Annotated in this window: 214 protein-coding genes and 1 pseudogene (2 of these 215 running past the window's edge); 118 read left to right on the top strand and 97 right to left on the bottom strand. The window is 60.6% G+C overall.

Features of this window, described 5'->3' with window-relative positions:
- Both erdR and AD670_RS22295 read left to right on the top strand, forming a co-directional pair.
- Positions 1-4: the 3' end of a response regulator transcription factor ErdR gene (gene erdR / locus AD670_RS22300; RefSeq protein ID WP_053137423.1), read on the top strand. The gene continues 647 nt to the left of window position 1, outside the view; the window shows 4 of its 651 coding nt (coding positions 648-651); its start codon lies off the left edge, out of view; its stop codon occupies positions 2-4.
- A 75-nt stretch (positions 5-79) separates the two neighbouring features.
- Positions 80-442: a diacylglycerol kinase gene (locus AD670_RS22295; RefSeq protein WP_053137420.1), complete on the top strand. Its 363-nt coding sequence runs from the start codon at positions 80-82 to the stop codon at positions 440-442.
- 3 nt (positions 443-445) lie between these two features.
- On the opposite strand, the gene AD670_RS22290 is transcribed toward AD670_RS22295, so the two are convergent.
- Positions 446-1,372 carry a LysR family transcriptional regulator gene (locus AD670_RS22290; RefSeq protein WP_053137418.1) on the bottom strand — a complete coding sequence of 309 codons (927 nt, stop codon included), beginning with the start codon at positions 1,370-1,372 and terminating at the stop codon, positions 446-448.
- A 125-nt stretch (positions 1,373-1,497) separates the two neighbouring features.
- On the opposite strand from AD670_RS22290, the gene fpr reads away from it, so the two are divergent.
- A complete protein-coding gene (fpr, locus tag AD670_RS22285) occupies positions 1,498-2,277 on the top strand; it encodes a ferredoxin-NADP reductase (protein WP_003189055.1) in 780 nt (259 codons plus the stop codon).
- A gap of 116 nt (positions 2,278-2,393) precedes the next feature.
- On the opposite strand, the gene tsaA is transcribed toward fpr, so the two are convergent.
- From tsaA to rimO, 5 genes are all read right to left on the bottom strand, one after another.
- The gene (gene tsaA / locus AD670_RS22280; protein WP_053137415.1) at positions 2,394-3,089 is read right to left on the bottom strand and encodes a tRNA (N6-threonylcarbamoyladenosine(37)-N6)-methyltransferase TrmO; all 696 of its coding nucleotides are present in this window, start codon (positions 3,087-3,089) and stop codon (positions 2,394-2,396) included.
- A gap of 3 nt (positions 3,090-3,092) precedes the next feature.
- Complete coding sequence (locus AD670_RS22275) at positions 3,093-3,554, bottom strand: DUF1456 family protein (RefSeq protein WP_053137413.1); 462 nt, start codon at positions 3,552-3,554, stop codon at positions 3,093-3,095.
- 68 nt (positions 3,555-3,622) lie between these two features.
- Entirely contained in the window at positions 3,623-4,333 is a 711-nt protein-coding gene (locus AD670_RS22270) for an rRNA pseudouridine synthase (RefSeq protein WP_053137410.1), read from the bottom strand.
- A 71-nt stretch (positions 4,334-4,404) separates the two neighbouring features.
- Complete coding sequence (locus tag AD670_RS22265) at positions 4,405-4,878, bottom strand: GNAT family N-acetyltransferase (protein ID WP_053137407.1); 474 nt, start codon at positions 4,876-4,878, stop codon at positions 4,405-4,407.
- A gap of 100 nt (positions 4,879-4,978) precedes the next feature.
- Positions 4,979-6,319 carry a 30S ribosomal protein S12 methylthiotransferase RimO gene (gene rimO, locus AD670_RS22260; RefSeq protein WP_046384502.1) on the bottom strand — a complete coding sequence of 447 codons (1,341 nt, stop codon included), beginning with the start codon at positions 6,317-6,319 and terminating at the stop codon, positions 4,979-4,981.
- A 289-nt stretch (positions 6,320-6,608) separates the two neighbouring features.
- On the opposite strand from rimO, the gene AD670_RS22255 reads away from it, so the two are divergent.
- The 3 genes from AD670_RS22255 (at position 6,609) to AD670_RS22245 (ending at position 10,297) form a co-directional block, all read left to right on the top strand.
- A complete protein-coding gene (locus AD670_RS22255; protein ID WP_053137406.1) occupies positions 6,609-8,510 on the top strand; it encodes a potassium transporter Kup in 1,902 nt (633 codons plus the stop codon).
- A gap of 223 nt (positions 8,511-8,733) precedes the next feature.
- Positions 8,734-9,840, top strand: coding sequence for an NADH:flavin oxidoreductase/NADH oxidase (locus tag AD670_RS22250; RefSeq protein WP_053137398.1), 1,107 nt, complete (start codon positions 8,734-8,736; stop codon positions 9,838-9,840).
- A gap of 271 nt (positions 9,841-10,111) precedes the next feature.
- Positions 10,112-10,297, top strand: a complete 186-nt coding sequence (locus AD670_RS22245) for a hypothetical protein (RefSeq protein WP_053137395.1) — start codon at positions 10,112-10,114, stop codon at positions 10,295-10,297.
- 59 nt (positions 10,298-10,356) lie between these two features.
- On the opposite strand, the gene AD670_RS22240 is transcribed toward AD670_RS22245, so the two are convergent.
- Positions 10,357-11,982: a glucan biosynthesis protein D gene (locus AD670_RS22240; RefSeq protein WP_053137392.1), complete on the bottom strand. Its 1,626-nt coding sequence runs from the start codon at positions 11,980-11,982 to the stop codon at positions 10,357-10,359.
- 400 nt (positions 11,983-12,382) lie between these two features.
- Here AD670_RS22240 and AD670_RS22235 point away from each other — a divergent pair, with 400 nt between their 5' ends.
- The 15 genes from AD670_RS22235 (at position 12,383) to AD670_RS22160 (ending at position 28,515) form a co-directional block, all read left to right on the top strand.
- Positions 12,383-13,090: a tellurite resistance TerB family protein gene (locus AD670_RS22235; RefSeq protein ID WP_053137389.1), complete on the top strand. Its 708-nt coding sequence runs from the start codon at positions 12,383-12,385 to the stop codon at positions 13,088-13,090.
- Between the two features lie 218 nt (positions 13,091-13,308).
- Positions 13,309-14,931: a methyl-accepting chemotaxis protein gene (locus tag AD670_RS22230; protein ID WP_053137388.1), complete on the top strand. Its 1,623-nt coding sequence runs from the start codon at positions 13,309-13,311 to the stop codon at positions 14,929-14,931.
- Positions 14,931-15,443, top strand: a complete 513-nt coding sequence (locus tag AD670_RS22225; RefSeq protein WP_053137384.1) for a chemotaxis protein CheW — start codon at positions 14,931-14,933, stop codon at positions 15,441-15,443. The genes AD670_RS22230 and AD670_RS22225 overlap by 1 nt, the downstream gene beginning before the upstream one ends.
- Positions 15,440-16,705 carry a protein-glutamate O-methyltransferase CheR gene (locus AD670_RS22220; protein ID WP_053137381.1) on the top strand — a complete coding sequence of 422 codons (1,266 nt, stop codon included), beginning with the start codon at positions 15,440-15,442 and terminating at the stop codon, positions 16,703-16,705. The genes AD670_RS22225 and AD670_RS22220 overlap by 4 nt, the downstream gene beginning before the upstream one ends.
- Positions 16,702-17,403: a chemotaxis protein CheW gene (locus AD670_RS22215; protein ID WP_053137378.1), complete on the top strand. Its 702-nt coding sequence runs from the start codon at positions 16,702-16,704 to the stop codon at positions 17,401-17,403. The genes AD670_RS22220 and AD670_RS22215 overlap by 4 nt, the downstream gene beginning before the upstream one ends.
- Positions 17,400-19,682, top strand: coding sequence for a hybrid sensor histidine kinase/response regulator (locus tag AD670_RS22210; RefSeq protein ID WP_053137374.1), 2,283 nt, complete (start codon positions 17,400-17,402; stop codon positions 19,680-19,682). Before AD670_RS22215 ends, AD670_RS22210 begins: the two co-directional genes overlap by 4 nt.
- A complete protein-coding gene (locus tag AD670_RS22205; protein ID WP_053137371.1) occupies positions 19,679-20,689 on the top strand; it encodes a chemotaxis response regulator protein-glutamate methylesterase in 1,011 nt (336 codons plus the stop codon). Before AD670_RS22210 ends, AD670_RS22205 begins: the two co-directional genes overlap by 4 nt.
- Positions 20,690-20,740: 51 nt before the next feature.
- Complete coding sequence (locus AD670_RS22200; protein ID WP_053137368.1) at positions 20,741-21,742, top strand: diguanylate cyclase; 1,002 nt, start codon at positions 20,741-20,743, stop codon at positions 21,740-21,742.
- A 156-nt stretch (positions 21,743-21,898) separates the two neighbouring features.
- A protein-coding gene (gene prfB, locus AD670_RS31520; RefSeq protein WP_108240705.1) for a peptide chain release factor 2 occupies positions 21,899-22,994 on the top strand; the annotation gives its coding sequence in 2 pieces (ribosomal slippage) (positions 21,899-21,970 and positions 21,972-22,994; 1,095 coding nt in all).
- Positions 22,995-23,070: 76 nt separating this feature from the next.
- The gene (gene lysS / locus AD670_RS22185) at positions 23,071-24,573 is read left to right on the top strand and encodes a lysine--tRNA ligase (RefSeq protein WP_053137365.1); all 1,503 of its coding nucleotides are present in this window, start codon (positions 23,071-23,073) and stop codon (positions 24,571-24,573) included.
- Between the two features lie 106 nt (positions 24,574-24,679).
- A complete protein-coding gene (locus tag AD670_RS22180; protein ID WP_053137362.1) occupies positions 24,680-25,396 on the top strand; it encodes a TetR/AcrR family transcriptional regulator in 717 nt (238 codons plus the stop codon).
- Positions 25,397-25,411: 15 nt separating this feature from the next.
- A complete protein-coding gene (locus AD670_RS22175; RefSeq protein WP_053137359.1) occupies positions 25,412-25,960 on the top strand; it encodes a hypothetical protein in 549 nt (182 codons plus the stop codon).
- Positions 25,961-25,981: 21 nt separating this feature from the next.
- On the top strand, positions 25,982-27,259 hold the full coding sequence (locus AD670_RS22170) for a flavohemoglobin expression-modulating QEGLA motif protein (RefSeq protein ID WP_027604513.1): 1,278 nt from the start codon (positions 25,982-25,984) through the stop codon (positions 27,257-27,259).
- 27 nt (positions 27,260-27,286) lie between these two features.
- Positions 27,287-28,192, top strand: coding sequence for an alpha/beta hydrolase (locus tag AD670_RS22165; protein ID WP_053137357.1), 906 nt, complete (start codon positions 27,287-27,289; stop codon positions 28,190-28,192).
- Positions 28,189-28,515 carry a hypothetical protein gene (locus AD670_RS22160; protein ID WP_053137353.1) on the top strand — a complete coding sequence of 109 codons (327 nt, stop codon included), beginning with the start codon at positions 28,189-28,191 and terminating at the stop codon, positions 28,513-28,515. Before AD670_RS22165 ends, AD670_RS22160 begins: the two co-directional genes overlap by 4 nt.
- Before the next feature lie 368 nt (positions 28,516-28,883).
- On the opposite strand, the gene AD670_RS22155 is transcribed toward AD670_RS22160, so the two are convergent.
- The 3 genes from AD670_RS22155 to AD670_RS22145 form a co-directional block, all read right to left on the bottom strand.
- Positions 28,884-29,669, bottom strand: a complete 786-nt coding sequence (locus AD670_RS22155; RefSeq protein WP_053137351.1) for an OmpA family protein — start codon at positions 29,667-29,669, stop codon at positions 28,884-28,886.
- Between the two features lie 55 nt (positions 29,670-29,724).
- Positions 29,725-30,150, bottom strand: a complete 426-nt coding sequence (locus AD670_RS22150) for a DUF4398 domain-containing protein (RefSeq protein WP_053137348.1) — start codon at positions 30,148-30,150, stop codon at positions 29,725-29,727.
- Positions 30,151-30,430: 280 nt separating this feature from the next.
- The gene (locus AD670_RS22145) at positions 30,431-30,775 is read right to left on the bottom strand and encodes a hypothetical protein (protein WP_053137347.1); all 345 of its coding nucleotides are present in this window, start codon (positions 30,773-30,775) and stop codon (positions 30,431-30,433) included.
- Positions 30,776-30,958: 183 nt separating this feature from the next.
- On the opposite strand from AD670_RS22145, the gene ppc reads away from it, so the two are divergent.
- From ppc to AD670_RS22110, 7 genes are all read left to right on the top strand, one after another.
- Complete coding sequence (gene ppc, locus AD670_RS22140; protein WP_053137344.1) at positions 30,959-33,604, top strand: phosphoenolpyruvate carboxylase; 2,646 nt, start codon at positions 30,959-30,961, stop codon at positions 33,602-33,604.
- 296 nt (positions 33,605-33,900) lie between these two features.
- Positions 33,901-34,548 carry an adenylate kinase gene (adk, locus tag AD670_RS22135; protein ID WP_012722567.1) on the top strand — a complete coding sequence of 216 codons (648 nt, stop codon included), beginning with the start codon at positions 33,901-33,903 and terminating at the stop codon, positions 34,546-34,548.
- A gap of 89 nt (positions 34,549-34,637) precedes the next feature.
- Positions 34,638-35,324, top strand: coding sequence for a tRNA (adenosine(37)-N6)-threonylcarbamoyltransferase complex dimerization subunit type 1 TsaB (tsaB, locus tag AD670_RS22130; RefSeq protein WP_053137342.1), 687 nt, complete (start codon positions 34,638-34,640; stop codon positions 35,322-35,324).
- A gap of 160 nt (positions 35,325-35,484) precedes the next feature.
- A complete protein-coding gene (locus AD670_RS22125; RefSeq protein WP_053137340.1) occupies positions 35,485-35,775 on the top strand; it encodes a hypothetical protein in 291 nt (96 codons plus the stop codon).
- Complete coding sequence (locus tag AD670_RS22120; RefSeq protein WP_053137338.1) at positions 35,775-36,635, top strand: DUF72 domain-containing protein; 861 nt, start codon at positions 35,775-35,777, stop codon at positions 36,633-36,635. The genes AD670_RS22125 and AD670_RS22120 overlap by 1 nt, the downstream gene beginning before the upstream one ends.
- Positions 36,636-36,662: 27 nt before the next feature.
- A complete protein-coding gene (locus tag AD670_RS22115; RefSeq protein WP_053137335.1) occupies positions 36,663-37,490 on the top strand; it encodes an isocitrate lyase/phosphoenolpyruvate mutase family protein in 828 nt (275 codons plus the stop codon).
- Between the two features lie 21 nt (positions 37,491-37,511).
- On the top strand, positions 37,512-38,192 hold the full coding sequence (locus AD670_RS22110; RefSeq protein WP_371263195.1) for an extensin family protein: 681 nt from the start codon (positions 37,512-37,514) through the stop codon (positions 38,190-38,192).
- On the opposite strand, the gene AD670_RS22105 is transcribed toward AD670_RS22110, so the two are convergent.
- Entirely contained in the window at positions 38,189-38,809 is a 621-nt protein-coding gene (locus AD670_RS22105; protein ID WP_053137329.1) for a hypothetical protein, read from the bottom strand. The genes AD670_RS22110 and AD670_RS22105 overlap by 4 nt on opposite strands.
- Before the next feature lie 96 nt (positions 38,810-38,905).
- Here AD670_RS22105 and AD670_RS22100 point away from each other — a divergent pair, with 96 nt between their 5' ends.
- Complete coding sequence (locus tag AD670_RS22100; protein ID WP_053137326.1) at positions 38,906-39,688, top strand: class I SAM-dependent methyltransferase; 783 nt, start codon at positions 38,906-38,908, stop codon at positions 39,686-39,688.
- A gap of 30 nt (positions 39,689-39,718) precedes the next feature.
- Here the strand turns inward: AD670_RS22100 and AD670_RS22095 are convergent, their stop codons facing one another.
- A complete protein-coding gene (locus tag AD670_RS22095) occupies positions 39,719-40,354 on the bottom strand; it encodes a TetR/AcrR family transcriptional regulator (protein WP_053137322.1) in 636 nt (211 codons plus the stop codon).
- Between the two features lie 93 nt (positions 40,355-40,447).
- Between AD670_RS22095 and AD670_RS22090 the strand changes: the two genes are divergently transcribed.
- The 3 genes from AD670_RS22090 to AD670_RS22080 are packed head-to-tail and all read left to right on the top strand — an operon-like array spanning position 40,448 to position 45,216.
- Positions 40,448-41,548 (top strand): efflux RND transporter periplasmic adaptor subunit, encoded by a 1,101-nt coding sequence (locus tag AD670_RS22090; protein WP_053137319.1) that lies wholly within the window; start codon positions 40,448-40,450, stop codon positions 41,546-41,548.
- A gap of 6 nt (positions 41,549-41,554) precedes the next feature.
- Positions 41,555-44,620: an efflux RND transporter permease subunit gene (locus AD670_RS22085; protein ID WP_053137316.1), complete on the top strand. Its 3,066-nt coding sequence runs from the start codon at positions 41,555-41,557 to the stop codon at positions 44,618-44,620.
- A 2-nt stretch (positions 44,621-44,622) separates the two neighbouring features.
- Positions 44,623-45,216, top strand: coding sequence for a LysE family translocator (locus tag AD670_RS22080; protein WP_053137313.1), 594 nt, complete (start codon positions 44,623-44,625; stop codon positions 45,214-45,216).
- A gap of 36 nt (positions 45,217-45,252) precedes the next feature.
- On the opposite strand, the gene AD670_RS22075 is transcribed toward AD670_RS22080, so the two are convergent.
- The 3 genes from AD670_RS22075 to plsB are packed head-to-tail and all read right to left on the bottom strand — an operon-like array spanning position 45,253 to position 48,925.
- Entirely contained in the window at positions 45,253-45,942 is a 690-nt protein-coding gene (locus AD670_RS22075) for a DUF4197 domain-containing protein (protein ID WP_053137310.1), read from the bottom strand.
- Positions 45,943-45,967: 25 nt separating this feature from the next.
- Positions 45,968-46,369 carry a YbaY family lipoprotein gene (locus AD670_RS22070; protein WP_053137307.1) on the bottom strand — a complete coding sequence of 134 codons (402 nt, stop codon included), beginning with the start codon at positions 46,367-46,369 and terminating at the stop codon, positions 45,968-45,970.
- Between the two features lie 51 nt (positions 46,370-46,420).
- A complete protein-coding gene (plsB, locus tag AD670_RS22065; protein WP_053137304.1) occupies positions 46,421-48,925 on the bottom strand; it encodes a glycerol-3-phosphate 1-O-acyltransferase PlsB in 2,505 nt (834 codons plus the stop codon).
- Positions 48,926-49,105: 180 nt separating this feature from the next.
- Between plsB and AD670_RS22060 the strand changes: the two genes are divergently transcribed.
- Positions 49,106-49,315 carry a cold shock domain-containing protein gene (locus AD670_RS22060; RefSeq protein WP_017529713.1) on the top strand — a complete coding sequence of 70 codons (210 nt, stop codon included), beginning with the start codon at positions 49,106-49,108 and terminating at the stop codon, positions 49,313-49,315.
- 69 nt (positions 49,316-49,384) lie between these two features.
- On the opposite strand, the gene AD670_RS22055 is transcribed toward AD670_RS22060, so the two are convergent.
- The 4 genes from AD670_RS22055 to AD670_RS22040 all read right to left on the bottom strand — a co-directional run bounded on the left by AD670_RS22055 (position 49,385) and on the right by AD670_RS22040 (position 54,480).
- On the bottom strand, positions 49,385-49,762 hold the full coding sequence (locus AD670_RS22055; RefSeq protein ID WP_053137301.1) for a hypothetical protein: 378 nt from the start codon (positions 49,760-49,762) through the stop codon (positions 49,385-49,387).
- A gap of 54 nt (positions 49,763-49,816) precedes the next feature.
- Positions 49,817-50,626 (bottom strand): putative RNA methyltransferase, encoded by an 810-nt coding sequence (locus tag AD670_RS22050; protein ID WP_053137298.1) that lies wholly within the window; start codon positions 50,624-50,626, stop codon positions 49,817-49,819.
- Positions 50,626-51,777, bottom strand: coding sequence for a succinyl-diaminopimelate desuccinylase (dapE, locus tag AD670_RS22045; RefSeq protein ID WP_053137294.1), 1,152 nt, complete (start codon positions 51,775-51,777; stop codon positions 50,626-50,628). The genes AD670_RS22050 and dapE overlap by 1 nt, the downstream gene beginning before the upstream one ends.
- 111 nt (positions 51,778-51,888) lie before the next feature.
- Positions 51,889-54,480 (bottom strand): glycosyltransferase, encoded by a 2,592-nt coding sequence (locus tag AD670_RS22040; RefSeq protein WP_053137291.1) that lies wholly within the window; start codon positions 54,478-54,480, stop codon positions 51,889-51,891.
- A 217-nt stretch (positions 54,481-54,697) separates the two neighbouring features.
- Here AD670_RS22040 and tcdA point away from each other — a divergent pair, with 217 nt between their 5' ends.
- Positions 54,698-55,507 carry a tRNA cyclic N6-threonylcarbamoyladenosine(37) synthase TcdA gene (gene tcdA, locus AD670_RS22035; protein WP_027604488.1) on the top strand — a complete coding sequence of 270 codons (810 nt, stop codon included), beginning with the start codon at positions 54,698-54,700 and terminating at the stop codon, positions 55,505-55,507.
- 20 nt (positions 55,508-55,527) lie between these two features.
- Here the strand turns inward: tcdA and AD670_RS22030 are convergent, their stop codons facing one another.
- The 4 genes from AD670_RS22030 to AD670_RS22015 form a co-directional block, all read right to left on the bottom strand.
- On the bottom strand, positions 55,528-55,941 hold the full coding sequence (locus AD670_RS22030) for a SufE family protein (protein WP_053137285.1): 414 nt from the start codon (positions 55,939-55,941) through the stop codon (positions 55,528-55,530).
- Complete coding sequence (locus tag AD670_RS22025; RefSeq protein WP_053137282.1) at positions 55,938-57,143, bottom strand: aminotransferase class V-fold PLP-dependent enzyme; 1,206 nt, start codon at positions 57,141-57,143, stop codon at positions 55,938-55,940. The genes AD670_RS22030 and AD670_RS22025 overlap by 4 nt, the downstream gene beginning before the upstream one ends.
- 64 nt (positions 57,144-57,207) lie before the next feature.
- A complete protein-coding gene (gene dapD / locus AD670_RS22020; protein ID WP_053137279.1) occupies positions 57,208-58,242 on the bottom strand; it encodes a 2,3,4,5-tetrahydropyridine-2,6-dicarboxylate N-succinyltransferase in 1,035 nt (344 codons plus the stop codon).
- A 32-nt stretch (positions 58,243-58,274) separates the two neighbouring features.
- Positions 58,275-58,583, bottom strand: coding sequence for an arsenate reductase (locus AD670_RS22015; protein WP_231982825.1), 309 nt, complete (start codon positions 58,581-58,583; stop codon positions 58,275-58,277).
- A gap of 281 nt (positions 58,584-58,864) precedes the next feature.
- On the opposite strand from AD670_RS22015, the gene AD670_RS22010 reads away from it, so the two are divergent.
- Positions 58,865-60,508 (top strand): Na+/H+ antiporter, encoded by a 1,644-nt coding sequence (locus AD670_RS22010; protein ID WP_053137272.1) that lies wholly within the window; start codon positions 58,865-58,867, stop codon positions 60,506-60,508.
- A 12-nt stretch (positions 60,509-60,520) separates the two neighbouring features.
- On the opposite strand, the gene dapC is transcribed toward AD670_RS22010, so the two are convergent.
- The 3 genes from dapC to map all read right to left on the bottom strand — a co-directional run bounded on the left by dapC (position 60,521) and on the right by map (position 65,317).
- Positions 60,521-61,720, bottom strand: coding sequence for a succinyldiaminopimelate transaminase (gene dapC / locus AD670_RS22005; RefSeq protein ID WP_053137269.1), 1,200 nt, complete (start codon positions 61,718-61,720; stop codon positions 60,521-60,523).
- A gap of 45 nt (positions 61,721-61,765) precedes the next feature.
- A complete protein-coding gene (locus AD670_RS22000; protein WP_053137266.1) occupies positions 61,766-64,468 on the bottom strand; it encodes a [protein-PII] uridylyltransferase in 2,703 nt (900 codons plus the stop codon).
- Positions 64,469-64,534: 66 nt separating this feature from the next.
- Positions 64,535-65,317 (bottom strand): type I methionyl aminopeptidase, encoded by a 783-nt coding sequence (map, locus tag AD670_RS21995; RefSeq protein WP_053137263.1) that lies wholly within the window; start codon positions 65,315-65,317, stop codon positions 64,535-64,537.
- Positions 65,318-65,704: 387 nt separating this feature from the next.
- Between map and rpsB the strand changes: the two genes are divergently transcribed.
- The 23 genes from rpsB (at position 65,705) to ispD (ending at position 91,862) form a co-directional block, all read left to right on the top strand.
- A complete protein-coding gene (gene rpsB / locus AD670_RS21990; protein ID WP_003219330.1) occupies positions 65,705-66,442 on the top strand; it encodes a 30S ribosomal protein S2 in 738 nt (245 codons plus the stop codon).
- A gap of 192 nt (positions 66,443-66,634) precedes the next feature.
- Positions 66,635-67,498 (top strand): translation elongation factor Ts, encoded by an 864-nt coding sequence (gene tsf / locus AD670_RS21985; protein ID WP_027604480.1) that lies wholly within the window; start codon positions 66,635-66,637, stop codon positions 67,496-67,498.
- Positions 67,499-67,707: 209 nt separating this feature from the next.
- Positions 67,708-68,451: a UMP kinase gene (pyrH, locus tag AD670_RS21980; protein ID WP_003172271.1), complete on the top strand. Its 744-nt coding sequence runs from the start codon at positions 67,708-67,710 to the stop codon at positions 68,449-68,451.
- Positions 68,448-69,005: a ribosome recycling factor gene (frr, locus tag AD670_RS21975; protein WP_053137260.1), complete on the top strand. Its 558-nt coding sequence runs from the start codon at positions 68,448-68,450 to the stop codon at positions 69,003-69,005. The genes pyrH and frr overlap by 4 nt, the downstream gene beginning before the upstream one ends.
- Positions 69,006-69,022: 17 nt before the next feature.
- Positions 69,023-69,778: a polyprenyl diphosphate synthase gene (uppS, locus tag AD670_RS21970; RefSeq protein ID WP_053137257.1), complete on the top strand. Its 756-nt coding sequence runs from the start codon at positions 69,023-69,025 to the stop codon at positions 69,776-69,778.
- A complete protein-coding gene (locus AD670_RS21965; RefSeq protein WP_053137254.1) occupies positions 69,779-70,588 on the top strand; it encodes a phosphatidate cytidylyltransferase in 810 nt (269 codons plus the stop codon).
- Entirely contained in the window at positions 70,585-71,775 is a 1,191-nt protein-coding gene (ispC, locus tag AD670_RS21960; protein WP_053137251.1) for a 1-deoxy-D-xylulose-5-phosphate reductoisomerase, read from the top strand. The genes AD670_RS21965 and ispC overlap by 4 nt, the downstream gene beginning before the upstream one ends.
- Positions 71,776-71,828: 53 nt before the next feature.
- Complete coding sequence (rseP, locus tag AD670_RS21955; protein ID WP_053137248.1) at positions 71,829-73,181, top strand: sigma E protease regulator RseP; 1,353 nt, start codon at positions 71,829-71,831, stop codon at positions 73,179-73,181.
- A gap of 74 nt (positions 73,182-73,255) precedes the next feature.
- Positions 73,256-75,643, top strand: coding sequence for an outer membrane protein assembly factor BamA (bamA, locus tag AD670_RS21950; protein WP_053137245.1), 2,388 nt, complete (start codon positions 73,256-73,258; stop codon positions 75,641-75,643).
- 45 nt (positions 75,644-75,688) lie between these two features.
- A complete protein-coding gene (locus tag AD670_RS21945) occupies positions 75,689-76,192 on the top strand; it encodes an OmpH family outer membrane protein (RefSeq protein WP_003172279.1) in 504 nt (167 codons plus the stop codon).
- Positions 76,193-76,195: 3 nt separating this feature from the next.
- Positions 76,196-77,251 carry a UDP-3-O-(3-hydroxymyristoyl)glucosamine N-acyltransferase gene (gene lpxD / locus AD670_RS21940; RefSeq protein ID WP_053137242.1) on the top strand — a complete coding sequence of 352 codons (1,056 nt, stop codon included), beginning with the start codon at positions 76,196-76,198 and terminating at the stop codon, positions 77,249-77,251.
- A gap of 110 nt (positions 77,252-77,361) precedes the next feature.
- Complete coding sequence (gene fabZ, locus AD670_RS21935; protein WP_003172281.1) at positions 77,362-77,802, top strand: 3-hydroxyacyl-ACP dehydratase FabZ; 441 nt, start codon at positions 77,362-77,364, stop codon at positions 77,800-77,802.
- The gene (gene lpxA / locus AD670_RS21930) at positions 77,799-78,575 is read left to right on the top strand and encodes an acyl-ACP--UDP-N-acetylglucosamine O-acyltransferase (RefSeq protein WP_053137239.1); all 777 of its coding nucleotides are present in this window, start codon (positions 77,799-77,801) and stop codon (positions 78,573-78,575) included. The genes fabZ and lpxA overlap by 4 nt, the downstream gene beginning before the upstream one ends.
- Before the next feature lie 2 nt (positions 78,576-78,577).
- Complete coding sequence (gene lpxB, locus AD670_RS21925) at positions 78,578-79,717, top strand: lipid-A-disaccharide synthase (RefSeq protein WP_053137236.1); 1,140 nt, start codon at positions 78,578-78,580, stop codon at positions 79,715-79,717.
- Positions 79,714-80,346 carry a ribonuclease HII gene (rnhB, locus tag AD670_RS21920; RefSeq protein ID WP_053137233.1) on the top strand — a complete coding sequence of 211 codons (633 nt, stop codon included), beginning with the start codon at positions 79,714-79,716 and terminating at the stop codon, positions 80,344-80,346. The genes lpxB and rnhB overlap by 4 nt, the downstream gene beginning before the upstream one ends.
- Before the next feature lie 77 nt (positions 80,347-80,423).
- Positions 80,424-83,945 carry a DNA polymerase III subunit alpha gene (gene dnaE / locus AD670_RS21915; RefSeq protein ID WP_053137230.1) on the top strand — a complete coding sequence of 1,174 codons (3,522 nt, stop codon included), beginning with the start codon at positions 80,424-80,426 and terminating at the stop codon, positions 83,943-83,945.
- A gap of 128 nt (positions 83,946-84,073) precedes the next feature.
- Positions 84,074-85,021: an acetyl-CoA carboxylase carboxyltransferase subunit alpha gene (locus tag AD670_RS21910; RefSeq protein ID WP_003172288.1), complete on the top strand. Its 948-nt coding sequence runs from the start codon at positions 84,074-84,076 to the stop codon at positions 85,019-85,021.
- A gap of 161 nt (positions 85,022-85,182) precedes the next feature.
- Entirely contained in the window at positions 85,183-86,493 is a 1,311-nt protein-coding gene (gene tilS, locus AD670_RS21905) for a tRNA lysidine(34) synthetase TilS (RefSeq protein ID WP_053137227.1), read from the top strand.
- Positions 86,494-86,766: 273 nt separating this feature from the next.
- Positions 86,767-88,398 carry a CTP synthase gene (locus tag AD670_RS21900; protein WP_053137224.1) on the top strand — a complete coding sequence of 544 codons (1,632 nt, stop codon included), beginning with the start codon at positions 86,767-86,769 and terminating at the stop codon, positions 88,396-88,398.
- Between the two features lie 5 nt (positions 88,399-88,403).
- The gene (gene kdsA, locus AD670_RS21895) at positions 88,404-89,249 is read left to right on the top strand and encodes a 3-deoxy-8-phosphooctulonate synthase (RefSeq protein WP_053137221.1); all 846 of its coding nucleotides are present in this window, start codon (positions 88,404-88,406) and stop codon (positions 89,247-89,249) included.
- 157 nt (positions 89,250-89,406) lie between these two features.
- On the top strand, positions 89,407-90,696 hold the full coding sequence (eno, locus tag AD670_RS21890) for a phosphopyruvate hydratase (protein ID WP_053137218.1): 1,290 nt from the start codon (positions 89,407-89,409) through the stop codon (positions 90,694-90,696).
- Positions 90,697-90,879: 183 nt separating this feature from the next.
- Positions 90,880-91,158, top strand: coding sequence for a cell division protein FtsB (gene ftsB, locus AD670_RS21885; protein WP_003172294.1), 279 nt, complete (start codon positions 90,880-90,882; stop codon positions 91,156-91,158).
- Entirely contained in the window at positions 91,155-91,862 is a 708-nt protein-coding gene (gene ispD, locus AD670_RS21880) for a 2-C-methyl-D-erythritol 4-phosphate cytidylyltransferase (protein ID WP_053137215.1), read from the top strand. Before ftsB ends, ispD begins: the two co-directional genes overlap by 4 nt.
- On the opposite strand, the gene AD670_RS21875 is transcribed toward ispD, so the two are convergent.
- On the bottom strand, positions 91,863-92,759 hold the full coding sequence (locus AD670_RS21875) for a LysR substrate-binding domain-containing protein (RefSeq protein ID WP_053137212.1): 897 nt from the start codon (positions 92,757-92,759) through the stop codon (positions 91,863-91,865).
- Positions 92,760-92,868: 109 nt separating this feature from the next.
- Between AD670_RS21875 and AD670_RS21870 the strand changes: the two genes are divergently transcribed.
- The 8 genes from AD670_RS21870 (at position 92,869) to rpoS (ending at position 99,986) form a co-directional block, all read left to right on the top strand.
- Positions 92,869-93,981 (top strand): S-(hydroxymethyl)glutathione dehydrogenase/class III alcohol dehydrogenase, encoded by a 1,113-nt coding sequence (locus AD670_RS21870; RefSeq protein ID WP_017137160.1) that lies wholly within the window; start codon positions 92,869-92,871, stop codon positions 93,979-93,981.
- Positions 93,982-93,989: 8 nt separating this feature from the next.
- On the top strand, positions 93,990-94,835 hold the full coding sequence (gene fghA, locus AD670_RS21865; protein WP_053137209.1) for an S-formylglutathione hydrolase: 846 nt from the start codon (positions 93,990-93,992) through the stop codon (positions 94,833-94,835).
- A gap of 54 nt (positions 94,836-94,889) precedes the next feature.
- Positions 94,890-95,363: a 2-C-methyl-D-erythritol 2,4-cyclodiphosphate synthase gene (ispF, locus tag AD670_RS21860; RefSeq protein WP_012722614.1), complete on the top strand. Its 474-nt coding sequence runs from the start codon at positions 94,890-94,892 to the stop codon at positions 95,361-95,363.
- Positions 95,360-96,418, top strand: a complete 1,059-nt coding sequence (gene truD, locus AD670_RS21855; RefSeq protein WP_053137206.1) for a tRNA pseudouridine(13) synthase TruD — start codon at positions 95,360-95,362, stop codon at positions 96,416-96,418. The genes ispF and truD overlap by 4 nt, the downstream gene beginning before the upstream one ends.
- Positions 96,406-97,155 (top strand): 5'/3'-nucleotidase SurE, encoded by a 750-nt coding sequence (surE, locus tag AD670_RS21850; protein ID WP_053137202.1) that lies wholly within the window; start codon positions 96,406-96,408, stop codon positions 97,153-97,155. The genes truD and surE overlap by 13 nt, the downstream gene beginning before the upstream one ends.
- 41 nt (positions 97,156-97,196) lie before the next feature.
- Positions 97,197-97,832: a protein-L-isoaspartate(D-aspartate) O-methyltransferase gene (locus AD670_RS21845; protein WP_172681516.1), complete on the top strand. Its 636-nt coding sequence runs from the start codon at positions 97,197-97,199 to the stop codon at positions 97,830-97,832.
- A gap of 207 nt (positions 97,833-98,039) precedes the next feature.
- Positions 98,040-98,876 carry a peptidoglycan DD-metalloendopeptidase family protein gene (locus AD670_RS21840; protein ID WP_053137196.1) on the top strand — a complete coding sequence of 279 codons (837 nt, stop codon included), beginning with the start codon at positions 98,040-98,042 and terminating at the stop codon, positions 98,874-98,876.
- A gap of 105 nt (positions 98,877-98,981) precedes the next feature.
- Positions 98,982-99,986, top strand: coding sequence for an RNA polymerase sigma factor RpoS (gene rpoS, locus AD670_RS21835; RefSeq protein ID WP_032891629.1), 1,005 nt, complete (start codon positions 98,982-98,984; stop codon positions 99,984-99,986).
- A 210-nt stretch (positions 99,987-100,196) separates the two neighbouring features.
- Here the strand turns inward: rpoS and AD670_RS21830 are convergent, their stop codons facing one another.
- Complete coding sequence (locus tag AD670_RS21830; RefSeq protein WP_002554837.1) at positions 100,197-100,406, bottom strand: cold-shock protein; 210 nt, start codon at positions 100,404-100,406, stop codon at positions 100,197-100,199.
- A gap of 389 nt (positions 100,407-100,795) precedes the next feature.
- On the opposite strand from AD670_RS21830, the gene dcd reads away from it, so the two are divergent.
- Together dcd and AD670_RS21820 are read left to right on the top strand one after the other, a co-directional pair.
- Positions 100,796-101,362, top strand: a complete 567-nt coding sequence (gene dcd, locus AD670_RS21825) for a dCTP deaminase (protein ID WP_003172320.1) — start codon at positions 100,796-100,798, stop codon at positions 101,360-101,362.
- Positions 101,363-101,469: 107 nt separating this feature from the next.
- Positions 101,470-101,670, top strand: a complete 201-nt coding sequence (locus AD670_RS21820) for a hypothetical protein (protein WP_027604457.1) — start codon at positions 101,470-101,472, stop codon at positions 101,668-101,670.
- A gap of 15 nt (positions 101,671-101,685) precedes the next feature.
- On the opposite strand, the gene pdeM is transcribed toward AD670_RS21820, so the two are convergent.
- The 14 genes from pdeM to AD670_RS21755 all read right to left on the bottom strand — a co-directional run bounded on the left by pdeM (position 101,686) and on the right by AD670_RS21755 (position 116,794).
- On the bottom strand, positions 101,686-102,336 hold the full coding sequence (gene pdeM, locus AD670_RS21815; protein ID WP_053137192.1) for a ligase-associated DNA damage response endonuclease PdeM: 651 nt from the start codon (positions 102,334-102,336) through the stop codon (positions 101,686-101,688).
- Positions 102,336-104,816 carry a ligase-associated DNA damage response DEXH box helicase gene (locus AD670_RS21810; protein WP_053137189.1) on the bottom strand — a complete coding sequence of 827 codons (2,481 nt, stop codon included), beginning with the start codon at positions 104,814-104,816 and terminating at the stop codon, positions 102,336-102,338. Before AD670_RS21810 ends, pdeM begins: the two co-directional genes overlap by 1 nt.
- Positions 104,817-104,873: 57 nt before the next feature.
- Positions 104,874-105,638, bottom strand: a complete 765-nt coding sequence (locus AD670_RS21805; protein WP_012722621.1) for an ABC transporter ATP-binding protein — start codon at positions 105,636-105,638, stop codon at positions 104,874-104,876.
- A 13-nt stretch (positions 105,639-105,651) separates the two neighbouring features.
- Entirely contained in the window at positions 105,652-106,770 is a 1,119-nt protein-coding gene (locus AD670_RS21800) for a succinylglutamate desuccinylase/aspartoacylase family protein (protein WP_053137186.1), read from the bottom strand.
- 9 nt (positions 106,771-106,779) lie between these two features.
- Positions 106,780-107,490 carry an ABC transporter permease gene (locus tag AD670_RS21795; RefSeq protein WP_053137183.1) on the bottom strand — a complete coding sequence of 237 codons (711 nt, stop codon included), beginning with the start codon at positions 107,488-107,490 and terminating at the stop codon, positions 106,780-106,782.
- Positions 107,487-108,215 (bottom strand): ABC transporter permease, encoded by a 729-nt coding sequence (locus AD670_RS21790; protein WP_053137181.1) that lies wholly within the window; start codon positions 108,213-108,215, stop codon positions 107,487-107,489. The genes AD670_RS21795 and AD670_RS21790 overlap by 4 nt, the downstream gene beginning before the upstream one ends.
- A 57-nt stretch (positions 108,216-108,272) precedes the next feature.
- The gene (locus tag AD670_RS21785; protein ID WP_027604451.1) at positions 108,273-109,052 is read right to left on the bottom strand and encodes a transporter substrate-binding domain-containing protein; all 780 of its coding nucleotides are present in this window, start codon (positions 109,050-109,052) and stop codon (positions 108,273-108,275) included.
- Between the two features lie 235 nt (positions 109,053-109,287).
- Positions 109,288-110,922: an ATP-dependent DNA ligase gene (locus AD670_RS21780; protein ID WP_053137177.1), complete on the bottom strand. Its 1,635-nt coding sequence runs from the start codon at positions 110,920-110,922 to the stop codon at positions 109,288-109,290.
- Complete coding sequence (locus AD670_RS21775) at positions 110,919-111,923, bottom strand: ligase-associated DNA damage response exonuclease (protein WP_053137174.1); 1,005 nt, start codon at positions 111,921-111,923, stop codon at positions 110,919-110,921. The genes AD670_RS21780 and AD670_RS21775 overlap by 4 nt, the downstream gene beginning before the upstream one ends.
- 296 nt (positions 111,924-112,219) lie before the next feature.
- Positions 112,220-114,661, bottom strand: coding sequence for a penicillin acylase family protein (locus AD670_RS21770; RefSeq protein ID WP_053137171.1), 2,442 nt, complete (start codon positions 114,659-114,661; stop codon positions 112,220-112,222).
- A gap of 143 nt (positions 114,662-114,804) precedes the next feature.
- Entirely contained in the window at positions 114,805-115,449 is a 645-nt protein-coding gene (locus AD670_RS21765; protein WP_053137168.1) for a glutathione S-transferase N-terminal domain-containing protein, read from the bottom strand.
- Positions 115,450-115,624: 175 nt separating this feature from the next.
- Entirely contained in the window at positions 115,625-115,825 is a 201-nt protein-coding gene (locus AD670_RS31140; RefSeq protein ID WP_003189235.1) for an SEC-C metal-binding domain-containing protein, read from the bottom strand.
- Complete coding sequence (locus tag AD670_RS21760) at positions 115,822-116,304, bottom strand: LEA type 2 family protein (protein ID WP_053137165.1); 483 nt, start codon at positions 116,302-116,304, stop codon at positions 115,822-115,824. The genes AD670_RS31140 and AD670_RS21760 overlap by 4 nt, the downstream gene beginning before the upstream one ends.
- 19 nt (positions 116,305-116,323) lie before the next feature.
- Positions 116,324-116,794 (bottom strand): YchJ family protein, encoded by a 471-nt coding sequence (locus AD670_RS21755; protein ID WP_053137162.1) that lies wholly within the window; start codon positions 116,792-116,794, stop codon positions 116,324-116,326.
- 276 nt (positions 116,795-117,070) lie between these two features.
- On the opposite strand from AD670_RS21755, the gene AD670_RS21750 reads away from it, so the two are divergent.
- Together AD670_RS21750 and AD670_RS21745 are read left to right on the top strand one after the other, a co-directional pair.
- Positions 117,071-117,367, top strand: coding sequence for a type II toxin-antitoxin system MqsR family toxin (locus AD670_RS21750; RefSeq protein ID WP_053137159.1), 297 nt, complete (start codon positions 117,071-117,073; stop codon positions 117,365-117,367).
- 2 nt (positions 117,368-117,369) lie between these two features.
- Positions 117,370-117,771, top strand: coding sequence for a type II toxin-antitoxin system MqsA family antitoxin (locus AD670_RS21745; RefSeq protein ID WP_053137156.1), 402 nt, complete (start codon positions 117,370-117,372; stop codon positions 117,769-117,771).
- 28 nt (positions 117,772-117,799) lie between these two features.
- Here the strand turns inward: AD670_RS21745 and AD670_RS21740 are convergent, their stop codons facing one another.
- A complete protein-coding gene (locus tag AD670_RS21740) occupies positions 117,800-118,297 on the bottom strand; it encodes a DUF6231 family protein (RefSeq protein WP_027604444.1) in 498 nt (165 codons plus the stop codon).
- A 191-nt stretch (positions 118,298-118,488) separates the two neighbouring features.
- Here AD670_RS21740 and AD670_RS21735 point away from each other — a divergent pair, with 191 nt between their 5' ends.
- Positions 118,489-119,187 (top strand): OmpA family protein, encoded by a 699-nt coding sequence (locus tag AD670_RS21735; protein ID WP_053137153.1) that lies wholly within the window; start codon positions 118,489-118,491, stop codon positions 119,185-119,187.
- A gap of 156 nt (positions 119,188-119,343) precedes the next feature.
- Positions 119,344-120,102, top strand: coding sequence for a hypothetical protein (locus AD670_RS21730; protein ID WP_053137150.1), 759 nt, complete (start codon positions 119,344-119,346; stop codon positions 120,100-120,102).
- A 51-nt stretch (positions 120,103-120,153) separates the two neighbouring features.
- On the opposite strand, the gene AD670_RS21725 is transcribed toward AD670_RS21730, so the two are convergent.
- Positions 120,154-120,618, bottom strand: coding sequence for a CopD family protein (locus AD670_RS21725; protein ID WP_053137147.1), 465 nt, complete (start codon positions 120,616-120,618; stop codon positions 120,154-120,156).
- A 98-nt stretch (positions 120,619-120,716) separates the two neighbouring features.
- Here AD670_RS21725 and dinG point away from each other — a divergent pair, with 98 nt between their 5' ends.
- The 5 genes from dinG to pdxH all read left to right on the top strand — a co-directional run bounded on the left by dinG (position 120,717) and on the right by pdxH (position 128,450).
- Positions 120,717-122,861 (top strand): ATP-dependent DNA helicase DinG, encoded by a 2,145-nt coding sequence (dinG, locus tag AD670_RS21720; protein WP_027604440.1) that lies wholly within the window; start codon positions 120,717-120,719, stop codon positions 122,859-122,861.
- A 98-nt stretch (positions 122,862-122,959) separates the two neighbouring features.
- Complete coding sequence (locus tag AD670_RS21715; RefSeq protein ID WP_053137144.1) at positions 122,960-125,257, top strand: beta-galactosidase; 2,298 nt, start codon at positions 122,960-122,962, stop codon at positions 125,255-125,257.
- 82 nt (positions 125,258-125,339) lie between these two features.
- Entirely contained in the window at positions 125,340-126,485 is a 1,146-nt protein-coding gene (locus AD670_RS21710) for a serine hydrolase domain-containing protein (protein ID WP_053137489.1), read from the top strand.
- 141 nt (positions 126,486-126,626) lie between these two features.
- On the top strand, positions 126,627-127,775 hold the full coding sequence (locus AD670_RS21705; RefSeq protein WP_053137141.1) for an OmpA family protein: 1,149 nt from the start codon (positions 126,627-126,629) through the stop codon (positions 127,773-127,775).
- A gap of 27 nt (positions 127,776-127,802) precedes the next feature.
- A complete protein-coding gene (gene pdxH / locus AD670_RS21700) occupies positions 127,803-128,450 on the top strand; it encodes a pyridoxamine 5'-phosphate oxidase (RefSeq protein ID WP_053137138.1) in 648 nt (215 codons plus the stop codon).
- 36 nt (positions 128,451-128,486) lie between these two features.
- Here pdxH and AD670_RS21695 read toward each other — a convergent pair whose 3' ends face one another.
- On the bottom strand, positions 128,487-128,747 hold the full coding sequence (locus tag AD670_RS21695; protein ID WP_053137135.1) for a hypothetical protein: 261 nt from the start codon (positions 128,745-128,747) through the stop codon (positions 128,487-128,489).
- Between the two features lie 157 nt (positions 128,748-128,904).
- Between AD670_RS21695 and AD670_RS21690 the strand changes: the two genes are divergently transcribed.
- Positions 128,905-129,369, top strand: a complete 465-nt coding sequence (locus AD670_RS21690) for a glycine zipper 2TM domain-containing protein (protein WP_003189251.1) — start codon at positions 128,905-128,907, stop codon at positions 129,367-129,369.
- A 77-nt stretch (positions 129,370-129,446) separates the two neighbouring features.
- On the opposite strand, the gene nhaA is transcribed toward AD670_RS21690, so the two are convergent.
- Entirely contained in the window at positions 129,447-130,622 is a 1,176-nt protein-coding gene (gene nhaA / locus AD670_RS21685; RefSeq protein ID WP_053137132.1) for a Na+/H+ antiporter NhaA, read from the bottom strand.
- A 216-nt stretch (positions 130,623-130,838) separates the two neighbouring features.
- On the opposite strand from nhaA, the gene AD670_RS21680 reads away from it, so the two are divergent.
- Complete coding sequence (locus tag AD670_RS21680; RefSeq protein WP_053137128.1) at positions 130,839-131,933, top strand: PLP-dependent cysteine synthase family protein; 1,095 nt, start codon at positions 130,839-130,841, stop codon at positions 131,931-131,933.
- Positions 131,934-131,995: 62 nt separating this feature from the next.
- Here AD670_RS21680 and AD670_RS21675 read toward each other — a convergent pair whose 3' ends face one another.
- The 3 genes from AD670_RS21675 to AD670_RS21665 form a co-directional block, all read right to left on the bottom strand.
- Positions 131,996-133,609 carry an NAD(P)/FAD-dependent oxidoreductase gene (locus AD670_RS21675; protein WP_053137125.1) on the bottom strand — a complete coding sequence of 538 codons (1,614 nt, stop codon included), beginning with the start codon at positions 133,607-133,609 and terminating at the stop codon, positions 131,996-131,998.
- A 106-nt stretch (positions 133,610-133,715) separates the two neighbouring features.
- Complete coding sequence (locus AD670_RS21670) at positions 133,716-134,387, bottom strand: COG3650 family protein (protein ID WP_053137122.1); 672 nt, start codon at positions 134,385-134,387, stop codon at positions 133,716-133,718.
- Between the two features lie 96 nt (positions 134,388-134,483).
- Complete coding sequence (locus AD670_RS21665) at positions 134,484-135,083, bottom strand: short chain dehydrogenase (RefSeq protein ID WP_053137119.1); 600 nt, start codon at positions 135,081-135,083, stop codon at positions 134,484-134,486.
- A 217-nt stretch (positions 135,084-135,300) separates the two neighbouring features.
- Between AD670_RS21665 and AD670_RS21660 the strand changes: the two genes are divergently transcribed.
- Positions 135,301-136,209: a LysR family transcriptional regulator gene (locus AD670_RS21660; RefSeq protein WP_053137116.1), complete on the top strand. Its 909-nt coding sequence runs from the start codon at positions 135,301-135,303 to the stop codon at positions 136,207-136,209.
- Here the strand turns inward: AD670_RS21660 and AD670_RS21655 are convergent.
- The 9 genes from AD670_RS21655 to AD670_RS21615 form a co-directional block, all read right to left on the bottom strand.
- A complete protein-coding gene (locus tag AD670_RS21655) occupies positions 136,206-136,691 on the bottom strand; it encodes a DoxX family protein (protein ID WP_053137113.1) in 486 nt (161 codons plus the stop codon). The genes AD670_RS21660 and AD670_RS21655 overlap by 4 nt on opposite strands.
- Positions 136,688-137,464 carry a DNA-binding domain-containing protein gene (locus tag AD670_RS21650; RefSeq protein ID WP_053137110.1) on the bottom strand — a complete coding sequence of 259 codons (777 nt, stop codon included), beginning with the start codon at positions 137,462-137,464 and terminating at the stop codon, positions 136,688-136,690. Before AD670_RS21650 ends, AD670_RS21655 begins: the two co-directional genes overlap by 4 nt.
- Positions 137,461-138,339, bottom strand: a complete 879-nt coding sequence (locus tag AD670_RS21645; RefSeq protein ID WP_053137107.1) for a DUF692 domain-containing protein — start codon at positions 138,337-138,339, stop codon at positions 137,461-137,463. The genes AD670_RS21650 and AD670_RS21645 overlap by 4 nt, the downstream gene beginning before the upstream one ends.
- A 23-nt stretch (positions 138,340-138,362) precedes the next feature.
- Entirely contained in the window at positions 138,363-138,659 is a 297-nt protein-coding gene (locus tag AD670_RS21640; protein WP_024073886.1) for a DUF2282 domain-containing protein, read from the bottom strand.
- Positions 138,660-138,834: 175 nt separating this feature from the next.
- Entirely contained in the window at positions 138,835-139,536 is a 702-nt protein-coding gene (locus AD670_RS21635; protein WP_010212366.1) for an ABC transporter ATP-binding protein, read from the bottom strand.
- Between the two features lies 1 nt (position 139,537).
- A complete protein-coding gene (gene livG / locus AD670_RS21630) occupies positions 139,538-140,305 on the bottom strand; it encodes a high-affinity branched-chain amino acid ABC transporter ATP-binding protein LivG (protein WP_012722652.1) in 768 nt (255 codons plus the stop codon).
- Positions 140,302-141,555 (bottom strand): high-affinity branched-chain amino acid ABC transporter permease LivM, encoded by a 1,254-nt coding sequence (locus AD670_RS21625; RefSeq protein ID WP_012722653.1) that lies wholly within the window; start codon positions 141,553-141,555, stop codon positions 140,302-140,304. Before AD670_RS21625 ends, livG begins: the two co-directional genes overlap by 4 nt.
- Positions 141,552-142,475 carry a high-affinity branched-chain amino acid ABC transporter permease LivH gene (gene livH, locus AD670_RS21620; RefSeq protein WP_003172375.1) on the bottom strand — a complete coding sequence of 308 codons (924 nt, stop codon included), beginning with the start codon at positions 142,473-142,475 and terminating at the stop codon, positions 141,552-141,554. Before livH ends, AD670_RS21625 begins: the two co-directional genes overlap by 4 nt.
- Positions 142,476-142,704: 229 nt before the next feature.
- The gene (locus AD670_RS21615) at positions 142,705-143,832 is read right to left on the bottom strand and encodes a branched-chain amino acid ABC transporter substrate-binding protein (protein ID WP_053137104.1); all 1,128 of its coding nucleotides are present in this window, start codon (positions 143,830-143,832) and stop codon (positions 142,705-142,707) included.
- A gap of 355 nt (positions 143,833-144,187) precedes the next feature.
- Between AD670_RS21615 and AD670_RS21610 the strand changes: the two genes are divergently transcribed.
- Complete coding sequence (locus AD670_RS21610; RefSeq protein WP_053137101.1) at positions 144,188-144,493, top strand: DUF2288 domain-containing protein; 306 nt, start codon at positions 144,188-144,190, stop codon at positions 144,491-144,493.
- A gap of 257 nt (positions 144,494-144,750) precedes the next feature.
- A complete protein-coding gene (locus AD670_RS21605) occupies positions 144,751-145,842 on the top strand; it encodes a hypothetical protein (RefSeq protein ID WP_053137098.1) in 1,092 nt (363 codons plus the stop codon).
- 36 nt (positions 145,843-145,878) lie between these two features.
- On the opposite strand, the gene AD670_RS21600 is transcribed toward AD670_RS21605, so the two are convergent.
- From AD670_RS21600 to AD670_RS21590, 3 genes are all read right to left on the bottom strand, one after another.
- Positions 145,879-148,056: a hypothetical protein gene (locus tag AD670_RS21600; RefSeq protein ID WP_053137095.1), complete on the bottom strand. Its 2,178-nt coding sequence runs from the start codon at positions 148,054-148,056 to the stop codon at positions 145,879-145,881.
- 202 nt (positions 148,057-148,258) lie between these two features.
- A complete protein-coding gene (locus AD670_RS21595; protein ID WP_053137092.1) occupies positions 148,259-150,523 on the bottom strand; it encodes a bifunctional diguanylate cyclase/phosphodiesterase in 2,265 nt (754 codons plus the stop codon).
- A 139-nt stretch (positions 150,524-150,662) separates the two neighbouring features.
- On the bottom strand, positions 150,663-151,028 hold the full coding sequence (locus tag AD670_RS21590) for a YkgJ family cysteine cluster protein (RefSeq protein WP_053137089.1): 366 nt from the start codon (positions 151,026-151,028) through the stop codon (positions 150,663-150,665).
- Between the two features lie 252 nt (positions 151,029-151,280).
- Here AD670_RS21590 and AD670_RS21585 point away from each other — a divergent pair, with 252 nt between their 5' ends.
- Positions 151,281-152,627, top strand: coding sequence for an MFS transporter (locus AD670_RS21585; protein ID WP_053137086.1), 1,347 nt, complete (start codon positions 151,281-151,283; stop codon positions 152,625-152,627).
- 180 nt (positions 152,628-152,807) lie between these two features.
- Here the strand turns inward: AD670_RS21585 and rapA are convergent, their stop codons facing one another.
- The gene (rapA, locus tag AD670_RS21580; RefSeq protein ID WP_053137083.1) at positions 152,808-155,654 is read right to left on the bottom strand and encodes an RNA polymerase-associated protein RapA; all 2,847 of its coding nucleotides are present in this window, start codon (positions 155,652-155,654) and stop codon (positions 152,808-152,810) included.
- 219 nt (positions 155,655-155,873) lie between these two features.
- Here rapA and AD670_RS21575 point away from each other — a divergent pair, with 219 nt between their 5' ends.
- Entirely contained in the window at positions 155,874-156,215 is a 342-nt protein-coding gene (locus tag AD670_RS21575; protein WP_027604414.1) for a hypothetical protein, read from the top strand.
- Here AD670_RS21575 and AD670_RS21570 read toward each other — a convergent pair.
- From AD670_RS21570 to AD670_RS21560, 3 genes are all read right to left on the bottom strand, one after another.
- Positions 156,212-157,393: an aminotransferase class V-fold PLP-dependent enzyme gene (locus AD670_RS21570; protein ID WP_053137080.1), complete on the bottom strand. Its 1,182-nt coding sequence runs from the start codon at positions 157,391-157,393 to the stop codon at positions 156,212-156,214. The two genes, AD670_RS21575 and AD670_RS21570, sit on opposite strands and share 4 nt — an antisense overlap.
- A complete protein-coding gene (locus AD670_RS21565; protein ID WP_053137076.1) occupies positions 157,390-157,860 on the bottom strand; it encodes a RidA family protein in 471 nt (156 codons plus the stop codon). The genes AD670_RS21570 and AD670_RS21565 overlap by 4 nt, the downstream gene beginning before the upstream one ends.
- Before the next feature lie 90 nt (positions 157,861-157,950).
- A complete protein-coding gene (locus tag AD670_RS21560; protein ID WP_053137073.1) occupies positions 157,951-158,823 on the bottom strand; it encodes a LysR substrate-binding domain-containing protein in 873 nt (290 codons plus the stop codon).
- 4 nt (positions 158,824-158,827) lie between these two features.
- Between AD670_RS21560 and AD670_RS31515 the strand changes: the two genes are divergently transcribed.
- Entirely contained in the window at positions 158,828-159,118 is a 291-nt protein-coding gene (locus tag AD670_RS31515) for a hypothetical protein (protein ID WP_156338292.1), read from the top strand.
- A 143-nt stretch (positions 159,119-159,261) separates the two neighbouring features.
- A complete protein-coding gene (gene ccoM, locus AD670_RS32160; protein WP_017530457.1) occupies positions 159,262-159,378 on the top strand; it encodes a cytochrome c oxidase subunit CcoM in 117 nt (38 codons plus the stop codon).
- A 151-nt stretch (positions 159,379-159,529) separates the two neighbouring features.
- Here the strand turns inward: ccoM and AD670_RS21550 are convergent, their stop codons facing one another.
- Positions 159,530-161,005, bottom strand: a complete 1,476-nt coding sequence (locus tag AD670_RS21550) for an inorganic phosphate transporter (protein WP_053137070.1) — start codon at positions 161,003-161,005, stop codon at positions 159,530-159,532.
- 312 nt (positions 161,006-161,317) lie between these two features.
- On the bottom strand, positions 161,318-161,518 hold the full coding sequence (locus tag AD670_RS21545; protein ID WP_003172389.1) for a hypothetical protein: 201 nt from the start codon (positions 161,516-161,518) through the stop codon (positions 161,318-161,320).
- Positions 161,519-162,079: 561 nt separating this feature from the next.
- On the opposite strand from AD670_RS21545, the gene pcaR reads away from it, so the two are divergent.
- From pcaR to pcaC, 11 genes are all read left to right on the top strand, one after another.
- The gene (gene pcaR / locus AD670_RS21540; protein ID WP_053137067.1) at positions 162,080-162,922 is read left to right on the top strand and encodes a pca regulon transcriptional regulator PcaR; all 843 of its coding nucleotides are present in this window, start codon (positions 162,080-162,082) and stop codon (positions 162,920-162,922) included.
- A gap of 145 nt (positions 162,923-163,067) precedes the next feature.
- The gene (locus AD670_RS21535; RefSeq protein ID WP_053137064.1) at positions 163,068-164,408 is read left to right on the top strand and encodes an MFS transporter; all 1,341 of its coding nucleotides are present in this window, start codon (positions 163,068-163,070) and stop codon (positions 164,406-164,408) included.
- 147 nt (positions 164,409-164,555) lie between these two features.
- Positions 164,556-165,413 (top strand): CoA transferase subunit A, encoded by an 858-nt coding sequence (locus AD670_RS21530; RefSeq protein WP_053137059.1) that lies wholly within the window; start codon positions 164,556-164,558, stop codon positions 165,411-165,413.
- Positions 165,410-166,192 (top strand): CoA-transferase subunit beta, encoded by a 783-nt coding sequence (locus AD670_RS21525; protein ID WP_172681513.1) that lies wholly within the window; start codon positions 165,410-165,412, stop codon positions 166,190-166,192. The genes AD670_RS21530 and AD670_RS21525 overlap by 4 nt, the downstream gene beginning before the upstream one ends.
- The gene (gene pcaF / locus AD670_RS21520; protein WP_172681515.1) at positions 166,189-167,391 is read left to right on the top strand and encodes a 3-oxoadipyl-CoA thiolase; all 1,203 of its coding nucleotides are present in this window, start codon (positions 166,189-166,191) and stop codon (positions 167,389-167,391) included. Before AD670_RS21525 ends, pcaF begins: the two co-directional genes overlap by 4 nt.
- An 18-nt stretch (positions 167,392-167,409) precedes the next feature.
- Positions 167,410-168,114, top strand: coding sequence for a protocatechuate 3,4-dioxygenase subunit beta (gene pcaH, locus AD670_RS21515; protein WP_053137049.1), 705 nt, complete (start codon positions 167,410-167,412; stop codon positions 168,112-168,114).
- Position 168,115: 1 nt separating this feature from the next.
- Positions 168,116-168,682 carry a protocatechuate 3,4-dioxygenase subunit alpha gene (gene pcaG / locus AD670_RS21510; RefSeq protein ID WP_053137046.1) on the top strand — a complete coding sequence of 189 codons (567 nt, stop codon included), beginning with the start codon at positions 168,116-168,118 and terminating at the stop codon, positions 168,680-168,682.
- Positions 168,683-168,870: 188 nt separating this feature from the next.
- Positions 168,871-170,166 carry an MFS family transporter gene (locus AD670_RS21505; RefSeq protein WP_053137043.1) on the top strand — a complete coding sequence of 432 codons (1,296 nt, stop codon included), beginning with the start codon at positions 168,871-168,873 and terminating at the stop codon, positions 170,164-170,166.
- Between the two features lie 10 nt (positions 170,167-170,176).
- Positions 170,177-171,541 carry a 3-carboxy-cis,cis-muconate cycloisomerase gene (locus AD670_RS21500; RefSeq protein ID WP_053137040.1) on the top strand — a complete coding sequence of 455 codons (1,365 nt, stop codon included), beginning with the start codon at positions 170,177-170,179 and terminating at the stop codon, positions 171,539-171,541.
- Between the two features lie 10 nt (positions 171,542-171,551).
- Positions 171,552-172,343 carry a 3-oxoadipate enol-lactonase gene (gene pcaD / locus AD670_RS21495; RefSeq protein WP_053137037.1) on the top strand — a complete coding sequence of 264 codons (792 nt, stop codon included), beginning with the start codon at positions 171,552-171,554 and terminating at the stop codon, positions 172,341-172,343.
- Between the two features lie 234 nt (positions 172,344-172,577).
- Positions 172,578-172,976 (top strand): 4-carboxymuconolactone decarboxylase, encoded by a 399-nt coding sequence (gene pcaC / locus AD670_RS21490; RefSeq protein ID WP_053137034.1) that lies wholly within the window; start codon positions 172,578-172,580, stop codon positions 172,974-172,976.
- Between the two features lie 5 nt (positions 172,977-172,981).
- Here pcaC and AD670_RS21485 read toward each other — a convergent pair whose 3' ends face one another.
- The 5 genes from AD670_RS21485 to AD670_RS21465 all read right to left on the bottom strand — a co-directional run bounded on the left by AD670_RS21485 (position 172,982) and on the right by AD670_RS21465 (position 180,366).
- The gene (locus AD670_RS21485) at positions 172,982-174,547 is read right to left on the bottom strand and encodes a M91 family zinc metallopeptidase (RefSeq protein ID WP_053137030.1); all 1,566 of its coding nucleotides are present in this window, start codon (positions 174,545-174,547) and stop codon (positions 172,982-172,984) included.
- A 119-nt stretch (positions 174,548-174,666) separates the two neighbouring features.
- A complete protein-coding gene (locus tag AD670_RS21480) occupies positions 174,667-175,566 on the bottom strand; it encodes a polysaccharide deacetylase family protein (protein WP_053137027.1) in 900 nt (299 codons plus the stop codon).
- An 84-nt stretch (positions 175,567-175,650) separates the two neighbouring features.
- Positions 175,651-176,901 carry an OprD family porin gene (locus AD670_RS21475; RefSeq protein ID WP_053137022.1) on the bottom strand — a complete coding sequence of 417 codons (1,251 nt, stop codon included), beginning with the start codon at positions 176,899-176,901 and terminating at the stop codon, positions 175,651-175,653.
- Positions 176,902-177,043: 142 nt separating this feature from the next.
- The gene (locus AD670_RS21470; RefSeq protein WP_053137019.1) at positions 177,044-178,657 is read right to left on the bottom strand and encodes a J domain-containing protein; all 1,614 of its coding nucleotides are present in this window, start codon (positions 178,655-178,657) and stop codon (positions 177,044-177,046) included.
- A gap of 11 nt (positions 178,658-178,668) precedes the next feature.
- Positions 178,669-180,366 carry a molecular chaperone HscC gene (locus AD670_RS21465; protein WP_053137016.1) on the bottom strand — a complete coding sequence of 566 codons (1,698 nt, stop codon included), beginning with the start codon at positions 180,364-180,366 and terminating at the stop codon, positions 178,669-178,671.
- 182 nt (positions 180,367-180,548) lie between these two features.
- On the opposite strand from AD670_RS21465, the gene AD670_RS21460 reads away from it, so the two are divergent.
- Positions 180,549-181,532: a hypothetical protein gene (locus tag AD670_RS21460; RefSeq protein WP_053137013.1), complete on the top strand. Its 984-nt coding sequence runs from the start codon at positions 180,549-180,551 to the stop codon at positions 181,530-181,532.
- 86 nt (positions 181,533-181,618) lie between these two features.
- Here the strand turns inward: AD670_RS21460 and adeC are convergent, their stop codons facing one another.
- From adeC to AD670_RS21445, 3 genes are read right to left on the bottom strand one after another with little or no spacing between them, the layout of a single operon-like run.
- A complete protein-coding gene (adeC, locus tag AD670_RS21455; RefSeq protein WP_053137010.1) occupies positions 181,619-183,076 on the bottom strand; it encodes an AdeC/AdeK/OprM family multidrug efflux complex outer membrane factor in 1,458 nt (485 codons plus the stop codon).
- On the bottom strand, positions 183,073-186,234 hold the full coding sequence (locus AD670_RS21450; RefSeq protein ID WP_053137007.1) for an efflux RND transporter permease subunit: 3,162 nt from the start codon (positions 186,232-186,234) through the stop codon (positions 183,073-183,075). Before AD670_RS21450 ends, adeC begins: the two co-directional genes overlap by 4 nt.
- Positions 186,235-186,237: 3 nt before the next feature.
- Complete coding sequence (locus AD670_RS21445; RefSeq protein WP_053137004.1) at positions 186,238-187,386, bottom strand: efflux RND transporter periplasmic adaptor subunit; 1,149 nt, start codon at positions 187,384-187,386, stop codon at positions 186,238-186,240.
- A 286-nt stretch (positions 187,387-187,672) separates the two neighbouring features.
- Between AD670_RS21445 and AD670_RS21440 the strand changes: the two genes are divergently transcribed.
- On the top strand, positions 187,673-188,305 hold the full coding sequence (locus AD670_RS21440) for a TetR family transcriptional regulator (RefSeq protein ID WP_053136994.1): 633 nt from the start codon (positions 187,673-187,675) through the stop codon (positions 188,303-188,305).
- A 310-nt stretch (positions 188,306-188,615) separates the two neighbouring features.
- Here the strand turns inward: AD670_RS21440 and AD670_RS21435 are convergent, their stop codons facing one another.
- From AD670_RS21435 to AD670_RS21425, 3 genes are read right to left on the bottom strand one after another with little or no spacing between them, the layout of a single operon-like run.
- On the bottom strand, positions 188,616-189,671 hold the full coding sequence (locus AD670_RS21435; protein WP_053136991.1) for an alkene reductase: 1,056 nt from the start codon (positions 189,669-189,671) through the stop codon (positions 188,616-188,618).
- A gap of 28 nt (positions 189,672-189,699) precedes the next feature.
- Positions 189,700-190,866: an MFS transporter gene (locus AD670_RS21430; protein WP_053136988.1), complete on the bottom strand. Its 1,167-nt coding sequence runs from the start codon at positions 190,864-190,866 to the stop codon at positions 189,700-189,702.
- A gap of 13 nt (positions 190,867-190,879) precedes the next feature.
- Positions 190,880-191,206: a helix-turn-helix transcriptional regulator gene (locus AD670_RS21425; RefSeq protein WP_027604388.1), complete on the bottom strand. Its 327-nt coding sequence runs from the start codon at positions 191,204-191,206 to the stop codon at positions 190,880-190,882.
- Positions 191,207-191,360: 154 nt separating this feature from the next.
- On the opposite strand from AD670_RS21425, the gene AD670_RS21420 reads away from it, so the two are divergent.
- On the top strand, positions 191,361-191,945 hold the full coding sequence (locus tag AD670_RS21420; RefSeq protein ID WP_053136986.1) for an ACP phosphodiesterase: 585 nt from the start codon (positions 191,361-191,363) through the stop codon (positions 191,943-191,945).
- 48 nt (positions 191,946-191,993) lie between these two features.
- On the opposite strand, the gene AD670_RS21415 is transcribed toward AD670_RS21420, so the two are convergent.
- Both AD670_RS21415 and olsB read right to left on the bottom strand, forming a co-directional pair.
- Positions 191,994-192,785, bottom strand: coding sequence for a lysophospholipid acyltransferase family protein (locus tag AD670_RS21415; RefSeq protein WP_053136983.1), 792 nt, complete (start codon positions 192,783-192,785; stop codon positions 191,994-191,996).
- Positions 192,785-193,540: an L-ornithine N(alpha)-acyltransferase gene (gene olsB / locus AD670_RS21410; protein WP_027604385.1), complete on the bottom strand. Its 756-nt coding sequence runs from the start codon at positions 193,538-193,540 to the stop codon at positions 192,785-192,787. The genes AD670_RS21415 and olsB overlap by 1 nt, the downstream gene beginning before the upstream one ends.
- Positions 193,541-193,724: 184 nt before the next feature.
- Between olsB and AD670_RS21405 the strand changes: the two genes are divergently transcribed.
- The 4 genes from AD670_RS21405 (at position 193,725) to AD670_RS21390 (ending at position 196,966) form a co-directional block, all read left to right on the top strand.
- Positions 193,725-194,798 (top strand): serine hydrolase, encoded by a 1,074-nt coding sequence (locus tag AD670_RS21405; protein ID WP_053136980.1) that lies wholly within the window; start codon positions 193,725-193,727, stop codon positions 194,796-194,798.
- Positions 194,795-195,109: a hypothetical protein gene (locus AD670_RS21400; RefSeq protein ID WP_053136977.1), complete on the top strand. Its 315-nt coding sequence runs from the start codon at positions 194,795-194,797 to the stop codon at positions 195,107-195,109. The genes AD670_RS21405 and AD670_RS21400 overlap by 4 nt, the downstream gene beginning before the upstream one ends.
- Before the next feature lie 107 nt (positions 195,110-195,216).
- Entirely contained in the window at positions 195,217-195,807 is a 591-nt protein-coding gene (locus AD670_RS21395; RefSeq protein ID WP_053136974.1) for a YceI family protein, read from the top strand.
- Between the two features lies 1 nt (position 195,808).
- Positions 195,809-196,966 (top strand): phosphatidylserine/phosphatidylglycerophosphate/cardiolipin synthase family protein, encoded by a 1,158-nt coding sequence (locus AD670_RS21390; RefSeq protein ID WP_053136971.1) that lies wholly within the window; start codon positions 195,809-195,811, stop codon positions 196,964-196,966.
- 92 nt (positions 196,967-197,058) lie between these two features.
- On the opposite strand, the gene AD670_RS21385 is transcribed toward AD670_RS21390, so the two are convergent.
- Together AD670_RS21385 and bglX are read right to left on the bottom strand one after the other, a co-directional pair.
- The gene (locus AD670_RS21385) at positions 197,059-198,828 is read right to left on the bottom strand and encodes a hypothetical protein (RefSeq protein ID WP_156338290.1); all 1,770 of its coding nucleotides are present in this window, start codon (positions 198,826-198,828) and stop codon (positions 197,059-197,061) included.
- Between the two features lie 266 nt (positions 198,829-199,094).
- The gene (gene bglX, locus AD670_RS21380) at positions 199,095-201,386 is read right to left on the bottom strand and encodes a beta-glucosidase BglX (RefSeq protein ID WP_053136964.1); all 2,292 of its coding nucleotides are present in this window, start codon (positions 201,384-201,386) and stop codon (positions 199,095-199,097) included.
- A gap of 238 nt (positions 201,387-201,624) precedes the next feature.
- On the opposite strand from bglX, the gene AD670_RS21375 reads away from it, so the two are divergent.
- From AD670_RS21375 to AD670_RS21360, 4 genes are all read left to right on the top strand, one after another.
- Positions 201,625-202,236: a LemA family protein gene (locus AD670_RS21375; protein ID WP_053136961.1), complete on the top strand. Its 612-nt coding sequence runs from the start codon at positions 201,625-201,627 to the stop codon at positions 202,234-202,236.
- Between the two features lie 18 nt (positions 202,237-202,254).
- A complete protein-coding gene (locus tag AD670_RS32155) occupies positions 202,255-202,983 on the top strand; it encodes a YgcG family protein (RefSeq protein ID WP_053136958.1) in 729 nt (242 codons plus the stop codon).
- 28 nt (positions 202,984-203,011) lie between these two features.
- Positions 203,012-203,629: a TPM domain-containing protein gene (locus AD670_RS21365; RefSeq protein ID WP_053136955.1), complete on the top strand. Its 618-nt coding sequence runs from the start codon at positions 203,012-203,014 to the stop codon at positions 203,627-203,629.
- Between the two features lie 120 nt (positions 203,630-203,749).
- A complete protein-coding gene (locus AD670_RS21360; protein WP_053136952.1) occupies positions 203,750-204,967 on the top strand; it encodes an SAM-dependent methyltransferase in 1,218 nt (405 codons plus the stop codon).
- An 8-nt stretch (positions 204,968-204,975) separates the two neighbouring features.
- Here the strand turns inward: AD670_RS21360 and AD670_RS32030 are convergent.
- From AD670_RS32030 to AD670_RS21335, 6 genes and pseudogenes are all read right to left on the bottom strand, one after another.
- Positions 204,976-205,092 (bottom strand): annotated as a pseudogene (locus tag AD670_RS32030) (outer membrane lipoprotein carrier protein LolA); the annotation flags it as partial.
- Positions 205,046-205,960, bottom strand: a complete 915-nt coding sequence (locus tag AD670_RS21355) for a DMT family transporter (protein WP_053136949.1) — start codon at positions 205,958-205,960, stop codon at positions 205,046-205,048. The pseudogene AD670_RS32030 and the gene AD670_RS21355, both read right to left, overlap by 47 nt.
- 103 nt (positions 205,961-206,063) lie before the next feature.
- A complete protein-coding gene (locus AD670_RS21350) occupies positions 206,064-208,637 on the bottom strand; it encodes a TonB-dependent receptor (RefSeq protein WP_053136946.1) in 2,574 nt (857 codons plus the stop codon).
- A gap of 128 nt (positions 208,638-208,765) precedes the next feature.
- The gene (locus AD670_RS21345; RefSeq protein WP_053136943.1) at positions 208,766-209,734 is read right to left on the bottom strand and encodes a FecR domain-containing protein; all 969 of its coding nucleotides are present in this window, start codon (positions 209,732-209,734) and stop codon (positions 208,766-208,768) included.
- Entirely contained in the window at positions 209,731-210,270 is a 540-nt protein-coding gene (locus AD670_RS21340) for an RNA polymerase sigma factor (protein ID WP_053136939.1), read from the bottom strand. Before AD670_RS21340 ends, AD670_RS21345 begins: the two co-directional genes overlap by 4 nt.
- Positions 210,271-210,379: 109 nt before the next feature.
- Positions 210,380-211,396 carry a DUF4917 family protein gene (locus AD670_RS21335; RefSeq protein WP_053136936.1) on the bottom strand — a complete coding sequence of 339 codons (1,017 nt, stop codon included), beginning with the start codon at positions 211,394-211,396 and terminating at the stop codon, positions 210,380-210,382.
- 125 nt (positions 211,397-211,521) lie between these two features.
- On the opposite strand from AD670_RS21335, the gene yiaY reads away from it, so the two are divergent.
- A complete protein-coding gene (gene yiaY, locus AD670_RS21330) occupies positions 211,522-212,670 on the top strand; it encodes an L-threonine dehydrogenase (RefSeq protein WP_053136933.1) in 1,149 nt (382 codons plus the stop codon).
- On the opposite strand, the gene AD670_RS21325 is transcribed toward yiaY, so the two are convergent.
- Complete coding sequence (locus AD670_RS21325) at positions 212,637-213,824, bottom strand: MFS transporter (protein ID WP_053136930.1); 1,188 nt, start codon at positions 213,822-213,824, stop codon at positions 212,637-212,639. The two genes, yiaY and AD670_RS21325, sit on opposite strands and share 34 nt — an antisense overlap.
- Before the next feature lie 139 nt (positions 213,825-213,963).
- Positions 213,964-215,190 carry an aminotransferase class I/II-fold pyridoxal phosphate-dependent enzyme gene (locus AD670_RS21320; RefSeq protein ID WP_053136927.1) on the bottom strand — a complete coding sequence of 409 codons (1,227 nt, stop codon included), beginning with the start codon at positions 215,188-215,190 and terminating at the stop codon, positions 213,964-213,966.
- A 352-nt stretch (positions 215,191-215,542) separates the two neighbouring features.
- Here AD670_RS21320 and AD670_RS21315 point away from each other — a divergent pair, with 352 nt between their 5' ends.
- The 5 genes from AD670_RS21315 to AD670_RS21295 all read left to right on the top strand — a co-directional run bounded on the left by AD670_RS21315 (position 215,543) and on the right by AD670_RS21295 (position 220,737).
- Positions 215,543-216,217, top strand: coding sequence for an NAD(P)H-binding protein (locus AD670_RS21315; RefSeq protein WP_053136924.1), 675 nt, complete (start codon positions 215,543-215,545; stop codon positions 216,215-216,217).
- Positions 216,217-217,125: a LysR family transcriptional regulator gene (locus AD670_RS21310; RefSeq protein ID WP_053136920.1), complete on the top strand. Its 909-nt coding sequence runs from the start codon at positions 216,217-216,219 to the stop codon at positions 217,123-217,125. Before AD670_RS21315 ends, AD670_RS21310 begins: the two co-directional genes overlap by 1 nt.
- A gap of 89 nt (positions 217,126-217,214) precedes the next feature.
- Positions 217,215-218,408: a CaiB/BaiF CoA-transferase family protein gene (locus AD670_RS21305; RefSeq protein ID WP_053136917.1), complete on the top strand. Its 1,194-nt coding sequence runs from the start codon at positions 217,215-217,217 to the stop codon at positions 218,406-218,408.
- Entirely contained in the window at positions 218,405-219,346 is a 942-nt protein-coding gene (locus AD670_RS21300; protein WP_053136914.1) for a hydroxymethylglutaryl-CoA lyase, read from the top strand. The genes AD670_RS21305 and AD670_RS21300 overlap by 4 nt, the downstream gene beginning before the upstream one ends.
- Positions 219,347-219,405: 59 nt before the next feature.
- Positions 219,406-220,737: an MFS transporter gene (locus tag AD670_RS21295; RefSeq protein WP_053136910.1), complete on the top strand. Its 1,332-nt coding sequence runs from the start codon at positions 219,406-219,408 to the stop codon at positions 220,735-220,737.
- Here the strand turns inward: AD670_RS21295 and AD670_RS21290 are convergent, their stop codons facing one another.
- Complete coding sequence (locus AD670_RS21290) at positions 220,738-221,226, bottom strand: DMT family transporter (RefSeq protein ID WP_053136907.1); 489 nt, start codon at positions 221,224-221,226, stop codon at positions 220,738-220,740.
- 68 nt (positions 221,227-221,294) lie between these two features.
- On the opposite strand from AD670_RS21290, the gene AD670_RS21285 reads away from it, so the two are divergent.
- From AD670_RS21285 to AD670_RS21270, 4 genes are all read left to right on the top strand, one after another.
- A complete protein-coding gene (locus tag AD670_RS21285) occupies positions 221,295-222,221 on the top strand; it encodes a LysR family transcriptional regulator (protein ID WP_053136904.1) in 927 nt (308 codons plus the stop codon).
- An 11-nt stretch (positions 222,222-222,232) separates the two neighbouring features.
- Positions 222,233-222,643, top strand: coding sequence for a fosfomycin resistance glutathione transferase (fos, locus tag AD670_RS21280; protein WP_053136902.1), 411 nt, complete (start codon positions 222,233-222,235; stop codon positions 222,641-222,643).
- Between the two features lie 54 nt (positions 222,644-222,697).
- A complete protein-coding gene (locus tag AD670_RS21275) occupies positions 222,698-223,339 on the top strand; it encodes a LysE family translocator (protein WP_053136899.1) in 642 nt (213 codons plus the stop codon).
- A 118-nt stretch (positions 223,340-223,457) separates the two neighbouring features.
- Positions 223,458-223,985 (top strand): DUF4142 domain-containing protein, encoded by a 528-nt coding sequence (locus tag AD670_RS21270; RefSeq protein ID WP_053136896.1) that lies wholly within the window; start codon positions 223,458-223,460, stop codon positions 223,983-223,985.
- A gap of 54 nt (positions 223,986-224,039) precedes the next feature.
- Here the strand turns inward: AD670_RS21270 and AD670_RS21265 are convergent, their stop codons facing one another.
- From AD670_RS21265 to AD670_RS21240, 6 genes are all read right to left on the bottom strand, one after another.
- A complete protein-coding gene (locus tag AD670_RS21265; protein WP_053136892.1) occupies positions 224,040-224,465 on the bottom strand; it encodes a low affinity iron permease family protein in 426 nt (141 codons plus the stop codon).
- Positions 224,466-224,577: 112 nt separating this feature from the next.
- Positions 224,578-225,078, bottom strand: a complete 501-nt coding sequence (locus tag AD670_RS21260; RefSeq protein WP_053136889.1) for a methylated-DNA--[protein]-cysteine S-methyltransferase — start codon at positions 225,076-225,078, stop codon at positions 224,578-224,580.
- Between the two features lie 92 nt (positions 225,079-225,170).
- The gene (locus AD670_RS21255; protein WP_053136886.1) at positions 225,171-225,512 is read right to left on the bottom strand and encodes a hypothetical protein; all 342 of its coding nucleotides are present in this window, start codon (positions 225,510-225,512) and stop codon (positions 225,171-225,173) included.
- Between the two features lie 88 nt (positions 225,513-225,600).
- Positions 225,601-226,011 carry a type II toxin-antitoxin system HicB family antitoxin gene (locus AD670_RS21250; RefSeq protein WP_053136883.1) on the bottom strand — a complete coding sequence of 137 codons (411 nt, stop codon included), beginning with the start codon at positions 226,009-226,011 and terminating at the stop codon, positions 225,601-225,603.
- 22 nt (positions 226,012-226,033) lie between these two features.
- Complete coding sequence (locus AD670_RS21245; protein WP_003189411.1) at positions 226,034-226,216, bottom strand: type II toxin-antitoxin system HicA family toxin; 183 nt, start codon at positions 226,214-226,216, stop codon at positions 226,034-226,036.
- Between the two features lie 164 nt (positions 226,217-226,380).
- On the bottom strand, positions 226,381-227,134 hold the 3' portion of the coding sequence (locus tag AD670_RS21240) for a LysR family transcriptional regulator (protein WP_053136880.1). The gene runs 143 nt beyond the window's last position; only the last 754 of its 897 coding nucleotides appear in the window; its start codon lies beyond the right edge, outside the window — the gene reads right to left on this strand; its stop codon occupies positions 226,381-226,383.

Genomic DNA, 227,134 nt, shown 5'->3' with positions numbered 1-227,134 from the left:
TTAAGTTGTTACCGATTCACGCTTTTTTGACTTTGCGTGATCTAGTTTCCCCACTTCTTTGGTTCAGTTGCCTACGTCTATGTCGCCTTTCAAGGGTCAAACCGGTCTCAAACGTATCTTTAATGCAGGGGGTTATTCCCTGGATGGCCTGCGCGCGGCTTTCACCGGTGAGGCGGCGTTCCGCCAACTGGTGCTGCTGAACGTCATCCTGATCCCTCTGAGCTTTTTCCTGCACGTCAGCCGTGTCGAACGGGCGCTGTTGATTGCGGTGTGCCTGTTGGCCTTGATCGTTGAATTGCTCAATTCGGCGGTAGAAGCGGCCATCGACCGTATCTCCCTCGACCGCCACCCCCTGTCGAAAAACGCCAAGGACATGGGCAGCGCCGCGCAATTCGTGGCACTGACCATGATTACTCTGGTGTGGGTGGTGATCCTGATCTAACGATCAGGCAATGCTCGGCAGCACGATCTCGTCGCTGCGCTGAACCCCGGCGGTAAAAGCACGGCACAGCTCCAGGAACTCGCGCATCGCCGAGGTCTGGTATTTCTGCTTGTGCCAGATGAAATAGAACTGTCGCGCCAGGTCCAGGTCCGGGGTTTCCACCGGTACCAGGCTGCCGCGGCGGAACGCATCGCGCAGTGCCAGGCGAGAGATGCAGCCAATCCCCAAACCCGACTCCACCGCCCGTTTGATCGCCTCGGTGTGCTCCAGCTCCAGGCGGATATTCAGCGCGCTGCGGTGATGGCGCATGGCCTGGTCAAAGGTTAGGCGCGTGCCCGAGCCTTGTTCCCGCAGGATCCATGCCTCATGGGTCAACTCTTCCAGGGTGGCCACACCGCGCTTGGCCAGGGGGTGCTGAGGCGCACAGAACACTACCAATTCATCCTCTACCCAGGTTTGCACCTCGATATCCGGGTGGCTGCAGTCGCCTTCGATTAGACCCAGGTCAATTTCGTAGTGCGCAACCTGGTGCACGATATTGGCAGTGTTCTGCACGTGCAGCTTCACCTGGCTTTCCGGGTGCTGCTGCATGAAGCTGCCGATCAGCAGGGTGGCCAGGTAATTACCAATGGTCAGGGTAGCGCCGACCGCCAGGGAGCCGAAGCCGGACTTACCGTTGAGCAGGTCTTCGATCTCCTTGGCCTGGTCCAGCAGCGCCACCGCTTGAGGCAACAGCTGATGGCCCAAGGCGTTGAGACTCAGGCGTTTACCGGCGCGGTCGAATAATTGGCAGCTGGATTGGCGCTCCAGCTCGGTAATCGAGGTGCTGGCGGCGGATTGAGATAAGGCCAGAAGGCCAGCAGCGCGAGAGACGCTTTCCTGCTGGGCGACGGCGACGAAGACTTGCAGTTGACGGAGAGTAAATCGCATATCGATATAACCGATAACCCTTATCTTAATAATCCAGTTAACAGATATTGTCGCCGCCATTAGAATGCTGTGCAATTGCGCATCTACACCTTTGGCGCAGACCCATTTCCAGGAGTCCCCCGTACATGAGCAACATGAACCACGAGCGTGTCCTCAGTGTTCATCACTGGAACGACACTCTGTTCAGCTTCAAGTGCACCCGCGATCCGGGCCTGCGCTTCGAGAACGGTCAGTTCGTGATGATCGGCCTGCAACAGCCCAACGGCCGCCCGCTCATGCGCGCTTACTCCATTGCCAGCCCGAACTGGGAAGAGCATCTGGAGTTCTTCAGCATCAAGGTGCCGGATGGCCCGCTGACTTCCCAATTGCAGCACTTGAAGGAAGGCGACGAGATCATCATCAGCAAAAAACCGACAGGCACCCTGGTGCTTGACGATTTGAAGCCGGGCAAACACCTGTACCTGCTCAGCACCGGTACTGGCCTTGCTCCATTCATGAGCGTGATCCAGGACCCGGAAACCTACGAGCGTTTCGAAAAAGTGATCCTGTGCCACGGCGTGCGTTACGTCAACGAAGTCGCTTACCGCGAATTCATCACCGAGCACCTGCCGCAGAACGAGTTCTTCGGCGAGGCCCTGCGTGACAAGTTGATCTACTACCCGACCGTGACCCGCGAGCCATTCGAAAACGAAGGCCGCCTGACCGACCTGATGCGCAGCGGCAAGCTGTTCAGCGACATCGGCCTGCCACCGATCAACCCCGAGGACGACCGCGCCATGCTGTGCGGCAGCCCAAGCATGTTGGACGAGACCAGCGAAGTGCTGAACAGCTTCGGCCTGAAGGTTTCGCCACGCATGCGTGAGCCGGGTGATTACTTGATCGAGCGCGCGTTCGTCGAGAAATAACTGCGGTAAAAAATGTGGGAGGGGGCTTGCTCCCGATGGCGGTGGGTCAGTCGATATACAAGTTGACTGATCCACTGCCATCGGGAGCAAGCCCCCTCCCACATTGGGTTTCCGGTTTATCCCGCCGGAACCACTTCCAACACACAAATCATCCCAGCCTCAGGATAGTGCCAGCGCACATCCACATCCCAGAACTGCGCCCCGTATTCGCGCTCCGGCCCTGGCGTCTGGTACGCCGGCCGTGGATCCTGTGCCAGGCACTGATCGATCAACTCCACCAATGGCTCCCCAAGGCGCTGGGCGTGGCCTTGTGCCTGCTGCAGCGCCGTCTTCAGCCACTGCACGGCAATCAGCTGCGGCGCACCGCTGGCGATGTTGTTGGTGGCCGTGTCGATGATGTCGGCGTAGGGCACATACGGCTTGATATCCAATACCGGTGTGCCATCGAGCAAATCGATCCCGGAAATCCACAGCCGCCCCGGCTCGACCTTGTCCAGCTTGACCACTGACTGGCCAATCCCGTTGGGCCGATGAGTCGCGCGGGTCGCAAACACGCCCATGGACGTGTTGCCGCCCAGGCGGGGCGGGCGTACTTTCAGGCGGGGCTTGTCTTCCAAGGCCTGGTGGAACAGAAACAACAGCCACACGTGGCTGACCTGCTCCAGGCCCTGTACCGCTTCACCCTGGTCGAACGGCGCCACCAACTCCAGCACGCCCCGCGCGGCAGGCGCCAGTTGCGGTTGGCGCGGGATGGCGAACTTCTCCTTGAAGCAGGAGCGTACGAAGCCGACGGGCGAGACCTGGTAACTCATGGCTTACGCGCGAACCCGCAGCGTCAGGCCCTTGAGGAAGTTGCGCAGCAACTGGTCGCCACAGGTGCGGTAGTTGGTGTGGCCGAACTTGCGGAACAGCGCGCTCAGCTCAGGTTTGGACACCGGGAATTCGGCAGCCTTGAGGATGGCGTGCATGTCGTCTTCCTTAAGTTCGAAGGCCACGCGCAGCTTCTTGAGGATGATGTTGTTGGTCACCGGCGTTTCGATCGGCTGCGGCGGACGGCTTTCGTCCTTGCCGCGCTTGAAAATCACCAAGCCATCGAGGAAGTGGGCCATGACGTCATCCGGGCAGAACACAAAGCCCTCTTCCTCGTCTTTCTTGAGGTAAGTCAGCAGGTCTTCCTTGGTCACGTCCATGCCGCCGAGCTTGATGAGCTCGACCATCTTGTTGTCGCTGATGTCGAGCATGTAGCGCACGCTGCGCAGTACGTCATTGTGAATCATGGTGGGCAATCCTGGTTTTCAACGGTGGGCGCCGCCGGGTGGGGCGGTGCCTGGAAAGGGGAGGCGGCTTAGAACTTCTCTTTGCCGGACAGGTAACGCCATTGGCCAACTGGCACTTTGCCGATGGACACGCCGCCGATACGAATGCGGCGGATGGCGATGACCTTCAGGCCAACGGCTTCGCAGAACAGGGCGATCACGCCCGGTTGCGGGTTTTTCATCGCAAAGCGCAGGCGATTTTCGTTCTGCCAGCTGGCTTTTACGGCTGGCAGCTCTTTGCCTTTGTAGGTCAGGCCGTGGTTCAGGCGGTTGAGGCCGTGGGCAACCATGTCGCCTTCAACCTCTACCACGTATTCCTGCTCGATCTTGGCGGCATCGGCGGTCAACTTGCGCAGAATCTTCCAGTCCTGGGTAAACACCAACAGGCCGCTGGCCTTGGCTTGCAGGTCGGCGCTGGCGGTCAGGCGCAGGAAATGGCCCTTGAGCGGACGCTTGCTGAAGCGGTGTTCTTCGGACAGGGTTTCGGCGCTGATCGAGGCCATTGCCGTCTCGGCATCGACACCAACCGGGGCATGGAACAGGATGGTCACCGGCTCTGGCGCGGTGGCCTTGGCCTCTGGGTCCAGTTCGACCTTCTGGGTGGTGATCTTGAATTGCGGTTCGTCGATCACTTCACCGTCCACCGAGACCCAGCCGCCTTCGATAAACAGCTCAGCCTCCCGACGGGAGCAACCGACCAGTTCGATAAGGCGTTTGGAGAGGCGTATGGGGTCAGTCATGACAAGGGCCGTAACAAAAGGGGGCGGCTATTGTACCTGTGTGGGCGCGGTTAATCCCGACCCCATTTCATTTAGCCCTGGCGGGCCTGTTGTTGTGGCTGGCGCAAGCGCAGGTGCAGCAGTGGATAAGGCTGCCCCAGGCCGTCATGCTCGGTGCGTCCGACCACTTCGAAACCCTGCTTGAAATAGAATCCCAGCGCTTGGGGATTCTGCTCGTTAACGTCCAGCTCGTCGGCATTCATGCAGTCGATCGCATAACGCAGCAACTGCCGGCCGAGGCCCTGGCCCCGGTATGCCGGGTCTATAAACAGCATTTCCACCTTGCCGCACGCCACCCCGGCGAACCCGCTGATACGTTGGCGTGCGTCTTTGGTGCAGATCAGCATCACCGAATCCAGGTAGCGGGTCAGCAGCAGATTTTTCAGTCGCACGATATAACTGTCCGGCAAAAAATCATGGGTGGCCCGCACCGAGGCCTCCCAGATGCGCGCCAACTCTACGTAGTCGCTGGCTTTAGGTGTGTGGATAACCGAATGCTGGCGCATGCCTGCTGCCCCTTGCCATGATTGGCGTTGATGGGCAAAACGATAGACCTAAAAAAGCCCCGCATCTTGTCCAGAGGCAGGGCTTTTCAAGTTTTTTCGATCAGTCGCGCTTTTCAGCCCACAGATCGTATTCATCAGCGTCGGTCACGGTGCACCAGACCTTGTCACCTGGCTTCAGGCCGCTGGCATCGTCGATAAACACGTTACCGTCGATTTCCGGTGCATCGAAGAAGCAACGGCCGACTGCGCCTTGCTCGTCGACTTCGTCGATCAGTACTTCGATTTCCTTGCCGATACGCAGTTGCAGGCGCGCCGAGCTGATCGCCTGCTGGTGCGCCATGAAGCGCTCCCAACGGTCCTGCTTGACGTCATCCGGGACCACGGCCAGGTCGAGCAGGTTGGCCGGGGCACCTTCCACGGGCGAGTACTGGAAGCAACCCACACGATCCAGTTGCGCTTCGGTCAGCCAGTCCAGCAGGTACTGGAAGTCTTCTTCGGTTTCGCCGGGGAAGCCGACGATGAAGGTCGAGCGGATGATCAGCTCGGGGCAGATCTCGCGCCAGTTCTTGATACGCGCCAGGGTCTTGTCTTCGAAGGCTGGGCGTTTCATGGCCTTGAGCACTTTCGGGCTGGCGTGCTGGAACGGGATGTCCAGGTACGGCAGGATCTTGCCGGCAGCCATCAACGGGATCAGCTCGTCCACATGCGGGTACGGGTAGACGTAGTGCAGGCGCACCCACACGCCCAGGCTGCTGAGGGCTTCGCAGAGTTCGGTCATGCGGGTTTTCACCGGCGCGCCGTTCCAGAAGCCAGTGCGGTATTTCACGTCGACGCCGTAGGCGCTGGTGTCCTGGGAGATCACCAGCAGCTCTTTGACGCCGGATTTGACCAGGCGCTGGGCCTCGTCGAGCACGTCACCCACCGGACGGCTGACCAGCTTGCCGCGCATCGACGGGATGATGCAGAAGCTGCAGCTGTGGTTGCAGCCTTCGGAGATCTTCAGGTACGCATAGTGACGCGGGGTCAGCTTGATGCCTTGCGGCGGTACCAGGTCGATCAGCGGGTTGTGATCCTGGCGCGGTGGCACCACCTGGTGCACGGCATTGACCACCTGCTCGTACTGCTGCGGGCCGGTCACGGCCAGCACGCTTGGGTGCACGTTGCGGATATTGCCTTCTTCCACCCCCATGCAGCCGGTCACGATGACCTTGCCGTTTTCCTTGATGGCTTCGCCGATCACTTCCAGGGACTCTGCCTTGGCCGAGTCGATGAAGCCGCAGGTGTTGACCACCACCACATCAGCGTCCTGGTAAGTGGACACAACGTCATAGCCTTCCATACGCAGTTGCGTGAGGATGCGCTCGGAATCGACGAGCGCCTTCGGGCAACCCAGGGAAACAAAGCCAACCTTGGGGTTGGCTTTTGCGATGGTGGTGGACATGTCTAACCTCGGTATTGAATGACGCCGCCAGTCGGGCACGACAGGGCTGCGGACGGGCGCTTGCTGCGCCTCTGATCAAAAAGTGCGCAATTCTAGCGACGGGCAACGCACTTGACCAGCTTTATGCAGGGAAATGCGACGAGTGCTGCGCTATGCTTCGCGCCGTTGCCCACGGGTAAAACCCTTGGGTCAATAAAACGTCTGTTACGAGAAGTAAAACAGCGCATGCTAGGGTCAGCTTAGACGCGTTGTTTATAAGAGACCTCAGGTCAAAGGGCAGGAGTGGTTGATGGGTCAGGCAAGTAGTCAGGCAGCAGGTGCCGAGCAATCCAACACAAAGCCGATTGGCATGTTGGTGGCAGCAGTCGGGGTGGTTTACGGCGATATCGGCACCAGTCCGCTCTATACCCTTAAAGAAGTGTTCACCGGCGGTTATGGGGTCCAAGTCAACCATGACGGCGTGTTGGGGATTTTGGCGCTGATCTTCTGGTCGCTGATCTGGGTCGTATCGATCAAATACATGCTGTTCGTGCTGCGCGCCGACAACCAGGGCGAGGGCGGCATTATGGCGTTGACTGCCTTGGCGCGACGGGCGGCAGGCGAGCGCAAGAAGCTGCGCAGTTTCCTGGTGGTCTGCGGCCTGTGTGGCGCGGCGCTGTTTTATGGCGACAGCATGATCACCCCGGCAATTTCCGTATTGTCGGCGGTAGAAGGCCTGGAGCTGGCGTTCGACGGCCTGGAAAAGTGGGTCGTGCCGATTGCACTGGTGGTGCTGGTGGCGCTGTTCCTGATCCAAAAACACGGCACTGACCGCATCGGCAAGCTTTTCGGACCGGTGATGGTGACGTGGTTCCTGGTGCTGGGTGGCCTGGGCATCTATGGCATCGTCCAGCATCCTGAAGTGCTCAAGGCGTTGAACCCGATGTGGGCCGTGCGTTTCTTCGAGGCTCACCCAGGCATCGGCGTGGCCATCCTGGGTGCAGTGGTGCTGGCGTTGACCGGTGCCGAAGCGCTGTATGCCGACATGGGCCACTTCGGCCGCAAGCCCATCGCCCGCGCCTGGTTCATCCTGGTATTGCCGGCGCTGGTGCTCAACTATTTCGGCCAGGGCGCCATGCTGCTGGGCGATCCAGAAGCCGCACGCAACCCTTTCTACCTGCTGGCGCCGAGTTGGGCGCTGATCCCGTTGGTGGTGTTGTCGACCCTGGCTACGGTGATTGCGTCCCAGGCGGTGATTTCCGGCGCGTTCTCATTGACGCGCCAGGCGATCCAGCTGGGTTACATCCCGCGCATGCATATCCAGCACACCTCCAGCGCCGAACAGGGCCAGATCTACATCGGCGCGGTGAACTGGTCGCTGATGGTCGGCGTGATCCTGCTGGTGCTGGGCTTCGAGTCCTCCAACGCACTGGCCTCGGCCTACGGCGTGGCTGTGACCGGCACCATGCTGATGACCACCATCCTGGTCTCGGCGGTGATGTTGCTGCTGTGGAAATGGCCACCCATTCTGGCCGTGCCGGTACTGGTCTGCTGCCTGCTGGTGGACGGGCTGTACTTCGCCGCCAACGTGCCGAAGATCATCCAGGGCGGTGCCTTCCCGGTATTGGCGGGGATTGTGCTGTTCGTGCTGATGACCACCTGGAAGCGCGGCAAGCAATTGCTCGTTGATCGCCTTGACGAAGGTGGCCTGCCGCTGCCGATCTTTATCAGCAGTATTCGCATGCAGCCGCCGCATCGCGTGCAGGGCACGGCAGTGTTCCTCACCGCCCGCCCGGACGCCGTGCCCCATGCGCTGTTGCACAACCTGTTGCATAACCAGGTGCTGCATGCGCAAGTGGTGCTGCTGACGGTGGTCTACGAAGACATTCCGCGCGTACCCGCCGCACGACGTTTTGAGGTGGATGCCTATGGCGAAGGGTTCTTCCGGGTGATCCTGCACTTTGGCTTCACTGATGAGCCGGACGTGCCCGAAGCGCTGAAACTGTGCCATTTGGACGACCTGGACTTCAGTCCGATGCGGACCACGTATTTCCTCAGCCGTGAAACGGTGATCGCCTCGCGCATCAAGGGCATGGCCCGTTGGCGCGAAGCCTTGTTCGCCTTCATGCTCAAGAACGCCAACGGCAACCTGCGGTTTTTCAAGCTCCCGGTCAACCGGGTGATCGAGCTGGGCACCCAGGTCGAGATGTAGCGTGTGCGTCACGGGAGCCGGCAATCGGCTCCCGCTTTGCTTCTGAACCCTGTGCAATCCACTGTTGTCGACTAGGCTCTACGCACTGTTGTGTAGGCGCGGGCTTGCCCGCGAAAAACGTCAACGGTAACGCGTCAATCCTTGATAAACGCGGTGCCTATGAGGCTTTCGCGAGCAAGCTCGCTCCTACAGAAGTGCCCAAAAAGCCCAGAAGAGGTGCGCCATGAGTCAGCTGCTCGAACCCTATACCCTGCGCCAATTGACCCTGCTCAACCGCATTGCGGTGTCGCCGATGTGCCAATACTCAAGCGTCGATGGCCTGGCCAATGACTGGCACCTGGTCCACCTCGGCAGCCGCGCGGTTGGCGGCGCCGGGCTGATATTCACCGAAGCCACCGCTGTGACTGCCGATGGCCGCATCACTGCCCAAGACCTGGGCCTGTGGCAGGACGAACAGATCGAACCCCTGCAACGCATCACGCGTTTTATCGCCGCCCAGGGCGCGGTGGCTGGCATCCAGCTGGCTCACGCCGGGCGCAAGGCCAGCACCCACCGGCCGTGGATCGGTAAGCATGGCAGCGTCAAACCGGAAGATGGCGGCTGGGTGCCGGTGGGGCCATCGCCGATTGCCTTTGACCCGCAGCACACGCCACCCAAGCCATTGGATGAAGCGCAGATCCAGCAGGTGATTGCCGACTTTGTCGCGGCGGCCAAGCGCGCCCTGACCGCCGGGTTTGAAGTGGTGGAAATCCATGCTGCCCATGGTTACTTGTTGCATCAGTTCCTGTCGCCCATCAGCAACCAGCGCCAGGACCAGTACGGCGGCTCGTTTGAAAATCGTATCCGCCTGGTGTTGCAAGTGACCGAAGCGGTGCGCGACGTCTGGCCCCAGGATTTGCCGTTGTTCGTGCGGGTCTCGGCCACCGACTGGGTGGAAGATGGCTGGAACCCCGATGAAACCGTGGAACTGGCGCGCCGCCTCAAAGACCTTGGCGTAGACCTGATCGACGTGTCCTCCGGTGGCACTGCCGCCAACGCTGAAATCCCCACCGGCCCCGGCTACCAGACGCGCTTTGCCGAGCGTGTGCGCAAAGAGTCCGGTATTGCCACCGGCACCGTTGGCATGATCACCGAACCGGCCCAGGCTGAGCACATCCTGCGCACCTGCCAGGCCGATATCATCTTCCTGGCCCGTGAATTACTGCGTGATCCCTACTGGCCGTTGCACGCCGATGATGATCTGGGCGGGCGCAAGGCCATCTGGCCAGCTCAGTACCAGAGGGCGACCCATCGGGACCAGCCGATTCATGAGTCTGACCTGAGGGATTGATCCCCTATCTGCCCCATCGAAACCCACCCTCAAGCGGTGGGTTTTTTCTGCCTGCTGCTGTGGGAAGAGGTTGTAGGTATTTGTTACCGAAGTAATTTTTTAAGTGAATACTCTAAAAAAATCCCACACGTAACGAGATTCTTTCTACGCTTAGGGTAGGACTGATTTCTGGCCCAGGGAGTCAGTCTGTTTGTCCGCGCAGGCATTGCGCTTGACGGGAAAAGGTTTGTGGGCGCCGGGAGTATTTGATCGATATCAGGAGAAACAGTCCATGGCCAAGTCCTATGGTGTAGCGGGTGTGGTGGCGTCTTTTTTGACCCGCAGGATGTCCTTGCGTGGCAGCAGGTTGAGTTCAGACGAAGCCGAATTACTGGCGCAGTATCGCGCCCTGACCGAAAGCGATCAGGTGGCGATGCGGTATCTGATTGGGGCGATGAAGAGTGTGTCGCGCTTCTGACGTCGTGTTGAGCAAGGTGGGAGGGCGCCCGTCGAATGGTCGCCCTCCCTCCCACATTGTCAGGTGTACTTGCGCTGCTCCGGCGCAGGCGGGAAGTACTGGTACAGCCAGGTTTCACTCAAGGTGCGGTCCTGGGTGCGGATAAACAGGCGCAGTTCCACCGGCTCCACGCTGTCGCTGGTGGGGTACCAGTCGAACAGAATGCGGTAGCCCTTGATGTTGTCGAGCACCAGCACGCTGAAATCCTTCACTTCACCGTGTGAGCAGGTCACCACCGGTTCGATCCCGGTGCCTGGAGGCAAGCGATCCAGGCCGCCCCCCTTGAAGTCCACGGCAAACCGGCGCGCCCAGACCGTCGGGTAGTGCTCGCCCGGAGCCCAACCTTCGGTAAAGCCGCCCATGCCGGAACGGGTTGCGTCGACTTGCGCCAGCGGTGTGCTCACCGGAGGCAGTGCGCTCCAGTACAGCTTGTAGCCATAGTTGAGTGAATCGCCGGCCGCCACGGGTTTTTTCGGGGTCCAGAAGGCCACGATGTTATCCAGGGTCTCGCCGGTGGTGGGGATTTCCAACAGGTCGATCGAGCCTTCGCCCCAGGGGGTGGTGGGTTCGACCCACAGGCTTGGGCGCTTGCTGTACCAGTCCACGGTGTCCTGGTAGCTGGCGAATTCGTGGTCGGTCTGCACCAGGCCGAAACCTTTCGGGTCGGTGTCGGCGAACGCGTTGAATTGCAGCTTGGCCGGGTTATTCAACGGGCGGCAGATCCACTCGCCATTGCCACGCCACATCGCCAGGCGGTCCGAATCGTGGATTTGCGGGTGGATGGTGTCGCACATGCGGCGCTCATGGGTGCCGCAGCTGAACATGCTGGTCATGGCGGCGATGCCCAACTGTTCGATGGCGGTACGTGCGTTGATGTGGGCGTCGATGGCCATCACCACCTGGTTGGCCTGGCAGTCGATATCGAAGCGATAGGCACCGGTGGCGCTCGGCGAGTCGAGCAGGGCGTAGACCACAAAGCGAGTGGCGTTCTTGTCCGGGGTCTCGAACCAGAACTGCGTGAAATCGGGGAACTCTTCGCGTTTTTTCGCGTAGGTATCAATCGCCAGGCCGCGTGCGGAAAGGCCGTACTGGCCGGTGGAATCCACCGCGCGGAAATAGCTGGCGCCGAGAAACGACAGCACGTCATGGCGATCCAGTTCCGGCGCCTTGAACAGCTTGAAGCCGGAGAACCCCAGGTCGCCGGTCAGCTGTTTGGTGTCGACGGTGGTTTTTTCATAGTTGAACAGCGAAGGGCGGAAATGCACTTCGCGGGCTTCACGGGTCTTCGGGTCGACGCTGTGCATGCGCACCGGCGTCTTGAAACCCATGCCGACGTGGAAGAACTGCACGTCGAGTTGGCCGTTCAATTCCTTCCACAGCGAATGGTTGCCGTCGTAGCCGATGGCGTTGAAATTCTGCGGAGTCATGGTCGCCAGTGTGGGCGGCAGCACCTGCTTGGTGTCTTTATACGCGGTGCCGGCGAGCTGTTTAGCTTGGGCCTTGAGCGTTTCAAAATCGAACGCCACGGCCTTGCCATCGGCGGCTCGGTTCCCGGCCCAGGCATGTGCAGCGAGCAGACCGCTGGCCGATAAACCGGTGTAGGCCGCAATGGCCATGGAGGCTTTGAGCAAATTCCTGCGGTGCATAGAGACAACCTGTCGTGAGCAAATCCCGCGCCGTTCCTGGCACGTGCTGGATCAGAAATTACGGTTCGGACATGCCTTCGGCCAAACGCAACGGACATTAAACAGACGCCGGATAGCTTAAGCGGTTCGATGGTGTAGGAAAATTGATTGATGGCGGGGTGATGGCGTTGCATGTGAAACAAGACATTTCCGGTGCTGTGAGTGAACACATTACCCACGAATTATGAAGATCCAGATGTGGGAAGGGGGATGGCGACTATAGATTTGTTCGAGCGTATATCGATTTAAGCGAAGGGCCGCGGCGTTACATCTGGAAGCACTCTAGCTCGCGGCTTTTTGGCACTTAGTTTTACGCTGGGGGCCTATTGGTCCTATGAACCCTAGTGTCTGGAGGCTACGAATGAATACCCGTGGATTGCTCGATCAGTTGCTCAAGTCCGGCCAGGACATGTTGCAGAACAAAACCGGCGGCCAGCGCAAGCAGGACGATAAAGGCGCACTCGGTGGGCTGCTGGGCGGCGGCGGGCTTGGCAGCCTGCTCGGCGGCGCTGGCGGCGGAGCCCTGGCGGCGGGCGCCATGGGCCTGTTGCTGGGCAACAAGAAGGCGCGCAACTTTGGCGGCAAGGCCCTGACCTACGGCGGGCTGGCCGCGTTGGGCGTGATTGCCTACAAAGCTTATGGCAACTGGCAAGCCAACCAGGCCAACGCACCTCAAGGCGAGCCGCAAACCATCGACCGGCTGCCACCGGCCCAGGTCGAGCAGCACAGCCAGGCCATCCTCAAGGCCCTGGTCGCTGCAGCCAAGGCTGACGGCCACGTCGACGAGCGTGAGCGCACACTGATTGAAGGTGAATTCACCAAGCTGGACAACGACCGCGAACTGCAAAGCTGGCTGCACGCCGAGCTGAACAAACCGCTGGACCCGGCCGACGTCGCCCGCGCCGCAGGCACCCCGGAAATGGCCGCCGAGATGTACATCGCCAGTGTGATGCTGGTGGATGAGGAAAATTTTATGGAGAAGGCGTACCTGGACGAATTGGCCCGTCAACTGAAGCTCGAACCCGGCTTGAAGCTGGAGCTGGAAAAGCAGGTGCGGCTTAACCAATAACCATAGAGTCCGGGCAAATCCAACCTGTGGGAGGGGGCTTGCTCCCGATAGCGGTGGTCCAGTTCGAATCTCTGCAACGGACCCACGGCAATCGGCAGCAAACCCCTTCCCACAGGTGTTTTTGCAATGTGTGTGTGCCACATCGAAACCCATTGATTAATGAGGGCTTCTGCTCAGCTATACTCCCCTCCATTTGAATGGCCCTTCGAGGAAATACTGTGAAGAACTGGACCTTGCGCCAACGGATTTTGGCGAGTTTTGCGGTCATTATCGCGATCATGCTGCTGATGGTCGTGGTGTCCTACTCACGGTTGATGAAGATCGAAGCCAGTCAGGAATCGGTCCGTGACGATGCGGTGCCGGGGGTTTATCTCAGTTCGATGATTCGCAGCGCGTGGGTCGACAGTTATTTGCAGACAATCGATATCATTGGCCTGCGTGAAGATAAAACCCTGACCAATAGCGACAAGTCGGACTACAAGTCCTTCGAATCGCGCATTGAACAGCAGATGGCCAACTACGAAAAAACCGTTCATAGCCAGGCCGATCGCATGGAGTTCGATAACTTCAAGGCTGCTCATATCAATTACAACAAGGTCCTGGCCCAGGTGCTTGACCGCATCGAAGCCAATGACATGCCAGCGGCGCGCGAGCTGTTGGAGGAGCAACTGACGCCGATCTGGACCGAAGGGCGCATGAAGCTCAACGACATCATCACCGAAAACAAGGCCGTGTCGGATAACGCAACGGCGGCTATTGACGACGCCGTTGCCTCGGCCAAGGTCAGCATGTTCCTGTCGCTGGCCGTGGCGATTCTTGCCGCTGGTCTGTGCGGCCTGCTGCTGATGCGCGCGATCATGGCGCCGATGCAGCGCATCGTCGACATCCTCGGCACCATGCGTGACGGTGACCTGAGCAAACGCCTGAACCTGGCGCGCAAGGACGAATTCAACGCGGTGGAAACCGGCTTCAACGACATGATGACCGAGCTTACGGCCCTGGTGTCCCAGGCCCAGCGTTCTTCGGTGCAGGTCACCACCTCGGTCACCGAGATTGCCGCCACCTCCAAGCAACAACAGGCCACAGCCACTGAAACAGCGGCGACTACTACCGAGATCGGCGCCACTTCGCGGGAAATCGCTGCCACTTCCAAGGACCTGGTCCGCACCATGACCGAAGTATCCACCGCCGCCGATCAGGCCTCGGTGGCTGCTGGCTCCGGCCAGCAAGGCCTGGCGCGCATGGAAGAAACCATGCATTCGGTGATGGGGGCTGCCGACCTGGTAAACGCCAAGCTGGCGATCCTCAATGAGAAGGCCGGCAACATCAACCAGGTGGTGGTCACCATCGTCAAGGTCGCCGACCAGACCAACCTGCTGTCCCTGAATGCCGCCATCGAAGCCGAAAAGGCCGGTGAGTACGGTCGCGGTTTTGCCGTGGTCGCCACCGAAGTACGTCGCCTGGCGGACCAGACCGCCGTGGCTACCTACGATATCGAGCAGATGGTGCGCGAGATCCAGTCGGCGGTTTCGGCTGGCGTGATGGGCATGGACAAGTTCTCCGAAGAAGTGCGCCGAGGCATGTTCGAAGTGCAGCAAGTGGGCGAGCAACTCTCGCAGATCATCCATCAGGTACAGGCCTTGGCGCCGCGGGTGTTGATGGTCAACGAAGGCATGCAGGCCCAGGCCACCGGCGCCGAGCAGATCAACCACGCCCTGGTGCAACTGGGCGATGCCAGCAGCCAGACGGTGGAGTCCCTGCGCCAGGCCAGCTTTGCCATCGATGAACTGAGCCAAGTTGCGGTGGGTCTGCGCAGCGGCGTGTCGCGTTTCAAAGTCTGATGAGCGACCTCACGGCTAAACGCGGCGCCGTCCCGGCAGTGAAAAAAGCCTTGTTCCTGGTGTTTCATATCGGCAGTGAGCGCTTTGCCCTCAAGGCCACGGAAGTGGCCGAGGTGCTGCCACGCCTGCCGCTCAAGCCCATCGCCCACGCGCCATCGTGGGTGGCGGGTATCTTTGCCCATCGCGGGGCGCTGGTGCCGGTCATCGACTTGAGCGCGCTGACCTTCGGCGCAGCGGCCCAGGCGCGTACCAGCACGCGGCTGGTGCTGGTCAATTACCAGCCGCAACCCTGGCTCGAGGCGCGCCGGCTGGGGCTGATCCTGGAACAGGCCACTGACACCCTGCGTTGCGATCCGGCCGAATTTCAACCTTACGGCCTGAATAACCGCCAGGCGCCATACCTGGGGCCGGTGCGGGAGGATGCCCTCGGACTGATGCAGTGGATTGGCGTGAATGAGGTGCTCACCGATGATGTGCGCGCGCTGTTGTTTTCTGCCGAGTTGAGCCTATGAGCAACGATCCGCGCTTCTTTGCCTTCTTGAAAGAACGCATCGGCCTGGACGTCGCCTCGGTCGGCGAAGCCATCATCGAACGCGCCGTGCGCCAGCGCAGCCAGGCCGTGCAGGCGCAAACCCCAGGGGAGTACTGGCAGCACCTGCAAAGCTCCCATGACGAGCAACAAGCGCTGATCGAAGCGGTGATCGTCCCCGAGACCTGGTTTTTCCGTTACCCCGAATCCTTTGCGACCCTGGCCCGACTGGCGCTGGCACGCCTGGCCGAGATCAAGCAGATGCGCGCATTGCGCATCCTCAGCCTGCCGTGCTCCACCGGCGAGGAACCCTATTCGATTGCCATGGCCTTGCTCGATGCCGGGCTGGCGCCGCACCAGTTCAAGGTGCTGGGCCTGGATGTCAGCCCACTGTCGGTGGAGCGCGCCCAGCGTGGGGTGTATGGCAAGAACTCCTTTCGCGGCGGCGACATTGCCTTTCGCGACCGTCATTTCACTGAGTACGGCGACGGGTTCCATATCGCCGACCGCGTACGCGAACAGGTACGCCTGCAAGTCGGCAACCTGCTCGACCCGGCGCTGCTGGCGAACGAGGCGAGCTACGATTTCGTGTTTTGCCGCAACCTGCTGATCTACTTTGACCAGCCCACCCAGAAGCAAGTCTTCGATGTACTCAAGGGCCTGACCCATGTGGATGGCGTGCTGTTCATCGGCCCCGCCGAGGGCAGCTTGTTGGGGCGCCACGGCATGCGCTCGATTGGGGTGCCGCAGTCATTTGCCTTCAGCCGGCATGCCGAACCGGTGAAGCCTGAGCCGGTATTCGTGCCCATGCCGACGCCGACGCCGACGCCGCCGCGCAGCGCCGCGCCGATCCCGCTCAAGCCGCGACCCTTCAGCACGGCCAGCACCCAGGTCGTGCCAGTCGAGGCGCCGCCCTCCGATGCGGGCACCTTGCTCAGCCGCATTGCCACCCTGGCCAACGAAGGTAAAAGCGCCGAGGCCCGTGCCGCCTGCGAGCAGTATCTGAACAATCACCCGCCGGCGGCCCAAGTGTTCTACTGGCTGGGGCTGCTCAGCGACGTGGCCGGCAGCGCCCTGGAAGCCCAGGGGTATTATCGAAAAGCCTTATACCTGGAACCCCAGCACCCGCAGGCCTTGATGCACCTGGCCGCTTTGCTGGAGTCCCAGGGCGACAGTGCGGGGGCACGTCGATTGCAGGCGCGCGCCGCCCGTAGCGAGCGAGCAGACAGTGAGTCCAAACGATGAGTAACACCGATGCGCTCGATACCGCAGGCCTGGACCTGACCCTGGCCGACACCCAAGCCATCGATGACTGCTGGAACCGTATCGGTATCCATGGCGACAAGTCGTGCCCGCTGCTGGTGGAGCATATCCACTGCCGCAACTGCTCGGTGTACTCGGCTGCCGCCACACGTCTGCTGGATCGCTATGCCTTGCAGCAGGACGACCGTCGCCCGGTGGCAGCTGCCGAGGCCGACGAAGACATTGTCACCCGTTCGTTGTTGATGTTCCGCCTCGGCGAAGAATGGCTGGGCATCGCCACCCGCTGCCTGGTGGAAGTGGCCCCGTTGCAACCGATTCACTCATTGCCACACCAGCGTTCCCGCGCCTTGCTCGGCGTGGCCAATGTGCGTGGTGCGCTGGTGGCGTGCCTGTCGTTGGCGGAGTTGCTCGGACTGGAAACAGCCAGTCCTGGCGTCAGCGGTGGGCGGATCATGCCGCGCATGCTGATCATCGCCGCGCAGGACGGTCCGGTGGTGGTGCCGGTAGACGAAGTGGACGGCATCCATGCCATCGATGAGCGCACCTTGAAGGCCGCATCGGCCTCGGGCACCCAGGCGAGTGCGCGCTACACCCAGGGTGTATTGCAGTGGAAAGGCCGTAGCCTGCGCTGGCTGGACGAGGCGCAGTTGTTGTCCGCCGTGACCCGGAGCCTCACATGACCCCCGACCAGATGCGCGACGCCTCGCTGCTGGAGCTGTTCAGCCTGGAAGCCGATGCACAGACCCAGGTGCTGAGCGCGGGCCTGCTGGCCTTGGAACGCAATCCGACCCAGGCTGACCAGTTGGAAGCCTGCATGCGTGCCGCGCACTCACTCAAGGGGGCGGCGCGAATTGTTGGAGTGGACGCCGGGGTCAGCGTGGCGCATGTCATGGAGGATTGCCTGGTCAGCGCTCAGGAAAGTCGCCTGTACCTGCAACCCGAACATATCGATGCCTTGCTGCAAGGCACCGACTTGCTGATGCGTATCGCCACCCCTGGCAACGACGTCGGCCCGGCGGATATCGACGCTTATGTGGCGTTGATGGAGCGCCTGCTGGATCCTTCGCTGCCCACCGCCAACCTCGCGCCACTGCCGGTGGCGTCCGAGCCGGTTGCGGCGCTGATGATCGAAGAGCTGCCACCAGAACCCGAGCCCGCACCGCCCGTCGCCAGCGACCCACCGCGCCAGGGCAAGCGCATGACCGAAGGGGGCGAGCGCGTGCTGCGGGTGACGGCCGAGCGCTTGAACAGCCTGCTGGACCTGTCGAGCAAATCCCTGGTGGAAACCCAGCGGCTCAAGCCTTACCTGGCCAGCATGCAGCGCCTCAAACGGATTCAAAGCCAGAGCATGCGGGCCCTGGATAGCCTGGATGGTCAGCTCAAGCCCCTGGGTTTGAGCCTGGAAGCCGAGGAAGCGCTGGCCGATGCGCGGCGTATGCTGAGCGAGGCCCAGGCGCTGCTGGCGGAAAAAACCGCCGAGCTGGATGAGTTTGGCTGGCAGGCCGGGCAGCGCGCCCAGGTGCTCTACGACACCGCGCTGGCCTGTCGCATGCGTCCGTTTGCCGATGTGCTGGCCGGCCAGGTGCGCATGGTGCGCGACCTCGGCCGCAGCCTGGGCAAGCAGGTGCGCCTGGAGATCGAGGGCGAAAAGACCCAGGTCGACCGTGACGTGCTGGAAAAACTCGAGGCGCCCCTTACCCATCTATTACGCAATGCCGTCGACCACGGCATCGAAATGCCCGACCAACGCCTGCTGGCCGGCAAACCTGCCGAAGGCTTGATCCGTCTGCGCGCCTCCCATCAGGCCGGTTTGCTGGTGCTGGAGCTGAGTGACGACGGCAATGGCGTCGACCTGGAGCGCCTGCGCGGCACCATCGTTGATCGGCATCTTTCAACCTTGGACACGGCCCTGAACCTGAGCGAGGAGGAACTGCTGACGTTCCTGTTCCTGCCGGGTTTCAGCCTGCGCGACACCGTCACCGAGGTGTCCGGGCGCGGTGTCGGGTTGGATGCGGTGCAGCATATGGTCCGTCAACTGCGCGGCGCGGTGGTGCTGGAGCAGTCGGCGGGGCAGGGCAGTCGTTTCCACCTGGAGGTGCCGCTGACCCTGTCGGTGGTGCGCAGCCTGGTGGTGGAGGTCGGCGAAGAAGCCTATGCGTTTCCGCTGGCGCATATCGAGCGCATGTGCGACCTGGCGCCCGACGACATTGTGCAGTTGGAAGGCCGCCAGCATTTCTGGCACGAAGGTCGGCATGTCGGCCTGGTTGCCGCCAGCCAACTGTTGCAGCGCCCGCCGGGGCAGAACAATGACGAAACCTTGAAGGTGGTGGTGATCCGCGAGCGCGATGCGATTTACGGTATCGCCGTGGAACGCTTTATCGGCGAGCGCACCCTGGTGGTGTTGCCGCTGGATGCCCGCCTGGGCAAGGTCCAGGATATTTCCGCCGGCGCCTTGCTGGACGACGGCTCGGTGGTGTTGATCGTCGACGTCGAAGATATGCTGCGCTCGGTGGACAAGCTGCTCAACACCGGACGCCTGGAACGCATCGCCCGGCGCAGCCAGCAGGCCACCGAGGCACCGCGCAAACGGGTACTGGTGGTGGACGACTCGCTCACCGTGCGTGAGTTGCAGCGCAAATTGCTGCTTAATCGCGGGTACGAAGTGGCCGTCGCGGTCGACGGTATGGACGGCTGGAACGCCTTGCGGTCCGAAGACTTCGACCTGCTTATCACTGACATTGATATGCCTCGTATGGACGGTATTGAATTGGTCACACTCTTGCGCCGTGACAGTCGCCTGCAATCGTTGCCGGTGATGGTGGTGTCGTACAAAGACCGTGAAGAGGACCGCCGTCGCGGGCTGGACGCTGGTGCCGATTATTACCTGGCCAAAGCCAGCTTCCACGATGACGCGCTGCTGGATGCCGTGGTGGAACTGATTGGAGGCCCGCGGGCATGAGGGTTGCGATCGTCAATGACATGCCCCTGGCCGTGGAGGCCCTGCGCCGCGCCTTGAGCTTCGAGCCCGCGCACCAGGTGGTGTGGGTGGCCAGCAATGGCCTGGAAGCGGTGCAGCGCTGCGCTGAACTGACCCCGGACCTGATCCTGATGGATTTGATCATGCCGGTGATGGACGGTGTGGAGGCGACGCGGCTGATCATGGCCGAGACGCCGTGCGCGATCCTGCTGGTGACCGTCGACCGCCAGGCCAATATGAGCCGGGTGTTCGAAGCCATGGGGCACGGCGCTCTGGACGTGGTGGACACGCCGGCACTCGGCGTGGGCAACCCCAAGGATGCGGCGGCACCGTTACTGCGCAAGATCCTCAACATCGGCTGGCTGATCGGCCAGCGCGGCAGCCGTGTGCGCGCCGAAACTGCGCCCGGACGTAACACCGGAAAGCGCCAGAGCCTGGTGGCTATCGGCTCATCGGCGGGCGGGCCGGCTGCCCTGGAAATCCTGCTCAAGGGTTTGCCCCGGGACTTTGCCGCGGCCATTGTGCTGGTGCAGCATGTGGACCAGGTCTTCGCCGCCGGTATGGCCGAGTGGCTGAGCAGTGCCTCCGGCCTTCCGGTGCGCCTGGCCCGCGAAGGCGAACCGCCGCAAAGCGGAGTGGTCCTGCTGGCCGGTACCAATCACCACATTCGTCTGCTGAAGAATGGCACGCTAGCCTATACCGCAGAGCCGGTGAACGAGATTTACCGGCCTTCGATCGATGTGTTCTTCGAAAGTGTGGCCAGCCATTGGTATGGCGATGCCGTCGGCGTACTGCTGACTGGCATGGGCCGTGACGGGGCCCAGGGGCTCAAGGTAATGCGTGAACAAGGTTATTTGACCATCGCCCAGGATCAGCAGAGCTCGGCGGTGTATGGCATGCCCAAAGCGGCGGCGGCGATTGATGCTGCTGTTGAAATTCGCCCACTGGATAGCATTGCGCCCCGATTGCTGGAGGTCTTTGCAAGATGATCATGACCTTCCGCGGTGCTGGCTTGCAGGTAGTAATTCAGGTGACTGCACATGAATGATTTACAGATCGACGACATCAAGACCGACGAAAACGCCGCCATGGTGTTGCTGGTCGACGACCAGGCCATGATCGGCGAAGCCGTACGGCGTGGCCTGGCCCATGAAGAAAACATCGACTTCCACTTCTGCGCCGACCCGCACCAGGCGATTGCCCAGGCCATCCGTATCAAGCCGACGGTGATCCTGCAGGATCTGGTGATGCCGGGCCTCGACGGCCTGACCCTGGTGCGCGAGTACCGCAACCACCCGGCTACCCAGAACATCCCGATCATCGTGCTTTCCACCAAGGAAGACCCGCTGATCAAGAGCGCGGCGTTCTCGGCGGGGGCTAACGATTACCTGGTCAAGCTGCCGGATAACATCGAGCTGGTGGCGCGGATCCGCTATCACTCGCGCTCCTACATGACCCTGTTGCAGCGCGATGCCGCCTACCGTGCGCTGCGCGTCAGTCAGCAGCAGTTGCTGGACACCAACCTGGTGTTGCAACGGCTGATGAACTCCGATGGCCTGACCGGGCTGTCCAACCGCCGCCACTTCGACGAATACCTGGAGCTGGAATGGCGGCGCGCCATGCGCGACCAGACCCAGCTGTCGCTGCTGATGATCGACGTGGACTTCTTCAAGACCTACAACGACAGCTTTGGCCACGTCGAAGGCGATGAAGCCCTGCGCAAAGTCGCCACCACCATCCGTGAAGCCAGCAGTCGCCCCTCGGACCTGCCGGCGCGTTACGGTGGCGAAGAGTTCGCCCTGGTGCTGCCGAACACCTCGCCGGGCGGCGCACGGCTGGTGGCGGAAAAGCTGCGCATGGCGGTTGCTGCGCTGAAAATCCCGCATATCGCCCCGGTTGAAGGCTCCAGCCTGACCATCAGCATCGGCCTGTCGACCATGACGCCGGTGCAGGGGACCGATTGCCGCCAGTTGATCATGGCGGCGGACAAGGGCTTGTATACGGCCAAGCACAACGGGCGAAACCTCGTCGGCATCGAGTGACCTGAGGCCGCAACAGATCAAAATGTGGGAGGGAGCTTGCCCCCTCCCACATTTAACCCTGCGTAGTCTGCCTTTTCGCCAGGCGGGCTGCCGCTCCCCCCCGTTTGCCGTTATACTCGCCGGCTTTCAAAAGTTCGCCAACGAGTGCTGCCCGCCATGGAAATCAACCCGATCCTGAACACCATCAAGGACCTGTCCGAGCGCTCCGAAACTATTCGGGGGTATCTTTGACTACGATCAAAAGCATGAGCGTCTGACCGAAGTCAATCGCGAGCTTGAAGATCCGAGTGTCTGGAACAAACCTGAATACGCCCAGGAACTGGGCCGCGAGCGCTCTGCGCTGGCGCAGATCGTCGATACCCTCGACGAACTGAACACCGGCCTGGGCGATTGCCGCGACCTGCTCGACATGGCCGTCGAAGAAAATGACGAAGGCGCAGTGGGCGATGTTGTCGCCGAGCTGGCCCGTCTTGAGGAAAACCTCGCCAAGCTTGAATTCCGTCGCATGTTCAGCCACGAAATGGACCCGAACAACGCCTACCTGGACATCCAGGCCGGTTCCGGCGGCACCGAAGCCCAGGACTGGGCCAACATCCTGTTGCGCATGTACCTGCGCTGGGCCGACAAACGCGGTTTCGACGCCACCATCATGGAATTGTCGGCCGGTGAAGTCGCCGGCATCAAGGGCGCGACCGTGCACATCAAGGGCGAATACGCCTTTGGCTGGCTGCGTACCGAGATCGGCGTGCACCGCCTGGTGCGCAAGAGTCCGTTCGACTCCGGCAACCGTCGCCACACCTCGTTCTCTGCGGTGTTCGTCTCGCCTGAGATCGATGACAAGGTGGAAATCGAGATCAACCCGGCCGACCTGCGTATCGACACCTACCGCTCCTCCGGCGCCGGTGGCCAGCACGTAAACACCACCGACTCGGCCGTACGGATTACCCACGTACCGACCAACACCGTGGTCAGCTGCCAGAACGAGCGTTCCCAGCACGCCAACAAGGACACCGCCATGAAAATGCTGCGGGCCAAGTTGTACGAGCAGGAAATGCAGAAGCGCAACGCCGCGTCCCAAGCGCTGGAAGACACCAAGTCGGATATCGGCTGGGGTCACCAGATCCGCTCTTATGTGCTCGATGCATCGCGGATCAAGGATCTGCGCACTAACATCGAACGCAGCGACTGCGACAAGGTGCTCGACGGCGACATCGACGAATACCTGGAAGCCAGCCTGAAATCTGGCCTGTAACCCCTTGTAGGAGCCGGCATGCCGGCGATCCCCGGCCTACGCCTGGGACAACGAACCTGATGGAAAATTTAAAGACATGAGCGACCAACAACTCGACCCGCAAGCCCTGCAACAGGAAGAAAACTCCCTGATCGCCCTGCGCAAGGAAAAGCTGGCTGCCGAGCGCGCCAAGGGCAATGCCTTTCCCAACGACTTCCGCCGCGAAAACTACTGCGATGCGTTGCAGAAGCAGTACGCGGACAAGACCAAGGAAGAGCTGGCAGAGGCTGCGATCCCGGTCAAGGTGGCAGGTCGCATCATGCTCAACCGTGGCTCGTTCATGGTGATCCAGGACATGACCGGGCGTATCCAGGTCTACGTCAACCGCAAGACCCTGTCGGAAGAGACCCTGGCCTCGGTGAAAACCTGGGACATGGGCGACATCATCGCAGCCGAAGGCACCCTGGCCCGTTCCGGCAAGGGCGACCTGTACGTGGAAATGACCAGCGTGCGCCTGCTGACCAAATCCCTGCGCCCGCTCCCGGACAAGCACCATGGCCTGACCGACACCGAGCAGCGCTACCGCCAGCGTTATGTCGACCTGATCGTCAACGAAGACGTGCGCCAGACATTCCGCGTGCGTTCGCAGGTCATCGCGCACATCCGCAGCTTCCTGATGCAGCGTGACTTCCTGGAAGTGGAAACCCCGATGCTGCAAACCATCCCGGGTGGTGCCGCAGCCAAGCCGTTCGAAACCCACCACAACGCGCTGGACCTGGAAATGTTCCTGCGTATCGCGCCGGAGCTGTACCTCAAGCGTCTTGTGGTCGGCGGCTTCGAGAAGGTGTTCGAGATCAACCGCAACTTCCGTAACGAAGGCGTCTCGACCCGTCACAACCCAGAATTCACCATGTTGGAGTTCTACCAGGCCTACGCCGACTACGAAGACAACATGGACCTGACCGAAGAGCTGTTCCGCGAGCTGGCGCAGTTGGTCCTGGGCAGCACCGACGTGCCTTACGGCGACAAGGTGTTCCATTTCGGTGAGCCGTTCGTGCGCCTGTCGGTGTTCGACTCGATCCTCAAGTACAACCCCGAGCTGACCGCAGACGACCTTAACGACATCGACAAGGCCCGCGCCATCGCCAAGAAAGCCGGCGCCAAGGTGCTGGGCTTCGAAGGCCTGGGCAAACTGCAGGTGATGATTTTCGAAGAGCTGGTGGAGCACAAGCTGGAGCAGCCGCACTTCATTACCCAGTACCCGTTCGAAGTGTCGCCGCTGGCTCGTCGCAACGATGACAACCCGAACGTCACCGACCGTTTCGAGCTGTTCATCGGTGGCCGCGAAATCGCCAACGCCTACTCCGAGCTCAACGATGCCGAAGACCAGGCCGAGCGCTTCATGGCCCAGGTGGCCGACAAGGACGCCGGCGACGACGAAGCCATGCACTACGACGCTGACTTCGTACGTGCCCTGGAATACGGCATGCCGCCAACGGCCGGTGAAGGTATCGGCATCGACCGCTTGGTGATGTTGTTGACCAACTCGCCGTCGATCCGCGATGTGATCTTGTTCCCGCACATGCGGCCACAAGCGTAACCTCAGCGAAATCCAGAGCCGCCTTTTATAAGGCGGCTTTTTTATGTGGCGTTTTTAAGCGTCAAGCAAACAGCGCCAGGTTTTGATCTATTCAAGGATGTGTGTCGTGAACCGCGTAACCGCTCAAGAAGGTGCCGCCGGCATTGCCGCTGCCGTGGCTGAAAGCGTCCAGTACCAGGGCCGTAAGGCCAGCCGTCGGGGCAGCGAGCAACGCCGGCAAGACATTCTCGATGCGGCCATGCGCATCGTGGTGCGCGAGGGCGTGCGAGCCGTGCGTCATCGCGCGGTGGCGGCGGAGGCGGGGGTGCCGTTGTCGGCCACTACCTATTACTTCAAGGACATCGATGACCTGCTCACCGATACCTTTGCCCAGTACGTTGAACGCAGCGCTGCGTTCATGGGCAAGTTGTGGGTGCGCAACGAAGGCCTGCTGCGCGAGATGGTCGCCTATGGCGACGGCAGCCCGGAATCGCGCTCGCAACTGGCCGATGACATCGCGCGGCTGACCGCCGACTATGTGCTGCGCCAACTGACCAACCGCCGCGAACACCTGATGGCCGAACAGGCCTTTCGCCAGGAAGCCTTGCTCAACCCGCGCCTGGCGCAATTGGTGCGCTCCCACCAGCAGATTCTGTTGCAGGGCACGGGGCAGTTTTTCCAGGTATTGGGCTCCCGCGAGCCGCAACAGGACGCCAAGGTGTTGACGGCGATAATCAGTCGGATGGAATATCAGTGCCTGCTGGGCGGCGCAGAGCCTCTGACCGGTGAAGAGATGCTTGAGATCCTCAAGCGTTACATGCATTTGGTGTTGGCCTCGGTCTGACACCGGGGGAGTCCAATGAAAACCTGGCGTGTGGCGGTAATCGCCTTGTCGTTCCTGCTGCTCAGCGGTTGCCTGGTCACGTTCAAGGATCCATTGCCCGCCCATGAGGCGGCGCCGCAAGAGTTGTTGGGCCATTGGACCAGCAAGAATGCCTGGGGCGAACCGCTCAATCTGCAAATCAGCGCTGCCGGAGAGCACCGCTACAAGGCGGTGAGCTACCCTAAAGCCACACCGGCCCAGCGCGATGAGTACCTGTTTACCGTGTCGCGCCATGGCAGCCGCTGGTATCTGTCGGCCCCGTTGCCGGCCCGATTCGGTGGGCATTATTTCCTGGCCGGGTTCGAGTTCGACGATAAGCACGAATTGGTGGTCTATAACCTCGACCTCGACCAGATTCACCAAGCCATGGGCCAACAGGTGCTGCACGGCAGTACCGTGGATACCGTCGAAGGCGCCGGTGTATTGGTCGACAGCTCCATGGACCAGGTGTTCGCCTACCTGGACGATCCGGCCAATGCCGATGTGTTCGTTGAAGCCGTGCGCTATCAGCGCGCGGGCAAATAACGTTTAGAGAGGAAGCACCGGGTGGACGATTACCAGCAGACGATACGCAGCTTGTCCGATCGCATTGTGCTGGCGCAAACACCGATTCGCGTCCTCGACGCCGTGAAGTGGGACGACAACATTCGTCAGGGATTCCTCAAGGCCAAGGGCAAGGCAATGCCGGCCGTGGACCGCGACTATTACCTGAACCGGCCGCTGTCGTTCGACTCCAGTGCAGTGAAGCTGGAGTTCCAGAACATCGAACGTGACATCACTCGCCGCCTTGGCCAGTTCAGCCCGGTGGGGCAGATCATGCGCCGCATGTGCCGTGAATACCGCATGGTGGTGCGGATGCTCGAAGCGCGCGGCACCGAGGACTTCGGCCTGATTTCCCAGGAACTGTACGGCGCCGCCTCCGACGCCTTTCACGCCGGCGACCCGACCCTGGCTGACCTGGGCCTGATGCTTTCCGATTACCTGAACAATATTGACGGCCGTGGCGACCTCAAGGACGAAGCCAAGACCCTCACCGCCAAGGACGCCGTCGCCCTGCTGCAAACCCGCCTGAACAAGGTGTTTGGCGAAGCCGAAGAAACCATCCGCGTGTTCGAGTCCGACGGTATCGTCGCCGATGCCGCAGCGGGCGCCGACTACATCAAGATCCGCGCCGACGCGATGTTCAACGACCGCGACGTGCGTGCGCTGGAAGTCCACGAAGGCCTGGTGCATGTCGGTACCACGCTCAACGGCCAGAACCAGCCGATCTGCACCTTCCTGTCCAAGGGCCCGCCGTCGTCCACCGTGACCCAGGAAGGCCTGGCGATCCTGATGGAGATCATCACCTTCGCCTCCTACCCGAGCCGCTTGCGCAAACTGACCAACCGCACCCGTGCCATTCACATGGTGGAGGAGGGTGCCGATTTCCTGCAGGTGTTCGAGTTCTTCCGCGAGCAAGGCTTTGAAATGGCCGAAAGCTATGGCAATGCCAGTCGGGTGTTTCGTGGCTCGGTGCCGAACGGTCTGCCGTTTACCAAGGATTTGTCCTACCTCAAGGGCTTTATCATGGTTTACAACTACATCCAGCTGGCAGTGCGCAAAGGCAAGCTGGAGCAAGTGCCGCTGCTGTTCTGCGGCAAGACCACCCTGGAAGACATGCGCACCTTGCGCCAACTGGTGGACGAAGGCCTGGTGGTGCCACCCAAGTACCTGCCTGAACAGTTCCGCGACATGAACGCACTGGCGGCGTGGATGTGCTTCTCCAACTTCCTCAACCACTTGAGCCTGGACCGGATCGAGGCGGATTACTCCAATATCCTCTAAACGCTGTTACTCACGAGGCTTCAACGGATGAGAATCCTCGGCATTCTATGCCTGCTACTCACATTGAACGGTTGCAGCTCGTTGCTGTTCTACCCCGAACCCGGTCTGCCGTTTACGCCCGAAAAAGCGCACCTGCAGTACCGCGACGTCACCCTCACCACCGCCGATGGCGTGAAGTTGCACGCGTGGTGGCTGCCGGCCAAGGCCGGAGTGCCCGTCAAAGGTACCGTGCTGCACCTGCACGGCAATGGCGGCAACCTGGCCTGGCACCTGGGCGGCAGCTGGTGGTTGCCGGAGCAGGGCTACCAGGTACTGCTGCTGGACTATCGCGGTTATGGGCTGTCAGAAGGCAAGCCCTCATTGCCGGCGATTTATCAGGATGTGGATGCGGCCTTCAGTTGGCTCGACAAAGCCCCTGAAACCCAGGGCCAGCCGTTGATCGTCCTCGGTCAAAGCCTCGGCGGTGCGCTGGCGGTGCATTACCTGGCGGAGCACCCGCAGCGTCAGTCCCAACTCAAAGCGCTGGTGCTCGATGGTGTGCCCGCCAGTTATCGTGACGTAGGACAATTCGCCCTGAGCACCTCCTGGTTAACATGGCCATTGCAGGTGCCCTTGTCTTGGTTGGTGCCCGACGCCGACAGCGCGATCAAGGCCATGCCGCAACTGACCGGCGTGCCGAAATTGCTGTTCCACAGCCTGGATGACCCGATCGTGCCCCTGGCCAACGGCATCCGGCTGTATCAGGCCGCGCCAGCGCCCCGCGTGTTGCAGTTGACCCGGGGCGGCCATGTGCAGACCTTCGCCGACAAGACCTGGCAGACCGTGATGCTGCGCTACCTGGACGACCCGCAGCACTTTAACGGCCTGCGCCGCCTGGGCGAGATTCCGAACTACCCCATTCCTAAAGTTGATTCATCAGAGAGCCCGCAATGAGCGAAGAACGCAACATGATCCCGCTGATTCTCACCGGCATCGGTACCATCATCGGCACCGTCGGCTGCCTGTGGTACTACGGCTATTTGCACTTCGCCAAGCCGGAAGATGCGCTGCTGCTCAGCGACTTCACCATGCTCAAGACCGTGCCGGGCGAGGACTACAAGATCTCCCTGACTCCGGCCGCGCAAGTGGCGCAGTGCGTCGATGGCGTGCTGGTAATGTTCGATACCGAGCAAAAAGGCTTGAGTGGCGTGTTGGTCAACAACAAGAAGCAGGCGGTGCGTTGCCTGGGCCAGGAAACCCCGCAACTGCAGCAGTGAACCATCGTATCGGAGTCGATGTGCTGCATGGGTTGTGAGACGGTTCAATTCCAACAGTCGGGATTAGTTGGAACCATATCGCGTAAAACGCCACAGAAAACGGTGTAACTTACACAGATCAGGGCCGAGAAAGTGGCGATAACTATTTTTTCAACTCCTGCAAATCCTGCAGTTCCTGAAAGTCCGGCAGTGCAGAACATGCTGGATATGGTCAGGTGCCATGGGGCTCTGGAACGGTTAAACGCTCAGCAGCATAAGCAAGCCCCGAAGATTGAGCTGCCAGGCGATGACACAAACCGTCCTATTCACTTTGGCGAGCCAAAAAAAAACCCACCATAAGGTGGGTTTTTTTATCCAGCATCAATCAATCAGTTAGCCAGGGACGACCGTGGCTTGACCGGTTGGTTATCGTTGGAGATGGTCACTTCAACGCGGCGGTTCATGGCGCGGCCCGACACACTGCCGTTATCGGCAACCGGGTATTCCTTGCCGTAACCGGTGGTCACGATGCGGCGTGGGTCAACGCCCATCTTGATCAGCGCAACCTGCACCGAAGCGGCACGGCGCTCCGACAGGCTCTGGTTGTAGGCATCGCTGCCGGTGCTGTCTGTGTAGCCTTCAACGATCACCTGGCGATCCGGGTTTTCCTGAAGGAACTGAGCCAGCTTATTGATATTGACCAGGCCGCTGGATTTCAGGTCAGCCTTGTTGGTAGCAAACAGCACGTCACCAAAGGTCACCAGGGTGCCGCGATCGGTTTGCTTGGCGTTCAGGCTGTCCTGCAGTTGCTTGATCTGTGCATCGCGTGCTTCGAGCAGTGCACGGGCACGTTCGTCGCCGGCGTTTTTCAGCTTGGCTTCGGATTCGCGCAGCACGATGGTGTCTTTGGCGACTTCAACGCGTTGGTTGGTCAGGTAGGCCAGTTGGTCAACTTTCTTCTGGTCTTCCTTGTCACGGTAGGCCTTGTCAGCCTTGTCCAGCCAATCCTGGGCGTCCTTGGTTTCCAAGGCTGCTACTTTGGTGGCGTTCGGGTTGGCCTGCAGGGCCGAGAAGTTGGTCCGTGCGTTTTCCAGGTTCGCGTTTGGCGGGGTGGAGCACGCCGCCAGGGCAACGCTCATCGCCAGCAGGGCAGGGATCATCAATTGTTTACGCATAGTCGTGTCGTCCTTTCAATTCGATATCGGGTGCAATGCAATCAGGGGCGGCGGCTTATTGCTGTTTGATAACAGCCGGGCGCATGCCTTCCTGACGCAGCTCCTGGACAGCCTTCTGGGAGTCCTTCACAGCCTGTTCAGCCTTGGCAGCCTGGGCTTTGCGCTCTGCAACGCGAGCGTCCCATTCGGCTTGCTCAGACAGGCGACGGGCCTCGTCATAGTTCTTGTCGTGCATGGCGATTTCGGCTTGCTTGAGCTTGTCCTGGGCCGACTTCATTTCTACGGCCGCGTACTCGGTGCCGCCGGCGCTCACTGCGCTGTTGACCGCAGATTGGGTCACCGCGTATTGCTCGGTTGGCGGGTTGCCGGCGCAACCGGCCAGAACGAAGCTGGTGCCGATTGCCAGCGCGGCCAATTTAAGCCCGCGCAGGTGGTTAAACGAGGATTTGGCAGTGCTGGTCTTCATCGTCTTCAACTCCATTGGATAACTCCTGAAAAACATCAAAATCCATCTCAGTCGGTGAGCGGCGGGGGCGCGGCGGTAAAGCACGACATGCCCTTTCAAACGGCCGTTCCAAGTGATGGCTTACTGGCTGTGACCGGAGGCTTTTTTCAAAAGTTCAGAGAAGATGGCGATTTGCCAAAAAAAATATCTGACTAAACGGTCAGCGAAAAAAATTGGAACTTTCATGACGGACAGCGGTACGCCGGGCCTCTGGGAGGCCCGGAATACAAGGGTTTTATCGGGGGGCGTAGCTCTTTCAGTGCTTGGGTTCGTCAGCGCTGTCCGACAAATCTTGCAGGTAGCGCCGCGATAAAGAGAGAAAGCGCGGGGTAGGGCCGACGTCTTCGTACAAGGGATCGCCCTCTTCATCGGTGGCAATCACATGCTGCCCCTTGACGTAGGGAAAGCTGGCTTCCAGCTCTTCGAGCGCCGCCCCGATCAGCTCGCCGAGCAGTTCTTCGGTGTGGCGCTTGGGGTACATCTCGGCAATGGCCGCCAACCGCGCTGCGGCCTCGACATCGAGATGGATGGCGTACTCGGTCTTGGTCAGGCGACCCTTGGCGTTCTCTTCCCAATGCTGGGCCAGTTCTCGAATTTTCATGGCAACCTCAATAGAACCCGCGATGGCGGGCGGTGATGAGTGACCAGTCGCTCGCATGGATAACACGACGACTCACAGTTGAGACTAGCCGCAAGTCACAAGGTTTAAAGTCTTGTCATAAAACGATGCTGGCGGCACTCTGGCAGACCTGCGCGTCCCGGATTTCTGGCTGGAGATTGGCTGATGAGTGATATCGATGCACGCTTGCGTGAGGATGTTCACCTGCTGGGTGAGCTGTTGGGCAACACCATTCGAGAGCAGTACGGCGATGATTTCCTCGACAAGATCGAGCAGATCCGCAAAGGCGCCAAGGCCGACCGCCGTGGAGCCACCCCGGACAAAGCCGCGGGTGATGAACTGAGCGCCAGTCTCAATCAGTTGCAGGAAGACGAACTGCTGCCCGTTGCGCGGGCCTTCAACCAGTTCCTCAACCTGGCCAATATCGCCGAGCAGTACCAGTTGATTCATCGGCGCGATGAGTCGCAGCCGGCACCGTTCGAATCCCGCGTATTGCCGGAGTTGCTGGCCCGTCTGCAAGGCGAGGGTCACAGCAACGAATCCCTGGCCCGCCAGTTGGGGCGCCTGGAGATTGAACTGGTGCTCACCGCCCACCCCACCGAAGTGGCGCGTCGCACCCTGATCCAGAAATACGATGCCATCGCCGCACAACTGGCGCTGCAGGATCACCGTGACCTCACCACCGCTGAGCGCGAGCAGATCCGCCAGCGCCTGCAACGCTTGATCGCCGAAGCCTGGCACACCGAAGAAATCCGCCGCACCCGGCCGACGCCGGTGGATGAAGCCAAATGGGGCTTTGCGGTGATTGAGCATTCGTTGTGGCATGCGATCCCCAATTACCTGCGCAAGGCCGACCAGGCGTTACATGCCGCCACGGGCCTGCGCCTGCCGCTGGAAGCTGCGCCGATCCGCTTTGCGTCGTGGATGGGCGGCGACCGTGACGGCAACCCGAATGTCACCGCGCCGGTGACCCGCGAGGTGTTGCTGCTGGCGCGCTGGATGGCTGCCGATCTGTACCTGCGCGATATTGACCACCTGGCCTCCGAACTGTCGATGCAAAAGGCCAGCCCGGCGTTGCAGGCCAAGGTTGGCGACAGCGTCGAACCCTATCGCGCCCTGCTCAAGCAACTGCGCGAACGCCTGCGCGCCACGCGCCAATGGGCGCATACCGCGTTGAGCAGCAGCACGCCGGCGCCTGCCGAGGTCTTGCAGAACAACCGCGACCTGCTCGAGCCACTGGAGCTGTGCTACCAGTCGCTGCACGAGTGCGGCATGGGCGTGATCGCCGACGGCCCACTGCTCGATTGCCTGCGCCGGGCCGTCACCTTTGGTCTGTTCCTGGTGCGCCTCGACGTGCGCCAGGATTCCAGTCGCCACTCGGCGGCCATGACCGAAATCACTGATTACCTGGGCCTGGGCCGTTACGAGGACTGGAACGAAGAGATGCGCATCAGCTTCCTGATGAAGGAGCTGGCCAATCGTCGACCGCTGTTGCCGGGCTATTTCAAGCCCTCGGCCGATACCGCCGAAGTGCTCAACACCTGCAAGGAAGTCGCCGCCGCACCTGCCGCCTCTTTAGGCTCGTATGTCATCTCCATGGCTGGCGCCGCGTCAGACGTATTGGCGGTGCAACTGCTGCTTAAAGAGTCGGGCGTGCAACGACCAATGCGCGTTGTGCCTCTGTTCGAAACCCTGGCCGACCTGGATAACGCCGGTCCCGTGATCGAGCAACTGTTGCTGCTGCCGGGCTACCGCGCGCGCTTGCACGGCCCGCAGGAAGTGATGATCGGCTACTCCGACTCGGCCAAGGACGCCGGCACCACCGCCGCCGCCTGGGCGCAGTACCGGGCCCAGGAGCGGCTGGTGGATATTTGCCGTGAGCAACAGGTGGAATTGCTGCTGTTCCATGGTCGCGGCGGCACCGTCGGGCGTGGCGGCGGCCCGGCCCACGCGGCGATCCTGTCGCAACCGCCGGGTTCGGTGGCGGGGCGTTTCCGTACCACCGAGCAAGGCGAGATGATCCGCTTCAAGTTCGGCTTGCCGGACATTGCTGAACAGAACCTCAATCTGTACCTGGCCGCCGTGTTGGAAGCGACGTTGCTGCCACCGCCGCCACCGGAGCCGGCTTGGCGGCATTTGATGGATGAATTGGCGGCCGACGGTGTCAGCGCTTACCGCGCAGTGGTGCGGGAAAATCCGCAATTCGTCGAGTATTTTCGCCAGTCCACCCCCGAGCAGGAGCTGGGTCGCCTGCCCCTGGGCAGTCGCCCGGCCAAGCGGCGTGCCGGCGGTATAGAAAGCCTGCGCGCCATTCCGTGGATCTTCGGCTGGACCCAGACTCGCCTGATGCTGCCGGCCTGGCTGGGTTGGGAAGCCGCGCTTAGCAAGGCGCTGGAGCGCGGTGAAGGCGAACTGCTGGGGCAAATGCGCGAACAGTGGCCGTTCTTTCGCACCCGCATCGATATGCTGGAAATGGTGCTGGCCAAGGCCGATGCCGATATTGCGCGTCTCTATGACGAGCGCCTGGTGCAGCCGGACCTGTTGCCATTGGGTGCGCACTTACGCGACCTATTGTCGCAGGCCTGTAGCGTGGTACTTGGCCTGACCGGCCAGTCGCAACTGCTGGCCCATAGCCCTGACACCCTGGAGTTCATCCGCCTGCGCAACACCTATCTCGACCCCCTGCACCTGTTGCAGGCCGAGTTGCTGGCGCGCTCGCGGCGCCAGGAAGCCGCGCAAGACAGCCCTCTGGAACAGGCGCTGCTGGTGTCTGTGGCCGGTATTGCCGCCGGCTTGCGCAACACCGGCTGAGGTTTTTTGCGAGTTCTCAACGGCTTGCGCAGAAACCACGACGGCCGCCCTGAAAAGGGTGGTCGGCGTTTACGGGGCCGGTTGCACTCAGGCACACCCTACCTATGACGTACGCGTGGCGCGGGTTCCTGCGACTTTTGGCGGCTTGTGTGGTTAGGGCCCGCTGTGTATCTTGATCAGCCTTTGGCCGTTTGGGCGGCTTGGGCCCATATTTTTATGAGCCATATATTTTTACGAGATTGGCCCCACGCGGCGAATCCGAGCGTCATCTCTATAAAAAATTGAGGAGCACATCGATGCGCGTCATTCTGCTGGGAGCTCCCGGGGCCGGTAAAGGTACTCAGGCAAAGTTCATCACTGAAAAATTCGGCATTCCACAAATCTCCACTGGCGACATGCTGCGTGCTGCCGTCAAGGCCGGCACCGAGCTGGGCCTGATCGCCAAGAGCGTGATGGACAGCGGTGGCCTGGTCTCCGATGACCTGATCATCAACCTGGTCAAGGAACGCATCAGCCAGGAAGACTGCAAGAACGGCTTCCTGTTCGACGGCTTCCCACGCACCATTCCCCAGGCTGAAGCCCTGGTGAAGGCCGGCGTTGAACTCGACGCCGTGGTTGAAATTGCGGTTGAAGACGAAGAAATCGTCCAGCGTATTGCTGGTCGTCGCGTTCACGAAGCGTCGGGCCGGGTGTATCACACCGTGTATAACCCGCCAAAAGTTGAAGGCAAGGACGATGTCACCGGCGACGACCTGGTGCAGCGTAAAGACGACACTGAAGAAACCGTGCGTCATCGCCTGTCGGTCTACCATTCCCAGACCAAGCCGCTGGTGGATTTCTACCAGAAGCTGTCCGCAGCACAGGGCAAGCCGAAGTACAGCCATATCCCTGGCGTCGGTTCGGTAGAAGCGATCACTGCCAAGGTGCTGCAAGCACTGAGCTGATCCTTTATCGGCTTGATACACAACGGCCCGCTTGCGGGCCGTTGTTGTTTATACTGGCGCACTTTTTTTCGACTTGGACACCGACACCGATGAGCACCCTGCTGGCCCTGGACACCGCGACTGAAGCTTGCTCCGTTGCCTTGCTGCACGATGGCAAAGTCACAAGCCACTACGAGGTGATCCCGCGCCTGCACGCGCAGAAACTGTTGCCGATGATCAAGCAACTGCTCGAAGACGCGGGCACCACCCTGTCGGCCGTGGACGCCATCGCCTTCGGCCGCGGCCCGGGGGCGTTTACCGGGGTGCGCATTGCCATTGGTGTGGTTCAGGGCCTGGCCTTTGCATTGGAGCGCCCGGTACTGCCGGTCTCCAACCTGGCCGTACTGGCTCAGCGTGCCTTGCGCGAACACGGCGCCCAGCAGGTGGCGGCGGCTATCGATGCGCGCATGGACGAAGTGTACTGGGGCTGCTACCGCGAAACGGCTGGCGAAATGCGCCTTATCGGCGTGGAAGCGGTGCAGCCACCGGAATCGGCGGTATTGCCCGATGATGCCAGTGGTGACTGGTTCGGTGCTGGCACCGGCTGGGGTTATGGCGAGCGCATCGGTGTGTCGCTGGTGGGCCAGGACGCGAGCATGTTGCCCCATGCCGAAGACTTGCTGACTTTGGCACGCTTCGCGTTTGAACGTGGCGAGGCGATTCCTGCTGACCAGGCTGCGCCGGTTTACTTGCGCGATAAAGTCGCACAGACCAAGGCCGAAAGAGGGATTATTTGACGCCAAAAATGATGGCAATATGAGGCCAAAGTCGCCAATCGTCAGATTTTGCCCCGGTTTTTAAACCTTTTTCAAATTATGTGTTCTAGTTATCACCAGAGCATTTGCGCGCGACGGACAGTGCTGCCAAAATGCCATTACTGATAGCGAGTTCGCGCCTATGCGTATTGATGGATTTTCCTCACAGTCGTACCCAATCAAGCGCAAGCCGCGTAAGGCAAACGCTACGGTGGACGATTCTGTCGAGGACTCGCCGGACTTCATTGAGGTCCAATCCGATGCGAAGGCCAGTTCACAAGCCCGTATCAGCGGCGTTCCTGCCCGTCAGCAAGACATGCTCTTCCCGCGCTCCATGAGCAAAAGCGTTGCCACTGCCTTGGCCAGCTACCTGACCACCGCCGGTTTCGTCGAATGGGATATGGAAGTGCTGGGCCTCGACATTCACATCTGATGCGGCTGCCTTACTACCTCGGTTGCCCGTCCTGGAGTGAAAACGCCTGGCGCGAGTACTTGTACCCAGCCGACGCCCGCTCCGGCGATTACCTTGCCCTTTATTCCCAGGTCTTCAACGCCGTTGAAGGCAATACCACGTTCTACGCTCGCCCCTCGGCCGCTACCGTGCAGCGCTGGGCCGACATCATGCCCGAAGACTTTCGCTTCACGGCCAAATTTCCCGGTGACATCAGTCACGGTGGCGACTTGCGTGAGCAATTGCCGGCAGCGGAAAGTTTTGTCGGTCTGATGAGCCCGCTCGGTGCCCGTGTTTCGCCGCTGTGGCTGCAACTGTCGGCGAGTTTTTCGCCGCAACGCCTGGCTGAACTGGCCGGTTTTATTGATGGCCTGGAACGCCCGATGGCGGTTGAAGTACGCCACCCTGAGTTCTTCGCCAAGGGCGATGCCGAGCGCACCCTCAACCGTTTGTTGCGTGATCGGGGTGTCGAGCGCATCTGCCTCGACCCGCGCGCGTTGTTCAGTTGCACGTCGACCTCGGCTGCGGTACTGCATGCTCAATCGAAAAAGCCCAAGGTGCCACCCCGTCCGGCAGCGCTGACCCAGTTTCCCCAAGTGCGTTTTATTGGCCATCCGGAGCTGGAGGCCAACGACCCGTTCCTGATCCCGTGGGTTGAAAAAATCGCCGGCTGGATCGAAGAAGGCCGCACGCCCTACGTATTCCTGCACACCTCGGACAATCGCCTGGCTGCACAGCTGGCCTTGCGTTTTCACGCCAAGCTGATGGCGCGCCTGCCCGGCCTTCCTGCACTGCCGACATTGGATCGGCAACCCGAAGTGGAGCAGCTGGGGTTACTCTAGGGCTCCTTTTTCCGCCAGGAGTCAGTCATGGATGCCCAAACCCTTCGCGCCGAAACCTTTAAGGCCCTGCATGAGCGCGACCGCGCCTTCGTGATGCCCAACCCTTGGGACGCGGGCTCGGCGGTGATGCTCGCCAGCCTTGGCTTTGAAGCCCTGGCCACGACCAGTGCGGGTTATGCGTTCAGCCTGGGGCGCCCGGATGCGGAAGGGGCATTGTCCTTGGAAGACACGTTGCTCAATGCCGCCATGATCGCCAAGGCTACCGCGCTGCCGGTGGCGGCCGACCTGGAAAACGGCTTCAGCGACACCCCCGACGGCTGTGCCGAGACCATCTTGCGTGCGGCGGCCAGCGGTATCGTGGGGGGCTCTATCGAGGATGCCACCGGCATTGCTGTCGACCCAATCTATCCCTTCGACCTCTCCGTCGAGCGTGTGGAAGCCGCCGTTGCCGCCGCCCGCAGTCTGCCATTCCCCTTCACGCTGACCGCCCGCGCGGAAAACCTTCTGCATGGTCGCCTGGATCTGCCCGACACCATTCGCCGCCTGCAGGCCTACGCCGAAGCCGGCGCCGACGTGCTCTATGCGCCGGGCCTGCGCAGTGCCGAAGACGTGCTGGCGGTGGTCAAGGCCGTGGCGCCCAAACCGGTGAATGTGCTGATGTCCGGTGGGCTGAAACTCAGCGTGGCGCAATTGAGCGAAATGGGCGTCAAGCGCATCAGCGTCGGGTCGGCCATGGCGCTGGCGGCGTATGGCGAGTTCTATCGGGCGGCGCAGGAAGTCCAGGCATTGGGCACGTTCACCTTTACCGAGCGTTCGATGCCCTTCAGCCAGGCCAATCAGTTCTTCAAGGGTTAAGGCGTGCGCGTTCTCAACGGGATGGGCGTGCTGTTGTTGCTTGGCGGGGCGTTTACGGTCGGTGTCTGGCGCGGCTGGTTACCGCTGCCGGATGCGTGGAATCCCTGGGCGCCCCTGGATGTGCGCGCCAGTCCGAACCTGTTGACCCGCTACAAGCTGGGGCGCCTGCAGGATGACCCCGCGTTGTGCGATCAAGTGCTGAAAACCTCGGGCCTGCGGGTCAGCCACCAGGCCGATACGCCTGCGGACGCGGTCTGTCCTCTGCGCAATACCTTGCGCGTGCAGGGCGCAGACGTGGCATTAAGCAGCAGCTTCCTCGCCAGTTGCCCATTGGCGGTGGCGTTCGCGCTGTTTGAGCGTCACAGCCTGCAACCGGCGGCCCAGGCGGTGTTCGGCCAGGCGGTGACGCGGGTCGATCACCTGGGCAGTTTTGCCTGTCGCAACATGTATAGCCGTGCCGAAGGGCGGCTCAGCCAGCATGCGTCGGCCAATGCCCTGGATATTGCCGGGTTTCGCCTGGCGGACGGGCGCAGTATCAGCGTGCTCAAGGATTGGTCGGGGGAAGGCGACAGCGCGCGGTTCCTGCGCCAGGTGCGCGATGGTGCCTGTGATGATTTCAATGTGGTGTTGAGCCCGGACTACAACGCCGCGCACCGCAACCATTTCCATCTGGACATGGGGCGTTGGTGGGTCTGTCGTTAAGCGGCCAGTCGCAGGTTCTGGGTGATCAGTGGGCGTGCCCAGTGGTAGTCGAAATCCAGCGCCTTCTGTTGCGCCAGCAGTTCTTCGGTGGGGTAAGGCGTGGCCGGCGGCGGCAACAGGTCCAGCTCGAACTCGGCAATTGGCAAGTGCAATGGGCGTGGTTCCGGCGCAGGGCCTGGCGCGGGCAGCGGCTGACCCGCCGTCAGGACGATGGGACGAACCCAGCCGCTTTCGAAATTCTGCTGGCGCTGTTGGGCGACGATTTCTTCCTGTGGGAACGGCTCGGCGGCCGGTGGCAGCAACTCGGTTTCGAATTCGGCGATAGGCAGGAACAGTGGCTCAGGCGGGGCGATCTCGGTGTCTTTGACGTCGCACTCACGCTGGGTGAGGATCTGCGACAACAGGTCGGCACCGGCGCTGGGCTCTACCGCCGGGTCCGCCGGTGCTGGCGCCTTGGCGGCGAGCGCGTCCGGCGTTTCACCGAGCTGTTCGGCCAGCGCTCGGGCGAAGAAGTCCTGCCACACATGACTCACCCCGGCCAGCGCTTGAGTATTGCGCAGGCCGTAGTGGTTGTGGGTCGGCAGTACACCGATGGTTAGGGGGAGAATGTCTGACATTTTTCTCGGTCGACGCTCAGCTCTGGCAAAATACCTGACTGTTGTTTTTATCGGCCGTTGTTTGCCGATCCTTAATATTTTTGAGCGTAGCGATTGATGAGTGAACAACCAGCGGCCAGCCGCATCCAGGTCGAGGCCTTGGGCGAAGGTTTCCAGACCCGGGCCGAGCAGTGGGCTGAACAGCTCGGCTTGCCTTTACAGCTCGCGGATGCGGATTTTTCCCTACAAGTGGGGGAACACGGCCTGCAACTGCAGCAGCTTGGGCCTGACGCGCCGGGACCGGTGCGAGTGGACTTTGTCGAAGGCGGCGCGGCTCACCGGCGGCTATATGGTGGCGGCAGCGGACAGATGATCGCCAAGGCCGTGGGTATTGCCCAAGGCGTGCGTCCCCGGGTGCTGGACGCAACGGCCGGCCTGGGCAAGGACGCGTTCGTGCTGGCCAGCCTGGGCTGCGAGATGAGCCTGATCGAGCGGCAACCGCTGATTGGCGCCCTGCTCGAAGATGGCCTGGCACGCGGTACGCAGGATTTTGACGTGGCGCCCATCGTCGCGCGTATGAAGCTGCTCAAGGGCAACTCCATTGACGTGATGCTCAATTGGCAAGGGGAGCCGCCCCAGGTGATCTACCTCGACCCGATGTTCCCCCATCGTGAGAAAACCGCCCTGGTGAAGAAAGAAATGCGCCTGTTCCGGCCACTGGTGGGCGATGACCCGGATGCACCGGCCCTGCTGGCCGCCGCCCTGGCCTTGGCCAGCCACCGTGTGGTGGTCAAGCGCCCGCGCAAGGCGCCCTGCATCGAGGGGCCCAAGCCGAGCCACGCGTTGGATGGCAAGTCCAGCCGGTATGACATTTATCCCAAGAAAGCACTCAAGCCTTAAAAGGTACGCAAGAACGTGTGGCAAGCGGGCTCAAGGCCTATAGGCCCGCATAAACAACCCCACCACATCCTGCACATGGGCTTCGGCGGCTTCCTCACTCAACTGCCCGCCGCAGCCATACAGCAAGCAAAAGTTCGCCGTGCCCTTGAGCAGGCAAAAGAAGTGCTCGGCCGCGGTAAACGGTGTATCGATGCGCAGGGCGCCGCTCTGGTCGATTTTGCCGAGCAGGCGCTCCATGCCCTGGAGCATGCGCATGGGCCCGGCTTCGAAGAAGATCTGTGAGAGTTTCACGTCCTGATTGCCGGTGGTCATCATCAGGCGATGCAGGTTCACCGACTCTTCACTGTTGATCAGCCGATGGAATCCCCGCGCGATATTCAACAATACCGTTTGCACCGGCATGCCTTCAGGCAGTTCGAAGTACATCACCGGCAACTGCTCCTCGCACTTGGCTACCACGGCGGCGGTGAACAAGGTTTCTTTGTCGGTGAAGTGACTGTAGACGGTCAGTTTCGACACGCCGGCCTCAAGGGCCACGGCATCCATGCTGGTGTTGGCGTAGCCATTGCTCAAAAACAGGGTTTTCGCTGCCGAGAGGATAGCCTGGCGTTTTGCCATGTCCTTGGGACGCCCAGGGCTATTGGTGTTTACAGGATTGTCGGACATTTTCACCTTTAATACTGGACTGGCGAGTTTGGTATTAATAACATACTGGCCAGTATAATTATTCCTAGCTTCATTTGCGAAAGGTCCTTCAGCATGCGCAGCACTTTCCTGCCCTTTGCGTTGCCTGTCTGCCTGGTCTTCCTGCTGTCCGCTTGCGGCCATGAAGACCCGATCCAGACCACCGTCCGCCCGGCCATGGTGGTGCAGCCGCAACCCTCTGCGCAGTCGACGGACAGCTACCCCGGTGAAGTACGCGCTCGCTATGAGCCGGACCTGGCCTTTCGCATCGGTGGCAAAGTCAGCAAACGCCTGGTAGAGGAGGGTGAGCGGGTCAAGGCCAACCAGCCGCTGGCGGAGCTGGATCCCCAAGACGTGCGCCTGCAACTGGAAGCCACCCGTGCCCAGGTCGCCGCTGCCGAGGCCAACCTGAGCCTGGTACGCGCCGAGCGTGATCGCTACAAGACCCTGATGGACCGTCAGATGGTCAGCCGTTCCCAGTACGACAATTCCGAAAACCTCTACCGCTCCGGTGAGGCGCGTCTCAAGCAGATCAAGGCCGAGTTCGACGTCGCCAGTAACCAGGCCGGTTACGCCGTATTACGCGCGCCGCAGGATGGCGTCGTGGCCAAGCGCGCAGTAGAGGTCGGCCAAGTGGTCTCCGCTGGCCAGACCGTGTTCACCCTGGCCACCGATGGCGAGCGCGAAGTGCTCATCAGCCTGCCCGAACAAGGGTTTGGTCGCTTCAAGATCGGCCAGCCGGTGGCCGTGGAATTGTGGAGCCAGCCGGGCCAGCGTTTCACCGGGCGCATTCGTGAACTGTCGCCTGCGGCTGATCCAAAATCGCGGACCTTCGCCGCTCGCGTTGCCTTCACCGGCGGCAAAGTCCCGGCGGAACTGGGTCAGAGCGCTCGCGTATTCATACAGGCCGACGGCGTTGTTCCGCTGTCGGTACCGCTGTCTGCCCTCAGTGCGGAGAACGGTGCGTCCTACGTCTGGCGTGTACAGCCGGACAACACCCTCAAGCGCACGCCGGTACGCATCGGCGCCTTCGGCGAAAAAACCGTACCGGTGCTGGAAGGCCTGGCGCCCACCGATTGGGTGGTTGCCGCCGGTGTGCATGTGCTCCACGAGGGCCAGCAGGTACGCCCAGTGGATGGCTCCAACCGTGTAGTGAATCTGGCGGCCAAGGAGTAGTCCCCGATGAGTTTCAATCTTTCCGAATGGGCGTTGCGTAACCGCCAGATCGTACTGTTCCTGATGATCCTGCTGGCGGTGGTCGGCACCTTGTCCTACACCAAGCTGGGGCAAAGCGAAGACCCACCGTTCACCTTCAAAGCCATGGTGATCAAGACCAACTGGCCCGGCGCTACGGCCCAGGAAGTCTCGCGCCAGGTCACCGAGCGTATCGAGAAAAAACTGATGGAGACCGGCGAATACGAGCGCATTGTCTCTTTCTCTCGCCCTGGTGAGTCCACGGTCACCTTCATTGCACGCGACTCCATGCACTCCGTGCAGATTCCTGAGCTGTGGTACCAGGTGCGCAAGAAGATCAGCGACATCCGCCAGACCTTGCCCCCGGATATCCAGGGGCCGTTTTTCAACGACGAGTTCGGCACCACCTTCGGCAATATCTACGCGCTGACCGGCGACGGCTTCGACTATGCCGTGCTCAAGGACTACGCCGACCGCATCCAGATTCAGCTGCAACGGGTAGCGGATGTGGGCAAGGTCGAGTTGCTTGGCCTACAGGATGAGAAGATCTGGATCGAACTGTCCAACCTCAAGCTCGCTACCCTTGGCCTGCCGTTGGCCGCTGTGCAGCAGGCGTTGCAGGAGCAGAACGCGGTATCCACTGCCGGCTTCTTTGAAACCCCGAGCGAGCGCGTGCAATTGCGTGTGTCGGGCAACTTCAAGACGGTGGAAGAGATCCGCAACTTTCCGATTCGTGTCGGTGATCGAACCTTTCGCATTGGCGATGTAGCCGACATTCACCGCGGCTTCAACGATCCACCGGCACCGCGCATGCGATACATGGGGGCGGATGCTATCGGACTGGCCGTGGCCATGCGTGATGGCGGCGATATTCTGGTATTGGGCAAGGCCCTCGAAGGCGAATTCGCACGTTTGCAAAAGAACCTTCCGGCGGGCATGGAGCTGCGCAAGGTTTCAGACCAACCGGCAGCGGTGAAAACCAGTGTCGGAGAATTCGTGCAGGTGTTGGCCGAGGCATTGGCGATTGTCTTGCTGGTGAGCTTTTTCTCCCTGGGTGTACGCACCGGCATGGTGGTGGCCCTGGCGATTCCGCTGGTGCTGGCGATGACCTTTGCCACCATGTATTACCTCGGCATCGGCCTGCACAAGATCTCCTTGGGCGCGTTGGTATTGGCCCTCGGTCTGCTGGTGGATGACGCGATCATCGCCGTGGAGATGATGGCAATCAAAATGGAGCAGGGCTACGACCGGCTCAAGGCGGCCAGTTTTGCCTGGACCAGCACCGCTTTCCCGATGCTCACCGGCACGCTGATCACGGCGGCGGGCTTCCTGCCGATTGCCACCGCGCAGTCGAGCACAGGTGAATACACACGCTCGATCTTCCAGGTAGTGACCATCGCGTTACTCGCCTCATGGATCGCCGCCGTGGTGTTTGTGCCGTACCTGGGGGAAAAGCTCCTGCCGGACCTGGCGAAGATTCACGCGGCCAAACATGGCACCGATGGCCCGGATCCCTACGGCACACCGTTCTACCAACGTGTAAGGCGTTTGGTGGAGTGGTGCGTGCGTCGGCGCAAAACCGTGATTGTGCTCACGCTGCTGCTGTTTATCGGCTCGGTGGCATTGTTCCGCTTTGTGCCGCAACAGTTCTTCCCGGCCTCAGGCCGCCAGGAATTGATGGTTGACCTGAAACTGGCCGAAGGCGCTTCCCTGAGCAACACCGCTGACCAGGTCAAGCGCCTGGAAGCCTTGCTCAAGGAACACGCCGGTATCGAGAACTACGTGGCCTACGTCGGTACGGGGTCGCCGCGTTTCTACCTGCCGCTGGACCAGCAACTGCCAGCGGCCAGTTTTGCGCAGTTCGTGGTGTTGGCTAAAACCATTGAGGAACGCGAAAGCCTACGTACCTGGCTGATCGAAACCCTCAACGAACAATTTCCCGACCTGCGCTCGCGCGTCACCCGTCTGGAAAACGGCCCGCCCGTGGGCTATCCGGTGCAGTTTCGCGTTACCGGCGAACACATCGAGGAAGTTCGCGCCCTCGCACGCAAAGTCGCGGCCAAGGTTCGCGAAAATACCCATGTGGTCAATGTGCACCTGGACTGGGAAGAACCGAGCAAGATCGTCTACCTCAATATCGACCAGGACCGCGCGCGCGCCCTTGGCGTCAGCACCGCCAACCTGTCGAAATTCCTGCAAAGCTCACTCACCGGCTCCAGCGTCAGCCAATACCGGGAGGACAACGAGTTGATCGAAATCCTCCTGCGCGGCACCGTCCACGAACGCACCGAGTTGTCGCTGCTGCCCAGCCTGGCGGTACCGACCGACAACGGCAAGAGCGTGGCACTGTCGCAGATCGCCACCCTCGAATACGGCTTTGAAGAGGGCATTATCTGGCACCGTAACCGCCTGCCGACGGTGACCGTGCGCGCCGATATCTACGGCAAGGAGCAACCGGCGACCCTGGTGCAGCAGATCCTGCCGACCCTCGAAGGCGTGCGCGCCGAGCTGCCGGATGGCTACCTGCTGGACGTCGGCGGCACCGTCGAGGATTCTGCGCGCGGGCAGAACTCGGTGAAGGCCGGCGTGCCACTGTTTATCGTGGTGGTGCTGACCTTGCTGATGCTGCAACTGCGCAGCTTCTCACGCACGGCGATGGTGTTTCTTACCGCGCCGTTGGGCCTGATTGGTGTCACGTTGTTCCTGCTGGTGTTCCGCCAACCCTTCGGCTTCGTGGCCATGCTCGGCACCATCGCGCTGTCGGGGATGATCATGCGCAACTCGGTGATCCTGGTGGACCAGATCGAACAGGACATCAAGGCCGGCCTGGCTCCGTGGCAGGCGATTATCGAAGCCACCGTGCGCCGTTTCCGCCCGATTGTGCTCACTGCCCTGGCGGCGGTGCTGGCGATGATTCCGCTGTCGCGCAGTGTGTTCTTCGGGCCGATGGCGGTGGCAATCATGGGCGGGCTGATTGTGGCGACGGCGTTGACCCTATTGTTCCTTCCGGCCCTGTATGCTGCATGGTTCCGAGTGAGGAAGGACGTCGTGTAATCATGCTGGCTACTGTTTCAGCCCTGATGTTGTTATTACTCGCCCCCGGCCCGACCAACACCCTGCTGTTTCGCGCCGGGGTGCTGTTTGGCTATCGCGCGTCCTGGTGGTTGGCGCTGGTCGAGTGCCTGGCTTACTTGCTGCAAGTCTCGGTGTGGGGCGTTGCACTGCTCTACCTGGCGGCCTATTCGCCGTGGGCATCGAAGCTCACGCAATTGGCGGCGGCCTGTTACCTGCTGTATGTCTCATACCGGCTCTGGCAACGCAAAAACAGCACCGTCGATCCTGGCCGTGATCGCTTCAGTGGGTTGAATTTCTTCTGGCTGACGCTGATGAACCCCAAGGGGCTGTTGATCGTGTCGTTCATTGCACCGGCCGGCAGCTTTGCCACATGGCAAGGCTATGCCGGGTTCATGACCACACTGGCATTGGTGGTGATACCCGTAGGGTCTGCGTGGATCGTGTTCGGCAGTCGCTTCGAAGGGCTGCAAAAAGCCTGGCTGACACCCCTGAAGATCAACCGTGCGACGGCGCTGGCAATGGGATGCTTTGCTACGTTGACGGTGGGGCGATTGGCTGAGTCGGTACTGCATTGAATCGCTCCCCGTTGCAGGGAGCGATTCTTCCACGGCTTAAAGTGCGCCAAACACCTTCTTCGCCAGGCTGGTAGCCGCAGCCGCCGGGTTCTTGCGAATCGTCTCTTCCTGCTGCGCAATCATCTTGAACAAACCATCCAGCGCCTGTTCGGTCACGTAGTTTTCGACGTTGGCGCTCTTGGCATCCACGGCGCCAAACGCGGCGGCCTTGCCGGCCAGGGCGTTGTATTGCTGGGCGACGCCGACCTTGTCGGTAGCGGCCTTGACGATCGGCAGGAACTTGGCGCGGATGGCTTCGCGGCTGCTTTTGTTCAGGTATTGGGTGGCCGAGTCCTGGCCGCCGCTGAGGATGCCCTTGGCGTCGGTCACGCTCATGTTCTTCACCGCATTGACCAGAATCGGCTGGGCCTGGGTCACGGCGGTTTCCGCCGCTTTGTTCATGCTGTCTTCCAACTGCGTGACCTGGTCGCCCATGCCGAACATTTTCAGCTTGTCGGCGACTTTGCCCAGCTTGCCCGGCAGGCCGATTTTCACTTCAGGGTTGTTGCTGAAACCGCCGGGTACACCCAGTTGTTTCACCGCGATCTGCGCACCTTGGGTCAGGGCGTCCTTGAGGCCGCCGCTGGCGTCGCCCTGGGACAGGCTACCAAGGTCCAGAGCCATGGCATTGGCGCCGAGCAGCAGGCCGGCACACAGGGCAGTGAGGCGAAGGGAGTTGCGGAGCATGAGCGCTTCCTTATGTTCGTAAAATTCAGTGAGCGACCGCATCAACGCGCAGGCGCAGCGGCTGTGGATCCTGGCCGTTGAGCTGCACCGCGTGCCGTTCGGTGGTGATAAACAGTAGCCTGCCATCCAGTTCGATGCGAGCGCTCACCGAGTAACTGTGGCCCGGCTTGACCTGCGCGGGGTCGTAGGTCAGGTGAAACGGCAGCGGTACCTGGCCTTTGACCGGGCCTTTCTGTTCGGCGAGGGTCACGGCAGGCGCATCGGCCAGGGACACGTCCTGCAGGCTGACACTCAAGGTGGCGGTTGGCGGCAGGGCGATACGTTGCAGGTAGAACACTTCGCCGTCGAGGCTGGCCTTGGGTGCTGGATGCATGGATTGGCAGGCTCCGAGCAGGGCGGTGAGACCCAGGAGGATGATCTTTTTCATGGTGCAGCTCCTTTTCAACGGCGCCAGCATCCAGCTGGCGCCTTCTTCAATCTAGCGTGTTTCTTCTGCTTCCACCGGCGCTTCGGCTGCGCCATCCACACGGTGCAAGGCCACCTGGCGGATCGACAAGCGAATCTCCGCCGGCAACACGCGCTTGGCTGCGCCCTCAGCCAGTTCACCGAGCAGGTCGTGATAGCTCAACTTGCCCGCTTCATCGCGACGCAGCACATCTTGTTCCAGCAAGGTCTGTATGAAATGTCGGAAAAGGCTCTTGTCGAAGAATTCCGGGGCATTGAGCCCATGCAGGATCGACAGGCGTTGGGCCATGACCGTGCACAGGTCTTCGAGCTCTTCGGCGCTGATGCTGTTCTGGCCGCTGTTGAGCAGCAGCGAGATCGCCATGTAGAAGCGTTGCAGGGTCTGGGCGATGGTCTTGGACAGCAACGTCAGCAGCACGAAGTGTCGCGAACTCGGTGCCGGGCGCAGGAACACATTGTTTTCGAAGCGCAGCAGGCCTTGTTCGACAAAGGCCTCCAGCCACTGGTCGACGACGGTATCCAGCTCTTCCAGCGACCAGCGGATAAACAGCTCCGATTGCAGGTACGGGTACAGCGCGTGGGTGTAGCGCAGGATCTGCTCGCGGCTCATCCGCGAGCTGCTCTGGAAGAAGCTGGCCAACAGCGCCGGCAGGGCGAAGATGTGCAGTACGTTGTTGCGGTAGTAGGTCATCAGGACGGCGTTCTGCTCGTCCAGGTACAGAATCTTGCCCAGGGCATCGCTCTGTTCCGACAGCAGGTTCATGTCCTTGACGTGCTTGATCAGCGCCAGCCCATCGCCTTCGGGCAAGGTGGTGTGCGGCGAATAAGGCACGCGGCGCAGCAGCGCCAGGTACAGGTCCAGCTGGCGGGCCATGGCCTGTTCATCCAGGGCCAGGCGCGTGGTCGACAGCAGGGCCAGGGCGACCAGGTTCACCGGGTTCACGGCGGCGGCTTCGTTCAGGTGGCGGGCCACCCGCTCGCCGAGGCGGTTGGTGGTTTCGTTGAGCCAGGCCGGTTTGTAGTTCGGGCCCAGTTCCTGGGCGCGCCAGTCCGGTTGCTCGGCGTCGAGGAATTCCGCCAACTTGATCGGCTCGCCGAAGTTGACCGCGACCTGGCCAAAGCGCTGCTTGAGTGCGCCGATCACTTTGAAAATGTCGAAGATCGATTCTTTCTTCTTGCTCGCCCCGCGCAGTTCGCCGAGGTAGGTGCGGCCTTCGAGCACGCGCTCATAGCCGATATACACCGGCACGAACACGATCGGCATGCGCGAGGAGCGCAGGAAGCTGCGCAAGGTGATCGCCAGCATCCCGGTCTTCGGCTGCAGCATGCGCCCGGTGCGCGAGCGCCCGCCTTCGACGAAGTACTCCACCGGGAAGCCCTTGGTGAAGAGGGTATGCAGGTATTCGTTGAACACCGAGGTGTACAGCGGGTTGCCCTTGAAGGTGCGGCGCATGAAAAACGCACCGCCACGGCGCAACAGGCTGCCGATCACCGGCATGTTCAGGTTGATGCCGGCGGCGATATGCGGCGGGGTCAGGCCGTTCTTGAACAGCAGGTAGGACAGCAGCAGGTAGTCGATATGGCTGCGGTGGCAAGGCACATAAATCACCTCGTAGCCCTGGGCAACCTTTTGCACGCCCTCAATGTTATTGACCTTGATGCCGTCGTAGATTTTGTTCCAGAACCAGCTCAGCACCACTTCCAGGAAACGGATCGCGGTGTAGGTGTAGTCGGAGGCAATCTCGTTGCCGTAGCGCAGGGCCTGGGCCTTGGCTTTTTCCGGGCTGATTTTTTCCCGCTCGGCTTCCTCGGCAATGGCCTGGCGCACCAGCGGCATGTTGACCAGGCCCTTGACCAGATTGCGCCGGTGGGACAAATCGGGACCGATCACCGCAGTCTTCAGGTTACGAAAGTGCACGCGCAGGATGCGTTGGGCCATGCGCACGGTGCGTTCGTGGCCTTTATTGTGCTCGATCAATTCACGCAGGTTGATGGGCGCGGAGAATTGCACGCGGGTCTTGCGTCCCAGGATCAGGATGCTCAACAACCGGCGTAGACGCCCAGTGACCGCCCAGCTGTCGGCAAACAGCAGTTTCCACGGGCTGGACTCGCTCGCAGGGGTTTGCCCCCAGAACACGCTGACCGGAATGATTTGTGCATTCTCTTCGGCGTGTTCGCTGAGGGTGTTGACCAGGCGGGTCAGGGTTGGCGGCGCGCCGCGCTTGTCCTGACGGCCGAGCCAGTCCGGCTCGGGTGTGAGGTAGAAGAACGCCGCAGGCTCCATCAGCGGACCCACCGATACCGGCAGCACCGGGCGCGGCAGGCCGGCCTTGGTGCACTCGGCATCGACCACGGCCAATTCGGTGAGGGAGGGCGATTGCAGGACGTAAAACACCGGCCGGCTGCGGTCCAGGTTGAGGGTAAGGGACGACTGGTTGATCGTCTCTGAGCGAACCCAGAGGTACAACAGTCGGCGCAAGGTGCCAAATACCAGACGGCGGAACGGGGAGCGGGTCATAGGCGAGCTGCTTCAAGTGGGAAAAACCGAGCAGGCGCTCGGGCGGGTAGTGTGCCGTATTCGCCGAAAATCGGCAAAAAAGCAGCGATGTAAACTTGAGTTGATCGTTTTTGAGCCTGTCTTATACTCGGCAGTTCAACGCGACCGACTCAACAATAACAATCAAGTGGGAGTGAACAGATGGCAACGCGCGAAACCGGCAATGTGAAGTGGTTCAACGACGCCAAGGGCTACGGCTTTATACAACGTGAAGATGGCAAGGATGTGTTTGTGCACTACCGCGCCATTCGCGGTGACGGCCACCGTTCATTGGCCGAGGGCCAGCAGGTGGAATACGCCGTGGTGAGCGGCGAGAAAGGGTTGCAGGCGGAGGATGTAGTAGGTCTGTAAGTTCACCACTGAACCCATGTGGGAGGGGGCAAGCCCCCTCCCACATTTGACTGGGTTCGCAATTCAGACTCAGGCAGTTTTCCAGGTGATCTGCTCTTCACCGTCTTCGCTGATGCGTATCCAGGTGTCGGCGCTTTCTTCACCTTCTTCCTCGACCCATGTCCCCGGTGCGCAGCGCACTTCCACGTTCAGCGCAGCAAACGCCGCGCGGGCGCAGGCGATGTCGTCTTCCCACGGCGTCTGGTCACTTTCCAGATACAGGCTGTTCCACTTGCCCACGGCTTTCGGCAGCCAGGTCACGGGCACGTCACCAGCCTTGCACTTGTAGGTCTGGCCACGTTGGACCCAGTCGCTGCACGGGCCCAGGGCGGCGCCCAGCCAGGTGGCGATGGCCTTGTAGTCGACGTCGGCGTCCTTCAGGTAAATCTCGATATCGGGTTGGCGCATGGATATTCCTCGTTGCGGGATTCGAAAATCCATTCGCGGATGTTTAAAAGTCGGTTATTGAAGCACGAAATAATCGTAGCGCATCGATACCGTGACCAGCAGCGGCTCGGCCGCCTCGATCACCTCGGCACGGCGTTCGGCACTGGCGCGCCAGCCGTGAGGGGTCATGGCCAGCAGGTTGGCGCGGTCCTGGGGCTCGGCCAGGCTTAACTTGAATTCCAGGGTTTCGCTGTGCGCCAGGCTCATGCCGTCCGGCACCAGGGCCAGGTGCTTGTCGTCGGTGTACTCGCGCACTTCGTCGTACAGGCGCTCGCGCAGTTCCATCAGATGGCCGCTGGTAGGGCCGACTTTCATCAAGCCGCCGCCCGGGCTGAGCAGGCGCTTGGCCTCTTGCCAGTCCAACGGGCTGAACACACTGGCGAGGAACTGGCAGCTGGCGTCGGCCAAGGGCACGCGGGCCATGCTGGCGATCAACCAGGTCAGCGCCGGGTTGCGTTTGCACGCGCGCTTGACCGCTTCCTTGGAAATGTCCAACGCGTAGCCATCGGCATGGGGCAGGGCCTCGGCGATTTGCGCGGTGTAGTAACCCTCGCCACACCCGATGTCCACCCAGCGCTGCGGTGCGCGTTCAGCGGCCAGCTCGGCCAGGCGCTTGGCCACCGGGGCGTAGTGCCCGGCGTTGAGAAAGTCACGGCGCGCCTCGACCATCGCCAGGTTGTCGCCCGGGTCGCGGCTGTTCTTGTGCTGCACCGGCAACAGGTTCAGGTAACCCTGGCGCGCGCGGTCGAAACGGTGCCCGGCCGGGCACGCTACGCCATTGTCCACCGCGTTGAGCGGTGCGCTGCAAATGGGGCAGGCAAGCATCAGGCGAGCAACTTGATCAGGGTCTGGTAATAGATTTCGGTCAGCACATCGAGGTCGCTGGCCAGGATCCGCTCGTTGACCTGGTGGATCGTCGCATTCACCGGGCCCAACTCGACCACCTGGGTGCCAAGGGTTGCAATGAAGCGCCCATCGGAGGTGCCGCCACTGGTGGAGGCCTGGGTCTCACGCCCGGTAATCGCCTTGATGCTGGCCGACACCGCATCGAGCAATGCGCCCGGCTCGGTAAGAAAAGGCAGGCCCGACAGCGCCCACTCCACATGCCAGTCCAGGTCATGCTTGTCGAGAATCGCCGCAACGCGCTGTTGCAGGCCTTCGACCGTGGATTCGGTGGAAAAACGGAAGTTGAACACCGCCGTCAGGTCACCCGGAATCACGTTGGTGGCGCCGGTGCCGGAGTTGAGGTTGGAGATCTGGAAGCTGGTCGGCGGGAAGAAGGTGTTGCCGTCGTCCCAGTGTTCGGCGGCCAGTTCGGCCAGGGCCGGTGCGGCCAGGTGGATCGGGTTCTTCGCCAGGTGCGGGTAGGCCACGTGGCCTTGCACGCCGCGCACGGTCAGGGTGGCGCCGAGGGAGCCGCGACGGCCGTTCTTGACCACATCGCCCACCAGGGTGGTGCTCGACGGCTCGCCGACGATGCACCAGTCCAGGCGCTCCTTGCGCGCCGCCAGGCGTTCGATCACGGCCTTGGTGCCGTGGTGCGCCGGGCCTTCTTCATCGCTGGTGATCAGGAAAGCGACCGAACCCTTGTGGTCCGGGTAGTCGCGGACGAAGCGCTCTGCCGCCACCAGCATCGCCGCCAGGCTGCCCTTCATGTCGGCCGCGCCACGCCCGCAGAGCATGCCGTTTTCGTCGATCAAGGCGTCGAACGGGTCGTTCTGCCAGGCTTGCACCGGGCCGGTGGGGACCACGTCGGTGTGGCCGGCGAAGCACAGCACTGGACCGTCGTGCTTGCCATGGGTGGCCCAGAAGTTGTCCACGTCCTCGATACGCATCGGCTCCAGCGCAAAACCGGCGTCGCCCAGGCGCTGCATCATCAGCTTCTGGCAATCGGCGTCGATCGGCGTGACCGAGGGGCGACGGATCAGGTCGATGGCAAGTTGAAGGGTCGGCGAAAGGTCGGCATGGGCCGTCATGGGAAAACTCCGGAAAGCATGTTTGGAAGAGCAGGGCGGGCAGACAAAACGGCCGTTATCTTATAGCAAAACGGCGGCCAGAGGCCGCCGTTTAGTGCATTGCGCAAGTTTTTAAGCCGCAGGTGCAGGCTCAGGTGCCACTGCCGGTTTTGGCAGCGACGACAGGAACGCCATGATCAACGCCGCCACATACGGCAGCGATTGCACCAGCAGCATCACCACCCAGAAACGGATGTCATTGCTCGGCAGGCCTTGCACCAGGTAGATCCCCAGCGCGGCGCCCCACAACAGCAGCATGATGAACATTTCTTCGCGGGCTTCGGAAATCGCTACCCAGAAGCCGTGGTTATCCGCGTTTTTCGGGGTGCGAAAGAACGGAATGCTGGTGGTGAAGAAGCCATACAGCACCGCCTTGGCGATGGTGTGGGACAGCGCCAGGCCAGCCAGGGCGGCGCAGAACGCATCCTTGAGGTTCACGCCCACGGCACGGCGGTAGAGAAAGATGATCTTGCCCACCTTGAACACGAACAACGCCAACGGCGGGATCGCGAAAATCAGCAGCGGCGGGTCGACCCGCGTCGGCACGATGATCATCGCCGCCGACCACAACAGCGCGCCGACGGTGAAGAAGATGTTCATGCCGTCCGCCACCCACGGCAACCAGCCCGCGAGGAAGTGGTAGCGCTGGCCACGGGTCAGCTCGGTGTCTTTGCCACGCAGCAGGCTGGCGGTGTGACGCTTGATGATCTGGATCGCACCATAGGCCCAGCGGAAACGCTGTTTCTTGAAGTCGATAAAGGTATCCGGCATCAGGCCCTTGCCGTAGCTGTCGTGGTAATACGCCGCCGACAGACCTTTCTCGAACACGCGCAGGCCCAGTTCGGCGTCTTCGCAGATGCACCAGTCAGCCCAGCCAAGCTCTTCGAGCACCGAGCGACGGGTCATGGTCATGGTGCCGTGCTGAATGATCGCGTCGCGGTCGTTACGGGTGACCATGCCGATATGGAAGAAGCCTTTGTATTCGGCGTAGCAGAGCTTCTTGAACGTGCTTTCGTTCTGGTCGCGGTAGTCCTGTGGCGACTGCACCACGGCGATTTTCGGGGCGGCGAAGTGCGGCACCATATGCTTGAGCCAGTTCGGCGACACGCAGTAGTCCGAGTCGATCACCGCGATCACTTCGGCATCCTTGGCGGTGTGCGGGATCAGGTAGTTCAGAGCACCGCCCTTGAAACCGGCCAGGGGCGCGACGTGGAAGAACTTGAAGCGCGGGCCCAGGGTTTCGCAGTAGTCGCGTACCGGCTCCCACACCGCCGGGTCTTTGGTGTTGTTGTCGATGATCAGGACTTCGTAGTCCGGGTAATCGAGGGCGGCCAGGGCGTCGAGGGTCTGTTTGACCATCTCTGGCGGCTCGTTGTAGCACGGCACATGGATCGACACTTTCGGGCGGTAGTCCGAATCGCCTTCCACCGGCAGGAATTCACGTCGACGCTTGTGCGTCCAGACCGCTTCCGCCAGTTCGTGGGCTTCGGTCAGCAGCACGATAAACACGCCCAGGGCGCCCAGCGCGAGCAAGATACCGACGGTCACGCTGAACCACGTGCTGTATTGCTGACTGTAGTCGTAGCCGATCCACACCAGTACCGAACCGCAGAGGAACGCGATAAAGGTCAGGAAGGTGCGGCCACGCTGGCGCAGGGATGAGCCGTCGATCATCAGCAGGGTCAGGGACAGCAGTGCGAGCACCACCGATCCGATCGCCAGGACGCGCCATTGCGGAATCGCAACGACGGGCCCTTCGAAGTTGAACTTCTGCTGGCGCGCGGCGTTGTACACGCCCCAATACGCGCCGGCCGAGCCTTCGTCGCTGACTTTCCACGGCTGGTCGAAGGCCTCGATCACGAAGTAGTTGTAGCCCTGGCGGTTGAGCTTGTTCACCAGCGTGCGCAGGTAAATCGCCTGGTCTGCCGGGGACGTTTCATTCCCGCCGCGCATCCGGCCGTTACTTGGCCAGCCCACTTCCGACAGCAGCAGTGGCTTTTTCGGGAACAGTTTCTTCAGGTCCTTGGCGCGGTCGAGTACGTACTGGCCGGCCTTGTCCATCGGGATGTACTCCCAGAACGGCAGGATGTGCGCGGCGATCAGGTCGACGTGCTTGGCCAGTTGCGGATTCTTTTCCCAGATATGCCATTGCTCGGAGGTCGTCACCGGTACTTTCACGGCGCCGCGCACCCGGTCCAGCAGCACGATCAGTGCTTCAGGGGTGATCTCTTCACGGAACAGCGCCTCGTTACCGACGACAACCCGCACAACACTGCGCGAGCTGTTGGCGATCTCGATGGCGCGCTGGACTTCGCGCTCGTTACGCTCCAGGTCCGGGCTGATCCAGATCCCCAGCGTTACGCGCAGGCCGAACTCTTCGGCGAGCTTGGGAATGTCACCCAATGTGCCGTCGACCGAGTAAGTACGGATGTTGTCCGTCAGCTTGCTCATGATCTCCAGATCGCGACGCATCTGCTCGTCGGTGGGGTACTGGTCTTTCTGCGGGAACTGGCCTTGCTGGAACGGCGAGTAGGAAAAACCGGAGATCTGCTCAGGCCAGTTGGGAGCAGTGACCGGGCGGTTGATCAACGCCCAGAAGCCGGTGAACAGCGCGGCAATTGCCAGCACCACCACCAGGTTGAGTCCAAATTTACGCGATGACATGGCTATTTCGGGTTCCAAAGGGTGCGGAACGAAAAGAGGTGTCGGCCTGCGCCGAACGGCGCGCATCCTACACCGGCCGCTCCATGAGCGTATAGCAGACAGAGAAAAGCCGGACGTTAGTCAGCGAAACAGCCTCTAAGTTCTTTACTTGTAGCTTGTAGCTTCGAACTTGTCGCTATGTAGTCCATAATGCGCGCCGGTTTTTGGGGTAATGGTCATGAGCACAGAAGATCCGCGGTTTGCAGGCGTCGCCCGCTTGTATGGCATTGAAGGCCTGGAACGCTTGAAAGCGGCCCATGTGGCGATTGTCGGCGTCGGTGGCGTCGGCTCGTGGGCAGCGGAAGCCATGGCCCGTTGCGGGGTGGGCGAGATCTCGCTGTTCGACCTGGACGACGTGTGTGTCAGCAACAGCAACCGCCAACTGCACGCCTTGGACAGCACCGTGGGCAAGCCCAAGGTCGAAGTGATGGCCGAGCGCCTGCGCGCTATCAACCCGGATTGCACGGTGCATGCGGTGGCGGACTTCGTGACCCGCGACACCATGGCCGAATACATCACGCCCAACATCGATTGCGTGATCGACTGCATCGACGCCGTCAACGCCAAGGCCGCGCTGATCGCCTGGTGCAAGCGCCGCAAGATCCAGATCATCACCACCGGCGGCGCCGGCGGGCAGATCGACCCGACGCTGATCCAGGTATGCGACCTGAACCGTACCTTTAATGACCCCTTGGCGTCGAAAGTGCGCTCTACGCTGCGCCGTGACTACGGCTTTTCCCGCACGGTGACCCGTCATTACAGCGTGCCGTGCGTGTTTTCCACCGAGCAACTGCGCTACCCCAAGCCGGATGGCAGCATCTGTTTGCAGAAGAGTTTTGTCGGTGATGGGGTGAAGCTCGACTGCGCCGGCGGGTTTGGCGCGGTAATGATGGTGACGGCCACATTCGGCATGGTCGCGGCGACCAAGGCAGTGGACAAGATTGTGGCCGGGGTGCGCAGGCCCTCGGAGCGGGTCAAGCCCGCCTGAGTCTCAGAACGTTACACGGTTCAAATGTGGGTATGACTGAGTTCGCGCATGCGCTGCAGGACTGCATTCAGCCCATTGCTGCGCGACGGCGACAGTTGTCGAGAAAGCCCCAGTTGATTGAACCAGTCAGGCAAGTCGACCGCCTGCAAGTCGTCCGCCGACAACCCATTGACCCGCGCCAGCAGCAATGCGACCAAGCCACGAATCATGCGGGCCTCACTGCTGGCGGCGAACTGCCAGTGGCCATCGTGCAAGCGCCCGACCAACCACACCAGGCTTTCACAGCCCTGCACGAGATTGGCATCGACCTTATCCTCATCCGCCAATACGGGCAGGCGCTCGCCCCACTGCATCAGCATTCGAGCGCGTTGCTCCCAGCTGCCCACCGACTGAAAGGCCTCCAACGCGGCAACCGCTTCCACCGGCAGGCTCATCGCAGCATATCCAGCGCCTGATCCAGCGCTTCGAAGAAGCGTTCCAGGTCATCGGAGTCGTTATACAGCGCCAGGGAGACGCGGATCGCCCCCGACAAGTGCATGGCCTTGAGCAGCGGCATTGCGCAATGATGGCCGGCACGTACGGCAATGCCTTGCTCGGTCAGCAGGTGCGCGAGGTCGGCGTTGTGCACGCCCTCGACCACAAAGCTGACCAGCGCCGCCTGCGGCGAACCCAGCACACGGACGCCATTGCGCGCCTTCAGCCCGCGCAGCAGGTAGTCATGCAGGGCCGCTTCATGGGCGAGCGCCGCGTGCTGATCCAGCGAACTCAGGTAGTCCAGGGACGCGCCCAGGCCGATCACACCGGCAATCGGCGGGGTGCCGGCCTCGAAACCCAGCGGTGCCGGGCGAAAGCTCGCGCTTTGGTACTCAGCCTGTTGCACCATCTCGCCACCAAATTGCCAATGGCGCAGGTGATGCAGGGCCTCGTTGCGGCCATAGAGCACGCCGACGCCGTCCGGGCCGTACAGCTTGTGGCTGGAAAATACATAGAAGTCGCAGCCCAGTGCCTGCACGTCATGGCGGCCGTGGACGATGCCTTGGGCGCCATCGACCACGGTCACGGCGCCGTGGGTCTGGGCCAATGCCAGCAAGGCTTGCAGCGGTTGCCAGGTGCCGAGGACGTTGGACAGTTGGCTCACCGCCAGCAGGCGCGTACGCGGGCCGATCAACGCGGCGGCGGCTTGCAGGTCGATCACGCCGTCATCGTCGAGTGGCAATACCACCAGGTTGAGCGCGCGACGCTTGGCCAGTTGCTGCCACGGCAACAGGTTGGCGTGGTGTTCCAGGGCGCTGATGACAATTTCATCGCCCGCATTGAATAAGTGCTCAAGGCCGTAGGCCAAGAGGTTCAGCGCTGATGTCGCGCCGTGGGTGAAGATAATTTGCCCGCTGTCACCTGCATTCAACCACTGCGCAACCTTGCTGCGACTGTCCTCGAAAGCCTGGGTCGCATGGGCACCCGGCAAATGCTGGGCACGGTGCACATTGGCGGCGCCATTGGCGTAGTAATGGCTGATGGCGTCCAGCAGGGCTTGGGGTTTTTGCGTGGTGGCGGCGTTGTCCAGATAGGTCTGGTCTTGCCGTTGCAGGGCGGCGATGGCCGGGAAATCGGCGCGCCAGGGGGAGGGCACTAGCATGGTGTTCAAGACTCGTATAAGCGAGCCCCAGGGTCGGGGCCCGCTAGTGGCATCGAGTGGCTGCTTAGTTGTGAGCGTGCAGCGCTTCGTTCAGTTCGATGGCCGATTTGTGGGTTTTGCACTCCACGGCACCGGTCTCGGAGTTACGGCGGAACAGCAGGTCCGGTTGGCCGGCCAGTTCGCGCGCCTTGACCACCTTGACCAGTTGGTTCGACTCGTCCAGCAGTGCAACCTTGGTGCCGGCGGTGACATACAGGCCCGATTCCACTGTGTTGCGGTCGCCCAATGGGATACCGATACCGGCGTTGGCGCCGATCAGGCAGCCTTCGCCGACCTTGATCACGATGTTGCCGCCGCCCGACAGGGTGCCCATGGTCGAGCAACCGCCGCCCAGGTCCGAACCCTTGCCGACGAACACGCCAGCCGATACGCGGCCTTCGATCATGCCCGGGCCTTCGGTGCCGGCGTTGAAGTTGACGAAACCTTCGTGCATCACGGTGGTGCCTTCGCCCACGTAGGCGCCGAGGCGGATACGCGCGGCGTCAGCGATACGCACGCCGCTCGGCACCACGTAGTCGGTCATTTTCGGGAACTTGTCCACCGAGAACACTTCCAGCAGTTCGCCACGCAGGCGTGCTTCCAGTTGGCGTTCGGCCAGCTCATTGATGTCGATCGCACCCTGGCTGGTCCAGGCCACGTTCGGCAGTTGCGGGAACACACCGGCGAGGCTCAGGCCGTGTGGCTTGACCAGGCGATGGGACAACAGGTGCAGCTTGAGGTAGGCCTCGGGGGTAGACGTCAGTGCGGCGTCCTCGGCCAGCAACGTGGCGACCAGCGGCGTGTGGCTTTCTGCCAGGCGGCTCAGCAGCGCGGCTTGGACAGCGTCGACGCCTTTGAGCGCGTCAGCCAGTTGCAGGGCCTGGGCGACGGTGAAGGTGATCGCCTGGTTGCCTTCGTTGTAGCCGAGGATCGGCGCAATGGCAGCGACGATTTCAGCCGATGGGTTGAGCAAGGGTTGTGCGTAAAACACTTCCAGCCAAGCACCTTGGCGGTTCTGAGTGCCGACGCCGAAGCCCAGGCTGAACAGGGAATTGGACATGCTGTTACCTCTACAAAAATGGAAGGGCTGGCCTACTTGAGGGCTGCCGAATAGCTATCTGGCTTGAAGCCAATCAGGGTTCTGTCACCGAGATCAAGCACCGGGCGCTTGATCATCGAAGGTTGTGCGAGCATCAATTCAATGGCTTTCGACTGATCGAGATCGGCTTTGCGTTCGTCTTCGAGTTTGCGAAAGGTGGTGCCCGCACGGTTCAAAACCACCTGCCAACCGTGCTCGTTGCACCATTGGGTCAAGTGTTCGCGGTCGATACCGGCCGTTTTGTAGTCGTGGAACTCATAGCTCACAGCGTGCTCATCGAGCCAGGTGCGCGCCTTTTTCATGGTGTCGCAGGCTTTGATGCCGAAAAGGTGCAACGTTTTGCTTGAAGCGGTCAAGGAATTGCCCCCCCTCTGATCTGATGTCGTGTGCGGATGAAACCGAAAGATCACGGATTATGCCACGACCAGCACGTTTGAGTGCCGCTCGTCAGCGTCGTGCGACTTTTGTGCAAAAGCCAGCGCGCAGCATAGGCCGGTAACATAGCCGGGTAATATGGCACTTCAACTGCCAGTTGTTGCCTGATGTGTGTCGTTGCAAGTCGATTGTCCGGGAAAACCGCGTTATGCAAACCGCCTACACCGTTCTTATCCTGCTGATGCTGGTCAGCGTTTCGCGTCTGGTCGGGCGTGTCATCCCCCTGCCGTTGCCTCTGGTGCAGATTGCCGCTGGCGCGTTGCTCGCCTGGCCCACGCTGGGGCTGCATGTGGCGCTGGACCCGGAGTTGTTCCTGTTTCTGTTCCTGCCACCGTTGCTGTTCTCCGATGGCTGGCGCATGCCCAAGCGCGAATTGTGGCGCCTGCGCGGGCCGATCCTGACGCTGGCCGTCGGGCTGGTGCTGTTCACCGTGGTCGGTGCTGGTTACTTCATTCATTGGCTATTGCCGACGATCCCGCTGCCGGTGGCCTTCGCCCTCGCAGCTGTGTTGTCGCCGACGGATGCCGTGGCCGTGTCGGCGATCGCTCAGAACCGCTTGCCGACGCCTCTGATGCATATGCTCCAGGGCGAGGCCCTGATGAATGATGCTTCGGGCCTGGTGACGTTTAAGTTTGCCCTGGCGGCGGCATTGACCGGAATCTTTTCGCTCGCGGATGCCAGCCTGACGTTCGTGCTGGTGGCTGTCGGTGGCCTGGCGGTGGGCGTGGCGTTGAGCTGGCTGGTCGGCCGCCTGCGTGCCTGGATGATTGCTCGAGGTTGGGATGACCCGGCGACCCACGTGGTGTTCATGTTGCTGCTGCCGTTTGCGGCCTACGTGCTGGCCGAACGCCTTGGGGCCTCGGGCATCTTGTCGGCGGTGGCGGCGGGCATGATGCAAAGCTGGCTCGACCTGCTGCCCCGCCAGACCAGTACGCGCCTGCTCAATCGCAGTGTCTGGTCATTGCTGGAGTTTGCCTTCAACGGTCTGATCTTCCTGCTGCTGGGCCTGCAATTGCCGGACATCATCAAAGCCGTGGTCAGCCATGAACCGACATTGTGGCCGACCTTGCTGTATCGCTGCCTGGATGTGATTGCGATCTTCCTGGTGCTGGTGGTGTTGCGCTTTATCTGGGTGCAGAGCATCTGGCGCTTGTCGGGTTTGCTCCGTCGCCTACGTGGGAAAAGTGAACTGACCCTGGTGCCCACCGCACGGTCCTGTTGGTTGCTGACCGTGGGCGGTGTGCGCGGTGCGGTGACCTTGGCCGGTGTGATGTCGGTGCCTTTGTTGCTGGCGCCGGGCAAAGACTTTCCTGAGCGTGACCTGCTGATTTTCATCGCTGCTGGCGTGATCCTGCTGTCGCTGATCGCTGCCTGCATCGCCTTGCCGATGCTGTTGCGCGGGATCGAAAAAAGCCCCGATGAAAAGCGCCACAACGAAGTGCGTGAAGCTTGGAAAAAGACCGCTGTCGCCGCAATCCACGCCTTGGAGGCCGAAGAGCCGACAGAAACCGAAACCCAGGACGCCGCCCAGGCCGCATTGGCCACTGAGCTAAAGGCGCGGTTGATGTCGGAATATCGCCATCAGTTGGAGGTGTTCAATGACTCGGCGGAAGCCCAGGCGCTGGCGCAGCAAATGGATCTGCTTGAGCGCAAGCTGCGGCTCAAGGCCCTGCGCGCGCAACGCCTGGAGTTGTATAGCCTGAGCCGTCATCACCAGATTGGTGATGACGTCTTGAGGGAGGTGTTGGCGGAGCTGGACATGAGTGAAGCGAATCTGGGTCAGGTGAAATGACCCGCAAGGCGTTTACCGACGACGCTGGATAAAATCCCGCATCCGTTCAGCGGCTTCCACGCACTCCGCCAGGGGTGCCACCAGCGCCAGGCGCACACGCCCGGCGCCGGGGTTGACGCCCTCGACTTCCCGCGACAGGTACGAACCCGGCACCACCGTCACGTGCTCCTCCACGAACAGGTCGCGGCAGAACGCGGCATCATCGCCCTGCACATTCGGCCACAGATAGAACCCGCCATCCGGGGCCTGTACGTCCAGCACGGGCTTGAGGATCGCCAGCACGGCGTCAAACTTTTCGCGGTACAGGTCTCGGTTGGCCTGCACATGGGCCTCGTCCTGCCATGCGGCGATGCTGGCCAGTTGGGTTTGAACCGGCATCGCACAGCCGTGGTAGGTGCGGTACAGCAGGAAGCCCTTGAGGATCTCGGCGTCGCCGGCCACGAAGCCGGAGCGCAGGCCTGGCAGGTTGGAGCGCTTGGACAGGCTATGGAATACCACACAGCGCTTGAAGTCCTGGCGGCCCAGTTCGACACATGCGCTGAGCAGGCCCGGCGGTGGGGTTTGTTCGTCGAAGTAGAGTTCGCTGTAGCACTCGTCAGCAGCGATGACGAAGTCGTATTCGTCGGCCAGGGCGATGAGTTTTTTCAGGGTCTCGACCGGGATCAGCGCGCCGGTCGGGTTGCCGGGGGAGCACAGGAACAGGATCTGGCAGCGTTTCCAGATGTCCGGCGACACGGCGTCGAAATCCGGGTTGAAGCCGTTTTCATCCAGGCATGGCAGGTAGTGCGGCTTGGCCCCGGCCAGGAACGCGGCGCCTTCGTAGATCTGGTAGAACGGGTTCGGGCTGACCACCAGCGCGTCGTCGCCACGGTTGACCACGGTCTGGGTGAAGGCGAACAGCGCTTCACGGGTGCCGTTGACCGGCAGGATATTGCGCGCCGGGTCCAGCCAGCTCTTGGGCATGTTGAAGCGGCGTTCGCACCAGGCGCCGATGGCCTCGCGCAAAGCCGGGATGCCCAGGGTGGTCGGGTACACCGCCATCTGGTCGAGGTTATTGCTCAGTGCCTCGGCGACGAACGTCGGGGACTTATGCTTGGGTTCGCCGATGGACAGCGCGATTGGGCGTTTGTCCGGGTTTGGCGTAACGCTGCCGAGCAGGGCGCGCAGTTTCTCGAACGGGTAAGGCTGCAGCTGGTTCAGGGCGTTGTTCATCGGTGGATCTCGTTCAATTCATTGGAAGCAAAAAAAGGCTGTCGGTCAGATACTCAAGCGCGACAACTCAACGCTATTTTCCTGATTGACGCTCAACTGCTGGACGATGGCTTCCTGCAAGCGGCGGCACAGTTCCGGGTCGGACAGCGGCTGGTTATCGGCATCGGTAATAAAGAACACGTCTTCCACCCGTTCGCCCAGGGTTGCGATCTTGGCGTTCTGCAGTGACAAATCGAATTCCAGGAAAATGCCGCCGATCCTTGCCAGCAGGCCTGGCCGGTCCGGCGCGCTGAGCTCCAGCACCGTGACCGGACGCTGGGCATCGTTGGAAATGGTTACCTGGGGCGCAAAGGCAAAGTGCTTGAGTTGGCGCGGTACTCGACGCTGGATGATGGTCGGGTAGTCATCCGGGTTACGCAGCGCTTCGGTCAGGCCTTCGCGGATCTTTTTCACCCGCGCCGGGTTATCGCCGATGGACTCGCCTTCGGTATCCAGCACGATGTAGGTGTCGAGGGTGAACTGGCTGCTGGAGGTGATGACGCGGGCGTCATGGATGTTCAGGTTGAGCTGGTCCATGGCCGCCACGGTCACGGCGAAGAAGTCGTGCTGGTCGGGCGCATAGATGAAGATCTGCGTGCCGCCTTCGAATTCGCGCTGGGTGGTTTCCTTGATCAGCACCAGCGGGCCGCCATCAGCCGGTTGCTGCAGGATCGCGTCGGTGTGCCAGGCCACATCGCCGGCGGTGTGGCGCAGGAAGTAATCGTCACCCAATTGCGACCACAGTTGCTCGACGTCGTCCGGGTCGTTGCCGCCGCGCACCAGGATATCCAGCGCCGCGCTTTGGGTGCGGCGGATCTGCTCTTCGCGGTCCACCGGGTTTTCCAGGCCTCGGCGCAGGGCACGCTTGGTCTCGGTGTAGAGCTGGCGCAACAGGCTTGCGCGCCAGGAGTTCCATAGGGTCGGATTGGTGGCGTTGATATCGGAGACGGTCAGCACGTACAGGTAGTCGAGGCGGGTTTCATCGCCGACGATCTGCGCGAAATCGTGGATCACCTGCGGGTCGGACAAGTCCTTGCGCTGGGCGGTGGTCGACATCACCAGGTGGTTCTGCACCAGCCAGACGATCAGGCGGCTGTCCCACAGTGGCAACTGGTGACGCTGGCAGAACGCCTCGGCATCCACTGCGCCGATTTCCGAGTGATCACCGTGCCGGCCCTTGCCGATGTCGTGGTACAGGCCGGCGAGGTAGATCAACTCCGGCTTGGGCAGCTTGGCCATGAGCTTGCTGGCCAGCGGGAATTTCTCGGACACCTGGGTGTACTGCAACTTACGCAGGTGCTTGATCAGGTTCAGGGTGTGGGCGTCCACGGTATAGATGTGGAACAGGTCGTGCTGCATCTGCCCGACGATAAAGCCGAACTCCGGCAGGTAGCGCCCGAGGATGCCGTAGCGGTTCATGCGGCGCAGGTTGCGGTGGATGCCGATCTTGCACTTGAACAGCTCGATAAACAGGCTGGTGTTGCGAATGTCGTTGCGAAAGTCATCGTCGATCAGGTGACGGTTTTCCCGCAGCAGGCGGATGGTATCGGCGCGTACGCCCTTGATTTCCGGCTGCTGGGCCATCAGCACGAAGATTTCCAGCATGGCGAACGGGGTGCGGCGGAACACGTTGTCGTTGCGCGCCTCGATATAGCCGTCGTGCAACTGGAAGCGCGAATTGATCGGCTGCGGCGGAGCTTCGTCTTCGGGGGCGAGGATCACTTCTTCGAAGTGCTGGATGATCAGGTCGCTGAGCTGGGCGATGCTCATGACTACCCGATAGTACTGCTGCATGAAGCTTTCGATGCTGGTCTTCGCGTCTTCGCCTTCAAACCCCAGCAGGGTGGCGATGGAGCGTTGGTGGTCGAACAGCAGGCGGTCTTCGGAGCGCCCGGCGAGCATGTGCAGGGCGTAGCGCACTTTCCACAGGAATTCCTGGGACGACGCCAGCAGGGCGTTTTCGCTTTCCACCAGGAAGCCTTCGCCGGCCAGGGCGCGCAGGTTCAGAGTGCCGTATTGGCGACGCGCTACCCACAGAATCGTCTGGATATCGCGCAGCCCACCTGGGGAGCCTTTGACGTTGGGTTCCAGGTTGTATTCGGTGTCGTTGTACTTGTGGTGCCGGGCCTTCTGTTCGGCACGCTTGGCCAGGAAGAAATCCTTGCTCGGCCACATGTGCGCGGTGCTGGTGACTTCGAGCATGCGCTGGCGCAAGCGCTCGGGGCCGGCGATGGTGCGGCTTTCCATCAGGTTGGTGATGACGGTGAGGTCGGCGCGGGCCTCTTCGGCGCATTCGTCCACCGAGCGCACGCTCTGGCCGACTTCCAGGCCGATGTCCCACAGCAGCGTCAGAAAACGCTCGATGGAATCGCGAAAGATCTCATGGTCGGCGCTGTCCAGCAGGATCAGCAGGTCGATGTCGGAGTAGGGGTGCAGCTCGCCACGGCCGTAGCCGCCGACCGCCACCAGGGCAATATCGGCGTCTTCACTCCAACTGAACTGTTCCCAGGCCTTTTGCAGGATGTTATCGACGAACCAGGCGCGGTCCTCGATCAGTCGGCGGATGTCCCGGCCGCTGCGAAAGCGCTCGTCGAGCACCTCGCGGGCCTGGCGGATGGCCTTTTTGAACGCGGCAATGGGACTCGCTTTCAGTGCCAGCTCCGCCTGGAACTGGCCACGGTCGAAGAGTTCGGGATCCACCTGGGGCATCGATCGGCTTTCCTTTCTATCTAGTCAGTCAGTCACAACACAGTTGGGGAAAACCTTGGCAGCCTTTTATGCGGAGACGCGTGGGATCGTGTCGTCGGCGCGCAGGGTGAAGATCTCGTAGCCGGTTTCGGTGACCAGCAGGGTGTGTTCCCACTGGGCCGAGAGCTTGCGGTCCTTGGTGATGGCCGTCCAGCCGTCGCCCAATACCTTGGTGTCGGCCTTGCCTTGGTTGATCATCGGCTCGATGGTGAAAGTCATGCCTGCCTTGAGCTCCATGCCGGTGCCGGCGCGGCCGTAGTGCAGGATCTGCGGTTCTTCGTGGAACACGGTGCCGATACCGTGGCCGCAGAATTCACGCACCACCGAGAAACCGTTCTTTTCGGCGTGCTTCTGGATCACTTCACCGATGTCGCCCAGGCGGCAGCCAGGCTTGACGATTTCGATAGCCTTGTACATGCATTCCTGGGTGACCTGGGACAAGCGCTCGGCCCAGACCGGCACGGTGCCGACGTGGAACATGCGGCTGGTGTCGCCGAAGTAGCGGTCCTTGATCACGGTGACGTCGATGTTCAGGGTGTCGCCGTCCTTCAACGGCTTGTCGCCCGGGATCCCGTGGCAGACCACGTGGTTGACCGAAGTGCAGATCGACTTGGGGAAACCCTTGTAGTTCAGGGGGGCAGGGATGGCCTTTTGCACATTGACGATATAGTCATGGCAGATCTGGTTCAGGGTTTCGGTGGTAACGCCGGGCTTGACGTGCTCGGCAATCATTTCCAGCACGTCGGCAGCCAGCTTGCCGGCAATGCGCATGCCGGCGATGTCTTCGGCGGTTTTCAAACTAACGGTCATACAGGCTCTCTCTAGCGCGGCGCGCTGAAATCAATACGGTTTACGGGCGTGCGACAAAAGGTTGCTGAATTCGCACAAGCCACAAAAAACGCGATTCTAACAGACGCGGGCGGCAAATCATGAGCCCCTGACGATCGCTTCTCTCTATCAGCTGGGGTTATATCGGCTCTATTCAAAGGCTTGCGCACAAGTCGCGGATGCCAAATGTGATTGCGGGTTTCGTTTTCGCCCTTCGTGTGGTATAAAATGCGCCGCTTTCCGGGGATACCCCGAAAAGCTTAAATCCACACACGTGTCGACACGATGACCTGGGTGCCGGAGGCCTTGATGCCGCTGGTTGGTCATTGGGATACGTGGAGGCCAAACCCGACTTATTAAGGAACTATCATGTCCCAAGTCAACATGCGCGATATGCTGAAGGCCGGTGTGCACTTCGGTCACCAGACCCGTTACTGGAACCCGAAAATGGGTAAGTACATTTTCGGCGCGCGTAACAAGATCCACATCATCAACCTTGAAAAAACCCTGCCAATGTTCAACGAAGCTCTGACTTTCGTAGAGCGCCTGGCCCAGGGCAAAAACAAGATTCTGTTCGTCGGCACCAAGCGTTCCGCTGGCAAGATCGTTGCTGAAGAAGCAGCACGTTGCGGTTCGCCGTACGTCGATCACCGCTGGTTGGGCGGCATGCTGACCAACTTCAAAACCATCCGTGCTTCCATCAAGCGTCTGCGTGACCTTGAAGTGCAAGCCGAAGACGGTACTTTCGCCAAGCTGACCAAGAAAGAAGCGCTGATGCGCACTCGTGACCTGGAAAAGCTCGATCGTTCCCTGGGTGGTATCAAGGACATGGGCGGTCTGCCTGACGCACTGTTCGTTATCGACGTTGATCACGAGCGCATCGCGATCACCGAAGCCAACAAGCTGGGCATCCCTGTTATCGGCGTAGTCGATACCAACAGCAGCCCGGAAGGCGTTGACTACATCATCCCAGGCAACGATGACGCAATCCGCGCTATCCAGCTGTACATGGGTTCGATGGCTGACGCTGTAATCCGTGGTCGCAACCACGTTGCTGGTGGTACCGAGCAGTTCGTTGAAGAAGCTCCGGTAGCTGCAGCTGAGTAATTGACGCCCTGGCGTTGACTCAGTAAGCAAAAAGGGGGCTTGGCCCCCTTTTTGCCACCTCGAAAACCATTTGTGAGCAGCGCAGCTACATCACCTGTAACGTGCAGCGGCTAACAAGGGTGGTTCGGGAAGAATTGATCCCCCGTTCGATCGGGTGGAATGGTTGAAAACCTATCCAAGAGGAATTTGAAAATGGCAGCAATTACTGCAGCGTTGGTTAAAGAACTGCGTGAGCGTACCGGCGAAGGCATGATGGATTGCAAGAAAGCCCTGGAAAAGGCTGACGGCGACATCGAAAAAGCCATTGATGACATGCGTGCTTCCGGCGCCATCAAGGCTGCCAAGAAAGCAGGCAACGTGGCTGCTGAAGGCGCTATCGCTCTGAAAGAAGACGGCAAATCTGCTGTTCTGCTGGAAGTGAACTCTCAGACCGACTTCCTGGCCCTGCAGGACGACTTCAAGGCATTTGTTGCTGCCAGCGTTGAAAAAGCGTTCGCCGACAAACTGACTGACGTTGCTCCGCTGATCGCCGCTCAAGAAGCTGATCGCCTGGTACTGGTTGGCAAGGTTGGCGAAAACGTCAACATCCGTCGCCTGGTACGCGTTGAAGGTGATGTTGTTGGTGGTTACCTGCACGGCAACAAGATCGGCGTTGCAGTTGTCCTGAAGGGCGGCAACGTTGAACTGGCCAAGGACATCGCTATGCACGTAGCGGCCAGCAACCCTGAGTTCCTGCTGCCTTCGGAAGTTTCTGCCGAAGCGATCGAGCGTGAAAAGGCTGTGTTCCTGCAGCTGAACGAAGAGAAAATCAAAGGCAAGCCAGAAAACATTGTTGAAAATATGGTCAAAGGCCGTATCAGCAAGTTCCTGGCCGAAGCAAGCCTGGTTGAGCAGGCGTTCGTCAAGAACCCTGAAATCAAGGTTGGCGAACTGGCTAAGAAAGCCGGTGCTGAAATCGTTTCCTTCACTTACTTCAAAGTAGGCGAAGGCATCGAGAAGCCGGTCGACAACTTCGCTGAAGAAGTTGCTGCCCAGCTGGCTGCCGCCAAGCAATAAGACAGTTTTCAACTGTCGCCCGAAAGAGGCTGCCCGCTCACGCGCGCAGCCTCTTTTCAAATGGGCAGGCCGATTTTATTGGCTTACCCTCGGAACTGGCTTACAAAGCCGTGTTCCGATGGCGCTGTGAGAGCGTCCAGCTAGAGTGAACGCAAGCCGTAAACGGCTCGCCAAGAATTTTTAAAAATACGCCGCAGGAGAGATTCGCAATGGCTCAGCAGGGCAGTGGTTATCAGGCTCGCTATAAACGCATTCTACTCAAGCTTAGCGGCGAGGCCCTGATGGGCTCGGAAGAGTTCGGGATCGATCCCAAGGTCCTCGACCGTATGGCGCTGGAAGTCGGCCAATTGGTCGGCATCGGCGTACAAGTCGGCCTGGTGATCGGCGGGGGCAACCTGTTCCGCGGTGCGGCACTGAGTGCGGCCGGTATGGATCGGGTCACCGGCGACCACATGGGCATGCTGGCCACTGTGATGAACGCCCTGGCCATGCGCGACGCCCTGGAGCGTGCCAATATCTCGGCTATCGTGATGTCGGCTATTTCCATGGTGGGCGTGACCGATCACTATGATCGCCGCAAAGCCATGCGCCACCTGAATGCCAAGGAAGTGGTGATCTTCGCTGCTGGCACGGGCAACCCGTTCTTCACCACCGATTCGGCGGCGTGCCTGCGCGCTATCGAGATCGATGCTGATGTGGTGCTCAAAGCGACCAAGGTTGATGGCGTGTACACCGCAGACCCATTCAAAGACCCGCATGCCGAGAAGTTCGATCATCTGACCTACGATGAAGTGCTGGATCGCAAGCTGGGTGTGATGGACCTGACGGCTATTTGCCTGTGCCGCGACCACAAGATGCCGCTGCGCGTATTTAACATGAACAAGCCCGGTGCCCTGCTGAATATCGTACACGGCGGCGCGGAAGGGACTCTGATCGAGGAAGGCCAACAATGATCAACGAAATCAAGAAAGACGCTCAAGAGCGTATGCAGAAATCCCTGGACTCTCTGAACCACGCATTTGGTCAGATTCGTACCGGCAAGGCTCACCCAAGCATCCTGGGTAGCGTGATGGTGCCGTACTACGGCGCAGATACTTCCATCACCCAGGTGGCCAACATCACCGTAAAAGACTCGCGTACCCTGCAAGTCGTGGCTTTCGAGCGCAATATGCTCGCCGCAGTCGACAAGGCCATCCAAAGCGCCGGCCTGAACCTCAACCCGACCAACCTGGGTGAGTTGCTGCTGATCTCCATGCCTGCCCTGACTGAAGAGACCCGCAAGGGCTTCACCAAGCAGGCGCGCAGTGCAGCTGAAGACGCTCGCGTTGCCGTACGCAACATCCGTCGCGATGCCTTGGGCGACCTGAAGAAGCTGGTCAAGGACAAGGAAATCAGCGAAGACGAAGAGCGTCGTGCCATCGCTGATATCGATAAGCTGACCAAGGAATCCGAGGCCCAGATCACCAAGGCCACCGAAGAAAAAGAAAAGGACCTGATGGCCGTATAAGGGGTCAGGACGCCTTCATGGAAAAGACCAAGCAGACTGTGCCCTCTGTGGTGCCGCGCCATGTCGCGATCATCATGGATGGGAATAATCGCTGGGCGAAAAAACGCTTTATGCCGGGTGTCGCCGGGCATAAAGCGGGTGTCGATGCAGTGCGGGCTGTGGTTGAGGTGTGTGCAGAGGCCAAGGTCGAGGTATTGACCTTGTTCGCTTTCTCCAGTGAAAACTGGCAGCGGCCCGCCGAAGAAGTCAGCGCCTTGATGGATTTGTTCTTCAAGGCGCTGCGTCGTGAGGCCAAGCGCCTTAATGACAACAACATCAGTCTGCGCATCATCGGTGATCGTTCGCGGTTCCATCCGGAGCTGCAGGCGGCCATGCGCGAAGCCGAGGCCATCACTGCTGGCGCTGACCGTTTTGTGTTGCAGATCGCAGCCAACTACGGCGGTCAGTGGGATATCGCCCAGGCTGCGCAGCGGCTGGCCCGCGAGGTGCAGGCAGGTCATCTGCGGCCGGACGACATCACGCCTGAACTGTTGCAAACCTGTCTGGTGACCGGCGACCTGCCGCTGCCTGACTTGTGCATCCGCACGGGTGGTGAGCATCGCATCAGCAATTTCCTCCTGTGGCAGTTGGCCTACACCGAGCTGTACTTCTCCGACCTGTTCTGGCCGGACTTCAAACACGATGCCATGCGTACTGCGCTGGCCGATTTCGCTTCCCGTCAGCGTCGCTTCGGTAAAACGAGTGAGCAGATCGAAGCTGGAGCCCGGGTTTAAATGCTTAAACAACGAATCATCACAGCACTGATCCTGTTGCCGATTGCCTTGTGCGGGTTTTTCCTGCTCGATGGTTCCGGCTTTGCACTGTTTATCGGCCTGGTCGTCACCCTGGGCGCCTGGGAATGGGCGCGTTTGGCAGGTTTCAGCGAGCAGCTGCCGCGTGTGGTGTATGCCGTTGTCGTGGCGGTACTGCTGTTTCTGATGCATACCCTGTCGAGCATCATCGTGCCTTGGGTGTTGGGGGCGGCGGTACTGTGGTGGGCGCTTGCGACCTACCTGGTGCTGACTTTTCCGCGCAGCAGTGGTCAGTGGGCCAGTGTTGCCAGCAAGTTGGTGATCGGTTTGTTGATTCTGCTGCCGGCCTGGCAAGGGCTGGTGGAGATCAAGAATTCGCCGATGGGCAACTGGTTGATCATGGCGGTGATGGTGCTGGTCTGGGGCGCTGATATCGGCGCCTACTTCTCGGGTCGGGCATTCGGTAAGCGCAAGCTGGCGCCGGCAGTCAGTCCGGGCAAGAGCTGGGAAGGGGTGTATGGTGGCCTCGCGCTTACGCTGGTGATCACGCTTGTGGTGGGTGTGGTGCGCGACTGGTCGGTGAAGGAGATCCTCCTGGCGCTGATCGGTACGGCCATCGTCGTGTTTATCTCGGTAGTGGGTGATCTCACTGAAAGCATGTTCAAGCGCCAGGCCGGGATCAAGGACAGCAGCAATCTGCTGCCGGGGCATGGCGGCGTGCTGGACCGTATCGATAGCCTTACTGCCGCCATCCCGATCTTTGCCGTGCTGCTGTGGATGACTGCTTCGTGAGCCGCCTGCAACAAGTGACCGTGCTGGGTGCAACCGGCTCGGTAGGCTTGAGTACCCTGGATGTGATCGCCCGTCATCCTGACCGCTATCAAGTGTTTGCCTTGACCGGGTTCACCCGCCTGAGCGAGTTGTTGGCGTTGTGTGTGCGTCATGTGCCGCGCTTTGCTGTAGTGCCTGAAAGTTTGGCAGCGCGGAACCTGCAGGATGATCTGCGGGCTGCCGGGCTGGCCACTCAGGTGCTGGTGGGGGAGGAGGGATTGTGTCAGGTCTCGGCCGCTGCTGAGGTGGATACGATGGTCGCCGCTATCGTCGGTGCCGCCGGCTTGCGTCCGACCTTGGCTGCCGTGGACGCCGGCAAGAAGATCCTGCTGGCCAACAAAGAAGCGCTGGTGATGTCTGGGGCGCTCTTTATGCAGGCGGTGCGCAAGAGCGGTGCCGTACTGCTGCCCCTCGACAGTGAGCACAACGCAATCTTCCAGTGCATGCCCGGTGACTTTGCCCGCGGCCTGAGCCAGGTTGGCGTGCGTCGGATTCTGCTGACCGCTTCGGGTGGCCCTTTTCGGCAAACTCCCTTGGCGGAGTTGGAGCGCGTGTCACCAGATCAGGCGTGCGCGCACCCGAACTGGTCGATGGGGCGCAAGATCTCCGTGGACTCGGCAAGCATGATGAATAAAGGCCTGGAGTTGATCGAGGCGTGCTGGTTGTTCGATGCGCGACCAGATCAGGTCGAGGTGGTGATTCACCCGCAAAGTGTGATCCATTCACTGGTCGACTATGTGGATGGCTCGGTATTGGCTCAATTGGGCAATCCCGATATGCGTACGCCCATCGCCAATGCCCTGGCCTGGCCTGAGCGGATTGATTCCGGCGTGGCGCCATTGGATCTGTTTACTATTGCCCGCCTGGACTTTGAAGCGCCGGACGAGCAGCGTTTTCCTTGTCTGCGCCTGGCGCGTGAGGCAGCGGAGGCTGGTAACAGCGCGCCGGCGATGCTTAATGCGGCGAATGAAGTGGCTGTGGCGGCGTTTCTCGAGCGGCGCATCCGTTTTCCGCAGATCGCGAGTATCATCGAGGACGTCCTGGGGCTTGAGCCCGTAGTGGCAGTGAATGACCTCGGCGCGGTATTCGAGGCAGATACCAAGGCACGTGCCTTGGCCGAACAATGGTTGAACCGCAACGCGCGTTAATCTGTGGGCGCGATTGAGCCTTTGGGCACTGGATTGGGATGCGGAGAAATTAGATGAGTGCGCTTTACATGATTGTCGGCACCCTGGTTGCTCTGGGCGTGCTGGTTACCTTCCACGAATTCGGCCACTTCTGGGTGGCACGTCGTTGCGGCGTCAAGGTACTGCGCTTTTCCGTCGGCTTCGGCATGCCGCTGGTTCGCTGGCACGACCGGCGTGGCACCGAATTCGTGATTGCGGCTATCCCGTTGGGTGGCTACGTCAAGATGCTCGATGAGCGTGAAGGCGAAGTGCCGGCCGATCAGTTGGACCAATCCTTCAATCGCAAGACCGTTCGTCAGCGTATCGCTATTGTTGCCGCGGGTCCGATCGCCAACTTCCTGTTGGCGATGGTGTTTTTCTGGGTGTTGGCCATGCTCGGCAGCGAGCAGGTGCGCCCGGTCATCGGCGCAGTCGAGGCGGACAGCATCGCAGCCAAGGCAGGTCTGGTCGCGGGGCAGGAAATTGTATCCATTGATGGCGAGCCGACTACGGGTTGGGGCGCGGTCAATTTGCAGCTGGTGCGTCGCTTGGGTGAGAGCGGTACCGTCAATGTCGTGGTGCGTGAGCAGGATTCCAGTGCCGAAACTCCGCGCGCGTTGGCTCTGGATCATTGGCTCAAGGGTGCTGATGAGCCTGATCCAATCAAGTCCCTGGGTATCCGACCCTGGCGTCCTGCGCTGCCGCCAGTCCTTGCCGAGCTGGATCCTAAAGGTCCGGCCCAGGCTGCTGGCCTGAAAACCGGCGATCGCCTGCTGGCCCTCGATGGCCAGGTGCTGGGTGAGTGGCAGCAGGTGGTCGACCTCGTACGTGTACGTCCTGATACCAAAATTGTGCTGAAAGTTGAGCGCGACGGTGCTCAAATCGACATCCCCGTGACCCTGGCGGTACGTGGGGAAGCCAAGGCGGCCGGGGGTTACCTGGGCGCTGGTGTCAAGAGTCCGGAGTGGCCGCCGTCGATGGTGCGTGAGGTCAGTTTCGGGCCGCTGGCGGCAATTGGCGAGGGTGCAAAACGCACCTGGACCATGAGTGTGCTGACACTCGAATCCCTTAAGAAAATGTTGTTCGGCGAGCTCTCGGTAAAAAACTTGAGTGGACCGATAACCATTGCTAAAGTGGCGGGCGCTTCTGCCCAGTCGGGTGTCGCGGATTTCCTGAATTTCCTGGCTTATCTGAGTATTAGCCTGGGGGTTCTGAATTTGCTGCCCATTCCTGTATTGGATGGGGGGCATCTGTTGTTTTATCTGGTCGAGTGGGTGCGTGGTCGCCCCTTGTCGGATCGGGTGCAGGGTTGGGGGATACAGATCGGTATCAGTTTGGTGGTCGGGGTGATGTTATTAGCCTTGGTCAACGATCTGGGTCGACTGTAACGCTTCGCTGAATTGCGAATCTGCCGCATTTTGCGGCAGTTTGTTTATTGCCAGTTGGAATAAGAAAGGACTTCATGAAACGTCTGCTGCTAACTGCGGTTCTCACCGTATTGATGATCGCCGAAGTTCACGCCGAGTCCTTCACTATCTCCGATATTCGCGTCAACGGCCTCCAGCGGGTTTCCGCGGGTAGCGTGTTTGGTGCGTTGCCGTTGAACGTCGGGGAACAGGCTGATGACCGTCGCCTGGTGGAATCCACTCGTGCGCTGTTCAAAACCGGGTTCTTTCAAGACATCCAACTGGGTCGCGAAGGTAACGTCCTGGTCATCACCGTCGTCGAGCGACCGTCTGTCGCCAGTATCGAGATCGAAGGCAACAAGGCGATCTCTACTGAAGACCTGATGAAGGGCCTGAAGCAATCCGGCCTGGCCGAGGGCGAGATCTTCCAGCGCGCCACCCTTGAAGGTGTGCGTAATGAACTGCAACGCCAGTACGTTGCCCAGGGGCGCTACTCCGCGACCGTGGAAACGGAAGTGGTGCCGCAGCCACGTAACCGTGTCGGCCTCAAGGTCAACATCAACGAAGGCACCGTGGCGGCGATTCAGCACATCAACGTGGTGGGCAATACCAAGTTCGCTGATGAAGACCTGATCGACCTGTTCGAACTCAAGACCACCAACTGGCTGTCGTTCTTCAAGAACGATGACAAGTACGCCCGTGAAAAACTCTCCGGTGACCTGGAGCGTCTGCGCTCCTACTACCTGGACCGTGGCTACATCAACATGGATATCGCTTCGACCCAGGTGTCCATCACCCCGGACAAGAAGCACGTCTACATCACTGTCAACGTCAATGAAGGTGAGAAGTACAAGGTTCGTGACGTGAAGCTCAGCGGCGACCTGAAAGTACCTGAAGACCAGGTCAAGGCCCTGCTGCTGGTGCAGAAAGACCAGGTGTTCTCGCGCAAGCTGATGACCACCACGTCCGAACTGATCACCCGTCGCCTGGGTAACGAAGGCTATACCTTCGCCAACGTCAACGGCGTGCCGACCCCGCACGATGAAGACCACACGGTGGACATCACCTTTGTCGTCGATCCAGGCAAGCGTGCCTACGTGAACCGTATCAACTTCCGTGGCAACACCAAGTCTGCGGACGAAGTGCTGCGCCGTGAAATGCGCCAGATGGAAGGTGGCTGGGCGTCGACCTATCTGATCGACCAGTCCAAGACCCGTCTTGAGCGCCTGGGCTTCTTCAAGGAAGTGAACGTCGAAACCCCGGCCGTACCGGGTGTGGATGACCAGGTTGACGTGAACTACGCCGTGGAAGAGCAAGCGTCGGGTTCGATCACCGCCAGCGTCGGTTTCGCACAGAGTGCCGGTCTGATCCTTGGTGGTTCCATTACCCAGAACAACTTCCTGGGTACCGGTAACAAGGTATCCATCGGCCTGACCCGAAGCGAATACCAGAGCCGCTATAACTTCGGTTATGTCGACCCCTACTGGACTGCAGACGGTGTGAGCCTGGGCTACAACGCCTTCTACCGCACCACCGACTACAAAGACCTCGACGTTGACGTAGCAAGCTATGCAATCGACAGCCTGGGCGTGGGCGCCAACATCGGTTACCCGATCAGCGAGACTTCGCGCCTGACCTTCGGCCTGACTGCGCAACAGGATGAGATCAAGACCGGTGTATACACCGTGGATGAGATCTTTGACTTCACCCGCAAGGAAGGTGACAAGTTCCTGAACTTCAAGGCGTCCGCCGGCTGGTCCGAGTCGACCCTGAACAAAGGTGTACTGGCTACCCGTGGTCACTCCCAGAGCCTGACTCTGGAAGCAACGACGCCAGGCAGCGACCTGTCGTTCTTCAAGCTCGACTACCGTGGCCAGTTGTTCCAGCCACTGAGCGATAACTACACCATGCGCCTGCACACTGAGCTGGGTTATGGCGATGGTTATGGTTCGACCAACGGCTTGCCGTTCTATGAAAACTATTATGCAGGTGGTTTCAACTCGGTACGTGGCTTCAAGGACAGCACGTTGGGTCCGCGTGGTACACCGAGCCGTGGTGTTGGGGTGACCGGTAACCAGGGCACCGTAGCTGACTCCGACAACGACCCGCTGCCATTCGGTGGTAACGTGTTGATCCAGGGTGGTGCAGAAATCCTGTTCCCGCTGCCGTTTGTCAAAGATCAGCGGTCCCTGCGAACTTCGGTCTTCTGGGACGTGGGTAACGTGTTCGACTCCAAGTGCGAACAGATCACCAACCCAAGCGGCGTGAAGTCCAGGACTGAGTGCAACGACGTGAGCCTCAGCAACCTGGCGAGCTCGGTGGGTGTAGGTGTGACCTGGGTGACTGCGCTTGGCCCGTTGAGCTTTGCTCTGGCCATGCCGATCAAGAAACCGGATAACGCTGAAACCCAGATTTTCCAATTCTCCCTCGGCCAGACGTTCTAAGCGTCTGACCCAAGATAACGACAACGGATTCTGTAGGAGTACATCGTGCGTAAGTTGACTCAATTGGTTCTGCTGGCCACTGTGCTGGTAACCACCCCGGCCTTCGCCGAAATGAAAATCGCCGTCCTGAACTATCAGATGGCCCTGCTGGAATCCGACGCGGCCAAGAAATACGCCGTGGATGCCGAGAAAAAATTCGGTCCGCAACTGACCAAACTCAAGACTCTGGAAAGCAGTGCCAAGGGCATCCAGGACCGCCTGGTAGCGGGTGGCGACAAGATGCAGCAAGGCGAACGCGAGCGTCTGGAGCTTGAGTTCAAGCAAAAGGCCCGTGACTATCAGTTCCAGTCCAAGGAACTGAACGAAGCCAAGGCTGTTGCTGACCGCGAAATGCTCAAGCAGCTCAAGCCTAAACTCGACAGCGCAGTGGAAGAAGTCATCAAGAAAGGTGCTTTTGACCTGGTGTTCGAGCGTGGCGCAGTGATCGACGTCAAGCCTCAATACGACATCACCCGTCAGGTGATCGAGCGCATGAACCAGCTGAAGTAAGCCATGACCGCGACTATCAAGCTCGGCGAGTTGGCCGAGTTCCTGGGAGCCACCTTGCGTGGTTCCCCGGAGAAGGAAATCACTGGGCTAGCCACCTTGCAGGAGGCTGGCCCAGCTCAGTTGAGCTTCCTCGCAAATCCTCAATACCGTAAATACCTCGTCGACAGCCAAGCCGCAGCCGTGTTGTTGAAGGCGGCTGATGCCGAAGGGTTTGCCGGGGATGCGCTGGTGGTGCCCGACCCTTACCTGGCCTATGCGCAGGTGTCGCACCTGTTCGATCCGAAACCCAAGGCTGCCGGCGGTATTCATCCGTCTGCGGTGATCGCCGATGATGCCCAGGTTGACCCTGCGGCGAGCATTGGCGCCTTTGCGGTGATCGAGAGCGGCGCGCGTATCGCGGCCGGTGTAACGGTCGGCGCGCATTGCTTTATCGGCGCTCGCTGTGTAATCGGCGCCGACGGTTGGTTGGCGCCTCGCGTGACCCTGTACCACGATGTGCGTATCGGTGAGCGTGTGGTCATTCAATCGGGGGCGGTGATCGGTGGCGAAGGCTTCGGCTTTGCCAACTCGAAAGGCGTCTGGCACAAGATTGCCCAGGTCGGCGGCGTATTGATCGGCGACGACGTGGAGATTGGTGTCAACACGGCTGTCGATCGTGGGGCCTTGGCCGATACCGTGATCGGTAACGGCGTGAAGCTCGACAACCAGATCCAGATCGCCCACAACGTGCAGATTGGCGATCACACCGCCATGGCCGCGTGTGTAGGCATTTCCGGCAGCACCAAAATCGGCAAGCATTGCATGCTCGCCGGTGGCGTAGGTCTGGTAGGACATATCGATATTTGCGACAACGTCTTCATCACCGGCATGACCATGGTCACCCACTCGATTACCGAGCCGGGCGCCTACTCTTCCGGTACCGCCATGCAGCCCGCAGCTGAATGGCGCAAGAGTGCAGCACGTTTGAGGCAGCTCGACGACATGGCTCGACGTCTCAAACAGCTGGAAAAGCGTGTTGGGGACGTGACCCCTGGCGGTAATGCTTCATCTGAAGGCTGATACCATTTCCATATCAAGTGTGCACAGCCGCTAGACTGCCTCCTTGATTTGCTAGCGGGGCGTGCGTTTAGTCGCCCGCCCCCAATCTTTATTACAGGCTTCCCCCCGAAATGATGGACATCAACGAGATTCGCGAATACCTGCCTCACCGTTACCCGTTCCTGCTGGTGGACCGCGTAGTGGACCTCAATGTTGAGGAAAAGCGCATTCGTGCCTACAAGAATGTCAGCATCAACGAACCGTTCTTCAACGGTCACTTCCCCGCGCATCCCATCATGCCGGGCGTATTGATCATTGAAGCGATGGCCCAGGCTGCCGGTATCCTTGGTTTCAAAATGCTCGACCTCAAGCCTGCCGATGGCACGCTTTACTATTTCGTGGGCTCCGACAAGTTGCGTTTCCGTAACCCGGTCACCCCGGGTGACCAGTTGATCCTGGAAGCCAAGTTCATCAGCTGCAAGCGCCAGATCTGGAAGTTCGAATGCCAGGCCTCGGTAGACGGCAAGCCGGTGTGCTCCGCCGAGATCATCTGTGCGGAACGCAAACTATGAGTTTGATTGACCCTCGCGCAATCATCGATCCGTCGGCCGTTCTGGCCGCCGACGTTGAGGTCGGCCCCTGGTCGATCATCGGCGCAGGTGTGGAAATCGGCGAGGGGACTGTCATCGGGCCGCACGTGATCCTCAAAGGTCCGACCCGCATTGGCAAACACAATCGTATCTACCAGTTTTCCTCGGTAGGCGAAGACACCCCGGACATGAAGTACAAGGGTGAAGAGACACGCTTGGTAATCGGTGATCACAACATCATCCGTGAAGGCGTGACCATTCACCGTGGCACCGTGCAGGATCGTGCCGAGACCACGCTGGGTGATCACAACCTGGTCATGGCCTATGCCCATATCGGCCATGACAGCGTCATCGGCAACCACTGCATCCTGGTCAACAACACAGCGTTGGCCGGCCATGTGCACGTTGATGATTGGGCCATCCTGTCCGGCTTTACCCTGGTGCATCAGTATTGCCATATCGGTGCCCACAGCTTTTCCGGCATGGGTACCGCCATCGGCAAGGACGTTCCGGCGTTCGTCACGGTGTTCGGCAACCCGGCCGAAGCCCGCAGCATGAATTTCGAGGGCATGCGCCGTCGTGGCTTCAGCGAAGAGGCGATCCACGCCCTGCGCCGCGCCTACAAAGTGGTCTACCGCCAGGGGCTGACGGTCGACCAGGCATTGACCCAACTGGCCGAGCCGGCAGCGTTGTTCCCGGAAGTCGCGGTGTTCCGTGACTCGATCCAGGCGTCGACTCGCGGCATCACCCGCTGATCATGGCGAATCTGCGTATCGCGCTGGTGGCCGGAGAAGCCTCCGGCGACATTTTGGGCGCAGGTCTTATGCGGGCGCTCAAGGCCCAGCACCCTGCGGTGGAATTTATCGGCGTCGGCGGCCCACTGATGCAGGCTGAAGGCCTCACTTCCTACTTTCCCATGGAGCGCTTGTCGGTCATGGGGCTGGTCGAGGTGCTGGGTCGCCTGCGTGAGCTCCTGGCTCGTCGCAAGCTGCTGATTCAGACTCTCATCGAAGAAAAGCCCGACGTCTTTATCGGAATCGATGCACCGGACTTCACCCTCAATATCGAACTCAAGTTGCGTCAGGCCGGGATCAAGACGGTGCACTACGTCAGCCCCTCCGTGTGGGCATGGCGGCAGAAGCGCGTACTGAAGATCCGCGAAGGTTGTGACTTGATGTTGACGTTGCTGCCGTTCGAGGCGCGGTTCTACGAAGAGAAGGGCGTGCCGGTACGGTTTGTCGGGCATACCCTGGCTGACACCATTCCCTTGCAGGCCGACCGGGCGGCAGCTCGTGCCCAACTGGGTTTGCCCGACGGCCCGCTGGTCGCGTTGATGCCGGGCAGCCGCGGCGGCGAAGTCGGTCGTTTGGCTAGTGTGTTTTTCGATGCAGCCGAACGCCTGCAAGCCTTGAAACCGGGCGTGCGTTTCGTGCTGCCCTGCGCCAGCCCGCAGCGTCGCGCGCAGATCGAGTCGCTGCTGGTCGGGCGCAATCTGCCCTTGACCCTGCTTGACGGCCACTCGCACCTGGCCCTGGCGGCCTGTGACGCGGTGCTGATCGCTTCGGGTACCGCGACCCTGGAGGCACTGCTCTACAAGCGCCCGATGGTCGTGGCCTATCGCCTGGCACCGCTGACGTTCTGGATTCTCAAGCGCATGGTCAAAAGCCCTTACATCTCCTTGCCCAACTTGCTCGCCCAGCGTCTGTTGGTGCCGGAGTTGTTGCAGGACGATGCAACGCCCGAAGCCCTCGCGCAAACCCTACTGCCCTTGATCGACGGCGGCGAAGAACAGACCCGTGGTTTTGACGACATCCACCGCACCCTGCGTCGTGATGCGTCGAACCAGGCGGCAGACGCCGTGTTGACCTTGATCGGGCATAAACAGGAAACGTTATGAGCACGCAAATGGGCCTGGATTTCAGCCTGGTTGCCGAAGCCCACGAACTGGTGGCCGGTGTTGACGAAGTAGGGCGCGGTCCGCTGTGTGGTGCGGTGGTTACGGCGGCCGTGATCCTGGATCCGAACCGTCCGATCCTGGGTCTCAACGACTCGAAAAAACTCACCGAAGCGCGCCGTGAAAAGCTCTACGACGAAATCTGTGAAAAGGCGCTGAGCTGGCACATCGCCCGGGCTGAAGTCGAAGAAATCGACGAATTGAACATTCTGCACGCCACAATGCTGGCCATGCAGCGTGCCGTTGAAGGCCTGCATATCACGCCAAAACTGGCGATGATCGACGGCAACCGTTGCCCGAAGCTGGCGATGCCGGCTGAAGCGGTGGTCAAGGGCGATAGCAAGGTTCCAGCCATTGCCGCCGCTTCGATCCTGGCCAAGGTCAGCCGAGACCGTGAAATGGCGGCCTTCGAATTGATTTACCCCGGCTACGGTATCGGGGGGCACAAAGGCTATCCGACGCCCGTTCATCTGGAAGCCCTGGCCCGTCTCGGCCCCACGCCGATCCACCGTCGCTCGTTCGCCCCGGTGCGCCAGGCTTACGAGGCGCGTGAGAGTCTCAGCGAGGTGTAGTCGCGAGGCTGATGTTTTTGCCAAGGCCCGGTACAATCCCGGGCCTTGTTGTTTCTAAGTTTCTAGACAGGATCACTATGCCGGCTTCATTCGTTCACCTGCGCCTGCACACTGAATACTCCCTGGTCGACGGCCTGGTACGGATCAAACCCCTGGTCAAAACCTTGGTGGGCATGAACATGCCTGCGGTCGCGGTTACCGATCAGAACAACATGTGTTCCCTGGTCAAGTTCTACAAGAACGCCATGGGCGCCGGCATCAAGCCGATCTGCGGCGCCGACCTGTGGCTGTCCAACAAAGACCCGGATAACCCCCTGAGCCGCATCAGCCTGCTGGCGATGAATGGCGTGGGTTATCGCAACCTCACCGAATTGATTTCCCGTGGCTTTATCGACGGTCAGCGCAACGGCTCGATCATCATCGAGCGCGAATGGGTCGCCGAGGCCAGCGAAGGCCTGATCATGCTGTCGGCCGCCAAGGAGGGCGAGATCGGTATCGCGCTGCTGGGCGGCAATCCCCATGAAGCCGAAGTACTGGCGAGTGAGTGGATGCAGGTCTTCCCCGACCGTTTCTACCTTGAAGTCCAGCGCACCAACCGCCCCAACGATGAAGAGCACCTGCACGCCGCTGTGGCCCTGGCCGACAAGCTGGGTGCGCCGCTGGTGGCGACCAACGATGTGCGCTTTATCAAGAAAGAGGATTTCGAAGCCCACGAAACCCGCGTGTGCATCGGCGAAGGCCGGGCCCTGGATGACCCGCGCCGCTCCAAGAACTACAGCGAAGAGCAGTACCTCAAGAGCGCGGAGGAGATGGCCGAGCTGTTCAGCGACCTGCCCGAGGCCCTGGAAAACTCCGTCGAGATCGCCAAGCGCTGCAATATTGAAGTGAAGCTGGGCAAGCACTTTTTGCCCAACTTCCCGATTCCCGATGGCATGACCATCGACGAGTATTTCCGCAAGGTATCGTTTGATGGTCTGGAGGAGCGGCTCTCCGTCCTGCTGCCCAAGGACACCACCGAAGATTACGAGGCCAAGCGCCAGGTCTATGTCGATCGGCTGAATTTCGAGCTGGATATCATCATCCAGATGGGGTTCCCCGGTTACTTCCTGATCGTGATGGACTTTATCCAGTGGGCCAAAAGCAACGGCGTACCGGTAGGTCCGGGCCGGGGGTCGGGTGCCGGCTCGCTGGTCGCCTATGTACAGAAGATCACCGACCTTGACCCGCTGGAATATGACCTGCTGTTCGAACGGTTCCTGAACCCGGAACGGGTCTCCATGCCCGACTTCGACGTTGACTTCTGCATGGACGGTCGCGACCGCGTGATCGAATACGTGGCCGAGAAATACGGCCGCAACGCCGTGAGCCAGATCATCACCTTCGGTTCCATGGCGGCCAAGGCGGTAATCCGTGACGTGGCCCGGGTGCAGGGCAAGTCCTACGGCCTGGCGGACCGCCTGTCGAAGATGATCCCGTTCGAGGTCGGCATGACCCTCGAAAAGGCCTACGAACAGGAAGAAATCCTGCGCGACTTCATCAAGATCGATGAAGAGGCCGCCGAAATCTGGGACATGGCGCGCAAACTGGAAGGCGTGGTGCGTAACGTCGGTAAACACGCCGGCGGTGTGGTAATTGCGCCGACCAAGCTGACTGACTTTTCGCCTATCTATTGCGACGAAGAGGGCGGCGGCCTGGTTACCCAGTTCGACAAGGACGATGTGGAGGCGGCCGGCCTGGTGAAGTTCGACTTCCTTGGCCTGCGGACCTTGACGATCATCGACTGGGCACTCAAGACCATCAACCGCGACCGCGCCAAGGTCAACGAAGCGCCGCTGGATATCGCGTTCATCCCGCTGGACGACAAGCCGACTTACCAATTGCTGCAAAAAGCTGAAACCACGGCGGTGTTCCAGCTTGAGTCGCGGGGTATGAAAGAGCTGATCAAAAAGCTCAAGCCCGACTGCCTGGAAGACTTGATCGCACTGGTGGCCCTGTTCCGTCCGGGCCCTCTGCAATCAGGCATGGTGGATGACTTCATCAACCGTAAGCACGGTCGCGCCGAGCTGGCGTACCCGCACTCCGACTACCAGTATGAAGGCCTCAAGCCAGTACTGGCGCCGACCTACGGCATCATCCTGTACCAGGAACAGGTGATGCAGATCGCCCAGGTCATGGCCGGCTACACCCTCGGTGGTGCGGACATGCTGCGTCGTGCCATGGGTAAGAAAAAGCCCGAGGAAATGGCCAAGCAGCGCGGCGGTTTCATTGAAGGTTGCGCCACCAACAATATCGACGCGGACCTCGCCGGTAACATTTTCGACCTGGTGGAAAAATTCGCCGGTTACGGCTTCAACAAATCCCACTCCGCCGCCTACGGCCTGGTGTCGTACCAGACCGCCTGGCTAAAGGCCCACTACCCGGCGCCGTTCATGGCTGCGGTACTTTCGGCGGATATGCACAACACCGACAAGGTCGTGACCTTGATCGAAGAAGTGCGCACCATGAAGCTGCGCCTCGACGCGCCGGACGTGAACGCCTCGGAGTTCAAGTTCACGGTGAACGACGAAGGCCGCATCATCTATGGCCTGGGCGCTATCAAGGGCGTCGGTGAAGGCCCGGTGGAAGCCATCACCGAAGCGCGCCAGGACGGACCGTTCAAGGATTTGTTCGACTTCTGCGCACGGGTTGACCTCAAGCGCATCAACAAACGTACCCTCGATGGTCTTATCCGCAGCGGCGCACTCGACCGTCTCGGCCCGTATTTCCATGATGAGCCGAAGGCGTACCAGGCGAATATCGACCGCAACCGCGCGGTGCTGCTCACCGCCATGGAAGAAGCGATCAAGGCCGCCGAACAGACCGCCCGGACCCACGACAGCGGCCACGCCGACCTGTTTGGCGGGTTGTTCGTCGAAGAAGATGCGGATGTGTATGCCAACCACCGCAAGGCCAAGGACCTGACCCTCAAGGAGCGCCTCAAGGGTGAAAAAGACACCTTGGGCCTGTACCTCACCGGTCACCCGATTGACGAATATGAAGGCGAAATCCGCCGTTTTGCCCGTCAACGTATTATCGACCTGAAGCCGGCGCGGGATACCCAGACCGTCGCCGGCATGATCATCGCCCTGCGAGTGATGAAAAACAAAAAGGGCGACAAGATGGGCTTTATCACCCTCGACGACCGCTCGGGCCGGATCGAAGCGTCGCTGTTTGCCGACGCCTTCCACTCCGCGCAGTCGTTGCTGCAGACCGACGCGATGGTGGTGGTGGAAGGCGAGGTCAGCAACGATGACTTCTCCGGCGGCCTGCGCCTGCGGATCAAGCGGGTGATGAGCATGGAAGATGCGCGCACCAACCTGGCCGAGAGCCTGCGCCTGAAGGTGAAAACCGAAGCCCTCAAGGGCGATCAGCTACGCTGGTTGGGTGACCTGCTCAAGCGCCATCGTGGCGCGTGCCCGGTGACCATGGAGTACACCGGCAATGACGCCAAGGCCATGTTGCAGTTCGGTGAGACCTGGCGAATTGATCCCGCTGATGGCTTGATTCAAGCATTGCGTGACCAGTTCGGGCGAGACAACGTCTTCCTCCAATACCGTTGACGGTCAGAACGCCTGACCTCGGCTCAACATTTAATCTCGACCTAAACGCGCCTCTCCCTTAAGGTAGGGCGCGAATAGACAACCGGCTGGCCAGGCACTCCCTGGCCGTCGACCCAAGACGGACGCTTATGAACCCGAATTTTCTTGATTTCGAACAGCCGATCGCTGACCTGCAAGCCAAGATCGAAGAACTGCGCCTGGTCGGCAATGACAATTCGCTGAACATCGGCGATGAGATTGCCCGCCTGCAAGACAAGAGCAGCACGCTCACCGAAGACATCTTCGGCAAGCTGACCAGCTGGCAGATCGCGCGCCTGGCCCGCCACCCGCGCCGTCCGTACACCCTGGACTACATTCAGCACATCTTCACCGAGTTCGACGAGTTGCACGGCGACCGCCACTTCTCCGACGACGCGGCCATCGTGGGCGGTATCGCTCGCCTGGACGACCAGCCGGTCATGGTCATCGGTCACCAGAAAGGCCGTGAAGTGCGTGAGAAAGTGCGTCGCAACTTCGGCATGCCGCGTCCGGAAGGCTACCGCAAGGCCTGCCGCCTGATGGAGATGGCCGAGCGCTTCAAGATGCCGATCCTGACCTTCATCGACACGCCGGGTGCATACCCGGGTATCGACGCCGAAGAGCGCAACCAGAGCGAAGCGATCGCCTGGAACCTGCGCGTCATGTCCCGCCTGAAAACCCCAATCATTGCCACCGTGATCGGTGAAGGTGGTTCTGGCGGCGCACTGGCGATTGGCGTCTGCGACCAGTTGAACATGCTGCAATATTCGACCTATGCGGTGATCTCGCCGGAAGGTTGCGCCTCGATCCTGTGGAAGACCGCAGAAAAGGCGCCGGACGCTGCTGAAGCCATGGGCATCACCGCCGATCGCCTCAAAGGCTTGGGTATCGTCGACAAAGTGATCGCCGAGCCATTGGGCGGCGCCCACCGCGACCCGGCCGCCGCCGCCGCGACTATCCGTGCCGAGTTGGGGTCGCAACTGGCGATGCTCAAGAAGCTGGATAACGAAGCGCTGCTGGCCCGTCGTTACGAGCGCCTGATGAGCTACGGTCTCTAAGGCCGCAGCGGTACTAATGTGGGAGGGGGCTTGCCCCCGATTGCTGAGTGTCAGTCACTGTATTCACTGGCTGATGCTCCGCTATCGGGGGCAAGCCCCCTCCCACATTTGCTTTGTGTATGCTTGGCTTGGGTATTCCAGATTTGCGGCGGTAACCTGTGATGAAACCGACTTTATCCGCCAAACTCCTGCACGCCCTAGCCCCCTGGCGCAACGCCCCGGCTTGGCATATCGCCTTCTCTGGTGGTCTTGATTCCACTGTCCTGCTGCATCTCCTGGCCAACGCCGAAGCCCTTCCGCCTCTAAGCGCTGTCCATGTCCACCATGGCCTGCAAGCCGCCGCCGACACCTGGCCGAGCCATTGCCAGTCCATTTGCGACAGGCTGGGCGTGCCCCTGCGCGTAATGCGTGTGCAGGTGCAGCCCGGCGCCAGCCTTGAGCGTGCAGCGCGTGATGCGCGTTACCGGGCTTTTACCCAGGTGATCGGGGCAGGGGAGGTGTTACTCACGGGCCAGCATCGCGACGATCAGGCTGAAACCCTGCTGTTTCGCCTGTTGCGCGGGGCCGGCGTGCGGGGGGCGGCGGCAATGCCTGTGCACCGTCCATTAGCGGGCGGCCATTTGGTGCGGCCGTTGCTGGATGTCTCGCGCGCCGAGTTGGTGGCCTACGCCGATGAACATCAACTCAAGTGGATCGAAGACCCTTCCAACGCCGACATGCAGTTCTCCCGCAATTACCTGCGCCACCGCGTGATCCCGACGCTGACGGAACGTTGGCCCCAAGCTGTTTCCAGTCTGGCCCGCACTGCCGAACACCTCGGTGAAGCCCACGCGTTGCTGGGCGAGTTAGCCTGCATGGACCTGCAAGCCGCCGATCAACCTTCACGGTTTCCTTGGCTGGGTTTGCCGTCATTGGACCTTGGCCCATTGCGCGAACTTTCCGACGCCCGTCAGCGCAACCTCCTGCGCCATTGGCTGGCGCAGCTGACCCGGTTACCCGACAGCGACCATTGGGCTGGCTGGTATTCCCTACGCGATGCCAAGGGCGACGCACAGCCCCTATGGCGTCTGGCCGATGGGGCGTTGCACCGTTGCGGTGAACGCATCTGGTGGTTGCCTCGCGCCTGGTCGGAGTTTTCCCACGCATCGGTGAGCTGGCTCGATACGCAAAACCCACTAGAGTTACCCGGCAATGGCGTGCTGACGATTATCGGCAAGGCGCCAGAAGGCCCCTTGGCGGTCCGTTATCGCCAGGGCGGTGAAATGCTTGAAGTGCCAGGCCGAGGCCGGCGTGACTTGAAGCGCTTGCTTAATGAGCGTGGCGTGCCGGGCTTCGTCCGTGGCAGATTGCCGCTGCTGTATCAGGGTGAGCAATTGCTCGGCGTGCCCAACCTCACTGGACTCTGGGCGGCACCGAGTGAAGGCTGGCAATTACATTGGATGCCACAGAGCTGCGATCAAGGTTTGAGCTGATAGAGCCTTTCCGGTAGACTACGCTCCCTTCTTGATACAACTTCTGTGGATTCGCCTGAATCGCAGCAGTTGCCGATTACCAAGCAGTCTTTGCTGGGCGATTCCAAAAAATGTGTAGCGATCAACGTACCGGCGTTTCATTGCTGGTCTGTCACAACGCGGCGGTTTTTTTGAAAGGTGCACTGTGATTAATGCAGGTGATCGGGGGCTTCGGCCTCTCTTCGCTTTCCCCGGCGGCTCGGACCGCTTTAACGCAGACTTCTAGGGTTTTTCATGACGCGCTACATATTCGTCACGGGCGGTGTTGTTTCTTCATTGGGGAAAGGCATTGCCTCCGCTTCATTGGCGGCCATCCTGGAGGCGCGGGGGCTTAAAGTCACCATGCTCAAGCTGGACCCGTACATCAACGTCGACCCGGGCACCATGAGCCCGTTCCAGCACGGTGAAGTGTTCGTCACACACGACGGCGCCGAGACCGACCTGGACCTGGGCCACTACGAGCGGTTCATCCGCACGACCATGACCCAGAACAACAACTTCACCACCGGCCGTGTCTACGAGCACGTGCTGCGCAAAGAGCGCCGTGGCGATTACCTGGGTGCAACCATTCAGGTGATCCCGCACATTACCGACGAAATCAAGCGCCGCATCATCAAGGGTGCGGGCGATGCCGACGTGGCGATGGTCGAGATCGGTGGCACCGTGGGTGACATCGAATCCCAACCGTTCCTCGAAGCCATCCGCCAGTTGCGTTTCGAAGTCGGCGCCAAGCGCGCGATGCTGATGCACCTCACGCTGGTGCCGTACATCGCCACCGCCGGTGAAACCAAAACCAAGCCTACCCAGCACTCGGTCAAGGAACTGCGTTCCATCGGCCTGCAGCCGGACGTGCTGGTATGCCGCTCCGATCATCCGATCGACATTTCCTCGCGTCGCAAGATCGCGCAGTTCACCAACGTTGAAGAACGTGCGGTGATCGCCCTGGAAGACGCCGACACCATCTACAAGATCCCGGGCATCCTGCATTCGCAAGGCCTGGATGATTTTGTGGTCGAGCGTTTCGGCCTGCAGTGCAACGGCGCGGACCTGTCCGAGTGGGAAGCCGTGGTTGACGCCAAGCTCAACCCTGAGCACGAAGTCACCATCGCCATGGTCGGCAAGTACATGGAGCTGCTGGACGCGTACAAGTCGCTGATCGAAGCGATGAGCCACGCCGGCATCAGCAACCGTACCAAGGTCAACCTGCGCTACATCGATTCCGAAGACATCGAGAACCAGGGCACCGCGCTGCTCGAAGGTGTCGATGCGATCCTCGTTCCAGGCGGTTTCGGCCTGCGTGGCGTGGAAGGCAAGATCACCGCCGTGCAATACGCTCGTGAGAACAAGGTGCCGTACCTGGGTATCTGCCTGGGCATGCAAGTGGCTGTTATCGAATTCGCCCGTAACGTGATGGGCTGGAAAGACGCCAACTCCACCGAGTTCGACAGCAAGAGCGGCCACCCGGTCGTGGGCTTGATCACCGAGTGGGAAGATGCCACCGGCGCCGTCGAAACCCGTACCGAAAGCTCCGACCTGGGCGGCACCATGCGCCTTGGCGCGCAAGACTGCCTGCTGGAGCCAGGTTCCCTGGTTCACGATTGCTACGGCAAGGACGTGATCGTTGAGCGTCACCGTCACCGCTACGAAGTGAACAACAACCTGCTGCCGCAAATCAAAGAGGCTGGCCTGAAAATCTCCGGTCGCTCCGGTGATGGCGCGCTGGTTGAAGTGGTCGAGGCCCCGGATCATCCTTGGTTCGTCGCTTGCCAGTTCCACCCTGAGTTCACCTCGACTCCACGCGACGGTCACCCGCTGTTCAGCGGTTTCGTCAAAGCCGCACTGACGCAACATCAGAAGAAGGCGTAAACCTGATGGCCCAGAAGATCATTCGCGTTGGCGACATCGAGATTGCCAACGACAAGCCCATGGTGCTGTTCGGCGGCATGAACGTGCTGGAAAGCCGTGACATGGCGATGCAGGTCTGTGAAGAGTACGTAAAGGTTACCGAGAAACTGGGTATCCCTTACGTGTTCAAGGCCAGCTTCGACAAGGCCAACCGTTCGTCCGTGGCCTCCTATCGCGGCCCCGGCCTTGAAGAAGGCATGCGGATCTTCCAGGACATCAAGCAAGCCTTCGGCGTGCCGATCATCACCGACGTCCACGAGCCTGAACAGGCTGCCGTGGTCGCCGAAGTGTGCGACATCATCCAGTTGCCGGCCTTCCTGTCGCGCCAGACCGACCTGGTCGTTGCGATGGCCAAGACCGGCGCTGTGATCAATATCAAGAAAGCCCAGTTCCTTGCACCTCAGGAAATGAAACACATCCTGAACAAGTGCGTGGAAGCGGGTAACGACCAGTTGATCCTCTGCGAGCGTGGTTCGAGCTTCGGCTACAACAACCTCGTGGTGGACATGCTCGGTTTCGGCATCATGAAACAGTTCGAATACCCAGTGTTCTTCGACGTGACCCACGCGCTGCAAATGCCCGGTGGTCGCGCCGACTCTGCCGGTGGGCGCCGTGCCCAGGTACTGGACCTGGCCAAGGCCGGCATCAGCCAGTCCCTGGCTGGCCTGTTCCTGGAAGCCCACCCGGACCCGGACAACGCCAAATGCGACGGCCCATGCGCCCTGCGCCTGGACAAGCTGGAACCCTTCCTGGCCCAGCTCAAGCAGTTGGACGAACTGGTCAAGAGTTTTCCGACAGTAGAGACCGCGTAAGCGTTGATTCTCCGGTAGACTTTCCCACGCTTTACGCTCAGGCCTACGGGCCTGAGCCTTGTCGCCTGCAAGCCTGCCCCGTTGTTCCACCCTTGCGGTCGGTCAAAAGATTTCCTTCAGCTGCGTCGTTTTCGTCAACTTTGGAGTGTTTACAACAATGGCAAAAATCGTCGACATCAAAGGTCGTGAAGTTCTCGACTCCCGTGGCAACCCCACCGTCGAAGCCGACGTGCTTCTCGATAACGGCATCATCGGCAGCGCCTGCGCGCCGTCCGGTGCTTCCACAGGTTCGCGCGAAGCGCTGGAACTGCGTGATGGCGACAAGAGCCGTTACCTGGGCAAGGGTGTACTCAAGGCTGTAGCCAACATCAACGGCCCGATCCGTGACCTGCTGCTGGGCAAAGACCCGCTGGACCAGAAAGCCCTGGACCACGCGATGATCAAACTCGACGGCACCGAAAACAAAGGCAGCCTGGGCGCCAACGCCATCCTCGCCGTGTCCCTGGCTGCTGCCAAGGCCGCCGCCCAGGACCAGGACCTGCCGTTGTACGCCCACATCGCCAACCTGAACGGTACCCCGGGTGTGTACTCGATGCCGGTTCCGATGATGAACATCATCAACGGTGGCGAGCATGCCGACAACAACGTCGATATCCAGGAATTCATGGTGCAGCCGGTCGGCGCCAAGACCTTCTCCGAAGGCCTGCGCATGGGCACCGAGATTTTCCATCACCTCAAAGCCGTGCTGAAGGCCCGTGGCCTGAGCACTGCCGTGGGTGACGAAGGTGGTTTCGCACCGAACCTGGCGTCCAACGAAGATGCACTGAAAGTGATCTCCGAAGCCGTGGCCAACGCTGGCTACACACTGGGCACCGATGTGACCCTGGCCCTGGACTGCGCTGCCAGCGAGTTCTACGAAGATGGCAAATACAACCTGTCCGGCGAAGGCCAGGTGTTCAACTCCGAAGGTTTTGCCGAGTACCTGAAGGGCCTGACCCAGCGCTATCCGATCATCTCGATCGAAGACGGCCTGGACGAGTCCGACTGGGATGGCTGGAAGATTCTCACCGACAAGATTGGCGAGAAAGTCCAGCTGGTGGGTGACGACTTGTTCGTGACCAACACCAAGATCCTGAAAGAAGGCATCGACAAAAAGATCGCCAACTCGATCCTGATCAAGTTCAACCAGATCGGCACCCTGACCGAAACCCTGGAAGCCATCCAGATGGCCAAGGCAGCGGGCTACACCGCCGTGATCTCGCACCGCTCCGGCGAAACCGAAGATTCGACCATCGCCGACCTGGCCGTGGGCACTTCGGCGGGCCAGATCAAGACCGGCTCCCTGTGCCGCTCTGACCGTGTGTCCAAGTACAACCAATTGCTGCGTATCGAAGAGCAACTGGCCGGCAAAGCCAAGTACAACGGTCGCGGCGAGTTTCGCGGCTGATCGCTAGTTAAGAGTAAAGCGTGGTAAAAAGTCGGCGGATTGCGTCGGAAAATTCACGATAGTGAACATTTCGGCGCTAATCTGATGGCTATCAAGCACAAGCCTGGTTCTTCCAGGCTTCGTGCTATCAGTTGCTGTAAAAGTTATGCATGGCGTCTTTTTTCACTGGATACCCGATATTCGATGCGCAGTCCCAATTGGTTGTTCCTCGTCTTGCTCTTGTTGCTGGCTGGCCTGCAGTACCGCCTATGGGTGGGTAATGGCAGCTTTGCGCAAGTAAAAGACCTGACCCAGCAAATTGCCGACCAGCACGCCGAGAACGAACGCCTGCTGGAGCGCAACCGCGTCCTCGATGCCGAAGTACTTGAGCTGAAAAAAGGCACCGAGACCGTTGAAGAACGCGCTCGTCATGAGTTGGGCATGGTCAAGGAGGGCGAAACCCTCTACCAGTTGGCCCAATGAACCCCTGTTTGCCGGCCTTCTGGGCCGTGATACCTGCCGCGGGCGTCGGTGCCCGTATGGCCGCGGACCGTCCCAAGCAATACTTGCAGTTGGGCGCGCGCACTATTCTCGAACACAGCCTCGGCTGTTTTCTCGACCATCCCAACCTCAAGGGGTTGGTGGTCAGTCTTGCTGCTGAAGATCCGTATTGGCCCACCCTGGCGTGCGCCGCTGACCCGCGTATCCAACGTGCGGACGGTGGTTCGGAGCGCTCGGGCTCGGTGCTCAATGCACTCTTGCAGCTCAATGCCCTGGGCGCCAGCGATGATGATTGGGTGTTGGTACACGATGCGGCGCGGCCTAACCTGAGCCGTGATGACCTCGACACGTTGTTGGCCGAGTTGGCGGACGATCCGGTAGGCGGCCTGCTCGCTGTACCGGCCCGCGACACCCTCAAACGCGTCGACAAGCAGGGTCGGGTGGTGGAAACCGTTGACCGCAGTTTGATCTGGCAAGCCTATACGCCGCAGATGTTCCGCTTGGGAGCCTTGCACCGCGCATTGGCTGATAGCCTGGTGGCCGATGCGGTGATCACCGACGAAGCCTCGGCGATGGAATGGGCTGGGCAGGCGCCGCGTTTGATCGAAGGGCGGTCGGACAATATCAAGGTGACCCGGCCGGAAGACCTGGAGTGGCTGCGGTTGCGGTGGGCGAATCGTCGTTAATCAACCACTGTACTCCGGCCGCTCGGCCAACCCCTCTTTCAAGAAATCCACCAACTTCCTGACCTTCGGCGACAAATGCCGCTGCTGCGGATACAACGCCCACACGGCCGTATTCGGCGGCTGATGCGCCTCCAGCAGCGACACCAGCGCGCCGCTGTGCAGATGCTCCAGCACGTAATAGTCCGGCAGTTGGCACAAGCCCACCCCTTGCAACGCCGCATCCAACACCGCTTGCCCACTGTTGCAGCGCCAGTTGCCCTGCACCCGTTGGGAAAATTCGCGTCCGTCCTGGGCCAATTGCCAAATGTCCGAGCTGCCGATCAGGCAGTTATGCCGGCTCAGTTCCGACAAACTATGTGGCCGACCATACCTGGCCAGGTAGGAAGGCGACGCGCACAGGTACATGCGCCGAGGCGCGAGACGGCTGGCGACCATGCGCGAGTCCTGCAAGCGCCCCAGGCGAATCGCCAGGTCGAGGCCTTCGTGCACCAGGTCCAGTTGGCGGTTGCTCAGTTCGATATCGACCCGTAGTTGCGGGTACAAACCCATGAACCGCGTCACCAGCGGCACGATAAACCGCTCGCCATAGGCCACCGCGCAGGTCATGCGCAACATGCCTTTTGGCTCGCTGGCAAGGTCACCCACCGCACGCAGAGCTTCTTCGCGGCCGTCCTGTAGACGCTGGCAATGTTGCAGAAATGTCTGACCCGCTTCAGTCAGGGTCACCTTACGGGTACTGCGATACAGCAACCGCGTTTGCAGGCGCTCTTCCAGGCGCGCCACTTGGCGGCTGATGTGGGATGACGACACCCCCAGCCGCTCGGCGGCTGCCGTGAATTGGCTGCATTCGGCGACGGCGACAAATTCATCGATGCCTTCCCAACGGTTTTCCAGCACGGTGATTATCCCTGTACGGCAATAAAGTTTTGCTTTCGCCTGGATTATTAATCAACGAGCCATGTTTTACACTCACCGCCTCAGTTTTTAACCCGATGGAGAAACCCGGATGATCAAGTCCCGCGCTGCCGTTGCCTTTGAAGCCAAGAAACCCCTCGAGATCGTGGAAGTCGATGTGGCCATGCCCAAGGCTGGCGAAGTGCTGTTGCGTGTGGTCGCCTCCGGGGTCTGCCACACCGACGCCTACACCTTGTCCGGCGCTGACCCGGAAGGCATCTTCCCGTCGATCCTTGGCCATGAAGGCGGTGCTGTGGTCGAGGCCATCGGCGAGGGCGTGACGTCGGTGGCGGTCGGCGACCATGTGATCCCGCTGTACACCCCGGAATGCGGCAAGTGCAAATTCTGCCTGTCGGGCAAGACCAACCTGTGCCAGGCCATTCGTTCTACCCAAGGTAAAGGCCTGATGCCGGATGGCACCACGCGTTTCTCCTACAAGGGCCAGCCGATTTTCCACTACATGGGGACTTCGACGTTCTCCGAGTACACCGTGCTGCCGGAAATTTCCGTCGCCAAGATTCCTAAAGAAGCACCGCTGGAGAAGGTCTGCCTGCTCGGCTGTGGCGTTACCACCGGCATCGGTGCAGTGATCAACACCGCCAAGGTCAAGCCTGGCGACACCGTGGCCATCTTCGGTCTTGGCGGTATCGGTCTGTCGGCCGTGATCGGTGCGGTCAAGGCCAAGGCCGGCCGTATCATTGCGATTGACATCAACCCGGCCAAGTTCGAAATCGCCAAACAACTGGGCGCCACCGACTGTATCAACCCGAAAGACTACGACCGCCCGATCCAGGACGTGATTGTCGACTTGACCGACGGCGGCGTGGACTTTTCCTTCGAATGCATCGGCAACGTGCAACTGATGCGCGCCGCGCTTGAGTGCTGCCATAAAGGTTGGGGCGAGTCGGTGATCATCGGCGTTGCCGGTGCTGGCCAGGAAATCTCCACGCGTCCATTCCAACTGGTGACCGGTCGCGTCTGGCGTGGCTCGGCGTTCGGTGGCGTACGCGGCCGTACCGAGTTGCCAAGCTACGTGGAAATGGCTCAGACCGGCGAGATCCCGCTGGACACCTTCATCACCCACACCATGGGCCTGGAAGACATCAACAAAGCGTTTGACCTGATGCATGAAGGCAAGAGCATTCGTACCGTCATCCACTTCTGAGGTCGGCCATGAGTCTGGAAAACCTGTCGTGCCAGAAGAGCTTCGGCGGCTGGCATAAACGCTACAAGCATCACTCCGATGTGCTCGGCTGTGACATGACCTTCGCCGTCTACCTGCCGCCGCAAGCCGAGCAGGGCGGCAGGCTGCCGGTGCTGTACTGGCTGTCCGGGTTGACCTGCACCGATGAGAATTTCATGCAGAAAGCCGGCGCCCAGCGCATGGCCGCCGAGTTGGGGCTGATCATCGTCGCACCCGACACCAGTCCCCGTGGGCCCGGTGTACCGGGCGACCCGGATAACGCCTGGGATTTTGGCCTGGGTGCAGGGTTCTACCTGAATGCCACCCAGGAGCCTTGGGCCAAGCACTATCGGATGCATGACTACGTGGTGCATGAATTGCCGGCATTGGTTGAAGCGCATTTCCCGGCTTCGGACAAACGCGGTATCAGCGGCCACTCCATGGGCGGCCACGGTGCGTTGGTGTGTGCCTTGCGCAACCCTGGGCGTTACCTGTCGGTGTCGGCGTTTTCTCCGATTAACAATCCGATGGATTGCCCATGGGGTCAGAAAGCTTTCTCGCGCTACCTCGGTGAAGAGCGTTCCAAGTGGCGTGAATGGGATGCCTGTGTGCTGATCAGCGAAGCCTCGGAAAAGCTGCCGTTGCTGGTGGATCAGGGCGACCGCGACGATTTCCTTGCCGTGCAGCTCAAGCCCGAAGCTTTGCAGCAAGCGGCCAAGGCGGCCAGCCATCCATTGGAACTGCGCCTGCAGCCCGGCTACGACCACAGCTACTTTTTTATCGCCAGCTTCATCGAAGACCATTTGCGACACCATGGTCGTGCTTTGCTCGGTTAATGTGAGGCAAAAGTAGGTAGAATCACGCCCTGAATTAAATCGGGGCGTTTTTTTATGCGTATTGGCCACGGCTACGATGTGCACCGTTTCGCTGAAGGCGATTTCATCACCTTGGGCGGCGTGCGCATTGCGCACCACCATGGGTTGCTGGCTCATTCCGACGGCGACGTTGTCTTGCATGCCTTGAGCGATGCCTTGCTCGGCGCGGCGGCGCTGGGCGATATCGGCAAGCACTTTCCGGATACCGATCCGACCTTCAAGGGCGCCGACAGCCGTGTCTTGCTGCGCCATGTGGTCGGCCTGATCCACGCCAAAGGCTGGAAGGTCGGCAACGTCGATAACACTATCGTGGCCCAGGCGCCGAAAATGGCCCCGCATATCGAATCCATGCGCGCACTGATTGCCGCAGACCTGCAAATTGAATTGGATCAAGTCAACGTGAAAGCCACCACCACCGAAAAGCTCGGATTCACCGGTCGTGAAGAGGGCATTGCGGTGCACTCCGTCGCCTTGTTGCTGCGCGCATGAACGATCTGCAACTGCTGGGCCCGCGTGCCTATGGCGAGGCCCTGGGCAGCGCCGTCCTGAAGGCCACTGCTGAAGATTTCCAGGTTGACGAAGTGCTCGATATTCCGCTTACCGGCGAAGGCGAGCACCTGTGGTTGTGGGTTGAAAAGCGCGGGCTCAACACTGAGGAAGCCGCGCGGCGTATCGCCAAGGCTGCCGGCGTGCCGTTGCGCACGGTCAGCTATGCCGGGCTCAAGGATCGCCAGGCGTTGACCCGCCAGTGGTTCAGTGTGCAACTGCCGGGCAAGGCCGATCCGGACATGAGCGGGGCGGAGAACGACACCCTCAAGATCCTGAAAACCGCCCGCCACAAGCGCAAGCTGCAGCGTGGCGCACATTCGGCCAACGGCTTTACCTTGCGCCTGACCCAATTGGTCGGTGATACCGCTGCCATCGACGCACGGTTGCAACTGATTGCCCAGCACGGCATTCCCAACTATTTCGGCACCCAACGCTTTGGCCACAACGGTGGCAATGTCGTCGACGCCCGTGAATGGGCTGCGCGCAAGGCTCTGCCGGAGCAGCGCAACGTGCGTTCGCGGTTGTTGTCCACCGCGCGTAGTTTTCTCTTCAACAAAGTATTGGCGGCACGCGTTGCCGACGGTTCGTGGCAGCGCGCGCAAGTGGGTGATCTGCTGGCGTTTACCGACAGCCGCAGCTTTTTTCCGGCGGGGGAGGCAGAGTGCAGCGACCCGCGCCTGGCGATCCTGGACCTGCATCCCACCGGCCCGCAGTGGGGCGAGGGTGATTCTCCGGCGACGGGCGCCACATTTGAGTTGGAACAGGCGGTTGCCGAGGGTGAAGCCGACCTGCGTGATTGGCTGGTGAATGCCGGCATGAGCCAGGAACGTCGCATTCTTCGACTGCCCATTGGCGGGTTGACGTGGCATTATCCCGGGCCTGACATTCTGCAATTGGAATTCGTCCTGCCGGCCGGATGCTTCGCCACTGTCTTGGTGCGCGAGCTTGTTGATCTGGTGCCGGTGGGGCAGACGGACAGCCCATGCGTATTCTGATATCAAACGATGACGGTGCCACCGCACCCGGTCTTGCCGCGCTCTATGCTGCGCTGGAAGATTACGCCGAGTGCGTGGTGGTCGCCCCCGACCAGGACAAGAGTGGCGCCAGCAGTTCGCTGACGCTCGACCGTCCGCTGCACCCGCAGGTTCTGGCCAATGGCTTTATCAGTGTGAACGGCACCCCCACCGACTGCGTGCACCTGGCGATCAACAGCCTGTTGGATCAGGAGCCGGACCTTGTGGTGTCGGGTATCAACCTCGGCGCCAACCTGGGCGACGATGTGCTGTATTCCGGCACCGTGGCGGCGGCCCTTGAAGGGCGCTTCCTCGGTCGGACCTCGTTCGCGTTTTCGTTGGCATCGCGCCAACTGGACAACCTGCCCACCGCCGCCTATTTCGCCCGCAAGCTGGTAGAGGCCCATGGCTCCCTGGACCTGCCGCCGCGCACGGTGCTCAACGTCAACATTCCCAACTTGCCCCTCGACCATATTCGCGGCATCCAGTTGACCCGCCTGGGCCATCGCGCCCGTGCGGCAGCGCCGTTGAAGGTGGTCGACCCGCGTGGCAAGGAAGGCTATTGGATTGCTGCAGCGGGCGATGCCGAAGACGGTGGTCCAGGCACAGACTTTCACGCGGTGATGCAAGGCTATGTGTCAATTACCCCGTTGCAACTTGATCGCACCTTCAGTGATGCCTTCAGTAGTCTCGATGGCTGGCTGGAGGGGCTGCGCTGATGGCTCGTGAACAAGACGACCTGCTGCGTCGGGGCATCGGGATGACGTCCCAGCGCACCCGTGAGCGTTTGATCCAGCGCCTGTACGAAGAGGGCCTTTCCAACGCCCAGGTGTTGGAAGTGATCCGGCGTACGCCTCGCCATCTGTTTGTCGATGAGGCCCTGGCCCATCGCGCCTATGAAGACACGGCATTGCCCATCGGCCATAACCAGACCATCTCCCAGCCTTATATGGTTGCGCGCATGAGTGAGCTGCTGCTGGCGGCGGGGCCGTTGGACAAGGTGCTGGAGATCGGCACCGGTTCCGGCTACCAGACGGCCGTGCTGTCGCAACTGGTGGAGCGGGTGTTCTCGGTGGAGCGCATCAAGGTGCTGCAGGATCGCGCCAAGGAGCGCCTGGTGGAGCTGAACCTGCGCAACGTGGTATTCCGCTGGGGTGATGGCTGGGAAGGTTGGCCGGCACTGGCGCCTTACAACGGAATTATCGTCACTGCCGTGGCCACTGATGTTCCGCAAGCGTTGCTCGACCAGTTGGCCCCGGGCGGGCGCCTGGTCATCCCGGTGGGCTCCGGTGAAGTGCAACAATTGATGCTTATTGTCCGTGAGGAAGACGGTTTTTCCCGCCATGTACTGGGGGCCGTACGCTTTGTTCCGTTGCTCAACGGCCCGCTGGCCTGATCATTTTTTGCGGGCAGTGAATTCTGTTGGTGTGGATGTGTCTTACGGCGGGGTCTATCAAATCAACATGCCGGGCAGATCGATTAAACGTGCTGAATGATTCGTTTCAGTCGTTTGCCGGTAAAACTTCAATGCCCAGTTATACTTGCGTCATATTTCAAGCCTGATACAGGCGTTCATGTTCAGCCACCACAAAGGGAGCGGCGGGTGAGTCTCACAGGTCTTGCGCAGCGTATGAGTAAAACAAGTTTTCAGCGACTGGTGCTTGGCCTTGTCTTTGGTTCCCTTCTGGTAGGGTGTTCCAGCTCGCCAAGCAGCGGTGCGCGGGTCGTTGACCGCAATAACGCCGCGCCGCAAAAGCCGACGGTGACCACCGGGCAATATGTGGTGCGAAAAGGCGACACGCTGTTCTCGATCGCCTTCCGTTATGGCTGGGACTACAAAGCGCTCGCAGCCCGTAACAACATTCCTGTGCCTTACACCATACATCCGGGTCAGACGATTCGCTTTGACGGTCGTACCGGGACTGTTCCTACGGCAGTTGTGACAAACACCGGATCTTCGCCGTCGTCTTCGAGCAAAACCACCATCATTACCCGGCCTGCGGGTACGGCTTCGCCGAGTGTCGCGAACAAGCCGGCACCTGCGCCGTTGCCACCTGCCGGGCCGGCTCCGACCGGCTGGGGATGGCCCTCAAACGGAGTATTGATTGGAAAATTCTCTTCAAACGGTAGTTTGAATAAAGGCATTGATATCGCCGGGGATTTGGGACAGCCTGTTTTGGCTGCGTCTGATGGGACGGTGGTGTACGCCGGGAGTGGTTTACGGGGCTACGGCGAGCTGGTCATCATCAAACACAGCGATACCTACGTCAGTGCTTACGGCCACAACCGTAGGCTGTTGGTTCGGGAGGGGCAGCAGGTCAAAGTCGGACAGACAATTGCCGAAATGGGGTCAACTGGTACAGACCGGGTGAAACTGCACTTTGAGATTCGCCGTCAAGGGAAGCCTGTAGATCCACTGCAATTCCTACCCCGTCGTTGATGTGTTGCACAGCCTGTTCCTCACGTAGAAGGAACAGGCTCCAGCGCTGCCAAGGATAAAGGCGTCGCTTGAGCTTGAGGTCGAACTCACCAAAGGACTATAACAATGGCTCTCAGTAAAGAAGCGCCGGAGTTTGACATCGACGATGAGGTTCTCCTTATGGAGACCGGTATCGCTATGGAATCGATGTCGAATGAGGGACCTGCAACACCTTCAGTTCGCACCAAATCCAAGAACTCCACTGCGTTAAAGCAACACAAATACATTGATTACACGCGGGCGCTCGATGCGACCCAGCTGTACCTCAATGAAATCGGCTTTTCCCCTCTGCTGACTCCCGAAGAAGAAGTCCATTTTGCGCGATTGTCGCAAAAGGGCGATCCGGCTGGGCGCAAGCGCATGATTGAAAGCAACCTGCGCCTGGTGGTGAAAATCGCCCGACGCTACGTCAATCGTGGGCTGTCCCTGTTGGACTTGATCGAGGAGGGCAACCTGGGCTTGATCCGGGCGGTGGAGAAGTTCGACCCTGAGCGCGGCTTCCGCTTCTCTACCTATGCCACCTGGTGGATTCGCCAGACCATCGAACGGGCGATCATGAATCAGACCCGCACGATCCGGTTGCCGATCCATGTGGTCAAGGAGCTCAACGTCTACCTGCGGGCTGCACGTGAGCTCACTCAAAAACTCGATCATGAACCCTCGCCCGAAGAAATCGCCAACCTGCTGGAAAAACCGGTAGGGGAGGTCAAGCGTATGCTTGGTCTTAACGAGCGTGTGTCTTCGGTCGACGTCTCGCTGGGTCCGGATTCGGATAAAACCCTGCTGGACACCCTGACGGATGATCGTCCTACCGATCCTTGCGAGCTGCTGCAGGACGATGATCTTTCCCAAAGTATTGACCAGTGGCTGTCGGAGCTCACGGACAAGCAGCGTGAGGTGGTGATTCGCCGCTTCGGCCTGCGTGGCCATGAGAGCAGCACGCTGGAGGATGTAGGCCTGGAGATCGGCCTGACCCGTGAGCGGGTGCGGCAGATCCAGGTGGAAGGCCTCAAGCGCTTGCGCGAGATCCTGGAGAAGAATGGCTTGTCGAGTGAGTCGTTGTTTCAATAACGACACAGCTTGAATGCTTGAATGTGGGAGGGGGCTTGCCCCCGATGGCGATGGGTCAGTCGATACATCCAGTGACTGAACTACTACCACCGGGGGCAAGCTCCCTCCCACATTTTTTGCGCGTTGCATTTTATTCATGCATGCCCAAATTCCAGGCATAAAAAAACCCCGCTTTTAAGGGCGGGGTCTTTTCGACTAAGTCAGTACAAGTTAGATAACTTGAACTTCTTCAGCTTGCATGCCTTTCTGACCGCGGGTAGCGATGAAAGAAACCTGTTGGCCTTCTTTCAGGCTTTTGAAGCCGTCGGATTGGATAGCTTTGAAGTGAACGAACAGGTCGTCACCGGATTGTGGTGTGATGAAGCCGAAGCCTTTTTCATCGTTGAACCACTTAACGGTACCAGTTTGGCGATTAGACATGGTGTATCTCCTTGGACAAAGTTAACTGCGACTCAGGAAAAGCCCTGGCCGAGACTGAGTGCAAAGAGCAGGAAAAATTCTTGGAGATGGTTGGATCGAAATTCAACATATCGTGTAGAGATTCTCAGTGACACAAGCAGCACAGTGGCGCCACCTTAACCCTTTTTCCGGGACGTGCCAATGGTATTTCCGAAGGTTTCTCTATTTTCGTGACTGGCGGTGGTATTTACAGACACCGGTTGCGGCAATACGGAGCCCGGCCCCGCTGGCTGCGCCTTATAGCAGCCGGCGCATTCATCAAGAAAAGACCCACGCCCTTTGAACCCCAACGCCGGCCCCGGTAAGATGCCACACAGAATTTTTCCACCTCGCTATTCAGGACACCCGCCATGAGCATCAAATCGGACAAGTGGATTCGCCGCATGGCGCAAGAGCACGGCATGATCGAACCGTTCGTTGAGCGCCAGATTCGTGGCGAAGGCGATGACCGCGTGATCTCGTACGGCGTTTCCAGCTATGGCTACGATGTGCGTTGCGCCGATGAATTCAAGGTGTTCACCAACATCAACTCGGCAATTGTCGATCCGAAGAACTTCGACGAAAAGAGCTTCGTCGACGTGAAAAGCGACGTGTGCATTATCCCGCCAAACTCCTTTGCCCTGGCACGCACCGTGGAATTCTTCCGCATCCCCCGCGACGTGCTGACTATCTGCCTGGGTAAAAGCACTTACGCGCGCTGCGGCATTATCGTCAACGTGACGCCGCTTGAGCCTGAGTGGGAAGGCCACGTGACCCTGGAGTTCTCCAACACCACCACCCTGCCTGCGAAAATCTACGCCAACGAAGGCGTGGCGCAGATGCTGTTCCTGCAGTCTGACGAGGCCTGTGAAGTGTCCTACAAAGACCGCGCCGGCAAGTACCAGGGCCAGCGTGGCGTCACCCTTCCACGCGCTTGATCGAAAGGTCCTATGCGTAAAGGGAATTAGTCCGCAGAAAGTGACTCTATTGGGTGTACTGCCTCGGTGCGTGCAAAACGCGCCGAGCCACGCTTGAGGAGTGCCCTATGAAGATTGACCCGCGAATCAGCGCAGAACTTGCCCGGCTTGAACCCAACCAGATTGGCGTTCTGGCCTGGTCCCTGATGGCCGATCCCGCCTATGCGGGCGGCATCCCCGGCCAGCCCGATGAAGATTGGCCGCAGCAGCCCACCGAACCCGGTGAGCCAACCCTGCCGGACGAGCCACCTCCCGCGCCGGTCGCCTGATACCCGCAAGGCCGGTCAGCCCACCTGCCACACCTGGTGATCGCCGATGACGAAGATTCGGCGTTCATTGTCCTGATCGACTGCATACCCCCCGGTAAACGCCCCAAACGCCGGCAGCAGACTGACGCGCGTGCCGAGCTGAAAGCACGGCAGGCGCAGGCTCTGCCGGCCCTTGCCGCGCAAGCGATACACGGGGTGCACATGCCCCGCCAGCACATGGTGGCTGGCATGGGCATGCGGTTCGTGTTGCAGGGCGAAAGGGCCCATCAGCAGTGGCTCCGGAACCACTTCGATCCTCAAGTCAGCCGGTGGGTCGCCCGCGCGTTTATCGTGATTACCGCGAATCAAGGTCATCGACAGGTCGCAATGGCGCGCTCGCCAAGCCCTCAAGGCGTTGAGGGTGCCGCTGGCATGGGAACCGGGCCCGTGGAGGAAGTCGCCGAGAAAGATCACCTGGGCGCACGGTACGGCTGCCAACAGCCGATCCAGGCGCTGCAGGTTTTCGGTGGTGGTGCCTTGCGGTACCGGCTGGCCCAGGCTGCGATAGGCCGATGCCTTGCCAAAGTGTGCATCGGCGATCAGCAGGCACTGGCGCGCGGGCCAGTAGACTGCCTTATCCGCCAGCAGCCACAGCTCTTCGCCCTCAATCGTCACTGAGCAGACCATCAGCGTTTCCCGTTATCAGCGACTTTTTCCAAGTCCTTGACCATCCGCGTAATGCGTTCCGAGAGTTTTTCCGAACTCATACTTTCGCGCATCCGTTCCACCAGCAGCGGGAAGGCCAGGGGCGTAGGACGTTCGATCACATGCAAGTCCAGTGTCAGCGCCGAGAGGCGAAGTAAAGTCTCTTCCAGCCGACGAATATCCAATTCGTCGCGCAGGACTTCTTCCCCTGCCTGGGTCAGCAACAGGTTCTGCGGGTCATATTGCTTGAACACCTCAAAGAACAACCCGCTGGATGCCTGCACCTGGCGGGTGCTTTTTGGCGCGCCAGGGTAGCCGGCAAACACCAGCCCGGAGATCCGCGCAATCTCACGAAAGCGGCGCAGGGCCAGCTCTCCGGCGTTGAGGCTGGCTGCCACGTCTGCCAGCAACTGCTTCGGGCTCAGTAGCGCCTTATTCAGTAAGCGTGGCCAATCCACCTCGGTGGCGCTGAGCAATTCCAAGCCGTAATCGTTGACGGCAATCGAGAACGTCACAGGCTGCTGCTGGCTGACCCGCCACGCCAACAGACTCGCCAACCCCAGGTGCACCTGGCGGCCGGCAAACGGGTAGAGGAACAGGTGCCAGCCCTCCCGCGATTTCAAGGCTTCGGCCAACAAGTGCGCGCGCGTCGGCAAGCCGGACCAGCGCAGTTGCGTCTGCAACAGCGGTTGCACGGCCTGCATTTCCGGGCCCTCGTAGCGCCCCTGCGCCGCCGCATCGAAGCGCTCCACCACGGCTTGGGCCAACTCGTTGGAAAGGGGCATGCGCCCGCCATTCCAGCGCGGCACGGCGGCTTTTTTCGCGCTGCTGCGGCGCACATAGGCGGTCATGTTTTCCACCCGCACCAACTCCAGCAACCGCCCGGCAAACAAGAACCCATCACCCGGCTTGAGCCGTGCAATAAAACCTTCCTCAACACTGCCCAGGTTCCTGCCGCCGCCGCCCTTACTCCAGAATTTCAGCTGGATGCTGGCATCGCTGACGATGGTGCCCACGCTCATCCGATGGCGGCGCGCAAGCCGGGCATCGGGGACGCGCCAGATGCCGTGCTCGTCTGGCTCGACGCGGCGGTAATCCGGGTAAGCGCTCAGCGACAAGCCACCGTGGCGTACAAAGCCTAGGGCCCAGTCCCAATCGGCCTCGGTGAGATCACGATAGGCCCAGGCACCACGCACCTCCGCCAGCAGCGCCTGCGGCGTAAAGCCACCGCCGAGGGCCATGCTCACCAAATGTTGTACGAGCACATCCAATGGCTTGTGGGGCGATTCGCGGGCTTCGATACGCCGCTCTGCAATGGCGTCCTGGGCCGCAGCGGCTTCCACCAGTTCCAGGCTGTGGGTCGGCACCAGGGTCACCCGCGACGGCCGTCCGGGTGCATGCCCCGAGCGCCCGGCGCGTTGCATCAGCCTCGCCACACCTTTGGCCGAGCCGATTTGCAGCACGCGCTCCACCGGCAGAAAATCCACCCCCAGGTCCAGGCTGGAGGTGCATACCACTGCCTTGAGCTGACCGTCTTTCAATGCCCGCTCCACCCAGTCGCGTGTCTCGCGGGACAGCGAACCATGGTGCAGGGCAATCACCCCGGCCCAATCGGGTCGGGCATCGAGCAATGCCTGATACCAGATTTCCGACTGCGCCCGCGTGTTGGTAAACACCAGGCAACTGCTGCTGGCGTCGACCTCGGCCACCACCTGCGGCAGCATCTTCAAGCCGATATGCCCGGCCCACGGAAACCGCTCGGCGACGGGCGGCAGCAAGGTGTCGACTTTCAGTTGCTTGGCCGTTTGCCCCTGCACATTGATCCCGTTTCCTTGTGGGACAAGCACCTCCAAGGCGTGGGACTGGTTACCAAGGGTGGCCGAAATGCCCCACACCATCAGTTCGGGATGCCAGCGTCGCAGCCGCGCCAACGCCAGTTGCAATTGCACGCCGCGCTTGTTGCCGATCAGTTCATGCCATTCATCCACCACCACCATGCGCAGGTGCGCCAGACTCGTTTCGCTGTCGGCGCGGGCGAGCATCAGGGTCAGGCTTTCCGGGGTGGTGACCAGCGCGGTGGGCTGGCGTCGGGTTTGCCGGGCACGCTCGCTGCTGCTGGTATCGCCGGTGCGCAGGCCGACGCTCCAGGGAATCTGCAAGGCTTCAAGCGGCGCTTCGAGGGCGCGTGCGGTGTCAGCGGCCAACGCACGCATGGGCGTGATCCACAGCACGGTCAGTGGCTCAGCCGGCGGTTTGCGTTTACCGGTGGCGGGCTGGCGGGTGATCGCGAAACGATTGAGGGCGGCAAACCACAGGGCGTAGGTTTTGCCGGCACCGGTGCTGGCGTGCAGCAAGCCCGACTGGCCGTCCTTGACCGCCGTCCAGACGTCTTTCTGGAAGGCGAACGGCTTCCAGCCTTTGGCGGCAAACCACTGTTTGGCGAAGTCGAGGGGTTTTGCCATGCGGCAGCGAACGCTCTGGAGGGCCTATTCCACAGACCCTCCAGGCGTCGCAAAGGTTTACTTCAAATTGCCGCTCAGGAACTGTTGCAGGCGCTCGCTCTTCGGATTGCCGAGTACATCCTCAGGTGCGCCTTGTTCTTCCACCAAGCCCTTGTGCAGGAACAACACCTGGCTGGATACCTTGCGCGCAAAGCTCATCTCGTGGGTGACCATGATCATGGTGCGGCCTTCCTCGGCCAGGCCCTGGATCACCTTCAACACTTCACCCACCAGCTCCGGGTCGAGGGCCGAGGTGGGTTCGTCGAACAGCATCACTTCCGGTTCCATGGCCAAGGCGCGGGCGATGGCCACCCGTTGCTGCTGGCCACCGGAGAGAAACGCCGGGTATTGGTCCGCTACGCGTGCCGGTAAACCCACCTTGTCCAGGTAGCGGCGGGCGCGGTCTTCGGCGTCCTTCTTGCTGCAACCCAGCACCCGGCGCGGGGCCATGGTGATGTTTTCCAGCACGCTCATATGGCTCCATAGGTTGAAGTGCTGGAACACCATCGCCAGCCGTGTGCGCAGGCGCTGCAGTTCGGCATCGTCGGCCACGCGCATGCCGTGGCGGTCGCTGACCATGCGGATCGGCTGGCCGTCGAGGGTCATGGCGCCGTCGTTGGGGGTTTCCAGGAAGTTGATGCAGCGCAAAAAGGTGCTCTTGCCCGAGCCGCTGGCGCCGATCAGGCTGATCACGTCACCGGTCTTGGCCTTGAGCGAGACACCTTTGAGCACCTCATTGTCGCCATAGCTTTTATGCAGGCCTTCAACGGTCAATTTGTACATGGGGCATGCATCCTCAAGGCGAAAGTAGATAGCCGCTGCGGTAGGCCTCGGTGCCGGCGACATGGCCGATGACCATCCCGGCAGTGGCCATGCGGCGCAGCGAACGCGCGTAAAGCAGGCCGGCCTTCTGGCAGTGCACAGGCGTTACGCGGTCGGTAATAGGGTCGATGATTTCGGCGATCAGCTGCCCGGCTTCCAGGTATTCACCGGGCAGGGCGCTGAACACCAGCAAGCCGCCCACCGGTGTAGCCACCGGTTCGACGCCCGCCAGCGGCGTAGCGGGGTAGGTGAGTGGCGGCAGCGGTGCTACGTCGCCGGCAATCGCGCCGAAGTGGATCAGGTAGTCGATGATTGCCTGGCAGTCGAGGGCGGCCAATCCATGGTTGACGTCGCCCTGGCCGCGCAACTCGACGGTCACCGAAAAGCTGCCCATGGGGATCGGGAAGCGTTCGCCGAAACGTTGCTGTAACTGCCACCACACCAAGGTGAAACACTCATCGAAGGATTGCCCGCCGGAGTCTGTTGCCAGCAGGTTGGCCTCCGAGCCGATATAGCGTGCCAGCGGTTCCACCTTCGGCCAGGCTTCGGGCGTGGTGTACAGGTGCGCCACGGCTTCGAAGTCGCAATGCAGGTCCAACACCATGTCGGCGTCGCAGGCCAGGCTTTGCAGCACCAGGCGTTGGGATTGCAACTGGGTCTCGGCGGTTTGCGCGGCCAGGGCGCGGATCAAGGCAGCGCGGATCAGGTCGACGTTGTGCAGTGGGTCATCGCCAAGCAAGTCCTCGACCTGATTGCCGACGGTTTCGCTGAGGTCAACAAACAGGCGATTGAAGTTCTGCCCGCTTTCCAGCTCGTAGCGGCCCAGGGGGATATCCATCAACACCTGTTCCAGGCCCACTGGGTTGGCGATGGGCACCAGCACGATCTCGGCGCGCAGGCGCCCGGCGGCTGCCAGCTCAGCCAGGCGCACCTTCAAGTGCCAGGCCACCAGCATGCCCGGCAGTTCATCGGCATGCAGCGACGACTGGATATAGACCTTGCCTGCGGCCCGCTCGGGACCGAAGTGAAAACTGTGAATCTGCCGCGCCGTGCCTGGCACCGGCGCGATCAGATCGTGTACCTGATGACGCATGGAGGCTCCTTAATGGCTTGGTCCGAGAAACGCCAGCCAGCGGCGCTCTGCCAGACGAAACAGACCGACCAGGGCGAAGGTCACGGTCAGGTAGATCAGCGCGGCGATGCCGAATGATTGAAACGTCATGAACGTGGCCGAGTTGGCGTCCCGCGCCACCTTGAGGATGTCTGGAATCGTCGCGGTAAACGCTACCGTGGTCGAGTGCAGCATCAAGATCACTTCGTTGCTGTAGTAGGGCAGCGAGCGGCGTAAGGCCGACGGCATGATCACGTAGGCGTACAACTTCCAGCCGCTTAAACCATAGGCCTTGGCGGCCTCGACTTCGCCGTGGGCCATGCTGCGGATGGACCCGGCGAAAATCTCCGTGGTGTAGGCGCAGGTGTTGAGCGCGAAGGCCAGGATCGTGCAGTTCATCGCATCGCGAAAGAACGCATCCAACACCGGTTGTTCACGCACGGCGGCAATGCTGTAGATGCCGGTGTAGCAGATCAGCAACTGTATATAGAGCGGCGTGCCACGAAACAGGTAGGTGTAGAACTGCACCGGCCAGCGTACCAGCGGGTTGCGCGATACACGGGCGATGGACAGCGGGATCGAGACCACAAAGCCAATGACCAGGGCGGCGCTGAGCAACCACAGGGTCATGGCCAGGCCGGTGATGTGCTGGCCGTCGCTATAAAGGAAAGGGCGCCAGTATTCCTGCAAGAGTTCGATCATCGCACCGCCTCCCGTGAGCCTGCGGAGTAGCGACGTTCAAGACGACGCAGGACAAAGTTGGACGCGCTGGTGATCAACAGGTAGATCAGCGCAGCGAGCACCAGGAAATAGAACAGTTGGTAGGTGCTTTTGCCGGCATCCTGGGCGGCCTTGACCAGGTCCGCCAGACCGATGATCGACACCAGGGCCGTGGCCTTGAGCATCACCATCCAGTTGTTGCCGATACCCGGCAGGGCAAAGCGCATCATCTGCGGGAAGGTCACGTAGCGAAAGCGTTGCCCGCGCTTGAGGCCATAGGCCGTGGCGGCTTCCAACTGGCCACGGGGGACGGCGAGGATCGCGCCGCGAAACGTCTCGGTGAAATAAGCACCGTAGATAAAGCCCAGGGTGATCACCCCGGCGCTGAATGGGTCGATCTCGATGTATTCCCATTCCATGAAGTCGGTCAGGCCGGTGAGCCAGGTTTGCAGGCTGTAGAAAATCAGCAGCATCAGCACCAGGTCAGGTACACCGCGAATCAGGGTGGTGTAGAGCTGGGCGGGGATGCGCAGGAAGGGCAGGCTGGAGAGCTTGGCGCTGGCGCCGAGCAGGCCCAGCAATACGCTGACGGCCAGGGACAGCACCGACAACTTGATGGTCATCCAGGTGCCTTGCAGCAACAACGGGCCGAAACCCTTCAAGCTGAGTGCGCTCAGCCCGAGGGTTTGCAACAGTTCTTCGAACATAAATCAGGACCTATGGCGATAAAAAAGCGCCCCTCCACAGGAGGGGCGCCCCAGGCATTATTTGCCGCTGTACAGGTTCAGATCGCCAAAGTGTTTCTTCTGGATGGTGGCGTAGGTGCCATCATCGTGTAACGCTTTGATACCTTTATCCAAAAGGGCCTTCAGTTCAGTGTTACCTTTTTTGATACCGATGGCGGTTTTCGATGGCAGCAATGGGTCATCGATGGCGGCGCTGACTTCATAGCCGGCACCGGCCGGGGACTTCAAGAAGCCCAGTTCGGCTTGCAGCATGTCCTGCACGGAAGCGTCGAGACGCCCGGAAGTCAGGTCAGCGTAAACCTGGTCCTGGTTGGCGTAGGCCTTGGTGGTCACACCGGCTTTATCCAGTACAGCCTTGGCGTAGGCTTCCTGGATGGTGCCTTGCTCATAACCCACGGATTTACCCTTGAGGGACTCTGGCGTCGAGTAACCCGCGCCTTTCTTGAACACCAGCGAGGTCGGGCCGGAGAACAGTTCGCTGGAGAAGTCGATGGCCTTTTCACGCACCGGGGTCACGGTCATGGACGAAATCACACCGTCGAACTTGTTGGCTTTGAGGCCTGGAATCATGCCGTCAAAGTCACTTTCGACCCACTTGCACTTCACTTTCAGTTCGGCGCAGATCGCATTGCCCAGGTCGATATCGAAGCCCACCAGGCTGCCGTCGGCCGCCTTGGATTCGAACGGCGCGTAGGACGGATCGACACCAAAACGCAGTTCCTTGTATTCCTTGGCCAGCGCGGTACCTGCGGCCATGCACAGAGCCAGTGCAGAAAGGGTCAGCAATGCTTTTTTCATTATTTAATCCCTGGAAACCAAGATAAGCGCTTGTGGCGCGTTTAGGACTGTTACTGAACGGTGTCAGACGGATCACAAGTAGCAATTTCTGCACCATAGTTCCGAATGAGCGTTTTAAAAGGTGGGACAAGGGAGTCCTGAGTGTAGGAGATGCCCGAAAGTGGGCACTGAAAATTGAGCGCACCATTTCGGAACATTTGCAGATCCACTTGTGGGGGAGGGCCGGTGTTCTGTGTCAGGCCAGTAAGTCCTGCAGGGTGGCAAGGTTATCCGCCTCATCCACCGCCTTGTCCTGGCGCCAACGCAACATCCGTGGGAACCGCACCGCAATCCCGCTCTTGTGTCGCTTGGACAGCGCAATGCCTTCAAACCCCAACTCAAACACCATGCTGGGCGTCACGCTGCTGACCGGACCGAATTTCTCCACGGTGGTCTTGCGTACGATGGCGTCGACCTTGCGCATTTCCTCATCGGTCAGCCCCGAATAGGCCTTGGCGAAGGGCACCAGCGTACGTTCGCTGCCGGGCGGGCCATCCCACACGGCAAAGGTGTAGTCGCTGTACAGGCTGGCGCGCCGACCATGGCCGCGCTGGGCATAGATCAATACCGCATCGACACTGAAGGGGTCGACTTTCCACTTCCACCACAGGCCCATGTCCTTGGTGCGGCCCACGCCGTAGAGGCCTTGTCGATTCTTGATCATCATGCCTTCCACGCCGAGGCTGCGAGACGCTTCGCGTTGTTCGGCCAACGCCTGCCAGGTCGCGCCCGTCAGCAGTGGCGAGGGCAGAAGCACAGGTTGGTTGCACTGGGCGATAACCTGTTCAAGCTGCGCGCGGCGTTCGGCCAGGGTGCGGTTACGCCAGTCGTCGCCCTGATGTTCCAGCAGGTCGTAGGCCAGTACGGCGACCGGTGCCTCGTCGAGCACCTTTTTGCTCAAGGTCTTGCGGCCGATTCGTTGTTGCAGCAGGGCAAAGGGTTGCACCGCGTCTTTCCAGACCACGATCTCGCCATCGATCACCGTGCCATCGGGCAGGCCACTGACCAGGCTGTGCAGTTCGGGAAAACGTTCGGTCACCAGCTCTTCGCCCCGCGACCAGACCCACAGCCGGCCTTCGCGCTTGACCAGTTGCGCGCGAATGCCGTCCCACTTCCATTCCACCTGCCAGTCGGCGGGGGCGCCGAGCAACGCGTCGAACTGCTCCACCGGCTGCGACAACCCGTGGGCCAGAAAAAACGGATAAGGCTGTCCACCTCGTTGCGCATGTTCGTCGGATGATTCGGCGGCGATCAGCTTGAGGTAGCCTTCGGCTGTCGGTCGGTTGGACAAATCGGTGTAGCCCACCAGCCGCTGGGCCACACGCTTGCTGTCGAGATCGGCCATGGTCGCGAGCGCGCGGGTGACCAGCAATTTGGACACGCCGACGCGAAAGCTGCCGGTGATCAACTTGATGCACACCATCAGGCTCGGCTGGTCCAGTTGCGCCCATAACGCCGGCAACCGTTCGGCCAGGTCCAGGGGCGACAGGCCACGCAGCGGCAGGAGTTTTTCTTCCAGCCATACGGCCAGGCCGTCCTCGGAGGTGTAGGTGGATTCTGGCAGGAGCAGGGAAATCGTCTCGGCCAGGTCGCCTACAGACTGGTAGCTTTCTTCGAACAGCCACGGCTCGATGCCGGACGCTTCGGTGGCCATGTCTCGCAGCAGGCGCGTGGGCACCAATTGCCGGGGGCGCCCGCCAGACAGGAAATACACCGCCCAGGCGGCGTCTTCCGGGGGCGCTTGCAGGAAGTAGGCTTGCAGGGCCGCGAGCTTGGCATTACTGGAGGTAGTGGCGTCGAGGTTGGCGTACAGCTCGGCGAAAGCTTTCATGCCGTAGCCTCTTCTTCGTCATCGCCGTATTCAGTGGTGAAGCCTTGGGCATCCAAGCCTTTTTCCCGCAGATGGCGCACCAATACGCCGACAGAACCGTGGGTGACCATCACCCGCTCGGCACCGGTTTGCTCAATGGCCCACAGCAGCCCGGGCCAGTCGGCATGGTCCGACAGCACGAAACCTCGGTCCACCCCACGCCGCCGCCGGGTGCCGCGCAGGCGCATCCAGCCGCTGGCGAAGGCGTCGCTGTAATCGCCGAAGCGCTTGATCCAACTGCTGCCACCAGCGGACGGCGGGGCGATGATCAGGGCCTGGCGCAGCAGCGCGTCGGTCTTTTTGAAATCACCGGCGTAGAGGGTTTCGGGGATGTAGATGCCGGCCTCGCGGTACACCCGGTTCAACGGCTCGACGGCGCCGTGGCTGAGGATAGGACCGATGCTGGCGTCGATGCCATGCAGGATGCGCTGGGCTTTGCCGAAGGAGTAACAGAACAACACGCTGGCTTTTCCGGCGGCGATATTGGCCTGCCACCAGTCGTTGATCCCGGCAAAGATCTGCGCCTGGGGCTGCCAGCGGTAGATCGGCAGGCCGAAGGTGGATTCGGTGATAAAGGTATGGCAACGCACCGGTTCGAAAGGCGCGCAGGTGCCGTCGGGTTCCACTTTGTAGTCACCGGACGCCACCCAGACTTCGCCCTGGTATTCCAGGCGCACTTGGGCCGAGCCGAGTACATGCCCGGCTGGGTGAAAGCTCAGGGTCACGCCGTGGCGGACGAGTTTTTCGCCGTAGGCCAGGGTTTGCAGGTTGATGTCCTGGCCCAGGCGCGAGCGCAGGATGCCTTCGCCGGGGGCGGCGGCCAGGTAGTGCTGGTTACCGCTGCGGGCGTGGTCGCCGTGGGCGTGGGTGATGACCGAGCGTTCCACCGGGCGCCAGGGATCGATGTAGAAATCTCCGGCGGGGCAGTAGAGGCCTTCCGGCCGGGCGATGACAAGGTCCATGGGGTGACCGGGGCGATGGGCTTATCAGGTATGAGGCGGGGGCGAGCGCAGAAGTTCTATCTGAATGCATGTGGGCCAAATGTGGGAGGGGGCAAGCCCTAGTTATGGCTTTTTGTAGGAGCGAGCTTGCTCGCGAAAAACTCACAGGCGCCGCGTTCATTCAGGAAGCACGCGTTATCGTTGACGTTTTTCGCGAGCAAGCTCGCTCCTACAGGAGGCGAAGTACGCTTAACTGACCGGCATTAGGGCAAGCCCCTTCCCACATTTGAATCCGGTTTCGTCAGGTGGAAGTCAGGTCACTTGCCTGGGGTCAGGGTCAACCTGGCCTTGCCATACACCTTCTCGAAGTTCTGCGGCTGCATCGGGAAGCTCAGGTATTGCGCCTTGAGCGACGGGTCGATGCCATTGGCGTAGTTCGGGCTGGCCGGGTTGCCGGATTGGCCTATGCCGCCCTGGCCCATCATCGGTTCGACCTGGCCGAAGTCGACGATCATGCGCAGTGCCGGCACCTGGGTGGTGTTGAAATCCTGGCCCCAGCTGTACGGTGCCGGGTTCAAGGTGTTGTGGTCGCCACCGGACGCCAGTGGGCCGCGAATCACTTGGCCGCTGGTGTTTTTCCAAGTGGTGTTGTGCAACTTGCCCCACTGCCAGGCTTTGTGGTCGGCGCCCAGTTGGTTGTCGCCGGCGGTGATCGCGGCGGCGAGGCTGCGGGCGAGGATGGCGGGTTTGTCTTCTTTTTGCGCGGTGCGCACGTCGTCCCAGAATGGGCTGTCTTCGCGGCCCAGCAGGTGATCGGCCTGGGCGGCATAGGACAGGTTGGCGTTGCTGACAAAGGCTTTCCAGCTGGCGCTGTTGTCCGGGCCCAGCTCGTCGAGGAAGATCTGCCGGGTGCTTTCCTGCAGGAACAGCTCGTAGAGCGCCGCGTCGGCGGAGGTCGACACCAGGCGCCCATCGAACGCCATCAGGCGCTTCAGTGCTTCCCGTGCCTTGGCCTGCTCGGGCGCCGGCAACGCATCAATCGCCTGCCTCAATGGCTGGGCCATGCCCGGCGCCTGGAACATGGTCTTGAGCTTGGCGGCGAAGGTGGTGGTCTGGTCGTACTGCATGGCGATCATGCTGCGGCTGTCGTGCTTGCCCGCATTGGCCAGTTGCGCCAGGCGCTCGCTGCGCTCCGGTGCATCCCAGGAGTTGGACAGCTGCATACCGTAGCCACGCGGTGCGGTGCGTTGGTTGGCGGTGCCGATCCAGCCTTGTGCCGGGTCCTGGTCATAGGGGTGCAGCATCGCGTCGGCGTAACCGTCCCAGTCAAAACGCGTATCCCAGCCCGGCGACGGCAACAGGCCTTCGCCTTCGCGGCGGTTAGGGAAGCGGCCGGTAACCTGCCAGCCAATGCTGCTGGCGTCGGCGAAGACCATGTTCAAGGCAATGGCGCGGATGTTGCGGGTCGCGTCCGAGGCCTTGCCGGCGTTTTGCGCGCGGGAGAGGTCGAAGAACGCGTCGAGGCTCTTGTCATCCTTGAAGTCGGCGGTTTGCAGGGCCAGGCCCAAGCCGGTGGTCAGCGCCTGGCTGCTGTTGAGCAGGGCGCCGTGGCGGGTTTCGTACACCACTTCGCGAATCGAGCGTTGGCCTTTGACGAAGAAGGTTTCGTTACGCACCGCTGCGGGTAGCCATTTTCCGTTGTTTTCGTAGTACAACGCGCTGCCTTGGCGTTTGACCTTTTCCAGGAACAGGTCCTGGGTATCGCCTTTGACCGTGCTCATGCTCCAGGCCACGTTACCGTTGAAACCGGACAACAGGGTCGGCAGGCCGGCAATCGAAGCGCCAACGGCCTGGTATTTCGGTGCACGGATCTGCACGTAGCTCCACGGCGACGGCGCTTGTGGCTGGGCGGCGAGGTCGCCGGCCAGCAGGCTTTTGCCGCTGCGGCTGCGTTGCGGGCCGATGGCCCAGTTGCTCGACGTGGTCACGGCCAATGAGTTGAGGCTGCTCAATTGCTGGCTGACCGCGTCAAGCCCGGCGAGGCCGGTGATCTGGCCCAGGTTCACGCCTTTGAGTTTCTCGGCTTCGGCCAGGGGGATCGGCTCATCCGGCGCGCTCGGCGTCAGCCAGGCGAGTTTGTCCACCCCGACCTTTTGCGCCAGCAGCAGCGACGCCAGTTCTTCCTGCAGGTTGGCCGACTCGCTGAAGTTCAGTAGGCAGAACAGCAGCGCCGAATCTTCCGGCTTCCAGTATTCCGGCTTGTAGCCGGTCTGGGCCAGGTCCGGTGGCAGTTTGTCACGGTAGCGGAACAGGTAGGCGTTGACGCCACGGGCATACACTTCAAAGAAGCGCTTGAGGCGCGGCGACGAGGCGTTATACAGCTCGCCGGCGCTTTTTTTCAGATTGACCGCGCGCATGAAGCGGTCCACATCCAGCACCTCAGGCCCGGACATTTCCGCCAGGCGGCCCTGAGCCAGCAGGCGCAGGGTGACCATCTGGGTGATGCGGTCACTGGCGTGTACATAACCGAGGCTGAACAGCGCGTCATGGAAGGTGTTGCTTTCGATCAGCGGCATGCCTTGGGCGTTGCGGCGTATCGAAACATTCTGTGCGAGGCCCTTGATCGGCTGTACGCCGGCAACGGGGGGCAGGGTGTCCTGGGTGCTCTGGAGCTGGCAACCGGCCAGGCTTAACGCACTGGCCACTGCCGCGGCAACGCCGAACCGGGGAAGAAAATGTGAGAGGGCTGGCGAGGCCATGGCAAAGCTCCTGCGGGGGGGTAGCGTCAGTAAAGGCGCTACGTTAGTGAGCGCGGTGAAACGACGCAAGCAGGAGTTTTGGCAAAACATTGGATCTTGAGTCTTATGCAGATCAAATGTGGGAGAGGCGGTGCGACTTCAGGTCAGGATTTAGGCGGATTGACCTTTTGGACTAATTCATACGCCCGAACCGTCGCTGGCCGTTCCTTGATGCTATTGAACCAGCGCTGAACGTGTGGGAAATCTTCCAGGCGCTGGCTCTGCCACTTGTGGGAAACGATCCACGGATAGATCGCCATATCGGCAATGCTGTAGTCCTCACCCGCGACGAACGCACGGTCCGCCAAACGTCGATCCAGCACTCCGTATAGACGGGCGGTTTCATCTACGTAGCGCTTGATCGCGTAGGGGATTTTCTCCGGTGCAAACTGGCTGAAATGATGGTTCTGACCCGCCATCGGCCCCAGCCCACCCATTTGCCAGAACAACCATTGCAGCGCTTCCTGGCGACCGCGCAGGTCTTTTGGAATGAACTGGCCGGTTTTTTCCGCGAGGTACAGCAGGATCGCGCCGGATTCAAACAGCGAGATCGGCGCGCCGCCGTCGCTCGGGTTCTGATCGACGATGGCCGGGATGCGGTTGTTGGGAGCAATCTTCAGGAAGTCCGGCTTGAACTGGTCGCCCTGGCCGATGTTGATCGGGTGCACGTTGTAGGGCAGACCGGCTTCTTCCAGGAACAGCGATACTTTGTGACCGTTGGGAGTGGTCCAGTAATACAGGTCGATCATGAAGCTCTCCAAAAAAGTGGTGATGCTTGAGCGAATGCCTGTAGGTATAGGTAAAGGTGGGAGGGTGGAAATTCAATCAAACATTTACGTCTACCCTTAGACGCTTTCGGTTTGGAATGCGATGCAGCTGTGGAAGGGAGCGAACTCCCTCACACACGTGGGCCTTCAGCGCGATTTACGCCCCGTGGCACTTCTTGAATTTCTTCTCGCTGCCGCATGGGCAAGGATCATTGCGGCCGACGTCCTTCAACGCATTGCGCACGGGCTCCTGGTGAGCGTGGCCGCAGTTCGGGCCGTGGACATGGCCGTGGTCGTGATCATGGTGATCGTGATCGTGGTTGCAGTCAGGACCATGGACATGGGGTTGCTGAGTCATCGATGTCGCTCCGGAATAAAATCGCCGGGGATTATCTCGCCATTGTGGTTCACCTGCACGTCATAACCGATGAATAATCCGGTTTTCAGCTCACCTTCCAGGCGATACGGCACGGGCTGGTCGGGTTTTTTCAGCAGTTGCACCACATCGCGGATCTGCGGCCAGAGATTGGTGCGCACCGACACCTTGAAAAATGCATGGCCGCGTGGCGGGACGGTGAGCCATTCATCCGACTCGCCCTCGGTCAGCACAAAATCATCCAGGGTGACCTTGTAGATCAGGCCGCGCACGGTCAGGTCGGAGTCGTCGCGGTTATCCACGCGAAAGTACAGCTTGAATTTCTGCTCCAGCAGCTTGGCCCGCACCACTTCGACTTTCACCAGGGAGACGTGGGGCGGGGGCGAATCGTCTTCGAACCAGGAGGCGCATCCGGTCAGGCCAAAGATTAACGCCAGCATCAAGCTGTAGATCCGAAGCATGGCGTGAGTCCTGTGGTGGTTAGAGGTAGCTGGAACAACACTTCTTGAATTTCTGCCCACTGCCGCACAGGCACGCATCGTTGCGTCCGGCTTTTACTTCCACGGTGGGGTCGATGAAGTACCAGCGCCCTTCATTCTGTACGAAAGAAGACTGCTCGCGGTGGCTATGTTCGCCGGTACTGTCATGCCAGCGTGCGGTGAAGGTCACGAAGGCATGTTCCGGCTGGCCGCCGAACACCTCGGAACTTTCAACCTCCAGGCCCAGCCAGGTGCTTTGTGCGCTCCAGGCGCCGATGGCCTCACGGTCCAGGCCGGCCTGTTGCGCGGGCAACGTAGTGGCGACCAGATAGTCCACCAGGCCCAGCACATAAGCGCTGTAGCGTGAGCGCATCAGGGCGCTGGCGCAGGGGGCCGGGTGCCCGGCGTGATAATGGCCGCAGCAGGCATCCAGCAGGTTGCCACTGCCGCAGGGGCAAATGGATGTACTCATTGGGTTACCACCAATACACGTTCTGTTAGACGTAACAATAGCTAAGCCTTGGTATTACCACAGACGCAGCCGTTGACAGCTTATGACCTGATACTACAGAGGATCGCAGCGGAACTCGACGGCCAGCGGGTGCGAGGGACAGCCGAGCGAGCATTCATTCGTTGAGGCACTTCCTGGCTGGCTCGCGCAGAGCCGCTTGAGGTTCCATTGGGTCTACCGCAAGAATAGGTGAATTAACCTACTTGCCAAATAAAAACCCATTAGGTTAATTTCTGCATGGAGAAAAACGCGCCTCACTGCAAGCTGACCAACGTCAAGGCCCTAGTCGAATCTGGGAAGGTACGCACCACGAATGCTGCACGAATCGGCGCCGATGCTCTTAACCTCAACCTCTCCGAGATGCTGGCCGTGATACTGGCTCTTAAACCAACGGACTTTTACAAAAGCATGACCACCTACGCCGACCACACGCTATGGCAAGACGTGTACCGGCCACACACGAAGGCGGGGAAGGTCTATCTGAAACTCACGGTTATCGAAGACGTACTGATCGTGTCCTTCAAGGAGCTATGAACATGAAATGCCCTGTTTGCGGCGCTGCGGACTTGGTCCATGACACCCGCGACATACCCTATTCCTACAAAGGTGAAACCACTGTGGTTGCGAATGTGACGGGTGAGTTCTGCCCGTCCTGCTCCGAATCGATCCTGGATTTGGTTGAATCGGATCGTGTCATGAAGGCGATGCGCGCCTTCTCAAAACGGGTCAATGCGGATTTCGTAGACCCCGGCTTTATCGCTACGGTACGTAAGAAGCTTTCGTTGGACCAACGGGAAGCCGCCGAGATATTCGGTGGCGGGGTCAACGCCTTTTCTCGCTATGAGAATGGAAAAACCAAGCCACCGCTGGCACTCATAAAACTTCTCAAGTTGCTCGATCGTCACCCTGAGTTACTTAATGAAGTCCGAACGGCGTAGGGCGCTTGGAATCGATGTACTCACCCGCTTACCACCAATACTTTCCAAAGTTTTCCGGGTTGGCCCAGAAACGGGCGTTGAGCCAGTCCGGCACCTGTTTATAGTCAAGCAGATCGTAGGTAAACAGCGTCAGGACCTGTTCATCGCGCTGGAAACGCTCACCGGCCTGCAGGGCCAGGGAGAAGAAGTCGGTTTCCTTCCAGCCGCAGGCGCCCAGGTCCACCAGCACCGCAATGCGGCTGGCGTTTAGGTTGCGGATGCCGCCGAGCAAGGTCAGGCCTTGGGGTTTTGGCAGGTGCTCCAGGCAATCGACCACCAGCGCCAGGTCAAAACGCTGGGCCGCCAGTGCTTGCGGCAAGGGGCCTGGCGCAGCGCAGAACACCTGGGTGTCAGGGTGTGCGTCCTTAAAGGCGTCCAGCGCCGGGAACTGGCTGGCACCCAACAGCAACAGGCGTTTGGGCTGGTGCAGATCGAGCAAGGCGGCCAGCGCTTGCTGGGGTGTACGGGCAGAAATACCAGCGGTCATCAGAGATCCTCACATCAGGACCATAGAGACTAGCGCGGCTGAGCGTGCGGGCCTAGAGCGGGCGGCTGCGAAAAGTCCGACGTCGGCGGCGATCCTCAATGAATACGGGGGCGTAGCGTAGTGGCACAGTTGAAAAGAGCGGTCTTTACTCCACCCGTCGGCCCCCGCCGATCCCCTCAGGAGAAAGTCAGATGAGCATCATGCGGACAGCTCTACCCTTGGTTCTGCTAACCGGAGTATTGACAGGTTGCGCAGGCTTGCAAAAAACCGATTGGCCTACCTGCGCCGCTGTTGGCGGTGTGACCGGTGCGGCGATCGGTGCGACTGAAAGCTCAGCCTATGCGGGCTATGGCGCGCTGTTGATCGGCGGTATGGCCGGCGCCTATTGCTGGGTGCATGGCGATGGCGACGAAGACGGTGATGGCGTGCCCGACAGCCGCGATAAGTGCCCGGGTACTCCGAAAGGCGTACAGGTCGACGCCAACGGTTGCCCACCGGCGCCGCCAGCCGCGGCGGTGGTTGAGGAGGTGGTTGTGGTCAAGGAAGAAACCATCGTGATTCGCGATGTGCACTTCCAGTTCGACTCAGCCAAGTTGACGGCGGCGGATAAAACCAAACTCGACACCATTGCCACGCGCCTGAAACGAGAGGCGCCGAGCGCCCAACTGCGGGTCAGCGGCCACACCGACAGCGTCGGTAAAGACGCCTACAACCAGAAACTCTCGGAAAAACGTGCGCATTCGGTCACCGATTACCTGATCAGCGCCGGCGTGCCTCGCAGTGCCTTTGTGTCTGTCACCGGTGCGGGCGAAAGCCATCCGGTCGCCGACAATAAGACCGCTGAAGGCCGCGCCTTGAACCGTCGTACGGAAATCCAGATCAACCGCTGACAGCCCTTGCCCCTGTGGGATCCACAGGGGCATTGCCGGCAATCCTCGCTTAAATCGCAGCCCTCTCAAGTTTTTTGAACCTTCACTGGCAAATCGCCTGTAGAAGTCGTTACTGTGCGTCCAAAGAAAAATTTGAAAACACTCAGGAGCCCCATGATGCGTAAGGTTTTTCTGTTGGCCCTGTTGGTCAGCCCCGTTGCCCTGGCCCAGAGCGTCAGTGTTGAAACCAACTCATTGATGCGCCTTCCCTCCAGCACCAGTGTGTTGCAACTGGAGCGCCTGGAGGTGGCGGACTACGGCACCTTGCTGATTCCGGCCACCATCAGCCAGGTCACCGTCGATGAGCTGCACCTGGGCCGCGACGCACGCATCACCGTGGTCCCCGGCAATACGGCGCTGCAATTGCAGGTGCGGCATGCGCAACTTGAGCATGGCAGCCAGATCACCTCGCGCGGTGCCCCCGGCACCCATGAAAAACCGGCCAAGGCCGGGCGTGACCTGACCTTGCGCATCAACTCGCTGACGGCTGAAGAACTGTCGGTGGATGCCCGTGGCGGCGCGGGTGCCCAAGGGTATGCCGGGCTGGATGGTGCCAATGGCGTGGATCCTGGGTGCACCTGGGGTTCGGCGGGGCGCGGTTTTAATGGCGATAACGGCGGCGATGGCTTGCCGGGTGGGGCGGGCGCGCAGGTCCGCGTGGAGTTGCCGAAGGACTTCCCGGCTGAACACATCAAGGTCTGGGTGGATGGCGGTGCTGGCGGTTTGGCCGGTACGGCCGGTAAACCGGGCAAAGGCGGGGAGTCCAAAGGCTGCCTGGTGTACCGCGCCGATGGTGGCGAGAAGGGCCGGCCAGGGTTGGAAGGGCAGCCGGGGCCAGCTGGGCCTGCGGGTACCGTGACTATTCAGCGACTCTAAAAAGCCGCAGTCACAAGCTGCAAGCTTCAAGCTTGCAGCTTGTGACTGTGCTCAGAACATCGGCCGAGCCGAAGCAATCGCCACCACCAGCAACCCCACGATCAGATTAATCCCTACCAACTTGCGAATCTGTCCCAGCGCAGCGGCACCCGCCGGCCAGTCCTCTGCTGCCACCGCCGCCTTCAGTTGCGGAAACTTCAACGCCTGGATACGGATAAACAGCGCCGTCATCACCAGATACAAGCCCATCATCACCTGCACATAACGCGGTGCGGTTTCAAACCCGTTGAAGCGCAGTTGCAGCAGGCCGACACCGCTGATCGGCAAAACCAGCACCGCTACCCAGACCCACACGAAAAAACGTTGAAACACATTTGCCCACAGCTTGAGTCGGGCAGGGCCCTCAAGGGCCGCCACAGCGGCTGGGCGCAGGATCATCCAGGCGAAAAACATACCGCCGACCCAGATCAGGGCGGCCAATACATGCAGGGTGTAAGCGAGGCTAAACGCGGTCATTGTGGTACTCCGTTCTGCGCGGGATTAATTAGCGGGGTATGATAGCGGCCGAACCGAACCACTGAAAATTTATCCAGCGTTTTTGCGCCCGACTATCCATGATCAGCACTGAACTCAAAACCACGATCCAGGGCGCCTACACGCGTTTTCTCGAAGCCAAGAGCTTGAAACCGCGCTACGGCCAGCGCCTGATGATCGCCGAAGTGGCCAAGGTCCTCGGAGATATCGACACCGACGACGAAGGCCGCCGCGAAGGTGAGCCCGCCGTCGTGGCCGTCGAAGCCGGCACCGGTACCGGCAAGACCGTGGCCTACAGCCTGGCTGCGATCCCGACCGCCAAGGCTGCCGGCAAGCGCCTGGTGATCGCCACCGCCACTGTCGCCCTGCAGGAGCAGATCGTCTACAAAGACCTGCCCGATCTGATGCGCAACAGCGGCCTGAACTTCACCTTCGCCCTGGCCAAGGGTCGTGGCCGCTACATGTGCCTGTCCAAGCTCGATGTGCTGCTGCAGGAAGGCCATGCGCAAACCGCCACGGCGTCGCTGTTCGAAGAAGAAGGCTTCAAGATCGAGGTGGATGAGGTCAGCCAGAAGCTGTTCACCAGCATGATCGAGAAGCTGGCCGGCAATAAATGGGACGGCGACCGCGACAGCTGGCCCACCGCCCTCGAAGACGCCGACTGGGCACGCCTGACCACCGACCACAGCCAGTGCACCAACCGCCATTGCCCGAACTTCGGCCAGTGCGCCTTCTACAAGGCCCGCGAAGGCATGGGCAAGGTCGACGTGATCGTCACCAACCACGACATGGTCCTGGCCGACCTGGCCCTGGGCGGCGGCGCTGTGCTGCCGGACCCGCGTGACACCCTCTATGTATTCGACGAAGGCCATCACCTGCCCGACAAGGCTATCGGCCACTTCGCCCACTACACGCGCCTGCGCTCCACCGCCGACTGGCTGGAGACCACCGCGAAGAATCTGACCAAGTTGCTCGCCCAGCACCCGCTGCCGGGCGATTTGGGCAAACTGATCGAACAGGTGCCGGAGCTGGCGCGGGAGATCAAGACCCAGCAACAGTTCATGTTCAGCGCCTGTGAACAGGTGGCCGACTTCAAGCCCGGTGAAGATGTGGAAGGCCGTGAGCGCCCGCGCCACCGCTTTGTCGGTGGGATGATCCCCGAGCATATGCGCGAGATGGGCATTGAGCTGAAGAAAGGCTTTTCCCGTCTCACCGACCTGTTCACCCGCCTGACCGACCTGCTCAAGGAAGGCATGGACGGCGAGGTCAACATCGGCATCGCCAGCAACCAGGCCGAGGAATGGTACCCGCTGTTCGGCAGCCTGTTGTCCCGTTCCCAGGGCAACTGGGAGCTGTGGACGGCGTTTACCGTCGAAGACCCGGAAGACAACCCACCCATGGCCCGCTGGCTGACATTGTCGGAAAGCGGCGCGCTGTTTGATATCGAGGTCAACGCCAGCCCGATCCTTGCCGCCGAAATGCTCCGCCGCAACCTGTGGAACGTGGCGTATGGCTGCCTGGTGACCTCCGCCACGCTGACCGCCCTGGGCACCTTCGATCGCTTCCGCATGCGTGCTGGCCTACCGAAAAAAGCCGTGACCGCCGTGGTCCCGAGCCCATTCCACCACGCTGATGCCGGTGTGCTGCGGGTGCCCGACCTCAAGGCCGATCCTCGGGACGCTCCGGCCCATACTGCCGCGATCATTCGTGACTTGCCCTCCCTGGTGGAAGGTTCGCGCGGCACCCTGGTGCTGTTCTCGTCACGCAAACAGATGCAGGACGTGTTCGACGGCCTCGACCGCGACTGGCGCAAACAGGTGTTTATCCAGGGCAACCTGTCCAAGCAGGAAACCCTGAACAAGCACAAGGCGCGGGTCGATGGCGGGGATTCCAGCGTGCTGTTCGGCCTGGCGAGTTTTGCCGAAGGCGTCGACTTGCCCGGGGCCTACTGCGAACACGTGGTGATCGCCAAGATCCCGTTCTCGGTGCCGGATGATCCGGTCGAGGCCGCATTGGCCGAATGGATCGAAGCGCGGGGCGGTAATCCGTTCATGGAAATCTCGGTGCCGGATGCTTCGTTGAAGCTGGTGCAGGCCTGCGGTCGCTTGCTGCGTACCGAGGAAGACCGGGGCACCATCACCTTGCTCGACCGCCGCCTGGTTACCCAGCGTTATGGCAAGGCGATCCTGAATGCGTTGCCGCCGTTCCGACGCGAAATTTCTTAGGTCACCGTGGGCGAATCCGCCCACCCCGTGGTCTATTTCACTGCTATCGATGTATGTCATCAGGCCATTCACCGGCCATTTGGGAGAACCTTGTTCGTATGATTCGCACGCTGCCCGCCCTTTTTGCCCTGCTGTTCACTGCGCCCTTGATGGCCGCACCCGCGGGGCAACAGACATTGTTCAACTTTGTGCGGCCTGCCGATGTGGTCAAGGTGGTGACCCAGGACGCCAGCCTGCCGCAATACAACGCCGAACAAACCCCCGAAGGCGAGGTGTTGCGTCGTATCACCTTCAACCCGGCCGCCGAGCCGAGCCTGGTGCTCAGCCCGCAGACCGGCGCCTGGGACTGGTCGCAGTCCGGCGCCATGAGCCTGCGTATCCAGAGCGCCATGGATTGGGCGCTGACCCTCTACGTCAAGGTGCAGAGCAGCGATGGCAAGACCCTGGTCAGCCGCATCGACCTGCCGGCCGGCCCGGCCCAAACCTTGCTGATCCCGCTGCAAGCCAACTCGCCGTTGAGCCAGGGCATGAAGGCCGGCCCGCCGATGCCGATCACCGTGGACGGCCAGCGTGTGTTGCTGGCCAGCAGCGCTGGCGAGATCGACCGTAGCCAGGTGGTCTCGGTGACCTTGTCGATGATCAAGCCCAACGCCGCGCAAAGCATCCTGCTGGAGCGCTTTGGTGTGCAGGACAGTGAGCCGGTATTGAAGGCCGCCTACAGTGAACTGGTGGATACGTATGGCCAATCCACCCGTGCCCGCTGGCCGGAAAAGGTCAGCAGTGACGAACAGCTCAAGACTGCCGCCGCAAAGGAGCAAACCCAACTGCAGGGCTGGCTGGCCGCGCGTGATAAATCTGCATTGGACAAGTTCGGCGGCTGGAACAAAGGGCCGGCGTTCAAGGCCAGTGGCTTTTTCCGCACCGAAAAGCGCGACGGTCGCTGGTACCTGGTGACCCCGGAAGGCCATCCGTTCTATTCCCTGGGCGTCAACACCGTTGCCCCGGACAACAGCCAGACCTATGTGGCCGGACGTGAGTGGATGTTTGCGGCGCTGCCAAAGGCCGGCGAACCCTTCGACAAATACTACGGCAGCAGCGATAACCGTACCGGCAACGGCGCAGGTGAAGGTCGCAGTTTTGGTGCCGGGCGTTGGTATGATTTTTACGCGGCCAACCTGCAGCGCACTTATGGCGGCGAAGGGTTTGATCAGAAACGTTGGGTAACCCATACCCTTGATCGCCTGCAAGCCTGGGGCTTCAACACCGTCGGCAACTGGAGTGACGAGGATTTGGCCGCGGCCGACCGCGTGCCGTACACCTTGCCGCTGTCGATCGTCGGCGACTACGCCAGCATCAGCACCGGCATCGACTGGTGGGGCGGCATGCCCGACCCATTCGATCCGCGCTTCGCCATGGCGACCGAGCGCGCGGTCGCCATTGCCGCCCGCGACCATCGCGATGACCCGTGGTTGATCGGCTTCTTTGCCGATAACGAACTGGCCTGGGCCGGCCCCGGCGATGATCCAAAATCCCGCTACGCCCTGGCCTACGGCACGTTGCGCATGACCACCGATGTACCGGCCAAGCGCGCGTTCCTCAAGCAATTGCGTGACAAGTACCGCAACGAGCAAGGCCTGTCGAAAGCCTGGGGCATTGACTTGGCAGGCTGGGAGTTGATGGAAGATCCGGGCTTCGAGCCGCCGATTCCCAACCCTGAGCATCCGGAAATCGAAGCTGACTTCAAGTACTTCCAGAAGACCTTCGCCGATGCCTACTTCAAGACCATCTCCGACTCACTGAAATGGCACGCACCCAACCAACTGCTGCTGGGTGGGCGTTATGCGGTGAGTACGCCGGAAGCCGTGGCGTCGTGTGCGCAGTATTGCGATGTGCTGAGCTTCAACATGTACACGCTCAAGCCCCAGGACGGCTACGACTTTGCCGCACTGCGCGCACTGGACAAACCGGTGTTGATCACTGAATTCAACTTCGGCTCTGCGGACCGTGGCCCGTTCTGGGGGGGAGTGACCCCGTTGGCCAGGGAAGAAGATCGTGGCGCGGCATACGCCAACTTCCTCAAGCAAGCCATGAGCGAGCCGTCAATTGTCGGCGTGCATTGGTTTCAGTACCTGGACCAACCGGTGACCGGGCGTTTGCTGGACGGTGAAAACGGCCACTTCGGCCTGGTAGGCATCACCGACGTACCGTTCCAGGGCTTTGTCGACAGTGTGCGTAAAAGCAACCTGGCGGCGGTGGATCAACTGGGCAAGGAAGCGGAAAAGGCCAGGGCAGCCAGCACCGTTGGTGAAAGCGAAGTCGGCAAGCCTGGGCATGATGGCAAAGGCCCGGAGCAGGGCGCTGGACACGCCGGTGGGCATTCGGGAAATGGTCATTGATTCATCGTTGACGGGTTCACAAAACCGACAATGACTGGAACAATGTCGGCCACTTTTTACGGTGTTTTTCGAGGGGGCTGAGGTGCAGGTTCAGGGTCATTACGAGCTCCAGTTCGAAGCGGTGCGTGAAGCGTTCGCCGCGTTGTTCGATGACCCGCAGGAGCGTGGCGCCGGGCTCTGCATCCAGATCGGCGGCGAAACCGTCGTCGACCTGTGGGCCGGCACTGCCGACAAGGACGGCGCCGAAGCCTGGCACAGCGACACCATCGTTAATCTGTTTTCCTGCACCAAGACCTTCACCGCCGTCACGGCCCTGCAACTGGTGGCCGAAGGCAAGTTGCAGTTGGACGCCCCAGTGGCCAAGTACTGGCCTGAGTTCGCCGCAGCCGGCAAGGAAAGCATCACCCTGCGCCAGTTGCTGTGCCACCAGGCCGGATTGCCGGCGATCCGCGAAATGCTGCCCGCCGAAGCCCTGTATGACTGGCAACTGATGGTCGACACCCTGGCGGCCGAAGCCCCGTGGTGGACCCCCGGCCAGGGCCATGGCTACGAGGCGATCACCTACGGTTGGCTGATCGGCGAATTGCTGCGCCGTGCCGATGGACGTGGGCCGGGTGAGTCCATCGTGGCGCGGGTGGCGCGGCCGCTGGGGCTGGACTTCCATGTGGGCCTGGCAGATGAAGAGTTTTATCGTGTTGCACATATAGCTCGTAGCAAAGGCAATATGGGCGATGAAGCCGCACAACGTTTACTGCAAGTTATGATGCGTGAACCCACTGCCATGACCACGCGGGCATTTGCCAATCCACCGTCTATTCTCACCAGTACTAACAAACCTGAATGGCGGCGCATGCAGCAGCCAGCGGCAAATGGTCACGGTAATGCGCGCAGCCTGGCCGGGTTTTATAGTGGTTTGTTGGACGGTAGTTTGCTGGAAGCCGACATGCTCGAACAATTGACCCGGGAACACAGTATCGGGCCGGATAAAACATTATTGACCCAAACCCGCTTCGGCCTGGGCTGCATGTTGGATCAACCACACTTGCCCAATGCCACATTTGGGCTTGCCCCGCGTGCTTTCGGGCACCCTGGCGCCGGCGGTTCGGTGGGTTTTGCCGATCCTGAGCATGATGTAGCGTTTGGTTTCGTGACTAATACATTGGGACCTTATGTACTAATGGACCCGCGTGCACAGAAGTTGGTCGGAATATTGGCCGGTTGTCTGTAAACCCCTTGCTGTTTCACATTTTTTTGTTACAAAGGCAACTATAAGAAGGCGCTGAACGAAATTTGTAACTTTAAAGTTCTGTAAGCGTCTGTTTAACGGGTCATCCAGACCCCCGTTTCTTTCTCATTTTGTGGATATCTCATGTTATCGAACAAGTCCTTGGCACTGGCGCTGTGCCTCACTATTACTGGCTGCGCACAAACTCCACAAAATGATGCCGAAGGCGGGCATTGGTGGTCATTTGGATCTGATAAGGCTGTTACCAAGGACGCAGTGACCCAAACCGACGCCAAGCCGGATGCCAAGCCAGCTGCCGGCGCCAAGCCTGCCGCTCCGGTAGCCGCTGCCGCCGCGCCAGCGCCGGCCGCCAAGGCTGACACCGGCTCCAGCTGGTGGCCGTTCTCCTCCAAGAGCGCCGACGAAAAGGCTGCTGATGCCAAGGCTGACCTGAAAGCCGACCTCAAGGCTGCAGAGCCTGCCCCTGCGGTCGCCAAGACCGACACCGAGACCCACTGGTGGTGGCCGTTCGAAAGCAAACCCAAGCCATTGGCCAAGGTCGACGTGACCAATGTGCCGATGCCTGACCCGAAAATCACCCAGGCCTGGTTGGACGACTATGAGCCGCGCCTGCGCGCCGCCATCAAGGACAGCAACCTGCAACTGGAGCGTCGCGACAACGTGCTCGTCGTGATTGCCCCGGTCGACGGCTCCTACAACCCGAAACGCCCGGCGATGCTGCTGCCGGTTACCCTGGGTCCGTTCACTCGCGTTGCCAAGGCGGTTGAAGCCGATCCAAAAACCGCCGTGCTGGTGCTGGGTCACGTGGATGCCACCGGTACCGCGCCTGCCAGCCAGGCGTTGACCAAGGAACGCGCGCAGTCCATTGCCTCGATCTTCAGCCTCAGCGGCTTGAAGCAGGACCGCCTGATGCTGCGTGGCATGGGTGACCTGATGCCGCGTGCCGCCAACGACAGCACACAGGGCCGTGCCTTGAACCGTCGTATGGAAATCATGTTCACCCAGCGCACTACCATGCTGGCGCTGTTGAGCAAGTATCAATCGGGCAAGACCCCACCTGCAGCCGAAATGGTTGCGGTGCAGAACGTTCCAGCCCCGGCTCCGGCCGCCAAGGCCCCGGCTAAAAAGGCACCCGCCGCTAAAAAAGCGGCTGCCAAGCCAGCGGCTAAAAAAGCCCCGGCCAAGCCAGCTGCCAAGAAACCGGCCCCGGCCAAAGCCAAGGCGGCTACACCGGCTGCGACACCTGCTGCGAACGACCAGGCGAAAAACTGATCCGCTGAACCAGAAGGATAAAGCCGCATGACCCAGGCACTGGCCGATATGCGCCGTGACTACACTCGGGACGGTTTGAGCGAGGCCCAGGCCCCGAACGAGCCGTTTGCGTTGTTCCACCAGTGGTTTGCCGATGCGGTGAAGACCGAGCAACCGCCGGTGGAAGCCAATGCCATGACCTTGGCTACGGTCGACCAGGACGGTCGCCCGCACTGCCGTATCCTGCTGCTCAAAGGCCTGGATGCGCAGGGCTTTACCTTCTTCACCAACTATCAGAGCGCCAAGGGCGAGCAGCTCGCGGCGCGGCCGTTTGCGGCCATGACCTTCTTCTGGCCGACCCTGGAGCGCCAGGTGCGCATCGAGGGGCGGGTGGTCAAGGTCACCCCGGAAGAGTCGGATGCTTACTATCAGGTCCGTCCTCTGGGAAGTCGCCTGGGTGCATGGGCGTCTCCGCAGAGCAAGGTCATTCGTGACCGTGAAGAACTGCAAGATCTGCTCAAGGCCACCGAACAGCGTTTCAGCGATACCCAGCCTGACTGTCCCGAGCATTGGGGTGGCTATCGCCTGCTTCCCGAGCGCATCGAGTTCTGGCAAGGCCGCGCCAGCCGCCTGCACGATCGCCTGAACTACCGTCTGCAAGGGACCGACTGGGTCCGCGAGCGCCTGGCGCCCTGAGCAGCACCTTTCGTCACCTCACTTGAATGATGCCTGTCACGCTGAAGTCTCTGTTGAAGAGGCTTCAGGCGTGTACTGCTGTGCGGCGTCCTTTAACCAGTTGGCCAAATCGCCCCGTTTGATTTTCAAGGCGCGGGCCCTCTCCAACTGCTGCAGCATGAAGGTCCGTTTGAGTGGGTCATCACCCGCCATGGAGAGCGCCAGATCGCGGTCGCCCCAGCGTCTGATGCGCAGGTAAAGCCAGGCATGGAAGTACAGGCCGGCGAGGGTGGTGACTACAATAATGAAATAATCCATGAAGTTCCTGAAGACAAGAAGAGTGCTACCGTTCGTCGATTTTCCTGGTGCGGGCTGTCTGTACTAGGGCTGAATGAAAGCAATTTTCTGCCCGGCTTGCCGTGACAGGCGTCAAGCTGCAGCGTTTAATGAATACCTGTCCTTTGGAGTTGATGCTATGCGTAAGTCTGTTTTACTGGTTGCCTGCTTTACCACCCTGTCGCTTCTGCTGGGCGGCTGCGCTTCGAGTCTGACCGGCGACTCGTACTCCCGTGATGAAGCGCGTCGCGTGCAGACCGTTCGCATGGGTACCATCGAATCCCTGCGTCCGGTGAAAATCGAAGGCACCAAGACCCCAATCGGCGGCGCTGCTGGCGCAGTCATCGGTGGTGTTGGCGGCAGCGCCATCGGCGGTGGTCGTGGCAGTATCGTGACTGCGGTGATCGGCGCCGTTGCCGGCGGCCTGCTGGGCTCGGCCACCGAAGAAGGCCTGACCCGCACCCAAGGCGTGGAAATCACCGTTCGCGAAGACGACGGCAGCATGCGCGCCTACGTACAAGCCGTGCAGGAAAATGAAATCTTCCGCATCGGTGATCGCGTACGCATCATGACGGTTGATGGCACCAGCCGCGTTACTCGCTGACCGGTAAGCCGCAGGCAAAAGAAAAACCCCAACCGGGTGACCGGTTGGGGTTTTTTGTGGGCTGCGTTTCAGTCGGCTCAGGCTTTTTTGCGACTCGCCATCGCCGTCACCACATACCCGATACATGCCGCAAGTATCGACCCGGTCAGAATCCCCATTCGATCCTCCCCGGCAAACTCACTGGCACCCGGCACAAACGCCAGGGAGCCGACAAACAGGCTCATGGTGAAGCCGATGCCGCACAGGATCGCCACACCGAAAACCTGGCCCCAATTGGCGCCGCTGGGCAGTGCGGCAAGGCCGGTCTTGATGGCGAGCCAGGTGAGACCGAACACGCCGACGGTCTTGCCGATCAGCAAGCCTGCGGCAATGCCCAGGGGCACATGGTGGGTGAAACTTTCCATGCTGACCCCGGTGAGTGACACACCGGCGTTGGCAAAGGCGAACAGCGGCAGAATGCCGTAGGCCACCCATGGGTGCAGGGCGTGTTCCAGCGTGAGCAGCGGCGAGGGTTCGGCGTTTTTGGTGCGCATTGGAATGCAGAACGCCAGGGTCACGCCGGCCAGGGTGGCGTGCACGCCGCTCTTGAGGACGCACACCCACAGGATCAGGCCGATGATCAGGTACGGCCCGAGCTTGATCACGCCCAGGCGGTTCATTGCAATCAAGGCAATCAAGCAGGCACCCGCGCCAGCCAGGGCTGCACCGGACAGATCGGCGGAATAGAACACTGCGATAACAATGATCGCGCCAAGGTCGTCGATGATGGCCAGGGTCATCAGGAACAGTTTCAACGACACGGGAACGCGCTTGCCCAGCAGTGCCAGGACGCCCAATGCGAAGGCGATGTCGGTGGCCATCGGGATTGCCCAGCCAGAGAGTGCGGCGGGGTAGTCCTTGTTGATCGCCCAGTAGATCAGCGCCGGCACCACCATACCGCCGATGGCGGCTGCGCCGGGCAGGACGACTTGCGAAGGCTTGGACAGGTGGCCGTCAAGCAGCTCGCGCTTGACCTCAAGGCCGATCAGCAGAAAGAACAGGGCCATCAGGCCATCGTTGATCCACAGCAGCGCGGGCTTGGCGATTTGCAGCGCGCCAATCTGGGCCACCACCGGCACGTCAAGAAACGCGCCGTACAGGTGCGACAACGGAGAGTTATTAATGATCAGCGCCAAGGCGGCAGCGGCGATCAACAACAGTCCGCTGGCGGCTTCCAGCTGGAAGAAACGGGTGAAAGTGCTACGCAGAGGCAAGGGATGCTCTCCAATCCAGGTTCAATAGGTGGGTACCCTAACCCGTACCGTTAGTTGTTAAAACAAAAGTTATATTCTTATTTGTTATAAGAGCAGCGGTACGGTGGCATTGCGCCAAAGCCTAGCAATTATGTGTCCAATTGAGTCTTCACTGTATCTGTGTGCAGTGTAGGAAACATCCTAAGATTGGCGCTGAAATCCTAAGAGATCCTCCTCATGAGTGACCACCGTCCCTGGGCCCGCGAAGCCATTCGCATCATTGAAGCGGACTTCCAGCGCAGCGCTGACACGCATCTGATCCCCTTACCGCTGCCGGGCCTGCCGGGTATCGAGTTGTACTTCAAGGATGAATCCAGCCACCCCACCGGCAGCCTGAAACATCGGCTGGCGCGTTCGCTGTTCTTGTATGCGCTGTGCAATGGCTGGCTCAAGCCGGGCGCGCCGGTTATTGAAGCATCCAGTGGGTCGACGGCAATTTCCGAAGCGTACTTTGCCCGGCTGCTCGGGGTGCCGTTCATTGCGGTGATGCCTGCCACGACGTCCCAGGAAAAGATCGCACAGATTGCGTTCTATGGCGGCAAGAGCCATCTGGTACAGGATCCGACGCAGATCTACGCCGAATCCGAACGTCTGGCGCAGGAAAGCGGCGGTCATTTCATGGATCAGTTCACCTATGCCGAGCGTGCCACCGACTGGCGGGCAAACAACAACATCGCCGAATCAATCTTCCAGCAGATGCGTTTCGAACAGCACCCGGAGCCGAGCTGGTTGATTTCCAGCCCCGGCACTGGCGGCACCACCGCCACGCTGGGCCGTTATGTGCGTTATCGCCAGCACTGCACCCGTGTGTTGTGTGCCGATGCCGAGCGCTCGGTATTTTTTGACTTTTACCAGAGTGGCGACGCCAGCCTGCGCCTGGACTGCGGTTCGCGCATCGAAGGCATTGGCCGGCCTCGGGTCGAGGCGTCGTTTCTGCCCAACGTGATCGATGCGATGGTCAAAGTGCCGGATGCGCTGTCGCTGGCGGCCATGCATTACTTGGCTGAGCGCTTGGGTCGGCGAGTCGGCGGTTCCAGTGGGACCAACCTGATTGGCGCTTTAGTGGCGGCGCAGCAGATGAAAGCGGCGGGGGAGTCGGGTTCGATCGTGGCGATCTTGTGCGATGGGGGCGAGCGGTATGCCACCACCTATTACGATCAGGCGTGGTTGGCGGGGCAGGGCTATGCGCTGGAGGGTTTGATCGCGGCCGTTGCGGCCAGTGTGGAGCAGGGCGAGCCATTACCAGCCAACATCCTGCGCGCTAATATTTGATACAACGCAAAACCAAATGAGGGAGGGGGCTTGTCCTCTCCCTCATTTAATTTGCGCTGTTCTCAGGCTTCGATGCCGAGCATATCCCGCGCCAACGCCTCGGCGATCCGGATCCCGTCAACACCCGCCGACAGAATCCCGCCCGCATAGCCAGCGCCTTCACCGGCCGGGAACAGGCCTTTCACGTTCAGGCTCTGCATCGATTCGTCGCGGGTAATCCGCAGCGGCGACGAAGTGCGCGTCTCGATACCGGTCAACACGGCATCGTGCAGCGAGTAGCCCTTGATCTGCTTCTCGAACGCCGGCAGTGCTTCGCGGATCGCTTCGATGGCGAAGTCCGGCAAGGCCAGGGCCAGGTCACCCAGGGCCACCCCTGGCTTGTAGGACGGTTCCACACTGCCGATCGCCGTGGACGGCTTACCGGCGATAAAGTCGCCGACCAACTGTGCCGGGGCTTCGTAGTTGCTGCCGCCGAGGATGTAGGCGTGGGACTCCAGGCGCTCCTGCAGCTCGATACCCGCCAGCGGGCCGCCTGGGTAATCCACTTCCGGCGTGATGCCGACCACGATGCCGGAGTTGGCATTGCGCTCGTTACGCGAGTACTGGCTCATGCCGTTGGTCACCACGCGGTTCGGCTCGGAGGTCGCTGCCACCACGGTGCCGCCCGGGCACATGCAGAAGCTGTAGACCGAACGACCGTTCTTGGCATGGTGCACCAGCTTGTAGTCGGCGGCGCCCAGCTTTGGGTGCCCGGCATATTTGCCCAGGCGCGCGGCGTCGATCAGCGATTGCGGGTGTTCGATCCGGAAACCCACCGAGAACGGCTTGGCTTCCATGTACACGCCACGGCCGTGGAGCATGCGGAAGGTGTCGCGGGCGCTGTGGCCGAGGGCCAGGATCACATGCTTGGAGAGGATCTGCTCACCACCGTCGATGACGACGCCATTCAACTGGCCGTCTTCGATCAGCACGTCGGTCACCCGTTGCTCGAAACGCACTTCACCGCCGAGCGCGATGATCTGCTCGCGCATGTTTTCCACCACGCCGGTCAGGCGGAAGGTGCCAATATGCGGCTTGCTGACGTAGAGGATTTCTTCCGGCGCGCCGGCCTTGACGAACTCGTGCAGGACTTTGCGACCGTGGAATTTCGGGTCCTTGATCTGGCTGTAGAGTTTGCCATCGGAGAAGGTTCCGGCGCCGCCCTCACCGAATTGCACGTTGGACTCAGGGTTGAGCACGCTTTTGCGCCACAGGCCCCAGGTGTCCTTGGTGCGCTGGCGCACTTCCTTGCCGCGTTCGAGGATGATCGGCTTGAAGCCCATCTGCGCCAGCAACAGCCCGGCGAAGATGCCGCACGGGCCAAAACCGACGACGACCGGCCGCTCGACCAAGCCTGCCGGGGCCTGGCCCACTACCTTGTAGCTGACGTCCGGCGCCGGGTTGACGTTGCGGTCATCGGCGAACTTGAGCAGCAGGGCGGCTTCACCCTTCACGTTCAGGTCGATGGTGTAGATGAAGCACAGCTCCGACGATTTCTTGCGCGCGTCGTAGCTGCGTTTGAACAGGGTGAAATCGAGCAGGTCATCACTGGCGATGCCCAGGCGCTGCACGATGGCAGGCCGCAGGTCTTCTTCGGGATGGTCGATGGGCAGCTTGAGTTCGGTGATTCGTAACATGACGGGATCCGGTAGGCGGCGGACAAAAAGGCCGGCTGTTTTGCAAACCGGCGATTATAAGCCTCAAAGGCGGTTTTCCGTCATGTTAAAACGGCGCAGTGCTGAATCAGTCGTCTCGGGAACCACCAAACGCCGCGCAACCGCGCTGCACTTGGCCGTTGACGCGCAATTCGGCGGTCATGTGCTGCAGGCTGCCGCTGACGCTGTCGATACAGCGTTGCGGCGCTACCCACAGTTCGATGTGCTGGTTGTTGGCTTCGGTCATCAGGTTGAAGCGACCCTCACCGATTTGCTCTTCGACATAAGGCACCGCCAGTGGCGGCTGACCTTCACGCTCAAGCACCATGCCCTTGGCGGTGACATTCATGGCCCAGGCCGGCTTGTGGCCGTTGGCCCGCAGGGTCATGCGCTTGAAGTCCGGGTCGGCACAGGCAGAGGTCGAGCGCTCTACGCGGTAGAGTTGTTGCAGGTCGACGCTGCCTTGGGTGCCGCTGGCGACGCCCGAAAACTTGCCGCGCAAGTCGGCAAACAACGCACCTTGCTGGCCGGCCAGGGCAGCTGCTTCCTGCAGGATGCTGGTGCCGCTGGTGTCGTTGACGACATAGTTGCGTTTATCGTCGCACGGCTGGAACAGCAGCTTGCCACCTACTGCCGTGAGTTCGCCCTGCATGCGGGTCAGCCCGGCGGTAGACGGCTTAGTCGGCTCGTTTTCGAACATCTGGCAAGCGGCGAACAAAGGAAGTAAGGCAAACAGAGCGAGGGTACGGGCGGCACGCATTATCGGGTCTCCAGACAAGTGCCGCCACGTTACGCAGGCTGGCGTTGCATCACAACCCCGCAGCCATGCTTCAGGCAATTCTTACAATGGTTACATTCAACCCACTATAAACGTCTGACCGGTCTGTAAGCCTTCCACGCTTTTTGCGTAGGCCAACGCCACGTCAGCGCCCGTAGCCGGTTTATAGCCACGGAAGTACGGCGCGTAACTGCCCATGGCTTCCACCAGCACCGTTGGGCTCACGGAATTGATGCGCAGCCCTCGTGGCAATTCGATTGCCGCCGCTTTGATAAAAGCGTCGAGTGCACCGTTGACCAGTGCCGCCGAAGCGCCAGTGCGGATCGGGTCACGGTTGAGAATGCCACTGGTGAACGTGAACGAGGCGCCGTCGTTGGCATACTCGCGGCCGATCAACAGCAGGTTCACCTGGCCCATCAGCTTGTCACGCAGGCCCAGTTCAAAGTCGCTTTCGCTCATATCACCCAGCGCCACGAAATTCACGTTGCCTGCAGCGCAGACGAGTGCGTCGAATTTGCCGGTCTGTTCGAACAGTTTGCGAATCGAGGTGCTGTCGCTGATATCCACCTGGAAGTCGCCGCTGCTGCGGCCAATGCTGATCACCTCATGACGCTGGGCCAGTTCGGCCTTGACTGCTGAGCCGACGGTGCCGCTGGCGCCAATCAATAGGATTTTCATGGTGCTGTTCCTCTGGGTTTATCAGGAACTGTAGGAGCGGGCTTGCCCGCGAAGAACGCAAGAGCGCCGCTGTGTACCAGGCTCACCGCGTTATCGTTGACGATTTTCGCGAGCAAGCTCGCTCCTGCAGTAGGGGGTAGGCATCAAGTCTAGGGTGGCTTTTCAGACGGATAAACGTGCTAATAGGCAACCTTTGGTTTTCAAATGGAAACAGTCCGTGAGTGAGATGGATGATTTGGCGGCCTTCGCCGTACTGATCGAAGCCGGCAGTTTTACCGTGGCGGCCGAGCAACTGGGCTGCAGCAAGGGCCAGCTGTCCAAGCGCATCAGCCATTTGGAAGCGCAGTTCTGCGTGGTTTTGCTGCACCGCACCACGCGCAAGCTCAGCCTGACCGCCGCGGGCGCGGCGTTGCTGCCCCAGGCGCAAGCGCTGGTGGTGCAGGTGGAACGTGCCCGTCAGGCATTGGCGCGTCTCAAGGACGATTTGGCCGGGCCTGTGCGTATGACGGTTCCGGTTTCACTGGGGGAAACCTTCTTCGATGGTTTGTTGTTGGAGTTTTCCAAGCAGTACCCCCAGGTGCAGATCGAGCTGGAACTCAACAACAGCTACCGAGACCTGGCGCGAGACGGCTTTGACTTGGGGGTGCGTTCGGGTGCGATTGAAAACGAGCGCCTGGTGGCCAGGCCGCTGTTGGCCTGGCACGAGATGACCTGTGCCAGCCCCGCTTATCTGGAGCAGAACGGCGAACCACTGACCCCCGGGGATCTTGCGGCGCACACGTGTTTGCTCAACAGTCACTACAGCGGCCGCGAGGAATGGCTGTATCACCAGCAGCACGAGTTGTTGCGGGTAAGGGTGAGCGGCACCTTTGCCTCCAACCATTACAACTTGCTGAAGAAGGCAGCCCTGGTGGGGGCCGGTATCGCCCGCTTGCCGTCCTACGTGCTGCCGACGGAATTGGCTGACGGCCGATTGCGTTGGCTCCTGCGCGATTACCAGACGCGGAGTATGCCGATGTACCTGGTCCACCCTTATCAAGGCGGCCTGCCGAGGCGTCCCCAAGTATTGGCCGACTACCTGGTGGACTGGTTCAAGCGCAGCGGCGAGGCACTGGATCGGCTTTAACGGTAACGGCGCGCAATCAGGTGGTCGATGGACAGGCTGCCTGGCCCTTTGGCGACCAACAGCAACAGCAGCGCAATCCAGGTGCCGTGGGTGGGGTAGGCGTCCGGGTAGACGAACAGTTGAATGACCAGGGTCATGCCGATCAAGGCCAGGGCCGGGAAGCGTGTGGCCAGGCCCACCAGGATCAGCACCGGGAAAAAGTGCTCGGCAAACGCCCCCATGTGCGCGGCCACTTCCGGCGACAGCAACGGCACGTGGTATTCACTGCGAAACAGCGGCAATGTCGAGGCGGCGAGTTTGGGCGTACCGAGTTCGAACGTGCCGTTGATCAGGTCAATGGCAAGGCCTTCGATCTTGGTTTGCCCGGACTTCCAGAACACCGCCGCAATGGAGAAGCGCGCAATCAACGCGATCAGGCTGTAAGGGATTTTTTCGAAAAGCGTGATGGCCTGTTTGATCAGGCACGAAGGACGGCTGTTCATGGCGATACCTTTTGTTCTGGGAGCGAATGAGTGAGGGCGTCGTGGTTGATCAGCAGCGCCAGGCATTGGTGCAGGTCGAACGCGGCGCTGGCCTCAAGGGCGTCGGCGACCGCCATTTCCAATGCCGAGCCGTGTTTCAGGCTATTGATAAAGGCGACCGAGCCGCCGTCGATGGCGAAGACCTTGACGCTCAGTCCTTGGCGCAACACCAGCACGCCTTGGGCATGCCAAGGATCCAGGGTGGCCAGGGCACCTTCGGTCTGGTGTGCCGCCCATACCGCCACCACTGCGTAGGCGGAGTTCAATGCGCCTACGGACGGGTGCAGTTGCAGGTGCTGCGCGCCCAGATTCGTTTGGGTTTGCAGTTGTTGCAGCACGGCTTGCGAATCCACCCAGGGTGTATCCGCCGCGTGATAAGCGCGAACCCGCAGGCATTCCAGCCGGGCCACATCGGCCAGGTAAGGCACGCTGGCGGCCGGCTCGAAACCCTGGATAAAGTCGGCGAATGTGCTGCCGTACTCGCTGATCAACGGGCTGTTGGGCGGATATGCCTGGACGAATATGCCGGCCATGGCGCGGAAAAATGCATCGCCTACCAATTGCGCCGTTACGGGATAAGCCGTTGCCAGCGCATTGATCAACGAACTGTGAACATTGTTGCGATACACCGCAAAACGGCTGGCCGGATCGGCCCCGTTGCTGCTGAACAGACCGTCGGGGCAAGGCTGGTCGGGCGCCAGCAAGGCGCTGGCAAAGTCGTCGTGAAGGCTCATGGGTGGGCCTGCGATAAATACCGTTCAGCGTGTTGGGCTTCCGCGTGCAACACACTGAATGCCGGCACTTGGTTGTCGCGCTCGATCAGTGTCGCGACCGGGCCCGTAAGCGCGAGCACCTGTTCGTACAGCTGCCACACCGCGCTATCAATGGGCGCGCCGTGGTCGTCGATCAGCAGGCGATCGCCCAGGTTGTCGGTGTCTTCGGCGAAGCCGGCCAGATGAATCTCACCCACGGCGCGCAACGGTAGGGCGTTGACGTAGGCCAGTGGGTCGCGCTGGTGGTTGATGCACGACACGTAGACGTTGTTCACGTCCAGCAGCAAGCCGCAGCCGGTGCGGCGGATGATTTCGCTGATGAAGTCGGTCTCGTCCAGGGTGGAGCGCTGGAACTGCAGGTAGGTCGATGGGTTCTCCAGCAGCATCGGCCGCTTAAGGGTGCTCTGGACTTGGTCGACGTGTTCGCACACTCGACTCAAGGTGGCGGCGTCATAAGCCAGGGGCAGCAGGTCATTGAGAAACACCGGGCCGTGGCTGGACCAGGCCAGGTGTTCGGAAAACGAGTGTGGCTGGTAGCGTTCGATCAGTGCGGCCAAGCGCCCCAGGTGCTCACGGTTGAGCGGGCCTTCGCCGCCGATGGACAGGCCCACGCCGTGCAACGACAGGGGGTAACGTTCGCGAATCAACCCCAGGTAGTGATGAAACGGGCCGCCGGCCACCATGTAGTTTTCGGCGTGCACTTCAAAAAAACCGATGTCGGGCGAAGTATCGAGCACTTCCTTGAAGTGCTCGTTCTTCAGCCCCAGCCCGGCCCGATAGGGCAGCCCGGGCACCTGAACCGGTGAGACTGTGGGCAGGAGTGAAAGCGTCATCATCCGTACTCAGGCTGTGCAGGGTTTCAGGACTTGGCGGTGAAGGCGGCTTCCTGGCCGAAACCGGTCGGCGATGTGGAGCTTGGGGTTTGGGTGCAGGTGCCGGCCGGGACCAGTTTCCAGGCGTTGGCCTGATCCTTGGTTTTCGAGGTGCCGGCACAGGACGTGCCGGCGCCGGCGGCGCAATCGTTCTTGCCGGCTTCAGCGACGCCGAAGCATTTCTGCATGTCGTCGGCGGCGTGGGCGGTGGTGGTCAGGGCGGACAGGCTCAGGGCCGAACCCAAGGCGAGGACGAGGGTAGCGGCAGACAGTTTGGTGGTCATGGTGGATCTCCAGCAGTAGGTTGAGGAGCGGGCTTGAATGCCTGCTTGCACCACTAGAGGCGGGAGGAGGATGTTCGTTACAAGGCCAGACGAAATAATTTAAAACCATGCAAAAAAAATGTGGGAGGGGGCAAGCCCCTCCCACATTAGATCCGGTTTGTTCAGCAACCGTCTCTTAGCCGCCCAGGTACGCCTCACGTACCTTCGGATCGGTCAGCAACTGCTCGCCAGTGCCTTGCATCACCACCCGGCCGTTTTCCAGCACGTAGGCACGGTCGGCGATTTTCAGCGCCTGGTTGGCGTTCTGCTCCACGAGGAACACCGTTACACCGTCCTTGCGCAACTGTTCGATGATGTCGAAGATCTGCTGGATGATGATCGGTGCCAGGCCCAGGGAGGGTTCGTCCAACAGCAACAGCTTGGGCTTGCTCATCAGCGCCCGGCCGATGGCGAGCATTTGCTGCTCGCCGCCGGACATGGTGCCGCCGCGCTGGCTGAAACGCTCCTTGAGGCGAGGGAACAGGTGCAGCACCTTGTCCATCTGCTCCTGATAGTCGCCCTTGTCGGTGAAGAACCCGCCCATGGCCAGGTTCTCCTCCACGGTCAGGCGTGAGAACACCCGCCGGCCTTCCGGCACCACGGCAATGCTCTTGCGCATGATCTGCGAGGACTGCTGGCCCACCAGCTCTTCGCCCATGTAGCGGATGCTGCCGCTGTGGGCCTGCGGCGAGCCGCACAAGGTCATCAGCAAGGTCGACTTGCCGGCGCCGTTGGCACCGATCAGCGTGACGATCTCACCCTGGCGCACTTCCACGTTGACGCTGTGCAGGGCCTGGATCTTGCCGTAGAAAGTGGAAACGTTTTCGAATTGCAGCATTTTACGCTTCCCCCAGATAGGCTTTGATCACTTCAGGATTGTCACGGATCTGCTCCGGCGTCCCGTCTGCCAGCGGCGTGCCCTGGTTGATCACGACGATATGGTCGGAAATGCTCATGACCAGTTTCATGTCGTGTTCGATCAACAGCACCGTGGCGTTGTTTTCCTCACGCAACACACCGATCAGTGCCTTGAGGTCTTCGGTTTCCTTGGGGTTCAGGCCGGCGGCCGGTTCGTCGAGCATCAGGATCCGCGGGCGGGTCATCATGCAGCGGGCGATTTCCAGGCGACGTTGCTGACCATAGGCCAGGGTGCCGGCGGGGCGGTTGGCGAACTCGGTGAGGTTGACCTTGTCCAGCCAGTACTCCGCATATTCCATGGCCTCGCGCTCGCTCTTGCGGAACGCCGGGGTCTTGAACAGGCCTGCAAAGAAGTTGGTGTTCAGGTGACGATGCTGGGCGATCAGCAGGTTCTCGACCGCCGTCATGTCCTTGAACAGCCGCACGTTCTGGAATGTCCGCACCACGCCCTTGCGGGCGATCTCGTGACCGGCCAGGCCCTGGATCGGCTGGCCGTCCAGCAGGATGCTGCCGCCACTCGGCTTGTAGAAACCGGTGAGGCAGTTGAACACCGTGGTCTTGCCGGCGCCGTTGGGGCCGATCAGCGCTACTACCTGTTTCTCTTTCACGGTCAGGGCGACGCCGTTGACCGCCAGCAAGCCGCCGAAGCGCATGCTCAAGTTTTCGACTTTCAGGATCTCGCGGCTCATTTGCGCAGCTCCATGTGTGGACGTTGCATGGGCAGCAGGCCTTGAGGACGCCAGATCATCATCAGCACCATCATGGCGCCGAACATCAACATGCGGTATTCGCTGAACTCACGCATCATTTCCGGCAGCAGGATCATCACGATCGCCGCCAGGATCACACCCAGTTGCGAGCCCATGCCACCCAATACCACGATGGCGAGGATGATCGCCGACTCGATAAAGGTGAACGACTCCGGGGTCACCAGGCCTTGGCGCGCGGCGAAGAAGCTGCCGGCGAAACCGGCGAACGCGGCACCCAGGGTGAAGGCGGAGAGCTTGATGATGGTCGGGTTCAGGCCCAGGGCACGGCAGGCGATCTCATCTTCGCGCAACGCTTCCCAGGCGCGGCCGATCGGCATGCGCAGCAAGCGGTTGATCACGAACAGTGCCGCCAGCGCCAGCAACAGTGCCACCAGGTACAGGAACACCACTTTGCTTACCGGGTTGTAGTCGATCCCGAAGTACTCGTGGAACGTCTGCATGCCTTCGGCAGCGGTGCGGTCGAACGACAGCCCGAAGAACGTCGGCTTGGGGATGCTGCTGATACCGTTGGGACCACCGGTGATGTCGGTCAGGTTACGCAGGAACAGACGGATGATTTCCCCGAAGCCCAGGGTCACGATGGCCAGGTAGTCACCGCGCAGGCGCAGTACCGGGAAGCCCAGCAGGAAGCCGAACGTGGCCGCCGCCATGCCGGCCAGCGGCAGGCAGATCCAGAAGCTCCAGCCCAGGTAGTGCGACAGCAGCGCGTAGGTGTAGGCACCCACGGCGTAGAAGCCCACATAACCCAGGTCGAGCAGGCCGGCTAGGCCCACCACGATGTTCAGGCCCAGGCCCAGCAACACGTAGATCAGGATCAGGGTGGCAATGTCGACCGCACCGCGCGAGCCGAAGAACGGCCAGATCAACGCGGCCACGATCAGGCCGATGATGATGTAGCGCTGGGTGCGTGGCAGGGTCAGGAATTGGCTGACCTTGGGCGAGACCAACGGGCCACGGTTGCTCTTGAACAGAGCGCCGACCTGCTGGGTGAACAGCACGCGCAGGAACATCAGCACCGAGCACAGGGCGATGATGGTCAGGGTCACGGGGCCGGTGCCGTGCACTTCAAGGTTGATGCCGACAATGCTCAGCTTGAGGCCGAGTACCGGGAAGGCCACAGCCCACACCAGCAAGGCGCTGAAAAACGCCGATTTAAGATATCTGCTCATACTTTCTCAACCTCCGGACGGCCCAGGATGCCGGTCGGACGGAACAACAGCACCAGAACCAACAGGCCGAACGCGACGACGTCCTTGTATTGGTCGCCGAAAATATCGGCACCAAACGCCTCGGCCACCCCCAGCACCAGGCCGCCGAGCATCGCGCCCGGAATACTGCCGATGCCGCCCAATACCGCTGCGGTAAAGGCCTTGAGGCCTACCAGGAAACCGGCGTTGGGGTTGATCACGCCGTACTGCATGCTCAGCAGTACCGCCGCGACGGCTGCCAGCGCAGCACCGATCACGAACGTCAGGGCGATGATGTTGTTGGTGTTGATGCCCAACAGGTTGGCCATCTTGATGTCTTCGGCGCAGGCCCGGCAGGCGCGCCCCAGACGGGAGCGGGAGATGAACAGGGTCAGGCCCAGCATGGCCACCAGGGTGACGACGAAGACCAGGATCTGCATGTAGGAAATCAGGACCTCTTCCGCACCACCCGGACCGAAGGAGAAGCTCCCCGGGATCAGGTTGGGGATGGATTTATCCTTGGAGTCCTGGGACAGCAATACGGTGTTCTGCAGGAAAATCGACATGCCGATGGCGGAAATCAGCGGGATCAAACGGTTGCTGCCACGCAAGGGACGGTAGGCAACGCGCTCGATACTGTAGCCATAGGCACTGGTCACGACGATCGATGCAAGGAACGCAGCGGTCATCAACAGCGGCAGGGAGTGGATACCCATCATGGCCAGCCCGGCAAGGGCGATGAAGGCCACGTAGGAACCAATCATGTACACCTCGCCATGGGCGAAGTTAATCATTCCAATGATGCCGTAAACCATTGTGTAGCCAATGGCTATCAAGGCATAGGTGCTGCCAATGGTCAGGCCATTAACCAGCTGTTGGAAAAAATGATAGATCTCAGGCATTACAGCGCTCCTAAAAACCCGATACGCATTTCACTGGTGGAGTCATGTTCCGGCCCCGTGCTGTGTTCTGTGAGCACATTTGCACAAAGCGTTTGCCAGCGAACCGCTGGTGACGGTTTTAAGATTTTCAGGTGAGCCAGCGCCCGGATCGCGGGTGACAGGCCCATAAACCTCGTAAAACAAAACCCACTGCTCTCACAGTGGGCTTGTTGGACCAGTAATGCCTGGCTTACTGAGGGGAAACTTCGGTTTTTGGTTTGCCGAAGTGCCATTCGTAGACCACGAACTTGAAGTCCTTCAGGTCGCCCTTGGCGTCGAAGCTCAGCTCGCCGGTAGGGGTCTTGAAGGTGCCCGCGTGGATGGCGGCAGCCACTTTGGCGGTGTCTTCGCTCTTGGCAGCGGTAATACCGCCGGCGATGACTTCAATGGCCGAGTAGGCCGGGAACACGAACGGACCGGTTGGGTCCTGCTTGTTCTTGGCGAACTCTTCAACGATGGCTTTGTTGGCCGGGTCGGTGTCGAAGGATTTCGGCAGGGTTACCAGCAGGCCTTCGGAAGCGCCTTGGGCGATTTGCGAGATGGAGTCGTTGCCAACACCTTCAGGGCCCATGAACTTGGCGTTCAGGCCTTTTTCCTTGGCTTGGCGCAGGATCAGGCCCAGCTCCGGGTGGTAGCCGCCGTAGTAGACGAAATCGACGTTGGCTTGCTTGAGCTTCTGGATGATCGAGGAGAAGTCTTTGTCGCCGGCGTTCAGGCCTTCGAAGACGGCAACCTTGGTGCCTTTCTTCTCAAGGGTCTGTTTGACGGCGGTGGCGATACCTTCACCGTATTGCTGCTTGTCGTGCAGGACGGCAACGATTTTCGGCTTCACGTGGTCGGCGATGTAGTTGCCGGCCGCTGGGCCTTGGGCGCTGTCCAGGCCGATGGTGCGGAAGATCAGCTTGTAGCCACGGGCGGTGATTTCCGGGCTGGTAGCTGCCGGGGTAATCATGATCACGCCTTCGTCTTCATAGATGTCGGACGCTGGCTGAGTGGAGCTGGAGCAGAGGTGACCGACCACGAACTTGACGCCGTCGTTGACCACTTTGTTGGCAACGGCCACGGCTTGTTTAGGATCGCAAGCGTCGTCGTATTCCTTGGCTTCGAGCATTTTGCCGTCGACGCCGCCCTTGGCGTTGATGTCGGCGATGGCCTGCTTGGCACCCATGAATTGCATGTCGCCGTATTGCGTTACAGGACCAGTTTTCGGACCGGCGATGCCGATCTTGATGGTGTCAGCTGCGAACGAATGGCCGGCAACCCCAGCCAGGACCATAGCGGCAAACAGTTTGGAAATCTGCTTAGTAGCCTTATTCATAGTGCTCCACTCTTACTGTTGTATTTTTTATAGTTCTAGCGGCCTTGTGAGCTGCAGAACCGGATCAGATATCTCGGATATCCCCCCGGCAGTGCCCTGGCAACTGTACCGGTACAGTGTAGAGCGCCGGTTGATCGCTTGAAAAGCTGGCTGCTGGGGGCAAAACCTGTGTATGTCGCTTAAATGAAAGAAAAAGACAGAATTGCGGCGGGGTAATGCCAGAGTCTCGGGCAATCCTTGGCTTTCCTGACACTTTCTATCGATGACTCATTTGCAACGGGGTTTTTCTACCTGGCTTTTTATACGAAAGGCACGACGTTATGATTGCGCCGATTTTTTTCCCAGGTGAATTCCCATGACGCAAGAACCTAGCACCCTCTATGCCAAGCTGCTCGGCGAAACCGCCGAAATCTCCTGGAAGGAGCTTGAACCGTTCTTTGCCAAGGGTGCCCTATTGTGGGTCGACGCCGGCCTGGATTTGATTGAAGCCGCCGAGGGAATGGCTGAAGACAACCGCGATAAAGTCGCTGCCTGGCTGGCCTCGGGCAGCCTGTGCGAAGTGTCTGCGACGCGGGCATTGGACCTTGTTGAGCGTGACCCGAGCTTGTGGGCTGTGGTGGTTTCGCCGTGGATACTGATCCAGGAAAGGGCGTCGCGATAACGTTTAGCACTTAAATGGTGCGTGATTTTCGGTTTTAAAAGTGTGTAGCTGAGTAACCGCTGGCGCCGTGATGGCATCTTGCCGTGGAGAAAGGTCACAGCGCAGGGTGACGCGCACGTCATGGGAACAGTTTTCTCGCGGGTGAATCGGCGGAAGAATTGTTTCTCGGTGTGAATAAAAGGCAGGTGGCTGTCAGATCATGGCGTAGGAAACGGTGAATTCCGGTAAAGTTCGCCGCTTGTCACCCGGAGCTAGTCATGCCGTCAGCGCTGCCCCCTTTAGCGAAACCTTCACACCAACTGCTTTACCTTATCTACGGTCATCAGGACGTTTATCGGCGCGAAGCCAAGTTCAGCATCCTCACCGCCCTGTCTCAACTTAAAGCGGGCGAGTCGCTGTGCATCCGGGTCATGACCGATCGCCCCCAGGACTACGACGGCTGGCCGGTTGAAACCATCGCCCTGGACGAGCAGACCCTGGCCCAATGGCAGGGTGAAAACGGTTACCCCCATCGCCGCAAGGCCTGCGCGATCGCCCAAGGGCTGACGCTGGCGGACAAGACCCTGTTCGTCGACACCGACACGCTGTTCCTCAAGTCCCCCCATCGTGTGTTCGAGCTGATCGAGCCGGGCCAGTATGTGATGGACGGTTTTGAATACGACTGGAGCTACGTCTGCAAGCGCCCGGACTACCTCAAGCTGGGCGAGCACCTACAGGCCCATGGCATCTCGGCGGATAACAGCTTCAAGCTCTATAACAGTGGTCTGTGCGGTGTCCGTGCCAGCGATTCGCCGCTGCTCGAAGCGTCTATCCGCCTGATCGACGAGTGGACCCGGAACTCGTTCGATATCCACACCATCGAGCAAATCGCGATTTCCTTCGCGATGCGCGGCCAGAAGGTGCGCGAGGCCCGCAAGTTCGTTCATCACTACTTTGCCGACAAGCGCTTCTTCCATGCCATGCAGGCGCACTTCTTTACCCTGTACGGTGAGGCATTTGGCCCTGAGCTGGTGGCGCGTTGCCTGGATGTGCCGCGGGTCAAACCGGTGCCCTCTCCCTGGCAGCGGCTGCGCATCAAGTGGAAGCTGCGCAATCAACGCAAGCATTTGAAAAAGGTCGGTCGAGACTTGCTCTACGGTAGTTCGGCGCCTGCGCATCCGTATTACGACGTGTGCCGACACGGCTGGTGGGAATCGGCTTTGCGCGAGATTCGCGGCTGGGATGAGGCGGAGCAGAAGCGCTTCTTCGGCGCGAAAAACTCGGGCTGGCCGAAGCAACTGCCCCGGCCTGCAAAGCGCGGCGACGAAAAGACCATCCTCGCGTTCCTGCGCCAACGCATGACGCACTGAGGTTGCGACGGCGCCAGGCGGCGCCGTCCCACGTTGTTAGCCGGTCTTGCCGGTATGGTTATTCAACGAAATGACCTTGGTCTTGCCGATGCGGTGACGGTAGATCTCGCGCAGGTACTTGATCGCTTTCTTCACGCAATCCCGTGACAGACGAATGTCATTGATCGACACAAACTTCTCTTTGTCGTTGATCAACTCGCGGTACTTCTTCTCATACATCGGCTTGATCGCGTACCAGTTGGTATCAAGGATCTTCGCCGGGTTTTCAAACTCGTTGAGCAGCTCGTCGATGCGGTCTTCGTCGAAGTCCTCGTGGATGATGAAGTCCAGGATCGAGTTATCCAGCGTGTCGTCGAAGCGGTACGGGTTGCGCGCGAAGCAGCGCTTGATAAAGGCCACGATCAGCGTCAGGAAGTCATCCGACAGGCACGGGCTCTTGGCGATCAGGGTGGTCAGCGACAGGTTGGCCGACGCGCCGATCACCAGGGCATAGCGCTTGAGGGTGGTGTTGGGGAACAGGCTGTTGAGGTGAGTTTTGAGCCGGTTCAGGTCCATGTAGGACAGCTTGTAGTCCTTGGGCAGTGAGACGATCGACACCACCGACGAGCAGTTCTTGAAGAAGTGCAGGTCATGCAGCGCCGCCGCGTCGTAGCCGGAGTTCTTGTACTGCTCCAGGGACGCTTTGTAGCGCTTGGACTCGATCGGTAACAGGCTGATGCCTTCGATGGCCTGGGTGACCTTGTTGAAGTGCGGCAGGTCGATGGAGCGGAAGAACAGGTCGTCGATGTTCAGGCGCTGGGGCTCTTTCTCGAAGACTTTGAACTTGTCATTCGACGGCACCGGGGTTTCCGGTACTACGGATTCGGCGTAGGCAATCGCCACCGGACCGGCCAGGCTCATGAACAGGTCATTGGCGTCCAGGCGAATGGTTTCGCCGATATCGATGCCGGCGCGACGGAAATAGTTCTGGTCGTAGTCGGTGGTCACGGCCTGGGCGGTGAGGATGTTGAAGATTTGCTGGGAGATGTACTGGTTGGCGTGTTTTTCCATGGCATTGACGTCAATGTTCTGGATGTTGCCGTCATCGCTTTCTTCGGCATAACGCATGATGTCGTTGGAGATCAGCATCATCGCGTTCCACGGACGGATACGCCCCTTCACACTGGCTTCGCTGCTGTCTTCATTGTCGAAGTTGTACGAGAAGTCCCATTCTTCCGAAAGGTACTTGCACAGCAAGCGTCCGGCGTTGATATGCAGCGCCTCGGACATTTCGCTGCGGTGATCAGAGATATTCGGCAGCACACAAATGCCACTGGTGAAGATCGGCTCGAAGACGAAAGCGTGGCCGCTCTTGCTGTCGTGCTCGTCGGCGGGCTTGGTGTCGAAGGTCTTGTTCATGTACGAGTGTTGCTGGGCCAGGCCGAACTCCGAGGCCATGCCCGAACCGGTGCCGCCGCCGGCGCTGAAGATCGAGAAGTACAGGCGCGACTGGTTGGCCTTGATGCCGCAGGAGTCGATCAGGTACGAGTGGATCATCTTCCAGTCGGGGCTGGAGAAGCGCTGGGTATCTTTGTTGAGGATGATCTTGGCCAGGTACTGGCCGAGGATCGGCGCGTTACCGGCGCCACCGGCATGGACTTCAGAGAGGTCCATGATTTTCATCTTGCTGTAGTCGCGCAGGAAGCCGCTTTTTTCGCCCTTGCGCGAGAAACGGATACGTCCGGCGATGTCCTTGTCCAGGTCGCCCAGCATCACCAGCGGTTCCACCAGGAACACCGGCTTGCTGGCCTTGCCGCCGCCCAGGCGCAGGTTGTTGCGAATCCACTGGGCCGGGCTGTAGCCCTTGTCCAAGGATTTATCTTCAGTGCTGAATTCGTTGAGGTAGAACTTGCGCGCGTTGTACACCAACTCCGCCACGTCCAGCGCGATGTTCGAACCGCAGCGGCCCAGGCCGATCAGGCATACCGAGGGGAATTCCTGATCGCTGTGCTGCTCGCTGTCGCCTTCCAGGTGAGGCGGGCGTGGGAACACCATGTCGCGCAGGCCGTCGAGGTTATCGAGGATGCGGTCGGTATTGGTTTCAGTGAAATACAGGTATTGCTGGGTGGCCAGCGGGCGCGTGGTGCTCAATGACTTTGAACCTGAGGGCTTTTCCGCAGGAGCTGGGAGCAACACATCGGATACCACGGTGGCGGGGTTATTTTTAGAAGTCATTGTGCGCCATGTGCCTGTGCGGATGGCTGAAAAGTATCAAGTAGCCATCACGGAATGGGAGTTCGCGACTTTGCAGTGCGTCCTTGTCCGGAACGATCGGGGTAACCCTGTGTGCCCAGGTAAAACCTGGCCGGACTCTGATGAATCGGCCGTTCGTCGGCGATCTTTAGGCAAGTGATGGCGAAATGCCAAAGATTCGGCGTCAGCGAATTGGCCTGACGATGGAAGTAGACCCCGAGCGGCCGGGGGAGGGATCCTTGGCAGGGTTGGTATCCTTGCTGCCTGCGACGCTGCAGGAGTAAAGCGGGTTGCGTATGTCGATGCCCTGCATCGCGCCAATGATGTCACTGGCGGGCACCGCCGGGCTCAGTAGGTAGCCCTGCACAAAGTCACAGCCATGCTTGAGCAGGAGTTCGAACTGGGCCTGGGTTTCCACGCCTTCGGTCACCACCTGCAGGTGCAGGGTGTGGGCCATGCCAATAATCGCCTGGACGATCTCGATATCGGCTGTCGACTTGGGAATGTCCTGGATAAACGAGCGATCGATTTTCAGGGTGTTGAGCGGCAAGCGCTTGAGGTAGGCGAGGGACGAGTAGCCGGTGCCAAAATCGTCGATGGCCAGCGACACGCCCAGCGAGCGGATTTGTCGCAGCAGGGCGAGGGTGCTGCTGATGTTGCCCATCAAGGCATTTTCGGTCACCTCCAGTTCCAGGCGGTTGGCGCCGATCCCGCTGAAGCGCAGTGCGTCTTCGATCTCATCCGCCAGCTCGTCTCGGGCCAGGTTCAGGGCCGAGCAATTCACCGCCATGGTCAGTTCGGTATAGCCTCGGTCGGAGAGCAGGCTCAAGTCATGGCAGGCTTGGCGCAAGACCCAGTGGTCCAGTTCGGCGATCAGACCGTTGCTTTCGGCAATGCCGATAAACCGGTCGGGGGCCAGCAGCCCATGTTGCGGATGCTGCCAGCGCACCAGGGCTTCCAGACGCGTGACCTTGCCCAGTTTCATGTCAAAGATCGGTTGGTAGAACAGCACCAGTTGGTTCTGGGCGCGCAGGGCGCTGCGCAGTTCTTCTTCCAATTGCAGTTCGAGAAAGGCGCGGGTCTTCAGGTTGGAGCTGAAGAAGTTCAGGCTGTTACGCCCCGTGTCCTTGGATTGGTACAGCGCCAGGTCGGCGGTTTTGAGCAGCTCTTCGCAGGTCAGGCCATCCTCGGGAAACAGGCTGATGCCGATGCTGGTGGTCATTACCATGCGCCGGCCGGCCAGTTCGATGGGTTCCTTCATCTGCTGCATGATGCGCTGGGCCAGGTGGCGCGCTTCGTCGCGGTGGTGAATGCTGATCAGAATGCAGAACTCGTCGCCGCCAAACCGCGCGACCACATCGGCGTGGCTGCGCACCGAACTCTTGATGTGGCTGGCGAGCACGGTGAGCAACTGGTCGCCGGCATCATGCCCGAGGCTGTCGTTGATGCGCTTGAAGTGGTCGATATCGAGGAAGATCACCGCCATCATGCCGTGGGATGCGGTTTTTTCCGCGAGTTTCTCCGCAAAGATCTGGTTGAAACCCCGGCGATTCAACAGGCTGGTCAGCGCGTCGTAGTGAGCCACCTGCTGCAGCGTGGCGCGGGCCTGGTCCAGTTCGCTGAGCAGCGCATTGACCCGACGTAAGTCACGCTCCTTGTGCTGAAGCTTCTTGTCGGCCAGCGCGGCGCTGATGCTGCTGCCGATCACCAGCAGAGTGATCACCGCCACGGACAGGCCCAGTTGGATAGGGTTGTTGTCCCGGGATAACGAGAGGTCGGCCCCGGTGGGGACTATCAGTTGCATGGCGGCCATGCCGGTAAAGTGCATGCTGATAATCCCTGCGCCCAACACCAGGCTGGCGGCGTATTTGAGCAGTTGATGGAAGACGCCGGCGCCGGTGCGCAGATAGCTCGACAGCAACAATGCGGCCAGGCTGGCGCCAATGGCGATGCCCACCGAGGCGAGGAATAGCCCCTGCTCGAAATACACCTGGGCCTGGGAGCGCATGGCCGACATGCCGACGTAATGCATCAGGGCGATGCCGATGCCCATCCATATCGATGCCAGCAAGTACTGGTGAAATCGCAGTTTCGTGTGACTGAGGGTCTGCATGGCGAACAACGAGGCGATCAGGGCGATCACCAGCGAGGCGAACGTCATGATCAGTTCGTAGTGAATCGCGATGGGGGCCTGGAAGGCCAGCATGCTGATGAAGTGAGTGGACCAGATACCTCCCGCCAGGCAACCTGCGCCCAGCCAGCGCCAGTGGCGGCGAGCGGTGGGGTCTTCGACGTGGCCGACCCGTTCGGCCATGTCCAGCGTGCCGAAGCCTGCCGCACAGGCGACCAGATAGGCCAGCAGCACCAGGAACGGGTTATGACTGCAATTGAGTAATAAGTGCCCGTTCGCTGGGAGGTCGGTAAAAAAGTGCAGACCTAGCCATTCCATAGCATGTCCTGTCATAGCGTCACGTCACAGCCTAAGGCGATGACCTATGAGGTCGAGTATAGAAGCCTCGCGGGATTTTCCAGTGGGTAATGGCACTTTGCTGTGAATGATTTTGGCATGCCTTGCATAGCAATTAATGCTAAGCGCTGATGGGCAGTTCCAACTCGAACGGCGCTTGTAAGGGCGGCAAGTCAAACGCTGCGCGGGCGGCGTCGCAATCGACGTTCTGCTCGCCCTGGCTCCACGAGGCATCGAATTCTCGGCAGGGGCTTGAGCGTTGCTCATAAATCGAGCAACTCGTGCCTTTGCCGACTTCGCCTTCAAGGCTGCAGCAGCGCGCGGGCTTCTGGTCGGTACCGATCATCGCCACGCGGGACGGGTTGATCTGCACCACCAGGTCATCGGGCACCGTGCCCCCCGATGAAGCGCACTCGCCCCAGAAAAAAGACACACGGAAGTAGGAACAGCAGGCACCGCAACTCAGACACGGACTGGCTTCGGACATGGGCGTCATCGATAAGAAAAGTAAGAGTGGGGGACTACAGGAAGGCTCGCCATTCTAATCCGGTCATGGCCGTTGGGAAGGGGGGCGTGCACTTATATTTTTGTGGGCAAAGTCCCGTACTGTCGGGTGAAATCATGCCCTATCAGCTTTACGAATCATTACAGACAACCCTGGCTCGCCTGACTATGTTGCAGGTACCGGGCAGGATGCATCGGGCATCGCAGCTCTCATAACAATAAAAGAGACGGACCCATGCAGAACTCGACCCAAGCGGCGAATGCCTGGCGCATTCTGTTCCTGCTGTTCCTGGCCAACCTGTTCAACTTCTTCGACCGCACCATTCCGGCGATCATCATCGAGCCGATCCGCATGGAATGGCACCTGAGCGACTTCCAACTCGGCATCATCGGCACCGCCTTCACTATCGTCTACGCCATCGCCGGCCTGCCGCTGGGGCGTCTGGCCGATACCGGTTCGCGCAGCAAGCTGATGGGCTGGGGCCTGTTCGCGTGGAGCGGGCTGACGGCGGTCAACGGCCTGGTCGGTAGTTTCTGGACTTTTTTACTGGTGCGCATGGGCATTGGTATTGGTGAGGCCAGCTACGCACCGGCCGCCAACTCGCTGATTGGCGACCTGTTCCCGGCGCACCGTCGTGCCCGGGCCATGGGGATTTTCATGCTCGGCCTGCCTTTGGGCCTGTTGCTGGCATTCTTCACCATCGGCTGGATGGTCAAGGCGTTCGACAGCTGGCGCGCGCCGTTTTTTATCGCCGCCGTGCCGGGGCTGATCCTTGCGGTGTTCATGTTCTATATCAAGGAGCCCAAGCGCGGCGCCGCCGAAGCCGTACAAGTCTCCCAGGAGCGCGTCGACCGCCCGATCCGCCGCGTGCTGGCCGTGCCGACCTTCCTGTGGCTGGTGCTGGCCGGCCTGTGCTTCAACTTCGCGACCTACGCGTGCAACTCGTTCCTGGTGCCGATGTTGCAGCGCTATTTCCTCATGCCACTGCAGGATGCGGCGGTCGCCACTGGCGTCATCGTTGGGTTGACCGGCCTGGTGGGCCTGACCCTGGGTGGCTGGATTGCCGACAAGATCCATCAACGTGTTGCCAATGGCCGACTTTTGTTTGCAGCGTGCAGCCTGATCATCTCCACCGTTACCACCGCCTGGGCCTTGCATGCCGGGCGCGTCGAGATCGGCGTGTTTGTAGCGCTGTTCAGTGTGGGCTGGTTGTTTGCGTATAACTTCTACACCTGTGTGTACACGGCGATCCAGGACGTGGTTGAGCCTCGCCTGCGGGCCACGGCGATGGCGTTGTTCTTTGCCGGTTTGTACTTGCTGGGCGGGGGCATGGGCCCGATCGTGGTAGGCGGGTTGTCCGACCATTTTGCCCATTCGGCGATGTATGCGGCGGGGGCGGAGCAGATGACCGAGGCTTACAAGGCAGTTGGGCTGCACGACGCCATGTACCTGATTCCGGTGGCGTTGTTCCTGACCATGTTGTTCTTGTTCCAGGCGTCGCGCAGTTTTGTGCGCGATGCCAAGCGGATGAAGGAGGGATTGGTGGCTGTTGAGGTGCCGGCTGGGGCGGCGACGGCTTGAAATTGCGGTGACTCCATCGGGAGCAAGCCCCCTCCCACAGTTGACCGAGTTGTCATGTCGACCATTGATCAATGTGGGAGGGGGCTTGCCCCCGATGAGGCCCACAAAGCCAAAGCTGTTCTCAAGTAAATAAAAAAGGCCCGCAGTGCGCGGGCCTCTATTAACAGGGCAGGGCGGTAATCAACCGGCCACCAACACCCGAATCGCCTCCAGTCGCAGCGCCGCCTTATCCAGCATGGCCAGGCCTTGCTCGCGTTGGTTGCGCAGGGCGACCAATTCGCTGTCACGTACGGTCGGGTTGACCGCTTGCAAGGCGGTCAGGCGTGCCAGTTCTTCGTCGGTGTCTGCCGCCAGGCGACGTTTGGCCTCGGCCACACGTTCAGCATGACGCGGCGTGATCTTCTCTTCACCGGCGTTGATTCGCGGTGTGAGTTGATCGCGCTGGGCCTGCACGAACTTGTTGGCGCTGGCCCGTGGCACGCTTTCCAGCTGGTCGTTCAAGGTTTCGAACGAGACGCGGCCGGACAGGTCGTTGCCATTGGCATCCAGCAGGCAGCGCAGCGCCGCTGGCGGCAGGTAACGGCCCAGTTGCAGTGCGCGCGGCGCGACCACTTCGCTGACGTAGAGCAGTTCGAGCAACACGGTGCCCGGCTTGAGCGCCTTGTTCTTGATCAGCGCCACGGCGGTGTTGCCCATGGAGCCAGACAGCACCAGGTCCATGCCGCCCTGCACCATCGGGTGTTCCCAGGTGATGAACTGCATGTCCTCACGGGACAGCGCCTGGTTACGGTCGTAGGTGATGGTCACGCCTTCGTCGTCGCCCAGGGGGAAGCTGGCGTCGAGCATCTTCTCGCTTGGCTTGAGGATCAGCGCGTTTTCCGAATGGTCTTCGCTGTCGATGCCGAATGCGTCGAACAGGGTTTCCATGTAGATCGGCAGGGCGAACTGGTCGTCTTGCTCGAGAATGTCCTCCACCAGTGCATCGCCTTCACCGGCGCCACCGGAGTTGAGCTCCAGCAAGCGGTCGCGGCCGGTGTGCAGTTCCTGTTCCAGACGCTCGCGCTCGGCACGGGCCTCGTCGATCAGGGCTTGCCACTCGCTGTCGTCGGCGTTTTCCAGCAGCGGCAGCAGGCGCGGGCCGAACTGATGCTGCAAGGCGTTGCCGGTCGGGCAGGTGTTGAGGAACGCGTTCAGCGCTTCGTGGTACCACTGGAACAGGCGCTGTTGCGGGCTGGTTTCCAGGTACGGCACGTGCAGTTCGATCACATGCTTCTGGCCGATCCGGTCCAGACGGCCGATCCGCTGTTCCAGCAGGTCGGGGTGGGACGGCAGGTCGAACAGCACCAGGTGGTGGGAGAACTGGAAGTTGCGGCCTTCACTGCCGATTTCCGAGCAGATCAGCACCTGGGCGCCGAATTCTTCATCGGCAAAGTACGCGGCGGCGCGGTCACGCTCGAGGATGTTCATGCCCTCGTGGAACACCGTGGCCGGGATGCCGGAGCGCACGCGCAGGGCGTCTTCCAGGTCCATGGCGGTTTCGGCATGGGCGCAGATCACCAGGACCTTGGTGCGCTTGAGCATTTTCAGCTGGTCGATCAGCCACTCGACGCGCGGGTCGAAGCGCCACCAGCGATTTTCTTCGTCGACGTCCGGCTGCGACTGGAAGCTGACTTCCGGGTACAGCTCGGCGTGTTCGCCCAGCGGCAACTCCAGGTATTCGTCCGGGTTCGGCAGCGGGTAGGCGTGCAGCTTACGTTCCGGGAAGCCTTGTACGGCGGCACGGGTGTTACGGAACAGCACGCGGCCGGTGCCGTGGCGGTCGAGCAGCTCACGCACCAGGCGTGCGCTGGCTTCGGCGTCGCCATCGTTGACGGCGGCCAGCAGCGCTTCGCCTTCGTTGCCGAGGAAACCCTGGATAGTCTTGTGCGCGGCAGGCGACAGGCGACCCTTGTCCAGCAGCTCCTGCACGGCTTCGGCTACCGGGCGATAGTTCTCGCTTTCGGCGCGGAAGGCGTGCAGGTCGTGGAAACGGTTCGGGTCCAGCAGGCGCAGGCGCGCGAAGTGGCTGTCCTGGCCCAGCTGTTCCGGGGTGGCGGTGAGCAGCAGCACGCCGGGAATCACTTCGGCAAGTTGCTCGACCAGCGCGTATTCCGGGCTGGCTTTTTCTTCATGCCAGACCAGGTGGTGAGCTTCGTCGACCACCATCAGGTCCCAGCCGGCAGCGAACAGCGCGTCCTGGGCCTTCTCATCGTCCACCAGCCACTCCAGCGCGACCAGGGCCAGCTGGGTGTCTTCGAACGGGTTGGCGGCATCGCTTTCGATAAAGCGTTCTTCGTCGAACAGCGCCACTTGCAGGTTGAAGCGCCGGCGCATTTCTACCAGCCACTGGTGCTGCAGGTTTTCCGGTACCAGGATCAGTACGCGGCTGGCGCGGCCCGACAGCAGCTGGCGATGAATCACCAGGCCGGCTTCGATGGTCTTGCCCAGGCCCACTTCGTCGGCCAGCAAAACCCGTGGCGCGATACGGTCAGCGACTTCACGGGCGATATGCAATTGGTGGGCAATAGGTTGCGCACGCACGCCGCCCAGGCCCCACAGCGAAGATTGCAACTGGCGGCTGGTGTGTTCCAGGGTGTGATAGCGCAGCGAGAACCAGGCCAGCGGGTCGATCTGCCCGGCGAACAGGCGGTCGCTGGCCAGGCGGAACTGGATAAAGTTGGAGAGCTGGGTTTCCGGCAGGGTGACCTGCTCGTGCTGCCCATTGAGGCCGTGGTAGACCAGCAGGCCGTCGACGTCGTCGACTTCCTGTACGGTCATTTTCCAGCCTTCGAAATGGGTGATGGTGTCACCCGGCGAGAACCTCACGCGAGTGAGGGGCGCATTCCGTAGCGCATACTGGCGGGTGTCGCCAGTGGCCGGATAGAGCACGGTCAACAAGCGGCCGTCCTGTGCCAGAACGGTGCCTAACCCCAGCTCTGCTTCGCTGTCACTAATCCAGCGTTGCCCCGGTTGATACTGCTGCGCCATGCTGCCTGACTCCCGCCGTGAAAAAGCCGACTATGTTAACGGAACAAGGCCTCACGCCCAAGGACTCTGACAAAAACTACTCCGTTTGAGTGGCGGGGCGAGCGCTGAATCGACGGGTGGCGGGCACTTGTGAGTGTCGACTGGGTCACAGGTTGGCGAGCCTGCGCTCAAGTCGCCCTGCAACCCGCCGAAAGCCTGTTGATCAGGAGAATAATCACTATGCTGCCACCCATGCTGCCCGTCAGCGTTGTGCCGGTTACGTCACAACTCGATCCGGTACGTCAGAAGCCGGATATACCGCCCGTGGTCCCTGTGCAAGCGGGCTCCAACGAAAGCACCATCGACCTGAAAAAAGGCGATGCCGAGCAGTCGACCTTATTGCTGCGCGAGGAACAACGTCGTCAGCAGGAACAACAGAAACGCCGGCGCGAAGCCGATGAGGACCCCGATCAACACTTGGCGATCCCTGGCGATCTGCTCAATGCCGACAACACCGTACCGGTCGTGCCGCTGATCGAAGACGCGCCGCGCCAGGGTTTGTGGGTGGACGTCGAGGTTTAACCGCGCAGTTCCTCCAGGGCCGCGATCAGCAACTCGATGTCGCGCTCGTTGTTGAAGGGGCTGACGGAGATCCGCGCAATACTGGTCAGGCCACGGGCCTGCATATCCAGTGGGGTGTAGCCCACACCGTTGGCGCCGATATTGATCCGCTTCAATCCCAGGCACCGTTTAAGTTCGAAGGCGTCCCAGCCGGCGAGGTTGAAGGCGATCAAGCCTGATTGAAGCGTGCCCAGGTCATGCAGCGACACGCCGGGAATCCCACGCAATGCTTCGCGGATTCGCCTGCTGGTTTGCGTGACACGTTCCCACACACGCTCAATCCCCAGCTGATTCATCTCCTGCAGCGCATTGCCCAGGCCCGCCAACAGGGCAAAGGACGCCTCACTGGTTTCAAAGCGCCGGGCGTCGTTGCGCAGGTCGAAACCGTCGGCGCTCCACGGGGCGGAAAACACGTCGCGTTGGGCGGGGTTCAGGTGCTGGAGGAATTCCGGCCGCACGTACAGCAGCGCCGTCCCTCGCGGCCCGCGCAGGTGCTTGCGACCGGCCGATTTGAGCACATCGCACTGCAACGCCTGCACATCCACCGGTACCTGGCCGACTGCTTGGCCAGCGTCGATAAAGTAGGCGATCCCGTGACGCCTGGCGACTTCGCCGATGGCCTGGGCAGGGTTGATCAGGCCGCCGTTGGCGGGAAGCCAGGTGAGGTCGATCAGCTTTACGTTTGCGTCGATCATGGCTTCCAGCGCCACGGGGCAGACCGCGCCGCTGGCATCACACGGGATGACTTCCACCCGTGCGCCGGCCTGCACCGCCAACGCCATGCTTGCCAGATTGCCGCCCCATTCGTGGCGCCCTACCAGAATGCGCTCGCCCGGCTGCCAAGGGCCCAGGGCCTGGAACGCCATGCTCCAGGCGGTCGAGCCGCTGCTGGCAAAGGCAATTGACGGGGTGGGCGCGTTGAGCAACTGCGCGGCCGCGCGGCGGGCTTTTTCTACCAGCAACGCGCCATGCTCGCCGGCTTCCATCGGGCCGTCGCGGGCTTCGCGTTGTAGTTGATCGATGATGGCGTCAAGGGTCGCCTTGCTCGGCAAGGAGGCACCGGCAGAGTTGAAGTGCACGATGCCCGATTGGCAGCCGGGAGTGCCCTCGCGCAGATGTTGCACTTGCAGCGGGCTCACGGCTGCAACTCGAAAATCGCGTCAACCTCCACCGCCACGCCGGCAGGAAGACTTGAAACGCCCACTGCCGTGCGCACATGCCGGCCTTTTTCGCCGAGGGCATTCACCAGCAGGTTGGACGCCCCATTGGCCACCGCGCCCTGGCGCTGGAACTCGCCGCTGCTGGCGATAAACACCCCCAGGCGCAGGATGCGCACCAGGCGCGACAGGTCATCACCCAGGGCATCGCTCAATTGTGCGAGCAAGCCCAGTGCGGCGAGTTCCGCGGCCTGGACACCGTCTTCCTCGCTGAGGGATTCGCCGAGGCGGCCGACATAGGCGGGCTTGCCGTCTATCAGGGGGATTTGCCCGGAGATAAACAGCTGGTTCTGGCTGACCACATGGTTGATGTAGTTGGCAATCGGCTGGCTGGGAGGCGGCAGCGTCAGGCCAAGGGCTTGCACGCGGTGGCGCAGGGAGTCGCTCATGATGAATCCTCTCGGGTCAGGAGGTTTCAGCATGTGAGGCGGGGGGATTTCCGGCAAACGGATAGATCTCATCCGACGTATCGAAATAACTCACGTGTCGCTGCAGATGTCCTTCAACCACTCGCTGAAACACCGTGCGGCGTCGCTGGCAGGGCCTTGCGGCGCAATCAACCAGTAGCCTATTTCGCTGTGATAGGGCGGCCAATCGAAGGCTTCCACCAGGCTGCCGTCATTGAGCCGGCGTTGGATCAGGCGGTGACGGCCCATGGCAATGCCCTGGCCGGCCACAGCGGCTTCGACCACGATGTTGTAGTCGTGGAGCATGACGCGAGGGTGGTGCTTGAGGTCGACTTGATAATGCTGCGACCAATCCGTCCATTCAAAGGGCCGGTGCGAAGTCGCCATCAACAGTGCGCCGTTGTGCAGTTGGCTGGCCTTGAATGCCGGGCTGCATACCGGAGAGATCACCTCCGGCATCAGTCGCGTGGCCTGCACGTCGGGCCAGTCGCCTTTGCCGTAGCGAATGGCCAGGTCGACTTCGGCTGCTGCGACGTTTGCCAGTTGAATCGCCGGCAGCAATTCCACCTGGATATGGGGATAGCGATTGAGAAAACCCGCCAGGCGCGGCGCCAACCACAAGGTGGCGAACGACGCCAGCAGGCCGACACGTAACACCGTGGCGCTGGGCGCTCCCCGTTGGGCGCGGGTCGCGACGGCAATGGCGTCAAGGGCGGGGCGGATTTCATCGTAGTACTGCTGGCCGTCTGCGGTCAGATCGATCGCGCGGGTGCGTCGGATAAACAGCGGTTTACCCAGATGCTGTTCGAGCTTCTGCACCTGATGGCTCAGGGCGCTCTGGGTCACCGACAATTCCTGCGCGGCCTTGATAAAGCTCAAGTGCCGGGCCACGGCTTCAAAGGCGCGCAGGGCCAGCAACGGCGGAAGATCCTTATGCAGTGCCACCTGAATGCGCGTCCTGGAGTGGTTGGAAAGTGCCGATTTTGGGCGACGGCCGGCCTTTTGTCGCGGGTTGATTTGCCGTCGGGCGCAGGAGCCCGCATTATTGAACCCTACTCGCCACGACGTAAGCCAAGCCATGAGTGATGACGACAAGCTGATCGACCTGAATGCCGAACGCGCCAAGCGGGTGCATGACCTTAATGACAAGCGCCTGAATGAAGTGCGCCAGGCGTTTGAACAGGCGATGCCTTTAGGCAAAGCCAAGAAAAAATCAAAGAACAAACCCAAAAAGCGTTAAAACGACCTGCATCTATTGATGCAGGTCAGTTATTCCCCTTCTTTACGCCCCGTTGCGGGCGACATTGATCCCCGTCAATTTTTCAATCCGCCTTCTCCATTAACTTAGCCCTATCGCAACAAGGCAAGTGCAGGAGGCCGGTCATGTTTATCGATAATGTGGTATTCGCCGGAGTGCTGACAGTAAGCCTCATGGTGCTGTTTTTTGTAGGGTTTGGATTTTTTATCTGGAAAGACGCGAACAAGCGTAAAAAACCTTAGGTCTTTCCGGGTTACATGAGCACGCAAGGCATTTTGGGCGACTTCGGTCGCCTTTTTTTTTGCCTGGTATTTAATGATATCGGTCAATTCTGATGCATAAAAAAAGGTGCGGTCCTCACAGAGGCCGCACCTTTTTTTCAGCGCCTGGCTATCAACTGCCCAGTGCCTTGGAGGCCAGCCAGAACAAGCCGGCCGACAGGCCCACGGTCGCAGGCAGCGTCAACACCCAAGCCATCAGGATGGTCTTGACCGTACCGCCTTGCAGGCCGCTTTTGTTGGCGACCATGGTACCCGCCACGCCGGAAGACAGTACGTGGGTGGTGGAGACCGGCAGGGCGAAGATATTGGCGAAGCCAATCATGGTGGCGGTGGTGATCTGTGCCGACATGCCCTGGGCATAGGTCATGCCTTGCTTGCCGATCTTCTCACCGATAGTCAGTACCACACGCTTCCAACCCACCATGGTGCCCAGGCCCAGGGCCAGTGCGACTGCGAGGATCACCCAGAACGGTGCGTACTCGGTGGTGGCGGTCAGGTCTTTGCGCAGCTTGTCGAGGTCAGACTTCTCACGCGCATCAAGGCCTGGCAGCTTGCCGACTTTCTTTGCGGTGTCGTCCAGGCAGAGCAGGTAGCGGCGAACTTCGATACGTTGATCGGCGTTCAGGGAGTGGTAGTCGGAGACACCTTTCAAGGTGCTGACGAGCGCATTGATGGTGGGTTCGGTCTGCTGCGGGTTGCACTGGAACTTGCCTGGCAGATCGTCCTTCACGCTTTTGCCCAGTGCCAGGAATTCGCCGAGCGTGGCGTTGTTACGCTCGTAGAACTGGCTCAAATGCACGGTAGCGTCGCGGGTGCGCTCGATCTGGTAGGTGGTGCTGCCCAGGTCGAGTACGAACTGCGCTGGCACGATACCGATCAGCACCAGCATGATCAGGCCGATACCTTTCTGACCATCGTTGGAACCGTGCACGAAACTCACGGCCATGGCGGAAATCACCAGGACCAGGCGGTTCCAGAACGGCGGGTGCTTCTTGTCATCGAGCTTGCGGCGCTGGTCCGGGGTCTTGTGCATCTTTGACAGCGGACGCCACCATTTCAGGCCGAGCAGCACCAGGGCTGCGACCAGGAAACCGGCCATCGGCGAGAACACCAGGGAGGCACCGATATCGACGGCCTTCTGCCAGTTCACACCGTCAGCCAAGGGGATGTCGTTGATCAGGGCATTGGCCAGGCCGACACCGAGGATCGAACCGATCAGCGTGTGGGAGCTGGAGGCGGGGATACCGAAGTACCAGGTGCCCAGGTTCCAGGTGATCGCCGCAGCTAACAACGAGAAGACCATGGCCAAACCATGACCGGTGTTCACATTGATCAGCAACTCCACCGGCAGTAAGTGCACGATGGCGTAGGCGACACCGACACCGCCGAGCAGCACGCCGAGGAAGTTGAACACCCCGGAGAAGAACACGGCCAGATGCGGCGGCATGGCTTTGGTATAGATGACTGTGGCCACCGCGTTAGCGGTGTCATGAAAGCCATTGATGAACTCGAAGGCGAGGACAAAGGCCAGGGCGAGCAATAGGCTCACTAGAACCCAAGCATCCAGTCCGCTGAATAAATCGATCATGAAGGTTTTCTGACCCGGTCGTAAGGGGGCGCGATTATGCCAGAAAACCTCGGTAATCGATGCACTAGCTGCTCATCGGTAACAATCTTCATTGAGTCTCCCTGGGCGAAAGCGAGCGATCCCAGGGTTTTCGGGGCTTTGGCAAGTCTTTGATTTATAAAGTACAGGGCCAAAAAGACAGGGTTTTGTCACCAAATCGTCATGCCTGAAACATTTGTATGAAATTTTACAGGCGATGGTGGGATGCAGGGCCGCTGGAGGCTGGCTAAGTGACAGCATTCCAGGCAAGGCCCTGGGCTCAACCCGAAGCGCTTATGGCTCTTCGGCTTTGAGTTCCTGTTCAATCTTTTGGATTTCCTGGGCAAATGCCTGGTCGAGCAGGCTGGCTCGCTTGCGCCATGGTTTGCGTTCAGGTTCAGGCTGGGCGGCGTAGGTGGTGACTTCCCCGCCGTAAACGTCCTTGTAACGTTGCTCCTGGCGCTCAAGTTCCGCGCGCAGTTCATCTTTCGTCACATTGTTACCTAATTGAGTTGAGTGTAAGTACGTTGCAGTGTTGTGCCTGAATGCCGCCCTCAGGTTATTTCAAATGAACCCATGAAATGTTCAAGTTTGAAATAAAACGAGAGACCACTGTTGTGGCAGTCATTCCAGGCAGGTAGTTGCGACCGTCCATGCACGGCCTGTGCATGGCCTGGCGAGCTCTGCTCCCGATAACTAAACCGGGCTGACCTCCGCACAGGGTGCATTATAGCGGCGCATTTGAATAACACTATCGGCATAAAGTTAAAAAGCGTCAACTTTGTGTGAGTGTTTTGTTACGCGGATGCGTCGGTATTTGCTGAAATATTGGCGTCATCAATTCAACAAGGGATCGCGCTATTAAATGAGCGCCTTAACATTGACGGGCCAGGTGATTGTGAGAACGGCACTCGGGGGCGGCAGCAAATTGCGATAATCGCATGATTGTCCGATAATCGCCCGATGTTGCCGGGCCTGCCTTGTGCATCACGGCCGGCGCGGCTTGTAATAGCAACCCCATTCCCAGTGGTTGACAATAAAAGAAAGGAACCTGGCATGAACGATCAATTGCGCAACTCTTTCGCGTCAGTGGCGCCTCCGATCGTTGCCTCGCCGGCCAAGCGTATCCAGGCGTTTACCGGTGACCCCGACTTCATGACCTCCCTGGCCCGCGGCCTGGCCGTGGTGCAGGCGTTCCAGGAACGCAAGCGCCACCTCACCATCGCCCAGATCAGCCACCGCACCGAGATCCCCCGTGCCGCCGTACGCCGCTGCCTGCATACCCTGATCAAACTCGGCTACGCCACCACCGATGGGCGCACCTATTCATTGCTGCCCAAGGTCCTGACCCTCGGCCATGCCTACCTGTCCTCCACGCCATTGGCGGTCTCGGCCCAGCCTTACCTGGACCGCATGAGCGAGCAACTCCACGAAGCCTGCAACATGGCCACCCTTGAAGGCGATGACATCCTCTACATCGCCCGTTCGGCCACCACCCAGCGCCTGATTTCGGTGGACCTGTCGGTAGGCGGGCGCTTGCCGGCGTATTGCACCTCCATGGGCCGCATCCTGCTCGCTGCACTGGACGATGCCTCGCTGCAGGACTACCTCGACCACGCCGACCTGCAAACCAAGACCAGCCGCACCCTCACCACCCCTGAAGCCTTGTTCGAATGCCTGCAGCAAGTCAGGCAGCAGGGCTGGTGCATCGTCGACCAGGAGCTGGAGCAGGGCCTGCGCGCCATCGCCGTGCCGGTGTATGACGCGTCCGGCCAGGTGCTGGCGGCGATCAACGTCAGCACCCACGCTGGACGGGTCAGCCGCAGCGAGCTGGAACAGCGTTTCCTGCCGAGCATGCTCAGTGCCAGCCGTGAGTTGAGTGCGCAGCTGTTTGCCTAAGGTGTTCGGTGACCGCACAGATCCCCGCTTGATGAATTGACGATGTTTCCCCCGGCTTATTACTGTGCGGCAGCGCTCTTGAGGGCGCGCCAATAATAATGACGGCCACAGGCCGTTGGCCCGCCATCGGTGTGGAATAAGAATAATGAATCAACCTTCTGTCGGCACGACCCTGGACGTCCAGTCCTTCATCAACACCCAGCCACTGTCCCGTTATCAGTGGCGCGTGGTGATCCTGTGTTTCCTCATCGTCTTCCTCGATGGCCTCGACACCGCCGCCATGGGCTTTATCGCGCCTGCGCTGTCCCAGGATTGGGGCATCGACCGCGCCAGCCTTGGCCCGGTGATGAGCGCTGCGTTGATCGGCATGGTATTCGGCGCCCTGGGTTCCGGGCCGCTGGCTGACCGTTTCGGGCGCAAGGTGGTACTGGTCGGCGCGGTGCTGGTGTTTGGTGCTTTCAGCCTGGCCTCGGCCTACAGCAGCAATGTCGACCAATTGTTGGTGCTGCGCTTCCTCACCGGCCTGGGCCTGGGCGCCGGCATGCCGAACGCCACGACCTTGCTCTCTGAATACACCCCCGAACGTCACAAATCGCTGCTGGTGACCAGCATGTTCTGTGGTTTCAACCTGGGCATGGCCGGTGGCGGGTTTATCTCGGCCAAGCTGATCCCGGCGTTCGGCTGGCATAGCCTGCTGTTGATCGGCGGCATCCTGCCATTGATCCTCGCAGTGGTACTGCTGGTGTGGCTGCCGGAGTCGGCGCGTTACCTGGTGGTGCGCAACCGCGGCACCGACAAGGTGCGCAAAACCCTGTCGCCCATACAGCCCACTATTGTTGCCCAGGCCACTGCCTTCAGCGTGCCCGAACAAAAAACCGTCAAGGCGCGCAACGTGTTCGCGGTGATTTTCTCGGGCACCTACAGCGCCGGCACCTTGCTGCTGTGGCTGACGTACTTCATGGGGCTGGTGATCGTGTACCTGCTGACCAGTTGGCTGCCGACCCTGATGCGTGACAGCGGTGCCAGCATGGAGCAGGCCGCCTTCATCGGCGCGTTGTTCCAGTTTGGTGGCGTATTGAGCGCCGTCGGCGTGGGATGGGCGATGGACCGGTTCAATCCCCACAAGGTCATCGGCACCTTCTACCTGCTGGCCGGGGTGTTTGCCTACGCGGTGGGGCAGAGCCTGGGCAATATCACCCTATTGGCCACCTTGGTGCTGGTCGCCGGGATGTGCGTCAACGGTGCGCAATCGGCGATGCCATCGCTGGCCGCACGTTTCTACCCGACCCAGGGCCGCGCCACTGGCGTGTCATGGATGCTCGGTATCGGTCGCTTCGGGGCGATCCTCGGCGCGTGGATGGGGGCCACCTTGCTGGGCCTGGGCTGGAACTTCGAGCAGGTGCTCACGGCCTTGGTGATTCCGGCCGCTCTGGCCACGGCTGCCGTTGTCATCAAGGGCATGGTCAGCCATGCGGATGCCACCTGAGATCAATCGATAGCCTGCCAACAATTAGTTCGATAATCGAACACTGAGTCGATTATCGGATTGTTTGGCCCATTTCCCCGGCTTAATCTTCAAGCACTTCGGCGCCGCCTCTGCGCCTTTTTCGATCCACACCGGGAGCTCAACCCCATGGCTGAAATTCTCACCCTGCGTGATGCGGTCAAGCGCTTCGTGAACGACGGCGATACCGTCGCCCTCGAAGGCTTTACCCACCTGATCCCTACGGCCGCAGGTCATGAAATCATTCGTCAGGGCAAGAAAGACCTGACGCTGGTGCGTATGACGCCTGACCTGATCTACGACCAGTTGATCGGTGCAGGGTGTGCCCGCAAGCTGATTTTCTCCTGGGGCGGCAACCCGGGCGTAGGCTCCCTGCATCGCCTGCGCGACGCGGTCGAGAAGCAATGGCCGCAACCGCTGGAAATTGAAGAACACAGCCACGCCGACCTGGCCAATGCCTACGTCGCCGGTGCATCGGGCCTGCCCTTTGCGGTGCTGCGCGCCTACGCCGGTTCTGACTTGCCCAAGGTCAACCCACTGATCAAGACCGTCACGTGCCCGTTCACCGGTGAAGTGCTGGCAGCGGTGCCGTCGGTGCGTCCGGACATCACCGTGATCCACGCGCAAAAGGCTGATCGCAAGGGCAACGTGCTGCTCTGGGGCATCCTTGGCGTGCAGAAGGAAGCGGCCCTGGCGGCCAAGCGCTGCATCGTCACCGTGGAAGAAATCGTCGATGACCTCAACGCGCCGATGAACAGCTGCGTGTTGCCGACCTGGGCCCTGACTGCGGTGTGCCATGTACCCGGTGGTGCGCATCCGTCCTACGCCCACGGCTACAACGAGCGTGATAACCGCTTCTACCAAGCGTGGGACCCAATCGCCCGCGACCGTGAGACGTTTACCGCCTGGATCAACGAATACATCCACGGCACTGCCGATTTCAGTGAATTCCAGGCCAAGCTGACCACACAGCAGGAGGCCAAGTGATGGCTTACTCGACCAATGAAATGATGACCGTCGCCGCTGCGCGCCGCCTCAAGAACGGCTCCGTCTGCTTTGTGGGCATTGGCCTGCCGTCCAAGGCCGCCAACCTGGCGCGTCTGACTTCGTCGCCGGATGTGGTGTTGATCTACGAGTCCGGCCCGATTGGCGCCAAGCCCAACGTGTTGCCGCTGTCGATTGGTGATGGCGAGCTGGCGGAAACCGCCGACACCGTGGTGCCGACCGGTGAGATCTTTCGCTACTGGCTGCAGGGCGGGCGTATCGACGTGGGTTTCCTCGGCGCCGCCCAGGTCGACCGCTTCGGCAACATCAACACCACCGTGGTCGGTGATTATCACCAGCCCAAGGTACGCCTGCCCGGTGCCGGTGGCGCGCCGGAAATCGCCGGCTCGGCCAAGAGCGTGCTGATCATCCTCAAGCAGTCGTCCCGTTCGTTTGTCGACAAACTGGACTTCATCACCTCGGTCGGCCACGGCGAAGGTGGCGATTCGCGCAAACGCCTGGGTCTGCCGGGTGCCGGTCCTGTCGGAATTATTACCGACCTGTGCATCATGGAGCCGGAAGAGGGCACCCATGAATTCGTGGTCACCGCCCTGCACCCTGGCGTGACTCGCGAACAAGTCGTGGCTGCCACCGGTTGGGCGATTCGCTTTGCCGACCAGGTCAGCACCACCGCCGAACCGACGGAGGTCGAGTTGACCGCCTTGCGTGACCTCGAAGCGCGCACGGCCGCCGCCCACGGCCAAGCACCGGGAGAAGCCTGATGCGCGAGGTATTTATCTGCGATGCCATTCGCACCCCCATCGGCCGCTTTGGCGGTGGCCTGTCCACCGTGCGCGCCGATGACCTGGCGGCCTTGCCGATCAAGGCGCTGATCGAACGCAACCCGTCGGTAGACTGGAGTGCCGTCGACGAGGTGTTCCTCGGCTGCGCCAACCAGGCCGGTGAAGACAACCGCAACGTCGCCCGCATGGCGCTGTTGCTGGCGGGTCTGCCGGAAAGCATTCCTGGCGTCACCCTCAACCGCCTGTGCGCCTCGGGCATGGATGCGATCGGCACCGCCTTTCGCGCTATCGCCAGCGGCGAAATGGAGCTGGCGATTGCCGGTGGCGTCGAGTCGATGTCTCGTGCCCCGTTCGTGATGGGCAAGGCGGATGCGGCGTTTTCGCGAAACATGAAGCTGGAAGACACCACCATCGGCTGGCGTTTTATCAATCCGTTGATGAAGGCCCAGTACGGCGTGGACGCCATGCCACAGACCGCCGATAACGTCGCCGACGACTACCAGGTTTCACGCGCTGACCAGGACGCCTTTGCCCTGCGCAGCCAGCAACGCACCGCCGCCGCCCAGGCTGCCGGGTTCTTCGCTGAAGAAATCGTACCGGTACGGGTCGCCCATAAAAAAGGCGAAACCGTGGTGGAGCACGATGAGCACCCAAGGGACACCACCCTCGAAGCCCTGGCCAAACTCAAGCCGGTCAACGGCCCGGACAAAACCGTCACCGCCGGCAATGCCTCAGGTGTGAATGACGGCGCGGCCGCGCTGATCCTGGCGTCTGCCGAAGCGGTGAAAAAACACGGCCTGACTGCCCGCGCCCGCGTATTGGGCATGGCCAGCGCCGGTGTCGCGCCACGGGTGATGGGCATCGGCCCGGTACCGGCGGTGCGCAAGCTGGTGGAACGCCTGGGCCTGGCCGTGACTGACTTCGATGTGATCGAACTCAACGAAGCCTTCGCCAGCCAAGGCCTGGCGGTGCTGCGTGAACTGGGCATCGCCGACGACGCACCTCAAGTGAACCCGAACGGCGGCGCCATCGCGCTCGGCCACCCGTTGGGCATGAGCGGCGCGCGTCTGGTACTGACAGCCCTGCATCAGTTGGAAAAAACCGGCGGCCGTAAAGGCCTGGCGACCATGTGCGTGGGCGTCGGCCAAGGCCTGGCCCTGGCGATTGAACGCATCTAATAAGAAGAGGACTGCTCCATGAGTGACAAGCCCGGTTACCGGCGCCCGCAAGCGGGTACTCAACCTGATTACCTGCACCCGGCCTACCAGTCGACGAACCTGCGTTCGCCGTCCAAGCCGCTGGTGTTCCTGCCCCATTCCTTGTCGGAAATCACCGGCCCGACCATCGGCGCCGAGCGAGTCAGCGAGAAGGATAATGACCTCACCGCCCAACACGACGGTGAGCCGCAAGGCGAGCGCATCATCATTCACGGCCGCGTGCTGGATGAAAACGGCCTGCCGGTGCCGGGCATTCTCGTGGAGATCTGGCAGGCCAACGCCGCCGGTCGCTACAACCACAAGCGCGACCTGCACGATGCGCCGCTGGACCCGAACTTCACCGGCACCGGGCGCACCGTCACCGACGCCGATGGCTGGTACCAGTTCCAGACCATCAAGCCCGGTGCCTACCCGTGGGGCAACCACCACAACGCGTGGCGCCCGGCGCATATCCACTTTTCGCTGTTCGGCCCGAGCGTGCTGACGCGCCTGGTGACGCAGATGTATTTCCCCGGCGACCCGCTGCTGGAATACGACCCGATCTACAACTGCGTACCGGATACCAGCGCCAAGGAACGCCTGATCGCCCGTTTCGACCTGGAAAAAACCATTCCTTCCTATGCCCTCGGCTACCGCTGGGACATCGTCCTGCGCGGCCGCGACGCCACGCCGATGGAGAAATGAGATGACACTTAACGCGACCACGTCCCACACCGTCGGGCCGTACTACCACATCGGCCTGACCTGGCTGAACCGCGAAGATTTGACCGTCGCCGCCACCCTCGGTGAGCGCGTGGCGATCAGCGGGCAAGTGGTGGACGGCAACGGTGATGTTGTCAACGACGCCATGCTTGAAGTCTGGCAGGCCAATGCCGCCGGCAAGTACGACCACCCTGAAGATGAACAGGACAAGGCGGTGGACCCGAACTTCGAAGGCTTTGGCCGGGTGCCGGTGGATGCCGAAGGGCGCTTCCGCTTTACCACGATCAAGCCGGGCAGCGTGCCGGGCCTGCAAGGCACGACCCAGGCGCCGCATTTGGTGGTTTTGGTGTTTGCCCGTGGCTTGGTGAAGCACCTGCTGACGCGGATTTATTTTGACGGCGAGGCGTTGAATGGGGATGACCCGCTGCTGGCCTGTGTGCCTGCCGAGCGGCGTAGCACTTTGATTGCCAAGCCGGATGCGGCTGGGGTGCACCAGTGGAATGTGATTTTGCAGGGGACAGATAAAGAGACGGTGTTCTTCGATTATTGAGTCGCTTGTCAGGGCCCCTTCGGGGCAAGCCCCCTCCCACATTTGATAGGCGGCGCGGTCAAAATGGGGGAGGGGGCTTGCCCCCGATGGGGCCGGTTCAGGCACTGCCTACGCAAAAGTCTGCTTGCGGAACATGGTTGTTGCAAAGTATGTCTAGGCTATAACCGTTCCCACTGAGTGAAAAAACCATGACAACAACCACCAGTCACTACACCGGAGAAGAGCGCAGCAAACGGATCTTTGCGATTGTCGGTGCCTCCTCCGGCAACCTGGTCGAATGGTTCGACTTCTACGTCTATGCCTTCTGCGCCATTTACTTCGCCCCGGCGTTTTTCCCGTCGGATGACCCCACGGTCCAACTGCTCAACACGGCTGGCGTGTTCGCCGCCGGCTTCCTGATGCGCCCCATCGGTGGCTGGCTGTTCGGCCGCGTAGCCGACAAGCACGGGCGTAAGAACTCGATGATGATCTCGGTGCTGATGATGTGCGCCGGCTCCCTGGTCATCGCCTTTTTGCCCACCTACAAAGACATCGGCGCCTGGGCCCCGGCCCTGCTGCTGGTGGCGCGGCTGTTCCAGGGCCTGTCGGTGGGCGGCGAATATGGCACCACCGCGACCTACATGAGTGAAGTCGCGCTCAAGGGCCAGCGTGGGTTTTTCGCCTCGTTCCAATACGTCACCCTGATCGGCGGCCAACTGTTGGCCGTGCTGGTGGTGGTGATCCTGCAACAGCTGCTCACCGAAGAAGAATTGCGCGCCTGGGGCTGGCGGATTCCGTTCGTGATCGGTGCGATTGCGGCGGTGATCTCCTTGTTGCTGCGCCGTACCCTCAAGGAAACCACCAGCAAGGAAATACGTGAAGACAAGGACGCCGGCAGCATCGTCGCGCTGTTTCGCGACCACGGCAAAGCGTTCGTTACGGTGCTCGGCTACACCGCCGGTGGCTCGCTGATTTTCTACACCTTCACCACTTACATGCAAAAGTACCTGGTGAACACCGTGGGCATGCACGCCAAGACGTCGAGCTACATCATGACCGGCGCACTGTTCCTCTACATGTGCATGCAGCCGCTCTTCGGTATGTTGGCGGACAAGATCGGCCGACGTAATTCGATGCTCTGGTTCGCAGGCCTTGGCACCCTGTTCACCGTGCCGATCCTGCTGACCTTGAAAACCGTCACCAGCCCGTTCCTGGCGTTTGTACTGATCACCCTGGCCCTGGCGATTGTCAGCTTCTACACCTCCATCAGCGGCCTGGTCAAAGCGGAGATGTTCCCGCCCCAGGTGCGCGCTTTGGGCGTGGGGCTGGCGTATGCGGTGGCCAACGCGGTGTTTGGTGGTTCGGCGGAAGTCGTCGCGCTGAGCCTGAAATCCATCGGCATGGAAAACACCTTCTATTGGTACGTCACCGCGATGATGGCGGTGGCCTTCCTGTTCAGCTTGCGCCTGCCGAAACAGGCGGCGTACCTGCATCACGATTTGTAAGGGATGAGTTATGACATTGCGCACGAGCAATCAACTGTTCGACGCTTACTTCACTGCTGACAGCATGGCCGAGGTGTTCTGCGACCAGGGACGCTTGCAGGGCATGCTCGATTTCGAAGCCGCACTCGCCCGTGCCGAGGCTCAGGTCGGGTTGATCCCACAGGCGGCTGTGGCGCCGATTGCCCAGGCGTGCCTGGCGTCGCTGTACGACGTCGATGCCCTCGGCGTGGCGATTGCCACGGCAGGGAATTCGGCGATTCCGCTGGTGAAGGCGCTGGGCAAGTTGATTGCCAGTGAGGATGCCGGGGCCGAGCGCTATGTGCACTTGGGCGCGACCAGCCAGGACGTGATGGACACCGGACTGGTGCTGCAAGTGCGGCGGGCGCTGGGTTTGATCGAAACAGACCTGGCGCGTCTGGGCGACGTGTTGGCCGCCCAGGCCCAGCGTTATGCGACGACACCGTTGGCCGGGCGTACCTGGTTGCAGCACGCGACGCCGGTCACCCTGGGGATGAAGATTGCCGGTTGGCTGGGCGCGGTGACGCGCAGTCGCCAGCGCTTGCAAGAACTGAAACCGCGTTTGCTGGTACTGCAATTCGGCGGCGCGTCCGGGACGTTGGCGGCACTCGGCGAACACGCCATGCCAGTGGCTGAGGCGCTGGCGGCGGAATTGCAACTGAGCTTGCCCGAACAACCCTGGCATACCCAACGCGATCGACTGGTGGAGTTCGCCTCCGTCCTGGGCCTGATCGCCGGCAGCCTCGGCAAACTGGGCCGCGATATCAGCCTGCTGATGCAAACCGAAGCGGCCGAAGTCTTCGAGCCGTCGGCGCCTGGCAAAGGCGGTTCGTCGACCATGCCCCACAAACGCAACCCGGTGGGCGCCGCAGTGCTGATCAGTACCGCCACGCGCGTGCCCGGCCTGGTGGCGACGATGTTCAGCGCCATGCCCCAGGAGCACGAGCGCAGCCTGGGCCTGTGGCATGCCGAATGGGAAACCTTGCCGGAGATTTGCCGCCTGGTGTCCGGCGCCTTGAAACACGCGCTGCTGGTGAGCGAAGGGTTGGAAGTCGACCCCGGGCGCATGGCGCACAACCTCGACCTGACCCAAGGGCTGGTGCTGGCCGAGGCGGTCAGCATCGTGCTGGCCCAGCGCCTGGGCCGGGAAACTGCGCATCACTTGCTGGAACAATCCTGCAAACGTGCCGTTGCAGAAGGGCGCCACTTGCGCGCTGTGCTGGCGGACGAACCGCAGGTCACCGCCGAGTTGTCCACCACCGAGTTGGACCGCCTGCTCGACCCGGCCCACTACCTGGGCCAGGCGCCCGCCTGGGTCACGCGCGCTGTCACCGAACACTTTGCATTGACCGCCTAAGGAGAACGCTGTGGCTTTTGTACAACTCGCCGAGGGCGAACTGCATTACCAACTCGATGGTCCCGTGGATGCGCCGGTGCTGGTGCTGTCCAACTCATTGGGCACCGACCTGCATATGTGGGACATCCAGATTCCGGCCTTCACCGAGCATTTCCGGGTGTTGCGTTTCGACACCCGTGGCCACGGCAAATCCCTGGTGACTGAGGGCCCCTACAGCATCGAGCAACTGGGTCACGACGTGATCGCACTGCTGGATGCGCTGGATATTCAGCGTGCGCATTTTTGCGGGCTGTCCATGGGCGGCTTGATCGGTCAATGGCTGGGGATTAACGCCGGTGAGCGCCTGCACCGTCTGGTGCTGTGCAACACCGCCGCCAAAATCGGCACGCCGGAGATCTGGAACCCACGGATCGAGATGGTCCTGCGCGACGGCGCGGCCGCCATGGTGGCCTTGCGCGATGCATCGATTGCGCGCTGGTTCACCGCGGACTTTGCGGCGGCCAACCCGCACCAGGCCAGGCAGATCACCGACATGCTTGCCGCGACCTCGCCCCCAGGTTACGCGGCCAACTGCGCCGCCGTGCGGGATGCGGATTTCCGTCAGCAGGTGTCGAAGATCAAGGCGCCAACCCTGGTGATTGCCGGCACTGAAGATGCTGTTACCCCACCGGCCGGCAGTCACTTTATCCAGCAGCATGTGCAGGGCGCCGAGTACGCCGAGTTCTATGCCGCGCACCTGTCCAACGTACAGGCGGGCGCCGCATTCAGTGACCGGGTTATCAAATTTCTGCTGGCCCGCTGAGGCCGCTGTTGTGGCAACTGGCTTGTTATGGCAAGCGGGCTTCCTGTGGCGAGCGGGCTTGCCCCGCGTTGGGGCGCGAAGCGGCCCCAAATCAGGCGCCACGGTCTGTCTGAAATAATTCGGCGTCCGTATTGGGGCTGCTTCGCAGCCCAACGCGGGGCAAGCCCGCTCGCCACAAGAAGCCCGCTCGCCACAGGTCATCGAGTTGAAATTTTATTGAATCAGGAGTTTTTTGTGGACGAGAAACAACGTTATGCCGCCGGCCTGCAAGTGCGCCGCGAAGTGCTGGGCGATGCCCATGTCGACCGCAGCCTCAATGCCCTGACCGAGTTCAACAGCGAGTTCCAGGAAATGATCACCCGCCACGCCTGGGGTGATATCTGGACCCGCCCCGGCCTGCCTCGACACACCCGCAGCCTGATCACCATCGCCATGCTGATCGGCATGAACCGCAGTGAAGAGTTGAAGCTGCATTTGCGTGCGGCGGCCAGCAACGGCGTGACCCGTGCCGAGATCAAGGAAGTGCTGATGCAGAGTGCGATCTATTGCGGGATTCCGGCGGCGAATGCCACGTTTCACCTGGCTGAATCAGTGTGGGACGAACTGGGGGTTGAGTCCCGCCCGCCGAAGTAACAGGCTCAGACCGGCTTTGTCGTGTAGACCCTCTTGCGCAACGGAAGTCCCATCTCTTCTTTCAGGCCGTTCTCGGTAAATTCCCGTGGATTGGTGGTGGTTTTCGCGGTGCTGGGGTCGCCGTCGAAATCAACCGGGGGGACTGTCGTTTGCAGACCGATCGCCTGCCGCTCTATGTTGGGTTCGCGTTCCTGGTGAGTGTCGGGTGTTGCAGTTTCTCCCTTTAGATTTTGACCTGTGGCACCCGCGAATGCGTGTCCCCTCTCATGAGCGAGGCTGGTGATCGGGGGGGAACTGTCGTCATACATATACATCGGGTTGTAATTGATTGTACCCAGGTCAGCCGTTTCTCCCGCTTTACCCTCCACGATGTAACCCAACTGTGAACCGGTCAGTGATTCGACGTCGCCGCCCGCTTGAAGATACCGTTGAATGGCTTTGGTGTTGAAGCCGTAGGTCATGTCATCACGGGTGTCCAGCTCGCGCAGGGTGACTGGCGCGTTGTTGCGCGCCGCCAGTTCGTCCTCTTTCTTCAAGGACTGCTGGCCTATGGGCGACATTCTCAATAGCTCCAGATCGTCTTCGACCCGCTGTCTGAACTCGGCGGAACCCTCGACCAGATAGGCTGTTTTGCCGGCGTCACTGGGCGTTACATCAAACCTGCGTGAGTTGAGCGAGCGGATCACATTATCCGAAGGTTTGGCGTAGATAACCGTGTTGTCATGGTAAGACCTCACGTTGTTACTACCCCTGCCGGTGTAAATGACCGAGCTGCCATGGCTGACCATCAGGTTGTCACCACCGCCACCGTGCATCACGGTGTGGCCATTTTTGGCGATCATGAAGTCGTGACCGCGCCCCCCGTCCATATGCACCACTCGGTTGGCAGGGCCCTTCACGGCCTGGAGGTGGTCGTCGCCATTGTCGCCATAAAGCGCACTGCTGCCACTGCCCGCGATCAGCGTGTCATTGCCTTCTCCGCCTGATGCGACCCCACGCCCCCTGCCCATCACGATAAAGTCGTCGCCCGCGCCGCCCTTGATTTGGGTGGTACCGCCACCACCACGGGCGTAGTCGTCACCGTCTCCCAGGTCGATCCTGATGGGGGTCGTCACGTCTGGAGCCACTACCACGCTGTCGTTGCCGCCGTGGGTCTTGATATACAGGGGCTGGACCATGCCCAGCTCGGGGCGATTGAGCAGCTCAAGGGTGTAGGCCTTACCGTTGACGTTAGCGAGCAGCTTTCCATCGGAGGTACGTCTGATGTTCACCCGGTCTGCATGGTTGCCGGTTTCCAAAACGATTTGACTGAATATTGTGTTGGCGTCGCCGTTTTGTGCGGCGCTGAATTCAACCTCCTGGGAGATTTTTACGTGCTTGTCCTGAAACAGGACCTCGCTGTTTACGTAGCTTTTGTGTCCCAGGGCGACTTCGGGAGTCGGTCGTGAGGCGGGGGTCAGGGCATCGGAATCAGGGCGTTTGTATTTGATGTGGACGGGGGGTTCTGGCGTTGCCGGTGATGGGCTGTTGGTGTAATTCGTCAGCACGGGCATGGACGCAGATATAGTCATGGTTGGGCTCGATCGTGGTGGGCAGGCGTTCCTTTGAGTGGCGGGAGGGGAAATGCTGTTCCAAGGGAAAAACAGTCAAACGCTGTCTTGATGTTGCATGCCTTAAGAGCGGCCTGGAGTTAATGGGAGTCGGCGTCCCACACCCAATTCCACACGCCCGGCAGATGCACTGCTTCATTCACGTCTTTGACCGTACGCGCCAATGCCGCGCGTTGCAGGGCGGCCGTATCGGTGTAGAACGGCTCGGCCGCCGTCTTCATGCCGTTGACCCGCGCGCTGTCCAGCAGGATCTGCAGGTATTCCTGCATATGCCGTGCGGTGTAGCGGTTGATATCGTGGAAGGTCACTACCACCGGTATCACGCCGTCCACCGTCGGTAACTCCCCCAGCGCAATCCGCTCGCGCACCACCGACAGTTGTCGGTACAGGTTGGCGCGGCGGCGCGGGCTGCCGTTGAAGCCCCAGATTTTGCCGTCATTGGCGCTCAGGTCAGTCAGCAGGACCTGCATGCCGTGGCGCTGGTAGGCGGCGAAGGTGCGCCGGTCGTAGTTCCAGAACGGCGGGCGCACCAGCACGGGCGGCGCGCCGGTGATCGAGGCGATATCGGTCGCGCCCTGGGTGAGGGTGCGTTCCAGCTCGGCATCATTCAGCCAGCGGTGGTTGGTATGAAAGGTCGTGGCAGTGTGAAAAGCCAGCACATGCCCGCCGGCGTATTCACGCTCCATCGTCTTGCGACCCCGCGAGCTGCCGCCGGAACGCGACGATTCGGTCTGCAGGAAGAACACCGCCTTGATCCCCGACAGCACCGGGTTGTGCGCCAGGTCGGCGATCACTGAACGGCTGGGGTTGTCGTAGCCCGAGGCACTGGGGCCGTCATCGAAGGTCAGCAAAAAGCGGATCGGCGCCTGGGCTTGCAGGCGTTGCTCGGTCTGCGCTGTCAGGGCGATGGGCGCGCTGATACAGCCGTTGAGGCTCAAGGCCAGGGCAAGCACAGCGGATGCGATGGCAAAGGATTTCATGGTGTGCGCAGGCTCGGATAAGAGGCCGCTGCTGGGCGGATCAGCAGCGGCAGGCGCGCACGATACAGTAAGTGCCGCGCCGGATTACAGCAGACTGATCGGGTAACTGACGATCAACCGGTTTTCATCAAACTCGTTGTTGCTGTAGTCGCGGCGCATGCTCGAATTGCGCCAGCGCACCGTGAGGTTCTTCACCACGCCGCTTTGCACGGTGTAACCCAATTCGCTTTCGCGACCCCACTCCTTGCCGTCGGTGATGGTGCCGGTGTGCACGTTGCTGCCGCTGATATAGCGGTTCATCAGGGTCAGGCCCGGTACGCCGAGGGCGGCGAAGTTGTAGTCGTGGCGCACTTGCCAGGATTTTTCCTGGGCATTGTCGTAGCTGGAGTTGTAGCTGTCGTTGGCCAGGGTGCCGCCGCTGGTGCCGTTGACGCGCATCCAGGCGTTGTTGCCGGTGAGTTTTTGCAGGCCGACGTAGAAGGTGTTGCCGCCGTACTTGGCCGAGAACAGGCCGGACCAGGTTTTGTTGTCCAAGTCGCCGGCGCGGGCGCTGCCGTCCTCCTTGCCGTAGAAGAACCCGAGGTTGGCGCCCAGGGTCCAGTCCCCAAGGGGCTGGCTGTGGATCAGGTTGACGAACTGCTGGCTGTAGATGTCCTTGAGCTGGGCGTTCCACACGCCGATCTGCGTGCGTTTGTCGTTGAAGGCGTATTCGCCGCCCTGGAAGTTGAAGCGGTCCGAGGTGAACGCGGTTTTGCCGACCATCGACATGTCGCTCATGCTGCTGTCGTCGCGCGGGCTGTTGGCGCGGAACTGGCCGCCGTAGAGGGTCAGGCCGTCGATTTCCTTCGATGTGATCTGCCCGCCGCGCAGGGTTTGCGGCAGGGAGCGGCCATCGTCGGCACGCAGGATCGGCAGCACCGGCATCCATTCGCCGACCTTCACTTCAGTCTTGGAAATACGCGCTTTGAACGCCACCCCCAGGCGACCGAATTCATCCGCAGGGCGGCCATCGTGGTCCAGCGGCAACAGCTGGGTGCCACCGGTACCGCGCCCGCCATCGAGCTTCAATGAGTACATCCCCAGCACATCCACACCGAAACCTACGGTGCCCTGGGTAAAGCCGGACTTGGCGTCGAGGATGAAACTTTGCGTCCACTCCTGCGCGCCACCCTGGGTTTTGGTGGGGTTGGTGAAATTGCGGTTGAAGAAGAAATTACGCAGGTTGAGGTTGGCGCTGGCGTCCTCCAGAAAACCGTGTTCTTCGGCGACGACGGGCATGGCAAGACTGGCGATAGCGGTGGCCAGCAGGAGCCGGCGCGGGTGAAAAGTGCTCATGGTGGTGGACCTGTTGTTATTGGGTTTATGCAGGTGGCGGCCATGGTGCGGGGCGGTGCGGGGGCGGTTCAATCGGGGGTGGGCGGGTTGTGGGCGATGATCGAACGCAAGTTGCCGGGCCCTGAAGCCCGGCACTGCGGGGTTATCGCTTGGGCAGGTCGAAGTGGGTCCAGGGCACAGTCGGCAGGTAGTGTTGCGCAGCGACGATCAGCACCACCATCACCACCAGGAACACCGCTTGCAGGGGGCTCCAGAAGGCCCAGTGCAAACCGTTCAGCCACGGGTAGCCTTCGATGAGTTTCTGGCTCATCTGACCGATACGCTTCTTGTGCAACAGGTTGATCAGGATCATACCCGCGTAGGTGAACATGCCCAGCACGCCAAGCATCAAGCCGCAGGCCACCAGCATGATCGCCTGCGGTACGCCGTGGCGAATGACCAGCCAGTAGTCATTGGGGTTGATTCGTTTGGGGATCAGGTACTGGCTCAGCCACACATCCAGAACCCGATAGGTTGAGCTCATCCCTGCCCACATTTGGGTGACGCGAAAGGCAACGGCCGCCGGCACGAACGCCATCAGCATGAAAATGACCAGCGACATTCCGTCCATTCTGTCTGGCTTAGAGTGGGCGATGCTCAGGCCAAGCCCCAGGGCGAAGACGGCCCATAGTCGAATAAATACCTGGGTGTAGATCGGCCGAGGCACGAATTTGCGCCAAAAGAACAGGTCTGTTTGAGGCAGGCGCTCGACCAGTTGCGGATAGCGCCAGGTCAGTGTTTGCGCCAGGTGCTGGCAGGCGTTCCACTCGTTTTCGCCAAACCCATCGATCATGCGTTTGTGTTGCCTGGCGGACATCGGCGTCAGCAGCAGACGCGCGGCCAGGGCATCGGCTGATGTGCGCCGCTTGTCCTGGGCCTTGTCTTGCAGGTTGGCGTAGAAGCTTTCCTGCTCGCAACGCGACACCAGTTCGCGCCACATCCACACCGGTTCCGGGTACACGCCTTTCTGGTCGTCCCAGCCGAATGCCTGGCACACGCGCTCGAACAGCGGCACGCTCCATTGAGTGTCATGCAGCAGGTGCAGGACGATGCGCTGCCACTGCTGTTGCAGGTCAAACACCCGCAGCCAGGGCTGGTTGTTGTATTGAGTAAGCTGGGTGATGAACTCGCGCTCGGCCTTTTGCTCCAGCAGTTCCTGCAGGGTGCGGCGGTAGTCTTGCAGCAGCTCGCCGGTCAGTGCTTCGTATTGCCAGGACGTCATCGCCACCTGCTGCCAGGGGGTCAGCCATTCCAGGTGTTGCGCGGCCCAACCGGCGATGGCGCTGCGTTCGCCCGGTGCTTCGAAACAATGGCGCAACAGGCCGGCCTGGAACGCATCGGTGCAGCCCTGTTGTCGAGCCTGGGCCCAGCGTTCATCGAGGTTACGCGCGTTAAGACCGTCGAGCAGTGCCTGGGCCGGGTCGGGTGTGTGGGCTTCGAAGGGTGCAGGGCTGACGGGGCTGATGTCCATCAGTTCGGCCAGGTCATTCAGGTTGGCGTAGGCCGCTTCGGCCACGGGCGCCTGGACGCGTTCTTCCTCTTCGTTATCTGCCCGCCAGCGTGCTTCACTCAGCGCGTGTTCATAGGCCTCGCGCAGGCGCTGGAAGCCTTGGGCGTCGTCGTCCGGGCGACAGCTTTTCAGCAGCCGTGCATAGCTGCGCTTGATGCTGCGCTCGTCGGCGTCATCCGGCAGTTGCAGTACGGTCCAGCAATCCATGTCGTGTTCCCTCAGCGCCAGAACCCGTTGTCGAGTTGCTCAAGTTGACGGGTCAGTTCGCTGCGGGCTTCGCGGATGCGGCGTTCGTCCTGGGTGTCGAGTACCTGCTGGAACTGCGCCGCCCAATGCCCGAGCTGTTCGCGCAGCTCGCCGAGGTTTTCCTGGTAGAGCCGTTCGAGGCGGGCAACGAGCACGGTGTTGACCTGCTGGTCGCGTGGGTGGACCTTCAACAGCGCCAGGGCTTGCAGGCGTTGCTGGATCTCCTGCGGGTTGAGCACGCCGGGGTTGTTCTCGATCACCAGCGAATGCTGCTCGCCGGTCAGCGGGATATTCACCTGGGCTTCCAGCAGGCCGTTGTTGTCATAGGTGAAACGCACGTCCAGCGAGACTTCACCGGCCTTGCGCTTGGGCACGGGAATATCCAGTTGGCCCAGCTCGATGTTGTCTTTGACCAGGCGGCTTTCGCCCTGGTAGATCTTCAGCAGTACGTGGCTCTGGTCATCGTGCAGGGTGACCACGCTCTTGACCCGGCTCACCGGCACGCTGCTGTTGCGTTCGATCAACGGCAGGTAGTGGCCGCTTTCGATATGGCCGCCGTACTGGTTGGAGGTTTCGATGCCCAGGGTGTAGGGGCAGACGTCTGTCAGCACCACTTCTTCGAGGGCCGCTGAGCGCGCCTTGAGGGCGGCCTGGATCGCCGCACCGTGGGCGACCACCTGGTCGGGGTCGAGGCTGATGGAGGGGAAGCGCCCGAACAGGCCGGCGGCGAGTTTACGTACCAGCGGCATGCGCGTGGTGCCGCCCACCAGCAGGATTTCATCCAGGTCGCCGACCCGAATCCGCGCATCGCGCAGGGCGCGTTCGATCGGCGCGCGCAGGCGCTCCAGCAGCGGCGTGTAGAGCTTGGCCAGTTCCTGTTGGGTGATGGTTTTTGTCCATTGCTGGCCGTCGACGCGCAGGGCGAATTCGGCGCTGTCGTCCTGGCCCAGGGCTTTGCGTACGCGCTCGGCTTCGCGGCGCAGGGCTTGCAGCACCGTGCGGGTAGGCGGGAAACCCTCGGCGTTGCGCTGGCTGTCGACAAAGTGTTCGAGCAACAGGGTGTCGAAGTCTTCGCCACCGAGGAAGTTGTCGCCGGCGCTGGCGCGGACCTCCATCACGCCGTCGAACAGCTCGATGATCGACACGTCAAAGGTGCCGCCGCCGAGGTCAAAGACCAGGAACGAGGTTTCTTTATCACGCTGGTGCAGCCCGTAGGCCAAGGCCGCGGCGGTCGGTTCGTTGATCAGTTTTTCCACGCTGAGCCCCGCCAGTTCACCGGCGATGCGCGTGGCCTTGCGTTGGCCGTCGCTGAAATAGGCGGGCACGCTGATCACTGCGTCGGTGACGGTTTGGCCGTAGGTACGCTCGATGTCCTCCTTGAGGCTTTTGAGCACCAGCGCCGAGAGTTCCTCGGGGCGGAACGAGCGGTCGCCCAGACGCACTTCGGTGGCGCTGCCCATGTAGCGCTTGAACAGCGAAGTGGTCAGGTGCGGGTGGGTATGCAGGCGCTCTTTGGCGGCCTGGCCTACCAGGACACGGCCTTGGTCATCCAGCCCGACCACGCTGGGGGTCAGCAACTGGCCCAGGGCATTGGGCACCATTTCGGCGGCATCACCGCGCCAGACGGCTGCGAGACTGTTAGTGGTCCCCAGGTCGATTCCTACGATCATTACGACAAGCTCCCTCTGTGGTCTGTAAGAATCTGTGACAGATTTTACCCTGAAAGGTTGAGCGCAAAGCAAGGCGGGAGAATTTTGTGGCGAGCGGGCTTGGTCAACCTGTCAGCCTTATGCTTAACCGCTCCGGCGTCTACTGTCAGGGTTGACAGTAGATGACCCGTTTTTGAAAGCCTATGTTCAAGGTGGTGGCAGTATTTTTGATGGTGCTCAAGGGAGAAGTGCTCATGAGCTTTGGAACAGAAATGGGTGGGCTTTTAACGTCGTCGAATGTGTTCAACGCGGACCTGATCTATAGGAGTAAAAAGAAGATCCCGATTACATTCGACACATTCGAGTTGATCTATATCGAGGGTTCTCAGTTTTCTATTTGTTTAGGGTTTGAAGACAATCCCGGTTCGAGAAATGAACTGACCCTTAAGGCTAAAGAGCTGAAAGCAGGCCAGACCTATCCGATCCGGCCGGAGGACCCTGGAGTCAGGGCGGCTTTTGCCTTGGGAAACCGCATCGAGTATTTCCCGGACGAATATTCGGGGTCCCTGACGGTTGACCGTCTTGAATACAAGGACGGCCATATAGCGCTGAGCATGCAGTTTTCCATCTACTTCAAGCCAGATGGCAAGGGCGATATGGAAGTTGTTTGCCATGCCCTTCAAATCACCTGCGCGTTAGCAAACCACAGCGCAACGGGTAAGTTTGTACCCAAGCACCGAGCGCAAGCGAAGGTTCCAATTTATGCTGAGATCTCCGTCAGGGCCGATGGGCGTTATGAGGCCATCGACCTGGGTGATGTATTTTTCGTGATCTACTCAGACTCGAGTTATTTTATTCAGTGCTTGCCCCGTGATGGAGGTGATCGTGCGGTCCTTGAGTTCGCAGGGAGAGAGCTGAAAACCTTTACTGATTACCCAATCACAGGGCCTGATGGGCCGCCAAATAGTGTTGATACGTTTTTTATTTTGCGGCCTGAATTCTCATACGGGTTTTCTGATCCGGCGGGTACATTCCGCGTAAGGCGCACTGATCATCCAGACGAAGGGTTCTGGTTTATCGGTGAGTTTAATTTCTCAGTCACTGCTCGTGGCTCGGACGGTCAAAACACCCAGTATGATATTTCGAGTTCTGTGTTTCAGATTCAAGTCAGTGAAGTGAAAACTTAAGCGTGGTACTCAGCCTGTAAAGCATCGCGGGACATAAAAAAACCGCCTCCTGTAAGGGAGGCGGTTTTTTGTTTATTGCGGTGCTATCAGAACAACTTCAACGCCGGTGCTTCTTCTTTCAACGGTTCGTTCTTCGCGGTCTGTTCGTTCCAGCCACCGCCGAGGGCCTTGTACAGGTTGACCTCGCTGGTCAGCTGCGCCAGGCGGTCGGTGATCAGCGATTGCTGGGCACTGAACAGTTGGCGCTGGGCGTCGAGGAAGGTCAGGTTGCTGTCGACCCCGATACGGTAGCGACGCTCGGCCAGGCGGTAGTAATCCTGGTTGGCCGCGACGAAGCCACGCTGGGCTTCCAGCTGCTGCTTGTAGGTCTCACGCGCGGCGAGGCCGTCGGAGACTTCCTGGAAGCCGGTCTGGATCGCCTTCTCGTAGTTCGCCACGTTGATCTCTTTCTGGATCTTCGAGTAGTCCAGGCTGGCGCGCAGGCTGCCGGCGTTGAAGATCGGGATGTTGATCTGCGGGGCGAACGACCAGGTGCCCGAACCGCCTTTGAACAGGCCGCCCAGGGTAGGGCTGGCGGTACCGGCGCTGGCGGTCAGGCTGATGCTCGGGAAGAACGCTGCACGCGCCGCACCGATGTTGGCGTTGGCGGCCTTGAGGTTGTACTCGGCCTGCATGATGTCGGGACGCCGTTGCAGCAGGTCGGAGGGCAAGCCGGCCGGTACGTCGCTGAGCAGGTCATCGGACAGCGGCTTGCTGGCGATATTCGCCGGCAGGCCGGTGCCCAGCAGCAGGGTCAGGCTGTTTTCGTCCTGGGCCACCTGGCGGGTGTAGCGTGCCAGTGCCACGCGGGCATTTTCCACCGAGGTGCGTGCCTGGCTGAGGTCGAGGGCCGAGGCCACGCCGACTTCGTTGCTGCGCGAGGTCAGCTTGTAGCTTTGCTCGAACGCGCCGAGGGTGTCCTGGGTCAGCTTGAGCAGTTCCTTGTCGGCCTGCCAGGTCAGGTAGGCATTCGCCACACTGGCCACCAGGCTGATCTGGGTACTGCGCCGCGCTTCTTCAGTGGCGAAGTACTTTTGCAGCGCTTCTTCACTCAGGCTGCGCACGCGGCCAAACAGGTCCAGCTCATAGGAGCTGATCCCGAGGCCGACGGAGTATTGGCTGGAGATGGTCGATTCGCCGGTCTGCGACAACTTGGCCGGGGTGCGCGAACGGCTGCCACTGCCCGTGGCCGACACGGCCGGGAACAGGTCGGCACGCTGGATCCGGTATTGCGCCGCGTACGCATCGATGTTCAGGGCCGCGACACGCAGGTCACGGTTGTTCACCAGCGCGGTCTGAATCAGCTGTTGCAGGGCAGGGTCATGGAAAAACTGCTTCCAGCCTTGCTCGGCGGCAGCCTGCCCCGGCGCCTGGGCCGACGAATACGCCGGCCCCTGTGGGAACTGAGCTGCCACCGGCGCGTCAGGGCGCTGGTAGTCAGGAATCAGCGAGCAGCCACTGAGCACGAATGCGGTGACGGCTAAGGAAAGTAGCGACTTGCTCATTGGCCAGCCTCTTTAGGAGTGTGCTTAGGTTCAGTCTTTTTACGTTCGCCCATGGCGGACACGGTTGCGAAGAACAGTGGCACCCAGAAGATCGCCAATACCGTGGCCGTGATCATACCGCCAATTACACCGGTACCGATCGCGTGCTGGCTGCCTGAGCCGGCGCCCGAGGAGATCGCCAGCGGCAATACGCCGAGGACGAACGCCATGGAGGTCATGATGATCGGCCGCAGACGCATCCGGGAGGCCTCGATCGCGGCTTCTACGATGCCTTTGCCTTGCTCGTGCAGCTCCTTGGCGAACTCGACGATCAGAATGGCGTTCTTCGCCGCCAGGCCCACCGTCACCAACAAGCCCACCTGGAAGAACACGTCGTTGGACAAGCCGCGCATGCTGGTGGCGATCAACGCCCCTACCACGCCCAGCGGAACCACCAGGATCACCGCGATTGGAATCGACCAGCTTTCGTACAGTGCCGCGAGGCACAGGAACACCACCAGCAGCGACAGTGCGTACAGCGCCGGCGCCTGGGAGCCGGACAGGCGTTCTTCATACGACAGGCCCGTCCAGGCGTAGCCCACGCCGGCCGGCAGTTGCTTGGCGAGGCGTTCGACTTCGGCCATGGCGTCACCGGTACTGTAGCCCGGTGCCGGGGTACCGAGGATTTCCATCGCCGCTACACCGTTATAACGCGAGAGCTTCGGCGAGCCGTAGATCCACTTGCCCGAGGCGATGGCCGACAACGGCACCATCTTCCCGGAGTCGCTGCGCACGTACCATTTGTTCAGGTCTTCCGGGGACATCCGGCTGGCGGCTTCACCCTGCACGTAGACCTTCTTCACCCGACCACGGTCGATGAAGTCGTTGACGTAGCTGCCACCCAAGGCAATCGCCAAGGTCTGGTTGATGTTGGACAGCGTGATACCTTGGGCGCTGGCCTTCTCGTCGTCGACGGTGAGCTCGTACTGCGGCTCATCGTTCACACCGTTGGGACGCACACCGGCGAGGATCTTGCTCTGGGCAGCCATGCCCAGGAACTGGTTACGCGCAGCCATCAGCTTTTCATGGCCAACGCCGCCCTGGTCCTGCAGGAACACGTCGAAACCGGTGGCGTTACCCAACTCCAGTACCGACGGTGGCACGATGGCAAATACCATGGCGTCCTGGAAGGTCTGCATGAAGTAGCCCTGGGCACGCTTGGCAATCTCGAATACCGAGGTGGAAGCATCACGCTCATCCCACGGCTTGAGCATCACGAAGGCCAGGCCCGAACTCTGTCCACGACCGGCGAAGTTGAAGCCGTTCACGGTAAACACCGATTTCACGCCTTTGCCTTCGCCTGGCTCGCCTTCCTTGTCATTGAGCAGATAGGCGCGCATGTCGTCGATGACTTTTTGCGTGCGCTCAGCCGAAGAACCTACCGGGGTCTGCACCTGGGCAAAGATCACGCCCTGGTCTTCATCGGGCAGGAACGCGGCCGGGATGCGCATGAACAGCCAGACCATGCCGGCGATGATCAGCGCGTACACGAGGAACGCCGGGATCTTGTGCTTGATCATGTTGCCCACGCCGCGCTCGTAGCTCAGTACGCCACGGTCGAAGGTGCGGTTGAACCAGCCGAAGAAACCACGCTTGGGTTGGCCGTGCTTCTCGGGGTCGATCGGCTTGAGCATGGTGGCGCACAGGGCCGGGGTGAAGATCAGGGCAACCAGTACCGACAACGCCATGGCCGAAACGATGGTGATGGAGAACTGTTTGTAGATCACACCGGTGGAGCCGCCGAAGAACGCCATTGGCAACAGTACCGCCGACAGTACCAGGGCGATACCCACGAGGGCGCCCTGGATCTGGCCCATGGACTTGACCGTCGCTTCTTTCGGCGACAGGTGTTCCTCGGCCATTACCCGCTCGACGTTTTCCACCACGACGATGGCGTCGTCCACCAGCAAGCCGATGGCCAGGATCATGCCGAACATGGTCAAGGTGTTGATGGTGAAACCGAATGCCGCGAGGATCCCGAAGGTACCCAGCAATACCACCGGTACGGTCATGGTGGTGATGATGGTGGCGCGGAAGTTCTGCAGGAACAGGAACATCACCAGGAACACCAGCACGATCGCTTCGACCAGGGTGTCAACTACACCGGAGATCGATTCGGTCACGACTGGGGTGGTGTCATACGGCACCACCGCCTTCATGCCTGGCGGGAAGAACGGTTCCAGGGACGCCACAGTGGCACGGATGGCCTTGGCGGTGTCCAGGGCGTTGGCGCCCGACGCGAGCTTGATCGCCATACCGGAAGCCGGGTTGCCGTTGAACTGTGCGCTGATGCTGTAGTTCTGGCCGCCGAGTTCGATACGCGCTACGTCATGCAGGCGAACCTGGGAGCCGTCGGCATTGACCTTCATCAGGATATTGCCGAACTGCTCCGCCGTTTGCAGGCGGGTCTTGCCGATGATGGTGGCGTTCAACTGGTTGCCGGGCAGGGCAGGCAGGCCGCCCAATTGACCGGTCGCCACCTGCACGTTCTGCGCGGCGATGGCGCTGCTGACATCGACCGGTGTGAGCTGGAAGTTGTTCAGCTTGGCCGGGTCCAGCCAGATACGCATGGCGTACTGCGAACCGAACACCTGGAAGTCACCGACACCGGCGGTCCGGGAAATCGGGTCCTGGATGTTGGAAACGATGTAGTTGGACAGGTCATCCTTGGTCATGCTGCCGTCTTCCGACACCAGACCGATCACCATCAGGAAGTTCTTCACCGACTTGGTCACGCGGATACCCTGCTGCTGCACTTCTTGCGGCAGCAGTGGGGTCGCCAGGTTCAGCTTGTTCTGCACCTGAACCTGGGCGATGTCCGGGTTGGTACCCTGGTTGAACGTCGCGGTGATGGTCATGCTGCCGTCGGAGTTACTGTCCGAGGCCACATAGCGCAGGTTGTCGATACCGTTGAGCTGTTGCTCGATGACCTGCACCACGGTGTCCTGCACGGTTTGTGCGGACGCGCCTGGGTAGGTCACCTGGATGTCGATGGCGGTTGGCGCGATGGCCGGGTATTGGTTGATGGGCAACTTCAGGATCGACAGTGCCCCGACCAGCATGATCACCAGGGCAATTACCCAGGCGAAAATGGGACGGTCGATAAAAAATTTCGACATGGATTACTCCCCTTGGCCAGGCGCGGCAGCAGGAGCAGCGGCGGAACCGGCAGGCTTGGCGTTGTCAGCGTCCTTGACCTTGACCTCCACGCCCGGCTTGACGTATTGCAGGCCTTCGGTGATCACGCGGTCACCGGCATTCAGGCCTTTTTCCACCAGCCAATAGGCGCCGGCGGTGCGGTTGGCTACCAGTACACGCTGCTCGACCTTGTTTTCGGCGTTCACCACCAGCGCGGTCGGGATGCCCTTGAGGTCGCGGGTCACGCCTTGCTGTGGTGCGAGGATGGCCTTGCTGTTCACGCCCGCTTGCAGTTGGGCGTGTACGAACATGCCCGGCAGCAGGGTGTGGTCAGGGTTGGGGAACACGGCGCGCAGGGTCACGGAACCGGTGGTCTGGTCGACCGATACTTCGGAGAATTCCAGCTTGCCGTCCTGGCCGTAGTCGCTGCCGTCTTCCAGGGTCAGCTTGACCTTGGCGGCATTGGCGCCGGCTTTTTCCAGCTGGCCGCTTTCCAGGTCGCGGCGCAGTTTCAGCATTTCAGCCGAAGACTGCGTGACGTCGACGTAGATCGGGTCCAGTTGCTGGATTACGGCCATGGCATCGGCCTGGCCATTGCTGACCAGCGCGCCTTCGGTCACCGCAGAACGGCCAATACGCCCGGAGATCGGCGCGAACACTTTGGTGTAGCGCACGTTGATCTGGGCGGTTTGAACGTTTGCTTCCGCAGTCATGCGGTTGGCGACGGCAGTGTCGTATTCCTGACGGCTGACGGCTTGCTCATCGACCAACTGCTTGTAGCGGTCGGAGATGGACTTGGTCTGGGTCAGGCTGGCTTGTGCGCTTTTGAGGGTGGCCTCGTAGACCGACGGATCGATCTGATAAAGCTGCTGGCCTTCTTTCACGTCCGCGCCTTCCTTGAACAGGCGCTTGAGGATGATGCCGTTGACCTGTGGGCGAACTTCCGCAATGCGGTAGGCGGTGGTGCGGCCTGGCAGCTCGGACGTCAGGGTAAAGGCTTGCGGTTGAATGGTGACCACGCCGACCTGAGGGGCTTGAGCGGGCGGAGCCGCTTCTTCCTTTTTACATCCGCTGAGCAGCGATGCCAGGGCGACGGCAGTGACCAGAGCGGTAACAGCTGGCTTAAGTTGCATGAAGATCCTCGGGTCAGGCGCGCAGGGTGCGCACAAGAAGGGTGGAAGGGTGAAAAACAAGCCGTGAGTGGATAAGTAGCTTGCTACGCAATATACTTACGTTCATGGTTGTTTGTAAACTCTTGACAGGTTTTGCGGAATGTTGACAAAGCACCGCCCAAAGCCTCGATTTTAGTACGTTCGGCTCCCATGACGGTGTCGTCCCACAATTATTCAGATGATCGTTAGCGCTTGTTAGCGCCGCGTTAACGTCAGTCCCAAGTGTCCTGATTGAGGTTTTACTGCCATGGTTCGTCGCACCAAAGAGGAAGCTCAGGAAACGCGCAGCCAGATTCTCGATGCCGCCGAGCAAGCCTTCTATGAACGCGGCGTTGCGCGGACTACGTTGGCGGATATCGCCGCGTTGGCCGGCGTGACGCGGGGCGCCATCTATTGGCATTTCAGTAACAAATCCGATCTGTTGCAGGCCCTGCTCGACACCTTGCATGAGCCTTTGGATGAATTGGCAAGGGCCAGTGAAAGCGAGTCCGAGCTCGACCCGCTGGGGTGCATGCGCAAGTTGCTGATTCATTTGTTTCATCAAGTGGCCCTGGACCCGAAAACCCGGCGCATCAATGAGATCCTGTTCCATAAGTGCGAATTCACCGATGAAATGTGCGACATGCGCCGTCAGCGCCAGACCCACAGCCTCGAATGCAACCTGCGCATCGGCCTGACACTGCGTAACGCGGTCCATCGCGGGCAACTTCCGGAAAATCTCGACACCACGCGTGGCGCGGTGTGCATGCATGCCTACATCAACGGGCTGATTGGCCAGTGGCTGTTGGTACCCGACAGCTTCCAGTTGCATCAGGACGCCGAGCGCTGGGTGGATGCAGGGCTGGACATGCTGCGCTGGAGCCCCAGCCTGCGCAATTAAGACAAAATGCGTAATTGCATCAGGGTGTGTCAACAGTAAAGCCCAAGGACGGTCAATCGTCCTTCTGCCTGATCGGTGGGGTGACTTTATATACGGGCTGGCGGGCGGTTGATAGGTAGCCGCCTAAGTATTTTGTAGGGATTTTGTTGCAAGGCTGTTAAGGAATGTTTCCCAGGGCAACATAGTGTCAAAAAAAGATGTGGGAGGGGGCTTGCTCCCGATGGCAGTGGTTCAGTCAACACATAGAGTGACTGACGCACCGCCATCGGGAGCAAGCCCCCTCCCATATTTGGTTTCGCGTGTCGGGTGATTACAGTGGCAGCGTCGGGTAGTCGATGTAACCCACCGGGCCCTTGGCGTAGAAGGTTTCCGGGTTCGCTTCGTTCAGCGGCGCATCGGTCTTCAGGCGCACCGGCAGGTCCGGGTTGGCAATGAACGGTACGCCGAAGGCCACCGCATCCGCCTTGCCAGCCGCCAGCCATGCATTGGCACTGTCCTTGGTGAAGCGTTCGTTGGCGATGTACATGCCGCCGAAGGCTTTTTTCAAGCGCGGGCCCAGGCTGTCAGCACCTTCTTTTTCACGGGAGCAGATGAAGGCGATGCCACGCTTGCCCAGTTCGCTGGCGACGTAGGTGAAGGTTTCGGCCAGGTTGTCGTCACCCATGTCGTGAGCGTCTGCACGGGGGGCCAAATGCACACCCACACGGCCGGCGCCCCAGACTTCGATGACTGCATCGGTCACTTCCAGCAGCAGGCGCGCACGGTTTTCCAGGGAGCCGCCGTACTGGTCGGTACGCTGGTTGGTGCTGCTCTGCAGGAACTGGTCGAGCAGGTAGCCGTTGGCGCCGTGGACTTCCACGCCGTCAAAGCCTGCAGCCTTGGCGTTTTCGGCCCCGGTGCGGTAGGCGTCGACGATGTCGGCGATTTCAGCGGTTTCCAGGGCGCGTGGGGTCGGGTAGTCGGCGAGTGGGCGCACCAGGCTGACGTGGCCTTTAGCCTGGATCGCGCTCGGTGCCACCGGGGTTTCGCCGTTCAGGTAGGACGCGTGGGAGATGCGGCCGACGTGCCACAGTTGCAGGAAAATCTTGCCACCTGCGCCATGCACAGCCTTGGTGACATTCGCCCAGCCACGCACCTGGTCGTTGGACCAGATGCCTGGAGTGTCCGGGTAGCCCACGCCCAGCGGCGTCACCGAGGTGGCTTCGCTGAGGATCAGACCGGCGGACGCGCGCTGCACGTAGTACTCGGCCATCAGCGCGTTGGGTACCCGGCCGGCGTCGGCACGGCAGCGGGTCAGCGGCGCCATGATGATGCGGTTCGACAGTTCCAGGTCGCCCAGTTTGATCGGATCGAAAATAGTCGTCATGGGAAAACACCTTGCTCGTTGAAGTTGATCAGTGGGTCGCAGGGGCCAGGTCGGCATCGCCGCCCTGACGGAAAGTAATCAGGGTCACCAGCAGCGCCAGGATCGCCAGGGCCCCTGCCGCCAACGGCACGCTGCTCAGGCCAAAGCCGTGGGCAATCACGCTGCCGCCCACCCAGGCACCGAGGGCGTTGCCGATGTTGAACGCGCCGATGTTCAGGGTGGACACCAGGTTCGGTGCGGCCTTGCCGAAGGTCACCACGTTGATCTGCAGCGCCGGGACGGCGGCAAACGAGGCGGTGGCCCACAGGAACAGGGTGATCTCGGTCGGGATCACGGCGACGCTGGTCCAGGTCAGTGCGGTGGACACCACCGCCATGCTGATAAATACGCCGATCAGGGTGGCTGCCAGGCGTTTGTCCGCCAGCTTGCCGCCGATGATGTTGCCCACGGTCAGGCCCAGTCCGATCAGCAGCAGGGTCCAGGTCACGCCTTTGGGCGAGACGCCGGTGACATCGCCGAGCAGCGGCGCAACATAGGTGAAGAGGGTGAACATGGACGCGGCGAACAGCGCGGTCATGCTCAGCGACAACCAGATGCCGGCACCCTTGAGGGCGGCCAGCTCGGCGCGCATGTCGAGTTTTTCTTCGTCACGCTTGGCCGGCAGGAAGCGGATCAGGCCGATCAGCGCCACTACGCCAATCACTGTCACCGCCCAGAAGGTCGAGCGCCAGCCGGCTTCCTGGCCCAGCGCGGTACCCAGTGGCACACCGAGCACGTTGGCCAGGGTCAGGCCGGTAAACATCAGGGCCACCGCCGAAGCACGCTTGTTGGCCGGCACCAGGTTGGCAGCGACCACCGAACCGATCCCGAAAAACGCGCCATGGCACAGCGCGGTGACCACACGGGCAAACATCAGCACGTTGTAGTCACTGGCCAGGGCGCAGAGCAGGTTGCCGATAATAAAGATGCCCATCAACGCTACCAACGCCGCCTTGCGTGGCAGCTTGGCGGTGGCCAGTGCCATGAACGGCGCGCCGATGGCCACGCCCAGGGCGTAGCCGGTGACCAGCCAGCCGGCGCCGGGAATCGAGACGCCGAGGTCCGCCGCCACATCGGGCAACAGGCCCATGATCACGAACTCGGTGGTGCCGATGGCGAAGGCGCTGAGGGCCAGTATGAGTAGCGAGAGGGGCATTATCGTTTCCTTGTTACAACGTCGCGCTGATTTCAGCGCTGAGTTCAGTGGTAAGCGCTGCGAGGAAGGCTTGGATCACTTCCTCGTTGCGCTTGAAAAAGTGCCACTGCCCGGCCTTCTGGCTGCTGATCAATCCCGCCCGTTGCAAGGTGGCCAGGTGGGCCGACACGGTCGACTGGGACAAGCCGCAGCGCTGGTCGATCTGCCCGGCGCAAATGCCGTATTCGTGGTTGTGCACTTGCTCGGGGAACTGCACTTTCGGGTCTTTCAGCCAGGTGAGGATGTCTCGTCGTACTGGGTGCGCCAGGGCTTTTATTATTTCGTCGAGGTCGATGGACATGGCAGGTGCTCGGTGTCGTAAAGCGTTATATCGCGATGAGGCGAACCTTAAATCGTTATATCCCGATATACCAATATGATTTCGGTCTGAATCAAGACCAAATCGGTATATCGGGTTATAACGATACGTTGGCGGCAGTGCTAGACTGCGCGCCATGAATTATCTCGCACATCTGCACTTGGGCGGCCAACTTCCGGCACAACTGCTGGGTAGCCTGTATGGCGACTTCGTCAAAGGCCGCCTGCAGGGCCAGTTCAGCCCGCAAATCGAAGCGGCGATCCAACTGCATCGCTCCATCGACCGCTTTACCGACAGCCACCCGTTGGTGGGCGAGGCGCTGTCGCGCTTCAGCCTCACCCGACGGCGTTATGCCGGGATTGTCCTCGATGTGTTCTTCGACCATTGCCTGGCGCGGGATTGGGCACTGTATGCCGAGCAGCCGCTTGAGCATTTCACCTCGCAGGTGTATCGCGTATTGGCTGCCGAACCGCAGTTACCGGGGCGCTTGGCGCAGATTGCGCCGTATATGGCGGCGGATGATTGGCTGGGGTCGTACCGCGAGTTTGCGGTGATGGAGCAGGTGTTGCGCGGGATTTCGCGGCGGCTCACACAACCCCAGGAATTAGGGTTTGCGATGCAGGAATTGCGTGAGTTGTATGAGCCGTTGAGTGAAGACTTCCGGATCTTCTACCCCGAACTGCAAGCCTTCGCGCATAACCACCTGACAACACAAAGCTAAATGTGGGAGGGAGCAAGCCCCCTCCCACATTTGAACTGTGTTCATATCTCAGGCTGCAAAAGCCGGTCGAGCATGCACTTGTTCAGTCTCCGGCACCGGCCCAAACAACGCCTTCTGCACCGCCTGCTGCGCCTGGAACGCCAGCGCCGCACGTTCCTGCCCGGCGCAGGCAATCGGCTTGAGCACATGGATTTCCACGTCGCCCTGGTCATTGGCAAACAGGCGCATCAGGTGCGAGAGCAAATCGTCATCGCCAATAAACGGTGCCAGCGGGTCGACCTGCCCATTGCGCAGATAACGGATGGCCACCGGTTGCAGCGACACATCCGCATCGATCGCACTGGCCAGCAAGCGCCCGTGGAAGGTACGCAGGCTGCGGCCGTCGGTGGTGGTGCCTTCGGGGAACATCAGCAGCGGGTGCTGTTGTTCCAGGTGGCGAGTCATCTGCTTGCGGATCAACTGGCTGTCACCCGAACCGCGACGGATAAACAAGCTACCGGCCTTGGCCGCCAACCAGCCCGCTACCGGCCAGGTGCGCACTTCGGCCTTGGACAAAAACGACATCGGCGCCACTGCGCCCAGCAACGGAATATCGGTCCAGGACACGTGGTTGCTCACCCACAGCATTGGCTGCGTCGGCAACTCGCCGTGCACCGTCACGCGAAAGGGCAGGGCGTTGGTCAGCCGGGCCATAAAGAACCGCGACCAACGTTGGCGCCGCACCATCGAGTTGGCCACGCCCAGGCGTTCGAACAGGCCAAACACACTGGCCATGCTCAAGCCCAGCGCCACTACCACCAGTACGCGGGCAATGCGCCCGTACACGCGCAGACGGCTCATCACATGGCCGCCTTGAAGTGGCGGGCGTAACGCGGGCACAGTTCGTCGCGCTTGAGCAGGATGAATACGTCGGCCACCTGGAAATCTTCATCCCAGCATGGCTCGCCGCAGATCTTCGCCCCCAGGCGCATATAGGCCTTGAGCAGCGGTGGCATCTCGGCGATTACGTTGGTCGGCAGGTCCAGCGCCGGCAGCGGTTTTTTCGGCTCGGCGCGCAGGTGTTCGTTGCACAGGTAGCGTTCGCGCAGGCGCTGCATGATCGCGTGGGCCTGGATGCCGCCGTCGTGCATCGGGATGCTCGCGCAGCCCATCAGGTAGCTGTAGCCGCCCTGGTTGAGCACTTCGGCCAACTCGCCCCACAACACAGCGATGGTGCCGCCGTTACGGTAGGCCGGGTCGACACAGGTGCGGCCGATTTCCAGGATCGGGCCCTGCAAATGCAGCAGGCCATGCAGGCTGAATTCTTCTTCGCTGTAGAACCGGCCCAGGGTGCTGGCGGCCTGGTGGTCGAGCAAACGGGTGGTGGCGACGAGTCGACCGCTGTTCAAGTCCCGCACGCCGATGTGGCTGCAGTGAACATCATAGTCATCCATGTCCAGGCCGTGTTCCGCGCCTTTCAGCTTGGCGTTGAACTCGCCGCTGAATACGTTGAAACGCAGGGCCTGGGCTTCCTGCAAAGCCTTTGCGCCAACCAGGCGTTCGGCTTGCAGACGGCGTTCATTGCCGGTGTCGCTGATGCGGGCGATCTGAGTCATGGCGAATCTCCGAGTGCCAGCCACGTTCCGGCCGGTCGACTTTGTTGTCCAAAGTCAGGCTATGTAGCCCCGGTGTCATCTCCATGAAGTTACGGTGACGGTTGGATGACAGCCCCCTTGTCGCAAATCTGTCATCGGCCTGGGCTAGTCTCGCGGGCTTGAATGCTCCCTTGAGTTTGCGTCCATGGTCAGAGGCCTGTTGTGCGTTGCCCTGCTGTTCGTCACCGTTGTCGCCCGTGCCGAAACCTGGCCCGATAAAGACTGGGCCAAGGGCACACCGCTCTCGGGGCCTGCTGTGGATGCCCTGAACGCCTACGCTTTCCCGCCGCGAGACGACGCCACCCGTCAAGGCATTCGCACCGACGCACTGCTGGTAATCCGCGACGGCGAGGTCATCTATGAACGCTACGCTGCGCCCACCACCGCCAGCACGCCACACTTGACCTGGTCCATCAGCAAAAGCCTGATGGCCACGGTGCTTGGCGTGGCCTACGGGGACAATCGCTTTAAGTTGACCGACCCTGCCGCGCGTTTTTACCCGCCAATGAAACAGCATCCGAGCGTGACCATGGCCGACCTGCTGCACTGGGCCTCGGGCCTCGACTGGCAGGAAGACTATGAATACGCGCCGCTGAAATCCTCAGTGGTTGCGATGCTTTACACCCGTGGTCGCGCCGATATGGCCGAGTTTGCCGCCAACACTGAATCCTTCAGTGCACCGGGCCAGGCCTTTCGTTATTCCAGCGGCGACAGCAATATCCTCTCCGCCGCGCTCAAGGGCATGCTCGGCCACAAGGCCTACATGAGTTACCCCTGGGATGCGCTGTTCAAACCCCTGGGCATTCACAACGCCACCTGGGAAACCGATGCCGACGAAACCTTTGTCGCTTCGTCCTACGCTTACCTCACCGCGCGTGACCTGGCGCGTGTCGGCCTGCTGATGGCGCGCGACGGGCGCTGGGGGGATCAACAACTGCTGCCCAAAGACTGGGTCGCTTTCAATCGCCAACCCTTCGACAAATACACTGCCGGCCAGGACGAAGCCGTCCCCGGTGGCCAGTGGTGGCTTAATCAAGGCGCCTCAAGGCCGTGGCCCGACGCACCTGCCGACACCTTCGCCGCCCTCGGTCATTGGGGCCAGGCGCTGTACGTGATGCCCGACGAACACCTGGTGATTGTGCGCTACGGCGATGATCGCGACGGCAGCTACCGCCACAACGAACTGCTCAAACGCGTGCTCGCGGCGGTGCAACCATGATCCGTCGTCGGCCGTTTACCAGCCTGTTTCTGCTGCTGTTGCTCGCCCTGGTGGGCTGGGTATGGCACGAGCGCGCCAACCTGCAAGCCTTCCCCGACATCATCGCGGCGTACACAGCCAAGGAGTATTGCTCGTGCCGGTATGTGGCGAACAATCCCGCCGACTATTGCCAGGGTTATGTGAAACAGTACGTGCCCACGAGTGCGTTCAGTGATAACCCGCTGCGCAGTGAAGTCACGGCCACTGGGTTGGGACGCACGCACAGCGCGCGGTGGTTGGGGGATCGGCAGGGGTGTCGGCTGAATCCCTGACACCCCACGCCGAGTGCGTGGGAGCAAGCCACCTTCCACATTGGATTTGCGCCGTTCGTGACATTGCGCTTAAGGTTCGTGCAGGTTTTTCGCCCCACGAGTCCTTAATGTTCAACGCTTCTTTTATCAAGCCGCTGGCCTTCGCCCTGCTGGTCGCCGCCGCCGTACCTGCCCACGCCGACTGGTACCTGGACAACGAGTCCTCGCGCCTGTCGTTCGTCACCACCAAAAACACCGAGATCGCTGAAGTCCATCGCTTCCTGGTGCTGCATGGCAAGGTCGACAGCAAGGGCGCGGCGCAGTTGGAAGTGGAGCTGGAGTCGGTCAACAGCGGTATCCCGCTGCGTGACGAGCGCATGCGCAATCAGCTGTTCGAGATCAAGACCTTCCCCGAAGCGCTGATCAGCGCGCAGATCAATCTGCAACCGATCAATGACCTGGCGCCTGGCGCGCAATTGGAATTGCGTCTGCCAATGAGCGTCACGTTGCATGGCAAGACCCAGACCTACAGCGCCGAGTTGTTGGCCACGCGCCTGGATGACCGGCGTTTCCAGGTGGTGACCCTGGAACCGGTGGTGTTGCATGCCGAAGATTTCGACCTGGCGCCGGGGGTGGCGGCGTTGCGCAAGGCGGTGGGGCTGGCGTCGATCAGCTTGTCGGTGCCGGTGGGTGCGGTGCTGATTTTTACGGCGCGCTGACATGAGCGGCGCAGTGTTCCCGTGGCGCAGCGCCAACCGTTTCGAGTTGTTGATCGACGGCCCGCAGTTTTTTCCGCAGATGCTGGTGGGCATTGCCCGGGCCGAGCGGCAAGTGGAGTTGGAGTTGTACCTGGTGGAGGCCGGAGCCTGCGCCGAAGCCATGGTGCAGGCGCTGGTACTCGCTGCCGAGCGAGGTGTGCGGGTGCGCTGCCTGTTTGATGATTACGGCAGCCTGGCGTTTACCCTGGGGTTGCGTAAGCGCCTGACCGACGTCGGTGTGGAATTGCGTTTCTACAATCGCCTCAACTGGCGCCGCTGGATGCGCAACCTGTATCGCGACCACCGCAAGCTGTTGCTGATCGATCAGGAAATCGCCGTGGTCGGCGGCACGGGCGTCACCGATGAATTCTGGACGCCAGGGCAAGACACCGCCGACTGGCATGAAGTGATGGTGCAGATCAGCGGCCCGCTGGTGTTGGACTGGCAGGCGCTGTTCGAGCGGCAATGGCACGCCAATGTCGCGCGCCGTGCGTGGAAGCCGGCCACCCATTTCGGTCTGCCGCGCTTGCCCAAGGTGCCGGCGACGGGACCTGGCCTGGGCCGAGTGGCCTATGCCGACGCCCGACAGCACCGCGACATCTTGCAATCGCTGATCCGCGCGCTGAACAGCAGCCAGCAACGTATCTGGTTTGCCACGCCTTACTTCCTGCCCACCTGGGGCGTGCGCCGCGCATTGCGCCGGGCTGCAGGGCGTGGGGTGGATGTGCGTTTGCTGCTCACCGGCCCGCGCACCGACCATCCCTCCGTGCGCTACGCCGGGCACCGTTATTACCCTCGCTTGCTACGCGCAGGCGTGCAGATCTTTGAATACCAGCCGTGCTTTTTGCACTTGAAGATGGTGCTGGTGGACGATTGGGTGAGCATTGGCTCGTGCAATTTCGACCACTGGAATCTGCGCTTCAACCTGGAAGCCAACCTGGAAGCGTTGGACCCTGAGTTGACGTTGGCGGTGGCGGGCAGTTTCGAGCGGGATTTTGCCCAGAGCCAGGCGGTGAGCCTGGAGGCGTGGAAGGCGCGGCCATTGTGGCGGCGGGTGAAGCAGCGGGTGTGGGGTTGGATTGATCGGTTGGTGGTCAATTTTCTGGATCGACGGCACTAGTACGCGCACCTTGTACGATGAGGCATCATTAATTTAAACCACACTCAACAGTTGGCTCCCGAACTCTTCAGGAGCCAGCGTTGGATGTGATTTTAGGTGGCGTCTGTCTCCATGAAGGCGCTGCCTGAGGCTGAAACTTCGATAAGCGTAGGATTGCCTCTTACTTTCTGCCCGTTAGCAAAACGTCGATCTACCTGAGCAATCGAATCTTGGGCGTCGAGCAATGCCTCGTCACCGCGGTCTGGCGAGCCAGGTGTTGGTGGGAAAGATTTATTTTCTGCTATCTCCTTAGCAACCTGATGAATACTGGGGAGATCGTTATTGTTGACGTCCAAGCCATAAAAGCGTTGCACGCGATCAAGAGGCGCCTTGTCAGTAGGGGCAATGGACAGCATTACGCCACGTCCAGAGGGGTCCATTATTGTTGAGAGTTCCTCCACCGGATCGAATGCGAGTGCATGCAAGGAGTACACGCTTGGACGCTCTCCCTGAGTGAAGGTTTTTACTTCGTTGCCTGGGGTTCTCCCAGAGAATTCGCCTTTCGCAGAGTCATAGGATAATGAGCGAGGATCTAGGTTGTTTTCTTCTGCCCAATTGACCAGCGCTTTGTTCATGAACGCACGGTTGGTCTGCTCCATCCACTTTCCGAACGTTGAGTCTTTGGGAATATCAACCATCGGCAGGGGCTTACTTAGGTCACTTTCGGTAAGCCCTGACATTGCCGTGGAGAGCGCCGTGGCAAGTTGGCTGTCGCCGACAGGGTTGGTTTGGGCCGCGATCCTTTTACCTATCTGGGCATGTTTCAGTGCTTTTTCCCTAGCATCAAAATCATCATTTATCCAAGCAATCCTATTTTGCTCGTTGAGCAATGCGCCGTCACTGCGGCCTGGCGAGGCGGGCGTTTGGGGGAAAGATTCATTTTCTGAAATGTCTTCAGCGACCAGGTTAATACTGGAAAGATTGTTATTGTTGACGTTCAAACCATAAAACTGTTGCACATACGCAAGAGGCGCCTTGTCAGTAGGCGCAATGGAGAACAGCATGCCATGTCCAGAGGGATCCATTATTTTTGAGATTGCGTCCAACGGCTCGAATGCGAGTCCATGCAACGAGTCCTCTGCTGGGCGTTCTTTCCGAGTGAACGTTTTTACTTGGTTGTCTGGAGTTTTTCCATAGAGCTCCTGTTTTCCAGAGTCATAAGATAATGAGCGAGGGTCTAAATTGTTTTCTTTTGCCCAACTCGCCAGCGCTTTGTTCATGAACGCATTGTTAGTATGTTCCAGCCACTTTCCGAGTGTTGATTCTTTGGGGATATCAAGGATTGGCAGGGGTTTGCCAAGATCACCTTCTTTAAGTTTCAACATCGCAGTGGAGAGCTTTGCGGCCAACAGGCTGTCGCCGGTGGGGTTGGCTTGGGCCGCGATCCTTCTATCCATGGCATCCAGACGCTGCTGTAAAAAGTCAGCCCCGCCGGGTTCGTCAACACCACTTACGGGTATCGCGGGCGTTGGTTTTGGCTGAGGGTACAACGCATTGTAGAGCGCCCTGGCCTCATCGGCGCCTTCTTGTGGTGCTCGCTGCGCAGAGATATCAGACCTTGGTGTTGCGGATGCTCTCGGAGAATTTAAATCAGGTTGCCTGCTGTTCAGCACTGCATTTTTCAAGGTGCTCTGTGCTGCCGCGGCCTCTGAACTAACCGGCAATTTCTTTTGGGGGGATTTGTCAGGCGCACTGTCCGTAGGGATTTGGTCAGTGGAGGGGGGGGATGCCTGTGTATTCAAGGGCTGCTTGTTAGTCGGATTGGATAAATCAGCCGTGGGTTGGGGCTGGAATGAAATAGGCGGGGTAACGATTGAAATCATTGGGCTAGTTCCGTAGTTTTAGTGCCTCTGAATGCTCATTTAAGAGCGATAGTGTGTGGGGGGCGGGGAGGTTTAGTTCCGGTAACTGGTATTGCCGTGTGTTTCTTAGTTGCGATAGGTTTGTTCTTTGATAGTGGATTGTATGCAGGCGTGTATGAGGGGGTATTTATATAGGCCGTCGATCGAGGCGCTCATCGGTATCAGCGCGGTACCTGTATATGTCCAGTGAACAGGTCCGCGCGTGGGCTCAAGTGCGTGTAATCGTTTTAGAGCAATTCAAACGTCTGCTGCTGTACGTCCTGGGAATCAAGCCCGATCTGCACATTGAACTCGCCCGGTTCCGCCGCGAACTTGAGCTGGGTGTTGTAGAACTTCAAGTCTTCTTCGGTAATGGTGAAGTGCAAGGTGCGCTCTTCGCCAGCCTTGAGCATCACCTTCTGGAAGTTCTTCAGTTCTTTGATCGGACGGATCATCGAACCCGCCACGTCCTGGATATACAACTGCACCACGGTTTCGCCATCGACCTTGCCGGTGTTTTTCAGCGTGACGCTGGCGTCGAGTTTGCCGGTCTTGTTCAGGGTGGTGGAAGACAACGCCATGTCCGACAAGCTGAACGTGGTGTAGCTCAGGCCATAGCCAAACGGGAACAGTGGCCCGGTGGTGTCATCGAAGTACTGCGAGGTGTAGTTGCCCGGCTTGCCAGGGGTGAATGGCCGGCCGATGGTCAGGTGGTTGTAGTAGGTCGGAATCTGCCCCACCGAGCGTGGGAAGGTGATCGGCAGTTTGCCCGACGGGTTGTAGTCACCGAACAGCACGTCGGCAATGGCGTTGCCGCCTTCGGTACCGGCGAACCAGGTTTCGAGGATGGCGTCGGCCTGTTGATTCTCTTCCAGGATCGACAGCGGACGGCCGTTCATCAGCACCAATACCAGCGGCTTGCCGGTGGCCTTGAGGGCCTTGATCAGGTCGCGCTGGCTTTGCGGGATGTTCAGGTCGGTGCGGCTGGAAGATTCGTGGGACATGCCACGGGACTCACCCACGGCGGCGACCACCACGTCAGCATCCTTGGCGGCCTTGACCGCTTCATCGATCAGTACCTGGGGCGGGCGGGTGTCATCTACCACTTCCGGGGCATCGAAGTTGAGGAAGTTGAGGTAGTCGACCACGGCCTTATCGTTGGTGATGTTGGCGCCACGGGCGTAGATGATTTTGCCTTTCTCGCCGATCACCGCATTCAACCCGTCGAGCAGGGTCACCGATTGCGCAGGCTTACCGGCAGCGGCCCAGCTGCCCATCATGTCGATCGGTGCCTTGGCCAGCGGACCCACGAGCGCGATGGTCGCGGATTTTTTCAGTGGCAGGGTGTTGTTCTGGTTTTTCAGCAGTACCAGGCTGCGACGCGCTACATCACGGGCCTCGGCACGGTGCAGGCGGCTGTCGGCGTAGGTGTCGGCCGGGTCATCCTCGGCCTTGCCAATGCGCAGGTACGGGTCTTTGAACAGGCCCATGTCGTACTTGGCGCCAAGCACTTCACGCACGGCGTTGTCGATGTCGCTCTGCTCGATCTCGCCGGACTTGAGCAGCCCAGGCAATTCCTTGCCGTACAGCGAGTCGTTCATGCTCATGTCGATGCCGGCCTTGATCGCCAGCTTGGCGGCTTCACGCCCGTCCTTGGCCACACCGTGCTTGATCAGCTCGAAGATCGCACCGTGGTCGCTGACGGCCAGGCCCTTGAAGCCCCAGTCCTTGCGTAGCAGGTCGTTCATCAGCCAGGTGTTGGCGGTGGCGGGCACGCCGTTGATCGAGTTGAGCGCCACCATCACGCCGCCGGAACCGGCTTTGATCGCCGCGTGGTACGGCGGCAGGTAGTCCTGGTACATCTTGACCGGGCTCATGTCGACCACGTTGTAGTCACGCCCGCCTTCCACTGCGCCGTAGAGGGCGAAGTGCTTGACGCTGGCCATGATGCTGTCGGCATTCGCGGGGCTGGTGCCCTGGAAGGCCTTGACCATCACTTCGGCAATCCGCGAGACCAGATACGTGTCTTCACCGAAGCCTTCGGACGTGCGGCCCCAGCGCGGGTCGCGGGAGATGTCGACCATCGGCGCAAAGGTGATGTCGAGGCTGTCGGCGGCGGCTTCCTGGGCGGCGATGCGCCCGGAGCGACCGATGGCGTCCATGTCCCAGCTGGACGCCAGGGCCAGGCTGATCGGGAAGATCGTACGGTGGCCGTGGATCACGTCATAGGCGAAGAACATCGGGATCTTCAACCGGCTGCGCATGGCCGCGTCCTGCATCGGACGGTTTTCCGGGCGGGTGATGGAGTTGAAGGTGCCACCGATACGGCCGGCGGCGATTTCCTTGCGGATCAGCTCGCGGGGCATTTCGGGGCCGATGCTGATCAGGCGCAATTGGCCGATCTTTTCATCGAGGGTCATCTGCTTGAGCAGGTCGCTGACGAAGGCGTCCTTGTCTTTGAGCGCAGCAGGCTTTGTTTCTGCCCAGACGGGGTGGGTGGCCAGCGTGGCAACAAGGCCGAGCAAACACAGCTTCTTCATGAATATCCTTTTTCGGCTCACTGCACAGCGATTAGGCTGATCGGCCAAAATGTGGGGAGCGTCTATTGTTGTTCGGGTGTTGTTCAGATAAATGCAGCACACTCTGAACTCTTTTTCGTGCTGGGCATCTTTGTAGCTGATTGGCTCGATGCATTCCAGTGGTGGCGGATTATGCCCCAAGCGTGTGGTTTATAGGGTTAGTCGTCACATTCCATCCAGTTTGGGCAGGAGAAACACCATGCAAGCAGCACACTATTCCCGCTGGGGCTTCAAGGCCGCGGTTTTGCTATTGATCAGCACGGTACTGAGCGGTTGCGGCATCAATAATATTCCGACCCTGGACGAACAGGCCAAGGCTGCCTGGGGCCAGGTGCAGAACCAGTACCAACGCCGCGCCGACCTGATCCCCAACCTGGTGGAAGTGGTCAAGGGTTACGCTGCCCATGAGCAAGACACCCTCACCGCCGTGATCGAGGCGCGGGCCAAGGCCACGTCGATCCAGGTGGATGCCAGCACCCTCGATAACCCGGAAAAACTCAAGCAGTTCCAGCAGGCCCAGGACGGTTTGAGCGGTGCCCTCAGCCGCTTGATGGTGGTGTCCGAGCGCTACCCGGACCTGAAGGCCAACCAGAACTTCCTGGCCCTGCAATCCCAGCTTGAAGGCACCGAAAACCGCATCGCCGTGGCCCGTCGCGATTTCATCCAGGCCGTGCAGGCGTACAACACCGAGATCCGCACCTTCCCTGGCCGCCTGTGGCACAGCGTGATGTACAGCGACTTGCCGATCCGCGCCACCTTTGAAGCCACCAGTGCCGATGCCGATAAAGCGCCGCAAGTGAAGTTCAAATAAGGCTGCACTGAGGTGTCGATGCGTTTATTACGGATAGGCCTGGCGCTGTGGATGCTCGCCTGTGTGGGCGTGGCCCAGGCGGCGCTGACGTTCCCGGCGTTGAGCGGACGGGTGGTGGACACTGCCCAGATGATCGACCCGGCCACGCGCGAGCACATCACCCAGCAGTTGCAGGCGCTGGAACAGACCCGTGGCGACCAGATCGTGGTGGTCACGGTGCCCGACCTGCAGGGCGTGCCCATCGAGGACTACGGTTACCAGTTGGGTCGCCAGTGGGGCATCGGCCAGAAGGGCAAGGACAACGGCGCTTTATTGATCGTCGCTCGTGATGAGCGCACGTTGCGCATCGAAGTCGGCTATGGCCTTGAAGGCGTGCTCACCGATGCGCAGGCCTGGGTGATCATCAATCAGGTGATTGCACCCAAGTTCAAGGCCGGCAATTTCAGCCAGGGCATCAGCGACGGTGTGGCGGCGATGGTGCAGGTGGTCGGCGGTGAACCGCTGGCGGTGCCGGCGCATGTGGCGGATGCCAACTTTGCCAAGGATAATCCCGGCTTCTCCATCGGCCTGTTTATCCTGCTGATCGGCGTGTTGTGGCTGTGCAATCGCATGGGCCTGCCGGTGGGGGCGATCCTGCTGGCGATCCTCAGCAGCAGTGGACGCGGCGGCGGTGGCGGGGGAGGTGGCGGCGGTTTCCGAGGCGGCGGTGGTGGCTTCGGTGGCGGCGGCGCATCGGGCGGCTGGTAATGACAATAATTAGAGAGCAACTACAACCATGGCATTACTGACTGAACACGAGCAGCGCCAAGTCGCCGAAGCGATTGCCCGGGTCGAAAAAACCACCGACGCCGAACTGGTCACCGTGCTGGCGGCCCGCGCCGACGATTACGCCTACATCCCCCTGCTGTGGGCCAGCCTGATCGCCTTGGTGGTGCCGGGCGTGGTGCATTACCTGTCGGGCTACCTGACCATGTACACCTTGCTGTTGGCGCAGTGGGCGACGTTCATCGTGTTGTGCCTGCTGTTTCGCCTGCCCAAGGTGACCACCCGCCTGATCCCACGCTCGGTGCGCCATTGGCGCGCCTCCAACCTGGCGCGCCGGCAGTTTCTGGAGCAGAACCTGCACCACACCCTGGGCAGCACCGGGGTGCTGATTTTTGTCAGCGAGGCCGAGCGCTATGTGGAAATCCTGGTGGACGACGGCATCTCCAGCCGCCTGGATGACAGCCATTGGGATGGGATCGTCAAGGCGTTTACCCAGCAGGTGAAACAGGGGCAGACGCTGGCTGGGTTTATTGCCTGTATCGAGGCGTGCGGCGAGTTGCTCAAGGTGCATGTGCCGGTGACTCAGACACGTAATGAACTTCCCAACCGCCTGGTCGTACTCGAATAATCCAAACACCACTAAGCCAATGTGGGATGGGGCAGAGTACCGTTGATCAAATAACCCCGTGCCCTAAATCCCCATCCCCCCTAAAATGCCCGGCATTCCCTGCCCGAGGCGTTTTTGTTCATGTCCGTTACCGCTCAACCTGCCCGCCCTGCGCCGGATCATCATGCCCAGTTCATCGAACTGTTGAGCGTAAGCCTGGCGCAGAACGCCTTTATCAAGCTGGTGCTGGCCAAGTACGTCGGTGACGAAGCCGAATTGCAGCGGCTGATTATCAAGGCGGTGACGGTCAAGGAGCAGCCGTGCCTGTCCTTCGTCTACCGCTACAAGACCCGCGACATCACCAAGAACTTCGCGCTGGCCGACGGCGTGGCGGCGATTGCCGAGTTGCTGCCGGCCTCGTTCAAGAACGCACACCTGCTGTCGCTGACTGACGAAGCCCAGTTGGAATACAGCAAGAAGAACAAAAGCTCGCTGTTCAAGAGCAAGCCACAGCAACTGCGCGAGGCGCCATCGGCCGAGCATAACCGTGAGAAGAATCGCTTCCTCGACCTGAGCCGGCCGTTCCTCGCCGACCTGGGCGTGACCGACGCCAAGCAGGCGCTGATCCCGTCGATGTCGCGCAAGTGGAAGCAGATCAACAAGTTCATCGAAGTGTTCAGCCACGCGCTGACGTCATCCCCCTTGAAGCTGGACCAACCGGTGCGCGTCGCCGATTTCGGTTCGGGCAAGGGCTACCTCACGTTTGCGATCCACGACTACCTGCGCAACACCCTCAAGGCCGAAGGCGAAGTCACCGGCGTTGAGCTGCGCGAAGACATGGTGACCCTGTGCAACAGCGCCGCCGCTCGCCTGGAACACCCGGGGCTGGTGTTCAAATGTGGCGATGTGCGCAGCGTAGCGCCCAGCGAACTCGACGTGATGATCGCCCTGCATGCCTGCGACATCGCCACCGATTACGCGATCCACACCGGCATCCGCTCCGGCGCGTCGATCATCATGTGCTCGCCGTGCTGCCATAAGCAGATTCGCCTGCAGATCCAGAGCCCGGCGCTGCTCAAGCCGATGCTGCAATACGGCCTGCACCTGGGCCAGCAGGCGGAAATGGTCACCGACAGCTTGCGTGCGTTGTTCCTCGAAGCCTGTGGCTACGAGACCAAGGTGTTCGAGTTCATCTCCCTGGAGCATACGAACAAGAACAAGATGATCCTGGCGGTCAAGCGTGCGGAGCCGGTGGACAACGCGCAGTTACTGGAAAAAATCCAAGCGCTGAAGGCGTTCTATCACATCTCCGAACACTGCCTGGAAAGCCTGTTGCGCGCGGATGGCTACTTGATCTGACCGCCGCCCACTGTAGGAGCGAGCTTGCTCGCGAAAAGCCTGAGAGCACCGCAGGCTTCCAGGTTTCCGGCGTTATCGTTAGCGACCTTCGCGAGCAAGCTCGCTCCTGTTGGGGACTGGCGCAGCCTGCACCGCCGTCTTGCGCCCGAGCATCACCGTGACGATCACCCCACAGGCAAACACCCAGGTAATCGGCTCGATATGTTCACCGAAGAACAGCGCCGAAAACGCGATGGTGAAGAAGATCTGCAACAGCTGAATCTGGCTGACCCGCGCAATGCCGCCCATGGCCAATCCGGCGTACCAGGCAAAGAACCCCAGGAACTGCGAGAACAGCGACACATAGCCAAACGCCCACCAGGTGCGCATGGAAATCGCGCCTTGATGCTGCGCCGCCAGGTACCACACCGGGCCGATCAACACCGGCGTGGACAGCACCAGCGCCCAGCAGATCACCTGCCAGCCGCCCATCTCCTTGGCCAACCGACCACCTTCGGCATAGCCCAGGCCACCCACGGCTATCGCGCCGAGCATCAATAGATCGCCGGCCTGGATACTGCCGGCGCCGGTGATCAACGCATAACTCAACACCAGCGCACTGCCCAGCGCCGCACAGGCCCAGAAAGCTTTTGACGGCCGCTCATGGGACAACCATGCCGCATACAGCGCCACGCACAGCGGTTGCAGGCCGTTGACCAGCGCGCCATGGGAGGCCGGCAAGGTTTGCATGGCCCACGCCGACAGCACCGGGAAACCGAGGATGACCCCGGCAATCACCAGGCACAAACCCCGCACCTGTCGCCAGGTCGGCCAGCGCTCACGGCGCCACAGCAACAGCGCCGCCGCCGGCACCGCCGCGAACAACGCACGGCCCAGGCCGTTGAGCAACGGGTGGATTTCCTGCACCACGATGCGGGTAAAGGGCAAGGTCAGGCTGAAGATGATGACGCCCAGCAGGCCGAGGGCCATGCCGGTGTTTTCGCGCGAGCTCATGGGAGGGATCCGAAATCCAGAGGGCTTCAAGGGAAGCCCATCTAGCCACACCCCCCGCCGAATGCGGGCCTACAGCTGGGTGCGGATTTATCCGTACAGTTTTTCAGAAGAAGCGCGTGACGCTGATCTTGGCATTGCGCCCTTGGCTGTAGGCACGGTCGCCGCTGAGGGCGGGCCGGTAGTTGTTGTTGAGCAGGTTGTCGACAGTAAAGTTGACCTCGGTGCCTTTAAGACCGGCCTGCTGCGGTTTCCAGTTGGCGAACAGGCCCATGCTGGCGTAGGACTCGTTGGCGTATTGGTCGTAGAACGTGTCGCCCACCGAGCTGTTCAAGCCGCCTGAGTATCTATCGCTGGGCAGGCGGTCAGTCTTGCGCACGAACTGCGCTTGCCATCCGAACTGTGCGTTCCAGCTTGGGATTTTGTTGCCCATCATCACCACCCATTTGGCCGGTGGAATGTCCCGGGCCCAGACGTGGATGTCGGTGGCCCACGGGTTGGTGTAGGGGTTATCGCGTTTGCCTGTGGCGTAGGAGTAGGACACCGAGCCGAACAGGTAGGTCGAGTCGTAGTAAGCCTCAAGCTCGAAGCCCTTGATGGTCATGCCGCCGACGTTGCGGTAGTTGGTCTTGGCGGCCATGTCGGCGCTTGTGCAGACGCTGTCGATGCTCCCCACTACGGTATTCTGACGGTCACAGCCGATGCCAGTCGCCTTGAAAATTTCGTCCTCGATACGGTTGTGGAACAACGTCGTACGCAGTTGCAGGTTATCGCCACGGCCGATGAGGTTGGAGAAGTTGGTGATGTTGCCTGCGGTGATGGCGGTGATGCGCTCCGGGTCGAGGTTGAGGCTGGTGGAGGTGCGGCTGCCGACGCCCTGGACTTCGTACTGCTCGTCGATCACCGGGGCGCGCCAGGTCTTGTTCCAGCTGGCAAACATCGCCACGTCCGGCGTGATGTTCCAGTAGGCGGCCAGGCGCGGGGACCAACCGGTGTAGGTGCGGTCGCTGTAGTCATGGCCGATGCTCGGGTCCGGGTTGCTGTAGTACGGCGCATCGTTGGCTTCGCCCCGATTACGTACGTGGTCATAGCGCAGGGACGGGGTGATAGTCACGTCGCCGAGGGTCACTGCGTCCTGGAGATAGAACGCATTGGTATCGACCTTGCCATGGGGCATGAAGTACGGCTGGAAGTGCCCGTAGTTGTACTTGGCAGTGTTGTAGGTCGCGCCGGGCATCCAGCTTTCGGTTTCACGCTTGTGCTTGCGCACCTGCACCCCAGTGGTCACGGCGTGTTCCAGCGGGCCGGTGCTGAACAGGCTGATGTTGCGCAGTTCCAGAATCTTGTCGCCGTAGGCCGTGTCCATCTTGCGCCCACCCGTGGCCAGGGAGAACGAAGCGTCGGCCTCGCGCTCATCGGTCTGGTCGGTATGGGACACCGAATAGCTGAGCTTCATGTCGATCAGCGGGTTGTCCAGCGGCTGGTAGAGGTACTTGCCCGAATAGGTGGTATCGATGGTTTCACGGTTGGCGAGGAAGCGTTTCAAGGCGCCTTCGTAACCATAGCGGTCAATCGCGGATTGCAGCGGCGGGGTCGGGTAGCTTTTGGCTGAGAACGGGGTCCATCGCTGGCTGTTGGACCGCGAGTAAGACAGGCCCACGCTGTGTTCGTCAGTGAGGTGGGCGTTGAACTTGAACAGTTTGCCGTCCACATTCTGCGCGCTGTTGGGCAAGCGCTTGGGGTTGATCGGGTAGCGGTTTTCGGGATCGGGCGGAGTGCCGGCCAGCTTCATGTCACCGCCATCGCGTTGCGTCAGGTAGGCGAGCGCATCGAAGCGTCCATCATCGGTACGGCCATACACCGCCGAACTGTAGACTTGTTCGTGGTCGTTGCTGGCGTAGCCATATTTGAGCATGGCCCCGGCGTTGCGGCCTTCTTCCAACAGGTCTGGAGCGTCCTTGGTTTCCATGATGATCGAGCCGCCGAAGCCACCGTTGCCGGTGAAGGGCGAGTACGGCCCTTTTTCCACTTCGACGTTCTTGATCAGCTCGGGCTCGATAAACACCGTGCCTTGCTGATAGCGCTCAAAGCCGCTTTTGGTGGCACCATCCACCGACATCGGCACGTCTTCGGCCTCGCCCATCCCGCGGATGTTGATGGTCTGGCCGCCGGGTTTGGGCGAGCCGCCCATGAACACGCCGGGCAGGTTCTGCAGCAGCGCGGGGATGTTGTTGGGCTGATAGCGATCGATATCCGCCTGGTTCATGGTTGAGCGGCCGACGGTGCTGGAGTCGACCTTGGTGCCGGTGCCGATCACGCTCAGGGCGTCCAGCTGGATTGCGCCGCTCTGGGTGGTCTTGGCCTCTTCGGGCTTTACCACATAGGTGCTGCCGACCTTGATCAGGGTGAACTCGCCGTTTTTCAGCAGGCTGCGAATCGCAACTTCCGGTGTGAAGTCACCGTTGAGCGCCGGTGCCTGCACGTTCTTGAGCAGCGCCTCATCGAACAACAGTTGGATCTTCGCCTGCTGCGCCACTTGGCTCAGGGACGTGGCCAGCGCCTGGGCGGGCAGTCGCAGCGTGAATGACTCGGCCTGGGCACTGAGGCTGAACGCCAGGCAGGTGGCGATGAGGGTCGGTCGAAGAAACAGGTGAGCAACGTGGCAAGGCGCGCGAAACATGAAATCCCCCGGAGCGGCCAAAACGGCCAAAAAGGTGTGCTGATCAGATGCAGACCGGAGGAAGACGGGGCAGATAAAAAAATCCACACCTGCGAATGAAAAATATTCTCAAATAAGATTCTGGCTGATTATTTGCTCGGTTCAATCCGCACGATGCCGTCGGCCGAGATCACGGTTTTCACCGGCAACAGAGCGGGCAGGGCGCTGAGCAGTGCGTCCGGATCATTCACATCCAGATTGCCCGAGACTTTCATGTGCGCTACGGCGTTACTCACCTGCAACGGTGCCTGCGGGCGATACAGGCTCAGTTCATCGATCAGGCTGGCCAGTTCGCGGTTGCGAAACGACAAGTGCCCACTGCGCCAATCGGCCACTTCTTCGCCCGTGAGGGTTTGCTGTTGCAAGGTGCCCTTGGCGTAGCTGTAGGTCGCGCGTTGCTGGGCGCCGAGCAGGGAAACGGGGCTTTTGGCGGACGGCTCGAAAGCGACCTGGCCGTGGGCGACGCTGACCACCAGTTGCTGCTGGCTGCGGCGTATATCGAAACCGGTGCCGACCACCCGCACACTCGCCTCGCCGGCCTGTACGAACAGTGGCCGCTCCTTGTCGGCAGCCACCTCGATATACACCTGGCCCTTGTCCAGGTGCACGAGGCGCTGGTGCGCGCTGAAATCCACGCGCAGGCGCGTATTGGCATTCACATACAGTGTGCTGCCATCGGGCAGGTTCAAGGTGCGCATGCCCTTGGCGTGGGCCGTCACCTGACTGTGATAAAGCTCGCGGGGTGCGCCGAGATGCGTGGCCAGCACGGCGCATACCACGGCGGCGGCGACGGCCAGGGCCGGGCGCCATGCCGACGGTTTGCGCGTGGGCAGCGCCACGGGTTTGTTCAGTTGCTGCAGTTGGGCGAGGTCGGCCCACAGTTGCTCGAATTCGGCATAGGCGCGGGCATGGGCAGGCGTGGCCTGCCAGACGGCAAAGGCCTTGCGGTCGGCACGGCCGGCGTTGTTACGGTTGCGGGCAAACCAACTGGCGGCTTGGGCATCGATGGCGTCGCTCGCTTCGATATCCAGGGCGTCGGTGTCGCTCAGGCGGTTCATTCTGGCTGCTCCGTGCCGGGTTCTGGTTGAAGGCGTCGCTTGCAATGCAGCAGGGCAAAAGCGATGTGCTTTTCCACCATGCTCGTCGAAATACCCATGCGTTCGGCGATCTGCGCCTGGCTCAGGCCTTCGAAGCGGTGCAGCATAAGGGCTTCTCGCCTGCGGGGCGAGAGTTCGGCGAGGACTTCTTTCAACTGTTCCAGGCGTTGCATACGAAGCGCGGCGGCCATGGGGTCGTTTTGCTCATCGGTGACCGGCTCGGTGTCCCTGTCGGCCTGATCAGAATGGACAGTTTGCCGTACCTTCTGTTTGCGCCAGTGATCACGCAGCAGGTTGCGCGCCATCTGGAACAGAAACGCCCGTGGCTGCTCGACCTTGGCGCGGTCGCGGTAGTCCAGCCATTGGGTAAAGACATCCTGGGTCATGTCCGCCGCGTCGCTGGCGTTGTCCGTGCGTTTGCGCAGGAAATACAGAATGTCCGTATAAAACCTGCGAAAGGCATCGGCCGACAACGGGTCGGGCTTGGGACGAGACATGAATATCCTTCTTGACGAAGCACGACGTGGAAAAGTCGTGAATTCTATCGAGAATCATTATCATTTGTCTCTATTTAAAGGATGTACTCGATTTAAATGTGGGAGGGCCTCAGCGTTCCACAGGCACTGACAGTGCGGGATCACCCAACGGATGCGTACGCGCCGCAAAAAACTTCAACTGCGCACCGCTGCCATCAAACAACTCCGAATACCGTCGCTTCTGCTGGCGAATAAACCCGTCGCTGCGGCCCGATACCGAGATCGCCAGGGTTGTCGGCCGGGCCTGGCGAATCGCATCCACCAGGTGTTTATCCTGCGCGCCCAGATCATGGCCAAAGATGCACAGTGCGCCCTCATGGGTCAGCAACTGCTCATAGCAGAACGACAGGTAATCCGAGCTGCGGATGGTCTTGAGCTTCTCTTCCACCTTGCCTTCGTTGATAAACAGCGGCACATCGTCCAGGGTCTTGATCGTGTTGTTGATCGCAAAACTGCTGAGCAAGGTGCTGTTGGTGGTCGGCAATTTGCGCGCGGTGCCGTCAAGGTTGCGCACCAGGTGCAGGCCGCCGTGCAGGTAGAGGATGCGCGTGGTATCGGTATGGGTGTTGCGCAGGTCGAAGCTTGCATCGGCGCTGCGGAACAGGTCATCGATGCCCGGCGTGTGCAGGATCGCCCAATAGTTGAGCAAGTCGTAATTGGTGGTGAACACCGTGGCGTAGTTCGCCAGCTCGCGGTTGATCGTCGCCAGCGTCGACGGCTGTACCAGGCGCCACGGAATGTGCACGGCGTGGATGGTATTGATCAGCGCTTCCTTGATCGCGTAGTAGCGATTGCGCGGCGCCGCCGAGCTGACCGCCAGGGCTTTGTTGACGCGGCTGGTGGTCTTCAGTGCGCCCAGGGCGTACTCGAAGCTGCGGGTTTGCAGGGCATCGAACACGCTGAGTTCGGATTGGCCCAGGGGTTTTTCTTCGACGGTACGCGCGTTTTCGAACAGCGAGTCGTAGGCAAAGTCTTCCCAAATCGTGCGGCTTGCGCCATTGCCGATCAGAATCCCACTGAAGGCCGTGCTGCTGCGCAGGGCGCTCCAGTCTTCAAGGTGGGCGTCAATATCCTGGAAATCCTTCATTGCGGCGGGTCTACTCGAATTCGGCTGGACGGCGACTTTATCACGAGTGGGTGTTGATCCTGATCAAGGTGCCGTAGGCAGGTGAGGTTGATGCTGTAGGCATAAACGTCATCCGAGGATTCGCCATGAGCAGCACCTTCTTCATTCCCGCCGTCAACATCATGGGCACCGACTGCCTCGACGAAGCCATGAATGCCATTCGCAACTACGGTTTTCGCAAAGCACTGATCGTCACCGACGCCGGCCTGGCCAAGGCGGGCGTGGCCAGCATGATCGCCGAGAAGCTGGCGATGCAGGACATCGACTCGGTGATCTACGACGGCGCCAAGCCCAACCCCAATGTGGAAAACGTCGAGAAAGGCCTGGCGCTGTTGCAGCAGAGCGCCTGCGATTTCGTGGTGTCCCTGGGCGGCGGTTCGCCCCATGACTGTGCCAAGGGCATCGCCCTGTGCGCCACCAATGGTGGGCACATCGGCGACTACGAAGGCGTCGACCAATCAAGCAAGCCACAGATGCCCTTGGTGGCGATCAACACCACCGCCGGCACCGCCAGCGAGATGACCCGTTTCTGCATCATCACCGACGAAACCCGCCACGTGAAAATGGCCATCGTCGACCGCAACGTCACGCCGCTGCTGTCGGTCAACGACCCGAGCCTGATGGTCGGCATGCCCAAGGGCCTCACCGCCGCCACCGGCATGGACGCCCTGACCCACGCCATCGAAGCCTACGTGTCGACTGCGGCCACCCCGATCACCGACGCCTGCGCGATCAAGGCCATCGAACTGATCAGCGCCAACCTGCGCCTGGCGGTACGCGACGGCAGCGACAAGGTCGCGCGGGAAAACATGGCGTATGCCCAGTTCCTCGCAGGCATGGCGTTCAACAATGCCTCCCTGGGTTTCGTGCATGCCATGGCGCACCAACTCGGCGGCCTCTACGACCTGCCCCACGGCGTGTGCAACGCGGTGCTGCTGCCCCATGTGCAAAGCTTCAACGCCAGCGTCAGTGCCAAGCGCTTGAGCGACGTCGGCCGCGCATTGGGTGTCGACGCCAAGGGCAGCACTGACGAAGAGGGCGCCCAAGCCGCCATCGCTGCCATTCGCAGCCTGTCCCAGGACGTTGAGATCCCCGCCGGCCTGCGCGAACTGGGCGCCAAGTTGCAGGACATTCCGCTGCTGGCCACCAATGCATTGAAGGACGCGTGTGGGCTGACCAACCCACGGCGGGCCGATCAGCGTCAGATTGAGGAGATCTTTCGTAGCGCGTTCTGATACGTCCGGCAATTGGCGGCGCACACGAATGCGCCGCCAGCCAACGCTACGCACAAGAGCGCCCATGGCCATGCCTGCTGACTCACCAGCAGGCTCGCTAAGCCGCCGATCAACGCCGCCATTAACTGATGCATAAAGCCGCTCAAGGCCATGGCATAGGAGCCGCCGATCGGCGAATGATCATTAGCCAGTGACAAACTGATGGGGTAACTCATCGATTGCCCAACTACCGCCAGGCAATACGGCAACCACAACAACAGCGCGATCCCGCTGGCAACCACACTGCCCAGCAGCATCAGCGCCGTTCCCATTAACGCCAGCGCCACGCCCCAGCTCATCATCTTCAACCGCCCCATGCGCGCGACGAAGCGGTTGACCATCAACGCCCCCGCCAGATAGGCACCGCTGATCGGCCACCCCAGCCATCCGTACTGCGCCGCGCTCCACTCGAAACGCCCTTGCAGTATCAGCGGTGCACAGGTGTTGAATGCAATGATCACCCCATAGCCCAACCCACCGGCCAATGCTGCGTGTAGAAAGGGGGGATGCCGCACAATCGTGGTGTAGATCCGCCAGGCTGGGTCTGGCGAATCAGCCTTCATCACTGTCGGAAACACCACTCTTTGCAACACAGCAATCAACGTGACAGCACTTATTGCCAACCCATAGAAAATTGCCTTCCAGCCGAAGGCCACCTGCAACAACGAACCCATGAATTGGCCGATACCTAGCGCGACTACAAACGTCATCCCCAGCCACGACAACCCTCTGGCCAAAAGCGCCCCGCTAAAACTGTCTCGCACCAACACCCTGGCCATGACCGAGACTCCACCCGCACCCAAACCCTGAATCAGTCGTAGTGACAAAAAAGATTCGACGTTAAATGCCGATGGAATCGCCGCGCTTGCGCAGGCATATACTGCCAGCGCCGCCAGCAGTACCGGCTTTCTGCCAAAACGCTCCCCCAGGCAGCCCCAGAGCAACATCGGCAGCGCCATGCCCACCAGGTACACCGCCAGGGCAAGTGCGACGTGGTCTTCGGCGGCGAGCAGCGATTGGGTGATGGCCGGCATCGCGGGCAAATAGCTGCTAATGCCGACTTGGGCGAGAAAGGCGGCGCAGCAGGCGAGGGTGAGACGGGTGGTGTTTTTCAATGGGAAGCATCCTGCGCCTTAAGTTCTGCGTCAGTCATCGCAGGTCGATTCCTCCGTATAGATCCGAGCAATGATTGATACTTAGCTCACTGAGAAGTAAGGGCGCGTATGTGGAAGTTGGTTGTAGTCGCTGCGCAATTCAGTTTACGTCTTGGTGTTCCTGTATTAAGGCTGTCAATGTTGAGCAGAATAACTCTATTGTTTGATGGCTCATATCTGCTCTAAGCGTTATACGTATTGCTGCTTTTCCCTTGGGCACCACAGGAAAAAATACGGCAGATGTGAAAAATCCGCTGTCGGCTAGTCGTATAGCGAGTGTGTTAGCTTTTTCAGCCTCGCCGCAGGTTACCAAGCGTATTGCGGTGTTGGCACCCTGTTGCTCAGTGTAGATAAGACTGTCGAATAGCCGAATGTTAGTTTGAAGCTGTTCTTGAAGTGCGGATAGCTCGGTCGTTTGATGTATTTTTATTGATGCCAGCCCGGCTCCGATGGCGGCAGAGTTGAGACTTTGGGACCAATTGCTAGGGCCTCCGTATCGGTACATTAGACTTTTCTGCCTTTCGCTACCGAACATGATCAGTCCTCCACTGGCACCAAATGATTTGCCTAGAGAGGCCACGATTAACGTTTTAGTGTCTATCTCTTGCAAACGTGGCCGGATAAAACCGGCTCCTCTCTCTCCAAATGCTGACAGGGCGTGTGAGTCATCCAAATAAAGGAACAGCCCGTAACGCTCCTTTAAATAGAGCAGGCTATCAATATCTGCGACGCCACCCATGCTGTATACGCCGTCTGCAATGTAAGCGACATTTTTACGTTTTTTGCATAAGTCTTCAATCCAGCACATGTCATTGTGAGGCGCGGTTGTTACTTCTGTTTCATCTGCGCACGAGGCTTTAACATGATTCATTGAATAGTGGGAATGTTTGTCGAATACCATTGTGGGTGGGGAGTCATTGGTAAATACGCCGCTGGCGAGCATGGGCAAGAGTCCGGAGCTGGCCGCACTACAGGACAAAGTGCTGAGGCAGATAGAGTTGAAAAGACCTGATAGCTCTGTTTCATATCGTTCAAGTATTTCAAGTTTGCATCGATTTTTTGAGTTTGCAATGCGAAGTGTTTTGGCTTCTCTTACTCCCTGGATAGCCCCTTCCAGTATGCTTTGGTGATAGTCGAGGCCAAGATATGATGTCGTGCAGAAATGATGAAGTTTTCGTCCGTGCTGATCGATAAGTTGATTGTTTTTTTGAACGTTTACATTGAGTTCGCATATTCGGCCTGACTGTGCTGAGTGCCAGTCTCTGTCGGCGAGGTCAATTAATTTTTTGTAGTTTGTGAACTGGTTTTTTGATTGCGTGCTTTTCATTGTTTTTACCTGTCCTTGGGAAAGGCGAAAACAGTAAAGGGAAAACTCTGATACGTTAAGTCAGATATTTCCGATGCAAGCTGCTCCGAATGGATATTTCGTTGTGAGTAAGATCCTACATTTTTAAGTCAAAAATGCACCTCCGTCCGATTCTTATGTGCAGGACTCAACGTGGCGAATCCGGGGAGCATTTGATCGTGATTGGGGAATCAACGCAGGGGGCGTTGGTGTTTTGTAGAGGTCGTAGCCTGCAGGATTGAGTAAGGTGTTCGCATACCGGCCGGATGTGACGATGGCCTTCAAGGACCTGTCTCTTGGGTAGTCGAAACTAGATGGATGAAGGGAGTACTTGATGAGAATTCTGTTATTCGGTGCCACCGGCATGGTCGGCCAGGGCGTCCTGCGCGAGTGCCTGCTGGCCGCTGACGTACAGGAAGTCGTCGCCGTCGGCCGCACGCCCCTGACCCAGGAACACGGCAAGCTGCATCAGGTGTTGCACAGCGACATGCTGGATTTCCAACCCCTGGAAAACCTGCTGCAAGGGTTTGATGCGTGTTTCTTCTGCCTCGGCGTCTCCTCGGCGGGCATGAATGAAACCCGGTACACCCACCTCACTTATGACCTGACCCTCGTCGCCGCCAGCACCCTGGCGCGGCTTAATCCGCAGATGACGTTTATCTACGTGTCCGGCGCCGGTACCGACAGCTCCGAGGCGGGCAAGTCGATGTGGGCGCGGGTCAAGGGCAAGACCGAGAATGCCTTGCTGCGCCTGCCGTTCAAGGCGGTGTACCTGTTCCGGCCGGGGATCATCCAGCCGCTGCACGGTGTGCGTTCGAAGACGCCGTTGTATCAAGCCTTCTATTCCGTGCTCGGGCCAGTGCTGTCGTTGGTGCGTCGGGTCAAACCGGGCTGGGTGGTGAGCACCGAGACCGTTGGCCGGGCGATGCTCGCGGCGGTGCGCCATGGCGCGCCGCAACCGGTCGTGGAGCAGGCGCAGATCAATCGCCTGGCGTCCGAGCGCGCCTGATGCTGCACAAAAGCCTGGTGCGTCGCCTTGATCTGATCACCCTGCAGTTGTTCGTCGCGGTGTTCGAAGAGGGCACCCTGACCCGCGCCGCCGCCCGTGAAGCCATCGCCGTGTCGGCAGCCAGTAAGCGCTTGATGGAACTGGAGCAGGTGCTGGGTGTGAGCCTGTTCGTACGGCGAGCCAAGGGCATGGACCTCACCGCCGCCGGCGAAACCCTGCTGCACCATGCCCGGCAGATGCTGTTCAACGTGGAAAAAATGGGCCTGGAACTTGGCGAGCACAGCCACGGCGTGCGCGGTTACGTGCGGATGCTGGCCAATCTCTCGGCGATTATTCAGTTTCTTCCAGAAGACTTGCGGGATTTTTCCGGGCTGCATCCCGAAGTGAAAACCGACCTCGAAGAGCGCCCCAGCAACGGCGTGGTGCAAGGCGTGCTGGATGGGGTGGCGGACCTGGGGATCTGCTCCAGTGATACCGACACCAAGGGCCTGCCCAGCGTGACCTATCGCCACGACAAACTGGTGGTGTTGATGCCGGCGGATCACCCGTTGGCGCCGCGCGAAAGCCTGGCCTTCGCCGAGACCCTGGACAGTGACTACGTTGGCCTGCACGCCGCCAGCTCGATCAACATGCGCAGCCACGCCGCCGCGCGCGAGGCCGGCAAGATGCTGCGCCTGCGTATTCATGTGCCGGGCTTTGATGCGATGTGCCGGATGGTCCAGGCGAACATGGGCATCGGCATCCTGCCGCTGAAGGCCTATGAATTGTTTGGCCGTGCCCTGGGCCTGCATGCCGTGCCACTGACCGATGCTTGGTCGGACCGCAGTTTGATCCTGGTGGTGCGCGATGAGGCGCAGTTGTCGCCAGTGAGTCGGCTGTTATTCGATCATCTGAGCGTTCGCATTTAGCGAACGCTCCTTGCCAACTGACGGTTGGATTTTTCCTGTCCCTGTCCTCTAGCCTTGGGCTCACATTCCAAGAATAAGAGGTACACCCCATGACGGCTCCCTTGAGTGGTATCAAGGTGATCGAGATCGGCACGCTGATTGCCGCGCCGTTTGCCGCCCGGCTGATGGCCGAGTTCGGCGCCGAGGTGATCAAGATCGAAACCCTGGGGCAGGGCGATCCGCTTCGTAAATGGCGAAAGCTGCATGAAGGCACCTCGCTGTGGTGGTACCTGCAATCACGCAACAAGAAATCCCTGGCCCTGGACCTCAAGTCCGCTGAAGGCCTGAGCCTGATCAAGCAACTGCTCGGCGATGCCGATGTGCTGATCGAAAACCTGCGCCCCGGAGGCCTGGAAAAACTCGGCCTGGGCTGGGACGTACTGCACGCGCTCAACCCCAAGCTGACCCTGGTGCGTATCTCCGGCTACGGCCAGACCGGCCCTTACCGCGACCGCCCTGGTTTCGGTGCCATCGGCGAAGCCATGGGCGGGATTCGCTACACCACCGGCAACCCCGATTCGCCCCCGGCGCGGGTCGGCGTGAGCCTCGGCGACTCCCTCGCGTCGTTGCACGGTGTGATCGGCGCGCTGATGTCGTTGCTGCGGGTCAAGACCGGCCAGGGCGACGGGCAGATTGTCGATGTGTCCCTGGCGGAAAGCGTGTTCAACCTGATGGAAAGCCTGGTGCCCGAATACGACATGCTCGGCCATGTGCGCGAGCGCAGCGGCGGCGCCTTGCCCGGCATCGCGCCCTCGAATACCTACCTGACCGCTGATGGTGCCTATGTGGTGATCGCCGGCAACAGCGACCCGATCTACAAGCGTTTGATGACCACCATCGGCCGCGCCGACCTGGCCGAAGCCGTCGAATTCGCCCACAACGATGGCCGTGCGGCGAAAAGCGCTTTGCTCGATGCCGCCATCACCCACTGGACCAGCAGCCTGCCTATCGAGCAGGTGCTCAGCGCCCTCGAAGCCGCCGAAGTACCGGCCGGGCGCATCTACTCCGTGGCCGATATCGTCAGCGACCCGCACTACCAGGCGCGCGACATGTTGCTCAATGCCGAGCTGCCTGGCGGTGTGTCGGTGAAGATGCCCGGCATCGTGCCCAAGCTCTCGGAAACCCCCGGCGCCGTAAACTGGCAGGGCCCGAGCCTGGGCCAGCACACCGATGACATCCTCGGCAGCCTGGGCCTTACGGTTGCCGACATCCAACGCCTGAAAACCTCGGGAGTGGTGCAATGATCACTGACTATTCCGACCCGCTGATCGTACAGGAAGTGTCCCCGCGCGATGGCCTGCAAATCGAACCGACCTGGGTTGAAACCGCTGACAAGATCGCCCTGATCGACCAGCTTTCCCTGGCCGGTTTTTCGCGGATCGAAGCCGGTTCTTTTGTGTCGCCCAAGGCCATCCCTGCATTGCGCGATGGCGAACACGTGTTCCAGGGCATCGAGCGTAAAGCCGGTGTGATCTACGTTGCGCTGATCCCTAACCTTAAGGGCGCCCAGCGTGCCGTCGAGTCGCGCGCCGACGAACTGAACCTGGTGATGTCGGCCAGCCAGACCCACAACCTGGCGAATATGCGCATGCGGTGCGAGGCGTCGTTGGCGGCATTCGGCGATATCGTCAGCTTTGCCGCCGGGCATCCGGTACGCCTCAATGGCAGCATCGCCACCACCTTTGGCTGCCCGTTCGAAGGCAAGATCGATGAAGACCGCGTGCTGCAACTGGTCGACGCGTATCTGCAACTGGGCATCCAGGGCATCAGCCTCGCCGACACCACCGGGATGGCCAACCCGCGCCAGGTGGAACGCCTGGTCAAGCGCGTGCTGCAACGCGTGCCTGCCAGCGACCTGACCCTGCATTTCCATAACACCCGCGGCCTGGGCCTGTGCAACGTGCTGGCCGCCTACGAAGCTGGAGCCCGACGCTTTGATGCAGCGCTGGGGGGGCTGGGTGGGTGCCCGTTTGCGCCGGGGGCGTCGGGCAATATCTGCACCGAAGATCTGGTCAACCTGTGTGAAGAGGTCGGCATTCACACCGGAATCGACCTGCCGCACCTGCTGAACCTGTCCCGCCGCTTGCCGGCCTTGCTGGGCCATGAATTGCCCGGCCAGGTAGCCAAGGCCGGGCGCAATTGCGACCTGCATCTGCCGCCGGACTCCATCGCCGCCTTGTAACGCCATACCAGACAACAAAAACAATCGGACGCCTGTGAGCAGTCCGCTGGAGAGAAACCATGAGCACTAATACGTTGGAGGTCGGCGCGCGCCCGGCCGCTGAAATCGATGCCGAAAAAGCCCTGGTCAGCAAGGTCGCCTGGCGCCTGATGCCGCTGATCATGGTGTGCTACCTGTTCGCGTTTTTTGACCGCATCAACATCAGTTTTGCCAAGTTCCAGCTGCAAGCCGACCTCAGCCTGAGCGACACCGCCTACGGCCTGGGCGCCGGGTTGTTCGTGGTGGGGTATGTGATTTTTGAAGTGCCAAGCAACATGATGCTGTACAAGGTCGGCGCGCGGCGCTGGATCGCGCGGATCATGATGTCGTGGGGCCTGGCCACGGCGGCCATGGTGTTTGTCACGGCCGAATGGCAGTTCTATGGCCTGCGTTTCATCATCGGCGCGATGGAGGCGGGCTTCGCGCCCGGTGTGCTGTATTACCTGACGTTGTGGTTCCCGCAGCACTTCCGCGGGCGCATTACCTCGATGCTGTTCCTGGCGTCTGCCTTTGCGGGCCTGGTGGGCGCACCGTTCTCCGGCCTGGTGCTGGAACACCTCGACGGCGTGCTGCAGATGCGCGGCTGGCACTGGCTGTTCCTGCTCGGCGGCTTGCCCTGCATCGGCTTGGGCTTCCTGGTGCTGACCCTGCTCAAGGACCGTATCGAAGATGCGCACTGGCTGACGCCGGCGGAGAAGACCCTGTTGTCGAGCCGTATTGCCCAGCATGAGCCGAACACACATGGGGGCTCGTTGCTGTCGGCGATCCGCATTCCCGGCTTTTTGATGCTCGGGTTTATCTACTTCCTGATCCAAGTGGCGTCTTACGGCCTCAACTTCTGGGCGCCGCAACTGATCCGCAGCGCCGGCACCCAAAGCCCGGTGATGATCGGCCTGCTCACCGCGATTCCCTATGTGTGCGGCGCGATCAGCATGGTGGTGATCGGGCGGCTGTCGGACGCGACCGGCGAGCGCCGCAAGTTTGTCTGCGGCCTGGTGGTGCTGGGCGCGGTGGGCTTCTTCAGTGCCGGGATCTTTGCCGACCACACCACCTTCCTGATCATCGCCCTGGGCATGTTGGGCGCCGGCATCATCGCGTCGATCCCGACCTTCTGGACCCTGCCCCCCAAGTTGCTGGCCGGTGCCGGCGCAGGCGCGGCGGGCGGGATTGCGGTGATCAACACCCTCGGGCAGTTCGGCGGCATTGTCAGCCCGGTGATGGTGGGGCGGATCAAGGACCTCACCGGCAGCACCACCCCGGCGCTCTATGTGATAGGCGTGTGTGCTTTGTTGGCGGCGGCGCTGCTGCTGTGGGGCCTGCCGCAAAAGCTGCGCACCCTCGACAAGGCTTGATCAGCCTGCGGTTGTCAGCGCACGGGCCGGTGTGGCGCTGAACTGAATCAACGCCACGCCGCCCATCAACAACAACGCGCCAAGGATTCGGGGCGTTGTCAGGGGGCGCTCCGCCAACCCAAACAGGCCGAAGTGATCCAGTAGCAGCGACGCAAGAATCTGCCCGGCCATGGCCAGGGCGATAAACCCCGATGCGCCCAGCTTGGGCATCAGCATCAGCGCCAGCGAGATAAAGCACACGCCGAATGCGCCACCTGCCCACATCCACAGCGGCGCCTTGGTGATAAACGTGAGGCTGGGCAGCGGCAAGCGCAGCGCCACGATCACCGGCAGCAGTACGATGATGCTCACCAGCAGCGACGCCAGCGTGGCCCACAGCGGGTGCCCAAGACCGCGTCCGAGGTTGGCGTTGATCGCACTTTGAAACGGCACCACCGCCCCGGCGATCACTGCCAGTAGCAACAAACCAGCCCAATGCAACGTCGTCATTTCGAATCTCCCAGAGGTTTTGCTGGACTCTAGGTTATTCGTCACGCAAATTTAAATTCCAAGTTCTTATGCTGAGCATGCAGCTGATGAATGATCTGCGCCGCATCGACCTTAACCTGCTGGTGATCCTCGACGCCTTGCTCAGCGAGCAACACGTCACCCGCGCTGCCGAGCGTTTGCACCTCAGCCAGCCTGCGGTCAGTCATGCGCTGGCGCGGTTGCGCGATATGTTGAGTGACCCGCTGCTGGTGCGTCAGGGCGGCACATTAGTGCCCACGGCCCGTGCCCTGGAGTTGGCGGCGCCATTGGCTGAAGCACTGGCCCAGGTGCAGGCGCTGCTGGCGCCGAATCGCTTCGACCCGGCATCGGCCAAGCGCCGGTTTCGCGTGGCGATGTCGGACTACAGTGCGGCGATTTTCCTGCCGGGTCTGGTCCGTGTCCTGCGGCGTGAGGCGCCCGGTATCGACCTGCAGATCATCCAGGCCAGTCGCGAAGGCATGGTGGAGGGCGTGCTCAATGGCGATATCGACCTGGCCGCCGGCGTCTTTCCAGACATGCCCGCCGAACTGCGCACCACGCCGTTGTTCGAAGAGCACTACACCTGCCTGATAGACCGCAACAGCCTGCCGCAAGGTGCTGTGCTTGACCTGCCCAGTTACCTGTCGCGCCCCCACGTATTGCTGGAAATGCGCGGCAGTGGCACGCCGGAAATCGAGCGGGCACTGAAGGCTATTCGTGAGCGACGGCATGTGGCAATCAGCCTGCCGCACTGGGGCGTGGCGCCGCAGTTGATCGAGGGCACGGACTTGATCCTCACCGTATCGTCGCGAGGGTTGCTGAATATTGATCACCAGCATCTTCTCGCCGTGGCGCCGCCGTTTCATATTCCGTCGTTTGCCTTCGAACTGGCGTGGCATGCGCGACGGGGCGGGGATTCGGGATTGCAGTGGTTGATTGAGCAGGTGCAGGGTATGTTGTCCGAAGGCCGCAGATAACAGGAAAAAACATGCTCTCAGGCTTCAACCACTTGACCCTGGCCGTCACCGACGTGAGTCGCAGCGTCACCTTTTACCATGGGTTGTTGCAACTCAAACTCGAGGCTACTTGGGACTCCGGCGCCTATTTGTCACTGCCGGGCCTATGGCTATGCCTTTCGCTTGATCCGCTACGCGAGTCGAAGCCAGGGGCCGATTACACCCACTATGGGTTCACTGTCGGAGCGAGTGATTTCGCTGCGCTGGTCTCGCGTCTGCGCGCCGCCGAGGTGCAAGAGTGGCGCGACAATCGCAGCGAAGGCGCTTCGTTCTATTTCCTTGATCCCGACGGTCATAAGCTCGAAGCCCATGTCGGCGACCTGGCTTCGCGTCTGTTGGCTTGCCGCGACAAGCCTTATGCGGGAATGAGGTTTTACCCATAGCGCAGGAACGTGCAGAATCCGTCCACCTTCCCACGCTTAGTCAGAGTCGCGCCCATGACCCCCTCCTTGCTGCTCGCCGTCCTCGCTTCGGGTTTTATCTACGGTATTACGCCTGGCCCCGGGGTGTTGGCGGTGTTTGGTATCGGCGCTGCTCGAGGCCGTCGTGCCGGGGCGGGGTTTCTGTGCGGGCACTTGCTCGGCGATGTGCTGTGGTGCAGCACGGCGTTGGTCGCGATTGTGGGCGCGCGGGAAGTCGGCAGCAGCGCGTTCGATGTGCTCGGCGTGCTCAGTGGCCTGTACCTGTTCTGGCTCGGCTGGCGCGCGATTCGCACCCAGCGTCGCAGCAGTGATGCCCCCCAGGGTGCGGCGCGGCATCCATTCTGGCACGGCATTGTGTTCGGCTTGACCAACCCCAAGGCGTATCCCGTCGCGGTGGCGACGTTTACAGCGTTGCTGTCCAGTCGTGCCGAATTGCTGACCTGGTCGATGCTGCCGGCGTTGATCTTCCTAAGCTTCGTCGGTGGCCTGTTGGCCTACGCGATCCTGATCGGCGTGGTCGGTGCCCAGCGGGTGCGCACGGTGTATCAGCGCCATGAAATCCTCATCACCAGGCTCTGTGGCGTGATGTTTATCGGCTTCGCCATCAATGCCCTGGCCCATGCGCTGCCAGGCCTGTTCGGCAGCAAACCGGCCTGACGGGCCAGGACCGTTCGTCGCGTGGGCAAGTTTTTTCTAAACCTTTGCCGCCCGGAAAATTCGAATTCAGGGCGGGGACTGTTCCCCCGCACCTATTTTTGCCCTGGAGGAACCCATCATGAGCCGCATGGCTATCCGGTTACGCACCGCCAGTTTCGCGATGCTGCTGGGCCTCGGCGCCAGCAATGCTTTCGCCCAGTCGCCTGCTGAATTCATCGAGCAGGCTTCGGCCAAAGGCATGGCCGATATCGAAACCAGTCGCATGGCCCACGCCAAAACCTCGTCCCAGGAAATCAAGGACTACACCATCGAGGTGATCAACGAGCGCACCCTGGCCAACCAGCACTTGGCGGCGATCGCCAAGAAGCTCGACCTGCCCGTGGCCTCACGGGAGAAGATCGTCGACAAGGCCGAAACCTTGATGCCCGAACTCAAGGACGGCGATTCCTTCGACGCGGCCTACACCGCGCAGCAAGTGAAGGAAAACGAAGACGCCATTGCCCTGTTCAAGCGCGAAGGTGCGGCCTCGGATGTGCCGGAAATCAAAGCACTGGTGGATGAGACGCTGCCCAAGCTGGAAGAGCGTCTGCAAAAGGCGCGAGCCCTGGCGTCGACCTACGGTAAGGGCCATCAAGGCGAAGGTTGAGTCCTTCTCTTGCTATGAAAAACGGCGGTTGGATCCTATCCAACCGCCGTTTTTTTACGCCTGGTTCAGGTCGGTCTTGTTCGGGGCCGCGTCGTCGGCCGCGTGGCCGCAACTGCTGTTCAGGCTCACGGTGCCGGTGTTGCCAATGCTGCGGTATTCCTGGCGCAGTTTTTCCAGTTCCTTGCGATCCAGGCCATCCAGGCTCAGCACGGCGTTCTGCGCATCCTTGGAGACCCGCAGCAATTCATCAATCTTGATGTGCAGGATGTCGTTATCGCGGTTTTGCGTGTTCTGGATCAGGAACACCATGAGGAAGGTGATGATGGTGGTCGAGGTGTTGATGATCAGTTGCCAGGTGTCGTTGTAGTGGAAGTAAGGGCCGCTCAAGCTCCACAGGCAAATCAACGCGACCGCCGCATAGAACGTCCGGGCACTGCCTGCCCAGCGAGACAGGGATTGTGAGACTGCGGAGAATTTCATGACCGTTTTCCTTAATGGGTGGGTGATGAAAAAATGGACCGCAGCGCTGCGCTGAAATTTCTTTTTACAAAAGATGCCCTGAACAAAATTGTACGATTTTTCCGCCAGACGCTTAAAACGCCAGTTGCGCCTGGCCGGTGCCCTCCAGCGCGAGCAAATACTGCTTGGCTTCCAGCCCCCCGGCAAACCCGGTCAGCCCGCCCGAGGCGCCAATGACCCGATGGCAGGGTGCAACGATCGAGATGGGGTTACGACCATTGGCTGCCCCTACGGCGCGTACGGCTTTTGGGTTGCCGATCTGCCGGGCGATCTCGCTGTAACTGCGGGTTTCGCCAAAGGGAATAGTCAGTAGCGCCTGCCAGACTTGCTTCTGAAAGTCGGTACCGGTGAAGTCCAGCTCCAGCTCGAACTGATTGCGGGTGCCGGCGAAATACTCCTTCAACTGGCGCTCGGTTTCCAACAGCACCGGGCTGTTGTTGGCTTCGTGCAATTCACCCAGGCGCACACGGTTGGCGCGTTCGACTTCCCACAGGATGGCGCTGAGCTTGCCATCGCGCGCCACCAGGGTGAGCTCACCGACAGGGGAGGGCATGAGCTTGTATTCGTAAGGCATGAGCGGGCTCCTCGAGGGCAGTTGTTAAACGCTACAGGCCTACGGTATTGCCATCCGCCGGACTGAACACTACGTTTCTTGCGGTTGAATTCTCACTGGCCCTGGACATTCCAGTAAACCCAGTTGGAATAGTACGGGTACCAGTAGAACCAGGAAATCCTGTAGAGCCCCATGATGACTGAGGCCTCCCCGATGGCGACCAGGGAAATCAGATTGAACAGCGTGACGATTGCAGCGAATACGGTCACGCCTCGGCTGGCATGGCGCCTGGCAAACCCTACGCCGTAGATGGACGCGGCGATCGATCCGAGCGCCAGCCCCAGCCCGAAGGGATACGGCAGCCGCACCAGTGCGACCAGCAGTGGCAACACCAGCACCCAGCCGAGCACTTGGCGCAGTACAGGTGTGGCTGTGCGTTGTTTGGGTTCAATCATGGTAATAACCCTGGGGTTGCAAGCTGAATGAAGCGACATCATCACGCTATGGATGCAGTGCCGCATTCAGACTTTGCTCCCGTTGCCGCTACCGATCCTGTTGCAGCACTTTAAGCGCCGCCGACGCGAGGAAGCCCGAGCGGCTTTTTTCCTCCGGGTGGTGCAGTACATATTCATCAATGCGGTTGAGCAGGTAGCCCGGCAACGTGATGTTGAGTTTTTGCGCCTTGCCCAGGTACTTGGTGACATCGATGTCTACAACCGCCCAAGTGCAGCCGGCGTACTGAGGGTTGGCTGCATGAACGGTGACCTTCTGGGCGCTCGGGATCGGCGCGCCGTCTTCCGCGAGGATTTCGAAGTGCCCTTCGATGGCTTCACGCGCCATGGCCATGGCGTCGTCCAGGTCGTCACCGGCAGAGTAGCAACCGGGAATATCCGGGACTTCCACACCCCAGGCGTGGTCTTGGTCGCCGGTTGAAATTGCGATGGGGTACAGCATGTTCGTTGTCCTCCAGGGACGATTAACTCAACAGAGCTTGTTTCAAAATGCTCTTGGCGGTCTTGTCCAACAGGTCTTTCTTTGGATGGGGGATCGTCACCAAGCCAGGCTTCGTCGGGTGCTTGAAGTGGTGATGACTGCCTCTGATGCGCACCAGGTACCAGCCGTCTGCGACGATGTGACCTATCAAGTATCGGCTATCCACAGCACCTCCTTGTGGTGTGTGTTGGTGGTGACTATAACCACTGAAAATAAATTATCAACACTCTACCTACCAGTCTTCGATGACCGGTATTTCGGCAGATGGTGAATGCAGTGTAAGAGCGAGTGGGATCGGCGCTGCGGGGAGGTATTGCGAGGTTTTTCGGGTCATTGCCGGATGTGTAATGCCTCTTCGATAACGGCAAGAAACGCGTCAATCAACACACTTTGTCTTTCGGTCGGCGTCAACACCAACAACGGCGCACACGCATCCGCCTCCACCAAAGGCCGATAAGTCACGCCCTTGTTCATCAAACTCCGGGTGCAGGCCGGCACCAGCGCCACCCCTTGCCCGGCGGCTACCAGCGCAATGATCGAGGTGATCTGTCGTCCGGTCGGTCCGGCATGCAGTGGCACGCCGTGGTGGCGGTAAAGCTGCTCGATGGACTGGTTCAGTCCCGAGCCGTAATCCGCTGGAAACAGAATCAAAGGATAGGCACTGAGCTGCGCCAGGCTGATGTCGGTCTGGCTGGCCAGCGGGCTGTCACTCGACACCGCTGCCACCAAGCGTTCCTCGCCCAACGACAGCGCTTGCACCTCCTCGCTTTGTGGCAACAGCCGGCTCAAGCCGATATCCAGTCGCCCGTCGGCGACTTGCGCACCGAGGCTGCCGGAGGCGCATTCCACCAGGGTCAGTTGCACATCGGGAAAGCGCTGGGCAAAGGCCTGGATTGACTGGCTGAACAGGTCCGACAGGGCAATCGAGCTGACGTAGCCCAAGGCCAGTTGACCCGCTGTCCCTGCTGCCAACTTCCCGGCAATCACCTGAGCCAACTCCACCTGTTCCAACACGCCACGTGCGTAGGGCAGGAACGAGCGGCCCTGTGCGGTGAGGGTCACGGTGCGGCTGGTGCGATCGAAC

This window comes from Pseudomonas sp. MIACH (assembly GCF_001269925.1).
Taxonomy (GTDB): Bacteria; Pseudomonadota; Gammaproteobacteria; order Pseudomonadales; family Pseudomonadaceae; genus Aquipseudomonas.
Note: the sequence above shows the minus strand (reverse complement) of the source record. Positions and strands in the feature narration are given on the sequence as shown.

What these genes read in the sequence shown, in the direction of transcription:
- AD670_RS22295 (WP_053137420.1), top strand. Translation starts at nt 80, where the DNA reads ATGTCGCCTTTCAAGGGTCAAACCGGTCTCAAACGTATCTTTAATGCA.
- AD670_RS22290 (WP_053137418.1), bottom strand. Translation starts at nt 1,372, where the DNA reads ATGCGATTTACTCTCCGTCAACTGCAAGTCTTCGTCGCCGTCGCCCAG.
- fpr (WP_003189055.1), top strand. Translation starts at nt 1,498, where the DNA reads ATGAGCAACATGAACCACGAGCGTGTCCTCAGTGTTCATCACTGGAAC.
- tsaA (WP_053137415.1), bottom strand. Translation starts at nt 3,089, where the DNA reads ATGAGTTACCAGGTCTCGCCCGTCGGCTTCGTACGCTCCTGCTTCAAG.
- AD670_RS22275 (WP_053137413.1), bottom strand. Translation starts at nt 3,554, where the DNA reads ATGATTCACAATGACGTACTGCGCAGCGTGCGCTACATGCTCGACATC.
- AD670_RS22270 (WP_053137410.1), bottom strand. Translation starts at nt 4,333, where the DNA reads ATGACTGACCCCATACGCCTCTCCAAACGCCTTATCGAACTGGTCGGT.
- AD670_RS22265 (WP_053137407.1), bottom strand. Translation starts at nt 4,878, where the DNA reads ATGCGCCAGCATTCGGTTATCCACACACCTAAAGCCAGCGACTACGTA.
- rimO (WP_046384502.1), bottom strand. Translation starts at nt 6,319, where the DNA reads ATGTCCACCACCATCGCAAAAGCCAACCCCAAGGTTGGCTTTGTTTCC.
- AD670_RS22255 (WP_053137406.1), top strand. Translation starts at nt 6,609, where the DNA reads ATGGGTCAGGCAAGTAGTCAGGCAGCAGGTGCCGAGCAATCCAACACA.
- AD670_RS22250 (WP_053137398.1), top strand. Translation starts at nt 8,734, where the DNA reads ATGAGTCAGCTGCTCGAACCCTATACCCTGCGCCAATTGACCCTGCTC.
- AD670_RS22245 (WP_053137395.1), top strand. Translation starts at nt 10,112, where the DNA reads ATGGCCAAGTCCTATGGTGTAGCGGGTGTGGTGGCGTCTTTTTTGACC.
- AD670_RS22240 (WP_053137392.1), bottom strand. Translation starts at nt 11,982, where the DNA reads ATGCACCGCAGGAATTTGCTCAAAGCCTCCATGGCCATTGCGGCCTAC.
- AD670_RS22235 (WP_053137389.1), top strand. Translation starts at nt 12,383, where the DNA reads ATGAATACCCGTGGATTGCTCGATCAGTTGCTCAAGTCCGGCCAGGAC.
- AD670_RS22225 (WP_053137384.1), top strand. Translation starts at nt 14,931, where the DNA reads ATGAGCGACCTCACGGCTAAACGCGGCGCCGTCCCGGCAGTGAAAAAA.
- AD670_RS22220 (WP_053137381.1), top strand. Translation starts at nt 15,440, where the DNA reads ATGAGCAACGATCCGCGCTTCTTTGCCTTCTTGAAAGAACGCATCGGC.
- AD670_RS22215 (WP_053137378.1), top strand. Translation starts at nt 16,702, where the DNA reads ATGAGTAACACCGATGCGCTCGATACCGCAGGCCTGGACCTGACCCTG.
- AD670_RS22210 (WP_053137374.1), top strand. Translation starts at nt 17,400, where the DNA reads ATGACCCCCGACCAGATGCGCGACGCCTCGCTGCTGGAGCTGTTCAGC.
- AD670_RS22205 (WP_053137371.1), top strand. Translation starts at nt 19,679, where the DNA reads ATGAGGGTTGCGATCGTCAATGACATGCCCCTGGCCGTGGAGGCCCTG.
- AD670_RS22200 (WP_053137368.1), top strand. Translation starts at nt 20,741, where the DNA reads ATGAATGATTTACAGATCGACGACATCAAGACCGACGAAAACGCCGCC.
- lysS (WP_053137365.1), top strand. Translation starts at nt 23,071, where the DNA reads ATGAGCGACCAACAACTCGACCCGCAAGCCCTGCAACAGGAAGAAAAC.
- AD670_RS22175 (WP_053137359.1), top strand. Translation starts at nt 25,412, where the DNA reads ATGAAAACCTGGCGTGTGGCGGTAATCGCCTTGTCGTTCCTGCTGCTC.
- AD670_RS22165 (WP_053137357.1), top strand. Translation starts at nt 27,287, where the DNA reads ATGAGAATCCTCGGCATTCTATGCCTGCTACTCACATTGAACGGTTGC.
- AD670_RS22160 (WP_053137353.1), top strand. Translation starts at nt 28,189, where the DNA reads ATGAGCGAAGAACGCAACATGATCCCGCTGATTCTCACCGGCATCGGT.
- AD670_RS22155 (WP_053137351.1), bottom strand. Translation starts at nt 29,669, where the DNA reads ATGCGTAAACAATTGATGATCCCTGCCCTGCTGGCGATGAGCGTTGCC.
- AD670_RS22150 (WP_053137348.1), bottom strand. Translation starts at nt 30,150, where the DNA reads ATGGAGTTGAAGACGATGAAGACCAGCACTGCCAAATCCTCGTTTAAC.
- AD670_RS22145 (WP_053137347.1), bottom strand. Translation starts at nt 30,775, where the DNA reads ATGAAAATTCGAGAACTGGCCCAGCATTGGGAAGAGAACGCCAAGGGT.
- ppc (WP_053137344.1), top strand. Translation starts at nt 30,959, where the DNA reads ATGAGTGATATCGATGCACGCTTGCGTGAGGATGTTCACCTGCTGGGT.
- adk (WP_012722567.1), top strand. Translation starts at nt 33,901, where the DNA reads ATGCGCGTCATTCTGCTGGGAGCTCCCGGGGCCGGTAAAGGTACTCAG.
- tsaB (WP_053137342.1), top strand. Translation starts at nt 34,638, where the DNA reads ATGAGCACCCTGCTGGCCCTGGACACCGCGACTGAAGCTTGCTCCGTT.
- AD670_RS22125 (WP_053137340.1), top strand. Translation starts at nt 35,485, where the DNA reads ATGCGTATTGATGGATTTTCCTCACAGTCGTACCCAATCAAGCGCAAG.
- AD670_RS22120 (WP_053137338.1), top strand. Translation starts at nt 35,775, where the DNA reads ATGCGGCTGCCTTACTACCTCGGTTGCCCGTCCTGGAGTGAAAACGCC.
- AD670_RS22115 (WP_053137335.1), top strand. Translation starts at nt 36,663, where the DNA reads ATGGATGCCCAAACCCTTCGCGCCGAAACCTTTAAGGCCCTGCATGAG.
- AD670_RS22110 (WP_371263195.1), top strand. Translation starts at nt 37,512, where the DNA reads ATGGGCGTGCTGTTGTTGCTTGGCGGGGCGTTTACGGTCGGTGTCTGG.
- AD670_RS22105 (WP_053137329.1), bottom strand. Translation starts at nt 38,809, where the DNA reads ATGTCAGACATTCTCCCCCTAACCATCGGTGTACTGCCGACCCACAAC.
- AD670_RS22100 (WP_053137326.1), top strand. Translation starts at nt 38,906, where the DNA reads ATGAGTGAACAACCAGCGGCCAGCCGCATCCAGGTCGAGGCCTTGGGC.
- AD670_RS22095 (WP_053137322.1), bottom strand. Translation starts at nt 40,354, where the DNA reads ATGTCCGACAATCCTGTAAACACCAATAGCCCTGGGCGTCCCAAGGAC.
- AD670_RS22090 (WP_053137319.1), top strand. Translation starts at nt 40,448, where the DNA reads ATGCGCAGCACTTTCCTGCCCTTTGCGTTGCCTGTCTGCCTGGTCTTC.
- AD670_RS22085 (WP_053137316.1), top strand. Translation starts at nt 41,555, where the DNA reads ATGAGTTTCAATCTTTCCGAATGGGCGTTGCGTAACCGCCAGATCGTA.
- AD670_RS22080 (WP_053137313.1), top strand. Translation starts at nt 44,623, where the DNA reads ATGCTGGCTACTGTTTCAGCCCTGATGTTGTTATTACTCGCCCCCGGC.
- AD670_RS22075 (WP_053137310.1), bottom strand. Translation starts at nt 45,942, where the DNA reads ATGCTCCGCAACTCCCTTCGCCTCACTGCCCTGTGTGCCGGCCTGCTG.
- AD670_RS22070 (WP_053137307.1), bottom strand. Translation starts at nt 46,369, where the DNA reads ATGAAAAAGATCATCCTCCTGGGTCTCACCGCCCTGCTCGGAGCCTGC.
- plsB (WP_053137304.1), bottom strand. Translation starts at nt 48,925, where the DNA reads ATGACCCGCTCCCCGTTCCGCCGTCTGGTATTTGGCACCTTGCGCCGA.
- AD670_RS22060 (WP_017529713.1), top strand. Translation starts at nt 49,106, where the DNA reads ATGGCAACGCGCGAAACCGGCAATGTGAAGTGGTTCAACGACGCCAAG.
- AD670_RS22055 (WP_053137301.1), bottom strand. Translation starts at nt 49,762, where the DNA reads ATGCGCCAACCCGATATCGAGATTTACCTGAAGGACGCCGACGTCGAC.
- AD670_RS22050 (WP_053137298.1), bottom strand. Translation starts at nt 50,626, where the DNA reads ATGCTTGCCTGCCCCATTTGCAGCGCACCGCTCAACGCGGTGGACAAT.
- dapE (WP_053137294.1), bottom strand. Translation starts at nt 51,777, where the DNA reads ATGACGGCCCATGCCGACCTTTCGCCGACCCTTCAACTTGCCATCGAC.
- AD670_RS22040 (WP_053137291.1), bottom strand. Translation starts at nt 54,480, where the DNA reads ATGTCATCGCGTAAATTTGGACTCAACCTGGTGGTGGTGCTGGCAATT.
- tcdA (WP_027604488.1), top strand. Translation starts at nt 54,698, where the DNA reads ATGAGCACAGAAGATCCGCGGTTTGCAGGCGTCGCCCGCTTGTATGGC.
- AD670_RS22030 (WP_053137285.1), bottom strand. Translation starts at nt 55,941, where the DNA reads ATGAGCCTGCCGGTGGAAGCGGTTGCCGCGTTGGAGGCCTTTCAGTCG.
- AD670_RS22025 (WP_053137282.1), bottom strand. Translation starts at nt 57,143, where the DNA reads ATGCTAGTGCCCTCCCCCTGGCGCGCCGATTTCCCGGCCATCGCCGCC.
- dapD (WP_053137279.1), bottom strand. Translation starts at nt 58,242, where the DNA reads ATGTCCAATTCCCTGTTCAGCCTGGGCTTCGGCGTCGGCACTCAGAAC.
- AD670_RS22015 (WP_231982825.1), bottom strand. Translation starts at nt 58,583, where the DNA reads ATGAAAAAGGCGCGCACCTGGCTCGATGAGCACGCTGTGAGCTATGAG.
- AD670_RS22010 (WP_053137272.1), top strand. Translation starts at nt 58,865, where the DNA reads ATGCAAACCGCCTACACCGTTCTTATCCTGCTGATGCTGGTCAGCGTT.
- dapC (WP_053137269.1), bottom strand. Translation starts at nt 61,720, where the DNA reads ATGAACAACGCCCTGAACCAGCTGCAGCCTTACCCGTTCGAGAAACTG.
- AD670_RS22000 (WP_053137266.1), bottom strand. Translation starts at nt 64,468, where the DNA reads ATGCCCCAGGTGGATCCCGAACTCTTCGACCGTGGCCAGTTCCAGGCG.
- map (WP_053137263.1), bottom strand. Translation starts at nt 65,317, where the DNA reads ATGACCGTTAGTTTGAAAACCGCCGAAGACATCGCCGGCATGCGCATT.
- rpsB (WP_003219330.1), top strand. Translation starts at nt 65,705, where the DNA reads ATGTCCCAAGTCAACATGCGCGATATGCTGAAGGCCGGTGTGCACTTC.
- tsf (WP_027604480.1), top strand. Translation starts at nt 66,635, where the DNA reads ATGGCAGCAATTACTGCAGCGTTGGTTAAAGAACTGCGTGAGCGTACC.
- pyrH (WP_003172271.1), top strand. Translation starts at nt 67,708, where the DNA reads ATGGCTCAGCAGGGCAGTGGTTATCAGGCTCGCTATAAACGCATTCTA.
- frr (WP_053137260.1), top strand. Translation starts at nt 68,448, where the DNA reads ATGATCAACGAAATCAAGAAAGACGCTCAAGAGCGTATGCAGAAATCC.
- uppS (WP_053137257.1), top strand. Translation starts at nt 69,023, where the DNA reads ATGGAAAAGACCAAGCAGACTGTGCCCTCTGTGGTGCCGCGCCATGTC.
- AD670_RS21965 (WP_053137254.1), top strand. Translation starts at nt 69,779, where the DNA reads ATGCTTAAACAACGAATCATCACAGCACTGATCCTGTTGCCGATTGCC.
- rseP (WP_053137248.1), top strand. Translation starts at nt 71,829, where the DNA reads ATGAGTGCGCTTTACATGATTGTCGGCACCCTGGTTGCTCTGGGCGTG.
- bamA (WP_053137245.1), top strand. Translation starts at nt 73,256, where the DNA reads ATGAAACGTCTGCTGCTAACTGCGGTTCTCACCGTATTGATGATCGCC.
- lpxD (WP_053137242.1), top strand. Translation starts at nt 76,196, where the DNA reads ATGACCGCGACTATCAAGCTCGGCGAGTTGGCCGAGTTCCTGGGAGCC.
- fabZ (WP_003172281.1), top strand. Translation starts at nt 77,362, where the DNA reads ATGATGGACATCAACGAGATTCGCGAATACCTGCCTCACCGTTACCCG.
- lpxA (WP_053137239.1), top strand. Translation starts at nt 77,799, where the DNA reads ATGAGTTTGATTGACCCTCGCGCAATCATCGATCCGTCGGCCGTTCTG.
- lpxB (WP_053137236.1), top strand. Translation starts at nt 78,578, where the DNA reads ATGGCGAATCTGCGTATCGCGCTGGTGGCCGGAGAAGCCTCCGGCGAC.
- rnhB (WP_053137233.1), top strand. Translation starts at nt 79,714, where the DNA reads ATGAGCACGCAAATGGGCCTGGATTTCAGCCTGGTTGCCGAAGCCCAC.
- dnaE (WP_053137230.1), top strand. Translation starts at nt 80,424, where the DNA reads ATGCCGGCTTCATTCGTTCACCTGCGCCTGCACACTGAATACTCCCTG.
- AD670_RS21910 (WP_003172288.1), top strand. Translation starts at nt 84,074, where the DNA reads ATGAACCCGAATTTTCTTGATTTCGAACAGCCGATCGCTGACCTGCAA.
- tilS (WP_053137227.1), top strand. Translation starts at nt 85,183, where the DNA reads ATGAAACCGACTTTATCCGCCAAACTCCTGCACGCCCTAGCCCCCTGG.
- AD670_RS21900 (WP_053137224.1), top strand. Translation starts at nt 86,767, where the DNA reads ATGACGCGCTACATATTCGTCACGGGCGGTGTTGTTTCTTCATTGGGG.
- kdsA (WP_053137221.1), top strand. Translation starts at nt 88,404, where the DNA reads ATGGCCCAGAAGATCATTCGCGTTGGCGACATCGAGATTGCCAACGAC.
- eno (WP_053137218.1), top strand. Translation starts at nt 89,407, where the DNA reads ATGGCAAAAATCGTCGACATCAAAGGTCGTGAAGTTCTCGACTCCCGT.
- ftsB (WP_003172294.1), top strand. Translation starts at nt 90,880, where the DNA reads ATGCGCAGTCCCAATTGGTTGTTCCTCGTCTTGCTCTTGTTGCTGGCT.
- ispD (WP_053137215.1), top strand. Translation starts at nt 91,155, where the DNA reads ATGAACCCCTGTTTGCCGGCCTTCTGGGCCGTGATACCTGCCGCGGGC.
- AD670_RS21870 (WP_017137160.1), top strand. Translation starts at nt 92,869, where the DNA reads ATGATCAAGTCCCGCGCTGCCGTTGCCTTTGAAGCCAAGAAACCCCTC.
- fghA (WP_053137209.1), top strand. Translation starts at nt 93,990, where the DNA reads ATGAGTCTGGAAAACCTGTCGTGCCAGAAGAGCTTCGGCGGCTGGCAT.
- ispF (WP_012722614.1), top strand. Translation starts at nt 94,890, where the DNA reads ATGCGTATTGGCCACGGCTACGATGTGCACCGTTTCGCTGAAGGCGAT.
- truD (WP_053137206.1), top strand. Translation starts at nt 95,360, where the DNA reads ATGAACGATCTGCAACTGCTGGGCCCGCGTGCCTATGGCGAGGCCCTG.
- surE (WP_053137202.1), top strand. Translation starts at nt 96,406, where the DNA reads ATGCGTATTCTGATATCAAACGATGACGGTGCCACCGCACCCGGTCTT.
- AD670_RS21845 (WP_172681516.1), top strand. Translation starts at nt 97,197, where the DNA reads ATGACGTCCCAGCGCACCCGTGAGCGTTTGATCCAGCGCCTGTACGAA.
- rpoS (WP_032891629.1), top strand. Translation starts at nt 98,982, where the DNA reads ATGGCTCTCAGTAAAGAAGCGCCGGAGTTTGACATCGACGATGAGGTT.
- AD670_RS21830 (WP_002554837.1), bottom strand. Translation starts at nt 100,406, where the DNA reads ATGTCTAATCGCCAAACTGGTACCGTTAAGTGGTTCAACGATGAAAAA.
- dcd (WP_003172320.1), top strand. Translation starts at nt 100,796, where the DNA reads ATGAGCATCAAATCGGACAAGTGGATTCGCCGCATGGCGCAAGAGCAC.
- AD670_RS21820 (WP_027604457.1), top strand. Translation starts at nt 101,470, where the DNA reads ATGAAGATTGACCCGCGAATCAGCGCAGAACTTGCCCGGCTTGAACCC.
- pdeM (WP_053137192.1), bottom strand. Translation starts at nt 102,336, where the DNA reads ATGGTCTGCTCAGTGACGATTGAGGGCGAAGAGCTGTGGCTGCTGGCG.
- AD670_RS21810 (WP_053137189.1), bottom strand. Translation starts at nt 104,816, where the DNA reads ATGGCAAAACCCCTCGACTTCGCCAAACAGTGGTTTGCCGCCAAAGGC.
- AD670_RS21805 (WP_012722621.1), bottom strand. Translation starts at nt 105,638, where the DNA reads ATGTACAAATTGACCGTTGAAGGCCTGCATAAAAGCTATGGCGACAAT.
- AD670_RS21800 (WP_053137186.1), bottom strand. Translation starts at nt 106,770, where the DNA reads ATGCGTCATCAGGTACACGATCTGATCGCGCCGGTGCCAGGCACGGCG.
- AD670_RS21795 (WP_053137183.1), bottom strand. Translation starts at nt 107,490, where the DNA reads ATGATCGAACTCTTGCAGGAATACTGGCGCCCTTTCCTTTATAGCGAC.
- AD670_RS21790 (WP_053137181.1), bottom strand. Translation starts at nt 108,215, where the DNA reads ATGTTCGAAGAACTGTTGCAAACCCTCGGGCTGAGCGCACTCAGCTTG.
- AD670_RS21785 (WP_027604451.1), bottom strand. Translation starts at nt 109,052, where the DNA reads ATGAAAAAAGCATTGCTGACCCTTTCTGCACTGGCTCTGTGCATGGCC.
- AD670_RS21780 (WP_053137177.1), bottom strand. Translation starts at nt 110,922, where the DNA reads ATGAAAGCTTTCGCCGAGCTGTACGCCAACCTCGACGCCACTACCTCC.
- AD670_RS21775 (WP_053137174.1), bottom strand. Translation starts at nt 111,923, where the DNA reads ATGGACCTTGTCATCGCCCGGCCGGAAGGCCTCTACTGCCCCGCCGGA.
- AD670_RS21770 (WP_053137171.1), bottom strand. Translation starts at nt 114,661, where the DNA reads ATGGCCTCGCCAGCCCTCTCACATTTTCTTCCCCGGTTCGGCGTTGCC.
- AD670_RS21765 (WP_053137168.1), bottom strand. Translation starts at nt 115,449, where the DNA reads ATGATCGACCTGTATTACTGGACCACTCCCAACGGTCACAAAGTATCG.
- AD670_RS31140 (WP_003189235.1), bottom strand. Translation starts at nt 115,825, where the DNA reads ATGACTCAGCAACCCCATGTCCATGGTCCTGACTGCAACCACGATCAC.
- AD670_RS21760 (WP_053137165.1), bottom strand. Translation starts at nt 116,304, where the DNA reads ATGCTTCGGATCTACAGCTTGATGCTGGCGTTAATCTTTGGCCTGACC.
- AD670_RS21755 (WP_053137162.1), bottom strand. Translation starts at nt 116,794, where the DNA reads ATGAGTACATCCATTTGCCCCTGCGGCAGTGGCAACCTGCTGGATGCC.
- AD670_RS21750 (WP_053137159.1), top strand. Translation starts at nt 117,071, where the DNA reads ATGGAGAAAAACGCGCCTCACTGCAAGCTGACCAACGTCAAGGCCCTA.
- AD670_RS21745 (WP_053137156.1), top strand. Translation starts at nt 117,370, where the DNA reads ATGAAATGCCCTGTTTGCGGCGCTGCGGACTTGGTCCATGACACCCGC.
- AD670_RS21740 (WP_027604444.1), bottom strand. Translation starts at nt 118,297, where the DNA reads ATGACCGCTGGTATTTCTGCCCGTACACCCCAGCAAGCGCTGGCCGCC.
- AD670_RS21735 (WP_053137153.1), top strand. Translation starts at nt 118,489, where the DNA reads ATGAGCATCATGCGGACAGCTCTACCCTTGGTTCTGCTAACCGGAGTA.
- AD670_RS21730 (WP_053137150.1), top strand. Translation starts at nt 119,344, where the DNA reads ATGCGTAAGGTTTTTCTGTTGGCCCTGTTGGTCAGCCCCGTTGCCCTG.
- AD670_RS21725 (WP_053137147.1), bottom strand. Translation starts at nt 120,618, where the DNA reads ATGACCGCGTTTAGCCTCGCTTACACCCTGCATGTATTGGCCGCCCTG.
- dinG (WP_027604440.1), top strand. Translation starts at nt 120,717, where the DNA reads ATGATCAGCACTGAACTCAAAACCACGATCCAGGGCGCCTACACGCGT.
- AD670_RS21715 (WP_053137144.1), top strand. Translation starts at nt 122,960, where the DNA reads ATGATTCGCACGCTGCCCGCCCTTTTTGCCCTGCTGTTCACTGCGCCC.
- AD670_RS21705 (WP_053137141.1), top strand. Translation starts at nt 126,627, where the DNA reads ATGTTATCGAACAAGTCCTTGGCACTGGCGCTGTGCCTCACTATTACT.
- pdxH (WP_053137138.1), top strand. Translation starts at nt 127,803, where the DNA reads ATGACCCAGGCACTGGCCGATATGCGCCGTGACTACACTCGGGACGGT.
- AD670_RS21695 (WP_053137135.1), bottom strand. Translation starts at nt 128,747, where the DNA reads ATGGATTATTTCATTATTGTAGTCACCACCCTCGCCGGCCTGTACTTC.
- AD670_RS21690 (WP_003189251.1), top strand. Translation starts at nt 128,905, where the DNA reads ATGCGTAAGTCTGTTTTACTGGTTGCCTGCTTTACCACCCTGTCGCTT.
- AD670_RS21680 (WP_053137128.1), top strand. Translation starts at nt 130,839, where the DNA reads ATGAGTGACCACCGTCCCTGGGCCCGCGAAGCCATTCGCATCATTGAA.
- AD670_RS21675 (WP_053137125.1), bottom strand. Translation starts at nt 133,609, where the DNA reads ATGTTACGAATCACCGAACTCAAGCTGCCCATCGACCATCCCGAAGAA.
- AD670_RS21670 (WP_053137122.1), bottom strand. Translation starts at nt 134,387, where the DNA reads ATGCGTGCCGCCCGTACCCTCGCTCTGTTTGCCTTACTTCCTTTGTTC.
- AD670_RS21665 (WP_053137119.1), bottom strand. Translation starts at nt 135,083, where the DNA reads ATGAAAATCCTATTGATTGGCGCCAGCGGCACCGTCGGCTCAGCAGTC.
- AD670_RS21655 (WP_053137113.1), bottom strand. Translation starts at nt 136,691, where the DNA reads ATGAACAGCCGTCCTTCGTGCCTGATCAAACAGGCCATCACGCTTTTC.
- AD670_RS21650 (WP_053137110.1), bottom strand. Translation starts at nt 137,464, where the DNA reads ATGAGCCTTCACGACGACTTTGCCAGCGCCTTGCTGGCGCCCGACCAG.
- AD670_RS21645 (WP_053137107.1), bottom strand. Translation starts at nt 138,339, where the DNA reads ATGATGACGCTTTCACTCCTGCCCACAGTCTCACCGGTTCAGGTGCCC.
- AD670_RS21640 (WP_024073886.1), bottom strand. Translation starts at nt 138,659, where the DNA reads ATGACCACCAAACTGTCTGCCGCTACCCTCGTCCTCGCCTTGGGTTCG.
- AD670_RS21635 (WP_010212366.1), bottom strand. Translation starts at nt 139,536, where the DNA reads ATGCTGCAATTCGAAAACGTTTCCACTTTCTACGGCAAGATCCAGGCC.
- livG (WP_012722652.1), bottom strand. Translation starts at nt 140,305, where the DNA reads ATGAGCCGCGAGATCCTGAAAGTCGAAAACTTGAGCATGCGCTTCGGC.
- AD670_RS21625 (WP_012722653.1), bottom strand. Translation starts at nt 141,555, where the DNA reads ATGAGCAGATATCTTAAATCGGCGTTTTTCAGCGCCTTGCTGGTGTGG.
- livH (WP_003172375.1), bottom strand. Translation starts at nt 142,475, where the DNA reads ATGCCTGAGATCTATCATTTTTTCCAACAGCTGGTTAATGGCCTGACC.
- AD670_RS21615 (WP_053137104.1), bottom strand. Translation starts at nt 143,832, where the DNA reads ATGAATAAGGCTACTAAGCAGATTTCCAAACTGTTTGCCGCTATGGTC.
- AD670_RS21610 (WP_053137101.1), top strand. Translation starts at nt 144,188, where the DNA reads ATGACGCAAGAACCTAGCACCCTCTATGCCAAGCTGCTCGGCGAAACC.
- AD670_RS21605 (WP_053137098.1), top strand. Translation starts at nt 144,751, where the DNA reads ATGCCGTCAGCGCTGCCCCCTTTAGCGAAACCTTCACACCAACTGCTT.
- AD670_RS21600 (WP_053137095.1), bottom strand. Translation starts at nt 148,056, where the DNA reads ATGACTTCTAAAAATAACCCCGCCACCGTGGTATCCGATGTGTTGCTC.
- AD670_RS21595 (WP_053137092.1), bottom strand. Translation starts at nt 150,523, where the DNA reads ATGGAATGGCTAGGTCTGCACTTTTTTACCGACCTCCCAGCGAACGGG.
- AD670_RS21590 (WP_053137089.1), bottom strand. Translation starts at nt 151,028, where the DNA reads ATGTCCGAAGCCAGTCCGTGTCTGAGTTGCGGTGCCTGCTGTTCCTAC.
- AD670_RS21585 (WP_053137086.1), top strand. Translation starts at nt 151,281, where the DNA reads ATGCAGAACTCGACCCAAGCGGCGAATGCCTGGCGCATTCTGTTCCTG.
- rapA (WP_053137083.1), bottom strand. Translation starts at nt 155,654, where the DNA reads ATGGCGCAGCAGTATCAACCGGGGCAACGCTGGATTAGTGACAGCGAA.
- AD670_RS21575 (WP_027604414.1), top strand. Translation starts at nt 155,874, where the DNA reads ATGCTGCCACCCATGCTGCCCGTCAGCGTTGTGCCGGTTACGTCACAA.
- AD670_RS21565 (WP_053137076.1), bottom strand. Translation starts at nt 157,860, where the DNA reads ATGAGCGACTCCCTGCGCCACCGCGTGCAAGCCCTTGGCCTGACGCTG.
- AD670_RS31515 (WP_156338292.1), top strand. Translation starts at nt 158,828, where the DNA reads ATGCGCGTCCTGGAGTGGTTGGAAAGTGCCGATTTTGGGCGACGGCCG.
- ccoM (WP_017530457.1), top strand. Translation starts at nt 159,262, where the DNA reads ATGTTTATCGATAATGTGGTATTCGCCGGAGTGCTGACAGTAAGCCTC.
- AD670_RS21550 (WP_053137070.1), bottom strand. Translation starts at nt 161,005, where the DNA reads ATGATCGATTTATTCAGCGGACTGGATGCTTGGGTTCTAGTGAGCCTA.
- pcaR (WP_053137067.1), top strand. Translation starts at nt 162,080, where the DNA reads ATGAACGATCAATTGCGCAACTCTTTCGCGTCAGTGGCGCCTCCGATC.
- AD670_RS21535 (WP_053137064.1), top strand. Translation starts at nt 163,068, where the DNA reads ATGAATCAACCTTCTGTCGGCACGACCCTGGACGTCCAGTCCTTCATC.
- AD670_RS21530 (WP_053137059.1), top strand. Translation starts at nt 164,556, where the DNA reads ATGGCTGAAATTCTCACCCTGCGTGATGCGGTCAAGCGCTTCGTGAAC.
- pcaH (WP_053137049.1), top strand. Translation starts at nt 167,410, where the DNA reads ATGAGTGACAAGCCCGGTTACCGGCGCCCGCAAGCGGGTACTCAACCT.
- pcaG (WP_053137046.1), top strand. Translation starts at nt 168,116, where the DNA reads ATGACACTTAACGCGACCACGTCCCACACCGTCGGGCCGTACTACCAC.
- AD670_RS21505 (WP_053137043.1), top strand. Translation starts at nt 168,871, where the DNA reads ATGACAACAACCACCAGTCACTACACCGGAGAAGAGCGCAGCAAACGG.
- AD670_RS21500 (WP_053137040.1), top strand. Translation starts at nt 170,177, where the DNA reads ATGACATTGCGCACGAGCAATCAACTGTTCGACGCTTACTTCACTGCT.
- AD670_RS21485 (WP_053137030.1), bottom strand. Translation starts at nt 174,547, where the DNA reads ATGACTATATCTGCGTCCATGCCCGTGCTGACGAATTACACCAACAGC.
- AD670_RS21480 (WP_053137027.1), bottom strand. Translation starts at nt 175,566, where the DNA reads ATGAAATCCTTTGCCATCGCATCCGCTGTGCTTGCCCTGGCCTTGAGC.
- AD670_RS21475 (WP_053137022.1), bottom strand. Translation starts at nt 176,901, where the DNA reads ATGAGCACTTTTCACCCGCGCCGGCTCCTGCTGGCCACCGCTATCGCC.
- AD670_RS21470 (WP_053137019.1), bottom strand. Translation starts at nt 178,657, where the DNA reads ATGGATTGCTGGACCGTACTGCAACTGCCGGATGACGCCGACGAGCGC.
- AD670_RS21465 (WP_053137016.1), bottom strand. Translation starts at nt 180,366, where the DNA reads ATGATCGTAGGAATCGACCTGGGGACCACTAACAGTCTCGCAGCCGTC.
- AD670_RS21460 (WP_053137013.1), top strand. Translation starts at nt 180,549, where the DNA reads ATGTTCAAGGTGGTGGCAGTATTTTTGATGGTGCTCAAGGGAGAAGTG.
- adeC (WP_053137010.1), bottom strand. Translation starts at nt 183,076, where the DNA reads ATGAGCAAGTCGCTACTTTCCTTAGCCGTCACCGCATTCGTGCTCAGT.
- AD670_RS21450 (WP_053137007.1), bottom strand. Translation starts at nt 186,234, where the DNA reads ATGTCGAAATTTTTTATCGACCGTCCCATTTTCGCCTGGGTAATTGCC.
- AD670_RS21445 (WP_053137004.1), bottom strand. Translation starts at nt 187,386, where the DNA reads ATGCAACTTAAGCCAGCTGTTACCGCTCTGGTCACTGCCGTCGCCCTG.
- AD670_RS21440 (WP_053136994.1), top strand. Translation starts at nt 187,673, where the DNA reads ATGGTTCGTCGCACCAAAGAGGAAGCTCAGGAAACGCGCAGCCAGATT.
- AD670_RS21435 (WP_053136991.1), bottom strand. Translation starts at nt 189,671, where the DNA reads ATGACGACTATTTTCGATCCGATCAAACTGGGCGACCTGGAACTGTCG.
- AD670_RS21430 (WP_053136988.1), bottom strand. Translation starts at nt 190,866, where the DNA reads ATGCCCCTCTCGCTACTCATACTGGCCCTCAGCGCCTTCGCCATCGGC.
- AD670_RS21425 (WP_027604388.1), bottom strand. Translation starts at nt 191,206, where the DNA reads ATGTCCATCGACCTCGACGAAATAATAAAAGCCCTGGCGCACCCAGTA.
- AD670_RS21420 (WP_053136986.1), top strand. Translation starts at nt 191,361, where the DNA reads ATGAATTATCTCGCACATCTGCACTTGGGCGGCCAACTTCCGGCACAA.
- AD670_RS21415 (WP_053136983.1), bottom strand. Translation starts at nt 192,785, where the DNA reads ATGAGCCGTCTGCGCGTGTACGGGCGCATTGCCCGCGTACTGGTGGTA.
- olsB (WP_027604385.1), bottom strand. Translation starts at nt 193,540, where the DNA reads ATGACTCAGATCGCCCGCATCAGCGACACCGGCAATGAACGCCGTCTG.
- AD670_RS21405 (WP_053136980.1), top strand. Translation starts at nt 193,725, where the DNA reads ATGGTCAGAGGCCTGTTGTGCGTTGCCCTGCTGTTCGTCACCGTTGTC.
- AD670_RS21400 (WP_053136977.1), top strand. Translation starts at nt 194,795, where the DNA reads ATGATCCGTCGTCGGCCGTTTACCAGCCTGTTTCTGCTGCTGTTGCTC.
- AD670_RS21395 (WP_053136974.1), top strand. Translation starts at nt 195,217, where the DNA reads ATGTTCAACGCTTCTTTTATCAAGCCGCTGGCCTTCGCCCTGCTGGTC.
- AD670_RS21390 (WP_053136971.1), top strand. Translation starts at nt 195,809, where the DNA reads ATGAGCGGCGCAGTGTTCCCGTGGCGCAGCGCCAACCGTTTCGAGTTG.
- AD670_RS21385 (WP_156338290.1), bottom strand. Translation starts at nt 198,828, where the DNA reads ATGATTTCAATCGTTACCCCGCCTATTTCATTCCAGCCCCAACCCACG.
- bglX (WP_053136964.1), bottom strand. Translation starts at nt 201,386, where the DNA reads ATGAAGAAGCTGTGTTTGCTCGGCCTTGTTGCCACGCTGGCCACCCAC.
- AD670_RS21375 (WP_053136961.1), top strand. Translation starts at nt 201,625, where the DNA reads ATGCAAGCAGCACACTATTCCCGCTGGGGCTTCAAGGCCGCGGTTTTG.
- AD670_RS32155 (WP_053136958.1), top strand. Translation starts at nt 202,255, where the DNA reads ATGCGTTTATTACGGATAGGCCTGGCGCTGTGGATGCTCGCCTGTGTG.
- AD670_RS21365 (WP_053136955.1), top strand. Translation starts at nt 203,012, where the DNA reads ATGGCATTACTGACTGAACACGAGCAGCGCCAAGTCGCCGAAGCGATT.
- AD670_RS21360 (WP_053136952.1), top strand. Translation starts at nt 203,750, where the DNA reads ATGTCCGTTACCGCTCAACCTGCCCGCCCTGCGCCGGATCATCATGCC.
- AD670_RS21355 (WP_053136949.1), bottom strand. Translation starts at nt 205,960, where the DNA reads ATGAGCTCGCGCGAAAACACCGGCATGGCCCTCGGCCTGCTGGGCGTC.
- AD670_RS21350 (WP_053136946.1), bottom strand. Translation starts at nt 208,637, where the DNA reads ATGTTTCGCGCGCCTTGCCACGTTGCTCACCTGTTTCTTCGACCGACC.
- AD670_RS21345 (WP_053136943.1), bottom strand. Translation starts at nt 209,734, where the DNA reads ATGAACCGCCTGAGCGACACCGACGCCCTGGATATCGAAGCGAGCGAC.
- AD670_RS21340 (WP_053136939.1), bottom strand. Translation starts at nt 210,270, where the DNA reads ATGTCTCGTCCCAAGCCCGACCCGTTGTCGGCCGATGCCTTTCGCAGG.
- AD670_RS21335 (WP_053136936.1), bottom strand. Translation starts at nt 211,396, where the DNA reads ATGAAGGATTTCCAGGATATTGACGCCCACCTTGAAGACTGGAGCGCC.
- yiaY (WP_053136933.1), top strand. Translation starts at nt 211,522, where the DNA reads ATGAGCAGCACCTTCTTCATTCCCGCCGTCAACATCATGGGCACCGAC.
- AD670_RS21320 (WP_053136927.1), bottom strand. Translation starts at nt 215,190, where the DNA reads ATGAAAAGCACGCAATCAAAAAACCAGTTCACAAACTACAAAAAATTA.
- AD670_RS21315 (WP_053136924.1), top strand. Translation starts at nt 215,543, where the DNA reads ATGAGAATTCTGTTATTCGGTGCCACCGGCATGGTCGGCCAGGGCGTC.
- AD670_RS21310 (WP_053136920.1), top strand. Translation starts at nt 216,217, where the DNA reads ATGCTGCACAAAAGCCTGGTGCGTCGCCTTGATCTGATCACCCTGCAG.
- AD670_RS21305 (WP_053136917.1), top strand. Translation starts at nt 217,215, where the DNA reads ATGACGGCTCCCTTGAGTGGTATCAAGGTGATCGAGATCGGCACGCTG.
- AD670_RS21300 (WP_053136914.1), top strand. Translation starts at nt 218,405, where the DNA reads ATGATCACTGACTATTCCGACCCGCTGATCGTACAGGAAGTGTCCCCG.
- AD670_RS21295 (WP_053136910.1), top strand. Translation starts at nt 219,406, where the DNA reads ATGAGCACTAATACGTTGGAGGTCGGCGCGCGCCCGGCCGCTGAAATC.
- AD670_RS21290 (WP_053136907.1), bottom strand. Translation starts at nt 221,226, where the DNA reads ATGACGACGTTGCATTGGGCTGGTTTGTTGCTACTGGCAGTGATCGCC.
- AD670_RS21285 (WP_053136904.1), top strand. Translation starts at nt 221,295, where the DNA reads ATGCTGAGCATGCAGCTGATGAATGATCTGCGCCGCATCGACCTTAAC.
- fos (WP_053136902.1), top strand. Translation starts at nt 222,233, where the DNA reads ATGCTCTCAGGCTTCAACCACTTGACCCTGGCCGTCACCGACGTGAGT.
- AD670_RS21275 (WP_053136899.1), top strand. Translation starts at nt 222,698, where the DNA reads ATGACCCCCTCCTTGCTGCTCGCCGTCCTCGCTTCGGGTTTTATCTAC.
- AD670_RS21270 (WP_053136896.1), top strand. Translation starts at nt 223,458, where the DNA reads ATGAGCCGCATGGCTATCCGGTTACGCACCGCCAGTTTCGCGATGCTG.
- AD670_RS21265 (WP_053136892.1), bottom strand. Translation starts at nt 224,465, where the DNA reads ATGAAATTCTCCGCAGTCTCACAATCCCTGTCTCGCTGGGCAGGCAGT.
- AD670_RS21260 (WP_053136889.1), bottom strand. Translation starts at nt 225,078, where the DNA reads ATGCCTTACGAATACAAGCTCATGCCCTCCCCTGTCGGTGAGCTCACC.
- AD670_RS21255 (WP_053136886.1), bottom strand. Translation starts at nt 225,512, where the DNA reads ATGATTGAACCCAAACAACGCACAGCCACACCTGTACTGCGCCAAGTG.
- AD670_RS21250 (WP_053136883.1), bottom strand. Translation starts at nt 226,011, where the DNA reads ATGCTGTACCCCATCGCAATTTCAACCGGCGACCAAGACCACGCCTGG.